At 66.0% G+C, this 225873-nt stretch carries 211 protein-coding genes, 3 pseudogenes and 1 riboswitch (1 of these 215 only partly in view); of the genes and pseudogenes, 114 read left to right on the top strand and 100 right to left on the bottom strand.

From position 1 onward, the window contains the following. Positions 1-191: the end of an aldehyde dehydrogenase (NADP(+)) gene (locus N5C28_RS10760; protein WP_279822163.1), read on the top strand. It extends 1393 nt beyond the left edge of the window; only the last 191 of its 1584 coding nucleotides appear in the window; its start codon lies beyond the left edge, outside the window; the stop codon is at positions 189-191. A gap of 160 nt (positions 192-351) precedes the next feature. Here the strand turns inward: N5C28_RS10760 and N5C28_RS10755 are convergent. Beyond that, a pseudogene (locus N5C28_RS10755) lies at positions 352-1535 on the bottom strand (MFS transporter). Positions 1536-1621: 86 nt separating this feature from the next. Between N5C28_RS10755 and N5C28_RS10750 the strand changes: the two are divergent. Further along, positions 1622-2395, top strand: coding sequence for a helix-turn-helix transcriptional regulator (locus N5C28_RS10750; RefSeq protein ID WP_279822162.1), 774 nt, complete (start codon positions 1622-1624; stop codon positions 2393-2395). Between the two features lie 189 nt (positions 2396-2584). Here the strand turns inward: N5C28_RS10750 and N5C28_RS10745 are convergent, their stop codons facing one another. From N5C28_RS10745 to N5C28_RS10730, 4 genes are read right to left on the bottom strand one after another with little or no spacing between them, the layout of a single operon-like run. Next, the gene (locus tag N5C28_RS10745) at positions 2585-2863 is read right to left on the bottom strand and encodes a Rho-binding antiterminator (RefSeq protein ID WP_279822160.1); all 279 of its coding nucleotides are present in this window, start codon (positions 2861-2863) and stop codon (positions 2585-2587) included. 3 nt (positions 2864-2866) lie between these two features. Then, positions 2867-3127 carry a DUF2024 family protein gene (locus N5C28_RS10740; protein WP_279822159.1) on the bottom strand — a complete coding sequence of 87 codons (261 nt, stop codon included), beginning with the start codon at positions 3125-3127 and terminating at the stop codon, positions 2867-2869. Beyond that, positions 3127-3870, bottom strand: coding sequence for a hypothetical protein (locus N5C28_RS10735; protein WP_279822158.1), 744 nt, complete (start codon positions 3868-3870; stop codon positions 3127-3129). Before N5C28_RS10735 ends, N5C28_RS10740 begins: the two co-directional genes overlap by 1 nt. A gap of 10 nt (positions 3871-3880) precedes the next feature. Next, entirely contained in the window at positions 3881-4111 is a 231-nt protein-coding gene (locus tag N5C28_RS10730; RefSeq protein WP_279822157.1) for a thioredoxin family protein, read from the bottom strand. Between the two features lie 160 nt (positions 4112-4271). Here N5C28_RS10730 and N5C28_RS10725 point away from each other — a divergent pair, with 160 nt between their 5' ends. The 4 genes from N5C28_RS10725 (at position 4272) to N5C28_RS10710 (ending at position 7050) form a co-directional block, all read left to right on the top strand. Beyond that, entirely contained in the window at positions 4272-4793 is a 522-nt protein-coding gene (locus tag N5C28_RS10725) for a MarR family winged helix-turn-helix transcriptional regulator (RefSeq protein WP_279822156.1), read from the top strand. An 8-nt stretch (positions 4794-4801) separates the two neighbouring features. Then, the gene (locus tag N5C28_RS10720; RefSeq protein WP_279822155.1) at positions 4802-5509 is read left to right on the top strand and encodes an MOSC domain-containing protein; all 708 of its coding nucleotides are present in this window, start codon (positions 4802-4804) and stop codon (positions 5507-5509) included. 113 nt (positions 5510-5622) lie between these two features. Then, the gene (locus tag N5C28_RS10715) at positions 5623-6708 is read left to right on the top strand and encodes a hypothetical protein (protein ID WP_279822153.1); all 1086 of its coding nucleotides are present in this window, start codon (positions 5623-5625) and stop codon (positions 6706-6708) included. Between the two features lie 120 nt (positions 6709-6828). Further along, positions 6829-7050, top strand: a complete 222-nt coding sequence (locus N5C28_RS10710; RefSeq protein ID WP_279822151.1) for a hypothetical protein — start codon at positions 6829-6831, stop codon at positions 7048-7050. Positions 7051-7150: 100 nt separating this feature from the next. Here N5C28_RS10710 and N5C28_RS10705 read toward each other — a convergent pair whose 3' ends face one another. Both N5C28_RS10705 and N5C28_RS10700 read right to left on the bottom strand, forming a co-directional pair. After that, a complete protein-coding gene (locus tag N5C28_RS10705; protein ID WP_279822149.1) occupies positions 7151-8191 on the bottom strand; it encodes a DUF2955 domain-containing protein in 1041 nt (346 codons plus the stop codon). Beyond that, positions 8181-9242 (bottom strand): HlyD family secretion protein, encoded by a 1062-nt coding sequence (locus N5C28_RS10700; RefSeq protein ID WP_279822147.1) that lies wholly within the window; start codon positions 9240-9242, stop codon positions 8181-8183. Before N5C28_RS10700 ends, N5C28_RS10705 begins: the two co-directional genes overlap by 11 nt. Before the next feature lie 147 nt (positions 9243-9389). Here N5C28_RS10700 and N5C28_RS10695 point away from each other — a divergent pair, with 147 nt between their 5' ends. Beyond that, positions 9390-10325, top strand: coding sequence for a LysR family transcriptional regulator (locus tag N5C28_RS10695; protein ID WP_279822145.1), 936 nt, complete (start codon positions 9390-9392; stop codon positions 10323-10325). A gap of 138 nt (positions 10326-10463) precedes the next feature. Then, on the top strand, positions 10464-10691 hold the full coding sequence (locus N5C28_RS10690) for a DUF2790 domain-containing protein (protein ID WP_279822143.1): 228 nt from the start codon (positions 10464-10466) through the stop codon (positions 10689-10691). A 32-nt stretch (positions 10692-10723) separates the two neighbouring features. On the opposite strand, the gene N5C28_RS10685 is transcribed toward N5C28_RS10690, so the two are convergent. Then, complete coding sequence (locus N5C28_RS10685; protein WP_279822142.1) at positions 10724-11134, bottom strand: hypothetical protein; 411 nt, start codon at positions 11132-11134, stop codon at positions 10724-10726. A gap of 212 nt (positions 11135-11346) precedes the next feature. Here N5C28_RS10685 and N5C28_RS10680 point away from each other — a divergent pair, with 212 nt between their 5' ends. Beyond that, positions 11347-12414: a nitronate monooxygenase gene (locus N5C28_RS10680; protein ID WP_279822141.1), complete on the top strand. Its 1068-nt coding sequence runs from the start codon at positions 11347-11349 to the stop codon at positions 12412-12414. Between the two features lie 64 nt (positions 12415-12478). On the opposite strand, the gene N5C28_RS10675 is transcribed toward N5C28_RS10680, so the two are convergent. Continuing rightward, positions 12479-12751 carry a hypothetical protein gene (locus N5C28_RS10675; RefSeq protein WP_279822139.1) on the bottom strand — a complete coding sequence of 91 codons (273 nt, stop codon included), beginning with the start codon at positions 12749-12751 and terminating at the stop codon, positions 12479-12481. Positions 12752-13121: 370 nt separating this feature from the next. Continuing rightward, complete coding sequence (gene zapE / locus N5C28_RS10670; protein ID WP_279822136.1) at positions 13122-14273, bottom strand: cell division protein ZapE; 1152 nt, start codon at positions 14271-14273, stop codon at positions 13122-13124. Between the two features lie 138 nt (positions 14274-14411). Here zapE and N5C28_RS10665 point away from each other — a divergent pair, with 138 nt between their 5' ends. Both N5C28_RS10665 and N5C28_RS10660 read left to right on the top strand, forming a co-directional pair. Beyond that, positions 14412-15983 (top strand): gamma-glutamyltransferase, encoded by a 1572-nt coding sequence (locus N5C28_RS10665; protein WP_279822135.1) that lies wholly within the window; start codon positions 14412-14414, stop codon positions 15981-15983. Between the two features lie 75 nt (positions 15984-16058). After that, a complete protein-coding gene (locus N5C28_RS10660; protein ID WP_279822133.1) occupies positions 16059-16784 on the top strand; it encodes a GntR family transcriptional regulator in 726 nt (241 codons plus the stop codon). Positions 16785-16792: 8 nt separating this feature from the next. Here the strand turns inward: N5C28_RS10660 and N5C28_RS10655 are convergent, their stop codons facing one another. Beyond that, positions 16793-17383, bottom strand: coding sequence for an NAD(P)H-dependent oxidoreductase (locus N5C28_RS10655; RefSeq protein WP_279822132.1), 591 nt, complete (start codon positions 17381-17383; stop codon positions 16793-16795). A gap of 187 nt (positions 17384-17570) precedes the next feature. Here N5C28_RS10655 and N5C28_RS10650 point away from each other — a divergent pair, with 187 nt between their 5' ends. After that, the gene (locus N5C28_RS10650) at positions 17571-17882 is read left to right on the top strand and encodes a putative quinol monooxygenase (RefSeq protein WP_279822131.1); all 312 of its coding nucleotides are present in this window, start codon (positions 17571-17573) and stop codon (positions 17880-17882) included. Here the strand turns inward: N5C28_RS10650 and N5C28_RS10645 are convergent. The 4 genes from N5C28_RS10645 to N5C28_RS10630 are packed head-to-tail and all read right to left on the bottom strand — an operon-like array spanning position 17872 to position 23667. Then, positions 17872-19089: an amidohydrolase family protein gene (locus N5C28_RS10645; protein WP_279822130.1), complete on the bottom strand. Its 1218-nt coding sequence runs from the start codon at positions 19087-19089 to the stop codon at positions 17872-17874. The genes N5C28_RS10650 and N5C28_RS10645 overlap by 11 nt on opposite strands. Then, positions 19086-21578: an ATP-binding cassette domain-containing protein gene (locus N5C28_RS10640; RefSeq protein WP_279822129.1), complete on the bottom strand. Its 2493-nt coding sequence runs from the start codon at positions 21576-21578 to the stop codon at positions 19086-19088. Before N5C28_RS10640 ends, N5C28_RS10645 begins: the two co-directional genes overlap by 4 nt. Further along, positions 21575-22444: a branched-chain amino acid ABC transporter permease gene (locus N5C28_RS10635; protein ID WP_279822128.1), complete on the bottom strand. Its 870-nt coding sequence runs from the start codon at positions 22442-22444 to the stop codon at positions 21575-21577. The genes N5C28_RS10640 and N5C28_RS10635 overlap by 4 nt, the downstream gene beginning before the upstream one ends. A gap of 47 nt (positions 22445-22491) precedes the next feature. Then, the gene (locus tag N5C28_RS10630; protein WP_279822126.1) at positions 22492-23667 is read right to left on the bottom strand and encodes an ABC transporter substrate-binding protein; all 1176 of its coding nucleotides are present in this window, start codon (positions 23665-23667) and stop codon (positions 22492-22494) included. A gap of 176 nt (positions 23668-23843) precedes the next feature. On the opposite strand from N5C28_RS10630, the gene N5C28_RS10625 reads away from it, so the two are divergent. Beyond that, positions 23844-24242 carry a nuclear transport factor 2 family protein gene (locus tag N5C28_RS10625; protein ID WP_279822125.1) on the top strand — a complete coding sequence of 133 codons (399 nt, stop codon included), beginning with the start codon at positions 23844-23846 and terminating at the stop codon, positions 24240-24242. 143 nt (positions 24243-24385) lie between these two features. Here N5C28_RS10625 and N5C28_RS10620 read toward each other — a convergent pair whose 3' ends face one another. The 9 genes from N5C28_RS10620 to N5C28_RS10580 form a co-directional block, all read right to left on the bottom strand. Continuing rightward, on the bottom strand, positions 24386-24919 hold the full coding sequence (locus N5C28_RS10620) for a transposase (protein WP_279822124.1): 534 nt from the start codon (positions 24917-24919) through the stop codon (positions 24386-24388). A gap of 181 nt (positions 24920-25100) precedes the next feature. Then, a complete protein-coding gene (locus tag N5C28_RS10615) occupies positions 25101-25406 on the bottom strand; it encodes an NIPSNAP family protein (RefSeq protein ID WP_279822123.1) in 306 nt (101 codons plus the stop codon). Positions 25407-25525: 119 nt separating this feature from the next. Further along, entirely contained in the window at positions 25526-25933 is a 408-nt protein-coding gene (locus N5C28_RS10610; RefSeq protein ID WP_279822122.1) for a lipocalin family protein, read from the bottom strand. Between the two features lie 344 nt (positions 25934-26277). Further along, on the bottom strand, positions 26278-26931 hold the full coding sequence (locus N5C28_RS10605; RefSeq protein WP_279822121.1) for an HAD-IB family hydrolase: 654 nt from the start codon (positions 26929-26931) through the stop codon (positions 26278-26280). Then, entirely contained in the window at positions 26931-27920 is a 990-nt protein-coding gene (locus N5C28_RS10600; RefSeq protein WP_279822120.1) for an ABC transporter ATP-binding protein, read from the bottom strand. Before N5C28_RS10600 ends, N5C28_RS10605 begins: the two co-directional genes overlap by 1 nt. Continuing rightward, complete coding sequence (locus tag N5C28_RS10595) at positions 27917-28714, bottom strand: ABC transporter permease subunit (RefSeq protein ID WP_279822118.1); 798 nt, start codon at positions 28712-28714, stop codon at positions 27917-27919. Before N5C28_RS10595 ends, N5C28_RS10600 begins: the two co-directional genes overlap by 4 nt. After that, complete coding sequence (locus N5C28_RS10590) at positions 28701-29543, bottom strand: ABC transporter permease subunit (RefSeq protein WP_279822116.1); 843 nt, start codon at positions 29541-29543, stop codon at positions 28701-28703. Before N5C28_RS10590 ends, N5C28_RS10595 begins: the two co-directional genes overlap by 14 nt. Further along, entirely contained in the window at positions 29540-30346 is an 807-nt protein-coding gene (locus N5C28_RS10585) for an alkaline phosphatase family protein (protein ID WP_279822115.1), read from the bottom strand. Before N5C28_RS10585 ends, N5C28_RS10590 begins: the two co-directional genes overlap by 4 nt. A 149-nt stretch (positions 30347-30495) precedes the next feature. Continuing rightward, positions 30496-31554 carry an ABC transporter substrate-binding protein gene (locus N5C28_RS10580; protein ID WP_279822113.1) on the bottom strand — a complete coding sequence of 353 codons (1059 nt, stop codon included), beginning with the start codon at positions 31552-31554 and terminating at the stop codon, positions 30496-30498. 324 nt (positions 31555-31878) lie between these two features. Here N5C28_RS10580 and N5C28_RS10575 point away from each other — a divergent pair, with 324 nt between their 5' ends. Then, positions 31879-32595, top strand: a complete 717-nt coding sequence (locus tag N5C28_RS10575) for a UTRA domain-containing protein (RefSeq protein ID WP_279822112.1) — start codon at positions 31879-31881, stop codon at positions 32593-32595. 195 nt (positions 32596-32790) lie between these two features. On the opposite strand, the gene N5C28_RS10570 is transcribed toward N5C28_RS10575, so the two are convergent. The 7 genes from N5C28_RS10570 to N5C28_RS10540 form a co-directional block, all read right to left on the bottom strand. Next, positions 32791-34080, bottom strand: coding sequence for a M18 family aminopeptidase (locus N5C28_RS10570; protein WP_279822111.1), 1290 nt, complete (start codon positions 34078-34080; stop codon positions 32791-32793). Between the two features lie 66 nt (positions 34081-34146). Continuing rightward, positions 34147-34854 (bottom strand): 4'-phosphopantetheinyl transferase superfamily protein, encoded by a 708-nt coding sequence (locus N5C28_RS10565; RefSeq protein WP_279822110.1) that lies wholly within the window; start codon positions 34852-34854, stop codon positions 34147-34149. A 714-nt stretch (positions 34855-35568) separates the two neighbouring features. Further along, on the bottom strand, positions 35569-36165 hold the full coding sequence (locus tag N5C28_RS10560; protein ID WP_279822109.1) for a cytochrome c3 family protein: 597 nt from the start codon (positions 36163-36165) through the stop codon (positions 35569-35571). 9 nt (positions 36166-36174) lie between these two features. Then, on the bottom strand, positions 36175-36660 hold the full coding sequence (locus tag N5C28_RS10555; RefSeq protein ID WP_279822108.1) for a nitrate reductase cytochrome c-type subunit: 486 nt from the start codon (positions 36658-36660) through the stop codon (positions 36175-36177). Positions 36661-36671: 11 nt separating this feature from the next. Continuing rightward, complete coding sequence (gene napA / locus N5C28_RS10550; protein ID WP_279822107.1) at positions 36672-39176, bottom strand: nitrate reductase catalytic subunit NapA; 2505 nt, start codon at positions 39174-39176, stop codon at positions 36672-36674. Then, a complete protein-coding gene (locus N5C28_RS10545; RefSeq protein ID WP_279822106.1) occupies positions 39173-39433 on the bottom strand; it encodes a chaperone NapD in 261 nt (86 codons plus the stop codon). Before N5C28_RS10545 ends, napA begins: the two co-directional genes overlap by 4 nt. A gap of 32 nt (positions 39434-39465) precedes the next feature. Beyond that, positions 39466-39633, bottom strand: a complete 168-nt coding sequence (locus N5C28_RS10540) for a periplasmic nitrate reductase, NapE protein (protein ID WP_279822105.1) — start codon at positions 39631-39633, stop codon at positions 39466-39468. Between the two features lie 181 nt (positions 39634-39814). On the opposite strand from N5C28_RS10540, the gene N5C28_RS10535 reads away from it, so the two are divergent. From N5C28_RS10535 to N5C28_RS10520, 4 genes are all read left to right on the top strand, one after another. Next, positions 39815-40999: an MFS transporter gene (locus tag N5C28_RS10535; RefSeq protein ID WP_279822104.1), complete on the top strand. Its 1185-nt coding sequence runs from the start codon at positions 39815-39817 to the stop codon at positions 40997-40999. 125 nt (positions 41000-41124) lie between these two features. Then, entirely contained in the window at positions 41125-41730 is a 606-nt protein-coding gene (locus N5C28_RS10530) for an outer membrane beta-barrel protein (RefSeq protein WP_279822103.1), read from the top strand. A 140-nt stretch (positions 41731-41870) separates the two neighbouring features. Next, positions 41871-42548: a response regulator gene (locus N5C28_RS10525; protein WP_279822102.1), complete on the top strand. Its 678-nt coding sequence runs from the start codon at positions 41871-41873 to the stop codon at positions 42546-42548. A 50-nt stretch (positions 42549-42598) separates the two neighbouring features. After that, positions 42599-43912, top strand: coding sequence for an ATP-binding protein (locus tag N5C28_RS10520; protein WP_279822264.1), 1314 nt, complete (start codon positions 42599-42601; stop codon positions 43910-43912). Between the two features lie 18 nt (positions 43913-43930). On the opposite strand, the gene N5C28_RS10515 is transcribed toward N5C28_RS10520, so the two are convergent. The 3 genes from N5C28_RS10515 to N5C28_RS10505 form a co-directional block, all read right to left on the bottom strand. After that, the gene (locus N5C28_RS10515) at positions 43931-44590 is read right to left on the bottom strand and encodes a TIGR04211 family SH3 domain-containing protein (protein ID WP_279822101.1); all 660 of its coding nucleotides are present in this window, start codon (positions 44588-44590) and stop codon (positions 43931-43933) included. An 868-nt stretch (positions 44591-45458) separates the two neighbouring features. Then, entirely contained in the window at positions 45459-45875 is a 417-nt protein-coding gene (locus N5C28_RS10510) for a hypothetical protein (protein ID WP_279822098.1), read from the bottom strand. A gap of 507 nt (positions 45876-46382) precedes the next feature. Continuing rightward, positions 46383-47381 (bottom strand): AraC family transcriptional regulator, encoded by a 999-nt coding sequence (locus N5C28_RS10505; protein ID WP_279822097.1) that lies wholly within the window; start codon positions 47379-47381, stop codon positions 46383-46385. 369 nt (positions 47382-47750) lie between these two features. On the opposite strand from N5C28_RS10505, the gene N5C28_RS10500 reads away from it, so the two are divergent. From N5C28_RS10500 to N5C28_RS10480, 5 genes are all read left to right on the top strand, one after another. Next, the gene (locus N5C28_RS10500; protein WP_279822263.1) at positions 47751-49064 is read left to right on the top strand and encodes a dicarboxylate/amino acid:cation symporter; all 1314 of its coding nucleotides are present in this window, start codon (positions 47751-47753) and stop codon (positions 49062-49064) included. A 536-nt stretch (positions 49065-49600) separates the two neighbouring features. Further along, on the top strand, positions 49601-50740 hold the full coding sequence (locus tag N5C28_RS10495; RefSeq protein ID WP_279822096.1) for an acyl-CoA dehydrogenase family protein: 1140 nt from the start codon (positions 49601-49603) through the stop codon (positions 50738-50740). A gap of 22 nt (positions 50741-50762) precedes the next feature. After that, positions 50763-51593, top strand: coding sequence for an amidohydrolase family protein (locus N5C28_RS10490; protein ID WP_279822095.1), 831 nt, complete (start codon positions 50763-50765; stop codon positions 51591-51593). Between the two features lie 41 nt (positions 51594-51634). After that, positions 51635-53272: an AMP-binding protein gene (locus tag N5C28_RS10485; RefSeq protein ID WP_279822094.1), complete on the top strand. Its 1638-nt coding sequence runs from the start codon at positions 51635-51637 to the stop codon at positions 53270-53272. 641 nt (positions 53273-53913) lie between these two features. After that, on the top strand, positions 53914-55095 hold the full coding sequence (locus tag N5C28_RS10480; RefSeq protein WP_279822093.1) for a CaiB/BaiF CoA-transferase family protein: 1182 nt from the start codon (positions 53914-53916) through the stop codon (positions 55093-55095). A gap of 3 nt (positions 55096-55098) precedes the next feature. Here the strand turns inward: N5C28_RS10480 and N5C28_RS10475 are convergent, their stop codons facing one another. The 6 genes from N5C28_RS10475 to N5C28_RS10450 form a co-directional block, all read right to left on the bottom strand. Next, a complete protein-coding gene (locus N5C28_RS10475; protein WP_279822092.1) occupies positions 55099-55833 on the bottom strand; it encodes a trypsin-like peptidase domain-containing protein in 735 nt (244 codons plus the stop codon). A gap of 125 nt (positions 55834-55958) precedes the next feature. Beyond that, the gene (locus tag N5C28_RS10470; RefSeq protein ID WP_279822091.1) at positions 55959-56498 is read right to left on the bottom strand and encodes a cytochrome b; all 540 of its coding nucleotides are present in this window, start codon (positions 56496-56498) and stop codon (positions 55959-55961) included. A 21-nt stretch (positions 56499-56519) separates the two neighbouring features. After that, on the bottom strand, positions 56520-57044 hold the full coding sequence (locus N5C28_RS10465; RefSeq protein ID WP_279822090.1) for a SprT family zinc-dependent metalloprotease: 525 nt from the start codon (positions 57042-57044) through the stop codon (positions 56520-56522). Between the two features lie 32 nt (positions 57045-57076). After that, positions 57077-57739, bottom strand: coding sequence for a Yip1 family protein (locus N5C28_RS10460; RefSeq protein ID WP_279822089.1), 663 nt, complete (start codon positions 57737-57739; stop codon positions 57077-57079). Between the two features lie 162 nt (positions 57740-57901). Next, positions 57902-58501 carry a Yip1 family protein gene (locus N5C28_RS10455; protein WP_279822088.1) on the bottom strand — a complete coding sequence of 200 codons (600 nt, stop codon included), beginning with the start codon at positions 58499-58501 and terminating at the stop codon, positions 57902-57904. A 164-nt stretch (positions 58502-58665) separates the two neighbouring features. Beyond that, entirely contained in the window at positions 58666-59262 is a 597-nt protein-coding gene (locus N5C28_RS10450) for a DNA-J related domain-containing protein (protein ID WP_279822087.1), read from the bottom strand. A gap of 100 nt (positions 59263-59362) precedes the next feature. On the opposite strand from N5C28_RS10450, the gene ttcA reads away from it, so the two are divergent. Continuing rightward, positions 59363-60187, top strand: coding sequence for a tRNA 2-thiocytidine(32) synthetase TtcA (gene ttcA, locus N5C28_RS10445; protein WP_279822086.1), 825 nt, complete (start codon positions 59363-59365; stop codon positions 60185-60187). 271 nt (positions 60188-60458) lie between these two features. Here ttcA and N5C28_RS10440 read toward each other — a convergent pair whose 3' ends face one another. Both N5C28_RS10440 and N5C28_RS10435 read right to left on the bottom strand, forming a co-directional pair. Next, a complete protein-coding gene (locus N5C28_RS10440) occupies positions 60459-61373 on the bottom strand; it encodes a hypothetical protein (protein ID WP_279822084.1) in 915 nt (304 codons plus the stop codon). Next, positions 61373-62941 (bottom strand): hypothetical protein, encoded by a 1569-nt coding sequence (locus N5C28_RS10435; protein WP_279822083.1) that lies wholly within the window; start codon positions 62939-62941, stop codon positions 61373-61375. Before N5C28_RS10435 ends, N5C28_RS10440 begins: the two co-directional genes overlap by 1 nt. An 874-nt stretch (positions 62942-63815) precedes the next feature. Between N5C28_RS10435 and N5C28_RS10430 the strand changes: the two genes are divergently transcribed. The 6 genes from N5C28_RS10430 (at position 63816) to N5C28_RS10405 (ending at position 68151) form a co-directional block, all read left to right on the top strand. After that, the gene (locus tag N5C28_RS10430; RefSeq protein WP_279822082.1) at positions 63816-64880 is read left to right on the top strand and encodes a 3-deoxy-7-phosphoheptulonate synthase; all 1065 of its coding nucleotides are present in this window, start codon (positions 63816-63818) and stop codon (positions 64878-64880) included. Positions 64881-65041: 161 nt separating this feature from the next. Then, the gene (locus N5C28_RS10425; RefSeq protein WP_279822081.1) at positions 65042-65713 is read left to right on the top strand and encodes a DNA-3-methyladenine glycosylase I; all 672 of its coding nucleotides are present in this window, start codon (positions 65042-65044) and stop codon (positions 65711-65713) included. A 25-nt stretch (positions 65714-65738) separates the two neighbouring features. Further along, entirely contained in the window at positions 65739-66515 is a 777-nt protein-coding gene (locus N5C28_RS10420) for an NAD-dependent deacylase (protein ID WP_279822080.1), read from the top strand. A gap of 54 nt (positions 66516-66569) precedes the next feature. Continuing rightward, a complete protein-coding gene (locus N5C28_RS10415; protein WP_279822079.1) occupies positions 66570-67178 on the top strand; it encodes an NlpC/P60 family protein in 609 nt (202 codons plus the stop codon). Between the two features lie 83 nt (positions 67179-67261). Continuing rightward, a complete protein-coding gene (locus N5C28_RS10410; protein WP_279822078.1) occupies positions 67262-67780 on the top strand; it encodes a C40 family peptidase in 519 nt (172 codons plus the stop codon). Positions 67781-67830: 50 nt separating this feature from the next. Further along, on the top strand, positions 67831-68151 hold the full coding sequence (locus tag N5C28_RS10405) for a hypothetical protein (RefSeq protein WP_279822077.1): 321 nt from the start codon (positions 67831-67833) through the stop codon (positions 68149-68151). A 10-nt stretch (positions 68152-68161) separates the two neighbouring features. Here N5C28_RS10405 and N5C28_RS10400 read toward each other — a convergent pair whose 3' ends face one another. Both N5C28_RS10400 and N5C28_RS10395 read right to left on the bottom strand, forming a co-directional pair. Next, a complete protein-coding gene (locus N5C28_RS10400; protein ID WP_279822076.1) occupies positions 68162-68563 on the bottom strand; it encodes a hypothetical protein in 402 nt (133 codons plus the stop codon). A gap of 240 nt (positions 68564-68803) precedes the next feature. Continuing rightward, positions 68804-69700, bottom strand: a complete 897-nt coding sequence (locus tag N5C28_RS10395; RefSeq protein WP_279822075.1) for a LysR family transcriptional regulator — start codon at positions 69698-69700, stop codon at positions 68804-68806. 264 nt (positions 69701-69964) lie between these two features. Between N5C28_RS10395 and N5C28_RS10390 the strand changes: the two genes are divergently transcribed. Further along, the gene (locus N5C28_RS10390; protein ID WP_279822261.1) at positions 69965-70918 is read left to right on the top strand and encodes an SDR family oxidoreductase; all 954 of its coding nucleotides are present in this window, start codon (positions 69965-69967) and stop codon (positions 70916-70918) included. Positions 70919-70940: 22 nt separating this feature from the next. Beyond that, complete coding sequence (locus N5C28_RS10385; RefSeq protein WP_279822074.1) at positions 70941-72278, top strand: MFS transporter; 1338 nt, start codon at positions 70941-70943, stop codon at positions 72276-72278. A gap of 38 nt (positions 72279-72316) precedes the next feature. On the opposite strand, the gene N5C28_RS10380 is transcribed toward N5C28_RS10385, so the two are convergent. From N5C28_RS10380 to N5C28_RS10365, 4 genes are read right to left on the bottom strand one after another with little or no spacing between them, the layout of a single operon-like run. Then, positions 72317-72679: a hypothetical protein gene (locus tag N5C28_RS10380; protein ID WP_279822073.1), complete on the bottom strand. Its 363-nt coding sequence runs from the start codon at positions 72677-72679 to the stop codon at positions 72317-72319. A gap of 4 nt (positions 72680-72683) precedes the next feature. After that, positions 72684-73286 carry a dual specificity protein phosphatase family protein gene (locus N5C28_RS10375; protein WP_279822072.1) on the bottom strand — a complete coding sequence of 201 codons (603 nt, stop codon included), beginning with the start codon at positions 73284-73286 and terminating at the stop codon, positions 72684-72686. A gap of 50 nt (positions 73287-73336) precedes the next feature. Further along, on the bottom strand, positions 73337-74074 hold the full coding sequence (locus tag N5C28_RS10370; RefSeq protein WP_279822071.1) for a phosphatase PAP2 family protein: 738 nt from the start codon (positions 74072-74074) through the stop codon (positions 73337-73339). A 9-nt stretch (positions 74075-74083) separates the two neighbouring features. Further along, on the bottom strand, positions 74084-76042 hold the full coding sequence (locus N5C28_RS10365) for an LTA synthase family protein (protein ID WP_279822070.1): 1959 nt from the start codon (positions 76040-76042) through the stop codon (positions 74084-74086). Between the two features lie 108 nt (positions 76043-76150). Between N5C28_RS10365 and N5C28_RS10360 the strand changes: the two genes are divergently transcribed. From N5C28_RS10360 to N5C28_RS10345, 4 genes are all read left to right on the top strand, one after another. Next, a complete protein-coding gene (locus N5C28_RS10360) occupies positions 76151-76819 on the top strand; it encodes a response regulator transcription factor (protein WP_279822069.1) in 669 nt (222 codons plus the stop codon). A gap of 4 nt (positions 76820-76823) precedes the next feature. Further along, positions 76824-78092 carry a HAMP domain-containing sensor histidine kinase gene (locus N5C28_RS10355; protein ID WP_279822068.1) on the top strand — a complete coding sequence of 423 codons (1269 nt, stop codon included), beginning with the start codon at positions 76824-76826 and terminating at the stop codon, positions 78090-78092. 82 nt (positions 78093-78174) lie between these two features. Further along, positions 78175-78864 carry a class I SAM-dependent methyltransferase gene (locus N5C28_RS10350; RefSeq protein ID WP_279822067.1) on the top strand — a complete coding sequence of 230 codons (690 nt, stop codon included), beginning with the start codon at positions 78175-78177 and terminating at the stop codon, positions 78862-78864. 2 nt (positions 78865-78866) lie between these two features. After that, positions 78867-79583: a lipopolysaccharide kinase InaA family protein gene (locus N5C28_RS10345; RefSeq protein WP_279822066.1), complete on the top strand. Its 717-nt coding sequence runs from the start codon at positions 78867-78869 to the stop codon at positions 79581-79583. A 36-nt stretch (positions 79584-79619) separates the two neighbouring features. Here N5C28_RS10345 and N5C28_RS10340 read toward each other — a convergent pair whose 3' ends face one another. Both N5C28_RS10340 and N5C28_RS10335 read right to left on the bottom strand, forming a co-directional pair. Next, the gene (locus N5C28_RS10340) at positions 79620-80408 is read right to left on the bottom strand and encodes an aminoglycoside adenylyltransferase family protein (protein ID WP_279822065.1); all 789 of its coding nucleotides are present in this window, start codon (positions 80406-80408) and stop codon (positions 79620-79622) included. 4 nt (positions 80409-80412) lie between these two features. Then, entirely contained in the window at positions 80413-80700 is a 288-nt protein-coding gene (locus N5C28_RS10335; protein WP_279822064.1) for a putative quinol monooxygenase, read from the bottom strand. A 234-nt stretch (positions 80701-80934) separates the two neighbouring features. Between N5C28_RS10335 and N5C28_RS10330 the strand changes: the two genes are divergently transcribed. From N5C28_RS10330 to N5C28_RS10320, 3 genes are all read left to right on the top strand, one after another. After that, a complete protein-coding gene (locus N5C28_RS10330) occupies positions 80935-82023 on the top strand; it encodes a methyl-accepting chemotaxis protein (protein ID WP_279822063.1) in 1089 nt (362 codons plus the stop codon). 100 nt (positions 82024-82123) lie between these two features. After that, positions 82124-82339: a hypothetical protein gene (locus tag N5C28_RS10325; protein WP_279822061.1), complete on the top strand. Its 216-nt coding sequence runs from the start codon at positions 82124-82126 to the stop codon at positions 82337-82339. A 109-nt stretch (positions 82340-82448) separates the two neighbouring features. Continuing rightward, positions 82449-83222 (top strand): transporter substrate-binding domain-containing protein, encoded by a 774-nt coding sequence (locus tag N5C28_RS10320; RefSeq protein ID WP_279822059.1) that lies wholly within the window; start codon positions 82449-82451, stop codon positions 83220-83222. 36 nt (positions 83223-83258) lie between these two features. Here the strand turns inward: N5C28_RS10320 and N5C28_RS10315 are convergent, their stop codons facing one another. The 8 genes from N5C28_RS10315 to N5C28_RS10280 form a co-directional block, all read right to left on the bottom strand. Next, positions 83259-83558 (bottom strand): hypothetical protein, encoded by a 300-nt coding sequence (locus N5C28_RS10315; RefSeq protein ID WP_279822057.1) that lies wholly within the window; start codon positions 83556-83558, stop codon positions 83259-83261. Between the two features lie 109 nt (positions 83559-83667). Then, positions 83668-84111, bottom strand: coding sequence for a DNA methylase (locus N5C28_RS10310; RefSeq protein ID WP_279822055.1), 444 nt, complete (start codon positions 84109-84111; stop codon positions 83668-83670). Between the two features lie 261 nt (positions 84112-84372). After that, positions 84373-84624, bottom strand: a complete 252-nt coding sequence (locus tag N5C28_RS10305) for a hypothetical protein (protein ID WP_279822053.1) — start codon at positions 84622-84624, stop codon at positions 84373-84375. Between the two features lie 14 nt (positions 84625-84638). Beyond that, a complete protein-coding gene (locus N5C28_RS10300; RefSeq protein ID WP_279822051.1) occupies positions 84639-86699 on the bottom strand; it encodes a pyridoxamine 5'-phosphate oxidase family protein in 2061 nt (686 codons plus the stop codon). 54 nt (positions 86700-86753) lie between these two features. Beyond that, positions 86754-87383 (bottom strand): glutathione S-transferase, encoded by a 630-nt coding sequence (locus tag N5C28_RS10295; protein ID WP_279822049.1) that lies wholly within the window; start codon positions 87381-87383, stop codon positions 86754-86756. Between the two features lie 141 nt (positions 87384-87524). Next, complete coding sequence (locus N5C28_RS10290) at positions 87525-88427, bottom strand: LysR family transcriptional regulator (protein WP_279822047.1); 903 nt, start codon at positions 88425-88427, stop codon at positions 87525-87527. Positions 88428-88431: 4 nt separating this feature from the next. Then, positions 88432-89346 (bottom strand): LysR family transcriptional regulator, encoded by a 915-nt coding sequence (locus N5C28_RS10285; protein WP_279822045.1) that lies wholly within the window; start codon positions 89344-89346, stop codon positions 88432-88434. A 103-nt stretch (positions 89347-89449) separates the two neighbouring features. Further along, on the bottom strand, positions 89450-90319 hold the full coding sequence (locus tag N5C28_RS10280; RefSeq protein WP_279822043.1) for a LysR family transcriptional regulator: 870 nt from the start codon (positions 90317-90319) through the stop codon (positions 89450-89452). A 160-nt stretch (positions 90320-90479) separates the two neighbouring features. Here N5C28_RS10280 and N5C28_RS10275 point away from each other — a divergent pair, with 160 nt between their 5' ends. The 4 genes from N5C28_RS10275 (at position 90480) to N5C28_RS10260 (ending at position 93301) form a co-directional block, all read left to right on the top strand. Beyond that, entirely contained in the window at positions 90480-91196 is a 717-nt protein-coding gene (locus tag N5C28_RS10275; protein ID WP_279822042.1) for an AzlC family ABC transporter permease, read from the top strand. Beyond that, the gene (locus N5C28_RS10270) at positions 91186-91494 is read left to right on the top strand and encodes an AzlD domain-containing protein (RefSeq protein WP_279822040.1); all 309 of its coding nucleotides are present in this window, start codon (positions 91186-91188) and stop codon (positions 91492-91494) included. Before N5C28_RS10275 ends, N5C28_RS10270 begins: the two co-directional genes overlap by 11 nt. A gap of 219 nt (positions 91495-91713) precedes the next feature. After that, positions 91714-92889 (top strand): GGDEF domain-containing protein, encoded by a 1176-nt coding sequence (locus N5C28_RS10265; protein ID WP_279822038.1) that lies wholly within the window; start codon positions 91714-91716, stop codon positions 92887-92889. A 145-nt stretch (positions 92890-93034) separates the two neighbouring features. After that, positions 93035-93301: a hypothetical protein gene (locus tag N5C28_RS10260; protein WP_279822036.1), complete on the top strand. Its 267-nt coding sequence runs from the start codon at positions 93035-93037 to the stop codon at positions 93299-93301. Positions 93302-93412: 111 nt separating this feature from the next. Here N5C28_RS10260 and N5C28_RS10255 read toward each other — a convergent pair whose 3' ends face one another. Further along, a complete protein-coding gene (locus N5C28_RS10255; protein ID WP_279822034.1) occupies positions 93413-93901 on the bottom strand; it encodes an Lrp/AsnC family transcriptional regulator in 489 nt (162 codons plus the stop codon). Positions 93902-94042: 141 nt separating this feature from the next. Between N5C28_RS10255 and N5C28_RS10250 the strand changes: the two genes are divergently transcribed. The 5 genes from N5C28_RS10250 (at position 94043) to N5C28_RS10230 (ending at position 101738) form a co-directional block, all read left to right on the top strand. Further along, positions 94043-94672: a LysE family translocator gene (locus N5C28_RS10250; RefSeq protein WP_279822033.1), complete on the top strand. Its 630-nt coding sequence runs from the start codon at positions 94043-94045 to the stop codon at positions 94670-94672. 457 nt (positions 94673-95129) lie between these two features. Beyond that, the gene (locus N5C28_RS10245) at positions 95130-97070 is read left to right on the top strand and encodes a TonB-dependent receptor (protein WP_279822259.1); all 1941 of its coding nucleotides are present in this window, start codon (positions 95130-95132) and stop codon (positions 97068-97070) included. Further along, positions 97070-100930, top strand: coding sequence for a cobaltochelatase subunit CobN (gene cobN / locus N5C28_RS10240; protein WP_279822032.1), 3861 nt, complete (start codon positions 97070-97072; stop codon positions 100928-100930). The genes N5C28_RS10245 and cobN overlap by 1 nt, the downstream gene beginning before the upstream one ends. Continuing rightward, positions 100927-101403, top strand: a complete 477-nt coding sequence (locus N5C28_RS10235; RefSeq protein WP_279822031.1) for a MotA/TolQ/ExbB proton channel family protein — start codon at positions 100927-100929, stop codon at positions 101401-101403. The genes cobN and N5C28_RS10235 overlap by 4 nt, the downstream gene beginning before the upstream one ends. Further along, positions 101403-101738 (top strand): DUF2149 domain-containing protein, encoded by a 336-nt coding sequence (locus N5C28_RS10230; RefSeq protein ID WP_279822030.1) that lies wholly within the window; start codon positions 101403-101405, stop codon positions 101736-101738. The genes N5C28_RS10235 and N5C28_RS10230 overlap by 1 nt, the downstream gene beginning before the upstream one ends. On the opposite strand, the gene N5C28_RS10225 is transcribed toward N5C28_RS10230, so the two are convergent. Next, the gene (locus N5C28_RS10225; RefSeq protein ID WP_279822029.1) at positions 101735-102343 is read right to left on the bottom strand and encodes a hypothetical protein; all 609 of its coding nucleotides are present in this window, start codon (positions 102341-102343) and stop codon (positions 101735-101737) included. The two genes, N5C28_RS10230 and N5C28_RS10225, sit on opposite strands and share 4 nt — an antisense overlap. A 100-nt stretch (positions 102344-102443) precedes the next feature. Beyond that, complete coding sequence (locus N5C28_RS10220; protein WP_279822028.1) at positions 102444-103700, bottom strand: hypothetical protein; 1257 nt, start codon at positions 103698-103700, stop codon at positions 102444-102446. 206 nt (positions 103701-103906) lie between these two features. Between N5C28_RS10220 and N5C28_RS10215 the strand changes: the two genes are divergently transcribed. Next, positions 103907-105007: a hypothetical protein gene (locus N5C28_RS10215; protein WP_279822026.1), complete on the top strand. Its 1101-nt coding sequence runs from the start codon at positions 103907-103909 to the stop codon at positions 105005-105007. Between the two features lie 84 nt (positions 105008-105091). Here N5C28_RS10215 and N5C28_RS10210 read toward each other — a convergent pair whose 3' ends face one another. Then, entirely contained in the window at positions 105092-105976 is an 885-nt protein-coding gene (locus N5C28_RS10210) for a manganese catalase family protein (protein WP_279822025.1), read from the bottom strand. Positions 105977-106220: 244 nt separating this feature from the next. Here N5C28_RS10210 and N5C28_RS10205 point away from each other — a divergent pair, with 244 nt between their 5' ends. The 3 genes from N5C28_RS10205 to N5C28_RS10195 all read left to right on the top strand — a co-directional run bounded on the left by N5C28_RS10205 (position 106221) and on the right by N5C28_RS10195 (position 107777). Continuing rightward, entirely contained in the window at positions 106221-106730 is a 510-nt protein-coding gene (locus N5C28_RS10205) for a DUF892 family protein (protein ID WP_279822024.1), read from the top strand. Beyond that, positions 106727-107044, top strand: a complete 318-nt coding sequence (locus N5C28_RS10200; protein ID WP_279822023.1) for a DUF2061 domain-containing protein — start codon at positions 106727-106729, stop codon at positions 107042-107044. Before N5C28_RS10205 ends, N5C28_RS10200 begins: the two co-directional genes overlap by 4 nt. A gap of 415 nt (positions 107045-107459) precedes the next feature. After that, positions 107460-107777: a hypothetical protein gene (locus N5C28_RS10195; protein ID WP_279822022.1), complete on the top strand. Its 318-nt coding sequence runs from the start codon at positions 107460-107462 to the stop codon at positions 107775-107777. Between the two features lie 160 nt (positions 107778-107937). On the opposite strand, the gene N5C28_RS10190 is transcribed toward N5C28_RS10195, so the two are convergent. Then, positions 107938-108300 (bottom strand): VOC family protein, encoded by a 363-nt coding sequence (locus tag N5C28_RS10190; RefSeq protein WP_279822257.1) that lies wholly within the window; start codon positions 108298-108300, stop codon positions 107938-107940. Between the two features lie 57 nt (positions 108301-108357). Continuing rightward, positions 108358-108798, bottom strand: a pseudogene (locus tag N5C28_RS10185) (helix-turn-helix domain-containing protein); the annotation flags it as partial. A 162-nt stretch (positions 108799-108960) separates the two neighbouring features. On the opposite strand from N5C28_RS10185, the gene N5C28_RS10180 reads away from it, so the two are divergent. From N5C28_RS10180 to map, 6 genes are all read left to right on the top strand, one after another. Next, positions 108961-110160, top strand: a complete 1200-nt coding sequence (locus N5C28_RS10180) for an MFS transporter (RefSeq protein ID WP_347881262.1) — start codon at positions 108961-108963, stop codon at positions 110158-110160. A gap of 69 nt (positions 110161-110229) precedes the next feature. Further along, positions 110230-110472 (top strand): DUF3079 domain-containing protein, encoded by a 243-nt coding sequence (locus N5C28_RS10175; protein ID WP_279822020.1) that lies wholly within the window; start codon positions 110230-110232, stop codon positions 110470-110472. Between the two features lie 459 nt (positions 110473-110931). Next, on the top strand, positions 110932-111969 hold the full coding sequence (locus N5C28_RS10170) for a LacI family DNA-binding transcriptional regulator (RefSeq protein WP_279822019.1): 1038 nt from the start codon (positions 110932-110934) through the stop codon (positions 111967-111969). Positions 111970-112218: 249 nt separating this feature from the next. After that, the gene (gene gudD, locus N5C28_RS10165) at positions 112219-113571 is read left to right on the top strand and encodes a glucarate dehydratase (protein WP_279822018.1); all 1353 of its coding nucleotides are present in this window, start codon (positions 112219-112221) and stop codon (positions 113569-113571) included. A gap of 171 nt (positions 113572-113742) precedes the next feature. Further along, positions 113743-113952, top strand: a complete 210-nt coding sequence (locus tag N5C28_RS10160; RefSeq protein WP_279822017.1) for a ParD-like family protein — start codon at positions 113743-113745, stop codon at positions 113950-113952. Beyond that, complete coding sequence (gene map / locus N5C28_RS10155) at positions 113949-114719, top strand: type I methionyl aminopeptidase (protein WP_279822016.1); 771 nt, start codon at positions 113949-113951, stop codon at positions 114717-114719. The genes N5C28_RS10160 and map overlap by 4 nt, the downstream gene beginning before the upstream one ends. 48 nt (positions 114720-114767) lie before the next feature. Here the strand turns inward: map and yddG are convergent, their stop codons facing one another. Continuing rightward, the gene (yddG, locus tag N5C28_RS10150) at positions 114768-115667 is read right to left on the bottom strand and encodes an aromatic amino acid DMT transporter YddG (RefSeq protein ID WP_279822015.1); all 900 of its coding nucleotides are present in this window, start codon (positions 115665-115667) and stop codon (positions 114768-114770) included. 178 nt (positions 115668-115845) lie between these two features. Between yddG and N5C28_RS10145 the strand changes: the two genes are divergently transcribed. Together N5C28_RS10145 and N5C28_RS10140 are read left to right on the top strand one after the other, a co-directional pair. Further along, the gene (locus N5C28_RS10145) at positions 115846-116337 is read left to right on the top strand and encodes a MarR family transcriptional regulator (protein ID WP_279822014.1); all 492 of its coding nucleotides are present in this window, start codon (positions 115846-115848) and stop codon (positions 116335-116337) included. After that, on the top strand, positions 116330-117079 hold the full coding sequence (locus tag N5C28_RS10140) for a class I SAM-dependent methyltransferase (protein ID WP_279822255.1): 750 nt from the start codon (positions 116330-116332) through the stop codon (positions 117077-117079). Before N5C28_RS10145 ends, N5C28_RS10140 begins: the two co-directional genes overlap by 8 nt. A gap of 236 nt (positions 117080-117315) precedes the next feature. Here the strand turns inward: N5C28_RS10140 and N5C28_RS10135 are convergent, their stop codons facing one another. Further along, the gene (locus tag N5C28_RS10135; protein ID WP_279822013.1) at positions 117316-117903 is read right to left on the bottom strand and encodes an ABATE domain-containing protein; all 588 of its coding nucleotides are present in this window, start codon (positions 117901-117903) and stop codon (positions 117316-117318) included. Positions 117904-117999: 96 nt separating this feature from the next. Here N5C28_RS10135 and N5C28_RS10130 point away from each other — a divergent pair, with 96 nt between their 5' ends. Together N5C28_RS10130 and N5C28_RS10125 are read left to right on the top strand one after the other, a co-directional pair. Further along, entirely contained in the window at positions 118000-118935 is a 936-nt protein-coding gene (locus N5C28_RS10130) for an alpha/beta hydrolase (RefSeq protein WP_279822012.1), read from the top strand. A 179-nt stretch (positions 118936-119114) separates the two neighbouring features. Then, a complete protein-coding gene (locus N5C28_RS10125) occupies positions 119115-119957 on the top strand; it encodes an alpha/beta fold hydrolase (RefSeq protein WP_279822011.1) in 843 nt (280 codons plus the stop codon). A 24-nt stretch (positions 119958-119981) separates the two neighbouring features. Here N5C28_RS10125 and N5C28_RS10120 read toward each other — a convergent pair whose 3' ends face one another. The 3 genes from N5C28_RS10120 to N5C28_RS10110 all read right to left on the bottom strand — a co-directional run bounded on the left by N5C28_RS10120 (position 119982) and on the right by N5C28_RS10110 (position 123145). Further along, the gene (locus N5C28_RS10120) at positions 119982-120611 is read right to left on the bottom strand and encodes a LysE family transporter (RefSeq protein ID WP_279822010.1); all 630 of its coding nucleotides are present in this window, start codon (positions 120609-120611) and stop codon (positions 119982-119984) included. Between the two features lie 151 nt (positions 120612-120762). Beyond that, positions 120763-122319, bottom strand: a complete 1557-nt coding sequence (locus tag N5C28_RS10115; RefSeq protein ID WP_279822009.1) for a GMC family oxidoreductase — start codon at positions 122317-122319, stop codon at positions 120763-120765. Positions 122320-122371: 52 nt separating this feature from the next. Further along, the gene (locus N5C28_RS10110; protein WP_279822008.1) at positions 122372-123145 is read right to left on the bottom strand and encodes an alpha/beta hydrolase; all 774 of its coding nucleotides are present in this window, start codon (positions 123143-123145) and stop codon (positions 122372-122374) included. A gap of 88 nt (positions 123146-123233) precedes the next feature. Here N5C28_RS10110 and N5C28_RS10105 point away from each other — a divergent pair, with 88 nt between their 5' ends. Continuing rightward, positions 123234-124673 carry an HD domain-containing phosphohydrolase gene (locus tag N5C28_RS10105; RefSeq protein ID WP_279822007.1) on the top strand — a complete coding sequence of 480 codons (1440 nt, stop codon included), beginning with the start codon at positions 123234-123236 and terminating at the stop codon, positions 124671-124673. Between the two features lie 6 nt (positions 124674-124679). Here the strand turns inward: N5C28_RS10105 and N5C28_RS10100 are convergent, their stop codons facing one another. Next, positions 124680-125582 carry a LysR family transcriptional regulator gene (locus N5C28_RS10100; protein ID WP_279822006.1) on the bottom strand — a complete coding sequence of 301 codons (903 nt, stop codon included), beginning with the start codon at positions 125580-125582 and terminating at the stop codon, positions 124680-124682. A 118-nt stretch (positions 125583-125700) separates the two neighbouring features. On the opposite strand from N5C28_RS10100, the gene N5C28_RS10095 reads away from it, so the two are divergent. The 3 genes from N5C28_RS10095 (at position 125701) to N5C28_RS10085 (ending at position 127696) form a co-directional block, all read left to right on the top strand. Then, positions 125701-126030 carry a nuclear transport factor 2 family protein gene (locus tag N5C28_RS10095; protein ID WP_279822004.1) on the top strand — a complete coding sequence of 110 codons (330 nt, stop codon included), beginning with the start codon at positions 125701-125703 and terminating at the stop codon, positions 126028-126030. Further along, the gene (locus tag N5C28_RS10090; RefSeq protein WP_279822003.1) at positions 126027-126800 is read left to right on the top strand and encodes an SDR family oxidoreductase; all 774 of its coding nucleotides are present in this window, start codon (positions 126027-126029) and stop codon (positions 126798-126800) included. The genes N5C28_RS10095 and N5C28_RS10090 overlap by 4 nt, the downstream gene beginning before the upstream one ends. 131 nt (positions 126801-126931) lie before the next feature. Continuing rightward, positions 126932-127696, top strand: coding sequence for a hypothetical protein (locus tag N5C28_RS10085; RefSeq protein ID WP_279822254.1), 765 nt, complete (start codon positions 126932-126934; stop codon positions 127694-127696). A 286-nt stretch (positions 127697-127982) separates the two neighbouring features. Here N5C28_RS10085 and N5C28_RS10080 read toward each other — a convergent pair whose 3' ends face one another. The 10 genes from N5C28_RS10080 to N5C28_RS10035 form a co-directional block, all read right to left on the bottom strand. Then, positions 127983-128597, bottom strand: a complete 615-nt coding sequence (locus N5C28_RS10080; RefSeq protein ID WP_279822001.1) for a hypothetical protein — start codon at positions 128595-128597, stop codon at positions 127983-127985. A 343-nt stretch (positions 128598-128940) separates the two neighbouring features. After that, positions 128941-129729: an aldolase/citrate lyase family protein gene (locus tag N5C28_RS10075; RefSeq protein ID WP_279822000.1), complete on the bottom strand. Its 789-nt coding sequence runs from the start codon at positions 129727-129729 to the stop codon at positions 128941-128943. A gap of 10 nt (positions 129730-129739) precedes the next feature. After that, the gene (locus N5C28_RS10070; RefSeq protein WP_279821999.1) at positions 129740-130543 is read right to left on the bottom strand and encodes a carbon-nitrogen hydrolase family protein; all 804 of its coding nucleotides are present in this window, start codon (positions 130541-130543) and stop codon (positions 129740-129742) included. Between the two features lie 99 nt (positions 130544-130642). After that, complete coding sequence (locus tag N5C28_RS10065) at positions 130643-131641, bottom strand: TRAP transporter substrate-binding protein (RefSeq protein WP_279821998.1); 999 nt, start codon at positions 131639-131641, stop codon at positions 130643-130645. Between the two features lie 38 nt (positions 131642-131679). After that, complete coding sequence (locus tag N5C28_RS10060; RefSeq protein WP_279821997.1) at positions 131680-132963, bottom strand: TRAP transporter large permease subunit; 1284 nt, start codon at positions 132961-132963, stop codon at positions 131680-131682. Continuing rightward, positions 132963-133502: a TRAP transporter small permease gene (locus N5C28_RS10055; protein ID WP_279821994.1), complete on the bottom strand. Its 540-nt coding sequence runs from the start codon at positions 133500-133502 to the stop codon at positions 132963-132965. The genes N5C28_RS10060 and N5C28_RS10055 overlap by 1 nt, the downstream gene beginning before the upstream one ends. Before the next feature lie 569 nt (positions 133503-134071). Beyond that, positions 134072-135352 carry a TRAP transporter large permease gene (locus N5C28_RS10050; protein WP_279821992.1) on the bottom strand — a complete coding sequence of 427 codons (1281 nt, stop codon included), beginning with the start codon at positions 135350-135352 and terminating at the stop codon, positions 134072-134074. Then, positions 135352-135945, bottom strand: coding sequence for a TRAP transporter small permease (locus N5C28_RS10045; RefSeq protein WP_279821990.1), 594 nt, complete (start codon positions 135943-135945; stop codon positions 135352-135354). Before N5C28_RS10045 ends, N5C28_RS10050 begins: the two co-directional genes overlap by 1 nt. A gap of 55 nt (positions 135946-136000) precedes the next feature. Next, positions 136001-137059, bottom strand: a complete 1059-nt coding sequence (locus N5C28_RS10040; protein WP_279821988.1) for a TRAP transporter substrate-binding protein — start codon at positions 137057-137059, stop codon at positions 136001-136003. Positions 137060-137194: 135 nt separating this feature from the next. Beyond that, positions 137195-137863, bottom strand: coding sequence for an RraA family protein (locus N5C28_RS10035; protein ID WP_279821987.1), 669 nt, complete (start codon positions 137861-137863; stop codon positions 137195-137197). Between the two features lie 109 nt (positions 137864-137972). Here N5C28_RS10035 and N5C28_RS10030 point away from each other — a divergent pair, with 109 nt between their 5' ends. Further along, positions 137973-138902 carry a LysR family transcriptional regulator gene (locus tag N5C28_RS10030; RefSeq protein WP_279821985.1) on the top strand — a complete coding sequence of 310 codons (930 nt, stop codon included), beginning with the start codon at positions 137973-137975 and terminating at the stop codon, positions 138900-138902. Positions 138903-139458: 556 nt separating this feature from the next. On the opposite strand, the gene N5C28_RS10025 is transcribed toward N5C28_RS10030, so the two are convergent. Continuing rightward, the gene (locus N5C28_RS10025; RefSeq protein WP_279821983.1) at positions 139459-140361 is read right to left on the bottom strand and encodes an alpha/beta hydrolase; all 903 of its coding nucleotides are present in this window, start codon (positions 140359-140361) and stop codon (positions 139459-139461) included. A gap of 175 nt (positions 140362-140536) precedes the next feature. Next, positions 140537-141586, bottom strand: coding sequence for an NAD(P)-dependent alcohol dehydrogenase (locus N5C28_RS10020; protein WP_279821981.1), 1050 nt, complete (start codon positions 141584-141586; stop codon positions 140537-140539). 264 nt (positions 141587-141850) lie between these two features. Here N5C28_RS10020 and N5C28_RS10015 point away from each other — a divergent pair. Further along, positions 141851-141970, top strand: a pseudogene (locus N5C28_RS10015) (AraC family transcriptional regulator); the annotation flags it as partial. A gap of 94 nt (positions 141971-142064) precedes the next feature. On the opposite strand, the gene N5C28_RS10010 reads toward N5C28_RS10015, so the two are convergent. Next, positions 142065-142670 carry an NAD(P)H-dependent oxidoreductase gene (locus N5C28_RS10010; protein ID WP_279821979.1) on the bottom strand — a complete coding sequence of 202 codons (606 nt, stop codon included), beginning with the start codon at positions 142668-142670 and terminating at the stop codon, positions 142065-142067. Between the two features lie 89 nt (positions 142671-142759). Between N5C28_RS10010 and N5C28_RS10005 the strand changes: the two genes are divergently transcribed. The 3 genes from N5C28_RS10005 to N5C28_RS09995 all read left to right on the top strand — a co-directional run bounded on the left by N5C28_RS10005 (position 142760) and on the right by N5C28_RS09995 (position 146409). Beyond that, complete coding sequence (locus tag N5C28_RS10005) at positions 142760-143371, top strand: TetR/AcrR family transcriptional regulator (protein WP_279821977.1); 612 nt, start codon at positions 142760-142762, stop codon at positions 143369-143371. Positions 143372-143609: 238 nt separating this feature from the next. Then, complete coding sequence (locus N5C28_RS10000; RefSeq protein WP_279821975.1) at positions 143610-145673, top strand: TonB-dependent receptor; 2064 nt, start codon at positions 143610-143612, stop codon at positions 145671-145673. A gap of 292 nt (positions 145674-145965) precedes the next feature. Continuing rightward, positions 145966-146409, top strand: a complete 444-nt coding sequence (locus tag N5C28_RS09995; RefSeq protein WP_279821973.1) for an EexN family lipoprotein — start codon at positions 145966-145968, stop codon at positions 146407-146409. 271 nt (positions 146410-146680) lie between these two features. On the opposite strand, the gene N5C28_RS09990 is transcribed toward N5C28_RS09995, so the two are convergent. Next, entirely contained in the window at positions 146681-146842 is a 162-nt protein-coding gene (locus N5C28_RS09990; protein ID WP_279821971.1) for a hypothetical protein, read from the bottom strand. A gap of 263 nt (positions 146843-147105) precedes the next feature. On the opposite strand from N5C28_RS09990, the gene N5C28_RS09985 reads away from it, so the two are divergent. Continuing rightward, entirely contained in the window at positions 147106-148188 is a 1083-nt protein-coding gene (locus tag N5C28_RS09985; protein ID WP_279821970.1) for an alpha/beta hydrolase, read from the top strand. 239 nt (positions 148189-148427) lie between these two features. Here N5C28_RS09985 and N5C28_RS09980 read toward each other — a convergent pair whose 3' ends face one another. Beyond that, positions 148428-148988: a TetR/AcrR family transcriptional regulator gene (locus tag N5C28_RS09980; protein ID WP_279821968.1), complete on the bottom strand. Its 561-nt coding sequence runs from the start codon at positions 148986-148988 to the stop codon at positions 148428-148430. A gap of 182 nt (positions 148989-149170) precedes the next feature. On the opposite strand from N5C28_RS09980, the gene N5C28_RS09975 reads away from it, so the two are divergent. The 17 genes from N5C28_RS09975 (at position 149171) to N5C28_RS09895 (ending at position 167328) form a co-directional block, all read left to right on the top strand. Further along, entirely contained in the window at positions 149171-150337 is a 1167-nt protein-coding gene (locus tag N5C28_RS09975; protein ID WP_279821966.1) for a MexC family multidrug efflux RND transporter periplasmic adaptor subunit, read from the top strand. Between the two features lie 20 nt (positions 150338-150357). Beyond that, complete coding sequence (locus N5C28_RS09970; protein ID WP_279821965.1) at positions 150358-153507, top strand: efflux RND transporter permease subunit; 3150 nt, start codon at positions 150358-150360, stop codon at positions 153505-153507. Then, positions 153507-154937, top strand: a complete 1431-nt coding sequence (locus N5C28_RS09965) for an efflux transporter outer membrane subunit (protein ID WP_279821964.1) — start codon at positions 153507-153509, stop codon at positions 154935-154937. The genes N5C28_RS09970 and N5C28_RS09965 overlap by 1 nt, the downstream gene beginning before the upstream one ends. 217 nt (positions 154938-155154) lie before the next feature. After that, a riboswitch (cobalamin riboswitch) is annotated at positions 155155-155377 on the top strand. A gap of 260 nt (positions 155378-155637) precedes the next feature. Beyond that, complete coding sequence (cobO, locus tag N5C28_RS09960) at positions 155638-156249, top strand: cob(I)yrinic acid a,c-diamide adenosyltransferase (protein WP_279821962.1); 612 nt, start codon at positions 155638-155640, stop codon at positions 156247-156249. Then, positions 156249-157553 carry a cobyrinate a,c-diamide synthase gene (locus tag N5C28_RS09955; RefSeq protein WP_279821960.1) on the top strand — a complete coding sequence of 435 codons (1305 nt, stop codon included), beginning with the start codon at positions 156249-156251 and terminating at the stop codon, positions 157551-157553. The genes cobO and N5C28_RS09955 overlap by 1 nt, the downstream gene beginning before the upstream one ends. Further along, the gene (gene bluB, locus N5C28_RS09950; RefSeq protein WP_279821959.1) at positions 157550-158206 is read left to right on the top strand and encodes a 5,6-dimethylbenzimidazole synthase; all 657 of its coding nucleotides are present in this window, start codon (positions 157550-157552) and stop codon (positions 158204-158206) included. The genes N5C28_RS09955 and bluB overlap by 4 nt, the downstream gene beginning before the upstream one ends. A gap of 52 nt (positions 158207-158258) precedes the next feature. Beyond that, complete coding sequence (gene cbiB, locus N5C28_RS09945; RefSeq protein WP_279821957.1) at positions 158259-159167, top strand: adenosylcobinamide-phosphate synthase CbiB; 909 nt, start codon at positions 158259-158261, stop codon at positions 159165-159167. Next, a complete protein-coding gene (cobD, locus tag N5C28_RS09940; RefSeq protein ID WP_279821956.1) occupies positions 159160-160152 on the top strand; it encodes a threonine-phosphate decarboxylase CobD in 993 nt (330 codons plus the stop codon). Before cbiB ends, cobD begins: the two co-directional genes overlap by 8 nt. After that, on the top strand, positions 160149-161609 hold the full coding sequence (locus N5C28_RS09935) for a cobyric acid synthase (protein ID WP_279821955.1): 1461 nt from the start codon (positions 160149-160151) through the stop codon (positions 161607-161609). Before cobD ends, N5C28_RS09935 begins: the two co-directional genes overlap by 4 nt. Positions 161610-161985: 376 nt before the next feature. After that, positions 161986-162504 (top strand): bifunctional adenosylcobinamide kinase/adenosylcobinamide-phosphate guanylyltransferase, encoded by a 519-nt coding sequence (gene cobU, locus N5C28_RS09930; protein ID WP_279821954.1) that lies wholly within the window; start codon positions 161986-161988, stop codon positions 162502-162504. Continuing rightward, a complete protein-coding gene (gene cobT / locus N5C28_RS09925) occupies positions 162504-163559 on the top strand; it encodes a nicotinate-nucleotide--dimethylbenzimidazole phosphoribosyltransferase (protein WP_279822253.1) in 1056 nt (351 codons plus the stop codon). The genes cobU and cobT overlap by 1 nt, the downstream gene beginning before the upstream one ends. Then, on the top strand, positions 163556-164131 hold the full coding sequence (gene cobC, locus N5C28_RS09920; RefSeq protein WP_279821953.1) for an alpha-ribazole phosphatase family protein: 576 nt from the start codon (positions 163556-163558) through the stop codon (positions 164129-164131). Before cobT ends, cobC begins: the two co-directional genes overlap by 4 nt. Next, positions 164128-164853 (top strand): adenosylcobinamide-GDP ribazoletransferase, encoded by a 726-nt coding sequence (locus tag N5C28_RS09915; RefSeq protein WP_279821952.1) that lies wholly within the window; start codon positions 164128-164130, stop codon positions 164851-164853. Before cobC ends, N5C28_RS09915 begins: the two co-directional genes overlap by 4 nt. Before the next feature lie 75 nt (positions 164854-164928). Continuing rightward, a complete protein-coding gene (locus N5C28_RS09910) occupies positions 164929-165342 on the top strand; it encodes a MarR family transcriptional regulator (protein ID WP_279821951.1) in 414 nt (137 codons plus the stop codon). A 35-nt stretch (positions 165343-165377) separates the two neighbouring features. Further along, positions 165378-166571 (top strand): MFS transporter, encoded by a 1194-nt coding sequence (locus tag N5C28_RS09905; RefSeq protein ID WP_279822252.1) that lies wholly within the window; start codon positions 165378-165380, stop codon positions 166569-166571. Further along, positions 166568-166693 carry a hypothetical protein gene (locus tag N5C28_RS09900; protein WP_279821950.1) on the top strand — a complete coding sequence of 42 codons (126 nt, stop codon included), beginning with the start codon at positions 166568-166570 and terminating at the stop codon, positions 166691-166693. The genes N5C28_RS09905 and N5C28_RS09900 overlap by 4 nt, the downstream gene beginning before the upstream one ends. 86 nt (positions 166694-166779) lie before the next feature. Next, positions 166780-167328, top strand: coding sequence for a redoxin domain-containing protein (locus tag N5C28_RS09895; protein ID WP_279821949.1), 549 nt, complete (start codon positions 166780-166782; stop codon positions 167326-167328). A 76-nt stretch (positions 167329-167404) separates the two neighbouring features. Here the strand turns inward: N5C28_RS09895 and N5C28_RS09890 are convergent, their stop codons facing one another. The 3 genes from N5C28_RS09890 to N5C28_RS09880 form a co-directional block, all read right to left on the bottom strand. Then, positions 167405-168685, bottom strand: coding sequence for an outer membrane protein transport protein (locus N5C28_RS09890; protein WP_279821948.1), 1281 nt, complete (start codon positions 168683-168685; stop codon positions 167405-167407). A 153-nt stretch (positions 168686-168838) separates the two neighbouring features. Further along, entirely contained in the window at positions 168839-169318 is a 480-nt protein-coding gene (locus N5C28_RS09885; RefSeq protein ID WP_279821947.1) for a hypothetical protein, read from the bottom strand. Positions 169319-169563: 245 nt separating this feature from the next. Then, a complete protein-coding gene (locus N5C28_RS09880; RefSeq protein WP_279821946.1) occupies positions 169564-170418 on the bottom strand; it encodes a sulfurtransferase in 855 nt (284 codons plus the stop codon). Positions 170419-170745: 327 nt separating this feature from the next. On the opposite strand from N5C28_RS09880, the gene gdhA reads away from it, so the two are divergent. Next, a complete protein-coding gene (gene gdhA / locus N5C28_RS09875; protein WP_279821945.1) occupies positions 170746-172083 on the top strand; it encodes an NADP-specific glutamate dehydrogenase in 1338 nt (445 codons plus the stop codon). A gap of 162 nt (positions 172084-172245) precedes the next feature. Beyond that, a complete protein-coding gene (locus N5C28_RS09870; RefSeq protein WP_279821944.1) occupies positions 172246-172926 on the top strand; it encodes a hypothetical protein in 681 nt (226 codons plus the stop codon). Positions 172927-173081: 155 nt separating this feature from the next. Here N5C28_RS09870 and N5C28_RS09865 read toward each other — a convergent pair whose 3' ends face one another. Further along, positions 173082-174149, bottom strand: coding sequence for an SMP-30/gluconolactonase/LRE family protein (locus tag N5C28_RS09865; RefSeq protein ID WP_279821942.1), 1068 nt, complete (start codon positions 174147-174149; stop codon positions 173082-173084). A gap of 147 nt (positions 174150-174296) precedes the next feature. Between N5C28_RS09865 and rnd the strand changes: the two genes are divergently transcribed. The 8 genes from rnd (at position 174297) to N5C28_RS09825 (ending at position 183267) form a co-directional block, all read left to right on the top strand. Next, positions 174297-175430 carry a ribonuclease D gene (gene rnd / locus N5C28_RS09860; RefSeq protein WP_279821941.1) on the top strand — a complete coding sequence of 378 codons (1134 nt, stop codon included), beginning with the start codon at positions 174297-174299 and terminating at the stop codon, positions 175428-175430. Beyond that, positions 175427-175720 (top strand): YcgL domain-containing protein, encoded by a 294-nt coding sequence (locus tag N5C28_RS09855; protein WP_279821940.1) that lies wholly within the window; start codon positions 175427-175429, stop codon positions 175718-175720. The genes rnd and N5C28_RS09855 overlap by 4 nt, the downstream gene beginning before the upstream one ends. A 3-nt stretch (positions 175721-175723) precedes the next feature. Then, complete coding sequence (locus N5C28_RS09850; protein ID WP_279821939.1) at positions 175724-176656, top strand: D-2-hydroxyacid dehydrogenase; 933 nt, start codon at positions 175724-175726, stop codon at positions 176654-176656. Positions 176657-177100: 444 nt separating this feature from the next. After that, complete coding sequence (locus N5C28_RS09845) at positions 177101-177550, top strand: YcgN family cysteine cluster protein (protein ID WP_279821937.1); 450 nt, start codon at positions 177101-177103, stop codon at positions 177548-177550. A 56-nt stretch (positions 177551-177606) separates the two neighbouring features. Next, positions 177607-178836, top strand: a complete 1230-nt coding sequence (locus tag N5C28_RS09840) for a hypothetical protein (protein ID WP_279821936.1) — start codon at positions 177607-177609, stop codon at positions 178834-178836. Positions 178837-179050: 214 nt separating this feature from the next. Continuing rightward, positions 179051-179590 (top strand): sigma-70 family RNA polymerase sigma factor, encoded by a 540-nt coding sequence (locus N5C28_RS09835; protein ID WP_279821935.1) that lies wholly within the window; start codon positions 179051-179053, stop codon positions 179588-179590. A gap of 26 nt (positions 179591-179616) precedes the next feature. Continuing rightward, entirely contained in the window at positions 179617-180564 is a 948-nt protein-coding gene (locus tag N5C28_RS09830) for a FecR family protein (protein ID WP_279821934.1), read from the top strand. 291 nt (positions 180565-180855) lie between these two features. Then, positions 180856-183267, top strand: a complete 2412-nt coding sequence (locus N5C28_RS09825; protein WP_279822251.1) for a TonB-dependent hemoglobin/transferrin/lactoferrin family receptor — start codon at positions 180856-180858, stop codon at positions 183265-183267. 18 nt (positions 183268-183285) lie between these two features. Here the strand turns inward: N5C28_RS09825 and N5C28_RS09820 are convergent, their stop codons facing one another. Continuing rightward, positions 183286-183756, bottom strand: a complete 471-nt coding sequence (locus N5C28_RS09820; protein WP_279821933.1) for an RNA methyltransferase — start codon at positions 183754-183756, stop codon at positions 183286-183288. Positions 183757-183958: 202 nt separating this feature from the next. Here N5C28_RS09820 and N5C28_RS09815 point away from each other — a divergent pair, with 202 nt between their 5' ends. The 3 genes from N5C28_RS09815 (at position 183959) to N5C28_RS09805 (ending at position 187035) form a co-directional block, all read left to right on the top strand. Next, a complete protein-coding gene (locus N5C28_RS09815; RefSeq protein ID WP_279821931.1) occupies positions 183959-184864 on the top strand; it encodes a LysR family transcriptional regulator in 906 nt (301 codons plus the stop codon). Positions 184865-185108: 244 nt separating this feature from the next. Then, positions 185109-185765, top strand: a complete 657-nt coding sequence (locus N5C28_RS09810) for a DsbA family oxidoreductase (RefSeq protein ID WP_279821930.1) — start codon at positions 185109-185111, stop codon at positions 185763-185765. Between the two features lie 73 nt (positions 185766-185838). Further along, positions 185839-187035, top strand: a complete 1197-nt coding sequence (locus N5C28_RS09805) for an MFS transporter (RefSeq protein ID WP_279821929.1) — start codon at positions 185839-185841, stop codon at positions 187033-187035. Here N5C28_RS09805 and N5C28_RS09800 read toward each other — a convergent pair. After that, positions 187032-187397, bottom strand: coding sequence for a YajD family HNH nuclease (locus N5C28_RS09800; protein ID WP_279821928.1), 366 nt, complete (start codon positions 187395-187397; stop codon positions 187032-187034). The genes N5C28_RS09805 and N5C28_RS09800 overlap by 4 nt on opposite strands. Positions 187398-187542: 145 nt before the next feature. Here N5C28_RS09800 and N5C28_RS09795 point away from each other — a divergent pair, with 145 nt between their 5' ends. Further along, positions 187543-187887 (top strand): hypothetical protein, encoded by a 345-nt coding sequence (locus N5C28_RS09795; RefSeq protein WP_279821927.1) that lies wholly within the window; start codon positions 187543-187545, stop codon positions 187885-187887. On the opposite strand, the gene N5C28_RS09790 is transcribed toward N5C28_RS09795, so the two are convergent. Further along, positions 187888-188361: a cyclic nucleotide-binding domain-containing protein gene (locus tag N5C28_RS09790; protein ID WP_279821926.1), complete on the bottom strand. Its 474-nt coding sequence runs from the start codon at positions 188359-188361 to the stop codon at positions 187888-187890. Between the two features lie 107 nt (positions 188362-188468). After that, positions 188469-190499 (bottom strand): S9 family peptidase, encoded by a 2031-nt coding sequence (locus N5C28_RS09785; protein WP_279821924.1) that lies wholly within the window; start codon positions 190497-190499, stop codon positions 188469-188471. A 112-nt stretch (positions 190500-190611) separates the two neighbouring features. Here N5C28_RS09785 and N5C28_RS09780 point away from each other — a divergent pair, with 112 nt between their 5' ends. The 4 genes from N5C28_RS09780 (at position 190612) to N5C28_RS09765 (ending at position 193003) form a co-directional block, all read left to right on the top strand. Beyond that, positions 190612-191091 (top strand): MFS transporter, encoded by a 480-nt coding sequence (locus N5C28_RS09780; protein ID WP_279821923.1) that lies wholly within the window; start codon positions 190612-190614, stop codon positions 191089-191091. Positions 191092-191181: 90 nt separating this feature from the next. Further along, complete coding sequence (locus N5C28_RS09775) at positions 191182-191637, top strand: HIT family protein (RefSeq protein ID WP_279821922.1); 456 nt, start codon at positions 191182-191184, stop codon at positions 191635-191637. Beyond that, positions 191630-192406, top strand: coding sequence for a class II glutamine amidotransferase (locus tag N5C28_RS09770; RefSeq protein ID WP_279821921.1), 777 nt, complete (start codon positions 191630-191632; stop codon positions 192404-192406). Before N5C28_RS09775 ends, N5C28_RS09770 begins: the two co-directional genes overlap by 8 nt. A 72-nt stretch (positions 192407-192478) precedes the next feature. Next, a complete protein-coding gene (locus tag N5C28_RS09765) occupies positions 192479-193003 on the top strand; it encodes a DUF2937 family protein (protein ID WP_279821920.1) in 525 nt (174 codons plus the stop codon). Here N5C28_RS09765 and N5C28_RS09760 read toward each other — a convergent pair. The 3 genes from N5C28_RS09760 to N5C28_RS09750 are packed head-to-tail and all read right to left on the bottom strand — an operon-like array spanning position 193000 to position 197437. After that, positions 193000-194343, bottom strand: a complete 1344-nt coding sequence (locus N5C28_RS09760; protein ID WP_279821919.1) for a TolC family outer membrane protein — start codon at positions 194341-194343, stop codon at positions 193000-193002. The genes N5C28_RS09765 and N5C28_RS09760 overlap by 4 nt on opposite strands. Before the next feature lies 1 nt (position 194344). Beyond that, positions 194345-195697, bottom strand: coding sequence for an HlyD family type I secretion periplasmic adaptor subunit (locus N5C28_RS09755; RefSeq protein WP_279821918.1), 1353 nt, complete (start codon positions 195695-195697; stop codon positions 194345-194347). A gap of 6 nt (positions 195698-195703) precedes the next feature. Continuing rightward, positions 195704-197437: a type I secretion system permease/ATPase gene (locus N5C28_RS09750; protein ID WP_279821917.1), complete on the bottom strand. Its 1734-nt coding sequence runs from the start codon at positions 197435-197437 to the stop codon at positions 195704-195706. 668 nt (positions 197438-198105) lie between these two features. On the opposite strand from N5C28_RS09750, the gene N5C28_RS09745 reads away from it, so the two are divergent. Beyond that, on the top strand, positions 198106-209325 hold the full coding sequence (locus N5C28_RS09745) for a peroxidase family protein (protein WP_279821915.1): 11220 nt from the start codon (positions 198106-198108) through the stop codon (positions 209323-209325). Positions 209326-209446: 121 nt separating this feature from the next. Beyond that, entirely contained in the window at positions 209447-210115 is a 669-nt protein-coding gene (locus tag N5C28_RS09740; RefSeq protein ID WP_279821914.1) for a response regulator transcription factor, read from the top strand. A 624-nt stretch (positions 210116-210739) separates the two neighbouring features. Here N5C28_RS09740 and N5C28_RS09735 read toward each other — a convergent pair. Next, entirely contained in the window at positions 210740-212215 is a 1476-nt protein-coding gene (locus N5C28_RS09735; protein WP_279821913.1) for an ATP-binding protein, read from the bottom strand. A gap of 527 nt (positions 212216-212742) precedes the next feature. Here N5C28_RS09735 and N5C28_RS09730 point away from each other — a divergent pair. Both N5C28_RS09730 and N5C28_RS09725 read left to right on the top strand, forming a co-directional pair. Continuing rightward, positions 212743-218832, top strand: coding sequence for a peroxidase family protein (locus N5C28_RS09730; protein ID WP_279821912.1), 6090 nt, complete (start codon positions 212743-212745; stop codon positions 218830-218832). 198 nt (positions 218833-219030) lie between these two features. Then, positions 219031-220083 (top strand): DUF2167 domain-containing protein, encoded by a 1053-nt coding sequence (locus tag N5C28_RS09725; RefSeq protein ID WP_279821911.1) that lies wholly within the window; start codon positions 219031-219033, stop codon positions 220081-220083. A gap of 249 nt (positions 220084-220332) precedes the next feature. Here the strand turns inward: N5C28_RS09725 and N5C28_RS09720 are convergent, their stop codons facing one another. Continuing rightward, on the bottom strand, positions 220333-221511 hold the full coding sequence (locus tag N5C28_RS09720) for a VWA domain-containing protein (protein WP_279821909.1): 1179 nt from the start codon (positions 221509-221511) through the stop codon (positions 220333-220335). A gap of 242 nt (positions 221512-221753) precedes the next feature. Next, on the bottom strand, positions 221754-222599 hold the full coding sequence (locus tag N5C28_RS09715) for a MoxR family ATPase (RefSeq protein WP_279821908.1): 846 nt from the start codon (positions 222597-222599) through the stop codon (positions 221754-221756). A gap of 231 nt (positions 222600-222830) precedes the next feature. Between N5C28_RS09715 and N5C28_RS09710 the strand changes: the two genes are divergently transcribed. Continuing rightward, on the top strand, positions 222831-223220 hold the full coding sequence (locus N5C28_RS09710; RefSeq protein ID WP_279821907.1) for a hypothetical protein: 390 nt from the start codon (positions 222831-222833) through the stop codon (positions 223218-223220). Between the two features lie 9 nt (positions 223221-223229). Beyond that, entirely contained in the window at positions 223230-223430 is a 201-nt protein-coding gene (locus N5C28_RS09705; protein ID WP_279821904.1) for a helix-turn-helix transcriptional regulator, read from the top strand. Between the two features lie 280 nt (positions 223431-223710). On the opposite strand, the gene N5C28_RS09700 is transcribed toward N5C28_RS09705, so the two are convergent. Continuing rightward, positions 223711-224790, bottom strand: a complete 1080-nt coding sequence (locus N5C28_RS09700) for a DUF748 domain-containing protein (protein WP_279821902.1) — start codon at positions 224788-224790, stop codon at positions 223711-223713. A gap of 135 nt (positions 224791-224925) precedes the next feature. On the opposite strand from N5C28_RS09700, the gene cysK reads away from it, so the two are divergent. Continuing rightward, positions 224926-225873 (top strand): cysteine synthase A (cysK, locus tag N5C28_RS09695; RefSeq protein WP_279821901.1); only part of this gene is annotated, 948 nt, incomplete at its 3' end.

The raw sequence follows: 225873 nt of genomic DNA, 5'->3' as shown, positions 1-225873 counted from the left end.
GCGGCCCGTACCCGGCGACCTCCGACGCCCGCGGTACCTCGGTCGGTACCCTGGCGATCAACCGCTTCCTGCGTCCTGTCTGCTACCAGAACTACCCGGACGACGTGCTGCCCGAAGCGCTGCAGAACGCCAACCCGCTGGGCTTGCTGCGCCTGGTCGATGGCACCCCGAGCCGCGACGCGATCAACTGATCCGACCCGACTGGCTTCTCCCCGGCACCATGCCCGGTGCCGGGGAGATCCACCCCCGCCGGACGTGTCACCTCGACGCGCCCGGCGGTACCACGTTTTAGCCCGTCCCTGTGACGGGCTTTTTTTCGCCTGTCTTTCAGTGGATTCAGGCGCAGTGGTTTCAGGCGGCCTGGCCCAGGGCCGACTCCGCTGGCGTGCGCGGGAAGATCAGCGCGGCGGCGAAGGTGAGGGCGGCAAAGCCCGTCAGGATCAGATAAAGCCCCAGCAAACCCTGTCGCGGCTCGACCACGGCAATCAGCGGGATGGCCAGGGCGCTGGCGCCGAACGACAGGCAATAGCGCAGGGCGAACACCCGGGATTGCCACTGCGGGGCGACGAAGTTGGCGACCATCGCATCATTCACGGTGACCTGGCCGAAAATCACGAACATCAGCGCCGCGCCCAGGGCGACCAGCATCCAGCCCTCGACCATGGCCAGGCCGAACAGCAGTGGCACCTGGCAGCAGGTGAGGATCAGGAACGGCCATTTCAGGCTGATCCGGTGCAGCACCCGGCCGATGCTCAGTTGCGCCACCGCACCGAAGGCGTAGGCCAGGCTGACCACGATGCCCAATGTCTGGGGCGAGGAGAGCAGGTCGTGCAGGCGTTCCTGGAACAGCTTGGGGTAGGTCATGGTGGTGGCGTTGAACACCACGCCGCTGGTTGCCGTGGCCAGGGCCAGCACGCCGAACACCAGCACCATGGACAGCCGCTGGCCGCCAGCGCCCTTGAGCCCGACGTGCGGGCGCTGGGGAATCGGCTCTTCGCGCACCTGCAGGGCGAAGCCGATGCCCAGGGCGATGGCCACCAGGCCCGGCAGGATGAAGGCCCAGCGCCAGCCGAAATGCGCCACCAGCAGGCCGGTGACCAGGGCGGAAAACGCCACGCCGAGGTTGCCCCACATGCCGTTGATGCCGATCTCCTTGCCACGGTTTTCCGCATAGGCCACCAGCATCGCGGTGCCGACCGGGTGGTAGATCGCGGCGAAGATGCCGATCAGCGTCAGGCCGGCCACCAGCATCGGTGCGCTGCTGCTCAGGCCGGTGAAGATCGCCGCGGCGCCGATGCCGAAAAAGAACCCCAGCATCATGCTGCGCCGGCTCCAGCGGTCACCCAGCCAGCCCGCCGGTAGCGACACGCGCCGAAGGCGATGAAGCCGCCCAGGGACAGGCCGATCATCTCGGCATAATCCAGGGCGAACGCCTGGGTCATCGCCAGCACGGCGGCAGGGAAGATCAGCATGAACATGTGGTCGATCACATGGGCGGCGTTGATGTAGCGGATCACGTGGCGGGCTTGGGTCATGGAGCGAAGGCCGATGATGGAAAGGGATTTCCATGCTAGGTTGGCGATAAATCGTATTCCTGACATAAAAGTCACTGGATCGGACAATGTTGATCGACCGCTTCTTCCACGGCCCGGTGAGTGCCTATCCCCGGGATTACCCAGCCGGTGCGCACCAGGTGCTGCACAGCCACCGCGAGGCGCAGTTCCTCTATGCGGCCTGCGGCACCATGCGCGTGGTCACGGCGCAGGGCGCCTGGGTGATTCCGCCGACTCGCGGCGTATGGATTCCGCCGTTGGTGGAGCACGAAATCTTCATGGTCGGCGAGGTGCACATGCGCTCGCTGTTCATCGCCCCGGCGTTGTGCCCGGCGGGGTTGCAGCAGTGCTGCGTGCTGGCCGTCACGTCCTTGCTGCGCGAATTGATCCTACGGGCGGTGCAGGGCCCGCAACAGGCGGAAAACCCGCTGATCCAGCAACTGATGCTGGAAGAAATCAGCAACCTGGAGAACCTGCCGTTGCATGTGCCGATGCCCGAGGACCGGCGTTTGCAGGCGATCTGCCTGGCCCTGCTGCGCCGTCCCGATCATCCGTACACCCTGGAAGACTGGGCATTGCAGGTGGGGGCTAGTTCGCGGACCCTGGCGCGCCTGTTCCAGCAGGAGCTGCGGATGAACTTCAACACCTGGCGTCAGCAACTGCGCCTGATGGAAGCCCTGCCACGGTTGCTTGCCGGGGACAGCGTGCAGCAGGTCGCCGAGGTCCTCGGTTACGGCAGTGCGCGCGCTTTCAGTGCCATGTTCCAGCGTCTGCTGGGCGACACCCCGCGCAATTATGTCGGCACCCTGAACCAGCTCAGCGAGATCGGCAGCATCCGTTAGCAGGCGACTTCGCCTCCGTTACCCCGTAGGGTGGGTTAGGCGCCTGTCAAAGAACGCCTGAGCGATACGAGGCCCCCCGCGCCGTAACCCACCATGGGCACAACGCCGGTCATCAGGCCTGCACCGCCAACGAAAACAAAAAGGCCCGCCGCGTGGTAAGCGCGGCGGGCCTTCGATTTGGAGCCGGTGTCAGATCTTGCAGACCATGTTGGCCAGTTCCACCCGGCCAAAGCTCGCGCCCTGGTTCGTTGGCGTGATGGCGCTCAACTGGTCGAGGCGCACTTCGAACGGGCCCTCGTCGTCGCGCAGGCAGAAGAACTCTTCCTTCTGCGCGGAGGTCCGGGTGGTCAGCGCATCAGCCTGAAAACGGCGACCATCGACGAGCTCGATGTCCAGGCGATAGCGGTGCATACAGGCGATCTCCAGGTAATCGTGCAGATCGCAGTCCAGCGGCTGATACGTGTTCATGTCCTACTCCTGGCACCCTTCAAGCGGGAGGATGAAGTAACCCTGTTTTTCGATGGCCTCGGCGACCGCCGGCGAGGCGAACTCGCTGTGGCAGAACTGGCAGCGGCTCTGGGAGATGTCCGCCGCCTCTATGCCACGGCTGGCCAGCCACTCGGCAGCGTAGACGCCAGCCAGATCGACGTCGCGGTTATCGGTCAGCACATCGAAGTGTAGGTAACGACCGTCGCCGGTGCGTACATGGGTGTCGAATACATTCACGTTCATCAGTTGCGCTCCTGTGCTTTCCAGGTGGCGGGCAGCGACAGATCGCCCGAGGCCACGTCCCACACGCTGGTGACGCACAGCAGCGGGTTGTGCAGGTCGGCGTTGACTTGCAGGGCTGCGGTCACGCCGTCGTAGTTGAAGCTCTGCGGGAAGCCCACGGCCGCCAGCGGCACGCGAATCTGCGCCGCGTCATCGGCCACGCTCAGGTCGTACCCGGGGGAGTCGATGTAGATCGGCGCGCCCGGCCAGGTGGCGGGCAGCTTGGGCTTGGCGCCTTCCGGGATGTCGCGCACTTTCAGGCCGCTCGGGCCGCAGCTTTCATCCTTGCTCAGCACCACCCAGTGGGAGTGCCAGAGGCCGCCGTCGTTGTCCTTCTTGCCGTCGCCGTTTTCGTCCAGTTGCGGGGTGTCGTCGAAGTCCGGGTGCGAGGTCAGGGCCAGGGCCAGGATGCCGGCGCCCTTGTCGAAACCGACGGCGCTGCTGTCCAGGCTGGTCGGCCACACGTAGCTGTAGACCTCGGCGCCGGCGAAGCTGCCGTTGGCGGTGGGCAGGCGGCTGCCGGCCTTGCCGTCGACCAGCTGTTCGAACACCAGGGTGTCGCCGTCGCTGAAGACGCGGGTATGCACCAGGTCGAAGGCCGCTTCGACCTGCTGGGTTTTTTCACTGTGGATGCCGCCTGGGCCATGGGCCCAGACCTGGGTGGCGAGCAGGGTGCCGAGGGCAAGGGTCAGAGGTGCTTTCATGTCGGTGTCCTTACTTGAGATCGGCGAGGGCGGCGCCGAAGTTCAGGTGCAGCACCTGACCATCGACCACCAGGGCGGGCACCGACGTGACGCCGGCGGATTCGGCTTCGGCGACGCGCTGGGGCGCGTCGCCGAGGTGGACGATCTCCACCTGGACGGACGGGTCCAGCAGGCCCAGCAGGGTGTGTTCGGCCGAAATGCAGACGGGGCAACCGGCGTGGTAGTAGCGAGCAGTGGTCATGTCGTGATCTCCAGTTTGGTATCGAATCGATACTGTGTGGCAAAGAGTACGCCGACAAGAGGCTTTGTCAATATAGTTTTTATTCGATACTATCCATCGACGAAAACGAACCGGGAGTCCCACGGTGTTGTTCGATCTGCTCGAAAGGCTGTCCAGCCTCATGCGTATCTGGTTCCGCCAGCACCCCTTGCTCGCGGACATCCAGCCCATTCAATTGAGCGCGCTGATGTACCTGGCGCGCTGCAACCGCTATTCCAATACCCCGCTGGGGGTGACCGACTACCTGGGCCTGACCAAGGGCACGGTCTCGCAGTCGCTCAAGACCCTGGAAAGCAAGGGGTTGATCGTCAAAAGCCAGGATGCCCGCGACAAGCGCAGCGTCCACCTGGAGCTGACGCCCGCCGCCCGGGAGCTGCTGGATGCGGTATTGCCGCCGGCGTTCCTGGCCAGCGCCGCGCAGCAGATGGACGCCAACGCCGAGCAATTGGAGACGCTGCTGGGTGAGCTGCTGCGCAACGTGCAGCGGGGCAATGACATCGCCAGCTTCGGCCTGTGCAAGACCTGCCGCTTCCACCGCGAGGAGAACGGCGCGCCCTTCTGCGGCCTGACCCATGAGCCCCTGACCCCTGGCGATGCCGAGCTGATCTGCCGCGAACACCACCCCCTCGACGACGCTGCCTAGGAGCCCCCATGGCCAGTACCCGCATCACCCTCGATCACCTGCTGATGGGCCCGGCCGTGGCGTTCACCCGCCCGGGCTCGCGCAGCGCCATCGTCAAGACGCCCTATACCGGGGCGGTGCAGGTGGCGGAAAACGGCCTGCTGGGTGACGAGCAGGGCGACCTGCGGGTGCATGGCGGGCCGGAAAAGGCCATTCACTACTACCCCCGCGAACACTACGCGGCCTGGGCCGAGGAACTGGGGGCGCACCCGCTGCTGACCCAGGCCGGCGCCTTCGGCGAGAACTTCAGCGCCACCGGCTGGACCGAGCAGACCATGTGCCTGGCCGACCGGGTGCGGGTCGGTTCCACGCTGCTGGAAATTTCCCAGGGGCGCATGCCGTGCTGGAAGCTCAACGACCGCTTCCAAGTGGCCGACATGGCGCTGCGTGTCCAGCAGACCGGGCGCACGGGCTGGTACTTCCGGGTACTGGAAGGCGGCGTGGTAAAGGCGGGGGATCAGCTCGAAGTGGTCGAGCGGCCGTACGAGCACTGGTCGCTGTCGCGCCTGTCCGCGGTGCTGTTCTCCAAGACTGTGGAGCTGGAAATCGCCAGGGAATGCCTGACGCTGCCGCTGGCGGCCTCCTGGCGCCGCACCATGGAACGGCGGGTGGAGAAATGCCTGATCGAGGACTGGAGCCCGCGCATCGACGGTCCGGCCCGTGAGGTCGAAGCCTGAGCGGCGTAACGCCCTAGCAGGTTGGTCGCCAGCTTCTACACTTGAATCCGGCGGTTCGGGCAGCGCCGGGCATTGCGCCTGAACCCTCTCGGCAAACGGTGTCAGGAGGGGTTATGACGGGATCGAAGCGTGTTGCGCTCATGCTGGTGCTGCTCCTGGGCAGCGTGTCGGTGTCGGCCCAGAACCTGGAGCCGCTGCGGATCGAGGTCCAGCCGTTCGCCTTGCTGCCGGCGGATGTGCGCTACCCGGAAGGGCTGGCGGTCAACCCGGAAAACGGCGACCTCTACGTTGGCACCTTCGACCTGCGCGAACCGGCCAGCGAGCGCCGCAACCAGGTGCTGCGCCTGTCCGCCGATGGCCAGGTGCTGGCGCGCAAGGCGTTCGGCGGCACACCGCTGACCGGCCTGGAGTACGCCGGTGGGCACCTGTACATCCTCAACTTCGGTGCTGCCCAGCTGCAGCGCCTGCCGGCCGGGTTCGACGCCGACAGCCCGGTGGAGGTGCTGGCCGAGTTCAAGGCCCTGACACCGCCGGCGCCGCCCTCGCGATTCATCGATAACCCCGACGGCAGCCGCGACGAAATCCGCTTCGGCTCAAGCGGCGTGGCGGCGCCCAACGGCATGGTGTTCGACCGCGCCGGCAACCTCTACGTGTCCGATTCGTTCCAGGGGGCGGTGTACCGCATCGCGGCGGCGGCCACCTGCACCGCCTGCACGGTGGAGGTGATCGCCCGCGACCCGTTGCTGGCCACCACCGGCTACCTGCCGTTCGGGGCCAACGGCCTGGCCTTCAGCGCGGACGAGAAAACCCTCTACATCAACAACGCCGGCGACAACCGGGTGTTGCGCATGGCGATGCCCGACGGCACGCCGACGGTGCTGGCGGAAAGCATCCCGGGTGCCGATGGTTTGCTGTTCCACGACGGCCTGCTGTGGGTGGTGGCCAACCAGGTCGACCAGATCCTGGCCTTGAACGAGCAGGGGCGGGTGCAGGCCCGGGCCGGTGGTTTTCTCGGCATCGCCGCGGACGGTTCTCCCCGCGGGCTGCTGTTCCCGGCGAGCACCGTGGTGCAGGGCCAGCGGATGATCGTCACCAACATGGCGCTGCCGCTGACCGCCGCCCAGGGCGACGAATGGGAGGAGCGGGTGACGCGCTGGAACCTGGTCAGTTTCAAACTGCCGCGCAACGTCGCCGAGTGAGTCGGGCAGATTGTTGCAGGCCGGGTAAAAGTACTTCTCGGCACGCCGTGTTTTTCCACTGGCAGGCCCTCAATAAACTGGACGCGTATTCCAGAAGCGTCCCGTTGAGAGGGCAAATCCATGAAATTGCACAGTGTGTTGACTGCCGTTCTTGTTGTTTCTTCCCTGTCCTTCGCCCAAGTCAGCCTGGCTGAAGAATCCCCCGCCTTCGTCGCCCACAAGGCCGCCCTGGCCCAGCGCGCCGCCGATGTGGCCGAGCAGCATGCCCAGGCCGAAAAAGCCGCGCCGGGCGTCAAGCAGCACGCCGCGCTGCAACAGGCCGACGAAGCCAAGGACAGCTGATTTCCCCCGTAACCTCCTGACGTCGATCGTTGATTGCTCTGTATCGATGTCCTTCCCCAGCCGCTCTCCATGAGCGGTTTTTTTTGCCCGGCGTTCGGGCTCAGTGGCTGGCGTGGCGGGTCGCGGCGAAGCGGTTGAGCAGGCGGTGCACCACGAACACCGCGAACAGGGTCAGCAGCACCGACACGCACACCGTACTCAAGCGGTAGAGGATGGCGTACATGATGTCGTGGGTCGGCGTCAGCGACTGGCCGAACAGGATCGCCAGGGTAGTCAGGGCGCCGAAGCCGATACCGGGCACGCCTTTCTCCAGCATGTGCCAGCGCGCGCAGCACAGCGCGGCGACCCACAGCATCACCGTCACCAGCGGCAGGATGTCGTAGTGGTTGTGCAGCACCAGCATCATCAGCAGGGCCAGCATGCAGCCGAGCAGGGTGCCGATCGCCCGGATGCGTCCGGCGAAGCTGGAGCCCTTCCAGTGCATGGGGAACAGCAGCAGGATACTGGCCACCTGGGCCGACAGCGCATCGTGCAGGTCCAGGCACTGGAACAGGATGAACGACAGGGTCGCCACCGTGGCGCCGAGCAGCGCTTCGTGGCGCATGCTGGCGCGGTCCTTGGTGGGCGGCACCCGCGGTGGGCGCGGCGTGCGGTCCGGGAACAGGTAGAACATCAGCCCGGCGATGGCCGCCGACTGCAGGATGGCCAGGGCGTTGTAGCCGAGCATCTGCATCACGTCGGTCTGCGGGTAGCTGGCGAAATTCAGGTGGATCGACAGGAACACCGAACCCAGGGCGCCGAACAGGAACAGCGGCCCGCGCGCCATCAGGGCGAAGCGGTAGAGAAACAGCAGGAACACCAGCGGGATCATCAGCAGCGGCCGGGCGCCGAACAGCCCGTACAGCAGGCCGGTTTCCAGGCAGACCACCAGACCCTGGGCGAAGAACTGGCGCACCAGGTTGGCGTTGAGCCGCGGCACCAGCCCCAGGAGCAGCATCGGGTACACGCAGAAGAACGCCGCGTACTGCAGGTTCAGCAGCTTGCACAGGAAGAACGCCAGCGCACCACCGGTGGCGATGCGCAGGATCTGCTGCAGGTCGTTCTCGCTGAGCAGGCTGGTCGTGGCCGCGTCAGTAGACATAGTGCAGCAGGCTGATCAGGCGGATCTGTGCCGCGGCGAAGAGGTCCACCAGCCCGTTGTCGAAGGGCATCAGCTGGACCGTGGCCTTGGCCCCCGTGGGCAGCAGGACCGGCAGTGGCTGCTCCAGCACGATGTGCAGGCGCTGGCGCTGGGCGTCGCGCACCCAGCGCTCCGACTCCACCGGGGCCGCCAGCTCGCCATTGGCCTCGATCTGGCCCTCGCGCACGCCCGCATCGAAGTGGCTGACCCGAGCGCTGAACAGCTCGCCCGGGCGGGCATCGAAGACCACGATCGCCGGGGTGTCGGGCTGCACGTAACGCAGGGCCTTTTCGCGGAAGTCGGCAATGATGTCGGGCCTTTCCTCCACCAGCGCCGCCACCGGCGTCCCGGCCGTGACGAAGGCGCCGACGCTGAGCTGCAGGTTGCTGATGGTGCCGGCATTCTGCGCGCGCACGGCGCTGTAGTTCAGTTGCAGCTCGGCCTGGTGCAGGTCGTTGAGGGCCTGGCGCAGGCGCAGGTTGTCGGCGCTGTCCTGACCGCGACGGGCCTTGATTTCCTGCACCCGGGCCAGCGCCGCCAGCAGGTTGGCCTCGGCGACCCGGTGGTTGGCGTCGGCTTCATCGACCTGCTGGCGCGAGATGTGCTGACGGGCGAGCAGGGTGTGCAAGCGCTGCGCCTGGTCGCGCAGCTCGTCACGCTGGGCGCGCGCGGCGCTGGCGGCCGCCTCGGCGGCGGCCAGGCCGGCATCCAGCTCGGCGTTGTCCTGGCGCGCCTGTTCCACCGCCAGTTCCGCCCGCTGCACGTCGAGCAGGAACGGCTCGGGGTCCAGGTGAAACAGCAACTGCCCCGGTTCGACGTGCTGGTTGTTGCGCACGGCGATCTGGCTGACCTGGCCCGAGACCCGCGGCGCGACCTTCAGCACTGGGCGGGTCATCTGCGCCTGGGGCGTCAGCGGCATGGTCAGGTCGGCGGTCAGGAAGTAGATGAAAAAGCAGGCCAGGGCCGCGATAGCGATTTGAACCCAACGGGCAAATCGTTGATCGGGGGTCATGAATACCTCGGTCGTTCAGGTCGAGAAGGCAAGGATCGCAGCGAAAGAAGCGGCGCAACGGCGCCGGCCGGCGAGTATATTTGCCGGGCTCCGGTGTAAAAATACGCAGGTGGCGCAAAGCACAATTGCAGGGTGGGTAATAGTCCGATGGATATCTTTCAGGCGATGCGGGTGTACGTGCGGGTGGTCGATACCGGCAGCTTCACCGCGGCGGCACGGGTCATGGACCTCTCCACCGCGCAGGTGTCGCGGCTGGTGTCCGAGCTGGAAAGCCACCTGCAGGCCCGCCTGCTGCAGCGCACCACCCGGCGCTTGCGCCTGACCGACGTGGGCGCGCGTTACCTGGAGCGCTGCCGGCTGATCCTCAATGAACTGGAGGAGGCGGGGGCCGAAGCCAGTGGCGCCCACCTCAAGCCCCAGGGGCGCCTGCGGGTGCATTCGCTGATCGGCCTGGGCACCCAGATGCTCGCGCCCATGGCCGCGCATTACGGCGAACACTACCCCGACGTGCACCTGCAGCTGACCCTGTCGCAACGCCAGCCGGACCTGCTGGAAGAGGGGCATGACGTGGTGATCATCGTCGCCCGGGGCCTGCCGGATTCCGAATTGGTCGGCCAGCACCTGGGCACCGTCGGCAGCGTAGTCTGCGCGGCGCCGGCCTACCTGGCGCGGCACGGCACGCCGCGAACGCTGGAAGACCTGAAGGATCACCGTTGCCTGCACATGGCGGACCCGGTGTTCGACGACAACTGGACCTTCACCCGCGACGGCCAGGAGCACACCGTGCTGCTTGGCGAGACCTTCCAGGTCAATGTCGCCGAAGCCATGGCCCAGGCGGCCAGCGCGGCCATGGGCATCTGCCTGCTGCCGGATTTCATCGCCGCCAGGGCGTTCCAGGAAAAGCGCCTGGTACGGCTGCTCGCGCCCCATCGCCTGAACGAGCGGGATATCTACGCGCTGTACCCGTCCCGGCGCTTTCTCGACGCCAAGGTGAAGACCTGGGTCGAGTTCCTCAAGGCTGAAATCCCCCGTGAGCTTCACGCCTGCCAACAGGTGGTGGAAGACCCCGCCTACTGGGCCTGACGCGCCTGCCCATTGTTGCGTGGCAGGCAATGCAACCTTGCCGACTTTGCACTTTTTCAGCTCCGGACGGCTCCCTAAGCTGGCGACTGTCGAGGGCAGGCCCAGGCCTGCCTCGCTCAATCGTCAGAGGAGTGCAGCATGCAAGTCAGGTATTGGTTGGTCGGGTTGGCGGTGGTCGCGCAGGCCGCGATGGCAGCCGAGGGGGAGGTCTATCACTACGGCGACACACTGGACGTGGCCCGGGTCATTTCCATCAGCACGCCCCACGGCTGCGCGGTCGGCGAAGCCCGCATGACCTACGAGGATTCCCACGGCCAGGTGCACACCCTGGTCTACCTGCAGTCGGGCGAAGACTGCCTGGACTGAGGCGGCAGGACCCGCCTCGCCAGGGGCTTGGGTCAGTCCAGCGACAGGTCGTCGCGCATCAGTACGTAGTGGCGACCGTTCTCGTCTTCGCTGTAGTCCTCGATGAAGAACATCACCACCTGGCCGTGTTCCGGGGTGCTGGCCACCAGGTCGCCGACGCCGGCGTTGAAGTAGCCGGCGGTGGCCGGTTTCGCTTCGCACTCGATGCGGGCGGTCACGAACAGGTCGGGGCGGTTGTCGCCATAGAACGCTTCGCGCTCCTCGGCATCCCACTCGGCAGGCGGCTCGAAGGTGCCGGTGAACAGCACCTTGGCATCGCCCAGGTCGGTTTCCTCGGCTTCCGGGTCACGCTGGTCCGGGCGGTAGATGGTGCAGGCCTGTGCATTGGGATCGGCGAGCAGGGCCTGGCGGAAGGCCAGGTGCTGTTGAGGATCATGGGGCATGGGCGGCTCCGCAGTGCGCTGGATTGAAAAGGAATGCGCAGTCTCGCCTGTGGGGCGCGGGAGCGCCAGAGGCAGACGACGGATACGTCGACGCGGCTTGCTCACGGCCGGTGAGCGGCGGACAATTGCGCCGCCCGCCGTTCGAGACGTGCTCCGGGGCCGGCGGTGCAAACGTGACAATACCCACGGAGTGCGCGTTGGGAGTGTGGTCAATGAACGAAGCAACCCGTCTGCTCGGCATCGAGTACCCGATCATCCAGGCACCGATGGCCGGCACGGCCACCCCGGCCATGGCCGCGGCCGTGAGCAATGCCGGTGGACTGGGCTCCATCTCGATCGCTGCGGTCAACGCCGCTGCCGGCCAGAAGATGATTGCCGAAACCCGCGCGGCGACCGACAAGCCCTTCAACATCAACGTGTTCTGCAACCAGCCCAGTACGCCGAATGCGGCGCAGGAACAGGCGTGGCTGGAGCACCTGCGGCCATTCTTCGCCGAATTCGGCGCCTCACCGCCAGGGCAGATCGCCGACATCTACACCAGCTTCTGCACCGACCAGGCCCAGTTCGAGATGCTGCTGGCCGAGCGCCCGCCGGTGGTGAGCTTTCACCTCGGCCTGCCGCCCCAGGACCGTATCGACGCGCTGAAAGCCGCAGGCATCCTGCTGCTGGCTTCCGCCACCACCCTGGATGAAGCCTTCGCCGTGCAGAATGCCGGCATCGACATGGTGGTGGCCCAAGGCATCGAGGCCGGCGGTCACCGCGGCATCTTCGATCCCGAGCTGGGCGACCAGGGTATCGGCACCACCGCGCTGGTTCGTCTGTTCGCCACTTACCTGAAGATTCCGGTGATCGCGGCGGGCGGCATCATGGACGGTGCCGGCATCGCCTCGGTCATGGCCCTGGGCGCCAGCGTCGCGCAACTGGGCACCGCCTTCGTGCTGTGCCCGGAGTCCGCCGCCAACCCGGCGTACCGGGCGATGCTTGGCAGCGAGCGGGCGCGGGTGACCCAGGTCACCACGGTGATTTCCGGTCGCCCGGCGCGGGGGATCGCCAACCGCTTCATGCGCGAGGTCGGCGGCGGCCAGCACCCGTCGGTGCCGGGCTTCGGCATCGCCTACAACGCCGGCAAGAAACTCATCGAAGCGGCCGCCGCAGCCGGTAATCCGGAGTTCGCCGCGCATTGGGCCGGGCAGGGCGCTGCCCTGGCGCGCAGCCTTCCGGCGGCCCAATTGCTACAGACCCTGTACGCGGAATACCAGGCCGCCCTGGCGAAGGGCTGACATGCAAAAAAGCCAGCCCCCCGGCATCGCCTGATGCCGGGGGGCTGGCTTTCGTGTGCGGCTGTCAGGAGGCGGAGTGCAGCTGCACCTCTTCCACCGCGTCGACCCGCTCCGGTTCCGGAGTGCCGGTCAGTTCGCTGATCAGTTTCCACTGCTGGTCCAGCTCTTTGCTCACCGCTTCCAGCCGGCTGATCATGCGGGTGCCCGCGGCGCGTACGCTCGGGTCACTGCTGCGCAGCAGGTCGAAGGACAGCGCGGTCACGGCCGCCGTCATGTGGGTGATGCTGCGTGAGGTCAGGGTCAGCAGCTCGGTGAGTTGTCGCTCTTTCTGGGTCATAGCGGCCTTCCTTGCCGGGCATGATCAGTAGGGTGTAGGCGCAGCGAACCAAGTCGCTGTGTAAAGCAACACAAGAACACATGACGCGAGCAGAACGAGTTTGCGGAGCATGCACGAAATCCATTCGTAAGCGGGGTCGATCCTTCGAGGGTCAAAATGATATCACCGGGGCCATGGTGTGACGCAAGTCGCAGTGAAGGGCTATCCGTAGGCGTCACTGCCAAATTGAATGCAGGCATCGGACGGTACTCGGTATGGCGTGGCAGCCTGTCGGTGGCAGGTACTTGTGCCGCGCGGTCATGCAATCAAGCGTAGCTGCTGCCGGCCAATCTGCTGTGCTGCCCGTCGGCTGGTACGCCCGTGCTCTGACTCAGGGCGTGCACGCCGTTTCGCCGCTGCGACCGAAGCGCTGCAGTTGCATTTCCTGCAGGCGGCTGCGAGTGCGCTGGAAGGCGAACGACAGGTAGCCTTCGGTGTACAGCGCGTCCAGCGGCACCTCGGCTTCCAGGTAGACCGGAATCTGTCGGTCGTAGCACTCATCCACCAGGGCGATGAAACGCCGCACGCTGTCGTCGTGCCGCGACAGGGCCGGCAACTGGCGGTCGCCGGCCACCACCCGCTGCGCGCCGTCTTCGGTGCCGCGGGCGATCTTTGCCGCACGCTGTGCGCTGCTCAGTGCCGGCACCTCGCTGATCAGCACCGCCGGGAAACGGTCGCACAGGGCGATGAAATCCAGGGCAGCCAGGGGCTGCACGCACAGGTCGGCGAAGCGGCACCACACGGCGGCCGCGCTGTGACGCAGGGTGTCGATCTGCCGATGGCCCAGGCACAGCGCACCGGCGCCTGCCGGCTGGCCGTCGCTCAGTTGCGCGAAGACCGCTTCCAGGGCGCTGGGTTGGCCGGGGCGGGTCAGCCAGTAGCGTTGCAACTGACGGCCCGGGTGCAGGCGGTGATCCTGTCCGCCGTCCACGCTGACCACCTGCATGTGCACGCCAATGGCCTCGATCGCCGGCAGGAAGCGCTCGCGGTTGAAACCGTCGTCATACAGCCGTTCGGGCGGCTGGTTGGAGGTGGCGACCAGCACCACGCCCTGCTCGAACAGCACCTGGAACAGACGGCCAAGGATGATCGCGTCGCCGATGTCGTTGACGAACAGCTCGTCGAAGCACAGCACCCGCACCTCCTGGCTCAGCTCTTCGGCCAGGGCGTGCAACGGGTCGGCGGTGCCGGTGAGCTGGAACAGGCGGCGGTGCACCCACTGCATGAAGTGGTGGAAGTGCTGGCGGCGGGAGGGGACGCGCAGGCTCTGGTGAAAGCGGTCCATCAGCCAGGTCTTGCCGCGCCCGACCGGGCCCCACAGGTAGACCCCACGGACCGCCGCGTGCGGCCCGGCATCCTGGTGCAGGGCGCGGTGGCAGGCTTCCAGGCAGTCGGCGGCCTGCCACTGGGCCGGGTCGACCACGAAACTGCCCTGGGCGACAGCCTGGTGATACGCCTCGAGCGGAGTGGGAGCAGCGGTCATGGTGAAGGCCTGGTCAGCGGAACGGCGCTTTATAGCGCGCCGCAGGCCGGGCTGTCATGCACGGGATCGCGGGAACGGTTATTGCTTGGTTTGTTAGCAAAGTGATTATTTATAGCTAGCAAAAAAGGAACCGACACCATGATGGCTGAATCCCGCCGCGGCGTGATCTGCACCCCGCACCCTGACGCCACGGCTGCCGGCATGCGCATTCTCGACGCCGGCGGCACCGCCATCGACGCCATGCTCGCGGCCAGCGCCATGCTTGCCGCGGTCTACCCGCACATGACCGGCCTGGGCGGCGATGCCCTGTGGATGCTCCATGATCGCCAGGTGCGCACCATCGTGGGGATCGGCCAGGCCGGCCAGCGCCTGCCCGAGGGCGGGGCGATCACCCTGCGCGGGCCGGGCGCCGTGGCGACCACCGCCGGCGCCCTGGCCAGCTGGGAGACGGCCCGCACCATCAGCACCCAGGCGTGGGGCTCGCACCTGACCTGGGGCGATCTGCTGAACGAGGCCGCCGAGGTGGCCCATGCCGGCGTCGAGGTGTCGGCGTCGCAGCTGTTCTGGCAGGGCCAGCGCCAGGCGCTGATCGAGACCCTGCCGGACCTGCACGCACTGTGCAAGACCGACGGGCGCTGGCTGCAGGCCGGCGACACCCTGCGCCAGCCACAGCTTGCAGACACGCTGCGGCAACTGGCCCGGCACGGCATGGTGGACTTCTACCAGGGCGAGCTGGCCCACGCCTTCGCCGAGTCGTTCGAGCGGCTGGGCTGTGGCCTGACCCTGGCCGACCTGGCGGCCACCCGGGCGCCGGAAACGCCGCCGCTGTCGATCCGCTACCGCCAGGGGCGGCTGTTCAACGTCGCGCCACCGTGTCAGGGGCTCTATACCCTGCAGGCCATGGGCGCCCTGGCGCACACATCCGTCGCAGCGTGTGGCAACGGCAGCGCCGCCTATTACCACCACCTGGTCGAGGCGATCAAACAGGGCCTGTTGCGGCGCAACGCCGAGTTGCATGACCCCCGGACCAGTACCTGGGACTACGCCGCCAGCCTGCTGGAGACGAGTACCGCCGACTACGCCGCGCGGATCGACCCTGAACGTGCCGCGCCCTGGGCCGAGCCGGGGCGGCCCGCCGACACCATCTGGATGGCTGCCACCGACGCCGAAGGGCGCACCGCCTGCCTGATCCAGAGTCTGTTCCATGATTTCGGTTCCGGCTGCATCCTCGGTGACACCGGCGTGCTGTGGCAGAACCGCGCCGCCGGTTTCAATGCCGATGCCAATCACCCCAACGCCTGGGCGCCGGGCAAGCGGCCGGCGCACACCCTCAATCCGTCCTGCTACCTGGCCGACGACGGCCGACGCCTGTTCTTCGGCACCCAGGGCGGCGACGGCCAGCCGCAGACGCAGATGGTCCTGGCCACGCAACTGATCGATTTCGCCGAGCCCCTCGACCGGGCGCTGCGCATGCCGCGCTTCCTGCTCGGCCGGAGTTTTTTCGACAGCACCGACAACCTCAAGCTGGAAGCGGATGTCGACGGCGCGGTGATCGAGCGCCTGGCCGCCATGGGCCACGAGGTGGAGATAATCCCGCGCCTGAGTCCCTTCACCGGGCAGGCCGGGGCGATCGCCATCGAGGCCGATGGCCGGCGTTTCGCGCAGCACGATCCCCGTGGCCAGGGCACCAGTCTGGGGCAGCGCGACTGAGCGCCGGCAGCGTGTTTACCCGGCCCGTGGCGCTGGCGGATAATGCGCCGGCTGCGCACGCCGGTGCGCCAGCCAATGGATGAACGCCGTGGTGGAGCAGAGGACAAGATGGTCAAGACCGTCACCAGCAAGCAGGTCGAAGTGCAGCGCATCGTCGATGTGCTGTTCAAGGCGATTGCCCAGCACCGTCTGCCACCCGGCACCCGCCTGATCGAGGCGCAGATCGTCGAGACCCTGCAGGCCAACCGCAACCATGTACAGGTCGCCCTGCAGCGCCTGGCCCTGCAGCGGGTGGTCACCATCGAGCCGAACCGCGGCGCCATGGTGGCCCAGCCCAGCGCCAAGGAGGCCCGGGAAATCTTCGCCGCGCGCCGGGCCATCGAGCGGGCCATCGTCGAGGGCATCACCCCGGCGATCATGCGCAAGCAGCGCCAGCGGGTCAGCACCCACATGAGCAACGAGCGCAAGGCCACCAGCGCCACCGACCGCCGGGCGATCGTGCGCGAACTGAGCGATTTTCACCTGATGTTGGGGGAGATCAGCGGCAATTCGGTGCTCAGCGAAATCCTCGCCAACCTGATGGTCCGCAGTTCGCTGATCGTCGCCCTGTACCAGCGCAATGACGTGCCGTCCTGCGCCTCGGACGAGCACCAGGAGATCATCACCGCGCTGGAAAACGGCGACGGGGAACGGGCCGTGGCGGTGATGATCGAGCACCTGGACGAGCTGGAAGCGCAGCTCGATCTGGAGGACCAGGCCGAGCCCGAGGTCAACCTGCGCCAGGCGCTGGCCGACCTCTGAGGTCAGGGTCAGGCAGCAGTGCCGAACACCGCGGCCAGGTGCTGCTCATAGCGCTGCACGTCGGCGTCGACATTCGGGCGCTTCATCACATCCACGCTGAGGAAGGTCGGCAGGCCGGTCATGCCGAGGAACTGGTTGGCCTTGTGGAAGGGGAAGTACACGGCGTCCACGCCCTTGCCTTCGAAAAAGTCGATGGGGTCGTCGAAGGCCTGCTGGGGCGCGTTCCAGGTGGCCGAAATCATGTACTGCTTGCCCTGCAGCAAACCGCCGCTGCCGTACTTCTGCGAGGCGTCGGAACGGGTGCGGCCGTCGTTGGCGTAGAGGCTGCCGTGGCCTTCGGTGAACACTTCGTCGATGTACTTCTTGACGGTCCACGGGGCGCCCATCCACCAGCCCGGCATCTGGTAAATGATCACGTCGGCCCAGAGAAACTTGGCCACTTCTTCGGCGATGTCATAGCCGCCGTCGATAAAGGTCTGCTTGACGTCGAAGCCGGCGCGGTCGAGGTAGGCGATGGCGGCATCATGCAGGGTGGCGTTGTAACGGCCGTCGGAATGGGCGAACTGCTTGCCGCCGTTGAGCAGGAGGATCTTCTTCATGGGTTGGGTCATGGCGTGGGTCTCTCGAAAAGGGGGTGAGGTAACTGGATGGGAAGCAGACTAACGATTCATCCCGCGCGGAAAAACCGCCTTTCAGGCAAATGATATGTGCTGAAAAGTCATGAATCCGGGCGTTCAGGCTGCGGTAACGTTTCGAGTCTCTTGACTGACTTCCCGAGTACTTCCCATGAGCGAGCCCTACGGTTTCATCCTCCACGCCCACACCAAGCCGGAGAAATCCGACGCCTTCGCCGCGCTGTTCCAGGCCTATGTCGAACCGAGCCGCGCCGAGGCCGGTTGCATCGAGTACCACATGCTGCGTGATCGCGAAGACCCGACGCTGTTCATCTTCTTCGAGGTGTGGCGCAGCCGGGCGGACTTCGACTTGCACGTCGCGTTGCCGCACATGCGCCAGTTCCACGAGCAGCGCATGGATTACCTGGCGCGGGACTTCGAGGTGCGGCTGATCGACAAACTCAGCCCCTCCCTCAAGGCTTGAGCAGGCGCGTCTGGGGTCGTTCGAAGGTCTTGCGGCCGGCCTTGAAGCCCATCAGCGGCAGGGCGATTTCCGCCACCACCGCCGCCGGCGACGGTGCATCGAAGACGATGAAGTCGGCGCGGCAACCGGGCGTCAGGCCGTAGTCGGGCAGGCGCAGCAGGCGTGCCGATTCGCTCGACACCCAACCCAGGCAACGTAGCAGTTCGGCCTCGGTGGCCAGCTGGCTGACGTTGGCGAACAGGTTGGCCTGACGCACCAGGGAGGCGTCGCCGTAAGGGGTGAAGGGGTTGCCGAGGTTGTTGGTCGACAACGAGCAGGTCACTCCGCAGGCATGCAGGTGCTGCAGCGGTGCCAGGCCCCTGGGTTTGTTGTGGAAGTGCTCGCGGCCGGTGAGGAACAGGTCGGTGCTGGGCAGGCAGGTGACCTGCACGCCGGCCTCGGCCAACGACTCGGCCACCGCCAGCAGGGTGTCCCGGGGCAGGGCGGACAGCTTGGTCACGTGACCGATGGCGACCCGGCCGCCCCATTTGTGCTGGTGGGTGCAGCGGATCACTTCGCCAACCGTCATGCCCTCGGGGTTGAGGTCGAAATCCAGGTGAAAATCCAGATCCCGGTCGAACGCCACCGCCAGCTCGAACAGGCGGCGAATCTGCGCGCCGGGGTCGGCATCGGTGTAGGGGCAACCGCCCAGCACCTCGGCCCCCAACGCCAGGGCCTCGCACAGCAAGGCCTCGGTGCCGGGGTTGTTGAGCAGGCCCTCCTGGGGAAACACACAGATTTCCAGGCTGATGGCCCAGGCGTAGTCCGCCTGCAGGCGGCGCACGGCGTGGAAGCCGGTGAGGCCGATCTGCGGGTCGATTTCCACATGGGTGCGCATGTGCGTGGTGCCCTGGGCGATGGCCTTTTCCAGCACCTGGGCGCCGCGTGCGTAGACGTCCGCCTCGGTGAATTCGGCTTTGGCGGCGCGGGTCTGGGCGATGGCCTCGGCCAGGGTGCCTTCCTCCAGCTGGCAGCGCTGCATGATGCAGGCCTTGTCCAGGTGAATGTGGGTTTCCACCAGGCCCGGCAGCAGCAGCTTGCCGCCGAGGTCGAGGGTTTCGCTGCCGGCGACGGGCACGCTGACGAAGCGGCCATTGTCGACGTAGAGGGTCTGCAGCGGCTGGCGGCCGTCGCCCAGGCGGGCATTGATGATCGTCAGGGCGTTCATGCGGCGGCTCCTTCGCCCAGGTAGGCGGCTTCCAGTTCCGGGTCGCCGCGCAGGTCTTCGGCGCTACCGGATTTGACGATGCGTCCGGTCTCCAGCACGTAGGCGCGATCGGCCACCTGCAGCGCGAGGTTGGCCATCTGGTCGACCAGCAGCAGGGTCACGCCTTCGTCGCGCAGGGCGGCGAGTGCGTCGTACAGCTCGCCGATCATCGCCGGCGACAGGCCCAGGGACGGTTCATCGAGCAAGAGGATCTTCGGTTTGGCCATCAGCCCGCGACCCACCGCCACCATCTGCTGTTCGCCGCCTGAGAGCAGGCCGGCGGGGCTGTCGATGCGGTCGCGCAGGCGTGGGAAGCGGCGCAGGATGGCCTCGATTTCCGCGTCGGCATCGAAGGCCTCCTTGCGCGAGTAGCCACCGAGCAGCAGGTTGTCGCGCACGCTGAGCTGGCCGAACACCTGCCGGCCTTCCGGCACCAGGGCCAGGCCGCGGGCGGCGATGGTGCTGGCGTCGGCGTGCTCGATGTTCTCGTTGTCCAGCACGATGCTGCCGCCACTGGCCGGGTGCAGGCCGGCCAGGCATTGCAGGATGCTCGACTTGCCCGCGCCGTTGGCGCCGAGGATGGCGATCAGCTCGCCCGGGTTGACCACCAAGTTGACCTTGTCCACCACCGGCGCGGCGCCGTAGTCGATCACCAGGTCTTTGATGTACAGGCGTGCGTCGCGCGAGCCGTCCCAGGCTTGGGCCCGGGGCGTGGCCTGGTAGCTGGTGCCGCCGAGGTAGGCGGCGATCACCCGCTCGTCGTTGCGCACCGCGTCCGGCACGCCCCAGGCGATGGGTTTGCCGGCATCGAGCACCAGCAGGCGTTCGGATACCGCCATCACCAGGCCCATGTCGTGCTCCACCAGGATCACCGCGATGCCGAAACCGGCCAGGGTCTTGAACAGGCTGGCCAGACGGTCGGTGTCGCTGCGGCTGAGGCCGGCGGCGGGTTCGTCGAGCAGCAGCACGCTGGGGCGGGTGGCCAGGGCCCGGGCGATTTCCACCAGGCGTCGGTCCACGTGGGCCAGGTCATCGGCCGGGGTGTTGACCGAGCCCTGGTAGCCGACCAGGGTCAGCAGCTGCAGCGCCAGGTCGCGCTGGGTGCTGCTGGCGCGGGTGAACGGCTGGCCGAGACGGCCCTGTTGCATGGCCACCAGCAGGTTCTCCAGCACCGACAGTTCGCCGAACAGCTGGGTGGTCTGGTAGGTACGGGCAATGCCGGCGCGGGCAATCTTCCAGGCCGGCAGGCCGGCCAGGGGACGGCCCAGTTCGATGCTGCCGCTGTCGGGCGCATAGAAGCCGCTGATCATGTTCAGCACCGTGGTCTTGCCGGCACCGTTGGGGCCGATGATGCTGGTGATGCTGCCGGGCGGTGCCTGCAGGCTGACGTTCTGCGCTGCCTGCACGCCGCCGAAGCGGATGCCGATGCCGGTCACCACCAGGCCTGCGGGTGCCACGTCCTGCTTGAAAAAGGCATTCAGGCGGGCCGGGTCGAACGATGGCGGCGCTGCCTGATGTACAGGGCGCAGCCAGAGGCTGGCCAGGGTGCCGAGCAGGCCACGTGGCGCGGCCCAGAGCACGGTGAGCAGCAGCACCGAGAAGATCAGCAGACGGTACTCGGCGAAGTCCGAGAGCATTTCCGGCAGCAGCACGATCAGCAGGGCGCCGAGTAGCGGGCCGAACAGGGTGCCGCTGCCGCCGACGATCACCGCCAGCACGAACAGGATCGACTGCGAGAACGGGAACGAGGCCGGGTTGATGAACATCATCAGCGGCGCCACCAGCGAGCCGGCCAGGCCGGTGAGCAGGGCGGACAGGGCGAAGGCCAGGGTCTTGGTCTGCACCGGGTTGAAACCCAGGGAGCGGGCAGCGATTTCCGCCGATTTCACCGCGCGCATGGCCATGCCCCAGCCGCTGTGGCGCAGGCGCTGGAACAGGGCCAGGGCGCCGACCATCAGGGCTGTGGCGATCAGCGCCATGCTCACGCTGGGGTCGAGGCTGCCGATTTCCGGCATGGGGATGCCCATCAGGCCGTTGGCGCCGCCCGTCAGCGAGCGCCATTCGATCAGGCCGTGGTGCACCACCAGGGCGAAGGCGATGGTGATCATTGCCAGGTACGGGCCGCTGACCCGCAGCGCAGGAATCGCCAGCAGCGCGCCGATGGCACCGCAGGCCAGGCCGGCGGCGAGCATCGCCAGGCCCAGGGGCAGGCCGGCCATGGTCAGCAACGCCGAGACATAGGCGCCGATGGCGTAAAAGGCGATGTGGCCGAAGGATATCTGCCCGCTCAGGCCGATCAGGATATTCAGGCCCACGCCCACCACCACGGCCAGCGCGCAGAAGGTGAAGACCAGCAGCGAGTAACTGTCGAGCAGCAATGACAGGGCGACGCCGAGCAGGCTCAGCAGGCCGAGGGAAACCGGGACGAACAGGGTGTTTTTCAGGGTCATACTTTCACCAGTGTCTGGCTGCCGAACAGGCCGTTGGGACGCAGCGCCAGGGCCAGGATGACCAGGGCGAAGGTGAACAGTTGGGTGAAGGCCGAGCCGAAGTAGATGGTCACCAGGGCTTCCACCAGGCCGAACAGCAGGCCGGCGGCGAACACTCCGCTGGCACTGGCGATGCCGCCGAGAATCGCCACGGCGAAGGCCTTGAGGCCGAACAGCATGCCCATCTCGGCATTCACGCTGAACAACGGTGCGATCAGCAGCCCGGCGATGGCCGCGAACACCGTCGACACGGCGAAGGCCACGGCCACCACCCGGTTGACCCGAATGCCCATCAGCATGGCCGCCTTGGGGTTCTGCACGCAGGCTTCCAGCACCTTGCCCAGGCGGGTGTAACGGCGCACCAGGAACAGTGCCAGGGCGATGGCGCCGCCCATCAGCGGGATTAGCAACTGCAGCACGCTGACGTTGTTGCCCAGCAGTTCCAGGTGCTGGTTGGCCAGCGTCGAGGTGAATTGCCGGGGCTCCTTGCCGAAGGTGAACAGCGCCAGGTTGTCCACCAGGATGCCCGCCGCCACCGTCGCCATCAGCCACGCTTCGGAGCCGCGCGAATGGAACGGCCGCACCAGAAACCGCTCGATGGCCAGGCCGTAGATCGCGCACAGCGTCAGGGTCGCCGGGATCGCCAGCCACAGCGGCCAGCCCCAGGTGACGTAGAAGCTGTAGCCGAGCACGGCGCCGACCATCATGGCGCTGCCCTGGGCGAAGTTGACCGTACGCGAGACCACGTAGGTGATGTGGAAACCCAGGGCCAGCAGGGCATACATGCTGCCCAGCCCGAGCCCGGTGATGATGGCGGCGGTGATCATGACGCGACTCCTCGAGGCGGGCCGCCAGGGCCCGCCGGTTCACGGCTTCAGGGGGCGAGCGGGACGATGCGACCGTCGACGAACTGGGTGAAGACATAGTCGTCCGGGCCCAGGGCGTCGTGCCTGGCCGGGGTGAAGGGCTGCTGGTAGTCCTTGATCAGGCCCTGGTAGCTGTCGATGGCGTAGAAGCCGTCGCGCACCGCAGTACCCTGGGTGTCGCCGGCCTTCTCGATGGCGGCGGCAGCCAGGTGCATGGCGTCATAGGCGTTGGCGATGCCCACCGCCGGGGTCACGTCGGCCAGGCTCTTGATCTCCGGGAAGCGTTGTTTCAGCGCGGCCAGCACGTTGTCGCCCTTGGCGCTGTTGTTCTCGGTGAACACATAGGTCTGGATGAAGTGCACGCGGCTGGCGTTGGGGCCGGCCAGCTCACTGAAACGCCCACCCGCCGGGCCCCAGTGCGACACCACCGGCACGTCCCAGCCCATGCGGTCGAGGGACTTGACCACCTGCGCCGACGGGCCGACGTTGCCGACCATCAGCAGGGTGTCGGCGCCGGCGTTCTTCAGGCGGGTGAGTTGCGGCACCACGTCGAGGTCGCTGTCTTCGATACGTTCGATCCCGGCGTAGGCCATGCCGCGCTTGCTCAGCGCGTCCTTGAAGCCAATCTCGTTGGATTCGCCCCAGGGGTTGTTGATCAGGATCATCCCCGGCTTCTGCATGCCCTGCTTGCTGATGCCGTACTCCACCAGGGCTTCGTCGACCAGCTCGTCGACCGCCGAGACGCGGAACACGTAGTTGTCCTTGGCGCCGTTGACGGTGATCTTGGTGCCGGCGGCCCAGATGCCCATGAACGGTACTTTCAACTGGTTGGCCAGCGGCACGATGGCCAGGGACACCGGCGTGTCGAGGCCGCCGAACAGCACGGTGACCTTCTCGCGCTGCACCAGCTCGCGGGCGGCCAGCATGCCCTTGGCCGGGTTGCTTTCATCGTCGCGGCTAATCAGTTCTACCGGGCGACCGAGCACGCCACCGTTGGCGTTGATTTCTTCGATGGCCACGGTGAGACCGCGGGTGAGGGCTTCGCCGGACTTGGCCGACTGCCCGGACAGGGCCGCAACCAGGCCGACCTTGATCGGCTCTTCAGCCTGCGCCGGAGCGCTCAGGGCCAGACCGAACGAGGCAGCGACCGCCAGGCGGCGTAACGGGAATAGCAGTTTGCGCATGACCTATCTCCTGATTGCTAGCATTTGCATATAATTTGCTAGCAAACGTGGTGCCATAACGCGCAAGCCGTCTAATCCGCGCTTTTACCGGATTATCTGCGCGAATCGTGCACGGATAGCGTGCAGGCTGCACCAGATGCAGGCACCGGCATATCAATGAAATCGGAGTACAGGTAATGAGTGAGATGAACGATGCGGTACAGATTGTTAGCGATTTCCTGGCCGCCTCCATGGCCCCGGACCCGGTCAAGGCCGCCACCTACATGAGCGACGACGTGCGCATCACCTTCACCGGCGGCCGGCACATGCCCACGCCGCAGGACATCACCGCGTTCAACGGCGCGCGCTACGCCTGGGTGAAAAAGGCCCTCGGCCAGTTCGACTGGACCGAGCGCGACGACCACATCGTCGTCTACTCCAACGGCACCCTCTACGGCGAATGGCCGGACGGCCGCAGCTTCTCCGGCAACCGCTACCTGGACCGCTTCGAAGTGCGCAACGGCAAGATCACCCGCATGGACGTGTGGAACGACAGCGCCGAATGGCTCCTGACCCCCGACATCGCCAAGGCCTGAGACCGCGGGTGACGCAGAGCGTCACGGGATGCGTACCCACGCGGAGCGTGGGTACGAGCTGTGTAGGTGCGGGCGGCTGCGATTGATCGTGTGATCGTTCCCACGCTCCGCGTGGGAATGCCTCCCCGGACGCTCCGCGTCCGCTACGCCCAACGGTCGATCACGATCAACCCAGGCTGCCCCGCATAGTCCCGTGCGCTGGAATAGCGCCAGTGCTCCGGCAGGTCCACGTACCCGCGCTTGACCGGGTTGTAGTGGATGTAATCGAGCTTTTGCCGCATCACCGCTTCGCTATAGACCAGCTCCCCATGAACGCCTTCTTGCCAGCACTGGTAGTCGCGGTCGCGCTTGTGCGCCCGCTTGCTGAAGCCCAGACGTTGCAGAGCTCGCTTGGCGCCCTGTATCTCCAGGTGGTCGATGATCCGCCGGGCCGTGAATGACTTGAAGCGGCTGACGCACTGATCCAGCCGAGGCGCCTGGGCCACCAGGTGCAGGTGGTTTTCCAGCACCACATAGCCGAACAGCTTCATGCCGTGCTGCGCCTGCTGATAGCGCCAGCAGTCGAGCAGGATGTCGACCAGCGCAGGGCGGGTGAACAGCGGGAACCACTCGCTGACCGTGCAGGTAAGGAAGTGCGGTTTATCCGGTTCGGTAATGAGGTAACGGCTGCGGCCCATGTATTCGTCCTTGAATCGGTGAGTGAGCCTTCAGCATAGACCGCGGGTGACGCAGAGCATCACGGGATGCGTGCCCACGCGGAGCGTGGGTACGAGCTGTGTAGGTGCGGGCGGCTGCGATTGATCGTTCCCACGCTCCGCGTGGGAATGCCTCCCCGGACGCTCCGCGTCCGCTAGGGACTCAAGAGAACACAGGCCGGAAGAAGCTGCGTTCATAGCTGATGATGCAGCGGGTTTCTTCGGCGTAGGCGAAGGCGGCCTGGCACTCGGCGTCCTGCATGGATTTTTCCCGGTACTGCTCGTACAGCGCCAGGCTGGGGAAACTGAACAGGGCCAGGGCGATGTTGTTGCTGCCCTCGGACGGCATGAAGTAGCCGTGGTGCTGCCCGCCGAAGCGCTCCACCAGCGGTATCCAGAGTTTGGCGTAGTGTTCGAACTGGTCGAGCTTGTAGGGATCGAGGGTATAGCGCAGGTAGCAAGTGATCATGCGAAGGCCTTACAGAGGATGGGATATGCCTGAGGTCAGGCTGAACCTGGATACAGAATGTTCCTACGTAGACGTGGGAACATTCTCTTTGGATTTCAGCCTTCGATTACAAGCGCGTCTCAGCGGACAACGCGCTGTTCGACGAATTCATAGTAAGCCTTGCAGTCTGCCGACGGATCTTGCTTCGTGCTTACGTAGCGGATGCTGTTCTCGTTCAGCACCGTGTAATCGTAGACATCGGCGGTTGGCACGCCATTCGTTTTGAGGGTGTTCTGGCCATTGCTGGCGCTCCAGGTTCCGTGTTCTGTCTGTATCTTCCTGGTTCGTTCCTTGTCAGCGAAAAAAGTGATCTCGAAGCTGCCATCGGGGCGGAAGGTCGAGTTCCAGGCAAGAAACTGGCAGGCAGTGCTTTGCTCCCTGATCCCTTGCCATTCCCCTACCACGCGCGGGTCAAGGGCATTTGTTGCAGGGCTTGCACACGCTGTGAGCAGCGCTGAGGTTGAAAGTACCAACAGGATTTTATGCATGGTCGGGCTCCAGGGGCCGATAGGGAAGTAATGTGCGCAGTCGCCGGTGTGGCGACGGTATCCACGGAAGGCGGTTTCTCTGGCCGGGGGGACGGGCGTACAAACGAAACACCAGATAACAACTGGTGCGAGGGCGCGCTGGAGGCGTAGGGATGGTTGCGTTCAACGAAGTCCCTTTCTGTCTCTGTTCGCTCGCCATCCTGGCAAGAGGGCTCTGACGTTTGCCGCTAGGCTGCGCGTCGGGTGGATGCCAGTGAAGATTGATCTGGCGCCCGCGATGCTATTTTACTTTTCGCTGTTATGTCCATGTGGTGCATGCCGTGTACGGCTAGCACCACTGCCGTTCACCGCCAGCTGAGTATCGGCCAGCCGGTCTGTTCGGCGTGGGCGCGCAGCACGGGATCCGGGTTGACCACGTGGGGGTGGGGGACCTGTTGCAGCAGTGGCAGGTCGTTGCGTGAGTCGGAGTAGAAGTAGGCGCCCTCCAGGGTTTCGCCCTGTTCCTGCAGCCAGGCATTGAGCCGGGTGACCTTGCCGTCGCGGTAGGTCAGCACGCCCTGGGTGCGGCCGCTGTAGCAGCCGTGTTGCTGTTCCAGGTCGATGGCCAGTACGTCTTCGACGCCCAGGCGCGCGGCGATGGCGCTGACCAGGAAGTGCGCCGAGGCGGAGATGATCAGGATGCGGTCGCCGGCCTCGCGGTGGGTGGCCAGGCAGCGGGTGGCGTCGCTGTAGAAGATCGGTTCGATCACGTCTTCCACGTAGGGCTCGACGATGAAGGCCACTTCTTCTTCGGTGCGGCCGACCAGGGGCGACAGGCTGAAGGCCATGTAGTCTTCCATGGCCAGTTTGCCCTCGGCATAGAGGGTCATCAGTTCGTGGTCACGCTTCAGGAAGCTCTCGCCGTCGACCCAGCCCTGGCGCGCCATTTCTTCGCTCCACAGGCTGGCGCAGTCGCCGCCGATCAGGGTTTCGTCCAGGTCGAAAATTGCCAGTGCCATCAAGCCACCTCACGGATTGCAGAGGCCGCTATGGTAAGCGCAACGGGCTGTCCGCTGGCATGTAAATCCGCTTCCGAGCGGTTCAGCACGTCCACCAGCAGTTCGACGCCACGGGCCTCCACCCGGTAGCGGATGACGTTGCCAAGCAGGCTGTGGCTGCGGATCACACCGTCGATGCTGCCACCCTGGCCGAGCTGGATGGCCTCGGGGCGAATCGCCACCTTGCTGTCGACCGGGCGGTCCAGCAGGCGGCTGGCGGTGGCGGCATCCAGCAGGTTGTAGTTGCCGATGAAACCGGCGGCGAAGGCGTCGACCGGCGCGGTGTAGAGGGTTTCGGCGTCGCCGCTCTGGACGATCTTGCCGGCGTTCATCAGCACGATGCGGTCGGACATGACCAGGGCTTCTTCCTGGTCGTGGGTGACGAAGATGGTGGTCAGGCCCAGCTCGCGCTGGATGCTGCGAATCTGCTCGCGCAGGTGTTTACGGATGCGCGCATCGAGCGCCGACAGCGGTTCGTCGAGTAGCAGCAGGCGCGGGCGGGTGACCAGCGAGCGGGCCAGGGCCACGCGCTGGCACTGGCCACCGGACAGCTGGTGCGGGTAGCGATTGGCGAACTCGCCCAGTTCCACCATGGCCAGGGCATCCTGCACGCGCTGCGCGCTTTCGGCCTTGTCGACCTGCTGCATGCGCAGGCCGAAGGCGACGTTCTGTTGCACGGTCATGTTGGGGAACAGGGCGTAGCTCTGGAACACCATGCCGATGCCGCGCTTCTGCGGTGCCAGGGGCACCAGGTCTTCGCCACCGAGCAGGATCTGCCCGCCGTTGACCTCGGTCAGGCCGGCGATGCAGCGCAGCAGGGTGGACTTGCCGCAGCCGGAGGGGCCGAGCAGGGTGACGAATTCACCCTGGGCAATCTCGCAATCGATGTCACTGAAGATCGAGGTGTCGCCGTACTGCTTGTGCAGGCCGCGAATGCTCAGGTAACTCATGGTCTGTCCTTGTTCAGGCGGTTGGCTGCCCAGGTGAAGATCAGCACGAAGAAGAAGTAGGAAATCACCAGGGCACTGTTGAAGTGGCCGCTGCTGTTTTTCATGTTGTTCAGGTAGACCTGCAGGGTCTCGTAGCGGGTGCCCACCAGCAGGTTGGCGAACACGAATTCGCCGAACAGGAAGCTGAAGGACAGGAACAGCGACACCATCAGGCCCTTGCGCAGGTTGGGCAGGACCACCAGGAACGCGGCCTTCCAGGTGCTGGCGCCGAGCAGGTGGGCAGCGTCCATCAGGTCGCGCAGGTTGATCGCCTGCAGGTTGTTGGTGATCGCCCGGTACATGAAGGGCAGGGCGATGGTGAAGTAGGCGCCGATCAGGATCCATGGCGTGCCGACCATCGCCAGCGGGCCCGATCCGTAGATCTGCAACAGCCCCACCGAGGACACCACTGGCGGCACGGCGAAGGGCAGCAGGATGAGGATGTTCATCAGGGCGTCGAGCCGGGGGAAGTGGTAATGCACCACGAACAGCAGCGGCAGGATCAGCACCACCGCCAGCAGCAGGGCGGCGAAGCACACCAGCAGCGACTGGCCGAACGCCCGCAGGAAGCGTTCCTCGCTCCACAACTGCAGGTACCACTTGAAGGTCAGGCCGTCGGGCAGGATGGTCGCCGACCAACTGGTGGCCAGGGAGTAGAGCAGGGTGGCGGCCAGCGGCGTGAGCAGGATCAGGAACAGCAGCCACACCACCACGCGGTGGTAGAGGGCGGTGGGCTTGGCCTCAGCGCGAGACATGGTAGCTCCTCTTCAGCAGCACCTGGTGCGCGACGGTGATCACCGCCATCAGGCCGACCAGGATCATCGACAGGGCGCTGGCCATGTTCGGGTCGAGGGAGATGTCGCCGGACACCATGCCGGCGATGCGGATCGGCAGCACGTTGAAGTTGCCGGTGGTCAGGTAGTACACGGTGGCGTAGGCACCCAGGGCGTTCGCCAGGAGGATGACGAAGGTGCCGAGCAGCGCCGGGGTCAGCACCGGCAGCCCGATGTGGCGCCAGAAACTCCAGGTGCCGGCGCCGAGCAGCGCGGCGGATTCACGCCAGTCCTCGCGCAGGGCGTCGAAGGCCGGGTAGAGCAGCAGCACGCCGAGGGGAATCTGGAAGTAGGTGTAGAGCACGATCAGCCCGGTCTTGGAATACAGGTTGAAGTCCTCGATCACCCCGGCCTGCTTGAGCAGGATGGTCAGCGCGCCGTTGAAGCCGAGCAAGATGATGAAGGCGAACGCCAGGGGCACGCCGGCAAAGTTGCTGGTCATGTTGGAGAAGGCCATGACGAAGTCCCGCAGGCGCGAGTCCACCTGGCGCAGCGAGTAGCTGCCGAGGATGGCGATGGCGATGCCGAACACGCTCGACCAGAAGGCAATCTGCAGGCTGTGCTTGATCGCCTGCAGGTAGAACTTGGAGCTGAAGGCCCGCTCGAAGTTGGCCAGCCCCCAGCCTTGCGGGGTGTTCAGGCTGTTGACCGCGACCCATACCAGCGGCGCGACCTGGAAGGCGATGAAGAAAACGGCGAATGGCAGCAGGCACAGCAGGGCCAGCCATTTGCCGCGGGGGGCGGCATTCACGTGAGCAGCTCCTTGCACGTGGGTTTGTCGTGGGCGGCGCCCAGCAGTGTGCAGATGGTGCCGCACAGCTCGGTCTGCCGGGGGCGGGCGTCGGGATCCAGGCTGAAGGCGTCGCCCAGCACGAACAGCGGCACTTCCCGCTCCTCCGGCAGCAGGCCGTTGTGCGAGCGGTCGGTGTTCATGCCGTGGTCGGCGGTCACCAGCACCTGGTAGCCGTCGTCCAGCCAGCGTTGCAGGTAGTCGGCCAGGAGGATGTCGGCCCGGCGTGCGCTGTTGCGGTACTGCGGGCTGTCGAGGCCGTGCTGGTGCCCGGCGTCGTCGATGTTCATCGGGTGCACCAGCAGGAAGTCCGGCGAATGCCGCAGGCGCAGGCTTTCGGCATCGACGAACAGGTGCGAATCCGGGTAGTGGTCGGCGTAGTAGAAATGCCCGTGCTGGATGGGCAGGTCCGGGGCGTGGGTGTGGCGGTCGCGCACGGCGTCGAAGGGCGCGCGGTTGTACAGCTCGCTCATCCAGTGATAGGCCGCGGCGGCGGTGCTCAGCCCGGCGGCGCGGGCGTAGTGGAACACCGAGCGCTGGTGGCTCAGGCGCACCACGTCGTTGTGCACGATGCCGCTGTCGATCGGCGGCACGCCGGTGAGGATGCATTCATAGAGCGGGCGGGACAGCGACGGCAGCTCGCAGTCGAGCGGGTACAGCGCCGCACGACCGGCCGCACAGTAGGCGTGCAGGTGGCCCATGGCATGGCGCGCCACCGAGTGGCTGAGCCCATCGAGCAGGACGAGGATGACCTTGGACGGCATGGAGAGTCCCGTGATCGAAGAAAGCGGAAAGTGGATGACGCTTGGTTCATCCACCGTTGCGATCGCAGTCGTGGCCTGGCGGCCGTCGCCGCTGAAGCGCCTCCCACAGAGGCGTCTGTGCCGTGGGAGGGGCTTCAGCCGCGACAGGATCACTCCATGTTGATGATCACGTGTTCCTGCCAGAGCTGCGGCAGGGTCTTGGAGGTCGCTTCCCAGGCCGCGGCGTCCTTGATCGGCTGGACCTTGGCGTACTGCTCGTTGGGCAGCAGCTTGGCCTGGACCTCGGCCGGCAGGGTCAGGTGCTCGGCGCGGATCGGCCGGGCGTTGCCCTTGGCCAGGTTGATCTGTCCGGCATCGCTGAGGATGTATTCGCGGGTCAGCTTGGCGGCGTTGGGGTGCTTGGCGTACTTGTTGATGATGGTGGTGTAGCCGGAGATCACCGAGCCGTCGGAGGGGATCAGCACTTCGAAGCGATTCGGGTCGATCTGGTCGCGGTAGGACAGGCCGTTGAAGTCCCACACCACGCCGACTTCCACTTCGCCTTTTTCCAGGGTCTGGATGGTCGGGTTGGCCAGCGACAGGCGACCCTGGCCGGCGATGTCGGCGAAGAAGTCCAGGCCGGGCTGGATGTTCTTCTCGTCGCCGCCGTTGGCGATGGCCGCCGCCAGTACGCCGTTTACCGCCTGGGCGGCGGAGCTGACGTCGCCGATGGCCACGCGGTATTTGCCGGTCTTCAGGTCGGCCCAGCTTTTCGGAGCGTCCTTGACCAGTTGCTTGTTGATGATGAAAGCGATGGAGCCGGTGTAGGCCAGCATCCAGTGGCCGTCGGTGTCCTTGGCCCAGGCCGGGATCTGCTCCCAGGTGCTCGGCTTGTAGGGCTGGGTCACGCCCTGTTGCACGGCGATGGGGCCGAAGGCGGCGCCGACGTCACCGATGTCGGCGGTGGCGTTGTCTTTCTCGGCGGCGAACTTGGCGATTTCCTGGGCCGAGCTCATGTCGGTGTCCATGTGCTTGAGGCCGTACTTGCTGGCCAGATCGCTCCAGGTGTCCTTCCAGTTGGCCCAGCTGTCTGGCATCCCCACGCTGTTCACGGTGCCTTCGGCACGCGCGGCCTTTTCCAGTGCATTCAAATCCGTATCGGCAGCCATGGCCTGGGTTGCCAGGGCGATGGCCGAGCCCATGAGTGAAGCCAGCAGCAGTTGTTTCATCTGAAACTCCTTTGCGGTGAGGGTTGGTCTAGATCAGCAAGACCCAAGCCAATCTAGGCCCGACAGGTGACAGTTTTATGTCCGGCGGCTCCGGGCAGATGTCCATGTGCCGTGGGTACCGGTGATCAACAAGCGTAGACCATGGGTAAGTCCCTGATTCGCGGGCGAATGGCGGGCTGGCTGATGGCACGGGGCCTGCTTGCAGGCAGGTTGTCATCTGCCGGTCATCTAGACTGCCTAGGCTTGAAACATGGCCAGGGTCGTTCCGATCAGGCGGCTGATGCCCCGGAATGGGGCTGGACTAGTCCAAAAGAGGATGTCTTGATGCGCGATGAAGCGCCGCGTGCAATCACTACCATCTGCCGCGCCCTGGAAGAACAGATCGGCCACGGCCTGTTGCCCTCGGGCAGCAAGCTGCCGGCGGAGCGCAAGCTGAGCGAGCTGTTCGACACGACGCGCATTACCCTGCGCGAGGCCCTCAGCCAGCTGGAGGCCCAGGGCCTGGTGTACCGCGAGGAACGCCGCGGCTGGTTCGTGTCACCGGCACGGGTGGCCTACAACCCGCTGGTGCGCAGTCACTTTCACGCCATGGTCGCCGAGCAGGGCCGGGTGCCGGCCACCGAGGTGCTGAGTGCGCGCCTGCTGCCGGCCAACGCGGAAATCTGCCAGTTGCTGGCCTTGCCGGCGCTGTCCAGCGTCTACCAGATCCGCCGTGCGCGGCGCATCGACGGGCGCCTGGTGCTGTACGTCGAGCACTACCTGAACCCGGCCTATTTTCCCAACGTGCTGGATTTCGACCTGACCCGCTCGCTTACCGAGCTGTACGTCAGCGAATACGGCGTGCACTACGGGCGGGTGCGCTTCGACATGGTGCCGACCGCCCTGCACAACGAAGCGGCCGCCGCCCTGAAAGTGGCGGTGGGCAGCCCGGCGCTGCGCATCACCCGGGTCAACCGCGACCAGCACGGCCGCCTGATCGACTGCGACATGGAGTTCTGGCGCCACGACGCCATCCATGTCAGCGTCGAAGTGCCGGATTGAGCGCTTACTGATCGTCCAGCTGGTGATCGTTCCCACGCTCCGCGTGGGAATGCAGCCCTGGACGCTCCGCGTCCGCTACGGTCGGCTGATTGAGTCGAATAGCGTAGAACTATTCACGATTGGGACGCAGAGCGTCCCCTGATGCGTACCCACGCGGAGCGTGGGTACGATCTTCAAGGCACGACCGTACAGCCCTTACGGCAGGTCGGCGCTGGCGTAGAAGGCGGTGAGGACTTTCACCAGGTGGGCCAGGTCGTAGCTGCCGGCCAGTTCGCGGATGGAGTGCATGGCGAAGGTCGGCAGGCCGATGTCCACGGTGCGTACGCCCAGCTGGCTGGCGGTGATCGGGCCGATGGTCGAGCCGCAGCCCATGTCGCTGCGGGTGACGAAGCTCTGCACCGGCACTTCGTTTTCCAGGCACAGGTGGCGGAAGAACCCGGCGGTTTCGCTGTTGGTGGCGTAGCGCTGGTTGCTGTTGATCTTGATCACCGGGCCGGCGTTGAGCTTCGGGCCGTGGTTGCCGTCGTGCTTGTCGGCGTAGTTCGGGTGGATGCCGTGGGCGTTGTCGGCCGACACCAGCAGCGAGCGCTGGAGGGTGCGCACGAAATCGTCGCCTTCCGGCAGCACGCGGCGCAGCACCTGTTCGAGGAACGGGCCGTCGGCGCCGCAGGCCGAGCAGGAGCCCACTTCTTCATGGTCGGTGCAGACCAGCACGCAGGTTTCGTCGTCACCGGCTTCGATCAACGCCTGCAGGCCTGCGTAGCAGGACAGCAGGTTGTCCAGGCGGGCCCCGGCGATGAAGTCCTGGTTGAGGCCGACCACCGCCGCGCTCTGGGTGTCGTAGAAGCTCAGCTCGTAGTCCAGCACCGCGTCGGCGTTGAAGTCGTGCTCCATGGCCAATTGTTCGGTGAGCAGGGCGCGGAAGTCGGCGCTTTCGCTGCCGCCGAGCTGGGCCAGGATCGGCGGCAGTTCGTTCTGCGGGTTGATCGCCCAGCCCTGGTTGGCCTCGCGGTTGAGGTGGATGGCCAGGCTGGGGATCACGGCGATGGGCTGGTAGAAGTCGATCAGGCCGCTTTCCACCTTGCCGTCGCGGCGGTAGGTCACTCGGCCGGCCAGGGACAGGTCACGGTCGAACCAGGGGGCCAGCAGGGCACCGCCATAGACCTCGACACCGAGCTGGAAGAAGCCCTGGCGCTGCAGTTCCGGGTTGGGCTTGACGCGCAGGCAGGGGCTGTCGGTGTGGGCACCGACCAGGCGGATACCGCCGTCGACGGGCGAGCGCTTGCCCAGCTTGAAGGCGATGATCGAGGAGTCGTTGCGGGTGACGTAGTAGCGGCCGCCGGCTTCGGTCTGCCAGGGCGCACGTTCGTCGAGGTAGCGGTAGCCCGCCGCCTCCAGGCGCATGGCCAGGCTGGTGGTGGCGTGGAAAGGGGTGGGGGAGGCGTTGAGGAAATCGATCAGGCCTTGGTTCAGTTCTTCGCGCATGGGGCACTCCGGGCGGCAATGGGCGAATTCTATCGGATTTGCCTGCCGCGTTGGGCGCCTTGCTGCTCAGGGGGCGATTGCCACCAGGCTCAGCAGGTGGTCGTCGAATTCGCCGAACTGCCCCTGCACCTCGGTGCCGCTCAGCCACTCCGGGTGCAGGTCGATCAGCAGGCGCAGGGTCGCGCGGCCGTCGTCCTGCAGCGCCGCCAGTTCGGCGTCGTGGAAGTAGAAGCGCTGCAGGGTCAGCGGGTAGAGCGCCTTGAACAGGCTTTCCTTGAGCGAGAAGGTCAGGCTGACGCGCCAGGCGCGTTCTTCGTCGGCCAGGTGCTGGATGCGCCGCCATTCATCCGGGGTGAGGATTTCCGGGGCCAGGCGGTCGGCGCGTTCCACCGGCAGCCGCTGTTCCACGTCCAGCCCCAGCCCGCGCCAGGCGCTGGCGGGGGCGACCACCGCGGCGGCCCAGCCGGTGCCGTGGGTGATCGAGCCGCTCAGGCCGGCCGGCCATTGCGGTGCGCGGTCTTCACCGATGCCCGGCACCACCGCCAGGCCGCTGACCCGACGCAGGGCCTCCCGCGCGCACAGGCGACCGGCCAGGTATTCGGTCTGGCGCTTGGCCACGCCCCGCACCTGCGGGATCGCGCACCGGGCGAAATCCTGGCTGTCCAGGTGCTCGGGGGTGAAGCGGGTACTGATCAGTCGCGCCTCGGCCAGGACGTGGGGCAGCGGCCAATGATCGGCCAGGGGCGTGCAGCAGGCGGGGAGGTAATCGTTCATCGGGGCATTCTGCCGGTTGTGGGAGGGGGCGGCCAGTCAAACGGGCGTTTACATTTCTTTGCAAAGGCGCAACAAAGCTAAACGGATAGTCGCGTGGCATTTTGCCAGACTAGGCGTGCGTTTCTTATGGGACGCAGGTGAGGTTGTAGTTGGTGTCCGGGTATTCCGGAGCCGACTTTTCTCTGAGTTCGAGTACGGGAGCCCCTATAAGGCTCCCGTTTTTTTTGCCCGCGATTCTGAAAGGTGCGGTTGGCGCGCAGGATCGATCCATGGCTACGGGCAGAAGAGCTCGCGGGCAAGCCCGCTCCTACAGGTACACGATTCATCCGCGCACGTCGGTTTTGAACAGCCCGTAGGGTGGGCGAGTGGCGCACACCGGTCTTGGCTGATTGCTGCGCTACGGGTGCGCCACGTAGCCCGCCAGCGGTATCGAGCCGGCAACAGCTGGTGGGTTACGGCGCCTCGAAACCAGTGGGTTGGGACTGACTTGTGACCAGGCGCCTAACCCACCCTACGGCTACGAATTCGCCTGTAGGGTGGGCTAGTGGCGCACACCGGTCTTGGCTGATTGCTGCGTTACGGGTGCGCCACGTAGCCCACCAGCGGTATCGAGCCGGCAATATTTCGGTGGGTTACTGCGCTTTGAAACCGTTGGGTTGGGCCGGATTTTTGGCCCGGCGCCTAACCCACCCTACGAGTGCCAGCCCACCGGCATTACCAACCCGGTACGCCGTGCATGTCCGGCAGTTTGTGGGCGATCCCCTTGTGGCAGTCGATGCAGGTGGCCTTGCCGTCGGCCAGGGAGGTGGAGTGCATCTGCCGGGCCCGGGGGCTCTGGCGGGTGAAGTCCATGAAGTCGAAGCCGTGGCAGTTGCGGCATTCCAGCGAGTCGTTGGCTTTCAGGCGTGCCCATTCGTGCTCGGCCAGCTCGCGGCGCTTCTCGAGGAATTTCTCGCGGGTGCTGATGGTGCCGAAGATCTTGCCCCAGACCTCCTTGGAGGCCTGCATCTTGCGCGCGATCTTGTCGGTCCACTGGTGCGGCACGTGGCAGTCGGGGCAGGTGGCGCGCACGCCGGAGCGGTTGCTGTAGTGGATGGTGTCCTGCAGCTCGACGTACACGTTGTCGCGCATTTCGTGGCAGGAAATGCAGAACTGCTCGGTGTTGGTGGCTTCCAGGGCGGTGTTGAAGCCGCCCCAGAAGATGATTCCGGCGATGAACCCGCCCAGGGTCAGGAAGCCCAGGCTGTAGTGCACGCTCGGGCGTCGCAGGATGCCCCAGTAGTCCTTGAGCAGCGCGATCAATGATTTCATGTCGCCTCCTCAGGGCTTCTGCTTGGCGTTGGCTTCGTCTTGCAGGATGGTGTCGATGGTCTTGAAGTCGTTGCCCACCAGGGTGCCCACCTCTTTCTGCGGCACATGGCACTGGGTGCAGAAGTAGCGGCGCGGCGACACCGCGGCCAGGGCCTGGCCGTCGCGGTCCATGTAGTGGGTGATGCTGATCATCGGCGCCTGGCTGCGGGCACTGTTGGCCCGGCTGTGGCAGGCCAGGCACTTGTTGCCGTGGATGTCGACCTGGTAGCCACGGATGCTGTGGGGGATGGTCGGCGGTTGTTCCGGGTAATTGCGCTCGCGCTTGATGTCCTTGTTTTCGTCGTTGGGAATGGGCGGAGCCGGCAGGCTCTGGCTCAGGGTGCCACCGGGGCGCCGCCCATCGGGGGCGGGCGCGTCCAGCGGGTAATTGACTTCGGCAGCGAAGGCCAGGCCGAAGGCGGCCAGCAACAGCAGGGGCAGCAGGCGGTAACTCATGACGGTTCTCCTCAGGCCAGGCTGACCAGTTCGATCTTCACTGCGCATTTCTTGTAGTCGGTCTGCTTGGAGATCGGGTCGGTGGCGTCCAGCGTGACCTTGTTGATCAGCTTGTTGGCGTCGAAGAACGGCACGAACACCAGGCCGCGCGGCGGCTTGTTGCGGCCCCGGGTCTCGATCCGGGCGCGCATCTCGCCGCGCCGGCTGATCACTTTCACCTCGCTGCCACGGCGGGCCTTGAGGGTCTTGGCGTCGTCCGGGTGCATGTACACCAGGGCGTCGGGGACCGCCTTGTGCAGCTCGTCGACGCGCTGGGTCATGCTGCCGGTGTGCCAGTGTTCCAGGACCCGGCCGGTGGCCAGCCAGAACGGGTAGTCGGCGTCCGGCGCCTCGGCTGGCGGCTCGTAGGGCAGGGCGAAGATGATCGCCTTCTTGTCCGGGTAGCCGTAGAACTGCACGCCGCTGCCCTTGGCCACGTAGGGGTCGTGCCCCTCGCGGTAGCGCCAGCGGGTTTCCTGGCCGTCCACCACCGGCCAGCGCAGGCCGCGGGCGGCGTGGTAGCTGTCGAACGGCGCCAGGTCGTGGGCGTGGCCCCGGCCGAACTGGGCGTATTCCTCGAACAGGCCCTTCTGCAGGTAAAAGCCGAAGGCCTTGGCTTCGTCGTTGCGGTAACCGGCTTCGATCTGCTCGCTCGGGAACTGATCGACCTGGCCGTTGGTGAACAGCACCTGATACAGGGTCTTGCCCTTGTATTCCGGCGATTTGCTCAGCAGCTCGGCGGGCCAGACTTCATCGGTGGTGAAGCGCTTGGAGAACTCCACCAGCTGCCACAGGTCGGACTTGGCCTCGCCCGGGGCGCTGACCAGCTGGTGCCAGAACTGGGTGCGGCGTTCGGCGTTGCCGTAGGCACCTTCCTTTTCCACCCACATGGCGCTGGGCAGGATCAGGTCGGCGGCCTGGGCCGAGACGGTGGGGTAGACGTCCGAGACGATGATGAAGTTGTCCGGGTTGCGCCAGCCCGGCAGCACTTCCTGCATGATGTTCGGGCCGGCCTGCATGTTGTTGCTGACCTGGGTCCAGTACACATTCAGCACGCCGTCCTTGAGCATGCGGCTCTGCTGCACGGCGTGGAAGCCGACCTTCTCCTGGATGGTGCCGGCGGGCAGCTTCCAGATCTTCTCGGCGGTCTCGCGGTGTTTCGGGTTGGTCACCACCATGTCCGCCGGCAGGCGATGGGAGAAGGTGCCGACTTCCCGGGCGGTGCCGCAGGCCGACGGCTGGCCGGTGAGCGAGAAGGGGCTGTTGCCCGGCTCGCTGATCTTCCCGGTGAGCAGGTGGATGTTGTAGACCAGGTTGTTGGCCCACACGCCCCGGGTGTGCTGGTTGAAGCCCATGGTCCAGAACGACATGACCTTGCGGTTCGGGTCGGCGTACAGCTCGGCCAGGGCCTTGAGCCGTTCGGCCGGCACGCCGGTTTCCTGGGCGGTGCGCTCCAGGGTGTAGGGTTTGACGAACTCGCTGAACTGGGCGAGGGACATGTCGCTCCAGGTGTTGGCCTTGTCGGCATTCTTCGCCTGCATTTCCAGGGGATTGTCCGGGCGCAGGCCGTAGCCGATGTCGTCGGCGCCCTTGGCGAAGCGGGTGTGGCGGTTGACGAAGTCCTTGTTCACCGCACCGCTCTGGATGATGTGGTTGGCGATGTAGTTGAGGATCATCAGGTCGGTCTGCGGCTTGAACACCAGCGGAATGTCCGCCAGGTCGAAGCTGCGGTGTTCGAAGGTGGAGAGCACCGCGACCTTGGTGTGCGGGTGGCTCAGGCGGCGGTCGGTGACGCGGCTCCAGAGGATCGGGTGCATCTCGGCCATGTTCGAGCCCCAGAGCACGAAGGCGTCGGCGGCCTCGATGTCGTCGTAGCAGCCCATCGGCTCGTCCATGCCGAAGGTGCGCATGAAGCCCATCACCGCCGAGGCCATGCAGTGGCGGGCGTTGGGGTCGATGTTGTTGCTACGGAAGCCGGCTTTCATCAGTTTGTTGGCGGCGTAGCCTTCCCACACCGTCCATTGCCCCGAGCCGAACATGCCGATGGATTCGGGGCCCTTGGTCTTCAGGGCTTGCTTGTACTTCTCGGCCATGATGTCGAAGGCCTGGTCCCAGCTGATCGGCTGGAACTGGCCCTGCTTGTCGTACTGGCCGTTGGTCATGCGCAGCAGCGGCTGGGTCAGGCGGTCGCTGCCGTACATGATCTTCGACAGGAAGTAGCCCTTGACGCAGTTCAGCCCACGGTTGACCTCGGCCTTGACGTCGCCGTGGGTGGCGACCACCTGGTTGTCGCGGGTGGCGACCATGACGCTGCAGCCGGTGCCGCAGAACCGGCAGGGCGCCTTGTTCCACTCCAGGCTGGTCATGTCGGCTTCGGTAATCAGGTTGCTGGCCGAGGTGGCGATCGGCAGCCCGGCGGCGGCCGCGGCAATGGCGGCCGCCTGGGCCTTGGCGAACTCACGGCGGGTGAGGTTCATGGTGCATCTCCTTCTGGGGCGAGGAGTTCGTGGTAGACCAGCGCGGCGTTGAGTACACCGGGCAGGGCGGCGATTTGATCGATGCGTTGCAGGATCTGGTTTTCGTGTTCGGTCTCGAGCACCACCACCAGCTTGCCCAGGGGGCTTTCCTGGTGCAGCTCCAGGCCGTCGAGGTGGCGCAGGTTGGCCTTCACCGCCTCGAACAGTTCGGGGCGGGCGTGTACCAGCAAGCTGGCGATGTGCAGGGTGGCGGCCATGATCCGTGGCTCCAGGGAATCGGGAAGGGAGGTCAGCTGGGTGGGCCGGGTGGACCCAGGAGCATCTGCAGGAACCAGATGAAGAAGCCGTAGCCGCCGACCAGGGCGACCGACAACAGCGGGAACAGGGCAACGATGAGAAACAGGAACAGACGGGTTTCCTTGCGTTTCGATGCCGCTTTTTCAGGGGCGGTGTGCATCTCTGCCAACTCCATGGAAGCGTCGCGTTCAGTTAGACCTTACTCGATACAAGGGTATAGACCCTTGATCCGGGTCAAGTCCAGGCGAGTTAGTCGAGATATTCGTGCATGTGCGCTTGCGCGAAGCCGCGTGCTAGGCTTCGCGCCGTTTTCCCGGACCCGGTCTTCATGAGCCTTTTCAATGCCTTCCGCTGCTGATAGCGCGCACCTCACGCGCGGCACCGTTGCCTACCGGCGCGCCACCTTGGCGCTGTTCTGCGCCGGCTTCGCCACCTTCGCCTTGCTCTACTGCGTGCAACCGCTGTTGCCGCTGCTGGCGGCGCACTTTTCCGTGTCCGCGGCGGGCAGCAGCCTGGCGCTGTCGCTGACCACCCTGAGCCTGGCGCTGTGCCTGCTGCTGTCCGGGGCGCTGGCGGAAAGCTGGGGGCGCAAGCCGGTGATGGTGGCGGCCCTGGGGCTGGCGTCACTGCTGGGGATCGCCTGCGCCTGGGTCGATGACTGGGACCAGTTGCTGCTGTTGCGGGCGCTGCTCGGCCTGGCCCTGAGCGGTCTGCCGGCCCTGGCCATGGCCTATGTGGGCGAGGAATTCGACCCCGAATCGCTGCCGGCGGCCATGGGCCTGTACATCGGCGGCACGGCCCTGGGCGGCCTGCTCGGGCGTCTGCTGGCGGGCCTGCTCAGCGATCTGGGGGGCTGGCCGCTGGCGCTGGGCGGTATCGCCGGCCTGGGGCTGCTGGCGCTGGTGCTGTTCGTCTGGCTGCTGCCGCCGTCCCGGCATTTCCGCGCCCAGCCGCTGTCCGTGCGCGGTCTGCTGGGCAACTTCGCCCTGCACCTGGGCAACCCACAGCTGCGCGTGCTGTTCCTGCTGGCGTTCCTGCTGATGGGCGGTTTCGTCGCGCTGTTCAATTACGTGGGCTTCCGTCTGGCCGCACCGCCGTTCGAGCTGTCGTCGACCCTGATCGGCCTGCTGTTCACCGTGTACCTGGTTGGCATTTTCAGCGCCGGCTGGGCCGGTCGCCTGGTGACCCGGCTGGGTGCGCGGCCCGTGCTGCAGGGGGGTATCGGCATCATGCTGGCGGGTGTCGCGCTGTGTGCCACGCCCTGGCTGGCGGCGGTGGTGGCGGGACTGGGGTTGTTCACCCTGGGGTTCTTCGCAGCCCACGCGGTGGCCAGCGGTCAGGTCGGCCAACGCGCCGCAGGGGCCAAGGCCCAGGCGTCGGCCCTGTACCTGTTCGCCTATTACCTGGGCTCGAGCGTGGTCGGTTACGGCGCCGGGTATGTGTGGGAACACCTCGGCTGGCTGGCGATGCTGGCAGGCCTGACAGCGCTGTTCGTTGGCGCCGCCTGGTGGGCGCGCAAAGTCTAACGGTTCAGCGTCGGTTCAGCGTCGGTTCAGCGTCGGTTCAGGGTGTGTTCAGCGGCGGTTCAGGCGGGTGCAGGCAGCATGGGTCCTGCTTTCAACACCCCAACGAACCTTACCGAGGGCACACCATGAAGCTCAACCTGAACACCCTGGCACTGGCCACTGCACTGACCTTTGGCGCTGCCTCGGCCCAGGCGGCCGACAACTTCGCCGGGCTGACCTGGGGCAAGACCGACAACAACATCCAGAAGTCCACCGCGCTCAACAATGCCCTGGACAACCCGCGCTACGACAAGGTCATCAACGGCACCGGGACCTGGGGCGTGCGCGCCGGCCAGGTCGCGGAAGACCATCGCTACTACGCCACCTACGAGTACATCTCCGACACCGACGGCGCCCTGAAACTGCGTCAGCAGAACCTGCTGGGCAGCTACGACCTGTTCTTCCCGCTGGGCGAGAACGGCACCAAACTGTTCGGCGGTGCGACCCTCGGCCTGGTCAAGCTGGAGCAGGATGGCAAGGGCCTCAAGCGTGACAGCGACATCGGCTATGCGGCGGGGCTGCAGGCCGGCATCCTGCAGAACCTCAACAGCAACACCTCGATCGAGGCCGGCTACCGCTACCTGCGCACCAACGCCGGCACCGAAGTGGCGCCACAGGGCGGCAGCAAGGTTGGCTCCCTGGACCTGCACAGCACCTCGCAGCTGTACCTGGGTGCCAACTACAAGTTCTAAACCTGTCTCGGATCGCGGCGGGTCGGCATACTGCGTTGATGCGGGTGCCGGCCTGCGTGATTCGACAGGCATCGCGAACGTGCCGTATCTGCACATCGGCCGGGCAGTTGCCCGGCCAACCCCCGGGGGAGGATAGCGTCATGAAATTGCTGGTGGTGGAAGACGAGGCGTTGTTGCGCCATCACCTCTATACCCGCCTTGGCGAACAGGGCCACGTGGTGGACGCGGTGGCCAACGCCGAGGAGGCCCTGTACCGCGCGGAGGAATACCGCCACGACCTGGCGGTGGTCGACCTGGGACTGCCGGGCGTCAGCGGCCTGGACCTGATCCGCGAGTTGCGCAGCCAGGGCAAGGGCTTTCCCATCCTGATCCTGACCGCACGGGGCAACTGGCAGGACAAGGTCGAAGGGCTGGCCTGCGGCGCCGACGATTACGTGGTCAAGCCGTTCCAGTTCGAGGAACTCGAGGCGCGGCTCAACGCGCTGCTGCGGCGTTCGTCCGGCTTCACCCAGGCCACCATCGAAGCCGGTCCGCTGCGGCTCGACCTGAACCGCAAGCAGGCGCAGATGGGCGATACCGTCCTGGCGCTGACCGCCTTCGAATACCGCATCCTCGAATACCTCATGCGCCATCACCAGCAGGTGGTGGCCAAGGAGCGGCTGATCGAGCAGCTCTACCCGGACGACGAAGAGCGTGACCCCAATGTCATCGAAGTGCTGGTCGGACGGCTGCGGCGCAAGCTGGAAGGCGATAGCGGCTTCAAACCCATCGACACCATCCGCGGGCAGGGCTACCTGTTCACCGAGCGCTGCCGGTGAGTGACGCGGCGCGGCGTCGGCCGCTCGGTTCGTCGTTGCGCCTGCGCTTGATGCTCGGGGCGGCGGTGCTGGCGGTGCTGTTCATGGCGGCGTTGCTGCCGGTGCTGCGCGGGGCGTTCGTGATCGCCCTGGAAGAAGTCATCGAAACCCGCCTGGCTGCCGATGCCGCGGCCTTGGTGGCGGCGGCGCGGACCGACAGCGGGCACCTGGTGATGCCGGAGAAACTGCCTGGGGAGGAGTTCGACAAGCTCGACGCCAGCCTGCTGGGCTACATCTACGACCGCGACGGCAGGCTGCTCTGGCAGTCGCGCTCGACCCTGGGCGAGCCGGTGCAGTACGTGCCGCGCTACGACGGCATCGGCCATGAGTTCCTGCGCATCGGCGGGGAGACCGAGGGCTTCTTCGTCTATGACGTGGAGATCGACCTGCTGCGTGGCCAGGATACCGCGCTGAGCATCGTCACCATGCAGCCGACCCGGGAATACCAGGTGATGTACCGGGGCTTCATGGACCAGCTCTACCTGTGGCTGGGCGTGGCCCTGGTGGTGTTGCTGGGGCTGCTGTGGTTCGGCCTGACCTGGAGCTTTCGCAGCCTGCGCGGCCTCAGCGCCGAGCTGGACGAAGTGGAGTCCGGCCGCCGCGAGAGCCTCAGCGAAGAACACCCGCGCGAACTGCTGCGCCTGACCCGCTCGCTGAACCGCCTGCTCGACAGCGAGCGCCGGCAGCGCGAGCGTTATCGCCATTCCCTGGATGACCTGGCCCACAGCCTGAAGACCCCGTTGTCGGTCTTGCAGGGGGTGAGCGAGGCCATGGCCGATCAGCCGCAGAACCGCGAGCAGGCGCAGACGTTGCAGAGTCAGGTCGAGCGCATGAGCCAGCAGGTCGGTTACCAGTTGCAGCGCGCCAGCCTGCGCAAGAGCGGCCTGGTGCGACATCGGGTGCAGCTGGGGCCGCCGCTCGACACCCTGTGCGAGGCGCTGGACAAGGTCTACCGCGACAAGCAGGTACAGGTGCTGCGCGACTTCGCCCCGGACCTGGGGGTGCCCATGGAGCAGGCGGCCTTGCTGGAACTGCTGGGCAACCTGCTGGAAAACGCCTACCGCCTGTGCCTGGGCCAGGTGCGCGTCGCCGCGCGGCAGGTGGGCGGCAGTTGCGAATTGTGGGTCGAGGACGACGGCCCCGGCGTGCCCGCCGAACAGCGCGAGCGCATCCTGCGCCGGGGCGAGCGCCTGGATGCCCTGCACCCGGGGCAGGGCATCGGCACCGCGGTGGTCAAGGACATCATCGACAGCTACGACGGCGAACTGAGCGTGGACGCCTCCGAACTGGGTGGCGCCTGCTTCCGCGTGCGGCTCAGCGAATAGGGCGAAGGGCGCGCCGGGTCAATTCATCCACTGGTCGTTGCGCTTGCGGCGCACGCGCAGCAGCGTTGGCAGGATCAGCCCGGCCAGCAGGCCACCCCCGGCGATGCTGCCGCCGTAGACCATGTAGCGCATCAGCACGTCCTTGTTCTCGTCCCCCAGTTGCGCCTGCAGCTCACGCAGTTCGGAGCGGGCCTGGGTCAGCTCGCTGTCGAGGCCGGAGCGGGCCGCCTGCAATTCGTCGATCAGGGTCTTGCGCGAATCCAGGGTCTCCTGCATGCCCTGCACCCGGGTCTTCCAGGTGTCGTTGATCCCTTCCAGTTCAGCACTGAGGTTGGCCACCTGCTGCTCCAGTTGCGGCAGGCGCTCGGCCTGACCCGGCACCGATTGCAGGTCGCGGCTGGGAATCCACACGCTGCTGCCGTTGCTGCCGCGCACCCGGCTGTAATCCCCCTGTGTCTGTTGCAGTTCCACTTTCTCGCCGGAGGTCAGGGTGCCGACGATGCGGTAGCCGTCGGTGGGGCCGCTGCGCACGTAGGTGCTCAGACTGTCACTGACCCAGCGGGTGTTGCTGTTGGTTTCTTCGGCCTGGGCCAGGGAGGTGGTCAGCAGACTGCCGAGCAGGCAGGCGGTGAGGGAAATCGGGGAGACGGTGGCAAGGAAATGACGAGATGGGGACATGGGCGATCTTCACATGGCGGTCAAACAGAACCCGGCAGACGGGGGCGATAAAGCGCGGCCACTCGCACATGCAGGGGCGTGGCGGACGAGCACGCTGCAATCGTCCAGGCGGCAAATGGCCATGCACGCCGCCCCTGGCGGGCCGACAGCAGACAGACCACGGGGTGCATGTTGAGTTCAGTCAGGGGAGGCGATGGCGGGGATTGGGCGATGGCTGGAAGGGCGTGGGCGGTTACTCGCCAGGGGGGCGATGTCACAGATGATATCAGTGCCGCGAGTCCGTATGCGTCCTGAGGCTATTGCTCGGCGGTGTGCCGTTTGGCGATGAACAGTGTGTGAAGTGAATAGCGATCACTCGGTGGTTGGCCTGTAAATCGAATGGGGCAACCACCATTCCTCAAGGAGTTGGCACGCAAACTCTGCATGCGCAGAGCCTTCAGCGAAGGCCAGGTATCCTATTGCATGCCTTACGGCCGATTCCTGCTCGGGAGACAGCGAGCCGAGTCTCGGAGGGCTGCGTTCAGGCGGGCGCAGTGAGTTCAACAAGGCATCTATAACGACGTTGTCTTCCCGCATTCTGCGGAAAGCGTATTGGAACAAGTGCGGTAAGTAGTGTCGCCAGGAGACCGGGTCCAGATAACTGATGCCCCAATGAAACCGCTCAAGATACTCATCCGATACATGGTCGTACTGAGGGTCGAATGATGCGGGTGCGTCGTAGTTGTCAATGGCGTTTCCCGAGTGCAGTGACATCAACGGTGTGCAGGCCATCTCGTTAGAAAAGGCATCGAGTAATTCAGTGCTCAGTAGTGATGTCATGGTTGGAGGATCGCTAAGGCGATAGATCGGTCCGTATAGTGGAGTCGGGCTATTGATCGCTTTTGCAAAAGTACTCGCTGAAGTTGAAACGTTCCAGCGGTATTGAATAGCAGTCGTCCAGAACGGTTAGTGTTGCGGTGAACGGGATGTCTTCTTCGGGAACAACGTATCGGACCGTTATTGTGTTACCCGCTTGGCTCAACGTTTCATAGGCCTTCACGTCAATCGTGTCTTCCCAGTACGTGGTAAAGCTATCGCAGGTCGTCTCTATGGTTATTTTTCCAAAAAAATCGCCATTGAACAGTTCCTTGTATTTTTCAGGCACGGTCCCTGATTCGCTCATGCTGGCCAAGGTCATTTCCCTGTTGGATTGCCAACGGCCTTCCAGTAAACACGAGCTGTCAGCGAAGGCAGGGTTACTGGCGACTGCAAGCATGAAGATCGCTATGGCCATCAATTTATTCATGGTCTGGTGTGCCCTGTAGGCTGTTTATCTGTTGGGGCAAGTAAATCTTTTAATCTCAGGCGCATTTCTTTTTTGAGATTTGAATGGCCAGTAAGACCAGGCCCAACGAAATCAGAATGTAGCCCAGTGGGTCAGCCCAGAGGGATGTGCTCTGCCAGAGCGTCAGTTTTATTGTGGCGGCTATTATTTGCCCCTGCTCATCTCGAGCATAAGAGGCCAAGTCGTGGGTGGGGGTGATTTCGTGCATTAATTTCAGAGCAAGCATTGTGGCTGCACTGAATGTGATAACGAGGCCCGAGGTCAGGTGTCTGGACTTGAGTATGAGTAGACCCGCGATGACAAGAAATACCAGGGCAATCCAGGGGCCATATTCGATCACGTAGAAGACTGTCGCGTTGGCCAAAGGGATAGATGTCCAGCTGGATGGTAAATATCTGTCTGCGCAATGCCGACAGGCTGAGCGAGAAGCTAGTCCATCCGTGATGGCACTGTCTATGCCATGGCGCCCTAACTCTCCTGCGCCCGGTACGCCCCTGGCGTCAGCCCCGTCCATTTCTTGAACGCCCGGTGGAAGGCCGAGGGTTCGGAGAAGCCGAGTTGTTCGGCGATGGCCTGGATCGGCAGTTCGGCGCGGCCCAGGTGGTAGATGGCCAGGTCGCGGCGCAGGTGGTCTTTCAGTTCCTGGAAGCTCGAGCCTTCTTCGCGCAGGTGGCGACGCAGGGTCTGGGGGCTGATGTGCAGGTGCTGGGCAACGGCTTCCAGGTCCGGCCAGTTGCTGCAGTCGCGGCCGAGCAGGCGGCGGATCTGGCTGGTCAGGCTGTCGCCGCCGTCCGGACGGGCCAGCAGGTCAGCGGGGGAGTGTTCGAGAAAGTGCTTGAGCGTGCGTTCGTCCTGCAGCAACGGCATGGCGAGGTAGCGCGCGTGGAACAGCAGGCTGGTGGCGCCGGCGCCATAGCGGCGCGGGCAGGGGAACAGCAGTTCGTACTCGCTGCTATGGGCCGGCTCCGGATAAAGGAAGGTGGCTTCTTCCAGGCGGATGCGCTGGCCGATCAGCCAGCTGCCCAGGCGGTGCCAGATCACCAGCAGGCTTTCGGTGAGAAAATGGTCCGGGTCCCACTGGCCGCTGTCGTCCACGCTCAGGCGCACCCAGTCGCCCTCGCGCTTGAGGCTGATGGCGGGCGCCTCGGGGAACAGGCTGTAGAACAGCATGCCCCGGCCCAGGGCCTTTTCCAGGGTGCGGCAGTGAATGATCGCGTGGCACATCATGGCGAAGGTGCCGCGCTTGCTGCGCGTACGGCCGAAGCCCATGTATTCGTCGTCCAGCGTTTCCCACAGGTGCTGCAGCAGGCGGGTGAACTGCTCGGGGGCGAGGCGTGCCCGGGGTTCGTCGAGCAGCGCAGGCTGGATGCCCAGGCCGCGCAGCAGGGTGGTGCAGTCGTGGCCATGGCGTTCGGCGCCGCGCAGGGCGGCGCGGACGAAGTGGCTGGCGATGGTGCGTTCGCGCATGGGGACGGGCTCGTGAACAGGGCCCGTCGATGGTAGCGATCCGGCGGCGGATGCAACAAGGCGGTACGGCGGGGTGGATAAGGGCAATCGCGGGGGGATATCCGCCAGCGCCAAAGCAGCCACCGTGCGGTAATCCGCCAGGGCATGAATGGGTCGATAGCGTGCTATGTAGTTAAGTTATTGTTTTTAAAGGCTTTTATGTGATTTTTGGAAGATGGCATGGCGCCTGCAGTAAGCCGAGCAAGGATGCGCGAGACGCACCTACCAACAAATCCCTCCAGTTCAGGGGGGTTAGCGAATAAAAGAAGAGTGTTGTGGGCATCGAAGGACGATGCGGCGCACCACTCGTGAGGATCTGCCATGACCGCCATGACGACCGACGTTCCACGTCAACCGTTTTACAAGATGCTGTATGTCCAGGTGCTAGCTGCCATCACCATCGGCATTTTGCTCGGCCACTTCTACCCGGAAACCGGTGTTGCCCTGAAGCCCCTGGGTGACGGTTTCGTCAAACTGATCAAGATGGTCATCGCCCCCATCATCTTCTGCACCGTGGTCAGCGGCATCGCTGGCATGCAGGACATGAAGGCCGTCGGCAAGACCGGTGGCTACGCGCTGCTGTATTTCGAGATCGTTTCCACCGTTGCCCTGATCATCGGCCTCATCGTGGTCAACATCGCCCAGCCGGGCGTTGGCATGCACGTCGACCCGAGCACCCTGGATGCCAGCAGCATCGCCGCCTATGCGTCGGCCGGTGCCCAGCAGACCACTATCGGCTTCCTGCTCAACGTGATCCCGGCCACCGTCGTGGGTGCGTTCGCCAACGGCGACATCCTGCAGGTCCTGTTCTTCTCCGTGATCTTCGCCTTCGCCCTGCAGCGCATGGGTGAGTACGGCCGTCCGGTGATGGAATTCATCGACCGCATCGCCCAGGTCATGTTCGGCATCATCAACATGATCATGAAGGTCGCCCCGATCGGTGCCTTCGGTGCCATGGCGTTCACCATCGGCCAGTACGGCGTGGGTTCGCTGGTGCAGCTCGGTCAGCTGATGATCTGCTTCTACATCACCTGCGTGTTCTTCATCCTGGTGGTCCTGGGCGGTATCGCCCGTGCCCACGGCTTCAGCATCCTGCGCTTCATCAAGTACATCCGCGAAGAGCTGATGATCGTGCTGGGCACCTCGTCTTCCGAGACCGTGCTGCCGCGCATGCTGACCAAGATGGAAAAACTGGGTGCCAAGAAGTCGGTCGTCGGCCTGGTGATCCCGACCGGTTACTCCTTCAACCTCGACGGTACCTCGATCTACCTGACCATGGCCGCGGTGTTCATCGCCCAGGCCACCGACACCCCGATGGACATCACCCACCAGATCACCCTGCTGCTGGTGCTGCTGGTTGCCTCCAAAGGTGCTGCGGGCGTCACCGGTAGCGGCTTCATCGTTCTGGCCGCCACCCTGTCCGCCGTCGGCCACCTGCCGGTTGCCGGCCTGGCGCTGATCCTGGGTATCGACCGCTTCATGTCCGAAGCCCGCGCCCTGACCAACCTGATCGGTAACGGCGTTGCCACCATCGTGGTTGCCAAGTGGTGCAAGGAGCTCGACGAAAACACCCTGCAAAGCGAGCTGGCTTCCGGCGGCAAGGCCACCCCGGTGGTCGCCCAGGACAACCGCGAAACCGTTTGACCCCATGAGGGTTAGCTGACCGGGCGCTGGTCGCCGGGTCGGCCGTTTACAGTGTTTCTCTTCCTGACGCGGAAGAGGCTCTTCCAGCCCACCTGTTCGGTGGGCTTTTTTTTGCCTGCCTTTTTATCCCACGATGCGTCTTCTCATGTAGAAGCGATCGTGCTCGGGCATCGCAAACCTGAGGCGTTCCCCTGTAGGAGCGGGCTTGCCCGCGAGCTCGACGATTTGTGCTTGGCACTGATCTGGGGGCGAATAAAAAGCTCGCGGACGAGTCCGCTCCTACGCAAAGCGGTCGTGCTCGGGCATCGCAAACCTGAGGCGTTCCCCTGTAGGAGCGGGCTTGCCTGCGAGTTCGACGCTTCGTGCATGACGCTGATCTGGGGGCGAACAAAAAGCTCGCGGACAAGTCCGCTCCTACGGGGTGATGGGCGTGGGCTGAACGAATGGGTCAATCGACCCTGAGCGCATGGGTCATTGAGCAAGCCGGACTGCCACGCCTACCCTGCGGGACGAACTCGATCAGGGAGCAGACCCGCATGCAGCGCACGATCTTCGACACCGAACACAGCATGTTCCGCGACGCGTTCAGCGCCTTCCTGGCCAAGGCAGTGGTGCCGCATCAGGAGGCCTGGGAGGCCGCCGGGGTGGTCGATCGCAGCGTCTGGAAGAAGGCCGGGGAGATGGGGTTCCTGTTGCCCTGGGCCGACGAGCAATACGGCGGGGCCGGCCTCAAGGATTTTCGCTACGAGCAGATCATGTGCGAGGAGCTGGCGCGGATCAACGAGGCGGGGTTCATGCTGCCGCTGCACTCGGCGCTGTGCGGGCCGTATATCGCCGAATACGGCAACGACGAACAGAAGGCGCGCCTGCTACCAGGCATCATTCGCGGTGAGCTGATTCTCGCCGTGGCGATGACCGAACCCAGCGCCGGTTCGGACCTGGCCGGCATGCGTACCACGGCGGTGGACAAGGGCGACCACTGGCTGCTCAACGGCTCCAAGGTGTTCATCTCCAATGGCCTGCTGGCCGATGTGGTGATCGTCGCGGCCAAGACCGACCCGAACAACAAGCACGCCATGGGGCTGTTCCTGGTGGAGCGCGGCATGCCCGGTTTCGAGCGCGGCAAGAACCTGGAAAAGCTCGGCATGAAGAGCCAGGACACTGCCGAGCTGTTCTTCAACGAGGTCAAGGTGCCCAAGGAAAACCTGCTGGGCGATGCCAAGGGCGGCTTCTTCTACCTGATGAACATGCTTGCGCAGGAGCGCCTGACCAACGCCTGTGGCGCGGTGGCCGGCGCCGAGGCGGCGCTGCAGGTCACCATCGACTACGTGCGCGAGCGCAAGGCCTTCGACCGGCCGATCTCGCACTTCCAGAACACCCGGTTCAAGCTGGCCGAGATGCGCACCCAGGTCGACGTGGCGCAGGTGTTCGTCGACCGCTGCGTGCTCGACCACAATGAAAAGAAGCTCACGCCGGAAGTGGCGGCCGAGGCCAAGCTGTTTACCACCGAGCTGCTCGGCAAGGTGGTCGACGAAGGCGTGCAGTTGCACGGTGGCTGGGGCTACATGTGGGAGTACCCGATCTGCAAGATGTACGCGAACGCCCGCATCCAGCGGATCTTCGCCGGCACCTCGGAGATCATGAAAGAGATCATCAGCCGTGGCATGAAACTCTGATTCCGTCGCAGGAGGCCGCAACATGACACGCACGTTCGGCGCCATCGATGCCTGGACCCAGCCGGCCAACGGCAAGGCCCGCCAGCTGCTGCCCGAGGTGGTGCGGCTGTTCGAGAAATCCGGCTCGGCGCACCTGCTCGACCAGCCCCTGAGTCCGGCGCAGACTGTGGAACGGATGGACGAAGCCGGCGTGGACACACTGATGCTGTCGGCCTGGTGCCGGCCCGAGGGCTGGGTGTTCAGCAATGACGATGTGGCCGAGTACACCCGTGCTTTTCCCGAGCGCTTCGTCGGCGTTGCCACGGTGGACCTGAGCAAGCCGCTGGCGGCAGTACGCGAGCTGGAGCGGGCGGTCTGCGAGCTGGGCTTCAAGGCCCTGCGGGTTGTGCCCTGGCTGTGGAAGCTGCCGCCCAACCACCGCCTGTACTACCCGCTGTACGTGAAATGCATCGAGCTGGACATCCCGTTCTGCACCCAGGTGGGCCACACCGGCCCGCTGATGCCGTCGGAAACCGGGCGGCCGGTGCCGTACCTGGACGAGGTGGCGCTGGATTTCCCGGAGCTGCGCATCGTCGCCGGACACATCGGCCACCCCTGGACCGAGGAGATGATCGGGCTGGCCTGGAAGCACGATAACGTCTATATCGATACCTCGGCCTACCTGCCGCGTTACTACCCGGCGCCGTTGCTGCAGTTCCTGCGCAGCTACGGCAAGGACAAGGTGTTGTTCGGCAGCAATTTCCCGCAGTTGTCGCTGGAGCGCTGCATGAGTCAGGTCGAGGAACTCGGACTGAGTGACGAGGTGAAAGCCGCTTTCCTTCATGAAAATGCACGCCGGGTGTTCAGGCTCTGAGGCCCGGTGGCAGCCAAAACAAGAATAACGAGGGCTTGCCGATGATCGATCAACTGCCCCTGGAACGCCTGGCGTTCTGGGTAGGGAAGCGCCCGGATGCGGTCTGGCTGAGCCAGCCGGTGAACGGGCAGTGGCATGAGTTCAGCTGGAGAACCGTCGATCACCAGGCCCGGTGCCTGGCCACCGCGTTGCGCTCGCTGGGCTGCGAGCCGGGGGACCGGGTCGCGCTGCTGGCCAAGAACTGCGCCGAGTGGTTCATCGCCGACCTGGCGATCATGCTTGCCGGCCTGGTCAGCGTGCCGCTGTACCCGCTGCAGACCGCCGAGAGCATCGACTACGTGCTGCGCCATTCGCAGTGCAAGGCGATCTTCCTCGGCAAGCTCGACGAGCCGGAGCGCCTGGCCGAGGGCATTCCTGCCGGTGTGGTGCGCATCGCCATGCCGTACCCGACGCTGCCGGCCGATCACCACTGGGCGGCGCTGCTGGCCGAACACGGGCCGCTACAAACGGCGCACAGCCAGACCCCGGACGAGCTGCTGAGCATCCTCTACACCTCGGGTACCACCGGCCAGCCCAAGGGCGTGATGCTCACGCCCCGGGCCTTCGCCTACGCCGCCAGCCAGGCCTTGCAGGCGCTGCACATCAGTCCCCAGGACCAGTATTTTTCCTACCTGCCGCTGTCCCACGCCGCCGAGCGTTTCCTGGTGCAGATGAACGCATTGTTCAGCGGCGCGCGGGTGGCCTTTGCCGAGTCCCTGGAGACCTTCGCCGCCGACCTCAAGCACGTGCGACCCACTGTGTTCTTCTCGGTGCCCCGGTTGTGGACGCGCTTCCAGCAAGGCGTGCTGGAGAAGCTGCCCCAGGCCAAGCTGGAGCGTCTGTTGCGCATCCCGCTGCTGGGGTCGCTGGTGGCGCGCAAGATCCGCCAAGGCCTGGGGCTGGACCGGGCGCGCATCCTGGTCAGCGGCGCGGCGGCCATCCCGCCGGCCTTGCTGCTCTGGTACGAGCGCATCGGTCTGACAATCTGCGAGGGCTACGGCATGACCGAGAACTTCGCCTACGGCACCTTCAACCGCCCTGGCCAGGTGCGCTTCGGCAGCGTGGGGCGGCCCATGCCGGGCAACCAGCTGCGCATCGACGACACCGGCGAAATCCTCTTTCGCAGCGATACCCTGATGCAGGGCTACTACCTGGACCCGGAGAAGAGCGCGGAGGTGCTGCGTGACGGCTGGCTGCACACCGGTGACCAGGGGCACGTGGACGCCGACGGCTACCTGAAGATCACCGGGCGGGTCAAAGACCTGTTCAAGACCAGCAAGGGCAAGTATGTGGCGCCGGTGCCCATCGAGGTGGAGATCGCCAAGAACCTGTGGGTCGAGCAGGTCTGCCTGATGGGCAGCAACCTCGACCAGCCCCTGGCCCTGATCGAACTGACCCCGGCGGCCCGCGAGCAGAACCGCGAGCGCCTCGCCGAGGAACTGGAGGCCACCCGGCAACAACTCAACGCCACGTTGCTGCCCCATGAGCAGATCAGCCATTTCCTGCTGGTGCGCGACGCCTGGACCGTGGACAACGGCTGCATGACCCCGACCATGAAAATCCGCCGCAACGTGCTGGAAGCGAAGTTTGCCGACGAACTCGGCAAGCTGGAGCGGGGCCAGCCGGTGTATTGGCAGTGAAGTAGCAGGTTGAGCGGTTGGGGACACGTACTCACGCAGCGCGTGGGTACGCGCGGAGTAGGTTGCGGGCGACCACTGATCGTTCCCACGCTCCGCGTGGGAATGCAGCCCTCCACGCTCCGCGTCGATGCCGCGGTGGATCAGGTGGCCGCGGGAGAGAGGGGCGCCGCTGAGTGAGTGGGGGACGCGGAGCGTCCCGGGAGGCGTGCCCACGCAGAGCGTGGGTACGAGCGGAGCAGGTTGCGGGCGCCCACTGATCGTGCCCACGCTCCGCGTGGGAATGCAGCCCTCGACGCTCCGCGTCGATGCCGCGGTGGATCAGGTGGCCCCGGGAGAGAGAGGCGCCGCTGAGTGAGTTGGGGACGCGGAGCGTCCCGGAGGCGTGCCCACGCAGAGCGTGGGTACGAGCGGAGTAGGTTGCGGGCGACCACTGATCGTTCCCACGCTCCGCGTGGGAATGCCGCCCTCGACGCTCTGCGTCGATGCCCCGGTGGATCAGGTGGCCTCGGGAGAGAGGGGCGCCGCTGAGTGAGTTGGGGGACGCGGAACGTCCCGGGAGGCGTGCCCACGCAGAGCGTGGGTACGATCAGGTCGTGAATTACCGGGCGGCATCGAGCCGTCGAATGGTGCAAGGAGTAGGAATGAAAGGCCCGTTGTCGTCGTTGAAGATCCTCGATTTCTCTACCCTGTTGCCGGGGCCGTTTGCCTCGCTGTTGCTGGCGGACATGGGCGCGGATGTGCTGCGGGTCGAGTCGCCCACCCGCCTGGACCTGGTGCGGGTGCTGCCGCCCCATGACGGCGGGGTGTCGGCCAGCCATGCCTACCTCAATCGCAACAAGCGCAGCATCGCCCTGGACCTGAAGCAGGCTGAGGCGGTGGCGATGGTCAAGCAACTGGTCGAGGAGTACGACATCGTCCTGGAGCAGTTCCGCCCGGGGGTGATGGACAAGCTCGGTGTCGGCTACGAGGCGCTGAAGGCGATCAACCCGCGGCTGATCTACGTGTCGATCACCGGCTATGGCCAGACCGGCCCGTACCGCGACCGCGCCGGCCACGACATCAACTACCTGGCCCTGGCCGGTATCGCCAGCTACACCGGGCGCCGCGAGTCCGGGCCGCTGCCCCTGGGCGTGCAACTGGCCGACCTGGGCGGCGGCTCGCTGCATGGCGCCATGGGCCTGTTGGCCGCGGTGATCCAGCGCCAGGCCACCGGTGAAGGGCAGCATGTCGACATCAGCATGACCGACTGCGCCTTCAGCCTGCACGGCATGGCGGGGGCCGGCTACCTGGCGGCCGGGGTCGAGCCGGCCATGGAAAACCAGGCGCTCAACGGCGGCAGCTTCTACGACTACTACCGTACCCGTGACGGCCGCTGGTTCTCGGTGGGCAGCCTGGAACCGCAGTTCATGCAGCAGTTCTGCGCCGCCATAGGCCGGCCCGAACTGGCGGCCCGCGGCCTGTCCCAGCGCCCTGAGGACCAGCAGGCGCTCAAGCGCGAGATCGAGATCGAATTCGAGAAGCGCGACGCGGCGCAGTGGGCGGAGGTGTTCGCTGCGCTGGATGCCTGTGTCGAGCCGATGTTGCCGCTGTCCGAGGCGGTCGAGCATCCCCAGCTCCAGGCCCGCGAGCTGGTGGTCGAGGTGCCCCGTGCCGGTGGTACCCCGCAGCGGCAACTGGCCTGCCCGATCAAGTTCTCGTCGGGGTTGCCGGCACCCCGGCACGTGGGGGCGGCCCTGGGTGAGCACACCGACGAGGTGCTGACAGCGCTGGGCTATTCGGCGCAGCAGCTGGCCGAGCTGCGGGCGCGCAAGGTGATCGCCTGAGGTTCAGCCCTCGGTAAGCGGCATCAGCACGTCGGCGTACCAGGCGCAGTTCAGGCCCAGGGCCTCGTCCTGCTGCAGGTCGCGGGTGCCGACGTCCAGGCGCGCCGAGTGCACGCCCAGCAGCACCCAGGGCAGGGCGTCGGTCTGGCCCGGGTGGCTGGCCGGCGCCCGCATCACCACCGGAGCGCCGCTGGTGCCTCGGTGGGTGCGGGCATCGGTGAGGAAGTAGCCCTGGCCCTGGAAGCGCAGGCCGAACGAGGAGGCGATGACCGCCTGGCGCACCACCGGCATGTGGTGCAGGGTGTCGTGAAAGCCCAGGGGGAAGCCCACGATCAGCAGCGGGCTGCCGACTTCCACCTGTTTCAGGCAGGGCAGCAGGTGCTCCGGAGTGAAGGCCTGGTAGGCCAGGGTCGTCGGCAAGGCGGCACGTTCCAGCTCGATCACCGCCACATCGACCTCGCCACTGCTGTCGCTGCCCTGGCGCCACAGGCTCTTGCCGTCCCGGTAGAGCGGTACCGAAAAGCCGATGGATTGCGCCATGTTGCCCGCGTCGGTGTGCAGCTCGATTTCGATGCGGTCAGGGAAATGCTCGCTCGGCACGTCGATCATCACGTGGCGGCTGGTGACCAGGAACAGGCGCTGGTCGCGCTCGAAGAAGAAACTGCTGGCGTTGGTCAGCAATTGATCCGCCTTGAAGGTCGAGAGGCGGGCGGCGCTGAGCAGAATGGGTTCGATCATGGCGGGGCCCTGCTGTCGGTGCGCGTCGCGGGTGACGGCATGGGGTATGACAGTGGGAGTCTAGTGGGGTTGCACGGCGGTGTTGCCCGCTGGCCGCACAGGGGCGTGCGGCCAGCGGCGGATGGTCAGCCGAACATGCGTGGGATGACGTTGGTCTCGGCGCTACGGCGGTGCCACAGGGCGGCGGCGATGTGGCCCACGGTCAGGGCCAGCAGGGTCCAGCCGAGCAGGCCGTGGAAGTTGCCGCCCAGGTCGGTCATCCATTTGATCGCACCACCTTCGAAGCCCGGCATGAGGGGGATGCCGAACGGCGCGAAGGCACGGCCCGAGCCGAACTGACGCAGCAGGCCGATGAACGGCACGGCGAACATCACGGCGTACAGCGCCAGGTGCCCGAGGTGGGCGATCAGGCTGGTGGAGGCCGGCCTGCGGCGGGCGTTGAGCAGGCCCCAGGCACCGCGTACCAGCAGGAGCAGCATCATCAGGGCGCCCACGGACTTGTGGGTCGGCCACAGCAGCTCGTCCAGCGCCGATTCTTCAAAGAAATAGGTGGTCAGGGTGGTGGCGAACATCCAGGCGAAGCCCAGGGCCATGCCCCAGTGCAGGATTCGGCTCACGGTGCCGTAGCGTTGCGGGGTGTCGGGTTTCAACAGCGGTTCAGGCATTTATCGGTTCTCAGGTCACGGTTATTCGAGGCGGTGTTCGCCGGTGAAGCTCAGGGTCACCTTGCAGCGCCGGCAGTAATAGCGGCGGCCCTTGGCGACCAGGGCGTGGCGTTGAGCGGAAAAGGGGTATTCGCCCTGGGGGCAGACACAGCGGTAGATAAAGCGGCTGACGGTGCGGCGCTTGACGTCGTAGCTGTGGCAGCGGTGGGGTGGCAGCTCGTAGACGCCGCGCATGATCAGCTGCCATTCCTCGCCGTGGGGCTGGATGCGCGGGCCGAACAAGTGGTGGGCGACCAGGTGGGCGACTTCGTGGGCCACGGTCTGCTTGAGGAAGTCGTCCTGGTTTTCCCGGTACAGCTGCAGGTTGAAGCGCAGCTTGTTTTCCGTCAGGTGGGCCACGCCGGCTTTCTGGCCGCGCAGCTTGAAGCAGACTTCGGGACGGACGAAGGGCTGCTTGAAGAAGGCTTCTGCCTGCTGGTAGCAGGCTTCGACACGGGCGTGTAGCTGTTCGGGCATCGTTGGGTGCTGGCGGTTGCGAAGGGCCAATTATGCCGCAACCGCCGCCCCCGGTGCAGCCGTCACTCGCGGCTGGGGCCCAGTGCGCGCTCTTCGCGGGTACTGTAACCCTGGTCCTGGGTCACGTTGCGGTCGTACTCCGGCTGCAGGTAATAGGTCCAGAAAAGGATCATGCTGACCAGGATGGTGACCAGGGCCAGCAGGGCTACCGCCCACATCGACGAGGCGTAGAGAAAACCCTGGTTGTTGCCGATGCGCATGAAGCGCGGCAGGCCCACGTAAAGCAGGTAAGTCGCGTGAATACAGGCGATGCCGAGCACCACGATGGCCAGCCAGCGGGACGGATACAGGCCCGCCAGGCCGGCGATGAAGAAGGGGGTGCAGGTGTAGGCGATGAACCCGATGCACTGGTTCAGGGTGGGCCGGGCTTCGAAGGTGCGCGACATGTAGCGCAGGAAGAAACCCATGACCACGGTGCCGATCAGGATTGAAAAATACAGCAACACACTCAGTTGCAGGGCGCTGCCCATTTCCAGGCGAACACGCTCGTCATCGACCAGGCTCCAGCCCACCCAGTGGGTGCCGACGAACAGGCAGATGGCGGGGAGCAGGGCGAACAGCAGCAGGTAGGGCAGGTAGTTCGCGCTGTTGCGTTCCTCGTCCTGGCGAATGGCGGTCCAGGCACGGTCGGGGCGGGTGATCAGGGTGTAGAAATTGGCGTACATGGGGGGCTCCAGCTGTCTGTCGCCGGCGCGGCTGTTCCGCTGCCGTCCTACAGTTTTGGGGCAGCCATTCTTGCCAGTGGTTCAACCCAAATCATGCTCCGGGGCGGAGCCGCCCATGAAAAGGCCGCCCGAAGGCGGCCTGTCGAGCGAAACGTGAATGCCTCAGCTGGTGTACACCGGGCCGACCCCAAGGCCCCAGAGGATCACCGAGGTGGCGATCATGGCCACCAGCACCACCAGGCCCACGGCCAGGACCGAGCTGGAGAACATGAAGCCTTCGTCTTCGGGAATGTTCATGAACGTGGGGATGCCCACGTAGAGCAGGTAGACCGTGTAACAGATCGCCACCGTGCCCACGGCCATGGCCAGCCACAGGTGCGGGTAGAGCGCCGCGAGGCCGCCGATGAACAGCGGGGTGGCAGTGTAGGCGGCGAACACGACGCACTGGGTCAGGTTCGGGCTGGCATCGTAGGTACGGGCCATCCAGTGGATGAAGGCGCCCATGACCGCCACGCCGGCGAGCATCGCCAGGTAGGACATGATGGTCATCTGCATCGCGCTGGATTCGGTGAGCATGACCGGTGTTCGATCGCCGATCGCCCAGCCCACCTGGGTGGTGCCGATGAAGGCCGATACGGCGGGAATAGCCGCCAGGATCAGCACGTGGGTGAGATACATGTGGCTGATGCTTTCTTCTTCGCCACGGATTTCTTGCCATTCCTGATCGGGATGGGTGAACAGCCCCCAAACGTGGTGGATCATGCCAGACACCTCCTCTTGTTATGGCGATCGCCCCCCAGCGCAACGCCCGGTGCGTGATGGCGTCACCGGGTGCCTGGCCGAATCGCTGCGACCGTATGTCGCAGTATAGGCATGGGCTGGAGGTCGCGCAGGCCGTGGCTTTAGAGCAAATTGGACTCTCAGGCTCAGCGGTAATAGCGAGCCAGTATTTCCATGGCCTTGTTGATCGACTGCAGGCGCGTGGTGCTGCCGCCGCGGTCCGGGTGGTGCTGGCTGACCAGTTGCCGGTAGCGGTGCTTGATCGCCGCCAGGTCGAGGGGCTGCTGGCTGTCGTCGAGTTCGAACAGGGCCAGGGCGGCCTGTTTCTCCTCGCCGCCCTGCATGCGCGTCCAGAAACTGGCCAGCAGCTCGTTCACGTCCTGCTCATCGGTGCCGTTGAGGTGACTCAGGTCCAGGTAGTAGTCGCGCAGCGGGTCATGCTCGCTGAGGCCGGCGCTACCGGCTTCGTAGGGCGCGAGGCGGATGCACAGCGGGCTGATCTGCAGCAGCGCGCTGCCGTCCTGCAAGAGGCGGTCGCGCAGGGTGTAGAGAGCGTTGAACAGCAGGAAATGGGTGCGAAACAGCACCAGCTTGTCGGTCAGCGGCAGGTTGGGGATGTGGGTGCTGTGGCGGCTCTTGAGCGCCTGGATCAGCCGGTGTTCGGCCAGGCCTTCCGGGGCGGCGCGCAACAGCAGCAGCACCTGGTCGCAGAGGTCGAGGCTGGGGTCGAGATCGTCGTTCATCGGCGGAGCCTACCATTTCACGCAAACGGGGGTAGGGCGCACCGGGCTTTCTGCGTAAAATGTCGCGTTTCAGCCTCCTGACTCCGGATTCCAGCGCACCATGGGCACCCTCTCGGTCAACCAGAACAAACTGCAAAAACGCCTGCGTCGCCAGGCCGGCGAAGCCATCGCCGACTACAACATGATCGAAGACGGCGACAAGGTCATGGTCTGCCTCTCCGGCGGCAAGGACAGCTACACCATGCTCGACGTCCTGCTGCACCTGCAGAAAGTCGCGCCGATCAAGTTCGAGATCGTCGCGGTGAACATGGACCAGAAGCAGCCGGGTTTCCCCGAGCACGTGCTGCCGGCCTATCTGGAGTCCATCGGCGTGCAGTACCACATCGTCGAGAAGGACACCTACTCGGTGGTCAAGGAGAAGATCCCGGAAGGCAAGACCACCTGCTCGCTGTGCTCGCGCCTGCGCCGGGGCACGCTGTACACCTTCGCCGACGAGATCGGCGCGACCAAGATGGCCCTGGGGCACCACCGCGACGACATCCTGGAAACCTTCTTCCTCAACATGTTCTACGGCGGCACCCTCAAGGCCATGCCGCCCAAGCTGCTGGCCGACGACGGCCGCAACGTGGTGATCCGCCCGCTGGCGTACTGCAACGAGGCCGATATCGAGGCCTACAGCGTGATGAAGGAATTCCCGATCATCCCGTGCAACCTGTGCGGCTCCCAGGAAAACCTGCAGCGCCAGGTGGTCAAGGACATGCTGCAGGAATGGGAGCGCAAGACCCCGGGCCGCACCGAAATCATGTTCCGCGCCCTGCAGAACGTGGTGCCCTCGCAACTGGCCGACCGCGACCTGTTCGACTTCAAGAGCCTGCGCATCGACGACAGCGCCACCCCGCGCTTTCTTGATGTGATGAACCTGTAAACCGCACCGTATTCCCTGGGAGCCCGTAAAGGCCCGGTGGATGTAAAGAGCGACATCCACCCTACGGGATAGTGGCCAACACCCATGGACTTCAGGCCGTGAGCCTGGCGTTTCGTAGGAACGGGCTTGCCCGCGAGCTTTTTGTCACACCGCCGGAATTGCTGCCAGGCACAGCCCGTCGGGCTCGCGGACAAGTCCGCTCCTACAGGGTGTGCCGCAAGATCAAGGTGGATGTAAGGAGCGACATCCACCCTACAAGGTCGGCAGGTGGTCAGATCAGCCCGAATACGTTCAGTACAGTGGCAATGACGCTGGCGAGCACCGCACCGGACAACACACCGAGGACCATTTTCGTCTTGCCCTGTTGGGTGATCGTCGAGGCGTCAAGGGCGCTCAGACGCTCCGTGAGGCCACGCACTTCCTGCTGCAGGGCGGCCATGGCTTGTTCCCGCGCGATGTCCAGGCGATTGTTCTCCTGAAGTTCCTCGACCAGTGCCTTGATCGCGCGGTCCTGCTGTTCGACGATTGAGCGTTTCTGCTCCAGGGCCTTGTCGATGCCCGACAGGCGCTCGGCCTTGGCCTGCAGCACCGACTGGATCTGGCCGATGTCCTCGCGGCTTCTTGCCATCAGCTCGGCCTTGGTGCTCAGGGTCGACCTGATGTCGTCGATGGCCTCGCTGTTGCGAATCACCACCTGCGCTTTTGCGGAGAACTGCAGCTGTAGCTGTTCAATATTCTGCTGATTGACCTCGATCTTGGTCTGGGTCGACTTGGACCCGTCGAGAATCTTGCTGAAGATGTCGTGGGCGCGGTCGGCGAACTGCTGGCCGGTTTCCGACAGCTCCTGGAAGCGCCCCTCGCTGTCCAGCCAGCCGGTCTTGGCGCGCTGTTCCAGTTCGCCGATGACTGCGGCGAGGAAGGAATAGCTCATGGTGTTGAGGGTGATGATCTCCTGGATCAGCCCCAGCATCATTTCGTTGATCTTGTTCTGCGACCTGGAAATGTCCACCAGGTCGCTGTGCGAGCTGGAGAAGGCGCGCTTGAACAGCCCGCGGTTCTCGATACGGCTGACCTGCCGGCTGCTGTCCTCGATGCTGAGTTCGATGTCCTTGATGACACTCAGCAGATCGGAGGCCACCACGGCCGGGCTCTTGCTCTCGACCTGAACGAGTTCGTTCACGCTCATTAAAACTGCTCCAGTAGATCGTCCAGGCTGTTCACGGACTGGCGATAGTCGTTGAGACGACGCTGGGTCGTCTGTTTGGCTTCCTTGACCTCTTCCCAGTCCAGGGCGAACTGGGTACGCAGTGTCTCGGTGGTAATGATGATGTGTTGGTAGGCGTCGTCCAGCATCAGCACGGTCTGCTTGATCTTCAGAAACCCGATGGTCTGACCGCGGTGGACATCGGCCAGCTGTTTGTTGCGGAAGGCGAGGAAGTCCTTCAGGCGATCGAAGGCCAGTACGGTGAAGAGGGTCAGGGTGCCGGTGATGATGCCGGTGATGACCGGAGCCAGGGTCGCGGCGAAGGGCAGCAGCAGTGGTACCGTCTCCAGCGCCTTGCGGATCACTTCTTCCAGCGCCATGCCCAGGCACAGGGTGATCGAGGCAGAGAGAATCTTCATCACCTCGAAGGCGATGTCGCCTGGCGCCACATGGGGGGGCGGAGCGACGATCATCTTGATCGCCCGAACGATCGACAGCACCGCTTCGCGGATGATGCCGACCAGGTTCTTGGCGGTGGTCACGAAGGAGTTGATGATCAGCGTCAGCAGGGTCGAGACGAAGCCGCTGATCCCGGCACTGGCGCCTTCCTTGAGGTATTCGGCCCACTTGTCGCGAATCCGCTGGAGCGTGGCCTCGATACGCGCCTTGACCATGTCCAGCAGCGAGGCCGCGCCGTTGAAACCCACGCGAACCAGGTGCCGCACATCCTGCACCAGGTCCTGTACGAGATCTTTGAGCAGCAGGCCGAGAATCTGGCGCAGGGCCAGCTTGCCGGCGGCCTTGCCGCCTTCGATCAGAAACTCCTGGCCCTGCTTGATGAACACGGCTTTTTTCTGATCGCCATCCACGGCTTTTCTGGCCGTGGCGTAAACCTGCTGAACGGCCTGCGGGTCGAGTTCGTAGTATTCGGCGTTGGTCTTGCTCGGGTCTGCGGTGCTGGGCTTGGCGGCCCACTCCAGCAGGTCGGTTTCGCCTTTGGACGAATTCATGTTGAAGGCCGTCAGCACGATGTTGGCGTCCTGGGTGGCCGTCTCCACGCGTTCTTCCCGGGTCTGGGCGAGGTGTCCTCGGGCGGAGCGTTCGATCTCGCTGGCGCTGATCACATGATCCCGCGCGTCGGCCCGCGGCCCCACGGGGATTTCGCTGCCCGGCTGCTTGTAGGCGTCGTAGTACTTGCCGTCTGCACTTTTCATGTCGTCGTGCAGTTCATCGAGGCGGTCGTTGTAATCGGTACGCTCGAATTTTTCGCTCTTGGCCCGCTGCCAGTTTTCATGGCGCTCGGCATCGGCATCATTGGCGACCACGCCTTTTTCGAAATTGTGCAGGCTGGTGATGGCACCGCCGTCGCGGTCCTCGAACATCGCGCGGGTCAAGCCGAAGGGGCCCATCAACTGGTCGATCAGCATGTGCTGAAAGTTGTCGATGAAGGCCGTCTGCTGCTTTGCGTTGGGGGCGGCGTTTATGTCCCTGATCAGCAGCTCAATCTGGTCGTCGATCTCGATGACCAGCTCATCCTTGTGGGTATGCATTGGATTAGTCTCAAAGTGCCAGTATTCGGACGATAATCACTCTCCCACCGGCTTGTCCACTGCTTCGATGGCGTGTCAGCGGCCTCGAGACGCTCTGTGTCGCCTGTTCAGGCGATTCGCGATAGGAGGGGCGCAGGGGCACGGTGGATGTAAAAAGTGACATCCACCCTATGCGATAGCGGTCATCGGGTAGGGTGGATCACGCTTCACCGATCCACCACCCATGGACTTCAGGCCGTGAGCCTGGCCTTTCGTAGGAGCGGGCTTGCCCGCGAGCTCTTCGGGGATCGATGCCGGGCACCAATCGCCGGGCTCGCGGACAAGTCCGCTCCTACAGGGGCGTGCGTCGGGGCTCGGTGGATGTGAAGAGCGGCATCCACCCTACGGGGCCTGCGCTTATTTTGTGACGGCCCGCTTGCCGGCTCGCGAATGGCTGGGGTATGGTTCGGCCACTGTTTCGGAGAATTCCATGCCTGCCAGCCACAACCTTCTGTCCTCGCTCCACGCCGGTGCCTCGCGCGCTGCGTTGGTCCGTGCGCAGGCGATCGTGGCGGCAGCCTATTACTTCTTTGGGTATTGGTTTAGCCACAGGCACGCCTGATACCCCACAGGCGGCCTGACAACCAGGGTCGCCACCAGAGACGTTTTCCCCAAAACCCCCGGTCGGCAACCCGATCGGGGGTTTTGTTTTTTCCGGCCACAAAAAGGCCATGCACATCGAGGAACCACAGATGAACCGTTACCAGACCTATTACCGCAACACCCGCAATGACTGGCGATTTACCAGCGTCACCGCCGCCCTGATACCCCTACAACGAACACCACGATAGCGCCGCCGCGGCATCGACCGCGCCGGCCAAGGAACCGCCAGATCATGAACGCATCCGTCTCCGCTCAACTTGCTCCGACCGTTACTTCCATCACCCGCCGCAGCGCCCAGCCGCTGCCCAGCCCCGCCGTTCTGCGTCAGCGCCTGCCATTGCCTACCGAACTCGCCGAGCGCATCGCCGCCGACCGCGACGCCATTCGTGCCGTACTCGATGGCCACGATTCGCGCCTGCTGGTGGTGGTCGGCCCCTGTTCCCTGCACGACCGCACGGCCGTCCTCGAATACGCCGAACGCCTGGCCGAGCTGGCACCGCAGGTCGATGACCAACTGCTGCTGGTGATGCGCGCCTACGTGGAAAAACCGCGCACCACCGTCGGCTGGAAGGGCCTGCTGTACGACCCGCACCTGGACGGCAGCGGCGACATGGCCGAGGGGCTGCGCCTGTCGCGGCACTTGATGCTGGAGATTCTCGCCCGGGGCCTGCCGCTGGCCAGCGAGTTGCTGCAGCCGATGGCCGCCGGCTACTTCGACGACCTGCTCGGCTGGGCGGCCATCGGCGCGCGCACCAGCGAATCGCAAGTGCACCGCGAGATGGTGAGCGGCCTGGACCTACCGGTCGGCTTCAAGAACGGCACCGACGGCAGCGTCGGCATTGCCTGCGACGCCATGCGGTCGGCGGCGCACCCGCACCAGCACTTCGGCATCGACGACCTGGGCCACCCGGCGCTGCTGCACACCGCCGGCAACCCGGACACCCACCTGGTGCTGCGGGGCGGCCATGGCGCGCCGAACCATGACGCCGCCAGCGTTCTGGCCGCGCGCGAAGCGCTGCAGCGCCAGGGCATCGCGCCGCGCATCCTGGTCGATTGCAGCCACGCCAACAGTGGCAAGGACCCGCTGCGCCAGCCGGCGGTGCTGGAAAGTGTGATCGACCAACGCCTGGCCGGTGATACCAGCCTGCGCGGGGTGATGCTGGAGAGCCACCTGTTCGACGGCTGCCAGGCGCTGGGTGGCGAGCTGCGCTACGGCGTGTCGATCACCGACGGCTGCCTGGGCTGGAGCGGCACCGAAGCGACGCTGCGCCACGCGGCCGAGCGGCTGCGTGGGTGAGGGCGACGGGGGGGGCGCGGCGCTTTGCTGTGTAGGAGCCGTGCCTCGCGGGGAATGTCGTCAGGCGAAGCTTTCGTCCAGGGGCGGGGCGCCTACAGAACTTGAACTGGGGTGCTGACTGCGTGCAGGCTTCGTCATCCGTTTGTTGAAAGGTTCGTTTGATGCGTGATTACAAGTGGCTGCACGAATACTGCCTCAACCGCTTCGGCTCGGCGGCGGCCCTGGAGGCCCGCCTGCCCGAGGCACTGCCGGACGAGGCGCTGCGCGCGATCAGTGACGACCGCTACCTGTCGATGATCAGCCTGCGGGTCTTCCGTGCTGGCCTCAAGCACAGCCTGGTGGATGCCAAGTGGCCGGCTTTCGAGCAGGTGTTCTTCGGCTTCGACCCGGAAAAGGTCGTGCTGATGGGCGCCGAGCGCCTGGAAAACCTGATGCAGGACGCGCGGATCATCCGCCACCTGGGCAAGCTCAAGAGCGTGCCGCGCAACGCCCAGTTCGTGCTCGACGTGCGCCAGGAGAAGGGCAGTTTCGGCGCGCTGATCGCCGACTGGCCGGTGACCGATATCGTCGGCCTGTGGAAGTACCTGGCCAAGCACGGCAGCCAACTGGGCGGGCTGTCGGCGCCGCGCTTCCTGCGGATGATCGGCAAGGACACCTTCATCCCCAGCGACGACATGGTGGCGGCGCTCAAGGCCCAGGGCATCGTCGACAAGGTGCCGACCAGCCTCAAGGAGCGCGCAGCGGTGCAGGCAGCGTTCAACCAGTGGCGCGAAGAGAGCGGCCGGCCGCTGTGCCAGCTGTCAATGATGCTGGCGTACACCGTCAATCACTAACACCACGACACCAGGAGGCGCAGCCATGCAACCGATCGAGCGCATCGCCCAGGCCATCCTCCAGGCCGAGCGGATTCTGTTCATTACCGGGGCCGGGTTGTCCGCCGATTCCGGCCTGCCGACTTATCGCGGGCTGGGCGGGCTGTACAACGGCCATACCGCCGAAGGCTTGCCGATCGAGGCGGCGCTGTCCGGGCCGATGCTGCAACGTGACCCCGCGCTGTGCTGGAAGTACCTGGCCGAACTTGGCCGGGCGTGTCTGGGGGCGCAGGCCAACGCGGGGCACCGGGCGATTGCCGAACTGCAGCGGCTCAAGCCGCAGTGCTGGGTGCTGACGCAGAACATCGACGGTTACCACCGCGCCGCCGGCAGCCCGCCCGAGCGGCTGATAGAGATCCATGGCGAGCTGGCGCCGCTGTACTGCCAGTCCTGCGGGGCGGTCGACCCACAATTGGCCGAGCACCTGGAGCGGCCGTTGCCGCCGCTGTGCAGGGCCTGCGGCGGCGTGTTGCGGCCGCCGGTGGTGCTGTTCGAGGAAATGCTGCCGGAGGCGGCCATCGACAGCCTCTATGCAGAATTGCGCAAGGGCTTCGACGTGGTGATCGCGGTGGGCACCAGCGCCAGCTTCCCGTACATCGTCGAGCCGGTGCTGCGTACGCGCCAGGCGGGCGGGTTCACGGCGCAGATCAATCCGACGCGCACCGACCTGAGCGACGCGGTGGAGGTGAATGTGCAGGGACGGGCCTTAGATGTGCTGCCGGAACTACTGGGTCACATTTCGAGCCATAGAATTTGCAAATGAGGCTTATAGAAGGCATAGTCGCACCCTTGTCAGATTTCCGACACGGTCGTGCCCATGCTCAAACGCTTCGCACCCCTCGTGCCTTTAGCACTCACAGTGTTGCTGGCCGCCTGTGCCAGCCATGCTCCGCAGCCTCAGATGAGCGCTCCCGAGCGTCCCGTTTCCACGGTAGAAGAACCCGTTGCGCCTTTCGAAGAAGCGGCCCTGGGCGACTTCTCCGACGATAAAGCCTACAAACTGCCCGAACTGGCCGACAGCATCCTGTCCCACGGCTTGTCGCTGGTGGGCACTCGTTACCGCTTCGGCGGCAGTTCGGTGAAATCCGGTTTCGACTGCAGCGGCTTCATCGGTTACCTGTTCAAGGAAGAAATCGGCCTGCAGCTGCCGCGTTCGACCCGCGACATGATCAACATCGATGCCCCGCTGGTGAAGCGTTCCGACCTCGAGCCGGGCGATCTGGTGTTCTTCAGTACCAACGGCCGCGGCCGCGTCAGCCATGCCGGCATCTACCTGGGCGATGACCGTTTCATCCATTCCTCCAGCAGCCGCAGCGGCGGTGTGCGGGTCGACAGCCTGGAAGATCGCTACTGGAACCGCACCTTCATCGAGGCCAAGCGCGTCCTGGCGATGGCGTCCACCGAACAGCTCGCTCGCCAGCCGTAACCGAAAAGCGCAACCGCAAGGGTTGCGCTGCTGCCTTGCAGACGGCAGAGTAGAGCGCATTCAGGCTTTGGATTGCCGCGCTTATGCCCGCAACGACTCGTGTTGCCCTGTTGCTCCTCGCCGCCTTGCTCACTGCATGCGCCGGCAGCCCTCCCGCCCCCCAACCTGTCGTTCATGCCCCCATCGGTGCCTCCCATGGCAATGCCGAAGACGTGCTGTTTCGCGCCCTGGGCCTGGTCGGCACGCCGTATCGCTATGGTGGCAACACACCGGATGGCGGTTTCGATTGCAGCGGCCTGATCGGCTACGTGTACCGCGATGCGGCGGGTATCAGCCTGCCGCGTTCCACCCGGGAACTGAGCGCCATGCGGGTGCCGGCGGTGAGTCGCAACGCGCTGCAGAGCGGTGACCTGGTGTTCTTCGCCACCAATGGCGGGCGACAGGTCAGCCATGCCGGTATCTATGTCGGCGACGGGCGTTTCGTCCATGCACCGTCCAGCGGTGGTACGGTGCGCCTGGACAGCCTGAGCAACAGCTACTGGCAGAAGACCTACCTGGACGCCCGGCGGGTGTTCAGCCCGGAGCTGGCGCGCAACCCCTGAGGCGCGCCGCCACGCCGCCCTTGAGCCTCCGTCCGATTTCGGTGTGATGCATGCCCGAACCGATCCGCTTGCCGCCACAGCCCGATGCCTGCGAGCTGTGTGCCCGCCAGTTGCCCCTGACCCGTCATCACCTGATCCCCAAGGCGCTGCACGACAAACCCTACGTGCAGAAGCGCTACGCCAAGAGCGAGCGCATCACCGCCACCCTGTGGGTGTGCCGCGCCTGCCACAACCAGATTCACCGGTTGTTCACGGAAAAGGAACTGGCCCTGACCTACAACAGCCGCGAGGCGTTGCTGGCCGATCCGCGTCTGGTGACCTTCGTCGAATGGCTGGCGAGCAAGCCACCGGGGTTCACGCCACGGCACTGAAGGTGCCGGTTCAGGCGTCGTGCAGCAGGTCGTGGGCGTTGAGCAGGCTGTAGGCGATCTGCGGGTTCTTTTCCAGACCCCGGCGAATGGCAGCGGGAATGGACTGCCGGGTCTTGCGGCACATGCCGGGCAGTTCGTCGATCTCGATGGCGATGCCGCGCATGGTGCGCACCTCGTTGAAGCCGGGGGCGATCTCCAGGCGCACGCCGAGGTTGTCGTAGAGCCGCCGCTGCATGTGGCGCAGGTCGTCGAGGCTGGCGAGGTTTTCCAGGCGGTCGAGCAGGCGCTTTTCTTCCTGGCGGGTCAGCAGCAGGATGCGCAGGTCCGTGCCGGGGGTTTCCAGCAGGCGCTCGCGGTCACAGGTGCAGGCACCAGGCGGGCAGGGGGCGCGGAGGGGCAAGGGGGCTGTCATCGCTCCCGATCATAACGATAAGCGCCGCGCTCGCGAGTACCGTCGGGAAAATAATTGCCGATCTTCGAGTCTCGCGGGGTTCCTGTTCGAACTGGGCGCTTGCCTGTAGGAGCGGGCTTGCCCGCGAGCTTTTTGCTTTTGGGCCACAACGGGGATCATCGCCAAGCCACAGACCGTCGAGCGCGCGGGCAATCGGAATGACGCCCAGCCGCTCCTACACAAGCTGCGCACCTGCTGGGCTCAAACCGTCTGCTCCTTCAGAAAATCCACGAACGCCCGCAGCGGCGAGGGCACGTTGCGCCGGTCGTTGTAGTAGAGGTAGGGGCCGTCGAACGCCTGCCACCAGTCTTCCAGCACCGGCAGCAGCTTGCCTTGCTCGATCAGCGGCCGCAGGTACTCCTCGAAGGTGTAGATGATCCCCACGCCGCCTACCGCTGCGCCGACTTCCAGGTCCTGGGAGGAGGAGAACAGTGGCCCCTTAGGCGGCACGCGAACGGTGACCCCGTCCTTCTCCATCTCCCAGACACCCAGTTTGCCGCTCTCGAAACGGTGGCCGATCATCCGGTGTGCCACCAGGTCCCGAGGATGCTGCGGCGTGCCGTGGGCCGCCAGGTAGGCCGGGGAGGCCGTGGCGATGAAGCGCTGGCGGCGCGGACCGATGGGCACCGCGATCATGTCCTTGGCCAGGCTTTCCTCATAGCGCACCCCGGCGTCGAAACCGGCGGCGATGACGTCGATGAAGGTGTTGTCCATCGCCACTTCCACGGTCACCCCCGGGTAGCGCTCGAGAAAGGGGGGAATCAGCGTCGGCAGGACGAAACGGGCCACCGGCACCGGCACGTTGAGGCGCAGGGTGCCCACCGGGCGCTGGGTGTTGTCGTCCAGGTCGTTGAAGGCCGCGTCGATCTCGTCGAGGGCAGGGCGCAGCCGTTCCAGCAGGCGGGCACCCATTTCCGTGGGAAACACACTGCGGGTGGTGCGATTGAGCAGGCGTATGCCCAGGTCGCTTTCCAGGCGGCGAATGCAGTCGCTGAGCGACGAGGCCGACATGCCGCGTTTCTGCGCCGCCACGCGAAAGCCTCCCGCTTCGACCACGGCGGCGAACAGGGCGACGTCGCTGAGGTTGGGTTGGCGCATGGCGGCTGGCTCCGGTTTGGCGATGCTCGACTGTACGGCTCACCGTACAAGACGTCCATTTTTATCCGGCTTATCACGGTTAACCAGCGCCTCAACAATGGTTGCGTCGACGAATTGCCGCGCCGGTCGTGGTGCCGGTGCTTCGTCAGGTCCCATACGGAGGAAGCAACGATGAACGCACGAACAGAACCCCTGAACAGCTTTCGCGCGGCGTGCCGCAACGGCGTCATGGCCCTGAGCCTGGCCCTCGGTGGCCTGCTGGAAATGGGCAGCGCCGTGGCCCAGCCGCTGACCAAGCCCAAGCCGGACTGGAGCCTTTCGGACATGCCGGCACAGACCGACCGGATTTTCCTGATCACCGGTGGCACCAGCGGCATGGGGTTTGAGGATGCCAAAGCCCTGGCGGCTGCCGGTGCCCAGGTGGTGATCGCGGCCCGTAACCCCGAGCGCGGTGAAGAGGCCATCGCCCGCATTCGTGAAGAGGTGCCCCAGGCCCGGGTGCAGTTCGAAGCCGTGGACCTGGCCAACCTGGCCTCGGTCCGCGCCCTGACGGAGCGCCTGAGCACCACGCTGCCGCGTCTCGATGGCCTGATCAACAACGCGGCGATCATGGCGCCGCCGCAGCGCCAGACGTCGGCCGATGGCTTCGAGGCGCAGCTGGCGACCAATTACCTTGGCCACTTCGCCCTGACTGCTCAGCTCATGCCATTGCTGCGCAAGAGCGAGGCGCCGCGCGTGGTGACCCTGGCCAGCATCGCCGTGCTGCGTGGCAGCATCAACTTCGATGACCTGCAGTACGAGCAGGCCTACAACCCCTATGCCGCCTACGCCCAGTCCAAGCTGGCCGGCTTGATGCTGGCCTTCGAGCTGCAGCGCCGCAGTGACGCCGCCGGCTGGGGCATCCAGAGCATCGCCGCCCACCCGGGCGTGGCCGTGACCGAGCTGATCAAGCGCGGCCCAGGCCTGGACAGCGAATTCGGCCGCCAGTGGGCCGAGGACCGCGAGCAGTATCACTCCGCCGCCCAGGGCGCCTTACCGACGTTGTACGCCGCCACCGCCGCCGAAGCCCAGGGCGGCGCCTACTACGGGCCCATCGGTGATGAAGAGAAGCGCGGGCCGCTCGGCCTGGCGACCGTGCCGGCTGCGGCGCAGGACACCGAAGCTGCTGCACGGCTGTGGACCCTCAGCGAACAGCTGACTGGCGTTCGCTTCCAGTGAGCCCCGGCCCAGGAGCCTGATCATGCTCTCAGCAAACCTGACGCGGCGCCTCGGCGCCGCCATCAACGCCGAACGCCACGAGCTGACCCCCGCGCTCGCGGGGTTCGCCCTGTTCTTCTGCCTGTTCAGCGGTTATTTCATGCTGCGGCCCATCCGCGAGTCGATGGGCATCATGGCCGGGGTGGAGAACCTGCAATGGCTGTTCACCGCCACCTTCCTGGTGATGCTGGTGGCCGTGCCGCTGTTCGCCTGGCTCAGTTCCAGGGTGCCGCGCCTGCATTTCGTGGACTGGGTGTACGGCTTGTTCGGTCTCAACCTGCTGGCCTTCGCCTGGCTGTTCCTGGTGCTGGAAGACAGCGTCTGGCTGGCGCGGGTGTTCTACGTGTGGATCTCGGTCTACAACCTGTTCGTGGTGTCGGTGGCCTGGAGCCTGATGGCCGACGTCTTCGACGGGCGCCAGGCCAAGCGGTTGTTCGCCTTCATCGCCGCCGGCGCCAGTGTCGGCGGCCTGGTAGGCCCGGCCCTCAGCGCATTGCTGGTCGGGGTGATCGGCGAAGCCGGGCTGGTGGTGCTGGCCGGCATACTGCTGGGGATCGCCCTGGCACTGAAGACGCCGCTGATGCGCTGGCGCGAGCTCGGCGGTGCCGGGCGACCGGGCGCGCCGCTCAGCGAGAGCACGCGCAAGCCGGTGGAGGGCAACCCCTTCAGTGGTCTGACCCGTGTACTGCGCTCGCCTTACCTGCTGGCCATCGCCGGTTTCGTGGTGCTGCTGGCCGCGGTGACCACCTTCCTCTACTTCGAGCAGGCACGGCTGGTGGCCGAGCATTTTCCCGACCGCGATGCGCAGATCCGGGTGTTCGGCACCATCGACGTCATCGTGCAGGCCGGGGCCTTGCTGTCGCAGGTGTTCATCACCGGGCGCGTGGCCCAGAAACTGGGGGTGCGCATGCTGCTGGCGATCGTGCCGATCCTGGTGTGCGTGGGCTTCATCGGGCTGGCCCTGGCGCCGACCTTCGCCATGCTGGCGGCGCTGATGATCGTGCGGCGCATCGGCGAGTACGCCTTCGTCCGCCCGGGCCGGGAAATGCTCTTCGCCCCGCTGGACGCGGAAAGCAAGTACAAGGCGAAGAACTTCATCGACACCGTGGTCTACCGGGCTGGCGATGCCGTCAGCGGCTGGGTCAAGAGCGGGCTGGACCTGCTCGGCCAGGGCGCGGTGCTGGTGGCGATCACCGGGGCGGTGTGCGCCCTGGTCTGGGGCGTGCTGGGCTGGTACCTGGGGCAGCAGGCCGACCGCCTGAGCAAACGGGGCAGCGAGACGGCCGATGCCGCGCCGTCAACGGCCCTCGCCGGGCGCTAGCGAGGTGTCATGCCCGTGACGTCTCGGGTATGGCTTGCTCAGCGCTTGCGCAGCGCCCTGGACAGGGTCCGGTCGACATGCTCGCGCCACTCTTCATCGCGGCTGGAGGGGTGCCAATCGCGTTCGATATCGTTTTCCATGGCGGCTTTGCATTGTCGAAAGCCGTCATCCCACCCGGCAGCATATTCCGGTTGTTGCAGGTAGCGGGGGACATCCTTGCGGAATTCGTCGAGGGCGCCGGCGGCCTGCCGGCCACTGCCACAGCCTGACTCATAACCATCGATGAAGGGTGCAGGGTAACCTTCAGACAGCATCTGTTCGCGTGTGCTCTGGCAACCCACCACCCATAGGGCGGTACAGCACCAGAGCACTCGCCTGATCATGGAAAGGCTATGGGTCATGGCATTACCTCCAGCGCAATGCGTCGCTCAGCCAGCTGCCGATGTGGCACAGGTCCCAGGCGTGGGTGCTGCAGTCTCCCGAGGCGAGCGCTTCGCGCAGGGCGTCTACGTCTACCCGGCGTAGATACGCCTCGGCGTCGTCCAGGCGTTGTTCGCCGCCAAATCCACCAAGGCGCATTTCCGCCAGGGCCTGCTCTTTGCTCCAGTCTTGGTAGACCACCCGATAGAGCGCCGCGATCAGGCCGGTACGATGCTGTCCATGCTTGCAGTGAATCAGCACGGGGCCTTGCGCCTGGGCATGCCGCAGGCTGCGCAGCACGTCGAGTACGTCGCTGTCGTCGATACGGTCGATGTGCAGGGGTAGATGCACCAGTCGTACGCCTGGGTCATGCATCCAACTGGAATCACTGCGCTGATACAGATTGATGACAGTCTTGATGCCCAGTCTCCGCAAGACGGGAACGGCCACGGTGTCCGGCAACGCGCTGCGGTAGAGCCCGGTGTCCATGCGGTAGAGGTTCAACTGCTTGTCCACTGGCGTTGCCCAGGCCGTCGGGCGTGTCTCCCGCTGCATGGCAGTGCTGCCCCAGACCAGGGGCGTGATCATGAGCAGGAGCAACGCACAATAACGCGGCCAGGAAGGCAGGACCGAAGGCATCAGGCTTGCCCCCCGTTTAGTAGCGCCGTTCCCGGTGTTGCCTGCGTGAGTGGTTGTGAGCGATACAGCAACCAGCGGTAATTGAGCGCGCAGATCGTCCAGTCGAGTAGTAGCGTCCACAGGTTGTGCGAGAAAAAATGGGCGCCTTGCATCATGCGCCCCAGCGAAAACACCGCACCCAGTCCCAGCGCTATGGCCAGGGCAACGCGTGCCAGGCGTGGGTACCTGTCGCGCAGGACGAAGAACAGTGCGATCAGGGAAAACCCGGCCGAGGCATGGCCACCCGGCCAGCACCGACCGGCTTTTTCGCCGGGCGCTCGCTCGCCGAGCAGGGGCGTGAAGGTCTCGGTGCCGCCGAACTCACTCAGGCTCCATGGGCAATGCATGCCGGTAACGGCCTTCAACGGCGTCACGATGCTGGTCGATAGAGCCAGCGACAGCACCAGGTACCCCAACGGACGACGCCACGCCCGCCCTCCACGGTGCAGCAGGCTGAGGGCAAAACCGACGATGGCCATGATGCCCACGGCAATCAGTGCCTGCTTTGCACGGTCGTGCAGAATGTCTTCGAGCCAGAAGCTGTGACGGCCGATGAACCCTTGTCCGGGCTGGTAAAACAGGTGCGCGAGGTAAAAATCCAGGCCGCTCGGATCGAGCAGCAGGAGCAACGCCATGGCGCATAGGGGAGCCCCCAAGGCCAGGCGAAAATCGAAGGGGCGAGTGACTGCCGAACTCATGACGATCTCCTAACGCTTGCTGAGCTGTTCTGCCGGCGCATCGATTCGCTGCCAGGCGATCAAGCGTTGTTGAAAGGCATGGCTGGCCCCCTGGTAGTAGGCAATGTCGCGCCGCACGAGCGGGTCATCGACGCTGCTCGGGGACTCGTGGCTAAGCCCCAGGGCGTTATCGTGACGGCGCATGGCCCGACGCGGGCTGAGGATCGCCAGGTTTTCTCCGTCGAACAGCCCCAGATGCTGGTAGTTGCCGATCAGCGCACGCCCGGGAGCCCGGTCGGCGCGCAGCACGTCGCGGCCGAAGAACGTCGAGGTGTAGTCGAGGTTCAGGAGGCCCATCAGGGTCGGCGCCAGGTCGATCTGGCTGGCGACATCGGCGTAGTCGCGTGGCGTGATCACGGCCGGGGCATAGATGAACAATGGGATGTGGTAATTGGCCACGGGCAGGTCTTCCTTGCCCGCGCTGCCGGCCGTGTGGTCAGCGACAAACACGAACAGGGTCTGCTGGAACCAGGCCTTCTCACGCGCCTGCGCCAGGAACTGGCCGATGGCATAGTCGGTGTACTTCACGGCGCCTTCCCGTCCCTGGCCCGAGGGGATGTCGATGCGTCCGTCGGGGTAGGTGTAAGGGCGATGGTTGGAGGTGGTCATCAGCTGCAGGAAGAACGGCTTGCCGCTCGCGTAGTCGCGGTCGGCGACCTTGAGGGTTTGCGCATAAAGGTCTTCGTCGGCCATGCCCCAGGCGTTCTGGAACATCATGTCGGCTTCGGCCACGCTGCTCTGGTCGACGATGCGGTAGCCATTGCCGCCGAAGAACGCGTTCATGTTGTCGAAGTAGCCGCGTCCGCCATAGAGAAACACGCTGTCGTAGCCGAGGTTGTTGAATTGCTGCCCCAGGCTGCCGTAGCCACTTTCACGGCCGATGCGTTTGACGATCGAGCGCCCGGGGGTAGGCGGGATGGACAGCGTGATGGCTTCCAGCCCACGGTCGGTGCGCGTGCCCGTGGCGTAGAAGTTGCTGAATGCGAGGCTGTGTTTGCGCAGCTCATCCAGGTTGGGCGTGAGCCCGCGCGTATCGCCGAAACTGCCCAGGTACTTGGCACTCAGGCTCTCGATGGTCACCAGCACGACATTCAGCCGCCTGGCTTGGCCGGGGTTGTCGATTTGCCGGCGGATGTCCTGCGGATCGGCGCCGATGAAAAGGGCATTGGGTTCCCTGACTTCATCGCGCAGCAGTCCGGCGACGCGTTGCTCGGGCAGTGTGCTGTAGAACTGTTGGTAGTCCAGCTCGTTGTTGCGAAAGGCCGCGAAGAACTGGAACGGACCATTGCTGGCCAGCTCTCGCTGGTAGGTGTTGCCGCCCAGGCCACGGAGCGCGTCCTGCCCGATCGACAGGCTGCTCAAACCGACCAGGAGCAGCATCGTTGCGGCACTGGTGAAGGCCCGCGAGCGTGGTAGCAACGGTGCCTTCAGGGCCGTCGTTACCGGCTTGCGCAGCACGGCGCCGGCAATGATGGCGAGCACGGCCAGCAGGGCCAGCAGTGGGTAGATCGGATACGACTCCAGAATGTTGTTGATTACCTCCTCGGAGTAGACCAGGTAGTCCACGGCGATGAAGTTGAAGCGCACGCCGAATTCATCCCAGAACAGCCATTCCGCAACCGCGGTGAACAGCATGACGAACACGCTGACTGCCACCAGTGCCAGCAGCACACGTTGGTGCCAGCGGCTGCGCCAGAGCCGCGGCGGGCACAGAAACAGATACAACGCCAGGGGCGCCGAGGCGTAGAGTAGGAAACCGAGGTCGTAGACCAGGCCGATGGCATACACACCCGCCAGTTGCAGAAGGCTGGCATCGGCATCCGCCAGGTGGCTGGCCAGCAGCAGGCTGCGTGTCAGGCAGAACACCGCCAGCCACGCCAGTACGATGATCGACAGGTAACGAAGCTGGGCATAATGGAACTGAGGCATCGTATGATCCTTGCTGGATGAACGTGCCGCAGTCTGTCGCGCCGGCTGTGAGGCCCGCGTCAACAGGGTGTGAAAAAACCGTTAAACCTCGGTTCAAGAGATCAAGCGATGCGAATTCTGGTCATCGAAGACAACCGCGACATTCTCGCCAACGTGCTCGACTACCTGCAGCTCAAGGGGTTTACCGTCGACTGTGCCCAGGACGGACTCAGTGGCCTGCACCTGGCGACGACCGGGCATTACGACTTGATCGTGCTGGACATCATGTTGCCTGGCATGGACGGTTACCAGGTGTGCCAACGCTTGCGCGACGACGGCAAGAGTGAAGTCCCGATTCTCATGCTGACGGCGCGCGATGCACTGGATGACCGGTTGAAAGGATTGCGTTCGGGCGCTGATGATTACCTGGTCAAGCCGTTCGCCCTGGCCGAGCTGGTGGCCCGCATCGAGGCCATCCTGCGTCGCAGCCAGGGGAGCCGCAAGCGCCAGTTGATGGTGGCGGACCTGGTCTACGACCTCGACACCCTGCATGTCAGCCGTGCTGGCCAGGCACTCAAGCTCAACCCCCTGGGACTCAAGCTGCTGGCGGTGCTCATGCAGAAAAGCCCGGCCGTGGTGCGCCGTGAGGTCCTGGAAGAAGCCTTGTGGGGCGATGATTGCCCGGACAGCGACAGCCTGCGCAGTCATATCCACCAACTGCGCCAGGCCCTCGACAAACCCTTCGCCACACCGCTGCTGCATACGTTGCACGGCGTGGGCTACCGTCTCGCCGAGTAGAATCATGGCCTCCAAGCAGCCGTTCGCCCGGCGTATTCTGATCGCCTTCGTGCTCATGACCGTGGTGGTGAGCGGTCTGTTTTCCCTGAGCATCGTGGCCGTGGTGCACTTCATCGAAGAGCACCTGGTGTCCGAGGAAATGGACCGCGAACTGAATCAGATCCTGCACGACGACGTCGAACAGGGGCGTGCGCCACGGCTGGATGCCTCCACACGATTTTTTGCCTCCAACCAGCCGCAGCAGGCGATTCCCGAACAGTTCGCCCAGTTGGCTGAAGGGTTCAATGAGGTGGTTGAGGGTGACAGGGCCTTTTACGTCTACAGTCGGGAACTCAACGGCAGCACCTACCTGCTGGTACAGGAGCAGCATGAATTCGAGGCGCGCGAGCAGGTGCTTTTCAATGTGGTGCTGGCCGGCTTCCTGCTGACGGTGATCGGGGCCTGGGGGCTGGGCCTGGTGATGGCAAGGAAGGTCATGGCGCCTATCAGCCGCCTCGCGCAGCAGGTGCGCCACCGAGACCAGTTGCATCCTCTGGCGCCACCGCTGGCCCCGCAATACCCCGAGGACGAGGTGGGGCAACTGGCCGATGCCTTCGACAGCACGCTCGGGCAGGTTCGCCAGTCGCTGGAGCGTGAGCGCCTGTTCACCAGCGATGTCAGCCACGAGTTGCGCACACCGCTGATGGTGATCGCCACGTCGTGCGAGTTGCTGACTGAAAACAACCTGGATGCGCGTGGTCGCGAGCAGTTGGAACGTATCAGCCGTGCGAGCCAGGAAATGCAGGAGTTGGTGCAGACCTTCCTGCAACTGGCCCGTGACAAAACCAATAAAAGCGCGTTTGCCGAAAGCAGTCTGGGGTCTATTGCGGCTGACCAGATCGGCCGATGGACTCCGTTGTTCGAGGAAAAGGGACTGGCCTTCCAGTTCATCGAAGAGGGCATGGACAGCGGTCTGTACAACCCGACCCTCCTCAGTACGGTGATGGCCAACCTGTTGCGCAATGCCCTGCATTACACCGATCACGGGGGCGTCCGCCTGGTGGTCAGGTCTGGCGGCTTTCGGGTGGAAGACAGTGGCCTGGGCATTCCCGCCGACCAGCATGAACACATCTTCCAGTCGTTCGTGCGTGGCCAGCATTCGCGGGGGGAGGGGCTCGGCCTGGGCCTTTCGTTGGTGAAGCGGATCTGCATCAACCAGGGCTGGCGCATTGCAGTCAGCAACCTGGAAGGGGGTGGCACTTCTTTTGATGTCAGTCTGCAACCCGACAACTAACGATTTTTTCACACCCTTTTGACGGGCCTTTGATTCGGCGTTTTCTAAGGTGGCAGGCGTACCCACTCCAGGACGACTCGCCATGCCCAAGCCCTCTGTCACCGAGCTCGATTTTTCCCGTAAATACGATCAGGGTCATTCGCAGCAGTACCTGCACAAGCATCAGGAGAGCGTTGCTCGACGTTTGTCGCACTGGCGGGACGTCCAGGTCGCTCGGCAGGCTCTCCGGCGGGCTGGAGACCCTGATCTGGTTCTCGATCTACCCTGTGGGGCCGGGCGTTTCTGGCCGATGCTGGCCGAGCAACCCAACCGGGTGATATTCGCCGCGGACAACTCCGTCGACATGCTGGTGACGGCACGTTCTGCCCAGCCCCCCGAGGTGGTTGCACGGGTGAATACGTTTCAGACCTCGGCGTTCGCCATCGACCTTAGCGATAACGCGGTGGATTGCATCTTCTGCATCCGCCTGCTGCATCACATCCAGTCCAGTGCGCATCGTCTGGAAATCCTGCGCGAGTTCCACCGGGTCAGCCGCGACACCGTCATCCTTTCGCTCTGGGTCGATGGCAACTACAAGGCCTGGGCACGTCGACGACTGGAGAGGCGCCGTGCGGCCGATGGCCGTGCCGGGCAGAACCAGAACCGCTTCGTGGTGGCCAGGGCGGTCATCGAGCAGGAGTTTCAGCGAGCGGGTTTCCAGATACTCGGGCACCGGGATTTTCTGCCGGGGTATGCCATGTGGCGTACCTACATCCTGCGCAAGGGGGTGTGAGCATGAACACCCTTGCCAGTCATGCGGCGGTTCAGTCCAGCACAACCCACTTCGATCGTTGGTGGAACAGTTCGGGGGTATGGGTCGAACCGGCCAATCACCGTCGGGGCGGCGAGAGCGGTGTGCAGTTGCTGAGCCACCGCGATGCCAGCCACCCACCGTTGTACTGCAAGCGGCAGGTCGGGCACCTTTACCGGTCTTTCCTGCATCCGCTGGGGCGCCCCACGGTGCTGCGTGAGCGCGATGCCTACCGAGCCATGGCGCGCCTGGGCGTCAGGACGCCGAACATCGTCTATTGCGCGGCCCGTCAGCAGGCCGATCAGTGGCAGGCACTGCTGGTCACCGAAGCGTTGCACGATTACCTCAGCCTCTCGCAGTGGTACGAGACCGAGCACGCGCCGGCACTCAGGTCTCGGGTGCTGACCCAGGTCGCGATGACGCTGGCGCGGATGCATCGGGCCGGCTGGCAGCATGGCTGCTGCTACCCCAAGCATATTTTCATCAAGCTCCAGACTGGCGAGGCAGGGGTGCCTCAGGTGCAGGTCGCTGTGCTGGATCTGGAGAAAAGCCGAAGGCGCTGGTTTGGCAGGAATGCAACTCGGCACGATATGAGTCAGGTGAGGCGGCACCGCGGTACGATTCCAGAAGAGGATATCGGCCTGCTTTTGCGCGCTCACAGGCAAGCGATGCAGGAGTCGGTCGACGCATCGGGGCCATGAGTGCCAGTCCGCTCAGGCGTGACGTCCTGTGCTCCGTCACCCCGGGGTGGAATGCCCTGAATCGCACTGTGAATGCCCGAGGTGTTCGATTACGCCGCGGGCAAGCTTCACCCAGGCCTCCACCGCCCGCTGATGGGGCTGCCAGTCATCGTGACACTGGCCGAGGTAGGCCTGGCGCGCCCGGTCGAGCAGGGCGCGCTGCGGCGCTGGCAAGCGTTCGGCCAGCCAACTGGCGGCCTGGTCTTTCGGGGCGATGCGGCCGGTGGCCAGGGTGAACCACATGCGCGCCAGGGTGAGCAGCACGTTGCGCTCGTCACCACCAGTACTCGCAATCAGGCTGGGCAGGCTGTCGAGCATCGCGCGGCGCAGGTCGGCCGCAGGGATCGCCGGCAGTAGCTCATCGGCCGGTGCCCCGGCCAGGGCGCGGCTGTGTTGCCGGGCTGAGGTCAGCAGCACGCTGAGGTCCGGATCGAGGGCAGGCGGCGCAATCTCGCCAGATTCCAGCGCCGGGCGCAGCCACTCACCGAACACCAGGTCGCGGCGCGGCGGGTAGCGCCACGGACGGATGTCGTCCAGCACCACCAGGGTCAGTTCCAGTGGCCGTACCCCGTCGCGAGCCGGGTAGGCGGACAGCTCCAGCAGGCGCTGCACCAGATGCTGGCGGGCGTGTCCGGCCAACGGAGTACGGGCGATCACCAGCAGGTCGATGTCGCTGTCCGGGCGCAGGCCCCCATCCACCGCCGAGCCGTACAGGTAGACCGCCAGCAGGTCGTCGCCCAGGGCGTCGTGGATGGCTTCGAGCGGGGCGCGGGTATCCGGTTGCATGGCGTTACTCGACCGGGTCCATCAGCAGGAAGGTGCCGGGTTTGCTCTGGTACTGATCGATCAGGGGCACCAGGCGGCGGAAGTGCTCGGTCTGGCAGTGGGCATCCAGGGCCGCGCGATCAGGCCATTCCTCGATGAACACGAAGTGGCCAGGGTCTTTCTGATCGACGCACAGTTCGTAGGAAAAACAGCGGGGTTCCTGCCGGGTCTTTTCCACGAGCTCCCGGTACAGCGGCAGGACGCGATCGATGTGTTCGGGCTTGATGAAATCCTGGGCGATGACTTTGAGCATGGGCCTGTCCGAAAAAGGTCTGCCGACAGTGTTGTCGCATCTCCCGGTCATTTCCAGTGTGGTGGCAGTCGGCAGGACCGTTTGCTCGGGTCTTTATAACCTTGGGTGGTCGTTATGACTCTTGGTCATGGTGACTCGCCTTAACCTATCTACTTGAATTTTAACGTGTTCGTGGCTGGCACAAACATTGATATCACTGTGATATCTATTGTTGACGCTCACCGGAGGTGAGACATGTTCGTACGCGCCAGCCGCTACCAGGCCTGTGAAGAAGAAAACCGCTCGTTGCGTGCCCGCCTCGAGGCGGCTGAACAGGAAGCCCGCCAATTGCGCGAGGTGCTGCTCGCCACCCAGCAGGATCGGCGGGTGCACGACGACCTGGCGTTCTACAAAGGGCTGTCCGGTAACCTGCTGAAGTTCGGCCATTCCATCGGCCACGTGGGCGAGTCGTTCGGCTACCTCAACGCCCGGCTGGACGCCAACAACCAGCGGGCCCAGGACGTGGCAGGCGCCGCGATCCAGAACAAACTGAAGTTCGGCCAGCTGCAGGAACAATCCCAGCTCATGGAGAACGGCCTGGCCACTCTCAACCAGCGCATCGCGGAACTGGTGCAGCGTGCCGGGGAAATCGACCGCATCGTCGGCCTGATCGGCAGCATCGCCAGCCAGACCAACCTGCTGGCGCTGAACGCCGCCATCGAGGCAGCCCGCGCCGGGGAATCCGGGCGGGGCTTCGCCGTGGTCGCCGGGGAGATTCGCGACCTGGCGGAGAAGACCGCCAGTGCCACCTTGGACATCGTCCGTGAAACCGCCGACATCCAGCGGGTGATCCACGCCTCCCAGGCGGAAATCCAGCGCCACGTCAGCAGCGCCAACCATTTCCATGCCATGACCACCGAAGCCAGTGGCGCCATGCTGGACGTGCACAACCTGGCGCAGCGCATGCACCACGAAATCAGCCAGTCGTTCTTCCGCTCGGGCATCGAGCTGGCGAACCTGGCCGAGCTATCGCTCAAGACCGAGGTCTACGAGACGCTGCTCAGCGGCAAGGGCACATCGGTGCGCCTGGCGAGCGAGGAGGAGTGCCTGTTCGGCCGCTGGTACTACGGCGAGGGCAACGAAGCGCTCAAGGGCAACCGCGAATTCCGCCTGATCGAGCAGCCCCACGAGCAGGTGCACCGCTCCGGCATGGCGGCCATCGAGGCCTTCGCCCAGGGCCGCTTGAGCGACACCCTGCGCGAACTGGCGCAGATGGAGGACTGCAACATCGAAGTGATGCGCATCGTCAAACGGGTGCTGGTGGAGCACGACAAGCAGCTCTGACCTGCCCGCAAGAACCCGTGCAACGGGGTGGCAGGCCATGCCATCAAACCGAAACAAAGCGGTTCTAGAGTAGCGCCTCGCATTCATCAGAGGCGTTCACGTGGATCGTACGACACGCGGTATCTGCAAGACTCTCAGCCAGGTGGCGGATAACAACGAAGCGGCGGCGATCGCCGTGATGCGGGCCGCCGAGGCCGTGGGCGACGAGCTGCTGCGCCAGCAACTGCTCAACGTCATCCACCGCCTGAACCTCGACGCGAGCCAACTGCGCTTCGCCCGCGAGTCGCTGGCCGGGCAGGGGCTCAAGCGGGCCTGAGCGCCCTTCTGGCCACACCGCGAACGGCCCGCCACACGCCGCTTGTTGAGTCCCGCGCGCAGCCCGCGTACCGTGCGTTGCACGTTTGGTTAGCGAGCCTGGAGAGGCTATGGGGTATTGCACGCTGTCACGGATGATGTTTTTCGCGCTGTTGCTGCCCATGGTGGCATCGGCCCAGACCCTGGTCAGTGGCGCGACGCAGTGGGCGCCCTACAGCTACAGCGATGCCAACGGCGAGCCCCGGGGCATTGCCGTCGATGTGGCGCGGCAGGTGCTCGACAGCGCCGGTATCGAAGCCGACTTCGTGTTCTACCCGACCAACCGCCTGAAGCTCATGGAGCAGCAGGGCCGGGTCGACCTCAACTACGCCGACTCACCCCTCTGGCGCGACGAACCGGGCGGCGTGCCGTTCCTCTATTCGACACCCTACCTGGATGTGACGGAACACCTGTTCTTCCTGGCCGAGCACCCGGCACGGGAAGTACCCCTGGCGCACTTGAGCGAGCTGAATGTTGGCGGGGTGCGCGGCTACCGCTATCCCTCGCTGGAAGAGGCCTTCCAGGCGCAGCGGCTGGTGCGGCTCGACACCTCTCGTGAAGACGCCCTGATGGAGCTGTTGATGCTGGGGCGGGTGGACGCCATCGTCATGACCGACGACCTGTTCGCCTACCTGCTGGAGACCCGCGGTCTGAACCCGGCGCTGTTCATCCGCGGCCCGCTGATCGGCACCGCGCCGGTGGCGATAAAGCTCAACCCCAGGCACGGCCACTACCTGCCCGACATCAACGCGGCCATCCGCACCCTGCTGGAGCGCGGCGCCGTGGAAGACATCCGCCGGCGCTTCATCCAGGAAAGCGCACGGGGCAGCCTGAGCGCTCGCTGATCCCGTCTGGCGCGCCGTGTCGGAGTGCCAGACGACTCATTTCTTCTCGTACGGCGGGTACTCGTCGCTCGGGGCCCGTCGCTCTTCGCGTGGATCTGGCGGGTTGTCCGGGATGCGCGGCGGTTCGGGCGGATCGATCTGCGGATCGCTGGCATCCGGGGAGTCCGGGTCAAAACCCAGTTCCGGGTCCACATTGCGCTGTTCACCGCCGTCCTTTTGCTCCCGGGGGTAGCCAGGCAGGCCGCGACGGTCGCCCGGTGAGTCCTGTTCCGGCCACTTGTCGGCGTCGAGGGTGGCTTCGTTGCGATTGCCGTTATGGGTGTCGTTCGGCTTCATGGTCACCTCCTGGCTGGGTGGATCGACGCGGCCCCTGTGGGCGCGTGCCGTGTAGGTTTGGAACCGGGGCCGGCGCGATGAGTTCAGGTAAAGACGGGCACGGCGGTGCTCACCCGTACAGCACCGGACCGGCCTCGCGCATGAAGATCTCGACGGTCTTCGGGCCGATGCCCTCGAACACCAGCAGGCGCGCTTCGAAATCCTGGCGATCGACACTTTGCCGGTACAGCTCGCGGACCGAGCCGGCGTATTCGTCGTTGAGCTTTTTGCACAGCTTCACCAGGCGTTCGGCGGTGGACAGGTCGTAGCGCACGTAATGCGCCTGGCCGAGCATGCGCACCAGTTCGGCCTTGCTGCAGCCGCCCAGCTTGCGCGGCGTGTCGCGGCGGTGCTGCTCGACGATGACCCGGTAGGCCTGCTCGGCGATGCGCTGCTGGATGGGTTTGCCGAACAGGAAACTGGCGATCAGCCATTTGAACAAGGCGTCGTCGCAGCCCTGGGCCAACCCGTCATCCAGGCCCAGCTGTCGGGCGGTAATCTGCTTGGCGGGCATGCGAATTCTCCCAGCGTGGTCCTCTAAGAAGGGGACTGGGATCCGCGCCATGGGTTCGGGATGTTTTACCGGGAGAGGGTGCCGCTCAGGCCAGAACGGCTGAACGCGAGGCAAAAAAAACCGGCTCAGAGGCCGGCATGGAAAAGAGTATGTTGGAGCAACACTGGATTACAGCCCGCTCAGGATCGGTGATGCACATGACAGCCGCGCGTCAGAACGATGAACAATCGGCGCACAGGTTCTCGCCAGCGCCGGCAGCGATCAGCGGCGGCTGGCAACCCTCGGCTGGCGTTCCAAGGCGGCCTCCATGCTCACGCCCGACCAGGGTGATGGCGGCGGCTCATGGCACTCCGGCGCGGCCACCACTTGCGGCAGCAGGTAGCCGGATTCGGTTTCCGTCTCGTTGCAGCGCGCCGTGTGCGGCGTGTGGGTGGGGCTGCCAGCCTGTTCCCTGTCGGAACTCCAGCGTGAACGGGGCGTGCTGTCGAAAATAAGGCAATCCAGTCTGCTCATGCTCGGTTACCTGTTCAGAGGTCGAGGACCAGGGGGTGAAGGCCATCTTCATTTTCTGCCGGTACGGCGCAGCAGATCAGTACCTTGTCGCTTTCCGGCAACTGGGCCGGCGGGTTGGGGTAATGCACCTGGCCGCTGACCAGGCGTGTGCTGCAGGTGCCACACGAGCCGCCGCGGCAGCTGAAGTCCGGTGCCAGGCCGCGGCTTTCCGCCAGTTCCAGCAGGGTGCCGCCGCCCGGCGTCCAGCGCGCTTCCTTGGCCGAGGCGGTGAACAGCACCGGCACCGGGACGCTGGCCGCCGGCGGTTGTGCCGGGGCCTGCGGCGGGCCGTCGTTCTGCCGCTGCAGTGTCGAGGGGCCGAAGGCCTCGGCATGGATGCGCGGGTCGGGAATGTTCAGCCCGCGCAAGCCGTCGTACATGTCCTGGGTGAAGCTGGCCGGCCCGCACAGGTAGAAATCGTAGTCGTCGAGGGGCAATTGCGCCTTCACCTGGGCAAAACGCAGACGCCCGGTCAGCTCGAAGTCGCGGCCTTGCACGGCATGCTCGCCAGGCTCGCTGAGGGCGCGATGCACGTGCAGCAGGCCAGCGGCGCGGGTCCGCAGGGCCGCCAGCTCGGCCTGGAAGGGCAGGTCGTGCAGGGTCCGGGCGCCCTGGAACAGGTACACCGGCCGTTGCAGCCCCTGCCGCTGGTTCTGCTCGACCAGCTCGCGGAGCATGGCGATCAGCGGCGTGATGCCGACCCCCGCGCCGATCAGCACCACCGGGCGCTGGGTGTCGCTGGCCAGAGTGAAGCTGCCCAGAGGCAGGCGCACGTCCAGCAGGCTGCCCACCTCCAGGGTGTCGTGCAGGTGACGCGAGGCCGGACCCTGGGCCTTGACGCTGATGCGCAGGTGGCCGTCGGACGGCGCGCTGGAAAGGCTGTAGGTCCGGATCAACGGCTCGTTGCCGGCGGCGGTGCTGATGCGTACGGGCAGGTGCTGCCCAGGCATGAACGCCACCGGCGTGTCGTCCTGGGGTTGCAGGTAGAACGAACGGATGTCCGCGCTTTCCTGTTCCACCCGGGTGACCGCCCAGGACAGCCACTGGCGGCGTTGCTCGCGTTCGCGCAGGCGCTGGTCGGCCTCGGTCCAGGTGCCGGTCATCAGGCTGGTGGGCGCGTACTCGTGAAAGTCCCAGCGCAGCGAGGCACCGGCCGGGCGCAGCACGACCTGCTCCACGTCGAGCGTCCACAGGCGCTCGGCCCCTTCGAAGGCGGCGATCATCGGACTGTCCAGGATCAGCTCGGTGCGCCCGGCGAGCTGCAGCATGTCGCCGGTGGTGAAGTCGACGAACAGTAGACCGGCCTGGGGCTTGAGCTGCAGGTTGCCCAGGGTGTTGAAGTGCAGGTTGCCGGCGTAGTCCGGGATGGTCAGGCGGTTGCCTTCGACCTTGATGAAACCGGGGCGCCCGCCACGGTGCGAAACGTCCACCGAGCGCTGGCCGCCGTCGTGCTCCATGTAGCTGGCGATAAAAAAGGTGTCGGCGTTGCGCACCATCTCGGTGGTACGCGCATCCAGGCCCGGGAAGTCGAGGCGGCTCGGCTTGCCACCGGCGGGTGCCGGTACACGGGTGTAGGTGCGCTGCTGGATGTACTGCGGGCAGTTGCCGAAGGAGTGCTCGACCTCGATCTCCAGGCGCCCGGCCGATGCCTCGCGGATCAGGCCGTTCATGCGGTTGCGCCGGCGGGTGTGCAGCTCGATGCCGAGCAGGCCGATGGCGTCGTTCGCCTGCAGGCCAGGGGTGGCCGGGTCCTGCGGATCGAGCGAGGTGGCGAACACCAGGTGCCGCGGGTCAGGGGAGGTGACGAAGCCCTCGGCCCCTTCGATCAGCGTGGCCCAGGGCTGGCCGGCGCGATCCACCGCGCCGGCGACCATGAAGGGCAACTGCTGGTAGAAGTCCCGGTGCTGGTCGGGCATGTAGTTGCGTACGACCTTCTGGCCGACGCTTTCCATGCGGTCGCCGGCGCCGACCCGTTGCTGGAGCAGTTTCTCACCGGCATGCCAGGGCGATTGACGGTGTTTGGGCAGTTGATCCATGGCGCAACGCTCCTCGAAGAGGCTGCCGGGGAAGCCCCGGCAGCGGGTTCCGTATCAGTTGGCGTGCAGCCCGGCCGCGGTGCGCTGCATGGGCACGAAGCCGGGCAGCGCTTCGATCCGGGCCAGCCAGGCGCGCACGTTCGGGTAGTCCGCGAGCGACACGTTGCCTTCGGGGGCGTGGGCGATGTAAGCGTAGTTCGCCACATCGGCGATGGTCGGGGTGTCGCCGACCAGGAAGGTCGAGCTGCCCAGTTCGATTTCCAGGGTCTTGAGCAGGGCATGGGCGCGGGTGATCACCTCGTCGGCATTGAACCCGGCGCCGAACACGGTGATCAGGCGGGCAGCGGCGGGGCCGTAGGCCACCTGGCCGGCGGCGACCGACAGCCAGCGCTGCACACGGGCGGCTTCGACCGGGTCTTCGGACAGCCAGCGGCCGTCACCGTATTTCTTCGCCAGGTAGACCAGGATGGCGTTGGAGTCGGCGATCACGGTGCCGTTGTCGTCGATCAGCGGCACCTGACCGAAGGGGTTCAGCTTGAGGAAGTCCGGTTGCTTATGGGCACCGGCGGCCAGGTCGACGAAGACCAGCTCGGTTGGCAGCTCCAGCAGTGCGAGCATCAGTTCGACACGGTGGGCGTGGCCGGACAGGGGGTGGCGGTACAGTTTGATGGTGGCGTTTGACATCGGAGTAGCTCCTCAAAGGGTTGGGAAAGCAGCACCGAGTCAAGGCATGGGGCGCTCGTGCTGATGGACGTATTCTGCGCCTATGCATGTCTTTGCAGAATGACCAACTTCTGCAATCCATAATTTCGTTTTTCGAAATTATCAGCCGTTCAGCGCTGGATGAGTCCGCAGGCGCGGCACCGCGAAGTCGAGGAAGGTGCGAACCCGAACCGTGGCGCGGCGGCCCTCCCGGTAGATCAGATGCACCGGCAGGCGCTCCGGAGCGAAATCATCCAGCACCGTTTCCAGCAGCCCGTCCTGCAGCTCCCGGTGCACCTCATGGTTCAGGCAACGGGTCAGCCCCAGCCCCGCGACAGCGGCGCGAATCGCCGCCTGCTGGGTGGTACAGCTCAGCACGGGGGTTGGCTTGAACCACTGCACGGCCTGCCCGTGGCAAAAGCGCCAGGCGGTCACGTAGCCGGCCGAGGTCCAGGCCACGGTGCGGTGTTGGCGCAGGTCGTCCGGGGTGGCGGGGCGACCGTGGCGGGCCAGGTAGGCCGGCGAACCGCAGAGAATCGGCCTGACGGTGCCCACCGGAATGGCGAAACCGGAGGAGTCCGGCAGCGGGCCGACCACCAGGGCGATGTCGATGCCGTCTTCCAGCAGCCGGGGCATGCCATCCCGGGCCTGGCTGACGACCTGCACCTCGGGAAAGGTATCCAGGTAGGCGAGGGTGATCGGCAGCAGCACCTGCGGGGTCATCAACAGCGGGGCCGAGAGGGTCAGTTGCCCGGCGGGGTCGCTGTGCAGTCCGAGCACCGAGCGCTCGGCGTCCAGCACCGCCTGCAGGACCTGCTGGCAACTGGCGGCAAACGTTTCGCCCGCCGGGCTCAGGGCCACGCCCCGAGGGCTGCGCAGCAGCAGCGAGGTGTTCAGCCGCGCCTCCAGCGCCGCCACGCTGCGCATCACGGTGGCCGCTGACAGGTCGAGCTGGCGCGCCGCGGCCGCCAGGCTGCCGGCCTGGGCCACGGCCGCGAACACGGCCATTTCCTGGTAGCGGCTCACCCGGTCAGTCCGCTGCCGGCGGGCACAGGGCCGGGTTGGCCAGAAAGCGGCTGGCGCAGTAGTCGACGAAGGTCCGCACCTTCGCCGATACCCGGCGCCCGCCCTGGTAGAGGATGTGGACCGGCAGCGGCGCCGTGCCGAAGTCCTCCAGTACCAGTTCGAGTTCACCGCGCGCGACGCGGTCGGCCACCTGGTAGGACAACACCCGGGTAAAGCCCCAGCCCTCGGACACGGCATTGATCGCCGCCTGGTTGGAACTGACCGTGAGGCGCGGCTTGGGGTGCAGGGTGATGTCGCCATCCGGCCCGCTGAACTGCCATTCGGTGAGCAGCGAGCTGGCCGACGACATGACGACCTGCTCCGTCAGCAGGTCCCGGGGATCGGTCGGCCGGCCGACCACGTCAAGGTAATGCGGGGCGGCGCAGATCACCGGGCGAATCTGCCCGACTGCCAGCGCCTGCAGGCTGTTCTCGGGCAGGCGGCCGATGCGCACGGCCACGTCCACCCCGTCATCGGCCATGTTCACCAGGCGATCCACCAGCAACGCATTGATCGACACGTTCGGGTGTTCGATGAGGTAGCTGCTGATCAGCGGAACCAGGAACTGCTCACCGAAAATCACTGGCGCGGTGACCGTCAGGTTGCCCTGCGCCCGCACGCCGCTGCCGGTCGCCAGCTCTTCCGCTTCCTCGACTTCCTGCAGGATGCGCTTGCAGTCTTCCACATAGCGCCGGCCCGCCTCGGTCAGGCGCAGGCTGCGCGTGCTGCGCGCCAGCAGCAGGGTGCCGAGCCGCGCCTCCAGCCCGGCGATCACACGGGTCACCGTGGGCGGCGACAGCCCCAGCAACTTGGCGCCACCGGCAAAACTCTCCGTCTGGGCAATAGCCAGCAGCACGTTCATTTCCTGGAATCTGTCCATGCGCGATCCGGTTTCGGCAGTTTCATCGGGTGGGGGCAGCGTAGCGGGTGGCGGTGGGGAATACGAGATGGATAGAGGACACCACTTATGGAGAGGGCGCCCTTCAAGCCGGCACGGAAAGCCGGAGGGTTCTCAGTAGCAGGGCGTGGAGGCTGTCCACGGCTTTCGAGCCCCGTGAGGCGCGGCTGCGCAGTACGGCGACTTCCATGGGGTCCAGGGGCCCCAGGTGGTGTTCGCTGCCCAGTATTTCCAGGTGCGGCGGTGCACTGCACTGCGTCAATACGGCAACGGCCAGGCCACTTTCCACGGCGGCAATCTGCCCGGCCAGGCTGGAGCTGTTGTAGACCACCTTGTAGCGGCGTCCCTGGAGTGCCAGTGAGCGCAGGGCGCTGCGTTTGGCGAGGCTGGCATCTTCATAGACGGCAATGGGCAGCGGGTCGCGGCGCCATACCTGGAACTGGGCTTCGCCGACCCACACCATGGGCTCATGAAACAGCAGCGTTCCCTGCCGTGGGTTATCGCGCGATACCAGCACCAGGTCGAGGTCGCCGCTCTTCACCCGCGGGATCAGTGAGGTCGACTGTTCACAGTACAGCTCGATCTCCACGGCGCCGAAGTTCGGTGCGAACCGCTTGAGCACGGGCGTCAGGTAGCGCGCCGCGTAATCATCGGGCACGCCGAGGCGAATCCGGCCTCTCAATTCTTCCCCGTGAAATGCCGCTTGGGTTTCGGCGTGCAGGTCGAGCATGCGCCGTGCGTAACCCAGCAGGATCTGACCCTGGGGGGTGAGCTGATGCTGTCGCGGGCCGCGCAGCAGGAGCTGGCATTCCAGGGCCGCCTCCAGCTTCTTGATCTGCATGCTGACTGCCGACTGTGAGCGGTGCACTTCGGGGGCCGCGCCCGACAGGGAGCCTGCGTCGACCACGGCGACGAAGCATTTCAACCAATCTATCTGCAAGTCTTGAAAGGTCATGCCCATGGCCTGTATTCGATTTTCGGATAGCTTATCGCCGTTTTATCCGTTTTAAGAGAAATATAAGTCCGGGCATAGTGCTAGCAAAATAGGGCCGTTGGGGCGAACGATGGTGCATCGCGTTCGCCTCCGTTTCACGCGCAACCGTAGAGGACTTTGCATGGCAGACACGGAACACGAACTGCACGACTTCGATCGCCAGGCGGTGTGGGCAGGCTTCAGCAAGCTGATGCCCATCTCGCTTTTCGTGGTGGTCTTCGGCGCGGCCTTCGGGTTGGCGGCCAACCAGGCCGGCCTGAGCGATTCGGTGGTGCTGGCGATGAGCGCACTGGTGTTTGCCGGTGCCGCCCAATTCGCCGCCTTGGAATTGTGGGGGGAGCATGTGTCTCTCGTTACCCTGGTCATCACCGTCTTCGCGATCAACGCCCGCCACCTCCTCATGGGCGCCACGCTCTATCCGTGGTTGCAGCACCTGCCGGCCGGCAAGCGTTACGGTGTGATGATGGTCGCCTCGGACGCCAACTGGGCGATGTCCATGCAGGCGTTTGGCAATCGCCAGCCGGGCATGGGGCTTCTACTGGGCGGCGGCCTGGCGCTGTGGGTGGCGTGGGTGATCGGTACCTGGCTCGGGGTGCTGTTCGGTGGTGCGATCCATGACCCCAAGGCGCTGGGACTGGATATGGTGATGGGCTGCTTCCTGTTGGCGATGGTGGTGGGCGGGGACAAGAACCTGCGGCTGCTGCTGATCTGGGTCGTTGCGGCCTGCGCATCGCTGTTGGCGTATCACTACCTGCCCGAGAACAGCCACGTGGTGGTGGGGGCGGTAGCCGGGGGAATCGCCGGCACGCTGTGGATGGAGAACAGGCATGAGCATTGAGAGCGCAGGTGCCGGCGCCTTGGTTCTGGTCCTGATCATGGCGCTCGTGACCTTGGCGACGCGCTGGGGGGGCGTCTACATCATGTCCTTCGTACCGATTGGCTACCGGGTAAAGCAATTCATCGGCGCCATGTCGGGCTCGGTCCTGGTGGCCTTGCTCGCGCCAATGGCGTGGGAGGGCGACAACGCGGCGCGGCTGGCGCTGTTGACCACGGCAGTCACCATGCTGCTGGTGAAGAAGCCGCTTCCCGCCATTGCGGCCGGCGTCCTGGCGGCTGCGCTGTTCAGATACCTCTGACGCGACCCGGCCGCATGGTCGAAAGCCTCGGCCTTTCGGTCAGGCGTACCGGCATCGCATCTGCCTGTCAGATTTCCCTTCTAGGCAGGATGCGATTACATTGGGCGATATTAAATAGCCATGCCGAATAGGTGATACACGGCCCGGGATTCCTGGGGCGTGTTTGCGTCGTTGCACCCGTGCCTGGCTCCCATTGTTGCCTCCCTCGCGCGCGAATTCATGGTCACCACCATTATCATCGGCATGCTCTGCGTGCACCTACTGTGTTTTAGCGTGATGTTCCAGCTGATCAGTACCCGGCTGAACGGCAAGAAACTGGGCATGGACGTCTTTGCAGTGGGCAATCTGCTGCTGGGGCTTGGCTACATCCTGCAACTGATGGATGGCCCGGCGGGCTGGGGCCTGATGAGCGTGGTCAACCACACGCTGACGATCTGCTCGCCGGTGGCGTACGTCTTGGGTGCCATGCGTTTCTTTGAGCGTCCTACCTCGGTCTGGCGCCCGCTGCTCGCACTCGCAGTGACCTACACCGTGCTGCAGCTGCTGGTGAAATGGACGCTCGGCCCTGAGGCGCCCTATGCGTTGCTGGCGGGTTCGTGCGCCGCGCTGTTCCTGGCCATGACCGTGGCAGCGTTGCATGCCGGACACACCTTCGCCCGGGACCTGCGCGCCGAGATGATGGTGTTCGCCGTATTGATCGCCGGCCTCTGCGGCCTCAATGCCGCGAAGCTGATGATGATTCTTGAAGGCGGCCTGGCGGCGCTGGACGTCAACACCGGCTTCCAGAAGGTCTTCTACATCTACATGTCGTTCCTGGGCACCGTGCTGCCACCGTGCGTGGTGTGGCTGGTGCTGCGTCGCCTCACCGACGAACTGCGTACCCTCGCGGCGCATGATCCGCTCACGCGCCTGCTGAACCGGCGCGGGCTGATGGATGCCCTGGGCACGCACTTCTGCTCGCGAACGGCAGGGCCTGCCTATTTGCTGATCGTGGACATCGACCACTTCAAACGGATCAACGACACCCATGGCCACAAGGTCGGCGACCTGGTGCTGTGCCATGTGGCCGACGTCCTCAGGGCCACGGCCCGCCAGGGCGATCTGATCTGCCGGCTGGGCGGTGAGGAGTTCCTGATCGTCTGCCTGGACACCGACCAGGCTGGCGCCATGCAACTGGCAGAGCGCACCCGTGCCGCGATCGAGCACAGCGACGTGCCGGGCATCAGCCTGAGCCAGCCGTTTCGCTGCACCGCGACCATCGGCGTTTCGGATGCGTTCACCAGCACCCAGGCGTTCGACGCGTCCATGCAGCAGGCCGATAGCGCGCTGTACCGGGGCAAGACAGCAGGGCGCAACCGCGTGGAGTGGGTTCACGCGCATGCGGTCTCCAGCTGATCGAACAGGGGCTGTTCGAGTGGCTGAGCTCAAGGCAGGTTCGACGCAAAAGTGATGGGTGATCAGGAAGGCTGATGCTGCCGTCAGGGGTACAACGGCGCAGCAAGTTTGGACTAAAATCAACAGAAAAAATGCTGGTGCGTGCATGGATATCGAAAGCCGGGCGAAGCTGCTGCAGTCGCTCATCAATCAACTGTCTGCCGACACACCTCGTTCTTCGGAGGAGCTGGTCGGAGAACCCGAGCGTGTCCTCCTGGGCCTGGACAACCTGTTCGAGCTGGGACTCATCACCGGCGATCTGGTGTATGGGGAGCAGGGCGCGAAGAACGACTACGCGACCCTGGTTTCAGCCAGCAACCTGCTGTTGACCCCCAAAGGGGTGGCGCTGCAGAACATCCCCTCGGCGACCTGAGTCGCTCGTTTCCATCGCTGAATGCCATGTGCGGCGGGCTGCATTGAGCCCGCGTAATGCCAGCCTGCCGGCTGCGGCGGCTTTCCCCGCCGCGTTCGGAGCATGCCGGAATCAGCTTCGGCCGCTGGCCTGTGGCAGATGCCCCAGGGGCAGGGCGGTCTGGTCCTTGACCGTCGCGATGGCGAAGTTGCTGCGAATGTCGCTGACGCCTGGCAGCTTCAGCAGGGACTCCAGCAGGAAGCGTTCGTAAGCCCTGAGGTCCGGAACGACCACCTGCAGCAGAAAGTCCGACTCCCCCGAGACCAGATGGCACGACACCACTTCGTGCAATGCACTGACGGCCTGGCGAAATGCCGTGGACGTCTCGTCATGGTGACGCTCGACCTTTATCCCGATAAAGACGGTCAACCCCAGGCCGATGCCGTCGCGGTCCAGATCGGCGTGGTAGCCGCGGATGATGCCGGCTTCCTCGAGCAGGCGTACTCGCCGAAGACAGGGGGAGGGGGACAGCCCGACTTCTTCGGCAAGTTGCACATTGGTCAGTCGGCCATCGCGCTGCAGGGCAGCGAGTATTCGTCGATCCAGGTTGTCGAGTTTCATTGTTGGCATCTTTTGAGTTCTGGTTACCGCTCCTTGGCATGATATGCCACTTTTTGCGTATTGATAGGCCGACTTCGCAACTCGCCAAGGTGGCCCTGGCCGTATGCTTTTACCCAGGTAATTGCAGGGTTGGGAGTGAATATGGCGAACCTCGAGCTGTTCATTGGCGCACTGGTCGTGGTGTACGTGGTGCCGGGGCCGGACATGGTGCTGGTGTTACAAACGTCCAGCATGCAGGGCCGCTGGCACGCAGTGGCTACCGCTTTCGGCCTTGCGTTGGCGCGGGTTGCGCATGTCGTGCTGGCGGCGGTCGGTCTTGCCGTGCTGTTGAACACCGTTTCCTGGGCATTCGATGCTGTCAGGCTGATCGGTGCGCTCTACCTGATCTGGCTGGGTGTGAAGATCGCACGCGCGCCGTCATTGATCCCTGACGGATTGGCACCGCTACCGGTTTCCTCGCGCAAGGCCTATGGCGCTTCGGCCTGTCGCGGGCTGCTGACCAACATCAGCAACCCCAAGGCGCTGCTGTTCTGCTCGGTACTGCTGCCGCAGTTCGTGGACGCCACCACGGATGTGGCAAGCCAGTTCGTCATCCTGGGTGGCGTGCTGGTGCTGGTCGGTCTGTTTTTCGATCTGCTGTACGCCCTGCTGGGCGCGGCACTCGGGCATTGGATGCGCCGCTATCCGCTGCTGCAGACGGTGCAGCGCTGGACGTTTGCCACGTTGCTGGTGGGCTTCGGCCTGCGTCTGGCGGTAACAGCCAGGCCTTGATGAGGGGCAGCGTCGGAAGAAGAGGCACATTCGTTTACGGCACTCTTCAACGCTAGGGGTTTTCGAGGCTTTGATGAGTCGATGAATGCCTTCAGTAGCGCTGCCTGAAAGGGCGGCGCCCGCTCTGAACAGGCTCCACGGCACGGAGCACCACACTCCTTCCCGTTGTTTTCCAAGCGTGATCGCAGATGGGCATCGACATGCTTTCTGTCGATCGATCCATTCCTGGCTGATGTTCTTCTCCCGCATTGATGCTCGGTACCTGAGCGCCAATTATCTCGTTATTGAAATGTTATAAAGTTTCATTTCTCGCGACTTTTGTTCACAATGCCGCCGCTGACAGGCCCGCCCTGGTGCCAGTCGGCGTTCGATCGGGACTCGAATTTCATCGCCACCTCAGCCGTGCGCCCGTTCCGTGCGGCGGATAATTGGAAGGATCACCATGCCTGTATTGAAGATGCGCAGCTTCGCGCAGCGCCGTCCTCTGTCTTTGCTCGCATTCGGGCTTTTCCCGCTCACCGCTCAGGCCGATGTGGTCGATCTGGCATCGACCGTGGTGAGTGCCACCAGCACGGAGCGCACGTTGAAGGACGCACCGGCCAGCGTCGCCGTCATCACCGCCGAGGAGCTGAGCAAGCGCCCGGTGCGCAACCTGGAAGAAGCGCTGCGCGGTAGTGAGGGCCTGCAGTTCAACGGCGTCGGCATGAGCCGGCGCGGCATCAGCATCCGTGGCATGGCCGGCGAGCACACGCTGGTGCTCATCGACGGCAAGCGCATCAGCCCGTCTTCCGGCGCCATCGCCCACTCCGATTTCGACCTGGGCTGGGTGCCGGTCGAAGCCATCGAACGCATCGAAGTGGTACGCGGGCCGATGTCCTCGCTCTACGGTTCCGAGGCGCTGGGTGGCGTGGTCAACGTCATCACCCGCAAGGCGACCGACATCTGGCTGGGTAGCGGCTTCGTCGATGGCGGTGTGCGCGAGGACGGCCTGGGTGGGCAAACGCATCAGCTGGGTGGCTATGTCAGCGGCCCGCTGCTGCCGGGCGTGCTGGGCCTGGCGCTGAATGCCGAGACCCAGCGTCAGCAGGAAACCCCCGATGCCGACAACCGCAACCTGTCCGAGCTCGAGGGCCGCAATGGCAACAGCGGCGGGGCGACGCTCACCTGGACGCCCGATGACGCACAGCGCATCGACCTCGGCTACGAGAGCGGCCGTGAACGGCGCTGGCGCAATACCGAAACCGGCGGCGCTGCCTCGCGCGACTATGAGTCCACCGACATCATCGAGCGTGAGCGCTGGTCCCTGGCACATGCCGGTGACTGGCAGTGGGGCAGCACCCAGGTCCGCGCCTACCGCAACCAGCTCGATCGCACGAATTCGCGCAGCGATGGGGCTGCGCCCAGCAACCCGCAGCGCCTGACCGACAGCGTGATGGATGGCAGCCTAAGCGTGCCGCTGCTCGACATGCACCGCGTGACCGTCGGCGGCGAGTGGCGCAAGGAGGAACTGGAGGACCGTTCGGTCAACGCCAGCGGTGAAGAAGAAGCCCTGCACCGTGCTGTTTTCCTGCAGGACGAGATCGCCTTCAATGCCGACTGGTCGCTGACCCTCGGCAGCCGCTTCGACAAGCATGAGCAGTTCGGCTGGGAGAGCAGCCCGCGCGCTTACCTGCTGCATCACTTCAATGATCGACTGACCCTGCGTGCCGGCGTCGGCAAGGGCTTCAAGGCACCGAGCCTGAAGCAGCTGTCGCGGGGGTATTCCGCGACCGGCGGCGGTGGCCGTTTCACCATCGTCGGCAACCCCGAGTTGCAACCGGAAACCAATACCGCCTACGAGCTGGGCGCCGACTACCAGGCGGACGGCTGGTCCCTGAGCGGCATGCTGTTCGAGAACGACGTCGAAGACCTGATCCAGACCGTGTGCGTGGCCAACTGCGGCATTCGCGGGCGCGAACTGCGCAACTACGAGAACGTCGAGCGGGCCCGCATCCGCGGGATCGAGCTGGGCGGTGGCGTGGACCTTGCCCACGGGCTGCGCTGGGACCTCAACTACACCTACCTGGATGCCCGTAACCGCACCGTCGGCCAGCGCCTCGGCGATCGTTCGCGGCACCTGGCCAACAGCGTGCTGAAATGGAGTCCGACATCCGCCTTCGATGCCCAGTTGCGCACCGAGTACGTCGGCAGCCAGATCACCTACAGCAGCAACGTTGCCTATTCGTTGCCGGCCTACAGCCTCTGGCATCTGGAACTGAGCCAGAAGCTGAGCAGCAACCTGACCTTGCGCGGCGGCATCGAGAACATCGGTGACGAGCGACTCGCCGATCAGAATGACCACTTCGCCTATGCCGAACCCGGGCGTACCTACCACATCGGCCTGGTGGCGACGTTCTGATGCGGGGCTTGATGATCCTGCTCTGCGGCCTGTTCTGGAGCCTGCAGACCGCTGTTGCCGCACCGGCGCAGGTGCGGATGCTCAGCAGCGACTTCGTGCTCCCCGGCAAGCATGCGCGCCTGGCCAGCTGGGCGCAGCAACAGGGTGTCGGTTTCGCCAGCCTGCACAGCGGTGCCGAACAGGCCCCCGATGCGCAGTGGCTGGCGGCCGCCGACCTGCTGATTCTGGATACGCCGCGGCCTTCCGATGTCGCAGCGGTCCAGCAACGCTTGGGCGATGTGCTCGAGCGGCAGCCGGTCCCCTGGATTCGTATCGGCGGCGGTGCGCCGGCCTACGGTAACCTGCCGCCGCCCGTGGCCATGCGCCTGATCGGCTACTACGGCAATGGCGGCGAAGCCAACCTCCGGCAGCTGTTCACCCTGATACAGCGCAAGAAGGTGGGGCAGCCGTTCGATGACCTGCCGGCGCCCGTCCCACTGCCCAATACCGGGTTCTACCATCCGGCCGCACCGGGGCCCTTCGCCACGCTGGCCGAGTACCTCGCCTGGGGCCAGGGGCGCTGGGCGGTGGATGCGCCCCGGGTGGCCTTCGCCATCCACCGCGGCGCCATTGCCGATGCCCAGGTGCGCGCCATCGATGACCTGGTCGAGCGCAGTGAGCGCCATGGCCAGGTGCCCCTGGTGTTCTGGTTCGACGATGCCAATCCGCATGCCCTGACCGAGCTGTTCGCCGAGGCCGATATCCGCGCACTGGTGAACATGCAGCACATGCAGAATGGCCCGGCGCGGCAGACGGAGTTTCTGCAACTCGGTGTGCCGGTGCTGCAGACCTTCGGTCATCGCGACGGCGACGAGCAGCACTGGCAGGCCGAACCCAGCGGCATGGCCGCGCGCTCGGCAGCGGCCTTTCTCAGCGTGCCGGAAGGCTGGGGCATGAGCGATCCGCTGGTGATTACCGCGCTGGAGGAGGGTGAGCCGACGCTGATGGCCAGGCAGGCCGAGGCCTTGCTCGGCAAGTTGGATCGTCTGATCCGTCTGCGTCAGTTGCCGGCGGCGCAAAAGCGCCTGGCGCTGATGTTCTGGAACCACCCGGACGGCGAACGCAATGTCGCGGCATCCCACCTCAATGTGCCGGCCAGCCTGGCAACGCTGAGTGCGGCGCTGGGGCGCGAAGGGTATGACGTGCCGGCCACCACCGAGCAGCAGTTGATCGACAGCGCCCAACGGCTGCTGGCCGGTTACTACCGCCCGGAGACCCTCGACGACCTGCTGCGCGACGGCTTGGCCGACACGCTGCCCTTGAAGGACTACCAGGCCTGGCTCGATCGCCTGCCACAGGCCACGCAAGACGACTTGCGCACACGCTGGGGGGACCCGGCGCAGCACTGGGCCCTGCGCGAGGTCGACGGTGAGCCGCAGTTCGTCATCCCGGCGCTGCACCTGGGCAAGTTGCTGCTGTTGCCGCAGCCGCCCAGGGCGGGGCGGCCGGGCGAGGCCTACCACGACAGCAAGGTGCCGCCGGATCACCTCTACCTGGCGGCCTACCAGCTGGTGCGCGAGCGCGTGGGCGCCGATGCGCTGATCCATTTCGGTACCCACGGCACGCAGGAGTGGCTGCCCGGCAAGGACCGCGGCCTGTCCGTCGAGGATTACCCGTTCCTGGCCGTTGGCGACCTGCCGGTCTTCTACCCCTATATCCAGGACAACATCGGCGAGGCCATCCAGGCCAAGCGCCGTGGCCGGGCCGTGATCATCAGCCACCAGACCCCGGCCTTCGCACCGGCCGGGCTCTACGACGAGCTGCGCGACCTACACCACCTGATTCACGAGTACCAGCAGCTGGACGAAGGCGCCGTGCGCGAGAAAACCGCCGAGCAGATTCGTGCAGTGGTGCTGGAGATGGACATGCAGGCCGACCTGGGCTGGGACGACGCATCGATGCGTGCGGATTTCCCGGCCTTCTTCACCGCGTTGCACGATCACCTGCACGAACTGGCACGGGGCGCCACGCCGCTCGGCCTGCATACCTTCGGTGAACCGGCCTCGGCGGAACATCGCCTGAGCACGGTGATGCAGCAACTGGGCACGCCTTACTACCAGGCCCTGGGGCTGGACCCCGACGAGGTGTTCGCGGCGGACTACAGCGAGCTGCAGGCCTCGCTTCCCTACCAGACCCTGCAGCGCTACCTGCGGGACGGCCAGCCGCTCGATGAAATCGAACCGGCCGCGCTGCGGCAACTGATCGCCAGGGGCGTGGAGCTGGACCGGCACCTCGCCGATACCCGGGAGCTGGAAGCCCTGCTGGCGGGTCTCTCCGGGCGCTTCGTCGCACCGGGTGCCGGCGGCGATCCGATTCGCAACCCCGAGGTACCGAGCGGCCGTAACCTCTACGCCTTCGAGGCCGACAAGGTGCCGACCCGCGCGGCCTATGCCGCAGGCGAAGAGGCCTTGCAGCAATTGATCACCCAGTACCAGGCCGAGCATGGGGGCCAGGCCCCGCAGAAGCTGGCGTTCAGCCTCTGGTCATCGGAAGCGCTGCGGCACCTGGGCATCGTCGAAAGCCAGGTGTTGCACGCCATGGGCTTGCGCCCGGTGTGGGACGAGGGCGGCCGCGTGGTGGCGCTGGACATCATTCCGGCTGTCGAACTGGGGCGCCCGCGGATCGATGCGGTGCTGCAGGTGACCAGTGTCTACCGTGACCAGTTCGACGGCTTCATGCGCCTGCTGGCCGACGCGGCGGATCGCCTGGCCGAGCTGGATGAGCCGGGCAACGTGATCGCCGCCAACAGCCTGGCACTGGCGACGCGCCTGCAGCAGGAACAGGGCATGCCCGCCGAACAGGCGCGGCAGTTGTCGCGCCTGCGCGTGTTCGGCAACGAGCCGGGAGACTACGGCACCGGTGTCTCGCAACTGGCGCTGGACTCGACCACCTGGGAAGACGATGCCGCACTCGGCCAGCAATTCCTGGAGCGCCTGCAGTATGGCTACGGCGCGCAGGCCTGGGGCGTGAAGCTGGAGGACGGCAACCTGTTCGCCGAGCAGCTCAAGGGGGTGCAGGCCGCCGTCATGTCGCGCTCGTCCGAGCTCAACGGCCTGCTGTCCACGGACCATCCCTTCGAGTTCCTCGGCGGTCTGTCGGCCGCCGTCCGGTCCCTCGATGGCAGCAGCCCGGCGCTCTACATTTCCGACCTGCGCAAGACGGCTCCACGCACCACGGCGGCTGCCCAGTTCCTGGCCACGGAGCTGCGCGGCCGCTACCTGAACCCGCAGTGGATCGGCGAGATGCAGAAGGAGGGCTACGCCGGCACGCTGGAGATGCTCAACCTGGTCAACAACCTCTGGGGCTGGCAGGCGGCCGACCGCAGCATGGTGCGTGACGACCAGTGGCAGGCGATCCATGACACCTACGTCATGGATAAGCGCGAGCTGGGCCTCGATGCCTGGTTCGAGCAGCACAACCCCACGGCCCAGGCCCAGCTCATCGAACGGATGATCGAAGCCATCCGCAAGGGCTACTGGGACGCCAGCGAGCAGACCCGCCGCGAGCTGGTCGAGCGCCGCCAGCAGCTCGCCGCCACCGAGGCCGGCGCGGTGGGCGAGGCCCTCACACAACAATTTTTCGAGCAGATGGCGGCCGGCTTCGGCTTGCACAGCCAGGGCCAGGGTGCGCCCGCCCAGGCGGCCGGCACGGCGGCACAGGCCGTCAGCGGGCAGGTGCTCGAAGAAGTCATGCCCGAGCAGGGCGAGGCGCAACCGCAGTGGCTGCTGTGGCTGGGCTTTGCGCTGCTGCTCGGCTTTTTCCTGGGCGGTGCCATTCGGCAAGGCCTGACCAACTCTCGACTGACGGAACCCACACCATGAATGGTCTCGAAACCAGCATCTACGAAATCACCCGGCTCTTTCTGGTGCCGGTCATGCTGCTGATCCTCGCTTCGCTGGCCTATGCCTGCTTCGCCCTGGGCACTTTCGCGCTGGAGGCCTGGCAACGCCATCGCGGCGCCTACCGCTCGCAGCTGGTGGCCTGGCACGGCCAGCACGGCGGCACCAGCGACGACCTGGAACTGTGGATCATGAAGCAGCTGGAATGGCTGCGTATCACCTCGCGCAGTGCACCAATGCTTGGCCTGGTGGCGACCATGATCCCGATGGGCCCGGCGCTGCTGGCGCTGACCCGCAACGATGCCCAGGGCATCGGCGAGAACATGGTGGTGGCCTTTTCCTCGGTGATCGTCGCCCTGGTCGCCGCCAGCATCACCTTCTTCATCCTCACCGTTCGCCGCCGCTGGCTGCTGCAGGAGCTGCGCAGCGTGGAACGTGCGCAGGAGCAGGCCTGATGCGCTTTCTGGAACACGACGAAGCGGACGATCCGATCATCTCCATGGTCAACCTGATCGACCTGTTCCTGGTGGTGATCGGCATCCTGATGGTGGTCATCGTGCAGAACCCGCTCAACCCATTCAGCCAGAACACCGTGGTGGTCATCGAGAACCCCGGCGAGGCCGACATGCGCATGCTGGTCAAGGAGGGCCAGGAACTGAAACGCTACGAATCCAGCGGTGCCATCGGCGAAGGGCAGGGCACCAAGGCCGGCGTGACCTATCGCCTGGCCGATGGGCGGATGATCTACGTGCCGGAATCGGAGGGCGGTGAACAGGCGCCGTCCCGCTAGCGACCGGGCTCTTCTGGCTGCCGGCTTTTTCGGATGGCCTTGAGTACCGCGTCGATGTGCCAGGTTTCCGGGCCGATGGGCGTGGCGCCTTGCGGGTCTGCCTGCAGCTCGATGGCGGTGGCGATGCCTTCGGTAGCGAGCACTCGCTGGCAATCGGCGAGGTACCGGCGTTTGCCGGTGAGCCACTGGCGGCCGGTTTCCGCGAGCAGGGCAAAACTGTCCGGATAGGAGCACGCCAGCTTCTGACGCAGGTTGATCAGCGCCGCCTTGTCGTCGCGGGTGAACGACGGAACCAGGACGTAGAGCTTGCCCGCGGCGGCCTGCAGGTCGGCCTTGTCCTGCAGGTACTCGTCGACGCTGAAGCAGCTGGCCACCACCTCGTGGGCGCCGGTGCCGACATCGACCAGGTGGGCATTGACGCCGACGTAGCAATACTCGGTCTTGCCATGCACCACGCAGTCCTCGGTGTTGCAGCGAACCACCCAGTAGCGGCCGTCGGCAGACAGTTCGCAGGACTGGATGACGAACCGCTCCGGGCGGCCGTCGCTGATCACGCCTTCATGGAGGGCGAGAACGATGGCGCTGGCCTGTTGGGCGGAAATCATCGGGCGGGGCTCTGGTCGGACGCGCAAGGGATCCGCAGGCCCGCGTCGGCCAGTGGCATACCTGCCACTGGCCGTGCTGAACCGACGGCACAGGCGCTGCTCAGCGCACCACCTCCAGCGCCGTCACTTCATACCGGTACTGCCCGCCGGAGGACGATTGCAGGAGGAAGGAAACGCCCAGGTCTTCGATAAAGGCGCTGGTGCTGCGGTAGCTGCCGTGCTCGCAGCTCAGTTCGATGGCATCGCCGGTGAGGGTGGCGAATACCTGGGCGGCGGGGTAGCGCTTGCCGACGGTGCAGGTCATCTGCGTGGTCATGCGCTCATCGCCGGGCTTGGCGGGCGTGTTTTCCATCAGCAGGCGGCTGCTCAGGGTCTGGCCGGCGGTCCAGTCCTTGGGGATCTGCACGTCGGCGTGCTGGGTGACCAGGACGCGGCCGTCGCCGATGCCGACCATTTTCGATTTCAGCTGGATCAGGTCCGCCTTGATCTGGCGGTGGACCTGGAAGCTGGGGCTGTAGATCTCGGTCTTGTTCAGCAGGCCGCCCTCGGCGGTCATTTCGATGGTGACCGGGTCGCTCTTTTTCTCGTTGTCCTTTGTCGTCGCGTAGGTGTAGCGCAGCGAGGCAAATTTCGGCTGCAGCAGGGGTACGTCGAGTGGCTTCAGCACGCTGTCGGGCACGACCGCGTCGGTGATGTCGGTCGCCGGCGCCGGCTGTGGGTAATCGGAGGCCGGGATGTCGGGGCGCACTTCGGCGAAGGCCGCTTTATCGGTCGCGCCTTGCAGCGAGCAGCTGAGGCGGGTGCGGTTGCTTTGTGAGCTCTCGGGTTCGAGGAGCAGCACGCGCTCCAGGCGGGCGGTGCCGGGGGCGCCTTTCAGCGGCTGGATAACCTGCCAGCTGTTGCCCTGCCGCAGTTCGCTGCGCACGAAGGTCGGCCCGAGCGGCCGCAACTGTTCGGGGTGCTTGAGCAGGGGCGCCAGCTGCTGGGCCACCTGGTCAGGGCGGCCGTCGACGATGAAGCCCCAGAACAGGTAGTAGCCCAGCTCATCCAGGTCGGCGCTCTGGTCGAAGTAGGACACCAGCTTCATGCCGGCGACCTGCGGCGTTCCCTGGATCGGTACGCTGTCCTGGCCGTCACGGTTGCGGTTTTCAACGGCGATCCAGCTGGCGTTCTGTTCGTGTTTCAGCGGCACGAGGGCGTCCCAGGCGGCGCGGTGGGTCTGCAGGCTGCTGAAGAAGCTGGCGTCGCACTGGGTGAAGGCGCTGAGCGTATCGGTCAGGGCCTTGTCGCTGGCGTGGGTAATGGTGGGCAGCAGCAGGGCGGCGGCGAGCAGGGTGGCGCGGTGGGGCAATTTCATCGAGCAGGATTTCCATATCGTTTGACGGGCGTTCAAGACGCGGCGGCCATTATCCAGAAGCCAGCAGGCGACCTCCAGTGATCGCGCAACGCTTGTGCCGTTTTGCGACAGGGTTGTTGCCCGGATGGCATTACCGCACAGGCCAGCAGACAACGCCGCCTGGCTGCGCGACTATAGGCACGGAACGGACTCACGGAGCGCTCACAATGGCGTTTTACGACAGCATGGAAGGGCCTCGATTCGCTCGGGCGCTGCGCGGATTGGTTGCCATCGCCTGCCTGGCGGTGCTGACCAGCTGCCATTGGCTGCAGGACTCGATTCACCCCGACTTCTTCCAGGCCTTCATTGACGTCAACCGCCGCGGCGACGACCATGCCGCGACGGCGGTCTTCGACCCGCAGTTGCGGGTGCTGGCGGTCGGCCGGGAGAGCGGATTGCTGGAACTGTGGGACACCCGCCAGCCCAATAGCCGGGTGGCGCTGAAAGCCCACGACGCGCGCACCGAGTTCATCGCCTTTGGCCCGGACGATGGCATCGTGCTGACCGCCTCGATGTTCGACAGCCACATGATCGATCCCGATGTCGGCCCCCGGGTGTGGGACGCCTACACCGGTGAACTGCTGGTGACCCTGACCGGCCTGAACGGGCCCGGCCCTATTGCTGCCAGCCCGGTAAAGGGTCTTTACCTGCTCGCCGAGAGCAACCGCCTGTGGCTATACGACCACCGCCAGCGCCAGTTGGTGGGTACGCCCTATGAGGTCGAGCGCAGTGGTCAGGTGACGGCGATCACCAGTGACCGGACCTCCGGCCTGATTGCGGTGGGCAGCTCCAACGGCGACCTGATCCTGCTGCAACTGGACCTCACCCGGGAGCAGCCGCGCTTCGCCGTCGTGCGGCAGATAGCGCCCTACGGCCGGCACGTGCGCACTGACGTGCTGACGCTGGCCCTGCTCGACGAGGGGCGGCGCCTGGTGTCGGTCGGCTGGCTGCCCGAGGCTGAACGCACCGATTCCCAGGCCGAGATCAGCGAATGGGACGTCTCGACCCTGCAACGCAAGCGGACCTATCCCTTCACTCTGCAAACGGTGAACTGGGCCGCGGCCACGCCCGGTTCGCCCTGGCTGGTGCTGGCGGGCCTGGAGTCCACCCGCGGCAAGATCGAACTGGTGGACCTGAGCACGGGCATCGCCTGGCGCTACAAGGCCAACACCAGTCACCCGCGTGCCGTGTTGTTCCCCGAAGCGCGGGCAGGGCTGATCCTGCAGAGCGGCGGGGCGACGCGAATCAACTACCTCGACCAGCAGTAGCGGAGCTGGGGCGCCCTGACGCTTCGCTGCCCTGTGGCAAAAAAGAAGAAGGCCACCCGCGGGTGGCCTTCCGTTTGCTGCCTGTTACGGCTTCAGCTTGGTACCCGCACCGGCACCGATATCCGCCCCTGTGATGGAGTCGCGGGTGGGGTCGGATGCCGTGCGCTCGGCCATCTGCGCGACTGCCGTTTCCTGGGCGGATGGCAGGTCCACCGTGGCGCCGCCATCGCCGCCGTCCACGGCCGGCTTCGGTTGCTCGACGAACTCCCACTGATCGCCCTGGTTCCACGGCCCGCGCATGTCGCCGGCGCCCTGGGACAGGTTGAAGTAGACGCTGGTGAACTCGGGCATGCCCGGTAGTTTCCCCTGCGGGAAGTTGGGCTGGATGGCGTGCAGCGCTTTCTCGAACGACTTCTGATGCGCCAGTTCGCGGGTCATCAGAAAGCCCAGCGCTTCCTTGATGCCGGGGTCGTCGGTGACGTTGATCAGCCGCTCGTAGATGATCTTGGCGCGGGCTTCGGCGGCGATGTTCGAGCGAAAGTCCGCCGTCGGCTCGCCGATGCTGTCGACGTAGGCCGCGGTCCAGGGCACACCGGCGGAGTTGGTCAGGGCCGGGCCGCCACCGTAGAGCAGCGAGGTGATGTGGGAGTCGTTGCCGCCACCGGTGAGCGAGCGATACAGCTCAGCTTCCTCTTCGATGGCTTCGGCGAGGTCTCCCTTGGCCCCCTTGTTCAGCATGGCCACGATCGAGCCGATGATCTCCAGGTGGCTCAGCTCTTCCGTGGCGATGTCCAGCAGCAGGTCCTTGCGCCCTGCGTCGTCCTCGGCCAGACCCTGGGTGAAGTAGCGCATGGCGGCCGCCAGTTCGCCTTGCGGCCCCCCGAACTGTTCAAGTAGCAGGTTGGCGAGTCCGGGGTTCGGCGCCGCCACCCTGACGGTGTATTGCAGTCGCTTGTTGTGCACGAACATCAGTCATTCCTCCACGGTTGGATATTCCGTTCACCACTCGATTGGGGCGTTCCGTGCCTTCCAATAAGGTGAGTGCGGGCGGTTGCGGAGGGTTCAGGGAAAATTTGTAAAGGTTATTAAGCGAAGCGGCAATCATTGCTCAGGTGAATAAGCGCTGCGCTTGCACGCCCGTTGGAAAAAGGTTGAACCGCCCGGCGATCCGGCGTCTCCCAATTACATCTTTCATCCCAAGAGGAGATGCACCATGACCGACAAGACCGGAAATCTGCTGAGCTGGCTGAAGGATGCCCACGCGATGGAGCAGCAGGCCGAACAGATGCTCAGCGCCCAGAAATCGCGCCTGGAGAACTACCCGAAACTGCGCACGCGCATCGAGAAGCACCTGGTCGAAACCCAGGGCCAGAAAGCGCTCCTGGAAAAGGCGCTGGATCGCCTGGGCTCGCAACCCTCCACGCTCAAGGACATGGGCGGCAAGCTGATGGCCTTCGGGCAGGCGGTCGGCGGCATGACCGTCAGTGACGAAGTGGTGAAGGGCGCCATGGCCGGCTACGTGTTCGAGAACCTGGAGATTGCCTCCTACACCGTGCTGATCGCGGCGGCCAAGGCGGCGGGCGACACCGAGACGCAGCGTATCTGCGAAGAAATCCTGCCGCAGGAAGTGGCCATGGCCGAGTGGCTCAAGGAGCACCTGCCCGAGCTGACCCAGGCCTTCCTCGACCGTGACGAAACGCCGGGTGTCGAGGCGAAGCGGTGAAGTTCGGTTTCGGGAGGGGCTGCCATGGTCACGGGGCCCAGCCCAACCAGCCCCTGCTGAAAACCCTGAGCTTTGCGGTACTGCATTTCACCATTGCGTTCACCGTGGCCTACTTGTTGACGGGCAGTGTGCTGACCGGCGGTCTGATCGCCCTGATCGAGCCTGCCTGCAACACCGTGGCGTTCTATTTCCATGAGAAGTTGTGGAGCCGTCGCGGCAAGGCCTCGGTCGAGCAGGGCTATGGGCACGGCAACCTGGCGGATGTATTCAAGAAACAGTCCGACAACCCATGCAACAGTGCTGAAAAAAACTGAATATTTCTTAAGGATTGCGCCCTGGCCGTGCAATCCTTTTTTCTTGTGTTAATTAAAAACTGCAACTTTCCAGCACTTCGCTGTCAGCTGTTCTGCGCATCGGCTTGCGTGCTTATAGGTCATGAACGAATCGTCCTGGCGCACTGTACATGGCGCTGGCGGCAGGTGCTTTGGCGGGAACGAGCGCTGTTTCATTTTCTGTTCAAGGCCTTCAGGCACTGGTGTTGCAGCGCTACCCGCACCGCGGGAGCGAGTCGTTCGGCACGGTGTACAGACCGTGTATGCAGCGGCGCTGGGAAAAGAAACACATATACCGGGTAATAGCAAAATAATTGCACTTTCTATGTTTTTGCGAACAGGGAAAGTGTGTACGTGCTTCGCTATTTTTTGTTGCCGATTGAATAAGGAGGTATCAATGGAACTTGATCTGGATAAAGTCGTACGTGGCCTGAGCGACTACTGTGTCAATGTGGATCGGCGTCCGGACGGTAGTGTGCTGCTGACTGTTGCCCACGACGGGCACCGTCTCAAACGGGTGGTGGACAACAGTTTCTCAGCCGATGAAATAGTGAGCATGATCAAGTTCGACCTGGTTGCAGGCGCTGCGGACAGGCCGATTGCAGAAGCGGTCAAGTATTGCAGCAGCACCCGTTTGCCCACCTACACGCGTCGGCCTATTCGGCGCACACGCAGTGCGAGTCTGTGGGCAATGCGCAAGATCAGAGACGCTTGAAAACGCCTCACCATGGCCAACGCCATCGCGCGCAGTGAGTCACGCCCGGAGCGGCAACAGGCAGGTGTCAGGGAAGGTAGCACTACGCGCGGTGTCGGCGGCCATAGCTGACCGGGGCGGCGGGGCCGCTCTGCCTATAGGGCAGAGCACCTCGCCACTCCTAGTCGTGGGGTTCGCTGGCCGACCAGACGGCCAGCTCGTAGCCATCGGGATCGATGAAATGGAAGCGGCGCCCACCCGGGAAGGCAAAGGTCTCGCGGCTGATGGTAGCCCCCGCCGCGATGAGCCTCGAACGGGTCTCGGCCAGGTCATCGGCATACAGGATCACCAGCGGACCACCCGGCCGGACGGCTTCCCCCGTGGTCAGCCCACCGGTCAGGCGACCGTCGCTGAACTCGGTGTAGGTGGGGCCGTAGTCGACGAAGGTCCAGCCAAACGCACTGCCATAGAACGCCTTGCTGCGGGCGATATCGCTGACGTTGAACTCGATATTGTCGATCTTGCGGTCGTTGCTCGCGCTCATGGGGATGTCTCCTTGCAGGGTATCGACGTCGCGCTCTGGCGACAGGGGTGTTGTCGTGCGTTCACGCTGGCAATCCTCGGGGCCGAGCAACCGGCCGTCTGTCGAACGCACCTCCAATGGCAGAACCGGTTGCTGCCCGTGGCGGTCCAGCAGCACCGAATGCGTCTCGCCCGGCGCAAACAGGAAACGCTCCCCCCATTGGCGCATGCAGACCACGACCGGAAACACCGCACGCCCCCGTTCCGTCAGCACGTATTCCTTGTAGGCGCTGCCATCCGACGCCGGGCGGATCTCGAAGAGACCCACCTCCACCAGTGTTTTCAGGCGCGTCGCCAGGATGTTTTTCGCCACGCCCAGGTTCTTCTGGAATTCACTGAAACGCCGGATGCCGTCGAAGGCATCGCGCAGGATCAGCAACGACCAGCGATCGCCGATGGCCTCGAGCGCCCGTGCCACGGGGCATTCGCGGGCGGGGGCAGGCAGGTGGGGCTCGGTCATTGAAGCGTGTCCTCCGGGCGGGTAAGCCCATGGTTCTGATCCTTCTGGTTGCAAATAAAAACCAGATTGGCAAACAATGGGCGCTTCTTGGTTTCAAAATGAAACCTATTAAACACCCGGAACGTGCCAATGACCGCAAAAATCGACGGGCCCCTGCAACCGATGGCGCCGGCCTACAGCCCTCGGCTGATCCTGCTGTTCGCCATCACCTGCGCCCTGGCGGTGGCCAACGTCTATTTTGCCCAGCCGCTGCTGGGGGCGATCGCGCACAGCCTGGCGGTCACGCCCTCGGTGATCGGCGTGGTGGTCAGCGCCACGCAACTGGGGTACGCGCTGGGGCTGCTGTTCATCGTGCCCCTGGGCGACCTGTTCGATCGCAAGGTACTGATGCTCAGCCAGTTGCTGCTGTCCGCCGTGGCACTGGCGGTGGCGGGGTCCGCGCAGCAGTGGTCCACGCTGCTGATGGCCATGGTGCTGGTCGGGCTGATGGCGGTGCTGGTGCAGGTGATGGTGGCCTGTGCCGCCGCGCTGGCCGGCCCGGCGCACCGTGGGCGGGCGGTGGGGGCGGTCACTAGTGGGGTGGTGCTGGGCATTCTGCTGGCGCGTCTGAGCGCCGGCGTGATCGCCGACCTGGCCGGCTGGCGCGCGGTGTATTTCCTGTCATCGGCGCTGATGCTGGTGGCGGCCGTGGTGCTGTGGAGGGTCGTTCCGGCCATGGAAAAACCGGCCCAGGTGGCGTCCTACTCGGAGTTGATGCGCTCGGTGTTCCGGTTGTTGCTGCGCGAGCGCACGTTGCAGGTCAGGGGCGTGCTGGCGTCGCTGATCTTTGCCGCGTTCAGCGTGCTGTGGACCGCCATGGTGCTGCCCCTGAGCGCGGCGCCCTGGTCGCTGTCCCACACCCAGGTCGGCCTGTTCGGCCTGGCGGGGATCGCTGGCGCCCTGGCGGCGAGCCGGGCCGGGCAGTGGGCGGACCGGGGCCTGGGGCAGCGGGTCACTGGTTGGTCGCTGGTGCTGCTGACGCTGTCATGGTTGCCCAGCGCGTTCGTCGAGACGTCCCTGGTGGCGCTGGTGATCGGGGTGATCCTGCTGGATTTCGCGGTGCAGGCGGTGCATGTCACCAACCAGAGCCTGATTCTCGCCGCCCGGCCCGACGCCCAGAGCCGGCTGGTGGGCGCGTACATGTGCTTCTACTCCGTCGGCAGTGCCCTGGGCGCCGCGGCCGCCACCCTGGTCTACGGGCAGTGGGGTTGGAACGCGGTGTGCCTGCTGGGTGGTGCGATCAGCCTGGCGGCGTTGCTGTTCTGGTTTGCCACCCTGCGGCTGCCGGGTGCCGTGAAAGCGCCCTGTGTCCGGGTGTATTGATCCGGGTCAAGGCTCGGCTGAAGCAGGGCGTTAAGGTGAAGGCTCACGACCCAGGTTCTGGAGTTCGAGATGGCCAAGCCGTTTCCCCTCAACCCCAAGCACCCCGAGCGCATCTGCTGGGGCTGTGACCGCTATTGCGCTTCCAACGCCCTGGACTGCGGCAACGGCGCGGACCGCACCATGCACCCGGCCGAAATGCTCGGCGACGACTGGTACGAACACGGCGACTGGGGCATCGAGCCACCGGTACAGGCCGGCGAAATCAAGCCGGGGCAGGTGAGCCCCGAGCTGATTGCTTCGGATCGCACGTAGCCCGGCATGCACCCCCCTGTAGGAGCAGGCTCACCCGCGAGCGTTTCGTCACCCCCCACGTTTCATCGACAGGCAACGACCGTCGAGCTCGAGGCCAAGGCCTCTCCTACAGGGGGCGCACATCTACCACTGAGGTGACGATCGATATCCCGTAGCGGACGCGGAGCGTCCGGGGCTGCATGCCCACGCGGAGCGTGGGAACGATCAGCGGTCTTCACCCTGTTGATGGCTCCCACGCTCCGCGTGGTAGCCCGATCTCGTGACGCTCTGCGTCACCCACGGCAGACCTGACGGCCAACAAAGCGTAGGAGCGGGCTTGCCCGCGAGCTTTTCCGGGAGGCGGTGTCGATGTTGTCTGCGGGAGGAAGGGCGCTCGCGGCCTGGGGCAGGGCGCAGCCATGACAAAGCCGGTCGGTGGCCGTCATAATGTCGGCGGATGTTCGGGACGCAGAGATCGACGTGGCAAGAAAATCACGCAGGGAATTGGCAGCATTCGACGGTGACGGGGGCGAGATTCCGGTCACGGTAAAGGATGTCGCCGCCAAGGCGGGCGTTTCGCCGATCACGGTGTCGCGTGCCATCCACCGTCCGGACCTGGTCAGCGATGCCACCCGCGAGCACGTGCTCGACGTGGTGCGTGCCATGGGCTACGTGCCCAACATCCTGGCCGGCGCGCTCGCCACCCGCAAAAGCCGGCTGGTGTCAATCCTCCTGCCGACCATTGCCAATTCCATCTACGCCACCGTCGTCCAATCGATCATGAGCCGCTTGGCCGAGTTCGGTTACCAGAGCCTGGTCGGGCCGACCGGCTACTCGCCCGAGCAGGAAGAAGTGCTGCTCGATGCCATCCTCGGCCGTCGCCCCGACGGCGTGGTACTCACCGGTACGCTGCACACCGCCAAGATCCGCGCCCGGCTTGCCGCCGTCGGCATTCCGGTGGTCGAGGCCTGGGACCTGAGCGACGACCGCCTGGATGTGCAGGTCGGCTTCTCCCACGAACAGGTCGGCGTGGCCGTGGCCGATCACTTCCATGCCAAGGGCTACCGGCGTTGGGCGGTGGTCGGGGTCGACGATCCGCGTGCCATGCGCCGTTGCAACGCCCTGGTCGAGCGCCTGGGGACGCTCGGCGTGCAGGATGTGGCCCGGGAGATCCTGCCGACCGAGGCGACCTGGGAAGTGGGGCGCATCGGCTTGGCCAACCTGCTCGACACGGGACGTCGCCCGCAGCTGATTTTTTGCAGTTCGGACACCGTCGCCCTCGGTGTACTGGCCGAGGCCAGCAGTCGGGGCCTGAACGTGCCCGGCGATCTGGCCATCCTCGGCTTTGGCGATACCACCAACGCCCGCTTCGCCAACCCGGCGCTCTCGACCGTCAGCATCAATGCCGAGGAAATGGGCCTGCAGGTTGCCGAAGCGCTGCTGCGCCGCCTCGATGGCCTGCCGAGCGACCAGCAGATCGATACCGGCTTCGCGATTATCGAACGCAGCAGCACCTGATCCGGCAACACCTGGCATCCCCGCGTCGCAGTGGGGGCGCCCCATGCTGACCACCCTCTGGTCGCCACGCTCACGCATCCATTCGTCTGCCTGAAGCGCATGAAGCGCATCGAGGGGATGTTCACTGATAACGTTATCAGTCTAGAATGATAACGTTATCTTCTGCGCTGCATCCGGCTCGTGGCGAGGCCGCCCGAGACTGTCGACACAACAACAATCCAGGCAACACGCTGAAAAGAGGACGTGGACATGACCACCATTGACCAGAGCAACCTGAGCGGCACCCCTGTCATCACTTCGCTGGAGGTGATCCCGGTCGCCGGGCACGACAGCATGCTGCTCAACCTCAGCGGTGCCCACGCGCCTTACTTCACCCGCAACCTGCTGATCCTGCGCGACAACGCCGGCCATGTGGGCGTGGGCGAGGTGCCGGGCGGCGAATCGATCCGCCAGACCCTGGAAGATTCCCGCCAGCTGCTGATCGGCCAGTCCATCGGCCACTACCAGAAGCTGCTCGGCAGCGTGCGCCAGGCCTTCGCCGACCGCGATTCCGGTGGCCGCGGCTTGCAGACGTTCGACCTGCGCATCACCGTGCACGCGGTCACCGCCCTGGAGTCGGCACTGCTCGACCTGCTGGGCCAGCACCTGGGCGTGCCGGTGGCGGCCCTGCTGGGCGAAGGCCAGCAGCGCGACGCCGTGGAAATGCTCGGCTACCTGTTTTACATCGGCGATCGGAAGAAAACCGACCTGCCATATCGCCAGGAGTCGGACGCCGACAACGCCTGGTTCCGCGTGCGCAATGAAGAAGCCCTGGACCCCGAGGGTGTGGTGCGCCTGGCCGAGGCCGCCTATGAGCGCTACGGCTTCAAGGACTTCAAACTCAAGGGCGGCGTGCTGACCGGCGACGCGGAAATCGAAGCCGTCACCGCCCTGGCCGAGCGCTTCCCCGAGGCCCGCGTGACCCTCGACCCCAACGGCGCCTGGTCGCTGAGCGAAGCCATTCGCCTGTGCCGCGACCAGCACCACGTGCTGGCCTACGCCGAAGACCCATGCGGCGCGGAAAACGGCTATTCCGGCCGCGAAGTGATGGCCGAGTTCCGCCGTGCCACCGGCTTGCCGACCGCCACCAACATGATCGCCACCGACTGGCGCCAGATGGGTCACGCGATCCAGCTGCAATCGGTGGACATCCCACTGGCCGACCCGCACTTCTGGACCATGCAGGGCTCGGTGCGCGTCGCGCAGATGTGCCACGACTGGGGCCTGACTTGGGGCTCGCATTCCAACAACCACTTCGACGTGTCCCTGGCCATGTTCACCCACGTCGCGGCCGCCGCGCCCGGCAAGATCACCGCCATCGACACCCACTGGATCTGGCAGGACGGCCAGCGCCTGACCAAGGAACCGTTCCGCATCGAAGGCGGCCTGGTGGCCGTGCCGCAGAAACCGGGCCTCGGCGTGGAACTGGACATGGACGCCGTGGGCAAGGCGCACGAGTGCTACAAGAACATGGGCCTGGGTGCCCGTGACGATGCGATCGCCATGCAGTACCTGATCAGCGGCTGGACCTTCAACAACAAGCGGCCGTGCATGGTGCGCTGACCGATGTACCGGTCGATCGAGCCTCGGTACGCTGGGCTCTATCGGCCTTGTCGGTGCTCTCTGCCGATCCTTCAGCGCCAGCCGTCCTGGCTGGCGCCTTCCGCGTCGCCTTCACACGCTCTATATGATTCATATATGCTTTGTAGCGTTTCGCATATGTGAGGAATTGCCGTGGGCATCATCAATATCGACGACGACCTGCACGACCAGGTTCGTCGCGCCAGTTCCGTTTCCTGCCGCTCCATCAATGCCCAGGGGGCGTTCTGGATGAAGATCGGCATGCTCTGCGAACTCGACCCGACCCTGAGTTTCAACCAGATCGTCGCCCGCGAATTGCAGGAGGCGGGCGTCACGGCGCCCAGCCATGGGGTGGCCCCGTGATCAAGAACGCCGAGGAGCTGGCGTACATGCGGGCGTCCGGCAAGCTGCTGGCCCAGGTGTTCGCCTTCGTGGATTCGCTGCCGCTGCTGGGCATGTCGACCCTGCAGGTGAACGACGAGGTGGAGCGCTTTATCACCCAGACCCTGCAGGCCCGCCCCGCGAGCAAGGGGCAGTATGGCTTCGCCTATGTGCTCAACGCTTCGATCAATCAGGTCGTGTGCCACGGCGTGCCCAGTGCCAGCGACATCCTCCAGGGCGGCGACATCGTCAACCTGGACATCACCCTGGAGAAGAACGGCTTCATCGCCGATTCGAGCAAGACCTACCTGATCGGCGAGGTCGACGCAGCGGCCCGGCGCCTGGTGGCGGTGACCTACAAGGCGATGTGGCAGGGCATCCAGGCCGTGGCGCCGGGCGCTACCCTGGGCGACATCGGGTATGCCATCGAGCGCTACGCCAGGAAGCACGGCTACTCGGTGGTCAGGGATTACTGCGGGCACGGCATCGGGCGGGAAATGCACGAGCCGCCGCAGGTCCTGCACGTCGGCAAACCGGGCAGGGGAATGACCCTGAAAGAGGGCATGGTCTTTACCATCGAACCGATGATCAACCAGGGCCGTGACCGCGTCCAAACCCTGGGCGATGGCTGGACCGTCGTGACCCGCGACGGCCGCCTCTCCGCGCAGTTCGAACACACCGTGGCGGTCACCCGCAATGGCTTCGAAGTCCTGACCCTGCGCGACGACGAGCAGCTTCCCGGGCGCTGAATTCGCAGAGGTGGCGGGCTATCGGGGCAGGACCGCGATGGCGTCCAGTCAGGCCGGCTTCTTCTGCTCCCGGGTTGCCTGCCAGCAGATGAGCGAGCCGACGGTGACCAGGACCGCCCCCTGCCAGAACTGCAGCGTCAGGTGCGCGCCGAGGTAGGCGGCGGCGAAGGCGGACGACAGCACCGGGCCGAAATAAGACACCGTGGCCAGGAGCGTGAGGTTGCCGCGCAGGATGCCGATGTTCCACAGTGCATAACCGCCGGCCATGGCGATGCCGGTGGCCAGCAGTTCCAGCGAACCGCTCAGGGTGACGGCGGGCAGGGACTCGTCGCTGAGCGCGTACTTCATCCACAGCACCGCCGCCGTCAGGATGAAGAACAGCGCCACGTGGTTGGCGCCGCCGGCGTAGCGCCGGGTGACGTTGCAGTACAGGGCGAAGGTGATCGCACAGCCGGCCGCCAGGCTGTAGCTCAAGGGGTTGGATTGCACGTTGGCGACGATGCTTGCCAGCGACAGGCCGTCGGTGCTCACCACCCAGACGATGCCGAGCAGCGCCACGGCCGTGCCGGGCACGATGAACCAGCGTGCCGGCTGGTTGTTCATGAGGATGGCGAGCAGCACCGTGAGGCTGGGCCACAGGTAGTTCACCACGCCGAGCTGGATGGCCTGGTTGCTGTCCAGGGCGTAGCCCAGGGCCAGCGACAGGCACAGCTCGTAGGCGATGAACAGCGCCGAGCCGGTCACCAGGTAGAAGCGCGAGGTGTGGCGCAGGCGCGGTCGGCCCAGCAGGGCCACCAGCAGAATGGCGCCCAGGGTGTAGATCATCGCTGCGCCGCCCAGCGGGCCGAAGGCTTCGCTCACGCTGCGGATCAGCCCGGAGCAGGTGCTCCACAGAAGAATCGCGCCCAGGCCACAGGCTGTCGCGTTTCGTCCACTGGCATTCAACATCGGCCTTACCCGCCCCAAAAAAGGGCGCGATTCTACAGCCCCGTTCTGCAAAAGCCAGCGCTTTACGCCACGGTCCGCCAGCCGGTGTGCGGCGGGGTCGCGATTGCGCTCGTCCAGCCGATTTGCAAAGTACATTAGCGCTAATGTAATTTGCCGCCACCTGCTGGAGATGACTGCCATGACCCGAAAGATCGAGCCCGGCCTGGGCGAACTGCTGCGCTATGTCTCGGAACTGGTGGAGTACGGCGCCCAGGCGCATTACCAGGAGATGGGCCTGCACTACCGCGCGCGCTACACCCCGGTGTTGCGCGCGATCCGCTCGGGGGCCAGTACGGTCACCGAGATCACCCAACGCAGCCACCTGACCCAGGGCGCCATCAGCCAGACGGTCGGGCAGATGGAGGCGGACGGGGTCATCTGCCGCGGGCGTTGCGAGGATGCGCGCAAGAGCGTGATCCAGCTGACCCCGGCCGGCAAGACACTGGTGAGCAAACTGAACGCCCACTGGGCGGCGACCTTCGAGGCCATCGAGCAACTCGAAGCGGAAATCGGCTACCCGCTGCGCCGGGTGCTGGAAGACACCGCCAGGGCCCTGGAGAAACAGGGCTTCTCGCAGCGCCTGAGCCACGTCAAACACAGCCTTGCAGCAGGAGTGCCCCATGATGAGTGACCCGGCAACGAACTGGTTCGAGCAGGGCGGGCAGGCCTATGCGCGTTTCCGCCCCGAATACCCACCGGCGCTCGCGACCTACCTGGCGTCGATCGCCCCTGACCGCGCGCTGGCCGTCGACGTCGGCTGTGGCAACGGCCAGCTCACCACGCTGCTGGGCGAGCACTTCGATGCGGTGCTCGGTTTCGACCCCAGCGCCGACCAAATCGCCCATGCCACGCCCCACACCAAGGTTCGCTACGACTGCGCGCCGGCCGAGACGCTGCCGCTTGCCGAGGGCAGCGTCAGCCTGCTCACCGCCGCCCAGGCGGCGCACTGGTTCGACCTGCCCCGGTTCTATGCCGAGGCACGCCGGGTGGCCCGGCCGGATGCGATTCTGGCGCTGATCAGCTACGGCGTACTTCGCCTGAGCGGCGAACTCGGCATCCGTTTCGACGCGTTCTACTGGCAGGAAATCGGCCCGTACTGGCCGGCCGAGCGCACGCTGGTGGACAGCGGCTACGCGACCCTCGACTTTCCCTTCGCGGAAATCCAGGGTCCCGAGATCAGCATTCGGCTGGAATGGAACCTCGACGAATTCCTCGGCTACATCTCGACCTGGTCGGCCGTACGCCGCGCCCGGGATGCCGGGCGCGAAGAGTTGCTGCAGCGCTTCGCCACCGAGATCGCCGAACGCTGGGGCGACCCCGCCACCCGCCACCCCATGACCTGGCCGATCGCGATGCGGCTCGGCCGACTGTAAGCGAGCGGTCGTCAGGCCGACACCCGCAGCCCCAGGGCCTGTTGGAAATCGTCCGGAGCCCGTGGTTTCGCCGGGTTCGACGTACATCGGGGCCAGCCAGGCGATGAGTGGGTAGAACGCCAGGTCGTTGCAGGCGAAGAACAGGGCGATCAGCCAGACCGTGGGATTGGGTAACGGCATGCGCGGCGCGGATGACGAGGCCAGCGGCGCGCTCACGTCCGCTTTCGGGCAGGGCGCTACTCGGTTTTCTTCCGGGAGCGAAACGCCGCCACCTTCATGCGGTTGCCGCAGGTGGCCATGCTGCACCAGCGGCGGCGGTGCGATTTGGTCAGGTCGTGGAACAGCAGGATGCAGTCGTGGGCCTCGCATTGGCGCACGAATTCGAACTTGTCCCCGGTGATCAGGCGCGTCAGTGCATCAGCCACCGGCTCGAGCAGGCTGGCCGGGCTGTCATCGCGCAGGCGGCTGACCAGCCGGTAGGACCGGCCTTCGCCGTCCCATTCCAGCTCCCTGACCGGGCGACCGGTTTCCAGTATCTGATTGATCACGCCAAGGTCCGCCGGTGCGCCGTTCATGGCGGCATGCACCACGGCCCGCGAGCGGTCACGCAGCTGCCGGGCCAGGTCGAGCAAGCCTCGGGGAGCCTGTGGGTGGGCAGTCGGCGGCACGAGCCCTGCCTGTTGCAGCCAGTGCATCACGCTGCCGTCATCGGTGAAGCAGTCACGGCGCTGATCGTCGACCCCGTACTCGCTGTTGATGAAGTCGAGGGCCAGGTTGTCGGCGACGAAGGGGGCGTCCGAGGGGAGGGGGGCAGTCGAACTCATGGGTGAGCCTGTAACCTATAAAAGATGTTTGACAGGTTACGCGAAAGGGTCGTAACCTTCAAATCGTCTTTTTAACGGTTACAGAGGTGATCCATCATGACGACTACCCAATCGATTGCAGCTGCCGGTCTTGGCGTGGCTTTGCTGGCTGGCGGCGCACACGCCGCGGACAACCCGGTCCATTACCGCTATGAGCAGGTCGGTGATGTGAAGGTCTTCTACCGCGAAGCCGGGAGCCCGGAGGCGCCCACCGTGCTGTTGCTGCATGGCTTCGCGGCGTCTTCGTTCATGTTCCGCGACCTGATTCCGGCGCTGGCTGACCGCTACCACGTGATCGCGCCTGACCTGCCGGCCTTCGGCTTCACCGAGGCACCGGCGCGGGGCGAGTACGCCTACACCTTCAGCCAGCTGGCGAAGACCATTGGCCAGTTCACCGAGCAGCTCAAGCTGGATAAATACGCCCTGATGGTTCACGACTACGGTGCGCCGGTGGGTTGGCGCCTGGCGGTCGAGCACCCGACCCGGGTGACGGCGATCATTTCCCAGAACGGCAACGCTTATGAGGAAGGCCTGGGGGATGGCTGGGCACCGATCCAGCGCTACTGGAACGAGCCGAGCCAGAAGAACCGCGAGGCGCTGAGCGATTTCCCGACACCCGCGTCGATCAAGTGGCAGTACCTGGAAGGGGTGTCCGACCCGACCACGGTTTCGCCGGACGGCTACACCCTGGAAGGGCTGCAGATTTCCCGTCCGGGCAATGCCGATATCCAGCTCGACCTGGTGCTGGACTACGCGAACAACGTGGCGATGTACCCGCAGTACCAGGAATTCTTCCGCACGTACCAGCCGCCGCTGCTGGCGGTGTGGGGCAAGAACGACCCGTTCTTCCTGCCGGCCGGTGCCGAGGCGTGGAAGCGCGATATCCCTGGCGCGGACATTCGCTTCTATGACACCGGCCACTTCGCCCTGGAGACCCATGCTAAGGAAATCATCCCGGTGATCCGCGAGTTCCTCGACAAGTCGATCCAGTAAATCCGTTCTCCTGCCGGCCGCTCACGGTGCAGCACGCACGGTGGCGCGGCCGGCAGGGTGCGTTGGCCATCACCTCCCTTGATGGCGCGGGATAAGCCCACCCGGCTGTGCCGCTGACCACCCCCTCCCTATGATGGCGACTACCGCCCGCCCACGACGGCAGGCTTCGGGAGTCGACCATGCACCCCTTCAGTTTCGATGCGATGGACCAAAAGAACGTGCCCACCTGCCTGGGCGTGCTCCGGGTACGCAGCGCCGGGCAGGGCGAGCCGATCCTGTTCTGGTCGAGCCTGCTCATGAGCAGCGGCATGTGGCAGGCCCAGGCGCAGCATTTCAGCGCCAACTACCGGGTGATCCTCATCGACCCGCCGGGCCACGGCGACAGCCAGGACCTGACCCAAGGCTTTACGTTCGAGCAGTGCGCCCGCTGCGTGGTGGAGGTGCTGGATGCCCTCGGCATTCGCCGGGCCCATTTCGTCGGCAATTCCTGGGGCGGGATGATCGGCGGCACCTTTGCCGCGCGGTATCCGGAACGGGTGGGTGCTGCCGTTTTGATGAACTGCACGGCATCGGCCGCCGGACTGCGGCATCGGCTGGAATTCCCGGTGCTGGCAGCGATCAGCAAGCTGCTCGGCGGCATGCACGGGCCGCTGATGGGGCCGGTGATTCGCGCCTTCGCCGGGCCGACCAGTCGGCGCCAGCGTCCCCAGGTGGTCGAGGCCATCCGCGAGGCCGTGGGCCGTTGCCGGGTGCATTCCGTGGCCTGGGCGGTGAGCAGTGTGGTGCCCCGGCGGCCGGACCAGCGCGCCCTCATGGGGCAGATTCGCACCCCGGTATTGGTGGTGGCGGGGGAGGAGGACCAGACCTTCGCCGTGGCCGAGACCCGGGCGATGGCCGAGGCCATTCCGGGGGCCGAATTCGTGGTGTTGAAGGACACGGCGCACCTGGCGGCGCTGGAAAATCCCGAGGTGGTGAACCCTCTGATCGCGGCGTTCCTGGCGCGCCATCCGCTGGCGGAGTGAGTCAGCGGCTGCCGGGCGTTGCCCTCAGCGCGAGAACATCCGCTGCACGCCCAGGGCTACCAGCGCGGCACCGGCGCAGCCGTTGATGGTGCGCTCGATGCGCAGGTAGAACGCCCGCAGCGCCGAGGTGCCGAAGACCAGGCTCAGGCCGATGTGCCAGCCCAGGGACAGCGAACCGATCAGCACCATCGTGGCCACGTAGAACCACAGGGGCGCGCCGATGGGAAACACGGCGGCGAAGGCGCTGGTCCAGAAGGCGGCGCCCTTGGGGTTGGTGACGCAGGTGAGCAGGCCGGTGCGGTAGGCCGACAGCCGGGAGCCATTCAATTCAGGTGTCTGGACCGCCGTATCGCGCCGCGTCGGCTGCCGGGCCGACCACAGCAGCCGGCCGCCGTACCACACCAGGTAGGCCGCGCCCAGCAGCCGCACCCCGTCGGCCAGCCAGGGGTGTTTCGACAGCAGCGTCGCCAGGCCGGCGATCGACACCACCACCCAGAACACCGAGCCGCTGGTGATGCCCAGCGCCACATAGCGGGCGTCGCGGTGCCGCTGGCTCAGGGCCATCTGGCTGAGAATGAAGAAATTCGGACCGGGGCTGGCGAGCGCCGCCAGGTAGATGCCGGTGATGAGGGCGAGGGAATAGGCGTAGGTCATCGTCGGGGGAGGGCGTCACGCCCCTCGGGCAGGAAGGTCGATCGCTATCTTGCCTCGCGCCCGGGCGCCGGCCTAGAGGGGCGCGCAAAAATCATCGACCGCCGGGCGGTTGCGGACGACGGGCACCGATCGGCCCGCCGTCCGCCCGCGTTCAGCGGGTGAGACCGTGATCGGCCAGTAGCAGGTCGGCGGCGCGCTCACCGATGACCACGCACGGTGCCATGGTGTTGCCGACGGTGATCCGCGGCATGATCGAGGCGTCCGCGAGGCGCAGGTTGTCGATGCCGTAGACCCTGAGCCGGTGGTCCACCACCGACAGCCCATCGCGGCCCATCTTCGCGGTACCGCACTGGTGCCAGTAACTCACCGCCGCGTGGCGGATGAACTGCGCCAGGGCCCGGGGTTCGCGCGGTCCGGGCACGACTTCGTGGGTCACCAGTCCTTCCAGGGCCGAACTGTTGCCCAGCTCCCGGCACAGTGCAATGGAGGCGAACGCGGCGGTCAGGTCCTCGGGCGCACTCAGGGTGTTGGGCTCGATCAGCACCGGGTCCGATGGACCTGCGCCCGACAGGCGCAGGCGCCCGCGGCTGAGGGGCCGCGCCAGGCCGGCGAACATGGTCCAGCCGTGGGCTGGCGGCGGGATGCCGACCTCAGGCGGTGACGGCACCGCGAATTCCAGCTGGCAGTGCAGCAGGTCGGGGGCCTCCAGGCGCGCGTCGCTCTTCCAGTACAGCGTGGCCTCGCAGCCACCACCGCCCACGGGCTGCGGCTGGCGGTAGGCCCAGGTACAGCCGAAGGCGATGTGGTCCTGGTGGTTGCGGCCCACGCCGGGCAGGTGATTGACCCGCGCGATGCCGTGGGCACGCAGCTCGTCTTCCGGCCCGATCCCGGATTGCATCAGGACCTTGGGGGTGTTCACCGCGCCCATCGACAGCACGACTTCCCGATCGGCATGGAAGCACCGGCGCTGGCCGTCGACGATCACCTCGACGCCGATGGCCCGCGTCCCCTGCAGCAGCACCCGGGCCACCAGGGCGCCGGTCAGCACCGTCAGGTTGGGGTGATGCAGGCGCGGCCGCAGATAGGCGTCGTACAGCGATTCGCGCCGGCCCTGATGGATACGCAGCTCGGTGATCGCCGCGCCGCCGGGGCCTTCCATCATCTCGCCGTTGGCACTGTCGAAACGCGGGATGCCCAGTTGGCCGGCGGCCTCCAGGGTGGCCAGGGCCAGCGGTTGCGGCGCCTCGGGTTGGGCGACGTACACCGGCCCGTCGGTCCCACGGCGCAGGCTATCGGCCCGGCCCTGCCAGTTCTCGATCCGGGCGTAGTAGCCCAGCACCGACTGATAGCCCCAGGCCGCGTCGCCGGACTCGGCCGCGAAATGGTCCCAGTCGGTCCGGTGGCCGCGGGCCCAGACCATCACGTTGATGCTCGACCCACCGCCGAGGCCCTTGCCCATGTTCAGTGGCAGGCGTCGGCCGTTCAGGTGGGCGTTGGGTTGCCCTTCGAAGGCCCAGTCGCGCGCCGACCCCAGGTTCAGTGGCCACTGCGCCGGCTCCGTCACCTCGGGGCCGCTGTAGCCGTGGCCCGCCTCGATCAGCAGGACCCGAATGTCCTGCTGGTCGGCGAGGCGGGCGGCGACCACGCACCCCGCCGTGCCTGCACCGCATACGATGAAATCGTAGGTCCGATCACAGTGTTGAGTCATGGGGCCCGTCCGTATCCAGGCAGGGAGGTAAGCTCAGTGCGGCACGCGGCATTCACTGCGCGGCCACGCTGTGCACGGCCTGGAGAATCACCTTGGCCACCTCGGCTGGCTGCGATTGCTGGGGCACATGGCTGGCGCGCAGTTCGGTCAGGGTGGCGCCGATGCGCTTGGCGGCCGAGCGCTGGACCTCCGGGTGGATCATGCGGTCTTCGGTGGCGAGCACGTACCAGGACGGCTTGGTCTTCCAGGCGGCGACGGTGGTGCGATCGTCGAAGGCGGAAGCCTTGATCGGGCCCTGGGTCGCGGTCATCACGGCAGTCTGTTCGGCCGGCAGGTCCTGGGCGAAATCCGTGGCCATGCCGTGTGGGGTCATGTAGAGGAACCCGTTGGCGTCGGCCTTGATCTGACTGATGCCCGGCGGGGTCGGTGCGCCCTTGCCCTGTTCGCCGCTGGCCTGGCCGGCGTCGGGAGCGAAGGCGGCGACGTACACCAGGGCGCTGACCTTGTCATGGGCGCCGGCTTCGCTGATCACGGTGCCGCCCCAGGAATGCCCGACCAGTACCACCTCGCCGGCCTGGTTGTTCAGGGCCCGCTGCGTGGCGGCCACGTCGTCGCCCAGGGAGGTAAGGGGGTTCTGTACCACGGTCACCGACACGCCTTCGGCCTGCAGGTAGGGCACGACCTTGGCCCAGTCGGAGCCGTCGGCGAAGGCGCCGTGTACGATCACCACCGAAGGCGGGGTATCGTCGGCGTGGCTGATGCTCACGGTGAAGGTGCTGGCCAGGGCGAAGGCGGCGGTGGCGAGTGTCGAGCTGAATGGTTTCATTGGGTGAACTCCTCTGTAGGGAGTTCGAATTCTCCAGACGGGCCTGCCTGTCAGGTATCGGTCATTTATCCGACCCCGGGACTTTTTTATGGACGACGCGTTGCAGGTGGACATCTCGTTGAACGGCGCACTGAGGGCGATCGCCCAGGTCGGCGACCTCAGCATGGGCCAGCCGCTCGGGCATTCGATGCGCGTGGCCCGGCTGGCGCGGCTGTTCGCCGAGGCCCGGGGCGGCGACGCTGAGCAGCTGCGGGGGGTGGAGCAGATCGCCTTGCTGCGCTGGTCCGGCTGCACGGCCAATGCCGAAGGCTTCGCCCACCTGCTGGGCGACGATGTCGATGGCCGCCGCGCGATGCTCGACCAGACCCTGGGCAACGAGGCCATGAACGCGGTGCACCAGGCGACGCCACTGGCCGTGGTGCACTGCGAGGTGTCCGGGGAAATCGCCCGGACCCTGGAACTCGGCGCCACCGTCGAGGGCGGGCTGTGCCGGGTGTTCGAAACCTATGACGGCACCGGCCGGCCCCTGGGCCTGACCCATGAGCACATTCCGGAGGTCGCCTATCAGGTGGTGCTGGCCGGCGACCTGGACATCCTCTGCCGTGCCCATGGCCTGGAGGCCGCCTTGAAGTGGATTGGCGAGCAGTCCGACCGGCGTTATCCGGCCGCGCTGGCGGCGGTGCTGGTGAACAATGCCAGGGCCTGGCTGGCGGAGCTGGAGCGCACCCCCGACCTGCCGGAGGACGCCTCGGCCGGACGCCCGGTGGCACTGACCCTGGTGGGAGATGTGATCGACCTGAAGCTGCCCTGGCTGGCCGGGCATTCGCGGCACGTGGCCCAGGTCGCCGTGGAGGCCGCGCGCCTGTGGGGCCTGGCGGAAGCAACCCAGGCCGAGATCGCCAAGGCCGCGCTGATCCACGGCCTCGGCCGGGCCGCGGTGTCCAACCACCTGTGGAACACCCCGGGGCCGCTGCCCTATGGCGCGGCGGAACGCATCCAGCTGGTGCCGTACTGGACGCACAAGGCCCTGCGGCAGGTTCGCGAACTGAGCGCCTCGGGGGAGATCGCCGCCCATGCCTACGAACGGCTCGACGGCAGCGGGTACTTCCGTGGCGTGGCGGGGGATGCCCTGACCCCGGAGCACCGGTTGTTCGCCACCGCCGTGGCCTGGGCCGCGTTGCGCGGCGAGCGCCCCTGGCGGCCGGCCTACAGCGAATCGGAAGCGGCCAGGTTGCTCAAGCAGGACGCCAGCCGGGGCCTGTTCGACGGCGATATCGGCGAGGCGGTGATCGCCGCCGCCCGGGGCGAGCGCAAGCTCCCTCAGCCCAGGAGCGCGCTGCTCAGCGCCCGCGAGTGCCACATCCTGCAGGAAATCAGCCGGGGCGCGAGCAACAAGCAGGTGGCGCAGCGGCTGGCCATCAGCCCCAGCACCGTTCGCACCCACGTCGAAAGCATCTTCCGCAAGCTGGGTTGTTCCACCCGGGCGGCGGCCACCCTGAAGGGCCTGACGCTGGGCCTGATCGCCTGAGCCGGCTCAGGCCAGGTTGCGTTCGCGGGCCAGGGTAGTGAAGGCCTTGAGCGCGGCGGACGGGTTGCGCCGGTTCGGGTAGTACAGGCACAGCCGGTCCCGGGGTGGTGTCCAGTCTTCCAGCACCCGTTCCAGCCGACCGGCCTCGATGTCGGGCTGCACGTCCTGCTCCATGAAAAAGCCGAGGCCGATGCCTTCCTGCACCACCGCCCGGGCCACGCCGGCCTCGTCCAGGGTGAGCGGCCCGTCCACGTCCATGCGGATCACCTCGCCCTTGCGCTCGAATTGCCAGGGGTAGATCGCGCCGTTCGGCAGGCGGATGCGCAGGCAGGAATGGCGGAGCAGGTCGGCGGGGGCGCGGGGCCGGCCGTGGGCGGCGAAGTAGGCGGGGGAGCCAACCACGGCGTAGCGTTGCGGCTGGCCCAGGGCGATCACGATCATGTCGCTGGGCACCAGGTTCGCCGCGCGCACGCCGAGGTCGAAACGGTCGGCGACGATGTCCACCAGGCGGCCTTCGGTCACCAGGTCGACATGCACCTTCGGGTAGCGCCGCAGGAATTCCAGCACCAGGGGCAGCAGCGCCGCCCGGGCAGCGCTGGCGAATGCATTGATGCGCAGCACGCCGGAGGGGCCGGCGGCGTGGGAGCGCACCGCGTCGAGCCCGGCGCGCACGTCCTGCAAGGCCGGGCCGACCTGCTCCAGGAACAGCGTGCCGGCTTCGGTCAGCGACACGCTGCGGGTGGTGCGGTTGAACAGGCGGGTGTCGAGCGTCGCCTCCAGCTTGGCGATGGTGTGGCTCAGGGCGGTGGTCGACACATCCAGCTCGATGGCCGCCTGGCGGAACGAGCCCCGGCGCGCCACGGCCATGACTGCTTCCAGCTCGTTAAGGCCCAGGCGCGGGTCTGGCATGGGATTGTCCTGTTTTTCGGGATGGGTCATCAGGGTTTGTCCCAGTTGAGCAAATTATCAACCGGGCGGCAAGATCGCAGTCCTGTACCCCTGCAACCCTGAGCAAGAGGAACCGCCCATGGCCCTTCGACTGCCTGACGCCGTCACCACCTACTTTTCCATCAGCAATGGCGGTGATCCGTCCCGCCTTGCTGCCTGCTTCTGCACCGACGCTACGGTGACCGACGAGCGCCGGACGTATGCAGGCCTCGCCGCCATCGAGGCCTGGCAGCGTCAGGCGCAGCAGGCCTTCACCTACCAGGTCGAGCCCCAAGCCGCGGTGCACGACGATGACGGGTTGACCGTCACCGCCCAAGTCAGCGGGGATTTCCCCGGCAGCCCGGTGCAGCTCCAGCACCGCTTCACCTTCCGCGACGAACGCATCCACACGCTGGAGATCGCGCCATGAACCTCGACCTGAACGGCAAACGGGTGCTGGTCACCGGCGGAACCAAAGGCGTCGGCGCGGCCGTGGTCAGCCTGTTCCTCGCGGAGGGTGCCCGGGTGGTGACCACCGCGCGCCAGGCGAGCACCGGCGCCTCGGCGGCGCTGTTCGTGGCGGCCGACCTCTCGACCCGGGAGGGCTGCGAGGCGCTGGTGGCCGCAGCCAGGCAGCACCTCGGCGGGGTGGACATCGTCGTGCATGTGCTCGGTGGTTCGTCGGCCCCAGGCGGCGGTTTCGCTGCGCTGGACGACGAACAGTGGCAGCGGGAGTTCGACCTGAACCTTTATCCCGCCGTACGCCTGGACCGCGCCTTGCTCCCGGAGATGCTGGCGCGCCAGGCGGGCGTGATCATCCACGTGACCTCCATCCAGAACCGGCTGCCGCTGCCCGAGGCCACGACGGCCTACGCCGCGGCCAAGGCGGCGCTTTCGACCTACAGCAAGAGCCTGTCCAAGGAAGTCTCGCCCCAGGGCGTGCGTGTCGTCCGGGTATCGCCGGGGTGGGTCGAGACCGAGGCCTCGGTGGCGCTGGCCGAGCGGCTGGCCCAAGAGGCGGGCACGGACTACGAAGGCGGCAAGCGGATCATCATGGACGCCCTGGGTGGCATTCCCCTCGGCCGCCCGGCCGCGCCACGGGAGGTGGCCGAACTCATCGGTTTTCTCGCCTCGCCGCGGGCGGCGTCCATCACCGGCAGCGAGTTCGTGATCGACGGCGGGACGGTGCCGACGGTCTAGTGCTGTCGGCCGAAGGTGCTTCTGGCCGGCAGGCGATTTCCATTAGCATGGAGCCGCCAGGGATGATCTGCCGCAGAGCGGGCGACCTGTCGTTCACTGACCGCCCGCTGCCGGAACCCGACGTCCTTCCCATGACTGCCTTCACCCTCAAGCTCCTCGTCACGCCGCTGCTCATGCTGTTCATTTCCCTGGCCGCACGCCGCTGGGGCACGCGGGTCGGCGGGTTGCTGTCGGGGCTGCCGATCACCTCGGCGCTGGTCATGCTGTTTCTCGGCCTGGAGCAGGGCACGGCATTCGCCTCCATGGCGGTGCCTGGGGCGCTGGCCGGCATCGCAGCGATCCAGGCCACCTACCTGTTCTACTTCCTGATTACCCGGCGTGTTTCTGTGCTGTTCGGCTGCATTGGCGCGCTGGCGTTCTATGGTATCGCGGCGGTGGTGATCGGCAGCCTGGGCGCGCCGCTGTTCTCCATCGGCGTGGCGCTGGTGCTGGTGGCGGTGATCGTCTGGGTGACCGCTTCCGGGGCAGAGACGGGAGCGGCGTGCTACGTGCCCATGCCGCGCTGGATCATTCCCATGCGGATGTTGACCGCCACGCTCCTGCTGCTGGCCATCACTGCCGGCGCGGACTGGCTGGGCCCGGGGGCCAGCGGCCTGCTGGCACCGATTCCGATCGTCGCCTGGCCGCTGGCAGTGTTCACCCATGTGCAGGGCGGGCGCCACGAGCTGGCGGCCATCGTGCGTGGCAACTCGATCGGCGCCATCGGGGTCATCGGCTTCTACCTCGCCCTGGACTCCCTGATCCTGCAATGGGGCATCGCCCTGACCATCGGCGCGGCGGTGGTGCTGGCCGTGCTGGTCACCACCGTGCTGGCGAGCCTGCTCAAGAAGGTCTGAGCACTCGCCGCCGGCCTGGGCATGGCGTGCGCTGATGGGTATCGCTGCGCTCAACCCATCCTACGGGACGCCACGTGTAGCCTGGGTCGAGCGAAGCGACACCCGGGATTGCCCGAGCCCACTGTAGGAGCGGGCTTGCCCGCGAGCTTTTGGGAGATCGTCACAATGGATGAGGCTTACAGACCGTCGAGCTCGAGGCCAAGGCCTCTCCTACAGAAGCGAGCCCGTAGCCTGGGTTGAGCGAAGCGATACCCGGGATTAAGGCGGTACGCGGTACGGCTGGCGTTCAGCCTTCCCTGAGCGCGGTGAGGCAGCGGCTGGCCCAGGTGGCGTAGTCGGAGCCGAGTGCCTGTTCCGGGTCGAAATACCAGCGGTAGAAATCCTCCGCCCTGGCGGGAAACCGCGGGTAATCCCAGGCCGAGTCGTCGGAGTAGATGAACCCGTCGGTCAGCTCCGCCAGCGCCGCGGCGAGGATGCCGTAGGCGAGGGCGATGATCGGCGGCTGTCCGGCCGAGCGGCGAAAACGCCAGTAGCGACCGGCGGCGAGACATTCCAGCATCTCCGTGCGTCGCGCCGTGGCCGGTGGATGGTCGCGCAGGATGTCGTCCCAGCACTCCAGGTCGTCGACGCTAACACGCTCGCCGTAGGCATCTGTGCCGCCGGCGAGGTCATCGACGTAGAACCAGGCGTACTCCGATTCGGCCCAGGTAGCGGGCGACGACAGGTCGCGTTCCAGTGACTCGTGGGTGCCGTTGGATCGCACGCTGACACGCAGGACCGGCCGTGCCGCGATGCCATGGATGGCCAGGTGCGCGTGCAGCCGCGTGGTGGCCCGTTCCAGCAGCGCCTGGAAGGACGGCACCGTCGCGTGGCGCGGGTAGACTTCGAAGGTCGTGGACACAGCGGACGTTCCGGCGTTACTGGGGAAGGGCCGATTGTAGCCAGGCCCCGCCGTCGATGCGACGTGGACGCCGAACAGGCGCAGCGTGCGAGATGAGACGGTGTGCAGGCGGTCGTGGCCTCGGTCGAGCGCAGCGACACCCGGGATTGGCTGGCACACCACCGACATGGGTAGGAGCGGGCTTGCCCGCGAGCTTTTGGGGAGGTCGCCACGGTGGATGAGGCTCACAGATCGTCGAGCTCGAGGCCAAGGCCTCTCCTACGACAGCGAGCCCGTAGCGAACTGATACCCGGGATGAGGGCGATGGCTGCCGAAAAAAACGGGCAGCCATCGGCCGGCGAGATCAGACGCCCAGTTCCTGGCGGACGGTGGCGATGCGCTGCCCGGCCTGGTTGAGCCAGGACAGGTCGCTGCCCATCAGCAGCATGTCGCTGCCCATTTCGATCAGGCGCTTGGCCGTTTCGCCGTCGGCGGGGAAGCACGGCACCATCACCTGGATGCCACGGGCGTGGCATTTCTCGATCAGCAGCTCCAGGCGCGACAGCACCTCGGGGTTGCCCAGGCGGTAGTCCACCGGCAACTGGCGCGACAGCGAGTAGTCGGCCGGGCCGAAGTGCACGGCGTCGATGCCCTCGACGTCGAGAATCGCGTCGATGTTGTCGAAGAACTCGTAGCTTTCCGCCATGGGCACGATCACCGTGCGGTCGTTTTCCGTCTGGGTGTAACGGCCCCAGTCGAAGTTCGGCCCGGCGTAGTTCGCCGAGCGCACCGAGCTGTCACCGCCGCGGCGCCCCATGGGAGGGAACTTGCTGCTGCGGATGATGCTGCGCATCTGCTCGGCATTGTGCACCTGCGGGATGATGACCCCGGAGGCGCCCATTTCCAGGGCCTTGCGGATGTCCCAGTCGAGGGTGCCGCGCACCCGCACCAGGCTGTGGATGTTGGCGCACTTGGCCGCCAGGATCAGCTTCTCCATGTCGCGGTCGACGCCGAGCGAGGTGTGCTCGGCATCGATGAACACGAAGTCCAGGCCCCAGTTGCCGGCCACCTCGATGGGCATCGAGGCGGTGCTGTAGATGTTCATGCCGAAGGTCGTGCCGCGGGCCATCAGCTGTTTGAGCGTGGTGTTCATGGGCGTGGCCTCAGAGGCGGTAGGTGTCGGGCAGGCGGTCCTTGAACGGATGGATTTCGAACACGCCGGGTTCACGGATCAGCGACTTGTTGCGGGCCTTCTCCAGGTCGATCTCGGCGCTGTACACGCCGTCTTCCAGGCCGGCGCGGATCAGGGTCTTGCCGGACGGCTCGATGATGTGGCTCATGCCGATGAACTGCATGCCGTCGTCCAGGTCGTTACGGTTCGGCGCCAGGAAATAGACGATGTTCTCGGCGGCCCGCACGGTGCTGAACAGGTCCGGCAGCATGCGCGCCTGCTCCGGCCAGGCGGCCGGCAGCACGACGATGTCGGCGCCTTCCAGGGCCAGGGTGCGCACCACTTCCGGGAAGCGGATTTCGTAGCAGATGGCCAGGCCGACGCGGCCGATGGCGGTGTCGAACACCGGGGCCTTCCAGTCGTCCGGGGTGTCGGTGAAACGGTCGCCGATCATGAACGGCAGGTGGCGCTTGCGGTGCAGGCCGACGATGCCTTCCGGGCCGATCAGCGCGGCGGTGTTGTACACGGTGTCGGGGTTGCGCTCGTAGAAGCCGACCACGATGTAGATGCCGGTGTCGGCACTCACCGCCAGCAGCGGCGCCAGGGCGTCGAGCTCGATGGCGCCGCGCTCCAGGTCTTCGCGGCTGTCGAACGAGCCGCCGGTCAGCAGGCACTCGGGGAAGGCGATCAGGCGCGAGCCTTCGGCGGCGGTCTGGCGCGAAACCTCGGCCACTTTCTCGATGGTCTTGAGCGGGTTACCCGGCACCGGGTGGATCTGTGCAACCGAAATCTTCATGGTGTTCCTCTTTACGGGTAGAACGCGCCCCCATGGGCGCGTCGATTCCTGGCGTGGCGAGGGCGTGACCCGAGATGACGGGCCGCGCCGCAGCGGGGATCAGTTGTGCTCGACGTCCATGGCCTCGTAGACCTTCTTCACCAGTTCCGGGTTGATCTTGGCGGCGTACTTGTCCACCACCGGACGGATCTTTTCCTGGATGCGGGCGATTTCTTCAGCCGGTACTTCGTTGACCTGCATGCCGGAGGCCTTCAGCTCGTCGATGGCCTTGCTGTCGGCTTCGCGGGAAATTCGGCGCTGCTCCAGGCGCACTTCCATGGCCACGTCGGTCAGCAGTTTTTTCTCGTCGTCGTTGAGCTTGTCCCAGAAGCCCTTGCCGATCAGGACGATCTGCGGGTTGTAGTTGTGCTGGGTCAGGCTCAGGTACTTCTGCACTTCGTTGAACTTGGAGGCGAGGATCAGTGCCGCCGGGTTTTCCTGGCCATCGACCGTGCCGGTTTCCAGCGCGGTGTGGACTTCGGTGAAGGGCAGGGGCGTGGGGTTGGCGCCCAGGGCCGACCAGACGTCGAGGAACAGCGGCGATTGCTGGGCACGGATCTTCAGGCCGGCGATGTCTTCCAGCTTGGCCACCGGCCGCTTGTTGTTGGTCAGGTTGCGCACGCCCAGCTCCCAGAAGGCCAGGCCGACCAGGTTCTGCGCCGGCAGCTGGTCGGTGAGCATCTTGCCCACTTCGCCGTCGAGCATGGCGTCGACCTTGGCGGTGTCGGTGTAGAGGAACGGGAAGTCGAGGATGCCGAAGTCGGTGACGTGGTTGAGCATCAGCCCGGCGTTCCAGGTCATCATTTCGATCACGCCGCCCTGCAGCGACGACAGCACCTGGACGTCACCGCCCAGTACGCCGTTGGGGAAGGTGCGGACCTTGATCTTGCCGCCGCTGCGCTCGGCGACTTTTTGCGCGAACAGGTCCATGCCGATGGCCGGGGGCGTGCCCTTGGGGCTGGTGGCGGCGAACTTGATGGTGTGCGAGTTGTACTCGGCGGCGAACGTCATGCTGCTGGCGAGCAGCAAGGCGGCGAGGGCGGTCAGTTGCTTTTTCATGGTGAAGTCCTTCTTGTTGGCGTTGTTATTGGATGAACTCAGTGAGCGAACCAGGCGGCAGGGACAGTGACCAGTTCGGGGAAGGCCACCAGCAGCATGAGCACGATGATTTCGGCGATCAGGAACGGGAACGTGCCCTTGAGCAGCGCCTCGTAGCGCATTCGTCCGATGCCGCAGACCACGTTGAGCACCGTGCCTACCGGCGGGGTGATCAGGCCGATGGAGCAATTGATCATGAACAGCACGCCGAAATAGATCGGGTCGATGTCGGCGGCGGTGACTACCGGCACCAGGATCGGCGCGAGCAGCAGCACGGTCGGTGTGAGGTCCATGACCATGGAGATCATCAGGATCAGCAGCATCAACACCAGGATCAGCAGTTTCGGGTTGTCCATCACTGGCTGGATCAGGTCGATGATCTGCCCCGGGATATCGGCGATGGTGATCATCCAGGCCGGGATCGATGCGGCGGCGACCAGGAACATCACCGCAGCGGTGGTCTTGCCGGCGTTGAGCAGCACCTCGTTGAACTTCTTCAGGTCCAGCTCGCGGTAGACGAGGGTCGATACCAGCAGGGCGTAGACGCTGGCCACGGCGCCGGCCTCGGTCGGGGTGACCACGCCGAAGCGCAGGCCGACCACGATGATCACCGGCAGCATCAGGGCCCAGATACTGTCCACGAACGCCTTGAGGCGTTCCTTGCCGGAGGCTTTCGGGCTCAGCTCGACATCGGTGTCGCGGCGCGATACCAGCCACCAGGCCACGCACAGCGCCAGGGCGATCATCAGGCCCGGGGCGATGCCGGCCAGGAACAGCTTGGTGATCGACAGGCCGGAGGCCACGCCCAGGACCACGAAGCCGATGCTTGGCGGGATGATCGAGCCCAGCACCGAGACCGAGGCGATCAGGCCACCGGAGCGGTTCTTGTTGTAGCCGGCGATGACCATCATCGGCAGCAGCAGGGCGGTCAGCGACGCCGCGTCGGCCAGGGCCGAACCGGACAGGCTCGACAACAGCACGCCGGCGAAGATCGCCACATAGCCCAGGCCGCCACGCAGGTGACCGACCATGGCGATGGCCAGGTTGATGATGCGTTTGGACAGGCCGCCGTTGTTCATCACCTCGCCGGCGATGATGAACAGCGGGATGGCCAGCAGCGGGAAGCTGCCGGCGGAGTTGATGATGTTCTGCGCGATGATCTGGCCATCGAACAGGCCCAGCAGCCACATCAGGGCCACGCCGCAGAGGATCAGGGCGTAGGCGATGGGGGTGCCGATGAGGATGGCGGCCATCAGCACGCCAACGAAGACGGTGAGTGCCATTACTTGAGTACCCCGGGTTGGGAAGTGGAGGCGAGTTGAACCTCGCTGTCGCTGGCAGCCTGGGGACGGCTCCCGGCTGGCGCGCGCAGGTTTTCGATCAGTTGCACGAAGATCAGCCCCATGCTGAGTACCGAGAACACCAGTCCGGCGCCGTAGAACAGGGCCATGGACACGCCGGTGGACGGTGCGCCGACATGCAGGTTGATCACGGTCTGCTTCCAGCTGCCGACCAGGAACAGCCAGGTCACGTAGAGCATCAGCAGTTGGCTGAGCACCATCATCCATTTGGCGACCTTGGGCGAGACGCGGCTGGTCAGCATGTCGACGCCGATGTGGCCGTGCTCGTGGAGCATCAGCTGGGCGCCGGCGAACACCAGCCAGACGAAGGCCAGACGGGAGATTTCTTCACTGAAGAAAATCCCGGAGTTGAAGCCGTAGCGCAGCACCACGTTGAGGAAGATCAGCGAGGTGATGCAGATCAGGCTGGAACAGACGAGCACTTTCAGTGCGATGAAGTAGGTGTCGAGGATGCGTTTCACGGTGCGCTCTCCAGCGAAGTGGCAGTTGAGCGAAAGAAGAGGTCGTTGTATTCGGCACTCGCGAAAGTGTCCGATCCGGCAGCGTTGGCCGTTGGGGGCTGGGTGGGCATGGATCACCTGTTGTTGTTATGTAGTCGTATGTTTCCATACGGGGTGATCGATTCTTTTCTGAATGGAAAAGCCTGTCACGCAGAGTCGGATTCAATGTTTTTATTAGGCTGATAAAAGCGGGAAAGGGCGCGTTTTAGTTGCACGCTTATCGTGCGCGCGCACCAGAATAAGGCGCCTTTCGGACGCACTTCAGTGTGCGGGTGTGGGTGCTTTGGGCGGGGTGAAAAGGGCAGGCGCAAAGGCGCTCGCACCGCTCAGGCTGGCGCCTGGCGGCAGATTGTTGGCGTCAGCCTTGCGAGTGTGCAGGGGCTGCGTTGAGGCAAAGTCCGTTTGCATAAGCGTGTTATGGAAGTTTGATGGTGTGGTGGGTGTTCTGTCGCCTTGTTGTTTGTTATTAGTGTGCGGTACGTGTGTCGTTATTTATCAGGTCATTAATCAAGTGGCTGCTGTTCGATATATCAGGCGAATTGCGGCAGCCACAGCGCCAGTTGCGGGAAACATATGAGCAGGGCGATGAGTAATAACAACACGAAACAGAACGGCAGGGCGCCATACACAACGTCCATGAAGTTGCCCTTGTTGCGAATGCTCTGCACCACGAACAGGTTCATGCCGAAGGGCGGGGTGATCTGGCCCATCTCGCACAGGATGATCAGGATCACGCCGAACCAGAGTGGGTCGAAGCCCAGGGCGACGATCACCGGCACCACCAGCGGCGCGGTGGTGATCAGCATCGCCAGGGTGTCCATGAAACAGCCCAGCACGATGTAGAACAGGATGATCGCCAGCAGGGTGGCCATCGGCGACAGCTGCAGGTCGGTGACGAGGCTGACCAGCGAGGAGGTCAGCCCGATGGACGACAGCACGAAGTTGAGGAAGAACGCCGACAGGGTGATGAAGATGATCATGCCACTGGTGCGCAGGGTCGACTCGAATGCCTGGCCCAGCGTCTGCCAGGTGAACGCCCGGCGCCACAGCCCCAGGCCGAAGGCAGCGAGTACGCCCAGGGCCGCCGATTCGCTGGCGGTGGCGAAGCCGCTGTAGATGGCGCCGACCACCAGCACGAAGATCGCCAGCGGTGGCAGCAGGTCGGGAATGCTCGCCAGGCGCTCGGCCCAGCTGGTGCGCTGGCGGTGGCCGCCCAGCTCGGGACGGATCAGGCAGGCCAGCATGATCATCGCCACGAACATCAGGCACAGCAGGATGCCGGGAATGGTCGCCGCCAGGTACAGCTTGGGCACCGACAGGTTGGCGATCAGGGCGAACAGGATCATGTTGATCGACGGCGGAATCAGGATACCCAGGGTGCCACCGGCAGCGATGGAGCCGAGGAACAGCGGCGCCGGGTAGCCCTTGCGCTCCTGCTCCGGCAGGGCCAGGGTGGAGATGGTGGCGGCGGTGGCCACGCTGGAACCGCTGGTGGCGGAGAACAGGGCCGAGGCGCCGATGTTCGAGTTCATCAGGCCGCCGGGCAGCCACGACAGCCACTTGTCCGCCGCGCCGTACATGCGCCCGGCCACCCCGGAACAGACCAGCAGTTCGCCCATCAGGATGTACAGCGGAATCGCCACCAGCAGGAACTCGGCGCTGGTGCTCCAGGCGATTTCGCCCAGGGCGTTGCTCAGCGGCAGGTTGGAGTACAGCCCGGACAGCGACATGCCCAGCAGGCCGACACTGACCGCCGCCGCCACGCTCAGGCCCAGCAGGCCGAGCAGAACCACCAGGGTGAATACCAGCATCAGCGTGCGCCTCCTGTGGCTGTGGTGCTGCCGCGGTGGGTTTCTTCCTCGATGTCCTCTTCCACCGAGTTGATCCCGAGCCGCGCGTGTATCGCCGCCCAGCGTCGCTGGCGCAGCTGCCGCAGGCTGATCCAGCCGAGCACCAGGATGGTCACGGCGAAGAACAGGTAGCCGGCGAACCAGATCGCCTGGGGAATCCACAACGAAACCTGCAGCGGCGTGGTGGAGACCGAGCGGTAGTGAATCGAATCCCACAGCACCTGGCCGCTGTGCAGCAGCAGGGCGCCGACGAACACCGCCATGCCGGCCAGGGCCAGCAGGTCCAGACAGACCCGGGGCTTGAGCGACAGGCGCGCGTAGAGGATGTCGACGCGTATGTGCGAGCGTTTCAGCAGGGCGATGGGGAAGGCCCAACTGCTGACGATGGCCAGCACGTAGCCGGCGATTTCGTCGGCGCCGCCCATGGAAATGCCGAGGGTCTTGCGCAGGATCAGGTCGAGGCTGATCAGCAGCGAACAGGCCAGCAGGGCGATGCCCCCGACCCAGGCGCTGGCCCGGGCAATGCGGTCGATGATGCCGGTGGTGTCGCTCATGCCATTCTCCGCCAGGGGGATGGGCCACCGCAGCGCCCGCATCCCGTGAGTCAGTTCAGTCGTGGGGCAGTGTCAGTTGCGTGCCGATCGCGGCGCCGGCCGTGGCGTTCCAGCGTTCCACGCAGGCGCTGCCGCAGCGTTTGCCCCAGTCCTCGGCAATCTTCAGCACGGCCTGGTGCAGCACCTGTTTTTCCGCTGCGGTCGGAGCGTGCACCTGCATGTGCGCCGGGCGGTGGATCTGGCAGTCGGCGGCGCCGGTGTTGCAGGCCAGGGCGTAGCGGTTTTCCCGGGCGGTTTCGCGCCACAGGGCGTCTTCCAGCACCTGGGCTTGCTCCAGCAGCGTGCGTTGCACCGACTTCGGAAGCTGCTGCCAGCGCGCCAGGCCAATGCCGTAGAAACCCAGGGACCAGTCCACCGGCAGGTTGTAAAGGTGATTGGCCACTTCGTACCACTTGGCGGCGTTGCCCGAGCCGATGCCGGTCACCGCGCAATCGATGACGCCGGTCTGCATGGCGGTCACCACCTCGGCGAAGGGCAGGGTCACTGGCGAGGCGCCGAGGGCGGCGACCAGGTCGGCCATGTTGCGACCGCGCACGCGCACCTTGCGCCCGCGCAGGTCATCCAGGGCGGTCACGGCATCGCGGCAGAAGAACACCTGGGCGGTGTAGGGCAGGGTGGCCAGCAGCTTGACCCCGTGGCGCTCGGCCATGCGCTGCTGCAGCACGGGTTTGTAGGCCGTGGCGATGGTGCGGGCGGTGTCGATGTCGGCGGCCATGCCGGGCAGGTCGATGCCCTCGAAGGCGGGGTCATCGCCGGCGACGGAGGCGAACACTCCCATACCGATTTCCACCGCGCCGGCGCGCAGCAGGCGCACCATTTCCGGCCCCTTGAGACCGGTTTCCGAGAGGCCGCGCAGGCGGGCGGTGAGGGCTCCGCCGGAGCTGGCCGGCAGGGTGTCGTTCCAGAACGGCCGTTCCACCGCGCGGAAGGTGTAGTTGTGGCTGCCGCCACCGACCACGTTGAACTGGAGGGCTGGATGCTCGGCCGCTGTCGCACCGCCAGAGAGGCAGCCGAGTACAGCGAGGATCGCTCCGGTGAGCGCGTACAGTTTCATGGGTAGTCCTTTTGTTCTTTTGGGATCTACGAGGCAGAAACCTGATGATGTCGTGGCCAGTGGTGCTGTCGGGCGCCTGGCCGTGCGCGGTGAAACAGGGGCGCCAGTGGCGCCATCGATGCTGGTGCGGTGCGTCTAGCGCGGCTGGATGGCGGCGTCGATGACCGCGCGCGAGCCTACGATATCCGGGAATTTCTCGCCATTGGCCAGCCGCGCCAGGGTGTGCTTCTCGTTGTTCTGGAAGTCGATGGCGCGCCGTGCCAGGACCAGGGCTTCGGCAAGCGGCAGGATCACGATGCCGTTCTCGTCGGCGATCACCGCATCGCCCGGGTTGACCACCACGCCGCCGCACTGCACGGGGGTGCAGAACGCGCCTTCCTCGCCCTTCACCCGCGTGGTGATAGCGCTGGCGCCCCAGGACCAGACCGGTACGCCGTGGTCGCGAATCTCGCCCAGGTCGGTGACGTAGCCGTCGATCACGATGCCGGCGATGCCCGCCTGCTTGGCGGCGTAGGCCATGGCCCCGCCCATGGCGGCGGTGACGCTCTCGCCGCAACGGTCGACGATCAGGAAGTCACCGGGCCGCGCACAGCCCATCGCGTAATGTAAGATCCCGCCGTCGGCGCCGGGCATCTTCACCGTCACCGCCGTGCCCACGGCGCGCAGGTTCTTGAAGTGCGCGCGGATACGCGGGCTCAAAATGCCGGTGGTGATGAAGTGCCCGATGGTGGCGGGCTCGGCACCCAGAAGAACGTGGCGGTCCTCCTGGTCGATCGGTGCGGGCAGTTCTTCGATGATGTACATGCGGCCCTGTCGTTATCCGGTGGGTGCGAGAGGTTTAACCGGATCGTAACAAGGGCGTTTTTGTGACGATAATAAAAACCAGCGAACACAGCGGGGATAGATTTTTATCATGCGAATTACCCTGATGCAGATCGAGGCTTTCTACTGGACCGCCCGATTGGGTGGCGTCCATGCGGCCTCGCGGCACCTGCATCTGACCCAGCCGGCCATCTCGTCCCGTATCCGGGAAATGGAATCGCTGCTCAGCGTCAAGCTGTTCGACCGCAGCAAGCAGCGCATGACCCTCACCGCTGACGGCCACATCGCCCTGCGCCACGCCGAACTGGCGCTGAACAACAGCGCCAAGCTCGAACAGTTCGCCGCCAAGCAGAAGCAGCACCGCCGCCTGCGCCTGGGCGCCGACGAATGCTCGGCCATGGTCGGGCTGACCGCGGTGATCGCCGAGATCAAGGCGCACTTTCCCGAGATCACCCTGGAAATCACCATCGACGTCGGCGCCTCGCTCAACCGCAAGTTGAACGACCATGAACTGGACCTGGCGCTGCTGACCAACCCGGCCACCCGCGAAGACGTCACCGACGTGTTCATCGGCTGGATGACCTTCCAGTGGGTGTCCGGCCCGCAGCTGGCCATCGACAGCACGCCGTTTTTGCCCGAGCACGCCGCCGGCTATTCGATCATCACCCACTCGGCGCCCTCGACCTTGTACTCGGTGGTCGATGGCTGGCTGAAGCAGGGCGGCAGTGCCACCTCCGAGGCCTTCCATTCGAGCAATTCGCTGGCCTTCATCGCCAAGATGATCGCCGGCGGCCACGCCATCGGCATCCTGCCGGTGCCGCTGATCCGCGAGATGCTCTCGATCAACCTGCTCAAGGCCTTGCCCTGCACCCCGGAAATCCAGCCCGCACGGTTCTGCCTGTCGTACGTGACCGACACACCCGACACCGAGCTGGAAGCGTTGGTGGGGATCGTGCGCGACACCCTGCTGCGGCTGAACTTCCTGGTGGCCGATCCGGAACACCCGGAGCAGGACCTCTAGGAGCGGCTGGGCGGCATTTGATTGCCCGGGAGCTCTGCGGAACACCGCTACAGCGGGGCAGGCCCACAGATCGCCGAGCTCGCGGCTGAAGCCCCTCCTACAGAGAGCAGCGGAGCCGCCGCGTGCGTAGCCTGGGTCGAGCGCAGCGACACCCGGGATGATGGGTATCGCGTTGCTCAACCCATCCTACGGACTGGAACCGCGCTTGCAGGGGCGCCGTAGGGTGGATCACGCTTCACCGATCCACCGTGCCGTTGCAACGGTGGATGTAAAAAGCGACATCCACCCTACAAAAGCGCGTAACGCTGGATCGAGCGCAGCGACACCCGGGATGATGGGTATCGCGTTGCTCAACCCATCCTACGGAGTGGAACCGCTGACAGGGGCGCCATAGGGGGGATCACGCTTCACCGATCCACCGTGCCGTTGCAACGGGGGATGTAAAAAGCGACATCCACCCCACAAGCGCGTAGCGCTGGATCGAGCCCCGTACCCGTAGCCTGGGTCGAGCGCAGCGACACCCGGGATCACACACTACGTGGGGCGGCCTGCACCCTCAGCCGTTTTCGCGCAGATGCCGGGCGATGAGCTGGCGCGCGGCCTTGCCCTCGGGAATCGGCAGGATCGGCCACACATGGATCAGGCCGTCGCCCACCTGCAATTCCACCGGCACGCCAGCGGCACGGGCGGCGTCGGCGAACAGCAGTTCGTCGTGACAGGCGATGTCGCGGGTACCGGCGAAGATCAGCAGCGGCGGGAGCCCGGCCAGGTCGCCCTGGAGCGGGCTGACGTACGGGTGGTCCATCGGTAGGTCGCCGGCGTACAGGCGGCCGGCTTCCTTCAGGCCGAGGGCGGCCAGCATGGGGTCGTCCTGTTCGTGCGCAGCAATGGCCGGGTGGTTCATGCGCACGTCCAACCAAGGGCAGATCAGCACTAGTTTCGACGGCAGGGCCAGGCCGCGTTCGCGCAGCGCGTAACACAGCGCGAGCGCCAGGCCGCCGCCGGCGGAATCGCCCATGACACCCAGCGACGCCAGGTTCTCCGCCGCGCAGGTGCGTTGGTAGCAATCGACCATCGCCGCCACGGCGCGGCTGCAGGTCGCTTCCGGCGCCAGCGGATACAGCGGCACGGTGATGGTGTAGCCCTCGGCCTCCACCAGCGCCTGGAGAAACCGCCAGTGGTGCACGGTGATCGGCCGGATATAGGCGCCGCCGTGCAGGTACAGCACGTGCCGCGCGGAGGCGGCTGGCGTTCGCGGCGCCAGGCGATAGACCTCGATGCCATCCACCACCTCATGCTGCACCGCCAGGCGCTGCAGCATCCGCGCCGATGGCCGGGCCGGCCCTTGCTGCCTGACCTGGGCGACGCCGTCGCGCACGTGCTGGACGGAGCTGTAGATGCGTTTGCGGCGGGTCAGGCGCAGCAGGCCTGCCACGAGGTGGCTCTGGAGACTCGGCATGGGGCTGCGTTCTCTTGTGATTGTTCTGTGCCGAATCCTAGGCGATCCCGCAGGGAGCGTGGTGTCGGCCAGGCGACAATCTGTCGAAGCCTCAGGCAGCGGCGGTCGGCATCATCACCCGCCACCCGCCACCCGCCACCCGCCACCCGCCACCCGCCACCCGCCACCCGCCGTGTCAGTCGGCCAGGGTGGCGTTGTCGATCACGAAGCGGTATTTGACGTCGCCTTCGAGCATGCGCGCGTAGGCGTCGTTGATCTCGTCGGCGCGTATCAGTTCGATGTCGGCGACGATGCCGCGCTCGGCACAGAAATCCAACATCTCCTGGGTTTCGGCAATGCCGCCGATCATCGAACCGGCGACGCTACGGCGCTTCATGATCAGGTTGAACACGTTCGGCGACGGATGCGGCGAGGCGGGCGCGCCAACCAGGGCCAGGGCGCCGTCGCGCTTGAGCAGCACCAGGAAGGCGTCCAGGTCATGGGGTGCGGCCACGGTGTTGAGGATGAGGTCGAAGCTCTTGGCGTGAACGGCCATCTCCTCGGCGTTGCGCGACACCACCACGTCGTCGGCGCCCAGCTGCCTGGCGGCCTCGCGCTTGGCGTCGGAGGTAGTGAACGCCACCACCTGGGCGCCCAGGGCGTGGGCCAGTTTGATGCCCATGTGGCCCAGGCCGCCGATCCCGACCACGCCGACCTTCTTGCCCGGCCCGGCGTTCCAGTGGCGCAGCGGCGAGTAAGTGGTGATGCCGGCGCACAGCAGCGGCGCCACCGCCGCCAGCTGCGCCTCGGGATGGCCGATGCGCAGCACGTAGCGCTCGTGCACCACGATGCGTTGCGAGTAGCCGCCCTGGGTCCAGCCCGGCGCGTCCGGTGTCGGGAAGTTGTAGGTGCCGACCATGCCGTCGCAATAGTTTTCCAGGCCTTCGAGGCAGTCGTCGCAGCGCTTGCAGCTGTCGACGATGCAGCCGACCCCGACCAGGTCACCTGCCTTGAAACCGTTGACGTGGGCACCGATGGCGCTCACCCGCCCGACGATTTCATGGCCGGGCACGCAGGGGAACAGGGTGCCTTCCCATTCGGCGCGTACCTGGTGCAGGTCGGAGTGGCAGACACCGCAGAAGGCGATGTCGATCTGCACATCGTGGGCGCCCGGTTCACGCCGGGCGATCTGCAGCGGTTCGAGTGGTTGGTCGCCCGCGTGGGCACCGTATGCGTTGACTGTCATGGAGCAGCCCCCCTTTGCAGCCTGTGGGTTCGTTGACCATTTTCCGGTGATGCCCGGCTGAGCTGTAGCGCATTCCACTGGATTACTTGCCTGATCCGATGAGCGTGCAGGCTTTTGGTGGGAAGCCGGCAGGCGCGCGGGTAGCGTTCGATCACAGGCTACAGGCATACAGACATGACCCTTGCATCCGACACCCCCGCATCCGATTCATTGCACCCGGCCACCTTGGCCCGGGTGATCGACGTGCACAGGCGCGAGATCGGCGACAGCCCGTCCCAGTTCAGCCGCGAGTACAGTCGCCTGTTCGGCGCACCGCCCAAGCGCGACATCGCCTTGCTACGGGGCCAGGCCGAGGGCGTCGGGCCAACCCCCGCGTGCAACTGAGCGCCCGCAATGGGTGAGCGGATGCAGAGCGTCGGGCTGCCTGCCCACGCAGAGCGTGGGAACGCTCTTCGGGGGCGTCGTCAGCGGTGCGTCATCAGGCCGTTTCGAGCCTGTGCGCGAACAGGGTCCGGCCCAGTTGCTCCCCGGCGCGCAGCGTAATGGCGGGTTCTTGGGTTTCCGAGTCCAGCAGCAACTGTGAACTCGCCACCCGGGCGCCGCAGTAGTCGAAGATGCCGTGGTCGATCTGGGTCTTCATTGCGCTTTCGTAACCATGCCGCTCGTAGGTCCCCGCATCGGCGCCGGCGATGCCGACCAGGTGCACGCGCAGGCGCTGCAGCTTCTTGATCAGCCCGGCGTCCAGGCTGAAGTCGAAGGCCCAGCCATTGGAAAACACCCGGTCGATCCAGCCCTTGAGCAGCGCCGGCATCGACCACCAGTACACCGGGAACACCAGCACCAGGGCATCGGCCCGGTCGATTCGTGCCTGCTCATCCCGCACGTCGGCAGGTGGCGCGGCCTGGGTGCGGTGCACCTGAAGGTCTGCCGCGGAGAAACGCGGGTCGAAGCCCTGGGCCGCGAGGTCGACGATTTCGAAGGTGTCGGCAGGGTTGGCCGCCACCAGACCAGCGCCGATGCGCGCGGCCACGCTGTGGCTGAGGGAGTGGGGTTCGGGGTGGGCGACAACGATAAGGGCGTGCATGGTGGGCCTCCAGGGTGATTGAGGGGCGTCCGTGACGGCTATATACTTTCAGTAAGTTACTCTTGGTAAGTTACTTTTGGTACATAGCGATGTCAACCACACCCGCTGCACCTCGTCGCCGCATGACCCGGGAAGACCGTCTGCGTCAGCTCCTCGATACCGCCTGGCAACTGGTGCGCAGCGAAGGCACCGACGCCCTGACCCTGGGCCGCCTGGCCGAACAATCCGGGGTGACCAAACCGGTGGTCTACGACCATTTCGGTACCCGCGCCGGTTTGCTGGTGGCTCTCTATGAAGACTTCGATGCCCGACAAACGGCCCTGATGGACGTCGCACTGGAAGCCGGCGAGGCGACCCTGCTCGGCAGGGCGACGGTCATCGCCACCGCCTATGTCGACTGTGTGCAACAGCAGGGCCGGGAAATTCCCGGAGTCATCGCCGCCCTGGCCAGCACCCCGGAACTGGAGCGCACCAAGCGCGAGTACGAACGTGTGTTCCTAGACAAGTGCCGCCATGCCTTCCAGCCCTTTACCGGGGATGCCGACCTGTCCGCCGCGAGCCTGCGCGCCATGCTCGGCGCCGCCGAAGCGCTGTCCCACGCGGCGGCCAGTGGGGAGGTGAGTGCGGACCAGGCCAAGGCCGAGTTGATGGCGGTGATCGTGGCGATGGTGGAGCGGTGCGTGGGGCAGGGCAGCCGCTGAAGGCGTGCTGGGCATCCGCATCCAGGCCCTGTTTCTTCGGCGCTCCACCGCCAATCGGTGGGGCTGGGCCGCTCTAGCTCGGTGCCTATCAGGCAAGCCGAGGCACCGGTTAGGCGATAAAAAGTGGGCGGCCTGGGTCTTGATAATGTTATGGTATAACGGTTCTTTGGTTGGCTGGCCAAGCCAGTGGCCTGCCGATCCGCCTCCTTCAAGACCCTCTGTACCCGATGGATTACCGATGAAAACCAGGCTGTTCTCGTTCACCGCGCTTTCTCTCCTCGCTTCCGCCCCAACCCAGGCCGCACCGTCCGGTTCCTCGACCATCGTGCTCGGCGAGGTGCGTGTGGAGTCGAGCAGCGGCGGCAGTGGCAATGGCCCGGCGCTGCCGGTGGACAGCATCCTCACCTCGGTGGACGTGCTGGGCAGCGACCAGATCGAGGACAAGAACGTCATGAACAGCTGGGAGCTGCTGGGGCAACTGCCGGGCATCCAGCTGACGGAAACGCGCCAGGGCGCCGAGTCGGGCAAGGCCACGTTCCGGGCGTTCAATGGCGAGGGCTACATCAACGGGATCAAGGTGCTGATCGACGGCATCCCGAGCAACGTCAACAGCGGCAACCAGCGTTTCATCGACATGATCTTCCCGCTGGAGCTGGACTACATCGAAGTGGTCAAGGGCACCAACGACCCGCGCTACGGGCTGCACAACATCGGCGGCAACATCAACTTCGCCACCCGCCAGGGCGGCAACTACAACGACGGCCGCGTCACCTACGGCAGCTTCGATCACCGCGAGGCACAGATCGCCATCGGCCGCGAATCCGACAACTTCGCGCAGAACTACTTCTTCGCCAAACAGGACTCCAACGGCTTTCGCGATCACGACGAGTCGGACAAGTTTTCCCTGGGCGGCAAGTGGTTCTACACCAATGACCCCGGCAGCCTGAAGGCCGGCCTGATCGCCCGCGTGTACCACCACGAGGCCGACGAACCGGGGTTCATGACCGCCGCCGAGCTGAGCCGCAGCCGCACCCATTCCGACCCGAAGAACCGCAACGACGGCAGTGAGCGCGACATGAAGCAGATCAGCGCCCATGTCGACTACGCGCTGCAGGACAACCTCGTCCTCAGCAACAAGCTCTACTACAACCACTACGAAGACGACCGCAAGGTCACCTTCACCAGCTACGCCGCCGGCAGCGCGCCGCGCCAGCGCCGGCAGTGGGACGAAGTGCAGACCGGCTGGCTGAGCACCCTGACCTGGGAAGCCAACGAGTACCTGACGCTCGACGGCGGGGTGAACCTGGAGCACCAGGACAACGAGTACCGCCGTTTCCGCTATGCCTACAGCGTCCCGACCGACTTCAGCTCGCCGGTGCTGGTGCAGAACGACGATGACTACACCCTGAAGAACATCGGCGGCTATCTGCAGGCGGTCATCCAGCCCACCGAGTCGCTGAAGATCGTCCCGGCCATGCGCGTCGACAAGTTTTCCGGCCACACCGAACTGGTCGACGGCACCAAGGGCTCGCTGCAGGACTACGGCTGGATCCAGCAGCCCAAGCTCAGCGTCGTCTACACCATCAACCCGGACCTGAGCGTCTACGCCAACTGGGGCCGCACCTTCCAGGTGCTGACCGGCTCCACCGGGCCGGCCTACCTGACCCCGGGCCAGAACCGTTACGACCCGTCGATCAACACCGGCAAGGAAGTGGGCATCAAGTTCGCCCCGTTCGATGGTGCCGAGGCGCGCATCGCCGTCTGGCAGCAGGACGCCACCGACGAAGTGGCCAACATGCCGGCCACTGGCACCACGGTCGGGCTGGGCGAAACCAAGCGCCGCGGCGTCGACCTGCAGATCACCGCCCATGTGAACGACGAACTGACGGTCTGGGCCTCCCACGCCATCCAGGAGGCGAAGGTCGTCAGCGCCTACAGCGCCAGCGGGGAGTCGCTCAAAGGCAACGAAGTCTTCTCCACGCCGCGTTACATCAGCAACATCGGCGCCGACTACCAGCCGCACCACCAATGGCGCTTCGGCCTCCAGGCGCGCGCCCAGGACGACTACTACATCGAGTCCTCGAACAACCAGGGCAAGTACGGCAACTTCCTGGTGTTCGACGCCAACGTGAAGTACCAGCTCACCGACACCACCAGCGTCGACTTCCAGCTCAAGAACCTCACCGACGAAAAATACGAATACGTCTGGTACGACAACTTCTTCTGGGGCGGCGACGACCAGGCCATGTTCTCCCCGGCACCCGGCCGGACGGGCTATGTGTCGGTCAGCATGAAGCTGTAAGGGTCGGGCTCTTTTCGCCGTAACTCGCTGCGCCGTGTGCCCCTTGTAGGAGAGGCCTCGGCCTCGAGCTCAGCGGTCTGTGGCACGCGGTAATCTGTCGGCGAAGCGAAAATCGGAATGCCGCCCAGCCGCGGTTGCAGGGACGCGGAGCGTCCCGGATGCGTTCCCACGCAGAGCGTGGGAACGATCAGCAGCGGGGGCTCAGCGTCGCCAGCTTGCAGCCGCAATCGTGACCGGCCGCCGCGCATCGCGCCGTTCAAACAGGTACAGTGCCCCGATTTACGAGGCCGCCATGCCGATGAATCGCCTGTTGCCGGTATCGATGCTCGGTCTGGCCATGCTCCTGCTCGCGGGCTGCGAGGACGGTCCCAGCCCCGATGTGGACTGGTACGTCGCCAACCCCACGTCGCTGTCGAAGGCCCTGTATACCTGCCACCACAAACCCGCTCACATTTCCGAGCAGGCCTGCGTCAATGCCAAGGCCGCCCAGCTGAAGGCCACGACGATCAGGATCGAGGCGCTGAAGGCGCGGGACCGTGCAGCGGCCGAGCAGACGCCGGGCGACCAGCGAACCGTCGCCTGGTACAAGCAGCACAAATACGCCCTGCGGGACAAACTCGAACGGTGCCGCGAGAAAAACGAAGGCTGGGGCGAAGCGAACCAGCATTCCTGCCTGACGGCGATCCAGGCCGAGCGCCAGCTCTTCATCGAAGGCGGCACGATTTACTACCGATAAGTACCCAGAGACCACCCCGTAGGAGAGGCCTTGGCCTCGAGCTCGACGGTGTGTGGCGCGCCGTAATCTATCGCCGAAACGAACAGCTCGCGAGCAATCGGAATGCTGCCCAGCCGCTCCTGCAAGGGACGCGGAGCGTCCCGGGATGCATGCCCACGCGGAGCGTGGGAACGATCAGGGCCTGCACACCCTCACGCTGATGGCTCCCACGCTCCGCGTGATAGCCCACTCCCGCGACGCTCTGCGTCGCCAGCAGTAAGGCTGGCAGCTATCAATCCGGCGGATTCTCCGGGTCACCCTCATTCGAGCGGCTGCGGGGTTGTTCGCCCTGGATGCGTTTGTCCGGGCGCTCGTTCTTCGCCGGCGGCTCGTGGGTTGTAGGCTCTTGCGCCGGGTTCGTGCCCTTGGGGGTTGGCTGCTTGTTGGTGCTCATGACGCGCCTCGCATGAAAGTCGAGAGAGACGCTATATCGGACCCAGCGGTGCGGCGCCCCGTTCCATGAATCCCGTCGGCGGCCACCGTCAACGCAAGGTTTCATGCAGGCTGGAGGCGGCCACCCCAGCCCGGCAGAAGCTGTCTGAACTTCGCGCAAAGCACACGACTCTCTAACCAGGTCCCCTCGGTAACCGCATCGGCAAACGGCCGTGGTTCGGTGGAGCAGGGGCGGTGATGAACCCGACCCCCTGGAGAGGCCGCATGCAGAAGTGCCCAGACGCAACCGCGCAGACCGAATTTCCCATCACCCGCCGTAACCTGCTGGCCGCATCGGCCGTGCTGGGCCTTGGCCTGGGCGTGTCGCCGCTGATGGCGGCGGAGCCGTTCCCCCTGCGGCGCCTGCGGGTTCAGGTCAACGGCGAATCCTTCCATGTGATCGAGCAGGGGCGGGGGCCGGCGGTGCTGTTCTGCCATGGCTTCCCGGATACCGCCGAGACCTGGCGCCAGCAAATGCGAGCGCTGGCCGAGGCCGGCTACCGCGCCATCGCCCTGGACATGCGCGGTTACGGCGGCAGCTACGCCCCGGCCGACCCCACGCTCTACACCTCCCACCACATCGTCGGCGACCTGGTGGGCGTGCTCGATGCGCTCAATATCCAGTCCGCTGTGCTGGTCGGCCACGACTGGGGTGCAGACCACGCACAGCGGGCCATGCTCACGCGGCCCGACCGCTTCCGGGCACTGGTCAGCATCAGCATTCCCTACGCGCCGCGGGTGGACATCAACTACTGGGACGAACTGCGCAAGCAGGGCCTGGGGGAGCGCTACTACGCCTTCGACATGATGAAGCCGGACGCCGAAGCGCGCTTCGCCGACGCCAGCAAAACCATTCCGAGCGTGCTCTATTGGCTCTCGGCCAGCCCGCCACCGGAAGCACGCTGGAACCCCGCCGACCCCGACCTGAACATGCTGCGCCCAGCCCCCGTGACCGTGCCAAGCTGGGCAGATCCGGACTACGTGGCCCACACCATCCGCACCTTCGAGAAGACCGGCTTCCGCGGCGGGCTCAACTACTACCGCGCGCTACCGGCCACCTTCGACCTGACGCCCGCCTTCAAGAACGCCGTCATCACCCAGCCCTCCCTGTACATCTGGGGCGCCGCCGACGGCCTCTGCCAATTCTTCCACCCCACCACCCCGACCCTCGAAGAGCTGCGCCGCGTACAACCCGGCCTGGTCGGCCAGGTTCGCCTGGAAAACATCGGGCACTGGGTCCAGCACGAAGCCGCCGAGCGGGTTAATGCCGAGCTGATCAAGTTTCTGGCGGCGGTGAAGGCGGCGTAAGGGCTGGCGACCGTGGAAGGGACGCGGAGCGTCCCGGGATGCGTTCCCACGCGGAGCGTGGGAACGATCAAAAGCTGGAGCAGGTGGGCGTGCTTGAAACCGCAGGATGGCTCCCACGCTCCGCGTGGTAGCCCACTCCCGCGACGCTCCGCGTTGCCAGCGGTGAGCTGGGCGGACCGCTGAAGACGGAACGCCTTTTACGCAGAGCCTGTGAAGATCGTGCCTTGGCGGCACGCCCGTCAGGCCGGTGCGCAGGACGCCCCGCGCAGGAAGAAGCTTTCCAGCAGGGTGGCCATGCCGGCGCGGGCCACGCGGCCGCGGCGTTCGGCGTCGACCATGCCGAACAGGGTCGAGGCGAAGAGTTCGGTCATCACCGTGGCGCCGATGTCGATGCGGAACACGCCTTCGCGCTGCCCGCGCAGGAAGAAGTTGTCCAGGGCGTCGGAGTAGGGTTGCCAGCGGCCGCCGCTGGTGCACTCGTCGAGGCTGTCCGGGCTCCACTCGAAGGCGATGAAGGTCAGCAGTTCGCGATGGGCGAGGTGGTTGTCGATCAGGCTGTGCAGGGCCACCAGGGGCGGGGCGTGTTCCAGGTCGGCTTCGGCGATCAGCCGGTTCAACACGATGGAGCTGTGGTTGAGCAGCATTTCGATGAGGTTGTCCCGCGTACCGCAATAGCGGTTCAGGGTCGCCTTGCTCACGCCGGCGGCCTGGGCGATCTCCTTGAAGGTCCCCCGGGGTTTGTCGACGATGGCGACAGCCAGGGCCTTGAGCAGTTTTTCCTCGGAGGCAGGTAGGTCCATGTGACGGGTCTCATCGGGGCAGTGGGCAAAACGCCGCGCATTTTGCAGAAAAAGCCTAGTTTCCGAAAGGGAATGCGTAAATTTGTCCACAAATGTGTCATGTGAGTCAATATTGACTCATTTGCATATTTGCAAGGATCATGTGCGCCTTCGAAAAACTATGGGCAATGCCCGGGTGAATCATGAGTACCTTGCGTGAGTGGCGTATGTTGTCGGTTATCCCTGTGCTGGCCGCAGTGGTTCTTGCCGGTTGTGGCGCCGAGGAACAGGGATATGGCGCGCCGCCGCCACGCGAAGTGGACACCCTGACGATCAAGACCGAGCCCTTTACCGTGACCGCCGAATTGCCCGGGCGCATCGAGCCGGTTCGCGTGGCCGAGGTGCGCGCGCGGGTGGCGGGCATCGTGCTCAGCCGCAAGTTCGAGGAAGGCGCCGACGTGAAGGCCGGCGAGGTGCTGTTCCAGATCGACCCGGCGCCGTTCAAGGCCGCGCTGTCTCGCGCTCAGGGCGAACTGGCCCGGGCCGAGGCGCAGCTGTTCCAGGCCCAGGCGACGGTCAAGCGCTACGAGCCGCTGGTGAAGATCGATGCGGTCAGCCAGCAGGATTTCGACACGGCCCGCGCCGCGTTGCAGAGCGCCCAGGCGGACAAGCGTTCGGCCCAGGCCAACGTGGAAACCGCGCGCCTGGACCTCGGCTACGCCACGGTGCGCGCGCCCATCGCCGGGCGTATCGGCCGTGCCCAGGTGACCGAAGGGGCCCTGGTGGGGCAGGGCGAGACCACGCTGCTGGCGCGTATCCAGCAACTGGACCCGGTGTACGCCGACTTCACCCAGCCAGCCGCCGATGCCCTGCGTCTGCGCGCGGCGATCGCCGAAGGGCGCATGGGCGGCGTCGGTGAAGAGCCGCTGTCGCTGCGGGTCGATGGCACCGATATCGAGAGCCGCGGCACCCTGCTGTTCACTGATGTGGCGGTGGACCGCAGCACCGGGCAGATCGCCCTGCGTGGCCGCTTCGACAACCCGCAAGGGGTGTTGCTGCCGGGCATGTACGTGCGGGTCAGCACGCCGCTGGGCACTGACCAGGACGCCATCCTGGTGCCGCAGCGCGCGGTGAAACGCACCACCGATGGCCAGGCCCAGGTGCTGGTGCTCGGCGCCGAGAACGTGGTCGAGGCCCGCACGGTGAAGACCGGCGCAATGGACGGCTCGCGCTGGCAGATCACTGAAGGCCTGAAGGCCGGGGACCAGGTCATCGTCAGCTCGCTGGCGGCGGTCAACCCGGGCGACACGGTGGTGCCGCGCCAGCCTGAGTCCGTCGCGCAATCTACCCCGCAAACCCAGGCGCAGTAAGCGGCTTTCGAGGAAACGACATGTCCCTGTTTTTCATCAGGCGGCCCAACTTCGCGTGGGTGGTCGCGCTGTTCATCTCGATGGCCGGTTTGCTGGCCATCCCGTTCCTGCCGGTGGCGCAGTACCCAAACGTGGCGCCGCCCCAGGTCACTATTACCGCCACTTACCCGGGTGCTTCGGCCAAGGTGCTGACCGACTCGGTCACCAGCGTGATCGAGGAAGAACTCAACGGCGCGAAGAACCTGCTGTACTTCGAGTCCACCAGCAACGCCAACGGCATTGCCGAGATCACCGTGACCTTCCAGCCGGGCACCGACCCGGAACTGGCCCAGGTCGACGTGCAGAACCGCCTGAAGAAGGCCGAGGCGCGCATGCCGCAGGCGGTGCTCAACCTGGGTATCCAGACCGAGCAGGCCACTGCGGGCTTCCTGCTGGTGTACGCGCTGATCTACAAGGACGGTGGCAAGCACGACAACACCACGGCCCTGGCCGATTACGCCGCGCGCAACATCAACAACGAGATCCGCCGCGTACCCGGCGTCGGCAAGCTGCAGTTCTTCGCCGCCGAAGCCGCCATGCGCGTGTGGATCGACCCGCAGAAGCTGGTGGGCTACGGCCTGTCGATCGATGACGTGAACAACGCCATCCGTTCGCAGAACGTGCAGGTGCCTGCCGGTGCCTTCGGCAGCACGCCGGGGGCCAGCGAGCAGGAGCTGACCGCCACCCTGACGGTCAAGGGCACCCTGGACAACCCGGAAGAGTTCGCTGCCATCGTGCTGCGCGCCAATGAAGACGGCTCGCGCCTGACCCTGGGCGACGTGGCGCGCATCGAGGTGGGCAGCCAGGACTACAACTTCGGTTCGCGCCAGGACGGCAAGCCGGCCGTGGCTGCGGCCGTGCAGCTGTCGCCGGGGGCCAACGCCATCCGCACCGCCGAGGCGGTCAAGCAGCGCCTGGACGAGCTGTCGGTGAATTTCCCGGACAACGTCGAGTACTCGGTGCCGTACGACACCTCGCGCTTCGTCGACGTGGCCATCGACAAGGTGATCTACACCCTGGTCGAAGCCATGGTGCTGGTGTTCCTGGTGATGTTCCTGTTCCTGCAGAACGTGCGCTACACCCTGATCCCGTCGATCGTGGTGCCGGTGTGCCTGGCCGGTACGCTGACCTTCATGTACCTGCTGGGCTTCTCGGTGAACATGATGACCATGTTCGGCATGGTGCTGGCCATCGGCATCCTGGTGGACGACGCCATCGTGGTGGTGGAGAACGTCGAACGGATCATGGCCGAGGAGGGCCTGGCGCCGGTGCCCGCGACCATCAAGGCGATGGGGCAGGTGTCGGGCGCGATCATCGGCATCACCCTGGTGCTGTCGGCGGTGTTCCTGCCGCTGGCGTTCATGGCTGGCTCGGTGGGCGTGATCTACCAGCAGTTCTCGCTGTCGCTGGCGGTGTCGATCCTGTTCTCCGGGTTCCTGGCGCTGACCTTCACCCCGGCGCTGTGCGCCACGATTCTCAAGCCGATTCCCGAAGGGCACCACGAGAAGACCGGGTTCTTCGGCTGGTTCAACCGCCGCTTCACGGCGCTGACCGGCCGTTACACCAAGCTCAACAAGGTGCTGGTGCCGCGTGCCGGGCGCTTCATGTTCATCTACCTGGGCATCGTGATCCTGATGGGCTTCTTCTACCTGCGCCTGCCGGAATCCTTCGTGCCGGTGGAAGACCAGGGCTACATGATCGTCGACATCCAACTGCCACCGGGGGCCACCCGCGAGCGCACGTCGGCCACCGGCGAGGAACTGGAAGAATTCCTGATGTCCCGCGACGCCGTGGCCACCTCGTTCCTGGTGCTGGGCTTCAGCTTCTCCGGCATGGGCGAGAACGCGGCCATTGCCTTCCCGCTGCTCAAGGACTGGTCCGAGCGCAGTGACGAGCAATCGGCCGAGGCCGAGGCCGCGGCGGTCAACCAGCGCTTCGCCAACCTCGACGACGGCGCGATGATGGCGGTGCCGCCGCCACCAATCGAAGGCCTGGGCAACTCCGGTGGTTTCGCCCTGCGCCTGCAGGACCGCGCCAACCTGGGTCGCGAGGCCCTGCTGGCCGCCCGCGACGAAGTGCTGGGCAAGGTCAACGGTAACCCGCTGTTCCTCTACGGGATGATGGAAGGCCTGGCCGAAGCGCCGCAGTTGCGCCTGGCCATCGACCGGGAAAAGGCCCGCGCCCTGGGCGTGAGCTTCGAGTCGATCAGCAGTGCGCTGTCCACCGCCTTCGGTTCGTCGGTGATCAACGACTTCGCCAACGCCGGCCGCCAGCAACGCGTGGTGGTGCAGGCTGAGCAGGGCGAACGGATGACCCCGGAAAGCGTGCTGCGCCTGCACGTGCCCAACGTCTCCGGCGACCTGGTGCCGCTGAGCGCCTTCGTCACCACCAGCTGGGAAGAGGGTCCGGTGCAGATCGCCCGTTACAACGGCTACCCGTCGATCCGTATTTCCGGTGACGCGGCGCCGGGCGTGAGTACCGGCCAGGCCATGGCCGAGCTGGAGCGTATTGCCGCCGAGCTGCCGGAAGGCATCGGCTACGAGTGGACCGGCCTGTCCTATCAGGAACAGGTGGCCAGCGGTCAGGCGAGCATGCTGTTCGCCCTGGCCTTCGTGGTGGTGTTCCTGCTGCTGGTGGCGCTGTACGAGAGCTGGGCGATTCCGCTCGCGGTGATGCTGATCGTGCCGGTGGGTGCCCTGGGCGCCGTGCTGGCGGTGACCGCGGTGGGGCTGCCGAACGACGTGTACTTCAAGGTCGGCCTGATCACCATCATCGGCCTGGCGGCGAAGAACGCGATCCTCATCGTCGAGTTCGCCAAGGACCTGTGGGAGCAGGGGCACTCGCTGCGCGATGCCGCCATCGAGGCCGCGCGCCTGCGTTTCCGCCCGATCATCATGACCTCCATGGCCTTCATTCTCGGCGTGGTGCCGCTGGTGATCGCCACCGGGGCGGGGGCTGCCAGCCAGCGCGCCATCGGCACCGGGGTGATCGGCGGCATGCTCAGCGCCACGCTGCTCGGGGTGATCTTCGTGCCGCTGTTCTTCGTCTGGGTGCTGTCGCTGCTGCGCAGCAAACCCGCTTCGTCCCCATCACCCGACGGCCCGGCCGTTCGGACCGAGGAGCACGCCTGATGCCGTCTTCCCTGATCGTGCGGCCCGCGCTGCTGGCGCTGGCCGTGACCCTGGCCGGCTGCTCCCTGGCGCCCAGCTACCAGCGCCCCGAGGCGCCGGTGGCCAACGCCTGGAATGCACCGGTCGAAGCCACCTCCAGCACGGCAGCCGATGCCCTGGACTGGCAGACCTTCATCGTCGACCCCGAGCTGCGCCGCGTGGTGCAGGCCTCGCTGGACAACAACCGCAACCTGCGCCAGGCGCTGCTGGACATCGAAGCCGCCCGCGCCCAGTACCGGGTGCAGCGTGCCGACCGCCTGCCGTCGCTGAACGCCACGGCCAATGGCAATCGCCAGCGCCTGCCGGCGGACCTGTCCAACACTGGCCGTTCGGAGGTGGTCAGCACCTACCAGGTCGGCCTTGGCCTGACCGAATACGAGCTGGACCTGTTCGGCCGGGTGCGCAACCTGTCCGAGTCGGCGCTGGAAACTTACCTGGCCACCGCCGAGGCAACCCGTGCGACGCAGATCAGCCTGATCGCCGAGGTGATCCAGGCCTACCTGACCCGCGACGGCGCGCTGCGGCGCCTGGCGCTGGTGGAGCAGACCCTGGAGACCCGCCAGGACTCGCTGGAGCTGATCGTCCGCCGCCGCGAGGTCGGCACCGCCACCGCCCTGGATTACCAGGAGGCCCTGGGCCTGGCCGAGCAGGCCAAGGCCGAGCGCGAAAGCACTGAACGCCAGCTGCGCCAGGCGGAGAACGCCCTGGTGCTGCTGATCGGCACCGCCGATGCCCAGCAGTACCTGCCGGCCAAGCCGCGGGACACGCTGCTGGTGCTGCAGGACATCGCCCCGGGCACGCCGTCGGCGCTGATCGAGCGACGCCCGGACATCCTCGCCAGTGAGCACCGTCTCAGGGCGCGCAACGCCGACATCGGCGCGGCCCGGGCGGCGTTCTTCCCGCGGGTGTCGCTGACCGGTTCGGTGGGCAGCTCCAGCTCGGAGCTGTCCGGCCTGTTCGACGGCGGTTCGCGTTCGTGGAGCTTTGCGCCGACGCTGTCGCTGCCGATCTTCGCGGGCGGCCGCAACCGCGCCAACCTGGACCTGGCCGAAGTGCGCAAGGACGCGGCCATCGCCTCCTATGAGGGCACCATCCAGGGCGCCTTCCGCGAAGTCGCCGATGCCCTGGCCGCCACCGACACCCTGCGCCGCGAAGAAGCGGCGCGGCTGGCGCTTGCCAACTCCAGTGACGCGGCCATGGCTCTGGCCAAGGCGCGCTACGAAGGCGGGGTAGACGACCACCTGCGTTACCTGGACGCCCAGCGCAGCAACTTCAACGACCAGGCCACGCTGATCCAGATCAGCACCGACCGCCAGGTCGCCCTGGCCGACCTGTTCCGTGCCCTGGGCGGCGGCTGGTCGCGGGACGACCTGGCCCAGGTGCAGCGATAACGAAACCCCGTAGGGTGGATCCCGCTTCACCGATCCACCATGGGGAGGCGTGGTGATCTCATGGTGGATGTGAAGAGCGACATCCACCCTACGATCGCTTCGTAGGGTGGGTCACGCTTCATCGACCCGCCATGGCGGTTGCCGGCGGTCGGCCGCGACAGCCGGTAGCAGGGCTGGCGGCCCGCTGTCGTTGACGCCCGGACGTGCAAACCTCTACCCTGCGCGCCTTGCAACAGGTGCCCCCTCGCGGGGTGAAACTGGGAAGTCGGTGCCCTGGCCTCTGCGCCAGCCATTCCGACGCTGCCCCCGCAACGGTAGACGAGTCGAACCAGCGCTATTCGCCACTGTGCCCCGGCATGGGAAGGTGCGCCTGGCGGCGGTCCTATGTACGTAGGCGCCACTCGTGAGCCCGGAGACCGGCCTGCTGTACCACGGCATTGCGGAGGGCGTTGCCGGCGCACGGGGTTGCCCCGGCGCTGCCGTCCCCGCTGCCTTTCTCTGTCTATGTCGCACGGGTGAGAGCGACGGAGCCACACGGGATGACGACATCTGTTCTGGCGCCTGCAGCGATCGTGCTGCGCGGCGTTGCGTGCTTTTCTCAGGGTCAGGCTGCGGGCCGCCACCGGTGCGTCCGGTCGCGGGCGCTTTGCCGTGCCCGCACGCCCAGGCGGTTGCGCTCCCGGCATGTCGAGGTGAAAGCATGACTGAATCAAGCGAACGCGACGCACGGCACAAGGCGCGGATGGCGCGCAAGAAAGCCCTGATCGACGAAAAAATTGCCCAGGCCCAGGACGAATACGGCCTGCTGCTGGTGCACAGCGGCAACGGCAAGGGCAAGAGCAGCTCGGCCTTCGGCATGGTGGCCCGGGCCCTGGGCCACGGCTACAAGGTCGGGGTGGTGCAGTTCATCAAGGGCGCGGCCAGCACAGGCGAGGAAACCTTCTTCCGCCGTTTCCCCGACGAGGTCAGCTACCACGTCATGGGCGAAGGCTTCACCTGGGAGACCCAGGACCGCCAGCGTGACATCCAGAAGGCCCGCGAAGCCTGGGCCGTGGCGCGCGCGCTGCTGAACGACCCGGCCATCGGCCTGATCGTGCTGGACGAACTGAACATCGCCCTCAAGCACGGCTACCTGGAACTGGACGAGGTGCTCGCCGATATCGAGGCTCGGCCGATGCTGCAGCATGTGGTGGTGACCGGGCGTGGTGCGCTGCCAGGGATGATCGAGGCCGCCGACACGGTGACCGAGATGAGCCTGGTCAAGCACGCGTTCAAGGCCGGGGTGAAGGCGCAGAAGGGCGTGGAGTACTGATGCAGGACAGACAGTGCCCGGCGATGCTGATCGCCGCACCGGCCTCCGGCCAGGGCAAGACCACCGTCACCGCCGCGCTGGCGCGCCTGCATCGGCGCCAGGGCAAGCGCGTGCGCATCTTCAAGTGCGGGCCGGACTTTCTCGACCCGATGATCCTCTCCCGGGTCAGCGGCGCGCCGGTGTACCAGCTGGATTTGTGGATGGTGGGCGAGGAGGAGAGCCGTCGCCTGCTGTGGGAAGCGGCGGGCGACGCCGACCTGATCCTGATCGAAGGGGTCATGGGCCTGTTCGACGGCTCGCCCTCGGCTGCCGACCTGGCGAAGCGCTTCGGCGTGCCGGTGATGGCAGTGATCGATGGCTCGGCCATGGCCCAGACCTTCGGCGCCCTGGCCCATGGCCTGGCGACCTTCCAGCCGGACCTGCCGTTCGCCGGGGTGTTCGGCAACCGCACCGGCAGCCCGCGCCACGGCGAGATCCTGCGCGATGCGCTGCCGCCGTCGATCCGCTGGTTCGGCGCCTTGCCGCGCAGCACTGCGGTGGAGCTGCCGAGCCGCCACCTGGGCCTGGTGCAGGCCGATGAATTGTTCGACCTCGATGCCCGCCTGGACGCGGCGGCCGATGCACTGGCTGTCAGCACCGATGGCGAGCTGCCGCCGCCGGTGACCTTCGCCGCGCCAGCGCCGCGCGACATAACCTCGGTGCTCGAGGGCGTGCGCATCGGCGTGGCCCGCGACAGCGCCTTCGCCTTTCTGTACCAGGCCAACCTCGACCTGCTTCGCAGCCTGGGCGCCGAGCTGGTGTTCTTCTCGCCGTTGAGCGATACGCAACTGCCTGAGGTAGACAGCCTGTACCTGCCCGGCGGCTACCCGGAGCTGCACCTGGCGCGGCTGGAGGAAAACCAGGCCATGGCCCAGGCGATCCGCGATCACCATGCCGCCGGCAAACCGATCCACGCCGAATGCGGCGGCATGCTCTACCTGCTGGATCGGCTGACCGACAAGCAGGGCAACAGCGGGCGCATGCTCGGCCTGGTGAGCGGCGAGGCGGTGATGCAGCCGCGCATGCAGGCCCTGGCGCTGCAGGACGTCGCGCTGCCGGAAGGGCAACTGCGCGGCCATACCTTCCATTATTCGGCTCTGGAATCCACCTTGGAGCCGCTGGCCCGCGGCGTGTGCCCGAGCTACAAGCGCACCGCCGAGGCGGTGTACCGCATCGGCCGCCTGACCGCGTCGTACATCCACTTCTATATGCCATCCAACCCGCAGGTCACGGCTGCGCTGTTCCTGCCGAGTGCCCATTCATGAGTGACGCCCACGCCTTCAGCGAAGCCGAGCGCGCCGCCGTCTACCGGGCTATTGCCGAGCGCCGCGACATGCGCCATTTCGCTGGTGGCAGCGTGGCCCCGGAGCTGCTGGCGCGCCTGCTGGAAGCGGCGCACCAGGCGCCCAGCGTTGGCCTGATGCAGCCGTGGCGTTTCATCCGCATCACCCAGGCGCCGTTGCGCGAGGCGATCCACGAACTGGTGGAGGAGGAGCGCGTGCGCACTGCCGAAGCCCTGGGCGAGCGCAGCGACGAATTCATGCGCCTCAAGGTGCAGGGCATCCGCGAATGCGCGGAGCTGCTGGTGGTGGGGCTGATGGAGGGGCGCGAGGCCCATGTCTTCGGGCGACGCACCCTGCCGGAAATGGATATGGCGTCCTTGGCCTGCGCCATTCAGAATCTCTGGCTGGCCGCCCGCGCCGAAGGCCTTGGCATGGGCTGGGTCTCGTTGTTCGAGCCCCAGGCCCTGGTCGATCTGCTGGGCATGCCCGCTGGCAGCAAGCCGCTGGCGGTGCTGTGCCTGGGCCCGGTGGAGGCGTTTTACGAGGCGCCGATGCTGGCGCAGGAAGGCTGGGCCGAGGTGCGGCCGTTGAATGAATTGCTGTTTCAGGACCAATGGGGAACCCGGACGCCATGAGCGACCCGCAACCAATCGCGTGCCCACCCGCCGTCATCCCTGAGGCCCGGCCATGAGCCTGGTGGTCAGTGCCGTGGCGGGTGTGGCGCTGGATGCCGCCCTGGGCGAGCCCAAGGGCTGGCACCCGTTGGTGGCCTTCGGGCGGTTGGCCGAGCGCCTCGAACAACGCTTCAACCCGGCTGGGGGCGGCTGGCGCAGCCACGGGGTCAGCGCCTGGTGCCTGGCGGTGCTGCCACTGACGTTGCTGGCGGCGCTGCTGGTGCAGCTGCCGGGTATCGGCTGGGCGGTGGAAATCCTCGCCCTGTACGCGGCCCTGGGCCTGAAAAGCCTGGGCGAGCACGCACAGCCGGTGGCCCAGGCCTTGCGCCTCGGCGACTTGCCCCTGGCTCGCCGGCGGGTCGGCTACATGGTCAGCCGCAACACCACCGCGCTGGATGCCACTGGCGTGGCCCGTGCCGGCACCGAGTCGGTGCTGGAGAACGGCTCGGACGCCGTGTTCGCCGCGCTGTTCTGGTTCCTCGTGGCCGGTGCGCCGGGCGTGGTGCTGTATCGCCTGAGCAACACCCTGGACGCCATGTGGGGCTACCGCAACGAACGCTTCGAACGCTTCGGCTGGGCGGCGGCGAAGATCGACGACGTGCTCAATTACATCCCCGCGCGGCTGGTGGCCCTGACCTATGCCGTGCTCGGCCGCCCGTGGCGCGCGCTGGTGTGCTGGCGACGCCAGGCCCCGCAATGGGACAGCCCCAATGCCGGGCCGGTGATGGCCGCTGGCGCCGGCGCCCTGGGCGTCAGCCTGGGCGGCGCGGCGGAGTACCACGGCGAGGTGCATGAGCGCCCGAGCCTGGGCGAAGGACCGCAGCCCCGGGCGCGGGATATCGAACGTGCCATGAACCTGGTCAACGGCGGCGTGCTGCTGTGGCTGGTGCTGATGATCGCCCTGGAGGTGCTGCGTGCTTGAACACGGTGGCCGCCTGCGGGCGGCGGCGCAGCGCCACGGCATTCCCCTGGCCGACTGGCTGGACCTGTCCACCGGTATCGCCCCCTACGGCTGGCCGCTGCCGGCCATCGAACCTGACGCCTGGCACCGCCTGCCGGAGCTGAACGACGGCCTGGAAGAGGCCGCCCGTGCCTACTACAACGCACCGGCCCTGTTGCCGGTGGCGGGTTCCCAGGCAGCGATCCAGGCCCTGCCGCGGCTGCGCCACGGCGCCACCATCGGCATCGTCTCGCCGGCCTATGCCGAGCACGCTGCCGCCTGGCAGCGCGAAGGCCACCGGGTGATGCCGATCAGCGAGGCAGGCGTGCACCGCGCCCTGGATCGTTTGGACGTGCTGCTCCTGATCAACCCCAACAACCCCACCGGCCGGCGCATCGATGAAGGGCAGTTGCTCGCCTGGCACGCACGCCTGGCGGAGCGGGGCGGCTGGCTGGTGGTGGACGAAGCCTTCATCGACTGCACGCCGAACCTGAGCATGGCACCGTTCACCCAGCTGCCGGGGCTGATCGTGCTGCGTTCGTTCGGCAAATTTTTCGGCATGGCCGGGATTCGCCTGGGCTTCATGATCGCCCAGCAGGCCCTGCTCGATCAGGTGGCAGAGCAGCTCGGCCCCTGGGCCGTGAGCGGGCCGGCGCGCGCGGTGGCCAAGGTGCTGCTGCAGGACCACGCCGGGCACCTGGCGCAACGCGAACGGCTGAACGCCGACGGCGAACGCCTGGCCGCGCTGCTCACCGCCCTGGGCTGGACGCCTACCGGTGGCTGCGCGCTGTTCCAGTGGGTGATCAGCGAACAGGCCGCCGCGCTGCACGAATTCCTTGCCAGCCAGGGCATCCTCATCCGCCTGTTCGACGCGCCGGCCAGTGTGCGTTTCGGCCTGCCCGCCGACGAAGCCGGCTGGTCGCGCCTGGAGCAGGCCCTGCAGGCCTTCGCCAAGGAGCACGCATGAGCGTCACCCTGATGGTGCAGGGCACCACCTCCGACGCCGGCAAAAGCACCCTGGTGACCGGGCTGTGCCGCTGGCTCAAGCGCCAGGGCGTCAGCGTGGTGCCGTTCAAGCCGCAGAACATGGCGCTGAACAGCGCGGTGACCGCCGACGGTGGCGAGATCGGCCGCGCCCAGGCGGTGCAGGCCCAGGCGGCCGGCCTGGCGCCGCACACCGACATGAACCCGGTGCTGCTCAAGCCCAACAGCGACACCGGCGCCCAGGTGATCATTCACGGCCGCGCCCAGTGCACGCTCAATGCCGTCGCCTACCACGACTACAAGAAGGTCGCCATGCAAGCAGTGCTGGCCTCCCACCAGCGCCTGCGCGAGGCCTACCCGGTGGTCATGGTGGAGGGCGCCGGCTCCCCGGCGGAAATCAACCTGCGCGCCGGCGACATCGCCAACATGGGCTTTGCCGAGGCGGTGGACTGCCCGGTGATCCTGATCGCCGACATCAACAAGGGCGGCGTGTTCGCCCACCTGGTCGGCACCCTGGAACTGCTCAGCCCGTCGGAGCAGGCGCGGATCAAAGGCTTCGTCATCAACCGTTTTCGTGGCGATATCGCGCTCCTGCAGCCGGGCCTCGACTGGCTGGAGCAGCGCACCGGCAAGCCAGTGCTTGGCGTGTTGCCGTACCTGATGGATTTTCACCTCGAAGCCGAAGACGCCATCGACACCCGCCAGGCGGCCAAGGCCGATGAAGTGATCCGGGTCGTGGTGCCGGTGCTGCCGCGCATCAGCAACCACACCGACTTCGACCCGCTGCGCCTGCATCCCCAGGTGGAACTGACCTTCGTCGGTCCCGGCCAGGCGATTCCGCCGGCGGACCTGATCATCCTGCCCGGCTCCAAGAGCGTGCGTGCCGACCTGGCGTTCCTGCGCAGCCAGGGCTGGGAAGCGGCGATCCACAAGCACCTGCGCTATGGCGGCAAGCTGCTGGGTATCTGTGGCGGCCTGCAGATGCTCGGCAACACCATCGCCGACCCCCATGGCCTGGAAGGCGCCGCCGGCGACAGCCCTGGCTTCGGCCTGCTGGCCTTCGACACGGTGCTGGAGCGGGAAAAACAACTGCGCCAGGTGCAGGGCACGCTGAGCCTGGAAGGCGCGGCCGTGAGCGGCTACGAGATCCATGCCGGCGTCAGCAGCGGCCCGGCGCTGGACAACGCCGCCGTGCACCTTGACGACGGCCGCCGCGACGGCGCGCTGAGTGCCGACGGCCAGGTGCTCGGCACCTACCTGCACGGCCTGTTCGAATCCGGCGAGGCGTGCGGCGCGCTGCTGCGCTGGGCCGGCCTGCGCGATGTCCAGACCGTGGACTACCATGCCCTGCGCGAACGCGACATCGAACGCCTGGCCGACCTGGTCGACCGGCACCTGGATACCCGGGCCCTCAAGCATTTGTGTGGCCTGACTCTGTAGGAGCGGCCTTGGCCGCGAGCTTCAGCGGTCGCCGAACTGGAGAAGAGCTCGCGGGCAAGCCCGCTCCTACGGGGTGGCGGCTGGATTCGTAGGGTGGATGTCGCTTTTTACATCCACCGTTGCATCGCCACGGTGGATCGGTAAAGCGTGATCCACCCTACAGGCTGGGCGACGTGGTTCTGTAGGAGCGGCCTTGGCCGCGAGCTTTGGCGGTCGCCGAACTGGAGAAGGGCTCGCGGGCAAGCCCGCTCCTACGGGGTGGCGTTGAATACGTAGGGTGGATGCCGCTGTTTACATCCACCGTTGCATCGCCACGGTGGATCGGTGTGTTTGGCCTGTGTTGCCGGACGCCTGCTCAATTGACTGAGAGATGGACATGCATGAATTGATTCTCGGCGGCGCCCGCTCCGGCAAGAGCCGTCTGGCCGAGCGGCGGGCTGCCGAGTCGGGGCTGGCGGTGACCTACATCGCCACCAGCCAGCCGCTGGACGGCGAAATGAGCGCGCGCGTTCGCCTGCACCGCGAGCGCCGCCCGGCGCACTGGGCCCTGGTGGAAGAACCGCTGGAGTTGGCCCGGGTGCTGCGCGAGCACGCGGTGGCGGACCGTTGCCTGCTGGTCGATTGCCTGACGCTGTGGGTGACCAACCTGCTGATGCTGGAGGACGACGCCCGCTTGCAGGCCGAGCGCGATGCATTGTTGGCCGTGCTGGCTGACCTGCCGGGGCGCATCATCCTGGTCAGCAATGAAACCGGGCTGGGGGTGGTGCCGATGGGCGAACTGACCCGCCGGTATGTCGATGAAGCCGGCTGGTTGCACCAGGCGGTGGCCGAGCGCTGCCAGCGCGTGGTGTTCACGGTGGCGGGGCTGCCGATGCTGTTGAAGGGGGAAGCATGATACATCTGCAATGGTGGCAGGAACCCTGCCAGCCGCTGGATCACGTGGCGCGCAGCAAGGCGCTGGCGCGTCAGCAGCAGTTGACCAAGCCGGCGGGTTCGCTCGGCCAGCTGGAGCACTTGGCGGTGCACCTGGCGGCGCTGCAGGGCCGCGAGCGCCCCAGCGTGACCCAGCTGTGGATCGCCATCTTCGCCGGCGACCACGGGGTGGTGGCCGAGGGCGTGTCGGCCTACCCGCAGGAAGTGACCGGGCAGATGCTGCGCAACTTCGTCACCGGCGGCGCGGCGATCAGCGTCATGGCCCGGCAACTGGACGCGGCCCTGGAGGTGGTGGACCTGGGCACCGCCGTGCCCCTGGAAGCGCTGCCGGGCGTGCGCCACCTGCATGTCGGCGCGGGCACCCAGAATTTCCGGCGTGGCCCGGCAATGACCCAGGCCCAGGTGCTGATCGCCCTGGAAGCCGGCCGCGACAGTGTGCAGCGTGCGCGACAGGCTGGCACCGAACTGTTCATCGGCGGCGAAATGGGCATCGGCAATACCACCTCGGCCACGGCCCTGGCCTGTTGCCTGCTGGATTGCCCGGTGGTGGACCTGGTGGGCCCCGGCACCGGGCTGGACAGCGCGGGCGTCGCCCACAAGCGCGAGGTGATCGAGGCGGCCCTGGCGCTGCACGGCCCCGATATCCAGGCGCCCATCGATGCCCTGGTGCGCCTGGGCGGCTTCGAGGTCGCGGCGCTGGTCGGCGCCTACCTGGCCTGTGCCCAGCGCGGCCTGCCGGCCCTGGTCGATGGCTTTATCTGCAGCGTCGCGGCGCTGCTCGCGGTGCGCCTGAACCCCGCTTGCCGGGAGTGGCTGATCTTCGCCCATGCCGGTGCCGAGCCGGGTCACCAGCGGGTGCTGGATGCGATGCAGGCCGAGCCGCTGCTGGCCCTGGGCCTGCGCCTGGGCGAGGGCAGTGGGGCGGCCCTGGCGGTTCCGCTGTTGCAGCTGGCTTGCCACTTGCACAACGATATGGCGACCTTCGCCGAAGCTGCCGTCGCCGAGCGCCCGGCATGATCCTGCACCTGGAGCTGCTGCGTCACGGTGAGACCGCGCTCGGCGGCGGCTTGCGCGGCAGCCTGGATGACGCCCTGACCGAAACCGGCTGGGCGCAGTTGCGCGCGGCGACGGTCGAAGGCGGGCCCTGGGATCGCCTGGTCAGCTCGCCGCTGCAACGCTGTGCGCGCTTCGCCGAAGAACTGGCTCAACAGCACGGTCTGCCGCTGAGCCTGGAGCCCGATCTGCAGGAGCTGCATTTCGGTGAGTGGGAAGGGCGCAGCGCTGCCGAGCTGATGCAGCATGATGCCGACGCCCTCGGGCAGTTCTGGCGCGAGCCTTACGTTTTCACTCCACCGGGTGGCGAGCCGTTGCTGGCGTTCGAGGCGCGGGTGCTGGGAGCGTTGCAACGCCTTCACCAGCAACACGCCGGCGAGCGATTGCTGCTGGTGACCCACGGCGGGGTGATGCGCCTGCTGCTGGCCCGCGCCCGGGGCTTGCCGCGCAATGACCTGCTGCAGGTCAACGTGGGGTATGCCGACCGCTTCCGCCTGCACCTGGACGCCACCGGTGGCCTGCAGGAACAGCCATGATCCCGCTGCTGATCGCCGTACAGTTCCTCACCCGCCTGCCGGTCAGCCTGCCGGGCATGCCGACGCCTGAGCAGGTCGGCCGTTCGCTGCTCTGGTACCCGCTGGTGGGTGTGCTGATCGGGGTGTTGCTGCTGGGCGCGCAGTGGCTGCTGGCCGATGCGCCGCTGCTGTTGCAGGCCGCGTTGCTTCTGGCGCTGTGGGTCGGGCTCAGCGGCGGTCTGCACCTGGATGGCCTGGCCGACAGCGCCGACGCCTGGGTCGGGGGCTTCGGCGACAAGGAACGCACCCTGACGATCATGAAAGACCCGCGCAGCGGGCCGATCGCGGTGGTGGTGCTGGTGCTCCTGCTGCTGCTCAAGTTCGCTGCCCTGGTCGCGGTGCTGGAGGCCGGCCACGGTGCCTGGCTGCTGCTGGTGCCCTGGCTGGCCCGTGGTGCGCTGCCGCTGTTGTTCCTCACCACGCCCTACGTGCGTGCCGGTGGCCTGGGGCAGGCCCTGGCCGAGCACCTGCCGCGCCGGCAACTGCCCTGGATTCTGGCCGCCCATGGCGCGGTGATGCTGCTGTTCGGCACGGCCGCGTTGCTGGCCCTGGCGGTGGCTGCCGGGCTGTTTTTCTGGCTGCGGCGGCTGATGGTGCAGCGCCTGGGCGGCACGACCGGCGACACCGCCGGCGCACTGCTCGAACTGCTCGAATGCGCCGTACTGGTGGCCCTGGCGCTCTGATTCCACACCCTGGTTTTCCCTGGTCGGGTGATTTTCACCTTGCCAATCACTTAATGCGGGTATATACACGTATCCATGTTGCCGACTCTCTGCCTCTGTACCAAGTTGCGCCGTGCCAGCCGCGGTGTCAGCAAATTCTATGACGACGCCCTGGCCGATGTCGGGCTGTCGGTCGCCCAGTATTCCCTGCTGAAGAACCTGCAGCGCCTGCAGCAGCCCAGCATCACCAGCCTGGCGGACGCCGTGGGGCTGGAGCGCAGCACCCTGGGCCGCAACCTGCGGGTGCTCGAAGGCAAGGGCCTGGTGCTGCTCGAAGGCGGGGAGGACCAGCGCAACCGCCTGGTGCACCTTACCGAACAGGGACGGGCCTGCCTGGAGCAGGCACTGGCCGCCTGGGAGCAGGCGCAGGAGCGGCTGGCGGCGCGCATCGGTCCGGAGCAGAAGGCGGCGCTGATGGCGGTACTCGATCAACTGGAAACACTCGACTGACGGGCCTGGCCCGCAGGGGAACTGATATGAGCGATGTGTGGCGCAAGAGTAAGTGGATTCTCCTCGGTGGCTCGCTGATCCTGGCCCTGTCCCTGGGGGTGCGCCACGGGTTCGGGCTGTTCCTGCCGCCCATGAGCGCCGAATTCGGCTGGGGCCGTGAGGTGTTCGCCTTCGCCATCGCCCTGCAGAACCTGATCTGGGGCCTGACCCAGCCGTTCACCGGGGCGGTGGCGGACCGCTTTGGCGCCAAACGCACCATCGTCGTCGGCGGCCTGCTGTACGCCGCCGGCCTGCTGCTGATGGGCATGGCGGACTCCGCGCTGTCGCTGTCGCTGAGTGCCGGGGTGCTGATCGGTATCGGCCTGTCCGGCACCTCGTTCTCGGTGATCCTTGGCGTGGTCGGCCGTGCCGTGCCGCCGGAGAACCGCAGCATGGCCATGGGCATCGCGGCGGCGGCCGGCTCGTTCGGCCAGTTCGCCATGTTGCCGGGCACCCTGGGCCTGCTCAGCTGGCTGGGCTGGTCGGCGGCGCTGATGGTGCTGGGCATGCTGGTGGCGATGATCGTGCCGCTGGCGAAAATGATCAAAGACGTGCCGATCCCGGTGGCGGCCCACGAGCAGACCCTGCGTGAAGCGCTGCGCGAGGCCTGCGGTCATTCCGGCTTCTGGCTGCTGGCCCTGGGCTTCTTCGTCTGCGGCTTCCAGGTGGTGTTCATCGGCGTGCACCTGCCGGCCTACCTGGTGGACCAGCACCTGCCGGCGCTGGTCGGCACCACGGTGCTGGCGCTGGTGGGCCTGTTCAATATCTTCGGCACCTACATCGCCGGCTGGCTCGGCGGGCGGATGTCCAAGCCGCGCCTGCTGTCGGCGCTGTACCTGGCGCGGGCGGTGGTGATCGTCGCGTTCGTGCTGACCCCGTTGTCGGTGTGGACCGCCTACGCCTTCGGCGTGGCCATGGGGCTGCTGTGGCTGTCCACGGTGCCGCTGACCAATGGCACGGTGGCGACCCTGTTCGGCGTGCGCAACCTGTCGATGCTTGGCGGTATCGTGTTCCTGTTCCACCAGTTGGGCTCGTTCCTCGGCGGCTGGCTGGGCGGTTACGTCTATGACCACACCGGCAGCTACGACCTGGTGTGGCAGATCGCGGTGGTGCTGAGCCTGCTGGCGGCGGCGCTGAACTGGCCGGTGCGCGAGGTGCCGGTGGCGCGCCTGCAAGGGGCGGCGGCATGACAGCCCGCCGCTGGCTGATCGTGGCGGCGGTGCTCGGCGCCGCCGTGCTGCTGGGGGCCATTGCCTGGGCCTGGCGCCACGGTGGCCTGGCGGTGCTGCAGCTGGGCCTGGGTGTGTGCTGATACCGGGTGCGAATTACCGGTCGTGGATTGCCGAAGGCGGTCCTTCCGCGTAGCGTGCACGGTATCGATTACCCGAGGTGTTGGTCATGTCGCTGCATCGTTTGCTGATTCCCGCTTTCTCTCTTCTGCTGGCCGGTCCGGTGCTGGCGGCCGAGTGCCCGCCGCTGCTGCAGGGCGAACTGCCCAAGCTGCGCGCCAAGGAAACCATCGACCTGTGCCAGTTCGCCGGCAAGCCGCTGGTGGTGGTCAACACCGCCAGCTTCTGTGGCTTCACTCCGCAGTTCAAAGGCCTCGAGGCGTTGTACCAGCAGTACAAGGGCCAAGGGCTCGAAGTGCTGGGCGTGCCGTCGGACGATTTCATGCAGGAGTCGAACGATGCCGAGGAGACCGCCAAGGTCTGCTACGTCAACTACGGCGTGACCTTCACCATGACCGAAACCCAGCCCGTGCGCGGCAGCGACGCCATCCCGCTGTTCAAGGAGCTGGCGGCCCAGAGCGAGGCGCCGGGCTGGAACTTCGCCAAGTACGTGGTCGATCGCAAAGGCCAGGTGGTCGCGCGTTTCTCCAGCCGCGTGAAGCCGGATGATCCGAAGCTGATCGAGGCGGTCGAGAAGGCCATCGCCTCGGCGCCTTGAGCCGCTGAAGGCCCCGAACGAAAAAGCCGCCGTGGGTTGCCCCACGGCGGCTTTTTCGTTCAGGCGTACCGGTGGATCAGAAGCGGTAGGTCACCTGGGCACCCAGGCCATGGGCCGAGTTCTTGTAGCTGGAGCGGTAGGCACCGCGGCTGGCGCTGACGTGGTCGATGTCGACCTCTTCTTCGCGCAGGTAGGAGTACGCGACGTCGATGGTCATGTCGTCGTTCGGGCTCCAGCCGGCGCCCAGGCTGAGGATCTTGCGGTCACCCGTGGGGATGCGCGGCGAACGGTCGACGTTGTTGACCGGCGACTGGTCCACGGCCAGGCCGGCGCGCAGGGTCCACTGCTTGTTCAGCTTGTAGGACGCACCCACGGCGTGGGCCCAGGTGTCGTGCCAATTCTGCTCTTCGACGATGTTGCCGAAGTTGCCGGCCAGCGGCGCGGGCACGCCTTCGTTGACCACGCGGATTTCTTCCAGGCGGCTCCAGCGGGTCCAGGTGCTGCCGGCGTACACGGTCCAGCGGTCGTTGAGCTCGTGGGTGATGGACATGTCCACCGACTCCGGGGTCTTGAGCTTCAGCGAGGCATCGTATTCGTTGCCGTCGAACGGCCCGAAGCCGCTGCCACGGATCAGGGTGTCGCCTTCGAGCTTGTAGTCGACCATGGAGTGGTAGGTCAGGCCGAAGCGGGTCTGCGGGGTGACTTCGAACAGGAAACCGATGTTGTAGCCGAGGGCGGTGTCGTTGCCGCGGATCTTCACCTGGCCGTCGTTGGTGGTGGGGGTGGCCGGGTTCAGGGTGGCGGAGCTCAGCTCGCCGTCGATGCGGTTGATGGTCGGGCCGAAACCGATCGACAGGTGGTCGTTGAAGCGGTAGCTCAGGGTCGGCTGCAGGGTGATCACCCGCACTTCGCTGCGGTCGCCGTAGTAACGGCCTTCGAAGCCACGCTCGTAGTCGGTGATCAGGCCGAAGGGCACGTACATGCCGAGGCCGAAGGTCCAGTTGTCATCCAGCGGCTTGACGTAATAGCCCATGGGCGCGGCCACCAGCGGCACCATGTCGCCGTCGTTGCTGCCGCCAGCGCTGAACGGGCCGACGGCACTGGAGGCGTCGTCGATATCGGTCTTGGCGTGGATCACGGCGAAACCGCCGCTGACCTGCTCGCGCTTGAGGCGCGACATGCCGGCCGGGTTACCGAAGACAGTGGTGGCGTCCTCGGCGGAGGAGGAGCGACCCGCGAAGGCGGTGCCCATGCTGCTGACGCTTTGTTCGTTGATGGCGAAGCCGCTGGCGAGGGAATGGGTGGAGGTAGCGGCGATGGCGAGGGCCAGGCTGGTCTTGAGGACTCTTTTGCTCACGGGGGACTCCTTGGAAACGGGGGGCGCAACCTATCAGGATTTCCTGACCCCTGCAAAGCCAATGAAGTTCCAGAAATAAATCGATTTTTGTCCTCGAAAGGCCGGTGATAGACGCAATTGTCCGCATTTTGTTGCGGGTGGTTTCGAGCCGGCTCACGCCACTTGACTGAGGGAGCCGATACAGCGTTGCCAGGCGTCGATGAATTCCCGTGGGCGTCCGTTGGGCTGGAACACCTGCCGCCAGACCTGGGCCAGGCCGAGCAGGTCGTCCGCCTCGGGCAGGGGCGTGTCCTGGGATTCGATCAGCATCCAGGCGATGGCAGTGGCGTAGCGCAGGTTGACCGTCAGCTCCAGGTGCGGCGCGCTGAGAAAGGCGTGCTGGCTGGCCAGCCCGCGCACCTGGCTGGCCAGGTCCGGGTCGCGGGCCAGGTGCAGGTCCCAGAGTTGCTGGTGGCGGCTTTCCGCGATGCGGTACAGGCCATGGCCGCGGCGGTCGTCCAGGGCATGGCCCAGGCCCGACTGGCAGGCGGCGGTGCCCAGAAGCAGGGCTTCGGCAGAGGGAGAATGGCGCCCCAGGTAGAGGAGGGTAGGGCGGATGACGTATTGGCTCAGCTCGCAGGCGGCGATTCCCATGGGGGCCTCTCACTCGAAAAGTGACCGGTGGGGCCTGGGCGCATGGCAGCTTCTGATGATTTTAGTAAAGGCCCCACCGGAAGCGGGTTTAGCCGCTTGTTTTGAAGTGTAGTGCGACCTTTCTGGTGTAAAGGGCTGTTTTTAAATTGTTTTAGGCTTTCGGTTATTGCCGATATTCCTAGCGGTGCTTAAGCCGCGCCGCCCGGGCGGACGCACGCGGGCGGCGCCTGCGTGCTGGTTTTGCCTCAGTCACCGGTGGCGACGGGGCGTGCCGGGTCGGTGATCCACTCGCTCCAGGAGCCGGCATAGAGCGGCGCTAGGGGGTAGCCGGCGAGGCTCAGGGCGAACAGGTTGTGGCAGGCGGTGACGCCGGAGCCGCAGTAGGCCACCAGTTCGCTGGCCGGGCGTTCGCCAAGGTGCGCGGCGAAGCGCTGGCGCAGGGCCTCGGCCGCCAGGAAGCGGCCGTCGCTGCCCAGGTTGTCGGTGAACACCGCGCAGCGGGCACCGGGAATATGCCCGGCCACCGGGTCCAGTGGCTCCACCTCACCGCGAAAACGCGGCAGGGCGCGAGCGTCGAGCAGGGTCAGCTGCGGGTTGTCCAGGCGCTGCTGTAACTGGTCGGCGCTGAGCAGCAGAGTGGCGTCGGGCTGTCCGTCGAATTGGCCAGGCGTAGGCGCAGTCTGGTCGGCCGTCAGCGAATAGCCCGCCTCGCGCCAGGCCTTCAGGCCGCCGTCGAGCAGGAACACGTTGTCGCGCTTGCCCAGCCAGGCCAGCAGCCACCAGGCACGGGCGGCGAAGGCACCTGGGCCGTCGTCATACAGCACCACGGTGCTGCTGTTGTTCAGGCCCCAGGCCCGCAGTTTCCGGTTCAGCTCGGCGGCATCGGGCAGCGGGTGGCGGCCGGTGACCCCCTTGTGGATGGGGCCGGAGAGGTCATGTTCGAGGTCGGCGAACTGCGCGCCGGCGATATGGCCTTCGCCGTAACTGCCCTGGCCGTAGGCCGGGTCGTCGAGGGCGAAGCGGCAATCGAGCAGCACCAGGTCGGCGTCGCCGAGACGGGCGTGCAGGTCGGGGGCATTGATCAGTCGGGCGAGCGGCATGGCAGACCTCTGGCGTGTCGAGAATGCCGAGCATCATAGCCGTAAGCGGGCGGCTGAGGGGTAGGGGTGCGTAGCCCCTCAAGCGGCCTGCACGGCGCTCGCTCCTCTGGTGCGATGATTCTGGTGAATTGCACTGTTTCTGTGCGATAGACGGGTTTATTTGGTGCGCCGAAAGCTCGTTCCGCGGGATTTTCCTGTGCGGCGGGGATTGGTGGGTTTTTGTGTCGCACTAAAAAGTTTCACGAAAGCGACATTTTGATCTGTTTTGGTGCTTTTGCGCCTGATAGAGTGCCGCGCATTCCGTTTTCCGTTGCGCTGAGGTGCTCCATGTCGATGTCCGTTGAAGCTTTCCTGTCTCGCCTCAAGCAGCGCGATCCCGATCAGCCCGAATTCCACCAGGCCGTGGAAGAAGTGGTGCGCAGCCTGTGGCCCTTCCTCGAGGCCAACCCGCGCTACCGCGAGGCCGGCATTCTCGAGCGCATGGTCGAGCCGGAGCGCGCGATCCTGTTCCGCGTGCCGTGGGTCGACGACCGTGGCCAGGTGCAGGTCAACCGCGGCTACCGCGTGCAGATGAGCAGCGCCATCGGCCCGTACAAGGGCGGCCTGCGTTTCCACCCGTCGGTGAACCTGGGTGTGCTCAAGTTCCTGGCTTTCGAGCAGGTGTTCAAGAATTCCCTGACCTCGCTGCCCATGGGCGGCGGCAAGGGCGGCTCGGACTTCGACCCCAAGGGCAAGAGCGAAGGCGAAGTGATGCGCTTCTGCCAGTCGTTCATGAGCGAGCTGTACCGCCACATCGGCGCGGACCTCGACGTGCCGGCCGGTGACATCGGCGTTGGAGGCCGCGAGATCGGCTACATGTTCGGCCAGTACAAGCGCCTGTCGAACCAGTTCACCTCCGTGCTGACCGGCAAGGGCCTGACCTACGGCGGCAGCCTGATCCGCCCGGAAGCCACCGGCTACGGCTGCGTGTACTTTGCCCAGGAAATGCTCAAGCGCCTGGATCAGGGCTTCGAAGACAAGCGCGTGGCGATTTCCGGCTCCGGCAACGTCGCGCAGTACGCTGCGCAGAAGGTCATGGAGCTGGGCGGCCGGGTGATCTCGCTGTCCGATTCCGAAGGCACGCTGTACGTCGAAGGCGGCCTGAGCAGCGAGCAGTGGGGCTACCTGATGGACCTGAAGAACGTCCGTCGCGGCCGCCTGCGCGAAATGGCCGAGCACTATGGCCTGCAGTTCCTCGCCGGCCAGCGCCCGTGGCACCTGCCGTGCGACATCGCGCTGCCGTGTGCGACGCAGAACGAGCTGGACGGCAACGACGCCCGCACCCTGCTGAAGAACGGCTGCATCTGCGTGGCCGAAGGCGCCAACATGCCTTCGACCCTGGAAGCCGTGGACCTGTTCGTCGAGGCCGGCATCTGCTACGCACCGGGCAAGGCCTCCAACGCCGGTGGCGTGGCCACCAGCGGCCTGGAAATGAGCCAGAACGCCATGCGCCTGCACTGGAGCGCCGGCGAGGTGGACGAGCGCCTGCACGGCATCATGCAGAACATCCACCACGCCTGCGTGCACTACGGCGAGGAGAATGGCCGCATCAACTATGTCAAGGGCGCCAACATCGCCGGCTTCGTCAAGGTCGCCGACGCCATGCTGGCCCAGGGCGTGGTCTGACTGTTCCCCGCGTGTCGATCGACAAGGCCCCGCGTGCGAACGCGGGGCCTTGTCGTTTCTGGCGGTTGTGCCCGTGAGCGGCAGGCCGACGGATTCCCGCCCTTTTGTGCTCGGCTTCAGGCATGCTGCCGCCCCTGTTTTTCGTTCTCAGGTTTTCGCCCCATGAAGCGCTTCGTTTTGCTCGATACCGCCCCGATCCCCGGCACAAACGGCGCCCTGTGCCTGTTCGAATACGGCGAGGATTTCGTGATCAAGATCGCCGGCGGCGATGGCGGGCAACTGATGAACACCCGCATGCACGGTTCCGAAGACGCCCTGGCGGCGCTGCCCTGCAAGCAGGTGGCGAGCCGCCCGCAGGCGCGGGTGCTGATCGGTGGCCTGGGCATGGGCTTCACCCTGGCCTCGGCCCTGCAGCACCTGGGGGCCGACGCGGAGGTGGCGGTGGCCGAGTTGGTGCCCGGGGTGGTGGAGTGGAACCGTGGCCCGCTGGGCGCCAAGTCCGGCTACCCGCTCAACGACCCGCGCACGCGGATTCTCCAGGAGGACGTGGCCAAGGTGCTGCAGGCCTCCAGCCAGGCCTATGACGCGATCATGCTCGACGTCGACAACGGCCCCGAAGGCCTGACCCAGAAGGGCAACGACTGGCTGTATTCCATGGAAGGCCTGCGCCAGTGCGCCAAGGCCCTGCGGCCCAAGGGGATGCTGGCGGTGTGGTCGTCCAGCGCCGACCGGGCGTTCTCGGACAAGGTGCGCAAGGCGGGCTTCAAGGGCGAGGCAGTGCAGGTCTATGCCCACGGCAACAAGGGCACGCGGCACACCATCTGGATTGCGCAGAAGGTCTAGTCGTAGGGGAGATCGGGGCGCGTAGGGTGGATGACGCTGTTTTCATCCACCGAGATCGTAAGGTCGGCGGATGGGCTGGATCAGTGCAACCGAGGCGTCATCCAGCCAACCCCGCGAGGACGTGCGGGCCAGCTGGCCCGCACGCCTGAAACGGCTCAGTGAATCTTCAGCTTGCCGATCCGATCATTATCCAGGCTGCCGAAATACAGGTAATCGCCCACCGGCTTCACCGAGGTGATCATCCGCAGGTGGGTGCCGCTGGTGTCGTGCAGGCTGCGCACGATCTCGCCCTGTTCGTTGAGGGCGATGGCGAAGCCGTAGGGGATTGCCTTCGGCCACAGCGCGCGCGGCAGCTTGGCCATCTGCGCCTTGAGCCACGGATGGCGGTGCAGGAAGTCGGCATCGGCCTTGCGCGGGGTCGGCAGGGCCACCCAGAAGGTGCCCTGGCGGTCGCCCTGCAGGTTGTCCGGCAGGCCCGGCAGGTTGTCGATGAAGATGTCGTGGGTGCCAGCCTTCTCGCCCTTCAGCCAGTAGCGGGCGATGCGGTAGCGATAGGTCTCGTTGACCAGCACGAAGTCTTCGTTGGCTGACAGCGCCACGCCGTTGGCGAAGTACAGGTCCTTGACCAGCACCTTGGTTTCGCCGCTGGCCGGGTCGTAGCTGAGCAGGCGGCCGTGGGGGCGGGCTTCCAGCAGGTCGAGCAGGTAGTCGGGCTGTTCGAAACGCGAGCTGGCGTCGGTGAAGTAGATGACGCCGTCGCTGCCGATATCCAGGTCATCGGTGAACTTGAACGGTACGCCCTCGGCTTCGGTGGTGAGCACGGTGATCGCGCCCTGCGGGTCGATGCGCAGCAGGCCCTTGTAGGCGTCAGCGAGGATCAGGTTGCCGTCGGCGTCGAAATCCATGCCCAGCGGGCGGCCGCCGGTGTCGACGAAGGTTTCCACGCTGCCGTCGGCGGTGATGCGGACCACCCGGCCATCGTGCAGGCCCGCGTAGACGCGGCCCTCGGCATCGACTGCGGTGTCTTCCGGGCCATGCACCTGGCCGCGGGCCAGCAGTTCCGCCTTCATCAGGGTGTCATTGGGCTCCAGCGGGCCGGTCATGGGTGGGGCCTCGGCCGCCTCCCAGGCGAGCGGGTCGATGGGGCTGGGCGTCACGGCCAGGTACAGGGCCGCCGCAGCGATCACCAGCACCAGCACCAGCAGTCCAAGCAGTTTTTTCATTGTTGTCATTCCTTGTGCGCAAGCGGACCGGGTTGAATCGGCGCAAGCGTACACGGGGCGGGGCACGGCGGCGAGTGGTGGCATATCGGGCCGCAGCTTCGGCGCCGGGCGATATATACTGCGCGGCATTCTTGATGGGAGTGCCGTGTGGCTATTGATATTCAGTGGATCCGTGACGACGCCAGCCTGGCCGAGCACTGTGCCGCCTGGCGCGCGTTACCGAGTGTCGCTGTCGACACCGAATTCATGCGGGTCGACACCTTCTACCCGATCGCCGGCCTGCTGCAGGTCAGCGACGGGCAGCGGGCCTACCTGATCGACCCTCTGCTGGTCCGGGACTGGGCGCCGTTCGCCGCGCTGCTCGAAGACGAGGCGGTGATCAAGGTGCTGCACGCCTGCAGCGAAGACCTCGAAGTCTTCCTGCGCCTGACCGGCAGCCTGCCGACGCCGCTGTTCGACACCCAGCTGGCGGCCGGCTACCTCAACATTGGCTTCTCCATGGGCTATTCGCGTCTGGTGCAGAGCGTGCTGGACATCGAACTGCCGAAGGGCGAGACCCGTTCCGACTGGCTGCAGCGGCCGCTGTCCGAGACCCAGATCAGCTACGCCGCCGAAGACGTGCTGCACCTGGCCGAGGTCTACGCCAGCCTGCACGCGCAACTGAGCCCGGAGAAACACGCCTGGGTGCTGGAAGACGGCGCCGAGCTGGTGGCCAACCTGGGCCGCGAAGTCGACCCGGACGAGGCCTACCGCGACGCCAAGCTGGCCTGGAAGCTGTCACGCCAGCAACTGGCGGTGATGCGCGCCCTGTGCGCCTGGCGCGAGCGCGAGGCGCGGGCCCGCAACCAGCCGCGCAACCGGATCATCCGCGAGCACTCGCTGTGGCCCCTGGCCCGCACCCAGCCGGACAACCTGGTGGCCCTGGCGCGGATCGAGGACATGCACCCGAAAACCGTGCGCCAGGACGGCGAGTTCCTGCTCAAGCTGATCAAGGATGCCGGCAGCGTGCCGCCCGCCGAGTACCCGGCGGCGCTGCCCGAGCCACTGCCGATCGAGGCCGCGTCGCTGCTGAAGAAGCTGCGGGCCATCGGCCAGCGCGAGGGCGAGCGGCTTAACATCGCCCCCGAGCTGATGCTGCGCAAGAAGACCCTCGAAGCCTTGCTGAAAACCGGCTACCCCAACGGGCCGTACCAACTGCCGGATTCCCTGCGGGGCTGGCGCCGCGAATTGATGGGCCAGGCCTTGCTCGACTGCCTGGCCGGCGAAGGAGAAACCGCGTGAAACGCATCTGTTCCATCTACAAGAGCCCGCGCAAGAACGAAATGTACCTGTACGTGCTCAAGAGCGATGCGCTCAAGCGGGTGCCGGAAAACCTGCTGGCCGCATTCGGGCCGCCGATCCACACCTTCGACATGGTCCTGACCCCGGAACGCCAGCTGGCCCGCGAGGACATCGCCAAGGTCCTGGCCAACCTGGACGGGCAGGGCTATCACCTGCAGATGCCGCCGGCCGAGGACGAGTACATCGAACACCTCCCGGAAGAACTGCTGCGCCGCAACGATCCGGTGTGACCCATGCGCCTGCTGCTGGCTGAATCCGCCCACGCTGAATACCGTGCCCTGCTGGGCGAGGCCATGCCTGGGCTGGTGATTCAGGCCAGTGCCGAGCCGGCTGAACTGAAGCGATGGGCGGGGGAGTGCCCGCTGTGGCTGGGCCAGCCGGACCTGCTGGCTGCACTGTTGCGCCAGGGGCACACGCCGCGCTGGTTGCAGTCAACCTGGGCGGGGATCACGCCGCTGCTGGCCAGCGACCTGCCCCGTGATTACCTGCTGAGCCGTGCGGTGGGCATTTTCGGTCAGGTCATGGCCGAGTACGTGCTGGGCCATATCCTGGCCCACGAACGCCAGCTGTTCGCTCGGCTGGCGGCGCAAGTGGAGCAGCGCTGGGACCACTCACTGCCGCGCAGCCTGGCGGGGCGCCGGGCACTGATCGTCGGCACCGGCGATATCGGCCAGCGGGTGGCGGCGTTCCTGGCACCCTTCGGTATCGAGCTGAGCGGCGTTGCCAGCAGTGCCCGGGATCTGCCGCCCTTTGCCGAAGTAGGGGGCATGACCGACCTGCCGCGCCTGGCCGCCGACGCCGACTACCTGATCAACCTGTTGCCCGATACGCCGAGTACTCGCGACCTGTACGACGCCCGTCTGTTCGCCGGGCTCAAGCCGAGTGCGTTGTTCATCAACGCCGGGCGCGGCGTGGCGGTGGTCGATGCCGACCTGGTGGCAGCGCTGGAGCAGGGGCACCTGGCCGGGGCGGTGATCGACGTCTGCCGCCAGGAGCCGCTGTCGGCCGGCCACCCGTTCTGGACCGCACCGCGCCTGCTGCTCACCGGCCACAGCTCGGCCCCCACCGACCCGCGCCTGATGACCTGCCTGTTCCTCGACAACCTGGCCCGTTACCAGCGCGGCGAGGCGCTGGCCGGGCAGGTGGATTTCGCCCGCGGTTACTGAGCCGGCCTCTGATGGCTGGCCATGATCTTGTTGATACGCATGAAGAGCTCGCGGGCAAGCCCGCTCCTACAGGGGCGCTGGCCTTGTCCGCTAATCGGTGGGCAGACCCTGTAGGAGGGGCCTTGGCCCCGAGCTCGGCGGTTGCTGCCTTGAACAGGTTTGCTGGTCCGCCAGAGAACGTGCGAACAATTGATATGCGCTGGGGACGCGGAGCGTCCCGGGCTGCATTCCCACGCAGAGCGTGGGAACGATCAGCATGCGTCGACCCCAACGTAGCCTGGGTGGAGCGAAGCGATACCCAGGATCTAATGGCCCTGCGTTCGTGTGGGAACGATCAGTCGGTGGGGACGGCACCGTGACCACCATCCAGCGCACCGCCCTTGGCCGGCGGCAGGGGCCACGCTAGACTGCCGGCCTTTTCGCCCGTCACTCGTATGTCTTGCCATGGCCGCCAAAGTCGAACCCTTCTGGAAACGCAAAACCCTCGCTCAGCTGGACCAGGAGGAGTGGGAGTCCTTGTGCGATGGCTGTGGCCTGTGCTGCCTGCAGAAGCTGGAAGACGAGGACGACGGCAGCGTCTATTACACCCGCATCGCCTGCAAGTTGCTCGACCTGCAGACCTGCCGTTGCACCGATTACCCCAACCGCGTGCAGTTCGTGCCCGATTGCATCCAGCTCACCCCGGCCCAGGCCGACCAGTTCCAGTGGCTGCCGCCGACCTGCGGCTACCGCCTGGTCAGCGAGGGCAAGGACCTGCCGCTGTGGCACCACCTGGTGTGCGGTGACCCGGAAGCGGTGCATATCGAGCGCATTTCCCAATCGGGTCGTATGCTCAGCGAGAAGAACGTCGCCGAGGACGATTGGGAGGACTACCTGATCTTTCGCGCCGGTTGAATTGCCACGTCGTTTATCGGTCTACGCCTAATCGCCCCGCCAACAAGGAGTTGCCCATGCCGATTCGCCGCTTGTCGTTATCTGCCGTTCTGCTGTGCCTGAGCGCCCCCTTGTGGGCCGCCCCGCACAAGGTCGACCTGGACTACCAGGTGAAATTCCTCCCGGACAGCGACACCGCCGAGGTCAGCATGACCCTGGAGAAGGGCGACCGGGTGCACTATTTCGATTTCGACCTGGGCGAGAAGGGCTACTACAGCGACTTCAGCGGTGACGGCGAATGGACCCAGGAAAGCCCCGAGCGCGGCACCTGGAAGCCGGGCAAGGGCAAGAGCACCCTGAGCTACCGGGTGCGCATCAGCCACCCCCGCGACGAAGGCCGCTACGACGCGCGCATGACCGAGGACTGGGCGCTGCTGCGTGGCGACGACCTGGTGCCCAGCGCGCGCTACAGCCAGCCGGACAACGTCGAGCTGGTCGCGCGCCTGACCTTCGACCTGCCCAAGGGCTGGAACGGCGTGGAAACCGGCTGGCCGCGGATCGGCAAGAACAAGTTCCGCATCGACAACCCGACCCGTCAGTTCGACCGCCCCACGGGCTGGATCCTCGCCGGCAAGATCGGCACCCGCCGCGCCAAGCTCGGCGAGACCGATGTCACCATCGCCGCGCCGGTGGGCGAGGGCATGCGCCGCATGGACATCCTGACCCTGCTGACCTTCGTCTGGCCGGAAGCCCAGGCAGTGTTCCCCCGTGATCCGGGCAAGCTGCTGGTGGTCGGCGCGGGTGACCCGATGTGGCGCGGCGGCCTGTCGGCACCCAACTCCTATTTCATGCACGCCGACCGCCCGCTGGTCAGCGAGAACGGCACCAGTTCCCTTGTGCATGAGCTGGTGCATGTCTTCAGTCGTATCAGCGACACCGACAAGAGCGACTGGATCAGCGAGGGCCTGGCCGAGTACTACGCCATCGAGTTGATGCGCCGCGCCGGTGGCCTGAGCGAAGACCGCTACCAGAAGGTCCGCGAGCACCTGATCAAGTGGAGCAAGCCGGTGGATTCGCTGCGCACCGAGAACTCCACCGGGCCGATCACCGCCCGCGCCGTGCTGCTGTTGCAGGAGCTGGACCGCGAGATTCGCCAGGCCACCAAGGATGCCCAGCCGCGTTCGCTGGATGACGTGACCCGTGGTCTGATGCGCCTGGACAAGGCCAGCACCAAGGACTTCATCGAAATCAGCGAGAACGTCATCGGCGGTAAATCCAAGGTGCTGGACACCAAGCTCCTGCGCTGATCGCCGCGGGGTTGCGCCAGCCTGCGCGGCAGGCTGGCGCCTTCCTTTCCCTGTCTTTCTGCATTCGGCGGCTTGACCGCCACCCATGCGCCACTATCTAATGACAAGCATTCTCATTTGGCGCTTGTCGATTCGCTGCATCCTGCTGCGTTTCCCGGTTGCCTGTGGTCGGGGAGCAGGGTGGTGGCAGTAATCAACAGTGCGGCGGTCGGGCATGGATGAGCAGTTCCGTGGCTCGGTATCCGGGGCCTACCGCGCCTTCCACGCCGAGTTGCTGAAATTCCTCGGCAAGCGCCTGGGCAGTTCCGCCGACGCCGCCGACCTGGCCCAGGACGCCTTCACCCAGTGGCTGGACTGGCGCGACCGGCGCGCCGTCGAGCAACCCCGTGCCTTTCTCTTCCAGATCGCCCGCAACCTGCTGCGCGACCACTGGCGCCGCCAGCAGGCGCGGCCCCAGGCCAGCGAGGACGTCGACACCGGGCAGGTGCTGGAGGCCATGGTCGATGAACAGGGAGCGAGCCCCTTGGAAAAGGTCGAACAGCAGCAACGCTTGCACCTGCTGGCCCAGGCCCTGGACGACCTGTCGCCGCGCCGGCGCGAGGCCTTCGTCCTGCACAAGTTCGATGGCCTGTCCCAGGCCGACGTGGCGGCGCGCATGGGGATTTCCCTGAGCATGGTGGAAAAGCACATCGCCAGTGCGCTGCTGCATTGCAAGCGGCGCGTGGAAGGCGAAGGCATGGCGGACGAGGCATGAGCGAGCCCATAAAAAAGGATGTCCCGATGGCCATCGACGAGCAGGCCGCAGCCTGGTTCAGCCGGCGTTCCGCTGGCGGTCTGTCCGCGCACGAGCAGCGTGAGCTGGACGCCTGGCTGGCCGTCGACCCGGCCCATGCCCGGGCCTTTGCCGACCTGAACCTGATCTGGGCGGACCTCGACCAGCTTCAACGCCCGGTGCTGCGCCAGGCCACCGTGACGCCGTTGCGCCCGCGCAAGCGCTGGCTGCCCGGTCGGGCACTGGCGGCCTCGGTGGTGTTTGCCTGCGCGCTGCTGGCGCTGTCGCAGCCAGGCTTCATCGGCGGGGCGACCCAGCGGCTGAGCCTGGTCAGCGCGCCCGGTGAGCAGCGCCAGGTACTGCTGGAGGATGGCACCCGGGTCGACCTCAATGTCGGCACGCGCCTGGAGGTGCGCCTGTACCCGGACCGCCGCGAGGCCGAGTTGCTGGCCGGCGAAGCCTTCTTCGCCGTGGCCGCCGATGCCGAGCGGCCGTTCGAGGTGCGCGCCGGGGAGGGTTGCGTGCGGGTGGTCGGCACGCGCTTCAGCGTGCGCCGCGGGAGCGAACATCTCGCCGTGGCGGTGGAGAGCGGCAAGGTGGCGGTGCAGCCGTATGTGGGGCAGGCGCAACCGGCGATGCTCGGCGCGGGTGACGGCCTCGATTACGACTACCGCAGCGACACCCTGCAGCAGCGGCGCCTGAGCGCGGAAGAAATCGCCAGCTGGCGGCGCGGGCAGTTGATCTTCCACGACCGCCCCCTGGCCCAGTTGCTCGACGAGTTGTCCCACTACCGGCAAGCCCCGGTGGTGCTGGCCGACGTGCGCCTCGGCGAACGGCGGGTCTCCGGCAGCGTGAACATCGCGCGGCCGGATGCCTTCCTCGCCGCATTGCCGCAGTTGCTGCCGGTACGCATCGAGCACCAGGCCAACGGCAGCGCCTCGATTCACGCACGCTGAACTCCGCACTGACCAGGCCCGCCGAGCGGGCGCTGGCGCAGGGTTTTGCGGCCTCTTTTTTTTTGATGCAAATATTTTTCATTTGCATATGCGGGTTTTGCCGCGTGCTGCGTCTTCCTGATGTCCGCCGCATGCCATGGCGGTTTTGCAGTACTTGGGGAGATTTGCATGAAAACCCGCACCACCCGTTTCGCGCTGCGCCAGCTCTGTGCCGGCGGTGCCCTGGCGACCCTGCTACTCAGCGGCAACGCCCTGGCCCAGGAATACGCCTTCGACCTGCCGTCCCAGCCGATGGCCAGTGCCCTGACCGCCCTGGCCCAGCAGAGCCAGTTGCAGATTCTGTTCGATGAATCGCAGCTGCATGACCTGTGGGCGCCGTCGCTGTCCGGGCACTACAGCGCCGAGGTGGCCCTGCAGCGCCTGCTGGTCGGTTCGGGTCTGGAGCTGGTGCCGGCGGGGGATGGCTACGTGGTGCGCCGCCGCCCACAGCAGGACAGCGCGGACAACGCCATCCAGCTGGATTCGCTGACGGTGGTGGGCAGCGGTACCCAGGTCGATGCCAGCAGCGTCGGGCGCTCGACCCTGACCCGCCAGGAGATCGAACGTCAGCAGGCCGACAACATTCCCTCCTTGCTGCAGACCCTGCCCGGAGTGACCATGGGCGGCTCGTCCAAGCCCGGGGGGCAGACCGTGAATATCTGGGGCCTGGGTGATGCCGAAGACGTGCCGTTCACCCTGGACGGTGCCTCCAAGAGTGGCTTTGAGCGTTACCAGCAGGGCACGGTGTTCATCGAGCCCGAGTTGATCAAGCGCATCGAAGTGGAGAAGGGGCCGTACTCGGCCTTCACCGGCAACGGCGGTTTCGGCGGCACCGTGCACATGGAAACCAAGGACGCCCCCGACCTGCTGGAGGACGGGCGCAACGTGGGCGCCATGCTCAAGTACGGCTACCACAGCAACGACCAGCAGAAGATCTACAGCGGGGCGGTCTACGGCCGAACCGAAGACGGCCGGGCCGACGGCCTGGCCTACCTGACCACCCGTGATGGCCGTGACGCCAAACTGGCCGGCAACATCCAGCTGGAACCTGGCTACGAATATCCGGCGCGTTACCCGCACACCGACCAGAAACTGGACGGTGTGCTGCTCAAGGGCAACTTCCAGGCGACCGAAGAACACGGCTTCGGCCTGACCTTCATGCGCTCGCGTACCGAACAGTTCGCCCCTTTCAGTTCCACCGGTTTCCTGGTCCCGAGCAAGTTCAGTATCGACCGTGCCGGCAGTCTTGAAGCGGCCATGGCGCGTAACCTGGCAGATCGCGAGGTGGAGGACACCACCTGGGCCGGCAAATACACCTATCAGCCCCTGGACAACCCCTGGATCGACCTGAAAGTCACGGCCTCCTACTCGGAAACCGAGCAGATCGACGAGCGCCGCGAAGGCGCCAACTATGCGCTGACCTCCGGTGGCCGCTGGATCCGCACCGACTACCAGGACAAAGTGTTCGAGGTGCGCAATATCAGCCGCTTCGAGACCGCCGCCCTGGAACACGAGCTGACCACTGGCGTGGCCTGGCACCACCACAAACGTGACGTGCTGATGTACCTGCCGGGCACCACCTACAACACGCCGCGCTACAACTACGGCTGGTTTCAGCCCTATTTCATGCCCCGCGGCGACCAGCAGACCCGCAGTTTCTACGTGCAGGACGCCATCACCCTGGGTGACGTGACCATCACCCCGTCCATGCGTTTCGATGCGGTGCGCAACGAGGGCAAGGAGAACCTGGCGCCGGTCTACAACAACGCCGCCCTTGGCCACGACTACAGTGCCCAGGAGTACTCCGGCTGGTCGCCGCGCCTGTCGCTGTACTGGCGCGTGACCGAGAACGTAGGGCTGTTCGCCGACTACGCCAAGACCTGGCGCGCACCGGTGATCGACGAGCAATACGAATTGCAGAACAGCACCACCTTCGGTGGCACCAGCCGCGGGTTGGACCCCGAGCGCATGCGCGGCGTGCGTGGCGGCAGTGTGGTCAGCTTCAACGACGTGTTCAACGATGAAGATAACCTGCAGGTGCGCACCACGCTGTTCCACCACAAACTCGACGACGAAATCTTCAAGTTCCGCAGCATCGCCTGTGAGCGTCAGGCCGCCGAGGGTGGCAGCATTTCCGCCAAGTGCGCCGAGCTGTTGCCGCTGCCCAACTACCGCAACCTGAACGCGGTGACGATCAAGGGTTTCGAGGTGGAGAGCTACTACGACAGCACCTACCTGTTCGGCAGCGCGTCGTATTCCTGGATCAGTGGCAAGCACGACGGCGCCTACAGCAACCCCTGGGGGCCGGACGTCTGGGCCCGGGATATCCCGGCACCGAAGTGGGTGGTGATGGCCGGTGTGAAGCTGCCGCAGATTCACACCCGCTTCGGCTGGCAGAGCGAGTTCGTGCGCAAGACCGATCGCGCCCCGGGCGATCTCTACGACGTGAGCGGCGAATCGGTGTGGAATGACTACAAGAACGACAGCTACGACACCCACCGCTTCTTCGCCGAATGGGCGCCGCAGCGGGGCGAGCTCAAAAGCACGCGGGTCAACCTGACCGTGGACAACGTGTTCAACCGCTTCTACCGCGCCAACCTGAGCGGTGACAGTGCCTACAGCCAGGGCCGCAACGCCAAGATCAGCATTACCCAGTTCTTCTGAGGTGGGCTGCCGCGGGGGTTACTTGAACTTGGGCCCGGAGCGGGTGTTGTTGCCCTTGGCCAGGCGGTCGTAGAGCACCACGTTGACCGTGGCGGCGAGGTTCATGCAGCCCTCGGTGGGGATGTAGATGACGTCCTCGCACCAGGCGCGGATGTCCTCGTCCAGGGAGCCGTCTTCCGGGCCGAAAATGTACAGCGCGCGGTCCGGGTGGGTGTATTGCGGCAGCGGGCGGGCGCCCTCGACCAGCTCCACCGCCACCGGCGTGCAGCCCAGGGGCAGGATCTTTTTCAGGTCGTCGATGCCGATCAGGGGGATGTCCTGGTGCACGCGCTTGGTGTCGGTGATGAAGTCCCGCGCCCGCTCGTAGCGGGTGCCGGTGTAGAACACCGAGGCCACGCCATAGCAGCCGGCGGCGCGCATCACCGAGCCAACGTTTTCCGGGGATTTGGGGTTGTACAACCCGATGCAACTGTACCGTTTGTTCGCCACGACGCTGTGCCAATGCAGAAAATGGCGGCGATTATACGGCCTGGCGCCAGGGGGTGTTGGCGTTTCATCGCCCTGGCGTGGTCGCCCGTGAAGCGCCAGTGCCTCGGAACCCGGCGCGAACGCGAGCGGCTGAGGTAGCATGTGCCTCGCGCCAGGCCCGGAGCAGGGCGCGCGCTACTCCCGTGTCTGCCGGATGATCGCCATGGACAAACTGTTGGCCCTCAAGCTGTTCGTCGAAACCGTCGACGCCCGGGGATTTTCCGCGGCGGCGCGCAAGCTCGGCGTGGCCACCTCGTCGGTGACGCGCCTGGTGGATGCCCTGGAGGCCGAGCTGGGTACGGTGCTGCTCAACCGTTCGACCCGGCAGATCAGCCTGTCCGAGGCCGGCGCGGCGTATTACGCCAGGGCCCGGGCGATCCTCGGCGCGGTGGCCGAGGCCGATGCCCAGGTCGCTGACCGGGGCGAGGAGCCGGTCGGCCTGCTGCGGGTCAGCGTGCCGGTGGAATTCGGCCGCCGCCTGATCGCCCCGCACCTTGGACGGCTGCTGGTACGGCATCCGGGGCTGGAACTGAACCTGACCCTCAGCGACGACATCGTCGACCTGCTCGGCGAGCGGATCGATGTGTCGATCCGCCTGGGCAACGCCCTGCACAACGAGGACATCGTCAGCCGCCCCATCGGCCAATTCCAGCGCTGGCTGGTGGTCAGCCCGGATTACCTGGCCACGCACCCGCTGCCGACGGAGCCCGAGGACCTGCTGCAGCACCCGTGCCTGCGCTTCGACTATGGCACGCCCCAGCAGGACTGGACCTTCCAGCGGGCAGGCGAGACCCGCTCGGTGCGCATCGACGGCCGGCTGCGCAGCAACAATGCCGACATGCTGCGCGAGGCGGCGCTGTCCGGTGCGGGCATCGCGCTGCTGGCCGACTGGCTGGTCCGGGCGGATGTCAGCAGCGGCCGGCTGACCCGCCTGCTGGAGGACTACGAAGCCAACCCCGGCCAGGCCCGCACCTCGATCAATGCCCTGTACCTGCCCAACCACCGCGGCTCGCGCCGGGTGAATGCCTTTATCGATTTTCTCGAAGAAATCCTGCGCGACGCCCCGTAGGGATTCACCTGCGTCCAGTCGCACACGCCCCGTAGGAGCGGGCTTGCCCGCGAGCTTTTCTTTTACGGTGTTTCGATGTCTACCCTGCGATAGCCGAGCTCGAGGCCAAGGCCTCTCCTACAGGCGTCCGGAAGGTGGCTGGCATTGCGTATGGCGCAATGCTGCGTTGCGGTGCCGGCCGATTCTCCAGCGGCGTGCGGGTCTCTACCGTGGTGACGTGTTCATCTGTAGAGGCTTCGCTGACATGGAACCCATCGCGATCCGCATCGCGTTCGACTTTCTCTGCCCCTGGTGCTGGATCGGTCAGGTGCGCCTTGGCCGGGCGATCCACGACCTGGGGCTGGACGATCACTGCATGCTGTCCTTCACGCCGTGTCGCACCGGGCTGCGGGTGCCGGCGGCCGGGCTCGATTGGCAGACCTATCGGATCAGCCGCTTCGGCAGCTGGCTGCACAGCCAGGCCCATTATGCCGAGGTGATCCAGGCGGGCCAGGCCCTGGGCCTGGTATTCGACTTCGCCCGTATCCGTACGGCGCCCAACACCCTGGCCGCGCACCGCTTGATGGGGTGGGTGCAGGGCCAAGGGCAGTCGGCAGCGGCGTTGTCGCTGGCGCTGTTCCAGGCGCATTTCAGTGACGGCCGCGATATCGGCAACCCCCAGGTCCTGGCCCGTATCGCCGCCGAGCATGGCCAGTCCACGGACGACGTGCTGGCCTTTCTGGCCAGCGACGAGGGCGTGGCCGAAGTGCTGGCGCAGGAGCAGGCCGAGCTCGCCAGCGGCCAGGGGGCGATCCCCCGTTTCCAGCTGCCCGGTACCACCATCAGCGGCGCCCAGTCCCAGCAGATTTTCAGTCTTGCGCTGGCCTGTCACGTCTCGCCCACCGAGAGGAACGGCCCGTGACGCACCGCCATCCCGACCCCTTCATGGCCAGACAGTGCGGCCGCATCGACCACCTTCAACAGGCAAACCCGACATGAACGATCTGACTGCCCTGCGCCTGGCCCAGGCGCCCCACACCCTGACCCGCGGCCTAGTGCTGCTGTTCGCCTTCTGCTGCGGCGCCATCGTCGCCAACCTGTATTACGCCCAGCCAATCGTCGAGCTGATCGCACCGTCGGTGGGGCTGTCCGCCCAGAGCGCCAGCCTGATCGTCTCGCTGACGCAGATCGGCTACGCCGCCGGGCTGTTGCTGCTGGTGCCCCTGGCCGACCTGGTGGAGAACCGCAAGTTGATGATCGGCACCGCGATTATCGCGGCAGCGGGGCTGTTGGCGGCGGGGCTGTCCAGCGAGCCGAATCTGTTTCTCGCGCTGTCGCTGCTGATCGGCTTCAGCTCGGTGTCGGTGCAGATGCTGATCCCCCTGGCTGCGCACCTGGCGCCGGAAGAATCACGGGGCCGGGTGGTGGGCAACATCATGGGCGGGTTGCTGCTGGGCATCCTGCTGGCACGGCCGCTGTCCAGCCTGGTGGCGGACCACTTCGGCTGGCGCATGGTGTTCATCGCCGCGGCGCTGCTGATGCTCGCGATCATCCTGGTGATCGCCCTGACCATCCCATCCCGCACGCCGACCCACAAGGCGACCTACGGGCAACTGATGGGCTCGCTGCTGACGTTGTTGCGCAGCCAGCCGGTGCTGCGTCAGCGCGCGTTCTACCAGGGCCTGGTGTTCGCCAGCTTCAGCCTGTTCTGGACCGTGGCGCCCATCGAGCTGGCCCGCCACCACGGCCTGTCGCAGACGCAGATCGCGCTGTTCGCCCTGGTCGGTGCCATCGGTGCGTTCGCAGCGCCCATGGCGGGGCGCCTGGCCGACGCCGGTCATACCCGCAAGGCGTCCATCGTCGCCCTGCTGGTGGCGTCGCTGTCCTTCCTGATCGGCTGGGGAGGGGTGGGCTACAGCGTGATCGGCCTGGCGCTGACCGGCATCTTTCTCGACTTCGCTGCGCAGATGAACATGGTGCTCGGCCAGCGCGAGGTGTATGCCCTGGATCCGGCCAGCCGGGCGCGGCTCAATGCGCTGTACATGACCAGTATCTTCATCGGCGGCGCCATCGGTTCCGCACTGGGCAGCCCGCTCTACGAGGCCCTGGGCTGGCCGGCGATCGTCATGGCCGGTGCGGCGCTGCCGGCCATTGCCCTGGTGGCCTTGCTGCTCGGTGGGAGAGGGCGCTAGTCGCCCTTGTTCATCAGCGCCGCCAGGTTGGCGAAGGGGTTGTGGGTGACCTTCTTGCCGATGGGGGTGCTGGTGGAGCCTTCGCTGAAGTACTGCTGGTCGGTGTAGCGCGCGTGCTCGTTGTCGTGGCAGAACAGGCAGAGCAGCTCCCAGTTGGAACCGTCCTGCGGGTTGTTGTCGTGGTTGTGGTCACGGTGGTGCACGGTCAGCTCGCTGAGGCGCTTGCCGGAGAACTCGCGGGCACAGCGGCCGCAGACATGGGGGTACATCTTCAGGGCTTTCTCGCGGTAGCCTTCTTCGCGGTTGCGCTGGGCCTCGGCGAGGATACGGTCGAGCTTGCCGGTGGGGGTGTTGCTGCTCATGGGGATTCTCACGGTGGGTGCGGCAGAAAGTGACAGTGTAGTCCTGCCGGTGGTCGGCGAACATGCCCCGCTGGCGGCATGTACCGGGCACTTATCGGGCGGCGCACGGCCCAATGCACAGGTCCACTGGAACAGGAGTCCACGCATGCGCGTTTTCCTCTGCCTGGCCGTGAGCCTGCTGATGCTGGCAGGCACCCAGGCCAATGCCCAGAACTACCAGCCATCCACGCCCCGCCAACCCGCCGCCGGTTCGCCCGGCACCGCGACGCCGCAACCCTATTCGCAACCGGTGCCGCGCAACGTGCCGAAGGCCGCACCGGGCTCGGCGCCGCTGCTCAATCCCGGCACCGGTAGCGACACTAATCCCGGAACGCGCTCCTACACGCCGCGCGACAACCGCACCCCGCGCGACAGCGATTTGCCGCTGCTGCAGGAGCAGCGCGAACGCAACAGCCAGGGGCTGGGTGACGAGCGCCGCGAGGCGCAATGATCAGAGCTGGTGCTCGACCAGTTGGCCATCGACCATGCGCAGGCGCTTGGACATGGCCACGGCGATGGCGCGGATGACATTGGCCGCCGACTTGGGCGCTTCGCTCAGCATCTTGTCCAAGGATTCCTTGCTGAGGACCAGCAGGGTGCAATCGCTGACCGCGATGCAGCTGGCCGAACGGCGTTCGCCATCCAGCACCGCCATCTCCCCGAAGGCGCGGCCCTTGCGCAGCTTGGCGATCTCCACCACCTCGCCGCTGGAGTGGGTCTTGCGCACCGACACCGCGCCGAAATGGATGATGCACATGAAGGTGCCGGCATCGCCTTCGCTGCAGATCACCGCGTCGGGCTCGTACTTGGCGATGCTGAAATAGCCCGCCGCGCTGAGCACTTCGCTGGCATGCAGGGTGTTGAACAGCCCGCAGTCGAGCAGCATGTCGCGGATTTCGTCGATCAGGTAGGAAATGTCAGGCATGGCGCTCTACTGCAGGGAGGAACGGCGGAGGTGGCTGCGACGGTATCCGGCGGCAGCGGCCTTGCCAACTGCCGCTCGCCGGAAGTTGTGACGCGCCGCCAACTGCGTCACGCGATTTTCAGCACCTTGAACAGGAAGGCGTACTCCAGGGCCACGTCCTTGAGCGCCTGGTAGCGTCCGCTCATGCCGCCGTGCCCGGCACCGAGGTCGGTTTTCAGCAGCAACAGTGCGTCGCCCTGGCGGGTGGCACGCAGCCGCGCCACCCACTTGGCCGCCTCCCAGTACTGCACGCGGCTGTCGTTGTAGCCGGCCACCACCAGCATCGGCGGGTAGACCTGGGCACTGACATTCTCGTAGGGCGCATAACCCTGGATGCGGGCGAACACCTCGGCCTCGTTGGGATCGCCCCATTCGTCGTACTCGGTGACGGTCAGCGGCAGGTCTGGGTTCTGCATGGTGTTGAGCACGTCGACGAAGGGCACTTCGGCAATCGCCGCGCCGAACAGGTCCGCGCGCTGGTTGAGCACCGCACCGATCAGCAGGCCCCCGGCACTGCCGCCGCTGATGGCGAGCTGGGCCGAGGTGGTGTAGCCGCCGGCGATCAGGTGCTCGGCACAGGCGATGAAGTCACCGAAGCTGTTCTGTTTGTGCGCCAGCTTGCCGGCGCGGTACCAGGCTTCGCCCAGTTCGCCGCCGCCGCGCACGTGGGCGATGGCGAAGACGAAACCGCGGTCGAGCAGGCTGAGCCGGGCATGGGAGAACCAGGGGTCGAGGCTTTCGCCATAGGCGCCGTAGCCGTAGAGGTACAGCGGCGCCGGCGTGCCCAGGCAGTCGCGTCTGGCCACCAGGCTGATCGGCACCTGGGTACCGTCGCTGGCGGTGGCCCACAGGCGCTGGCTGACGTAGGCATCGGCATCGAACACGCCTTCCACCGGGGTTTCCTTGAGCACCTGCTGCGCGCCGTCGGCCAGGGTCAGCTGGCGCACCTGGGCCGGGCGGTTGAGGGCTTCGTAACGCAGGCGGATCACCGGGCTGGCGAACTCCAGGGTGTCCTGCACGTACAGGCTGTAGGCCGCGTCGGGCAGCTGCACGCGGTAAGCGGCCTGGCCGTGGGGCTGCACCTCGATCACCGGCAAGCCGCCTTCGCGCAGGCTCAGCACCAGGGCGCTGGCCGTGAGGCTGATGCCTTCGAGCATCACCTGCGGGTCATGGGGGCGGCGCAGTTGCCAGTGCGCGCGGGTCGGCTGGGCTTCGCTGGCCTGGTAGAGGGCGAAGTTGATGCCGCTCTGGTTGCTGCGGATCAGCCAGGCCCAGCCCTCGGCCAGGCGGCCGTGGTCGACGTAGTACTCGTGGCCTTCTTCGCGGGGCGCCAGGCAGGTGAAGGCGGCTTCCGGCGTGCTGGCGTCCAGCACCCAGGCTTCGCTGGTGGTCTTGCTGCCCAGGGACAGGACCAGCTGGCGCTCGGAGCTGGCGCGGTAGCAGTGCAGGAAGAAACGCCCGTCGGTTTCGTGGAACACCAGCTGCGCATCGGTGCTGCCCAGGCGGTGGCGGTACAGCTTGTGCGGGCGGTGGGTGTCGTCCAGTTCGCCGAAGAACAGGGTCTGGCTGTCGTTGGCCCAGGTCATGCTGCCGTCGCAGTCGTCGAAGGGCAGGGCGTCGAGGCTGTCGTCGTCCAGATCCTTGACGAACAGGCGGTAGATTTCGTCGCCGCTGGTGTCCAGGCTGTAGGCCAGGCGCCGGTGGTCGGGGCTGATGCTGAAGGCCCCGAGGGACAGGAAGCCGCCATTGGCCAGGGCGTTGGGGTCGAGCAGCAGTTGCTCCGCCGCTTCGTCCACCTGCAGCGAGCCGTCGGCCGGAAGTGGGCAGCGGTAGTGCCGGGGGTACTCATCGCCGGCCACGGTGCGCTGGTAATACAGGTACGGGCCCCAGGGCGTGGGCAGCGACAGGTCGGTCTCGCGGATGCGCCCCTTGATCTCCTGGAACAGCGCCTCGCGCAGCGCCTGCTGATCGCTCAGGGCCTCGTCCAGGTAGGCGTTCTCGGCCTTCAGGTAGTCGAGCACCTCCTCGGCGTCGCGGTTCTCCAGCCAGCGGTAGGGATCGTGGCCAGGCTCGGTACGGGCGATGGGGGCGAACGGCATGCGGAACTCCAGATTGGGCAACGGGCGACGGCAGGGGCGCCGGACCGGTGAAAAGCCGTTATCATAAGCCCCACTTCGTCCGCCCCGCCATGTGTCAGGGACCCCGCGTTTTATGATCGAGAGCGACTATTTACTTGCCTGGAGCGCCTACGCCGTCGCGGCGCTGGGCTGTCTGCTGGTGTGGTTCCGCATGACTGGCTGGATGTGGCGCTACCTGCGCGAGCCGCTGCGGGTGCTGGTGGCGGTGCTGCTGTTCAGCCCGACCATCATCGATCCGGTCAAGGAGCTGTTCGCCCCGTCCATCGCCATCGCCGCGCTGGACATGCTGTTCAGCGTTGGCAACAACGCCCTGCGTGCGGTGGCCGACCTGGCCCTGTTCGGGGTCATCGCCTTCGGTCTGTACCTGGTGTTCGTGGCCGTCCGCTGGCCGATCGAGCGCTGGTGGAAAGGCCGCCAGGAGCCGGCAGCCGAGGTGGACGACGAGCGTTCGCCGACCCTGCGCGAGCTGATGCGCCGCGAAGACGAAGAACACGAGCGCGACCGCTACGCCCCGCGCTCGTCGCGCAACCTGCGGGTCGAACCGCGCCTCTGAATACTCGCCCGCCGCGCCATCGGGGTGCGGCGGGTGCTTGCACGGATTCCTCCAGACGTTCAGCATTGGCCTTCGCGCAAAGGAGGGCTTATGGACTGTGTGTTCTGTGCGATCGCCGGCAACCGCGCGCCGGCTCACCGCCTCTACGAAGACGAGCACTTCATCGTGCTGCTGGATATTTTTCCGCTGCGTCCGGCCCATGTGCTGATCGTCAGCCGCGAGCACGCCCCCTTTCTCAAGGACCTGTCCGTTGCCGCCCGTGACCGCCTGCTGGCGCTGAGCGAGCGGGTGGCCGCGGCCCTGCGCGCCAGCGGGCACGGGCACGACGGGATCAACCTGATGATCAACGACGGCCCGGCGTCCAACCAGCACGTGCCCCATCTGCACCTGCACCTGATTCCCCGCCAGCCCGGTGACCTGCCGTCCCTGGTCTGGCGGATCTTCACGCGTTTCCTGCCCCTGGGGCGGGCGCGCATCGAGTCGCGCCTGCTGGCGCATGCCGAACGCCTGCGTTCGGCGCTGAACGAGTCTGATCGACATGTGTGAATTGCTCGGCATGAGTGCCAACGTCCCCACGGACATCGTGTTCAGCTTCACCGGGCTGATGCAGCGCGGCGGCCGCACCGGGCCGCACCGCGACGGCTGGGGCATCGGTTTCTATGAAGGGCGCGGTCTGCGTCTGTTCCAGGACCCCCGGGCGAGCAGCGAGTCGGAGGTGGCGCAGCTGGTGCAGCGCTACCCGATCAAGAGCGAAGTGGTGATCGGCCACATCCGCCAGGCCAACGTCGGCCGCGTGTGCCTGGCCAACACCCACCCGTTCGTGCGCGAGCTGTGGGGCCGCAACTGGTGTTTCGCGCACAACGGGCAACTGGCGGACTTCCACCCGGAGCCGGGGTTCTACCGGCCGGTGGGCGATACCGACAGCGAGGCGGCGTTCTGCGAGTTGCTCAACCGCCTGCGCACCGCGTTCCCCGAGCCGGTGCCGGTGGAAACCCTGCTGCCCGTGGTGGTGGAGGCCTGCGCCGCATTCCGCCAGCAGGGCGTGTTCAACTGCCTGCTGAGCGATGGCGACTGGCTGTTCAGCTTCTGTTCCACCAAGCTGGCACACATCACCCGCCGGGCGCCGTTCGGGCCGGCGCAGTTGAAGGACGCCGACATGCGCGTGGACTTCCAGGCCGAGACCACGCCCAACGACGTGGTCACGGTGCTGGTGACCGATCCGCTGACCGACAACGAGCAGTGGGACCTCTACCAACCCGGTGAATGGCGTTTGTGGCGCGGCGGCGAATGCGTCGCCCAGGGCCAGGTGGCCTGACGGCAGCCTGGCTGGACGGCCCGCTGCAGAACGGGTCGCTTTCGATAATCGGATTCAGGGGACAGACCCTTCATGTTCAAGAGTTATCTGCGTTTGGCGCTGTTCGCCCTGGGGCTGCTGGTCGGCGTCCAGGTGCCAGGGTTCATCGACGATTACACCAAGCGGGTCGAGGCGCACCGCCTGGAGTCCGAGCAGAGCCTGAGCGGCTTCCGCGACACCGCCCGGCGCTTCTTCAAGGGCGACCTGGACGCCCTGGTGGCCCATTACCAGGCCAGCAAGGACGAGGTGATGCGCAGCGACGCCCAGAGCATTGCGCTGCTGGTCGACCGCGCGGCCTTCCTGGAGCGTGAATCGAAGGCCATGCAGGGGCCGTGGTACGGCCAGCTCTGGCACCTGTCGACCGCCGCCGACATGGACCTGGTGGAGGAGACCTTCGCGGCCTACCGCTACCAGGTGCTGCTGGCACCGGAGGCGATCGCCTGGGGCATCGCCTGCGCGCTGTTGCTGGCCTGGGTGGTCGAGCTGCTGCTGTTGGGCGTCGCCACGCTGTTCAGCGGCAGCCAGACCCGGCAGGCACAGGCCCGCCACTGGCGTTAGAAACGCAGCACCAGTTCCGGCCCCAGGTAGGTATTGGCGGTGCTGATGTCGTCGTCACCGAGCAGGCCCACCGCCGCCGCCAGCTGCAGGCGGGCCAGCAGGTAGCGCAGCTTGGCCTCCAGCAGGTCGCGGCGGGCGAGGAACACTTGTTCCTCGGCGTTGAGGATGTCGACGTTGGTGCTGGAGCCGGCGAGGAAGCCCTTCTTCGCCGAATCCTGGGCCCGTTCGCTGGACTCCACCGCCCGCTGCAGCGCCCGGATGCGCGCCTGACCGCTCTGCACCCCGCGAAACTCCCGGGTGGTCGCCGAGAACACTTCCTCACGGGTCGCCTTCAGCTCTTCGTCCGCCTGGTCGCGGCTGGCGATGGCCTGGCGCACCCGGGCACTCACCGCACCGCCTGAGTAGAGTGGCATGTTGAATTCCACCCCGGCCGAGGCGTAGCGGTTCTGCTGGTCGATGGTGGAGATCGAGTCGCTTTCGCTGTCGGTGTAGCCCAGTACCAGGTCCAGGGTGGGCCAGTGCCCGCTCTCGGCCCGGTTGACCTCTTCTTCCGCCGCGCTGTGGCTGTAGGTGCGGGCCCGCAGCGACGGGTTGTTGGCCTGGGCCTGGTTCAACCAGGCCTGCAGGCTGCTGGGTTGCAGGGTCGGGGTGGGGAAGTCCTCGCGCAGCGTGGCCACGTGCCGGGGCTCCTCGCCGAGCATTTCCTGCAGCAGGCGCAGGGCGACCACCAGGTTGTCCTGGGCCTCGATCAGCTCGGCCATCGCCAGGTCGCGGCGCGCCGTGGCCTGGTCGACGTCGGTGACCGTGCCGTCGCCCAGGTCGAAGCGCCGTTGCGAGGCCGACACCTGCTGCTCGAAGGCCTTGAGCTTGGCGTTGGCCAGGTCGATGGTCTCGCGGGTCAGCAATACGTCGAAGTAGCGGCTGGCCAGGCGCACGGCGACGTTCTGGGTCTTGGCGTCGAACACCGCCGCGCTGTAGTCGGCGCGGTGCTTGCCCTGGCGGTACTCGGCCATGCGCTGGCGGTTGAACAGCGGCTGGCGCAACTGCAGGTTGAGGTTCTGCGAGTCGTAGTCCAGGTCGTTTTCCACCGAATTGCCCAGCAGGTTGTCCTGCTCCTGGGTGCCGTCGACCCGGCTCTTGCTGGCGCTGGCGTTCAGCTGCGGCAGCAGGCCGGCTCGGCCCAGTGCGCGGTTCTCCAGGCCGGCATCGCGTTCGTGCACGGCGGCGCGGTAGGTCGGTCCCTGCATCTGCATGATCGACCAGGCGTCCTGCAGGTCCAGTGCGAATACAGCCTGGCTGGCAAAGGCGGCCAGGCACAACAGCGGCATGCGGGTGACCATTTCATTGCTCCTTGAAGGCGCCGTCGACACGTTCGAGCATGGGTTTCATCAGGTAGCTGAGGAGGTTGCGTTCACCGGTCTTGATCGTCACGGTGGCGGGCATGCCCGCGCGAATCCGACTGCTGCCGAGTTTTTCCATGCCCGCCGGGGTGACTTCGACCTGGGCGAGGTAATAGGGCTGTTTGTTGGTTTCATCGATCAGCCGGTCCGCCGAGACGGTCATCACGCGGCCGGGGATGTTGGGGGTCTGGGCGTGGTTGAAGGCGGGGAAGGTGATGTCCACCGGCAGACCGGGCGCCAGCTTGTCGATGGCCTGCACCGGCACCATGGCGTCCACCTGCAGCGGCTCGTTGGCCGGCACCACGTCCATGATTTCCGACCCGGCCTGGATCACCCCGCCGATGGTCGAGACGTTGAGGCCCAGGATCACCCCGTCGATGGGCGAGCGGATCACCGTGTTGGCCACTTCGTAGTCCAGGGCGCGCAGGCGGTCGGCCAGGGCCGTGGCTTCCTTCTGGGTGTCGGTGAGTTGTGATTGCACCTCCTTCTGGTGGTCCTGTTCGAGCTGCAGGATGCGCAGCTTGAGTTCGGCGATCTGGTTGCGGGTGCGGCCGATGTCCGCGATGTTCTGCGCCATGGAGGCGCTCATCTCGGCGGCGTTGCGCTCCAGTTCGAGCATGCGGTTGCGCGTTACGTAGCCCTCGGCCGCCAGGCTGCGCACGCCGCCCAGCTCCTGGTTGAGCAGTTTGATCTGCGCGCTGCGGGCGCCCTGGATCTGGCGCAGGCCCTTGAGCTGCTCCTCGGCGCCGAGGATGTTCTCGCGCAGGATCCCGGCCTCGCCGAACAGCGCCGCCCGGCGCGTGTTGAACAGCCGCTGCTGCAGGTTGATGGCCGACTCCAGGCGCGGGTCGCCTTCGAATTGCGCCAGCAGCTGCGGGTCGAAGTGCACCTCGGTGCTGCCGTCGCGCTCGGCCTGCAGGCGGTTCTCCACGGTGCGCACCACGATGTACTGGGCGCTGACCACGCCCTGTTCGGCGATGGCCCGGGTGGAATCCAGCTCGACCAGCGCCTGGTCGCGTTTCACCAGGTCGCCTTCGCGGACCAGGATGGCGCGCACCGAGCCACCGGTCAGGTGCTGGATGGTCTTGCGGTTGTCGGTCACGTTGACCGTGGCGTTGGCCACCACGCCGGCGTCCAGCGGGGCCAGGCTGGCCCACAGCAGGAAGCCGCCGAAACCGGCCACCACCAGCCACACGCCCCAGCGCCCGGGGCGGCGGTCGTCGAGGTCGAGGGTGGTGTCCTGTTCACCGGGGTAGGGGATCAGGCTCTTGCGTTCGAATTCGAGGTTCGACATGACGCATCACTCCTTGGTCTTCACCGAGGCCAGGGTCGGGCCACCGGGGCCGATCACGCTGGCCTGGCGCAGGGCGGCGAAGACTTCGTCGCGGTTGCCAAACATCTGCACGCTGCCTTCGCGCAGCAGCAGCACCTTGTCCACCATGTTCAGCACGGTCGGCCGGTGGGAAATCAGCACCAGGGTCTTGCCGCGCCGCTTGAGGTCGAGCAGGGCCTGGACCAGGGCGGCCTCGCCGACGTCGTCGAGGCTGGCGTTGGGCTCGTCGAGGATCACCAGCGACGGGTCGCCGTACAGCGCCCGGGCCAGGCCGATGCGCTGCTTCTGGCCGCCGGACAGCGAGCCGCCATCGACCCCCAGGTGGGTGTCATAGCCCTGGGGCAGGCGCAGGATCATTTCGTGCACGCCGGCCTGTTTGGCCGCGAGGATCACCGCCTCGCCATCGATCTCGGCGAAACGCGCGATGTTCTCGGCGATGCTGCCTTCGAACAGCTCCACGTCCTGGGGCAGGTAGCCGAGCCAGGGGCCGAGCTCTTCCTTGTTCCACTGGAACAGCTCGGCGCCGTCCAGGCGCACCTTGCCGGCCTGGGTCGGCCAGATACCCACCAGCAGGCGTGCCAGGGTGGATTTGCCGGACGCCGACGGGCCGATCACGCCCAGGGCTTCGCCGGGGGCCAGGTTGAAGGTGATGCCGCGCAGGATGCCGTTGGCCGAGCCCGGGGCATTGGCGAAGGCGGATTCCACCGAGAGCATGCCCACCGGCTTGGGCAGCGGCATGGACGGCCGGTGCGCCGGAAAGTCGGCGAGCAGGGTGTTGAGCCGGTCCCAGGCGCTGCGGCTGGCCAGCAGCTGCTTCCAGGCGCCGATCACCTGTTCCACCGGGCCCAGGGCACGGCCGGAGAGGATCGAGCTGGCGATCATCATGCCGGCGGTGATTTCACCCTTGATCGCCAGCAACGCGCCGGCACCGAGGATCAGCGACTGCAGGGTGATGCGCACGAAGCGGGTGGCGCCGTTGATGTAGGCCGCGCGGTCGGAGGCCAGCGTCTGCATCTCGAGGATGCGCATGTGGCTGCCGAACCAGCGCTTGCGGATCGCCGGCAGCATGCCCATGGCCTCGATCACCTCGGCGTTGCGCAGGTTGTTGTTGGCGAAGCTGCCGGAGGCCAGGGACGCCTGGTTGGCTTCGGCCAGCGGCTTGCGGGTGCTGATCTCCGTCAGGTAGCCCAGGCCCACCAGCAGCGCCGAGCCGATCAGGGTGATGAGGCCGAGCAGGGGGTGCACCAGGTAGATCACCAGCAGGTAGATCGGCGTCCACGGCGCATCGAAAAAGGCGAAGAGCCCGTTTCCGGTGAGAAATTGACGCACCTGGGACAGGTCCTGCAGGGCCTGCGCCGGATTTCCGCCGGAGCGCCGCAGGTTGCGTTCGAATGCGGCGTTGAAGATGCGCTTGTTGAGCATCATGTCCAGGCGGTTGCCCACCCGGATCAGCACACTGGAGCGCACCACCTCGAGCAGGGCCATCAGCACGTAGAGGCCGATGACCAGTACGGTCAGCATCAGCAGGGTGGTGACGTTGCTGCTCACCAGCGCCCGGTCGTACACCTGCAGCATGTACACCGCCGGGGTGAGCATCAGCACGTTGATCACGCCGCTGAACGCGGCAAGCACATAGAAGGTACGGCGTAGGCGAAACAGGACCTCGGTCAGTTCGGAGCGAGGGGACGGCAACATGTCCATATAGAACCTCCAGTACTGCTGGGGTGCACCGAGAGCCGGTGTCGATTCTCTGGCGTTTTCTTGTGTGTGCGGAGCATGGCCGCCCGAACGGGCGTTTAGAGGGGGCTCGCCACCTAGGTATAGATGGCGGTTTTAGGCAGTGAAAGGCAGGGATTAGACCGTTTTTGAATTATTAACTGATCTTTATTCTCTTTTTCTGACAGCTACTTAGCGTTTCAAAGAGAAATTAATGGTCAGACCGACGGTATCTTGACAAGGCGGAGGGCCGGGACTTTAGTCTAATCGTGTGAAAACCCCGATGAGGCATGCGGTGCAGGAGAGGGTGCCGCGGCGTGTGTCGGGTGAGAACGCGAAGAGAAGAATCATGAGCACAACATCGCGACAGCGCAGCCGTATCAGTGCTTCACCGCTAGGGCACTTTTTCGCTCCTCAGTTCCACGGGCCACCCCAGGCCTGATCTCCAACCGGTGTCGTTACCCGGTGCTGAAGGGAAACAGCCAGACGCCATAGCACCGCCGATCGTGATCGCGGCGGGACGGGCAGGGTTTGCCCGGTTTCCCTGATTTTCATTTTTGTCATGCGACGCCAGGCCGCGCTCAGGCGAGGTACGTCTGCACGGGGCAGGTTGTTTTCGCGTTTTTGTCTATACGCATCGAGGACACCGCATCATGGCCAATTTCATCAAATCCGATCTGGAATTCATTCTTCAGCAGATCTTCATCGCCGAGGCCCACGCCGCCGGCACCCCGCTCACCGACCTGTTGCCCAATTCCGAAGTGCCGTTCGGCCTGCGCACGGTGGACGGCAGCTACAACAACCTAGTGGATGGCCGCTCGCTCTACGGCGCGGCGGACCAGCCGTTCCCGACGGTGACCGGCCAGCATTTTCTCAATGACCAGGATGGCGACAGCTTCGACACCAATGGCCCCGGCCCCGGCGGGCTGCTGACCAATACCAACTACGCCTCCACCAGCAACGTGGTGGACGCCGACCCGCGGATCATCTCCAACCTGATCGTCGACCAGACCATCACCAACCCGGCCGCCGTGCAGGCCTACGTGGACGCCGGCCTCGGCACCCTCGACGAGAACGGCGTGCTGCTGGGCCTGGACGGTGTGCCGATTCCCGCCGGGCAGCCGCTGTTCATCCCCAACACCGCGCCGGACGAAGGGCTGTCTGCCGGCTTCAACACCTGGTTCACCTTCTTCGGGCAGTTCTTCGACCATGGCCTGGACCTGGTGGGCAAGGGCGGCAACGGCACCATCTTCATCCCGCTGCAGCCGGACGACCCGCTGTACAACGCGGCGTCGCCGCAGACCAACTTCATGGTCCTGACCCGCGCCACCAACACCGCGGTAAGCGCCGGGGATGACGGGGTACTGGGCACCGCCGATGACGTGCACATGCACGTCAACTCCACCACGCCGTTCGTCGACCAGAACCAGACCTACAGCTCCCATGCCTCGCACCAGGTGTTCCTGCGCGCCTACGAGCTGGATGCCAATGGCCATCCGGTGGCCACCGGCAAGCTGCTGACCAACCGCGACATCGGGCCGGACGGCGTGTTCGGCACGGACGACGACGTGGAAATCGGCGGCATGGCCACCTGGGGCGTGCTCAAGGCCCAGGCCCGGGACATCCTGGGTATCGAACTGGACGATTTCGACGTGGGCCGTGTGCCGCTGCTGGCCACCGACGAATACGGCAACTTCCTGCTTGGCGACAACGGCTTCCCGCAACTGGTCACCGCCGATGGCCTGGTGGAGGGCAACCCGGCGGCGCCGGTGGATGCCACCAGCGCCCTGGCCACCGGCCACGGCTTCCTGGATGACATCGCCCACTCGGCCAACCCGTTCAGCAGCCAGACCGGCGCGGCGCTCACCGCCGACGGCGACACGGACATCGGTGGCGTGCAGCCGGCGGGCACCTTCGACAACGAACTGCTGGATGCGCACTACATCGCCGGTGACGGACGGGTCAACGAGAACATCGCCCTGACCGCCGTGCACCACGTGTTCCACTCCGAACACAACCGCCTGGTCGAACACACCAAGGCCGTGGTGCTGGAGTCCGCCGCCACCGACCTGGCCTTCCTCAACCAGTGGTTGCTGGCGCCGGTGACCGAAGTCCCGGCCGACCTGTCGACCCTGCAGTGGAACGGCGAACGGCTGTTCCAGGCCGCCAAGTTCGGCACCGAAATGCAGTACCAGCACCTGGTGTTCGAGGAGTTCGCGCGCAAGGTGCAGCCGCAGGTGGACGCCTTCCTGGCGCCGGACGGCTACGACACCACCATCAACCCGGCGATCATGGCCGAGTTCGCCCACACCGTGTACCGCTTCGGCCACTCGATGCTGACCGAGACCGTGGACCGCCTCGACCCGGATTTCGTCTCCAGCGAGATGGGCCTGATCGAAGCCTTCCTCAACCCACTGGCCTTCGCCGCCAGCGGCCCGGATGCCGACACCGCCGCCGGCGCCATCGTGCGTGGTACCACCCGGCAACTGGGCAACGAGGTCGACGAATTCGTCACCGAGGCCCTGCGCAACGAACTGCTCGGCCTGCCGCTGGACCTGGCGGCGATCAACATCGCCCGCGGCCGCGACACCGGCGTGCCCTCGCTGAACGCCGCCCGTGCCGAGTTCTACGCCATGACCGGCGACAGCCAGCTCAAGCCGTACACCAGCTGGCTCGACCTGATGCAGAACCTCAAGCACCCGGCGTCCCTGGTCAACTTCATCGCCGCCTACGGCATTCATGCCAGCCTCACCGGCGACCTGACCGCCAAGCGGGCAGCGGCTGCCGACCTGGTGTTCGGCGGCGGCGCGGTGTCCGACGTGGACCGCATGGCCTTCCTCAACGGCCCGGCGGCCGCCACCGGGGTCAACAACATCGACTTCTGGGTCGGTGGCCTGGCCGAGCGGCAGATGCCGTTCGGCGGGCTGCTCGGCTCGACCTTCAACTTCGTCTTCGAGACCCAGCTGGAGGCGCTGCAGAACGGCGACCGCTTCTACTACCTGGCGCGCCTGGCCGGCATGAACTTCCTGACCGAGATGGAGAACAACTCGTTCGCCAAGCTGGTCATGCAGAACACCGATGCCTTCCACCTGCCGGCGGACATCTTCTCGACCCCGGGGCTGATCCTCGAAGTCGACCAGAACCGCCAGTACAACGGCGAGCTGGGCAGCGCCGACCCGCTGGGCGACAACCCCTTGCAGGCGCTGGTGATCCGCGACGACCCCGGCACCCCGGCCGCGGAAAGCAACTACCTGCGCTACACCGGCGACGAGCACGTAGTGCTCGGTGGCACCAGTGGCAACGACACCCTGATCGCCAGCATCGGTGACGACACCCTGTGGGGCGACGGCGGCGACGACCGCCTGGAAGGCGGCGACGGCAATGACACCATCGAAGGCGGTGCCGGCGACGACATCATCACCGACTGGGGCGGCGACGACACCCTCAAGGGCGGTGATGGCAACGACGTGATCCACGGCGGCAACGGCGCCAACCTGATCCTCGGCGGCGCCGGCAGTGACTTCATCATCACCGGCGAGGACGTCTCGGAAACCTTCGCCGGCCCCGGCAACGACTTCATCCTCGGGGCCAAGGGCAACCTGCAGACCGCCGGCAACGAAGGCGACGACTGGATCGAGATCGGCACCCAAGACGGTGCGCCCGGCGACAACTTCGACACCTTCGCCACCGACCGCATCGATGGCCATGACGTGTTCGTCGGCGGTGGCGGCTTCGACGAGTTCATCGGCGAGGGCGGCGACGACATCTTCGTCGGCTCCGACGGCGAGGACCACTACGACGGCATGTCCGGGTTCGACTGGGTGACCTACAAGGCCGACCGTTTCGGCGTGACCTCGGACATGAACGTCGATGATTTCTTCGAACCACCGGTGGCGCCGTCCAGCGCCGGCATTCTCGACCGTTTCGCCGAAGTCGAAGGCCTGTCCGGCTCGACCCACGCCGACGTGCTGCGCGGCGATGACGCCGATGCCGAGCTGATCGCCAGCGCCGGGGCCAAGGGCAGCGTGCTGACCGCCGAAGGCATCGCCCGCATCGCCGGCCTGCAGCAGTTCCTCAACCAGGCCCTGGGGGGCAACGTCACCTCGTTCGGTGCCGGCAACATCATCCTCGGCGGTGGCGGCAGCGACATCCTCGAAGGGCGGGGCGGCGACGACCTGATCGACGGCGACCGCATGCTCAACGTGCGCGTCTCGGTCACCGGGCACCCGACCATCACCAGCGTCAACAGCATCGCCGAGCTGGTGCCCTACATGCTGTCCGGGGAGATCAAGCCGCAGCAGCTGAGCATCGTGCGGGAAGTCATCACCGGGTCGGCGGCCTACGACACGGCGATCTATTCCGACGTGCGCGACAACTACACCATCCAGACCAATGGCGCCGGCGTGACCACGGTCACCCACCTCAACGGCGGGGCCGATGGCATCGATCGCCTGATCAACGTCGAGCGCCTGCAGTTCGCCGACGAAGCGGTGGTGCTGGTGGGTGGCAACAGCGGCCCGGTCGGGCAACTGGTGATCAGCGGCGATGCCGAGATCGGCAGCCTGCTGACCGCCTCGATCGCTGGCGTCACCGATGCCGACAACGTCGGCGGCGTGATCACCGGGCCGGTGGCCTACACCTGGCAGGTCGAGCGCGTGGCCGGCAGCGGCATCTTCGAGGACATCGTCACCGAAGGCGGCGACAAGCCGGCCTCGGCCGTGGGCAACAGCCTGCGCGTCACCGCCGACCTGGACGGCCTGGCCCTGCGCGTGCGGGCGATCTACAAGGACGCCGACGGCACCCTGGAAAACGTCTTCTCGCAACCGACCGACACGGTGACCGGCGACATCACGCCACCGGCACCGACCGCCCCGCTGCCCGAAGAAACCCTGGTGGCCAGCCCCGGCATCCACCTGATCCGCGCCGACCTGCAGTTCATCCTCGACCAGATCATCATCGCCGAGCGGCATTCGGCCGGTGAAAGCCTGTATGACCTGGTGCCCAACGCCCGCCTGGCCTATGGCCTGCGCACCGTGGACGGCTCCTACAACAACCTGGAACAGGGCCAGCACCTGTATGGCGCGGCCGACCAGCCGTTCCCGCTGCTGCTCGACCAGGTGTTCCGCAACGAGCAGGACGAAACGCCGTTCTTCGGCGTGAGCAACACCAACTACGCGGCCACCGGTCCTGGCGGCAACGTGGTGGACTCCGATCCGCGGGTCATCTCCAACCTAGTGGTGGACCAAACCCGGGGCAACCCGGTGGCCGTGGCCGCCTTCGTCGACGCCGGCCTGGGCATCCTGGCCGACGGCACCCAGCTCGACCCAGAGGGCGAGGCGTTCCCCATCGGCACGCTGCTCGACCTGGACGGCAACGAGATTCCCGCCGGGCAACCGCTGTTCATCCCCAACACCGCACCGGACGAAGGGCTGTCCGCCGGCTTCAACTCCTGGTTCACCCTGTTCGGGCAGTTCTTCGACCACGGCCTGGACCTGGTCAACAAGGGCGGCAACGGCACGGTGTTCGTGCCGCTGGCCAATGACGACCCGCTGGTGATGGGCGCCGACGGCATCTTCGGCACCGCCGACGACCTGGCGGCCAGCCAGCGCTTCATGCTGCTGACCCGCGCCACCAACGTGGCGGTGCAGGCCGGTGACGACGGCGTCTTCGGCACCGCGGACGACGTGCACCTGCACAACAACCAGACCACGCCGTTCGTGGATCAGAACCAGACCTACACCTCGCACTCCTCGCACCAGGTGTTCCTGCGCGAGTACGCCCTGGACGAGAACGGCCACCCGGTGGCCACCGGGCGCCTGCTCAACGGCGCCGACGGCGGCCTGCCGACCTGGGCGGACGTCAAGCAGCAGGCCCGGGAAATGCTCGGTATCCAGCTGGACGACCTGGACGTGCTCAACCTGCCGCTGGTGGCGGCCGATGCCTACGGCAAGTTCATCCCGCACCCGGTGACTGGCTTCGCGCAGATCATCACCCAGGCCAACGGCCTGCAGTCGGGCACCCCGGCGGCGCCGATCGACGCCTCCCTGGCCGGGCGCAGCGGGCATGCATTCCTCGATGACATCGCCCACAGCGCCAACCCGCGCAGCAGCCAGACCGGGCAACCGCTGGTAGCCGACGCCGATAACGTGATCGGCGGCGTGCAGCCGGCGGGCACCTACGACAACGAGCTGCTCGACGCGCACTTCATCACCGGCGATGGCCGCGGCAACGAGAACATCGGCCTGACCGCCGTGCACCATGTGTTCCACTCCGAGCACAACCGCATGGTGCAGCACACCAAGGACGTGGTGCTGGCCTCCAACGACGTCAGCTTCATCAACCAGTGGCTGCTCAGCCCGGTGACTTCGCTGCCGGACACCCCGGCGGAAATCGCTGCCCTGGACTGGAACGGCGAGCGGCTGTTCCAGGCGGCGCGGTTCTCCACCGAGATGCAGTACCAGCACCTGGTGTTCGAGGAGTTCGCGCGCAAGGTGCAGCCGCAGGTGGACGTGTTCTTCAACGCCACCCAGGTGTACGACACCGAGATCAACCCGGCCATCGTCGCCGAGTTCGCCCACGTCGTGTACCGCTTCGGCCACTCGATGCTGACCGAGACCGTGGACCGCTTCGACCCGAACTTCGTCTCCAGCGAAATGGGCCTGATCGACGCCTTCCTCAACCCGCTTGCGTTCAACCGGCTGAGTGATGGCAACGGCGGTTTCGTCACCGTCAGCGCCGAAGACGCCGCCGGTGCCATCGTGCGTGGCATGACCCGGCAGCTGGGCAACGAGATCGACGAGTTCGTCACCGAGGCGCTGCGCAACAACCTGCTCGGCCTGCCCCTGGACCTGGCGGCGATCAATCTGGTGCGCGGGCGCGACACCGGTATCCCGTCGCTGAATGCGGCCCGCCAGGAGTTCTACAACGCCACCGGCGACAGCCAGCTCAAGCCGTACAGCAGCTGGGTGGACTTCGCCGTCAACCTCAAGCACCAGATGTCGGTGGTCAACTTCATCGCCGCCTACGGCACCCACAGCGAACTGCTGGCTGCCGACGTCAACACCCTGGCCGAGAAGCGTGCAGTAGCTATGGCCCTGGTGTTCGGCGGTACGGCCGTGATCAACGAGGGCACCGCCCAGCAGCGGGTGTTCGATGCCGACGCGGTGGGCGTCAACCGCCTGGACTTCCTCAACGGTCCGGCGGCCACCACCGGGGTCAATGACATCGACCTGTGGATCGGTGGCCTGGCCGAGCGGCAGATGCCGTTCGGCGGGCTGCTCGGCTCGACCTTCAACTTCGTGTTCGAGAACCAGATGGAGAAACTGCAGGACGGCGACCGCTTCTACTACCTGGAGCGGGTCAACGGCCTGAACTTCCTCACGGAGCTGGAGAACAACTCGTTCGCCAAGCTGATCATGGCCAACACCAATGCCACCCACCTGCCGGGCGACGTGTTCTCGACCCCGGGCTTCACCCTGGAGGTCAACCAGCTGTTGCAGTTCACCGGGCTGGGCGTGGATGGTCGCGCCGATCCGACGGGGGACAACCCGGTGTTGCCGCTGGTGATCCGCGACAACCCGGCCACCCCGGGCGCGGACAGCAACTACCTGCGCTACACCGGTGACGAGCACGTGGTGCTGGGCGGGACCGCCGGCAACGACATCCTGATCTCGAGCATCGGCGACGACACGCTCTACGGCGACGGCGGCAACGACCGCATCGAGGGTGGCGACGGCAACGACCTGATCCGCGGCGGTGCCGGCGACGACATCCTCACGGACATAGGCGGTGACGACAACATCCAGGGCGACGATGGCAACGACGTGATCCACGGCGGCAACGGCCTCAACCTGATCCTGGGCGGCTACGGCAACGACTTCATCGTCTCCGGCCTGGATTCCTCCGAGATCTTCGGCGGTGGCGGCAACGACTACCTGCTCGGGCACCGCGCCAACGAGGCGGTATTCGGTGGCGAGGGCGATGACTGGCTGGAACACGGTGGCGTGGACGGTGCGTCCGGCGACAACTTCCACCCGTTCGGCCTGGACACCATCGTCGGCCACGATGTGTTCATCGGTGAGCGTGGCCTGATCGACCGCATGGACGGCGAGGGTGGCGACGACATCATGCTCGGCAATGGCGGCGACGGTGACCGCTACATCGGGATGTCCGGTTTCGACTGGGCGGTGTTCCGCGATGACCCGTTCGGGGCCAACGTCGACTTCACCCTGCGGGCCTTCGACGAGGCGCCGATCCCGGCCTCGAATGCCTCGGTGCTGGCGCGCTTCGAAGCTGTGGAAGGGCTGTCCGGCTCGCACCACAGCGACATCCTGCGCGGCGACGACGCCGATGCCGCCGGTATCGCCACGGCTGGCGCCACCGGCAGCGTGCTGACCCACATCGACCTGATCGATGGCCTGCAGGAGTTCCTCGACACGTTCCTCGGGGCCGGGCAGACCAGCTTCGGCGCGGGCAACATCATCCTTGGCGGCAACGGCAGCGACATCATCGAAGGGCGGGGCGGCGACGACCTGATCGACGGCGATGCCTGGCTCAACGTGCGCATCAGCGTACGCGCCAACCTCGACGGCACCGGCGCGGAACTGCGCTCGGTGACCAGCATGAGCCAACTGATCCCGGACATGATGTCCGGCGCGATCAACCCGGGGCAGCTGGTGATCGTCCGCGAGATCCTCAACGCGGCGCCTGACCCGCTGAACATGGGCCATTCGTTCGACACCGCGGTGTATGCCGGCCTGGCCGCCAACTACGAGGTGATCGAGAACTTCGACGGCACCTACACCGTGGTCGACCTCGGGCCGGACGGCCTGGGCGGTGGCGAGGATGGCACCGACCGCATCACCAACATCGAGCGCATCCAGTTCAACGACCAGGTGCTGGTGCTGGTGGACGGGCTGAACGCCGAAACCGAGGGTGCGCTGCGGATCAGCGACGGTTCGCCGGCCGTGGGCCAGGTGCTGACGGTGTCCGCCGACCTGGTGCGTGACGCCGACAACATCAGCGCCACCAACGTCAACGGCGCGCTCGCCGGCCCGGTCAGCTACTACTGGCAGGTCGACCTGGAGGGCGATGGCACCTTCGAGGACATCGTCACCGAGATCGTCGGCGGCGAGGCGGCCCGGGCCACCGGCCCGAGCTTCACCGTCACCGCCGACCTCGCCGGGCTGGCCCTGCGGGTCAAGGGCATCTACCAGGACGCCCACGGCGTGCTGGAAACGGTGTTCTCCGCACCGACCACCGCGGTGGTGGTCGGTGGCGACCCGAACGACCTGCCGGTGGGCAGCGTGGCGATCAGCAACAGCACGCCGTTCACCGGTCAGCAGCTGTCGGTCAACAACGCCTTCACCGATGCCGATGGCCTGGTCGGGGTGCAGTTCGCCTACCAGTGGCAGTCGGGCAGCGCCGGCAACTTCGTCAACATCGCCGGCGCCACGGGGGCGACCTTCACTGCGCCGCAGTCCCTGGCCGGGCAGCAACTGCGGGTGATCGTCAGCTACACCGACAACGGCAACACCCTGGAGTACCTGGTCTCGGCGGCCACCGGCGCGCTGCTGCTGGGCATCGTGGGCACCGCCGGCAACGACGTGCTCAACGGCACCCCGGGCAATGACATGCTCGACGGCCTGGGCGGCAACGACATCCTCAACGCGCTGGGTGGCAATGACCTGCTGTACGGCGGCACCGGCGACGATGCGCTCAATGGCGGCGCCGGTGACGACGCGATGTTCGGCGGCACTGGTAATGACACCTACCAGGTCGACAGCGTCGGCGACAGTGTGACCGAAGCCCTGAACGCCGGCACCGACACCGTGCAGACCACCCTGGCCAGCTACACCCTGGGTGCTAACGTGGAGAACCTGACCTTCACCGGCAGCGGCAACTTCAGCGGCACCGGCAATGGCCTGGCCAACGTCATTACCGGCGGAGCCGGCAATGACACGCTGCTGGGCGGAGCGGGCAACGACACCCTCAACGGGCTGGGCGGCAACGACCTGCTCGATGGTGGCGAAGGCAACGACAGCCTGAACGGCGGTACCGGCGACGACACCTACGTGGTCGACAGCGCCAGCGACACCGTCAACGAGGGCACCAACGCCGGCAGCGACCTGGTGCGCACCGCCCTGGGCAGCTACACCCTGGGGGCCAACGTCGAGCACCTGACCTACACCGGCAGCGGCAACTTCGTCGGGGTGGGCAACGGCCTGGACAACGTCATCACCGGCGGCATCGGCAATGACGTGCTCAGCGGCGCGGGCGGCAACGACACTCTCGCGGGCGGCGCCGGCAACGACGTGATGATGGGCGGCACCGGCAACGATACCTACGAGGTGGACGGCAGCGGCGACCTGGTGGTCGAGAGTGCCGGGGAGGGCACCGACCTGGTGCGCACCGCGCTCGGTGCCTACACCCTGGCGAACAACGTCGAGAACCTGACCTACACCGGAACGGGTGATTTTACCGGGGTCGGCAACGCCCTGGCCAACATCCTGGTCGGCGGCATCGGCAACGACAACCTCAACGGGGGCAGCGGCAACGACACCCTGGAAGGCGGCGCCGGTGACGACCTGCTCGACGGTGGTGTGGGCAACGACGCCATGAGCGGCGGAGCCGGCAACGACACCTACGTGGTCAACAGTGTCACCGACACCGTCAGCGAGGGCCTGAACGCCGGCATCGACAGCGTGCAGACCAGCCTGACCAGCTACACCCTGGGCGACAACGTGGAAAACCTGAGCAAGACCGGCGCCGGCAACTTCAGCGGCACCGGCAACGCCCTGGCCAACGTCATCGTCGGTGGCAGTGGCAACGACACCCTGAACGGCCTGGACGGGGATGACACCCTCAGTGGCGGTGCCGGCAACGACACCCTCAATGGCGGGCAGGGGGCCGACGCGATGTTCGGCGGCCTGGGCAACGACAGCTATGTGGTGGACAACGCTGGCGACGTGGTGGTCGAGGAGGCGGATTCCGGCACGGACAGCGTGAGCACCTCGCTGTCGAGTTACAGCCTCAGCGATCACGTGGAAAACCTGACGTTCACCGGGGTCGGCGCCTTCACCGGCGTGGGCAACGCCCAGGCCAACACGATCACCGGTGGCAACGGTGCCGACAGCCTCGACGGCGGCGCAGGCGTGGATCGCCTGGTCGGCGGTGCGGGCAACGACACCTACTACGTCGACCTCGCGGGCGACGTGGTGGTGGAAGCCAGCACCGGCGGCATCGATACGGTGCGCTCGACCAGCGCCAGCTACACCCTGGCCAACAACGTCGAACACCTGATCCACATCGGCAGCAACGCCACGGTGGCCACCGGCAACGGCCTGGACAACCAGATGCAGGGCGGTATCGGCAACGACATCCTCAGCGGTGCCGGCGGCGATGACACCCTGAGTGGCGGCGACGGCAACGACAGCCTGGACGGTGGCGCCGGTGCCGACCTGTTGCAAGGCGGGCTGGGCGACGACGCGCTGAACGGCGGGGCCGGCAACGACACCCTGGAGGGTGGCGACGGCAACGACACGCTGCTGGGTGGTCTGGGCAACGACCGGGTCACCGGCGGGGCCGGCAATGACCAGATGGACGCCAGCCAGGGCAACGACATCTTCGTCTTCGGCCCGGGCTTCGGCAGCGACGTGATCACCGGCTTCGACGCGGTGGCCACGGGCGGTCAGGACCTGCTCAACGTCGGCGCCTACAACCTCACGGTGGCGACCTTCGCCAGCCGCGTGTCGGTGCTCGATGCCGGCAACGACACCGTGGTGTCGATCAACGGTGCCGATGGCGGGAACATCGTGCTGGTCGGGGTGACGGACCACACCTCGGTGACCATCGCCGACTTCCAGCTGGTATGAGGATCAGGGGCAGGGAAGCGGCATGACGACGTAACCGGTGCGGGCGCAGGCCTGCACCGGTCTTTTGCTGGCCCAGGCGGCGCCATGCGCCGGGTCAGTCACCGCGTGGGGAGGCAATTTCATGAATGACAGGATCAGGATCGCCATCGTCGATGACCACCCGCTGCTGCGCCAGGGCGTGGCCACGACCCTGGGCAAGGTCATGGACTTCGAGGTGGTCGAGCAGGGTGGCTCGGCGGACGAGGCGCGGGAGATCGCCGCACGCTGCACGCCCGACGTGCTGCTGATGGACGTCAACATGCCCGGCGACACCTTCGCCGCGGTGAAGGCGATCAGCAAGTCGCAGCCGACGACGCGGATCATGATGCTCACCGTGTCCGAGGCCGAGGACGACGCCTACAGCGCCCTGGAAAACGGCGCCCAGGGCTACGTGCTCAAGGGCGTCAGCGGGCCGGACCTGGTGCAGGCGATCCGCAACGTGGCCAACGGCGAAACCTTCATCACCCCGGCCTTCGCCAGCCGCCTGCTGAGCCACTTCCGCCAGCACGAAAGCGAACGCCGCGGCATCGACCTGACCCACCGCGAGGAACAGATCATCCGCGAAGTGGCCAAGGGCCTGACCAACCGCGAGGTGGCCGACAAGCTCAACCTCAGCGAAAAGACCGTGAAGTACTACATGACCAACGTCATGCAGAAACTCCACGCCCGCAACCGCGTGGAAGCCGTGACCGCCGTGCAGCGCTACTGGGAATCCCAGAAAACCTGGCGCCTGGACATCCAGGCGCCCTGAGTGCGAACAGCGGTTCCTCCGTAGGAGCGGACTTGTCCGCGAGCCCGGCGGTCTGTGCCTCACGGTGTGCTGACGGTTGGACAAAAAAGCTCGCGGGCAATCGGGATGCCGCCCAGCCGCTCCTACAGGGTGGCCCGGTGGTCCAGTGCCGTAGCCTGGGTTGAGCGCAGCGATACCCGGGGCGGGGCTGATGGGTATTGCGGAACTCAGCCAGCGCGGTTAACCATTCCAAGGGCTCGCGGCTAAAGCCCCTCCTACGGGCGTGCATACCCTGTGGGAGGGGCTTCAGCCGCGACGGCCGTTGTCCGATACGGTTAAACAGCGGTTCCTCCGTAGGAGCGGACTTGTCCGCGAGCTCGGCGATTTGTGCCCAACGGCGTGCTGACGGTTGGACGAAAAGCTCGCGGGCAATCGGGATGCCGCCCAGCCGCTCCTACAGGGTGGCCCGGTGGTTCAGTGCCGTAGCCTGGGTTGAGCGCAGCGATACCCGGGGCGGGGCTGATGAGTATCGCGGAACTCAGCCAGCGGGGTTAACCATTCCAAGAGCTCGCGGCTAAAGCCCCTCCCACAGGGCTGTGCATACCTTGTGGGAGGGGCTTCAGCCGCGACGGGCCGGACAATGGCCTAAGCCGGCAGGGTAAAGCTTGCCCTGATACGGGTGCCCTGGCCGGGGGCGGATTCGATGCTGAACAGGCCGCCCAGGGATTCCACCCGGTAGCGCATGCCCACCAGGCCGAGGCGCGAGCGGCCTCGGCCCTGGGCTTGCACCGTGGCGTCGCTGATGCCGTCGCCGTCGTCTTCGATCTGCACCTCCAGGTCTCCGTCACGAAGCGTGGCGCTGACCCGCTGGCGCTTGCCGCCGGCGTGGCGGAAGGCGTTGTTCAGGGCCTCCTGCACCAGGCGGTAGATGCAGATCTTGTAGGGCAGCGGCACCTCCCCAGGCAGCGTGCCCAGCTGCAGCTCGACCTTGCTGTCGGTGCGCTGCTCGTGGCGCTGCACCACCAGCTCCAGCTCTTCACCCAGGCTCAGTTCGTTGATTTCCGGCAGGGCGAGGCCGCGGGACATGTTGCGGATTTCCTGCAGGGTTTCCTGGGCGGCGCTGCGGATGGTTTCCAGCGCGTCGTTGTCGAGGTTGCCGCCGTCCTGGCGGTAGCGGTCGCGCCATTCGCCCAGTTCGTCCAGGCGCAGCAGGATCAGGGTCAGCAGCTGCGCCGGGCCGTCGTGCAGGTCGGCGCCCAGGCGGCGGTGGGTCAGCTCGTTGATGGTGGAGAACTCCTGGGTGGCCAGGGTCACCTTGTGCTGCAGGGCGACGTTCTGCCGGTGCAGCGCGGCCTGTTCCTGCATCTGCCGGCGCAGCGCCACCTGCTGCCGGTCGATGATGCGGTCGCCGCGCCGCACGATGACGAACAGCACCAGCAGCATGGCCATGGTGGCGACCGCGATGACCGCCCAGACCTGCTGGTGAATGCTGCCGATCTCGTGCTCCATTTCGTAGAACTCGCCGATGGCGACGATGCGCCCGCTGCCGAATTCGCGCAGCGGCACGTAGGTCTCGTACAGCGGGATGCCCAGGCTGCGTTCGTAGTCGTGTTCGGCGTGCTCCAGGGGGCTCAGGCGCGTGACGATGCGGCCCTGCATCACCTGGTCGATGGGCTCCTGCGGGTAGTTGCGGTACACCGCCAGCTTGCTGGTGCTGTAGACGTTACTGCCGTCCGGCAGCCAGATCTTCACCGAGACGATGTGCTGGTTGAGCGAGGTATCGGCCATCAGTTTGTCGATGGCCGCGGTGTTGGCCGGCGACAGGCTGCGGGCCTGGGCCAGCTCCTGCACGTACTCGTCGAGGTAGGCCTCCATGTAGATCGCCGCCCCTTCGCCGGCGCTCTGCGCCGCGGCCAGGCGGATCTGCTGGCTGACCCGCAGGCCGACGAAGGCCATGGTCAAACCCATGATCAGCGTGGCGGTGATGAGGAATTGAGTGGAGCGATTGAGGCGGCGCAATTTGCCGGCAAATCGGCGCCAGGGCGTCGCCGCGACCAAGGTCGAATCGGCGCCCTCGACCAACGTCGTTGAATTTGATTGGACCTTCGCATCTGTGCCCATGGATGCCACTCCCGGATGCTGGCGACACGCGCTGGAAAAGGCCCGGACGCGGTATCGCGGTGCCTTTCCAACACGCTAGTCCAGGTTGCGTCGCAGGGTGGTTCTTTCCGTCGCCCTGACACGCTACACGGACTGCTCGCGGCGACGTGCGCGAGTGCAGCAGCTTGATAAGGCCCAGTGAAGGGGCCTTGTACTTATCAGGTGGGACCCGTGGCCGTGGCCGGCGCAGGAGAGGGCGCCGCGACTGACCCGGGTGCAGTGGAAGGAGTGCACCATGGACCGCTGTACAGGCCGCAACGACGCGGCGTCTGTGTTGTTCGGCGCAGTGCCCCTGCGCTTTCACGGGCCACCCCAGGGCCTGATATGCGGCGCTCCCGGCGCCACCCCGGTACGGCGTTCACTCGTCATCTTGCCGTCCCTGTCGCGTCTTTCCGTTTTCGTTCGTTCATCGTCCGCCACGCCGTTGCAGCGTTGCCGTTTGCATGTGGTTCCGAGTCGTTTTTCTTTCGCACCGAGGAAATAACAACATGGCCACCTTGACCATCATCAGGACAGACCTGGATTTCATCCTCCAGCAGATTCGCATCTCCGAGGCCCACGCCGCCGGCACGCCGCTGCTCGACCTGGTGGGCAACCCGCTGTTGCCCTGGGGCCTGCGCACCGTCGACGGCACCTACAACAACCTGGTCGCCGGCCAGGAACACTACGGCTCGGCCGACCAGGTCATGCCGCGCCTGCTCGACCCCGAGTTCATCGACGCCGAGAACGGCATCGACGGCCCCGGCTCGCCACCCGGTTTCCCCGGTTCGAACACCCAGACCTCCTACGAGCAGACCAGCGGCTACGTGGTCGACTCGCAGCCACGGACCATCAGCAACCTGATCGTCGACCAGAGCCTGGGCAACCCGGCGGCGGTGATCGCCGCGCTCGACTACGCCGGCTCGGAAGATTCCTTCGGCGACGCGCAACTGGTGGCCGCCGCCAATGCCGGGGCCAAGGCGGCCGCCGCTGCCGCCCTGGCCGCCAATGGCCAGGTCGCCGCCAGTGCCGCGACCCTGGCCGCCTCCGATGCCGCCGCCTCGGCCGCCGCCGCGAACGCCGCCACGGCCCAGGCCACGGCCGCTGCCGATGCCCAGGCGCACAGCAACGCAGTGGCCACCTCGAATGCTGCCTATGCCGCGCAGACCACGGCGTTCAACGCCTACATCGCCGCGCTGGCCACCCCGGATGCCGCCGACGATGGTCCGGCGCTGACCGCTTTCGTCAGTGCCGCCTCCACCGCGTCGGCCGCCGCGGCCACTGCCGCCGCCCTGGGCGAGGCGTCGCTGGCCTCCAATGCCGCGGCCTCGGCCGCTACCGCCGATGCGTCGGCCGCCGCCGCGCAACTGGCCACCGACAGCGCCGCCCACGACGCCGTGCTGGCCAACGCGACCGCCTCGGATGCCGCCGCCAGCGCCGCGGCGGCCAACCTGCAGCAGGTGCTGGACGACTTCGGCATCGTGGTCGAGAACGGCACGGTGGTGATCCCCAACCTGGCGCCGGACGAAGGCCTGAGCGCGCCGTTCAACTCCTGGATGACCCTGTTCGGCCAGTTCTTCGACCATGGCCTGGACCTGGTCAACAAGGGCGGCAGCGGCACCGTGTACATCCCGCTGCAACCGGACGACCCGCTGTACGTGCCGGGTTCGCACACCAACTTCATGGTGCTGACCCGCGCCACCAACCAGCCGGGGGCGGACGGCATCCTCGGCACCGCCGACGACGTGCGCGAGCACGTCAACCAGACCACCCCGTTCATCGACCAGAACCAGACCTACACCTCCCACGCCTCGCACCAGGCCTTCCTGCGCGAGTACGTGCTGGTCGACGGCAAGCCGGTGGCCACCGGGCACATGCTCGAAGGCGAGAACGGCGGCCTGGCCACCTGGGCCGATATCAAGGCCCAGGCCCGGGAGATGCTCGGCATCAACCTGACTGACGCCGACGTGACCAACGTGCCGCTGCTGGCCACCGACCAGTACGGCCAGTTCATCCGTGGCGAGAACGGCTTCGCCATGCTGGTGCGGCCGGGCAACCCGCCGATCGAGGTGGAGGGTGATCCGCTGAACCCGATCAGCACGGTGGGGGCGGTGCGCACCGGCCATGCCTTCCTCGACGACATCGCGCACAACGCGGTGCCGGTGGTGGTCGGCGGGCAACTGGTGGCCGACGCCGATGGCGTGGCCGGCAACGCGGTGGCGGTCAATCCGCAGAGCGGGCGCAACCTGGAGTACGACAACGAGCTGCTCGACGCCCACTACATCACCGGCGACGGCCGCGGTAACGAGAACATCGGCCTGACCGCCGTGCACCACGTGTTCCACGCCGAGCACAACCGCCTGGTGGAGGCCAACAAGGCGACCATCCTGGAGACTGGCGACCTGGCGTTCATCAACGAGTGGTTGCTGGTGCCGGTCAGCAGCGTGCCGAGCGACGCCGATGCCCTGGTGTGGAACGGCGAGCGGCTGTTCCAGGCGGCGCGTTTCATCAACGAAATGCAGTACCAGCACCTGGTGTTCGAGGAGTTCGCGCGCACCGTGCAGCCGCTGGTGGACCTGTTCACCTTCTCCAACACCATCGACATCAACCCGGCCATCGTCGCCGAGTTCGCCCACGTGGTGTACCGCTTCGGCCACTCGATGCTGAACGAGACCGTCGACCGCCTCGGCAATGACATGCAGTCGAACGACATCGGCCTGATCGAGGCCTTCCTCAACCCGATCGAGTTCACCCAGGGCGGCACCCTCAGTTCCGAGGAAGCCGCCGGGGCGATCATCCGTGGCATGATCCGGCAGACCGGCAACGAAATCGACGAGTTCATCACCGAGGCGTTGCGCAACAACTTGGTGGGGCTGCCGCTGGACCTGGCGGCTATCAACATCGCCCGGGGCCGCGACACCGGCATTCCGTCGCTGAACAATGCTCGCGCGCAGTTCTACGAAATGACCGGCGACAGCCAGCTCAAACCCTACGAGAGCTGGACCGACTTCGCCCTGAACATCAAGACGCCGGCCTCGATCATCAACTTCATCGCCGCCTACGGCACCCATGACAGCATCACCGGCACCCTGGAGCAGAAGCGGGACGCGGCCATGGCCCTGGTGATGGGCGGCGAGGGCGCCCCGGTGGACCGCGAAGCCTTCCTCAACGGCACCGGGATCTATGCCGGCAACAAGGGCGGCCTGAACCTGGTGGACTTCTGGATCGGTGGCCTGGCCGAGGCCAAGATGCCCTTCGGTGGCATGCTCGGCTCGACCTTCAACTTCGTCTTCGAAGTGCAGATGGAAAACCTGCAGAACGGCGACCGCTTCTACTACCTGAGCCGCACCCAGGGCATGAACCTGCTCAACGAGCTGGAGGGCAACACCTTCTCGGCCTTGGTGATGCGCAACACCGACCTGGGCAACCCCAACGCCTCGCACCTGCCGGGCAATCTGTTTCAGTCGGTCAACCACATCCTCGAACTGGACATGGACCGCCAGCAGTTCGCCGACCCGGTGGGCAACAACCCGGTACTCAATGCCTTGAATCCGCTGGTGATCCGCCGCGACCTGGATGGCGACGGCGACAATGACTACCTGCGCTACACCGGCGGCGACCACGTGGTGCTCGGCGGGCGTGACGACGAGAACGACACCCTGATCGGCGGGGCCGGCGACGACACCCTGTGGGGCGACGGCGGCAACGACGTGCTCGAAGGCGGCTACGGCATCGACCACATTCATGGCGGTGCTGGCGACGACATCATCACCGACATCGGCGACGCCGACGTGATCCACGGCGATGACGGCCACGACGTGATCCACACCGGCCCGGGCCTCGACCTGGTGTTCGGCGGGGCCGGCCAGGACTTCATCTACGGCGGGCCGGATGGCAAGGAGATTTTCGGCGGCCGCGACAACGACTTCATCTTCAGTGGCGACGGCCCGAGCTTCATCCTCGGCAACGAGGGCGATGACTGGATGGAGGGCGGGGCGGGCTTCGACACCCTGGCCGGGGACAACTCCGAGCTGTTCTTCAACAGCCCGATCATCGGCCACGACGTGATGAACGGCGGCGGCAACGACAACGACTACGACGGCGAGTCCGGCGACGACATCATGTTCCAGGGCCCCGGCATCCACCGCAACGAGGGGATGTGGGGCTTCGACTGGGCGATCCACAAGAACAGCCCGGTGGGCGCCTATGCCGACCTGGCGATCCCGATCTTCACCTCGGTGGAGGCCGATATCCTGCGCAACCGCTTCGACCAGGTCGAAGGCCTGTCGGGCTGGCGCCACAACGACATCCTGATCGGCGACAACCGCGGCGAGGACGATGTGGCCGGCGAAAACTCGCTGGTCAACCACGAGCTGACCCAGTCCGGGGTGGACCGCATCGCCGGCCTCGAAGCGATCCTCGGCAGCGCCGCCAACCCACGGCCCAACCCGCTGAACGCCAACGACCCGCTGGTGTTCAACGGCGGCAACATCCTGCTCGGCGGTGGCGGCAGCGACACCATCACCGGGCGCGGTGGTGACGACTACATCGACGGCGACAACTGGCTGAACGTGCGCATCAGCGTGCGCAGCAAGACCGACCCGAACGTCGAGCTGTTCAGCGTCGACAGCCTGGCGGAGATCCAGGCGCGGATGTTCTCCGGCGAGATCAACCCGAGCCAGCTGCACATCGTCCGGGAAATTCTCAACGGCAACCAGGAAGGCGACATCGACACCGCGGTGTACACCGGCGCCTTCGCCAACTACGAGATCATCGAGAACTTCGACGGCACCTACACCGTGGTCGACAATGTGGGTAACGACGGCACTGACCTGATCCGCAACATCGAGCAGCTGCAGTTCGCCGACCAGTCGATGTGGCTGGTCGACCGGCCGGCAGTGGGCACGGTGACCATCGACGACGGCACCCCGGCGGAGAACCAGCTGCTGACCGCCACGGCGGCCATTACCGACCCCAACGGCACGGCGGACGCGGTGTTCGTCTACACCTGGCAGGCCGAGGTGGCCGGGGTCTGGACCAACGTCGGCAGCGGCCCGACCTTCCAGCCGGGCGATGCCCAGGTGGGCCTGGCGCTGCGGGTGGTGGTGACCTTCAACGACGACTGGGGCAACCCGGAAAGCGTGATCTCGGCGGTGACGGCGGCCGTGACCAACGTCAACGATGCACCGACCGGGCTGCCGACCATCAGCAACACCTCGCCCTCGGTCGGTCAGGCACTGATCGCGTCCACCGCGGCGCTTGCCGATGCCGATGGCCTGGTGGGCGTGACCTTCGCCTACCAGTGGCAGGCCGGCACCGGCAGCACCTTCGCCAACATCGTCGGTGCCACCGCGCAGACCTTCACCCCCACGGCGGCCCAGGCCGGGCAGCAGGTGCGCGTGGTGATCAGCTACACCGACAACCGCGGCACCCTGGAATCGGTGACCTCGGCGGCCACCGCCCTGGTGGCCAGCGCGGTGATCATGGGCACGGCGGGCAACAACACGCTCACCGGTACCAGCGGCGATGACATCATCTTCGGCCTGGGCGGCAATGACGTGCTCAATGGCCTGGCCGGCAACGACACCCTGGACGGCGGTGCCGGCAACGACACGCTGGACGGTGGCCTGGGGGCCGACACGCTGTTGGGCGGGGCGGGCAACGACACCTATGTCGTCGACAACCTCGGCGACCTGGTGGTCGAGGGGCAGGGCGGTGGGACCGATACGGTACAGACCACGCTGTCGAGCTACGCCCTGGGCGATAACGTGGAGAACCTGACCTTCACCGGTGCCGGCAGCTTCACCGGGTTCGGCAACGGCCTGGCCAATACCCTGACCGGTGGTTCGGGGAACGACAGCCTGGACGGCGGGGCCGGCAACGATCGCCTGGTCGGTGGCGTCGGCAACGACAGCTACTACGTCGACACGGTGGGCGATGTGATCGTCGAAGCCACCGGGGGCGGCATCGACACGGTGTTCTCCACCGCAGCACTGTTCACCCTGGCAGCCAATGTGGAAAACCTGGTGCACACCGGCAGCAACGCCACGGTGGTCAACGGCAATGGCCTGGGTAACGTGATCCAGGGCGGGGCGGGTAACGACACGCTCAACGGCCTGGGTGGCGATGACACCCTGCAAGGCGGCGCCGGCAACGACACCCTGGACGGCGGTGCCGGCAACGACACGCTCGACGGTGGCCTGGGCAACGACACGCTGCTGGGCGGGGCGGGCAATGACAGCCTGAGTGGCGGTGATGGCAACGACACCCTCGATGGCGGGCTGGGCAATGACCTGGTCAGCGGTGGTGCCGGTGATGATGCGATGAACGCCAGCCAGGGCAACGACATCTTCGTGTTCGGTGCGGCGTTCGGCAACGACAGCATCACCGGCTTCGATGCCGTGGCCACCGGCGGGCAGGACCTGCTGAACCTGGCCTACTTCAACCTGAATGCCGCGACCTTCGGCAGCCGCGTCAACATCGCCGATGCCGGCAATGACGTGCTGGTGACGGTCAACGGCGCGGACGGCGGCAGCATCCGCCTGGTGGGGGTGACGGACCACACCTCGGTGACCATCGCCGACTTCCAGCTCGCATGAGGCAGCGCACTCCCTGGCGTTCGGGGTGCGCGCAGTAGGCCAGGGCCGACGCCAGGTTGATCACGACGCATCGTCCGGAAGGTCGATGCGTCGTGGTTTTTGGCCACTGATGTAACAAAAGATTGCGAGAAAGGCGGGTTGTCATGCTAACGTCCGCCCGCTTCAACGCTTCCTTCACACTGATGATCTGGAGTTTCAATGTCGATCAAGGACCCGATCCTGGCAGCTCTGCTTGCCGCATCCCTGTCTCTTTCCGTTGCCCACGCCGCGCCTGAAACGGCCCCTGCCGAGCCCGTCGTGGCCGAGCAGGACGACGCCCAGGCCGATGACGAGGCACAGTGGCAGACCCCCGAAGAATTCGTCGCCAGCCTGGAATTCCAGCATGGCAAGGTGGTGATCGGCGATGACCTGGCCACCCTGAACCTGCCCGATTCTCTGGTGTTCCTCGACGGCCCGAACGCCGAGCGCCTGCTGGCCGACGCCTGGGGCAACCCGCCGAGCGACGAACTGCCGCTGGGCATGATCCTGCCGGCCGGCATCTCGCCGCTGGCCGATGAATCCTGGGGCGTAACCGTCGAGTTCGAAGCCAATGGCTACGTTTCCGACGAAGACGCTGCCGACATCGACTACGCCGACATGCTCAAGGACATGCAGGCCGACATGGTCGAGTCCAATGCCTGGCGCGAAGAGAACGGCTACGAGTCGGTGCAGCTGGTGGGCTGGGCGGCCGAGCCGCACTACGACGCCGAGGGCAAGAAGCTGCACTGGGCCAAGGAACTGAAGTTCGGCGACAGCGAGACCAACACCCTCAACTACAACATCCGCGTGCTTGGCCGTAAGGGCGTGCTGGTGCTGAACTTCGTCGCCAACATGGACCAACTGGCGGAGATCGAGCAGAACCTGCCGGCGGTGCTGGCCATGACCGAGTTCAACGCCGGCCAGCGCTACGCCGAGTTCGACCCGGACCTGGACACCGTGGCGGCCTACGGCCTGGGTGCGCTGGTCGCCGGCAAGGTGGCGGCCAAGACCGGCCTGCTGGCCCTGCTGCTGGTGCTGTTGAAGAAGTTCTGGATCGTGCCGCTGCTGGCGATCGGCTGGCTGGGCAAGCGCGTCTTGCGCAAGAAGACGCCCCAGACCGAAGCCGTACAGCCCCAGGCCGCTGCCCCGCAGCCGGAGCCTGAGCCTGTCGTTCAACCGCCGGTCCGTACCGTGATGGACCTGGGCAAGCCGGAAGACAGCGACAAGCGCTGAACCACCTCTGTAGGAGCGGCGGTGATCCCATGTAGGAGCCGCGCCCCGCGGCGAATGGCGGCTGTGGCGGGGTGCCATTGAATGCCTGACAAGCTTCGCCCCGGGTCGGGGCTCCCACACCACGTGCGCAACCCCGACCAGCCCGCCAGCCGAGCAACAAAAATGGCCCTGATGAGCCATTTTTTTATGGGGCAAAACCGTCAATGCGTAGCCTGGGTCGAGCGAAGCGATACCCGGGTGAAACGACGCTTACTTGGACAAAAACCGCATGCCGTCTTCCAGGCCCTGCAGGGTCAGGGGGTACATCTGGTCGTCGATCAGCTCGCGGACCAGGCCGGTGGAGGCGGTGTAGTTCCAGGTGTCCTTGGGGTAGGGGTTGATCCAGATCAGGCGCTTGTACTTCTCCATGAAGCGCTTGATCCACACGTAGCCCGGCTCTTCGTTCCAGTGCTCGACGCTGCCGCCGGCCTGGGTGATCTCGTAGGGCGCCATGGCCGCGTCGCCGACGAACACCACCTTGTAGTCGGCGCCGTACTTGTGCAGCAGGTCCTGGGTGGAAAAGCGCTCCGAGGTGCGGCGCAGGTTGTTCTTCCACACCGATTCGTACACGCAGTTGTGGAAGTAGAAATACTCCATGTGCTTGAACTCGGTCTTGCACGCCGAGAACAGCTCCTCGCAGACCTTGATGTGGGCGTCCATCGAGCCGCCGATGTCGAACAGCAGCAACAGCTTCACCGTGTTGCGGCGCTCCGGGCGCATCTGGATGTTCAGCAGGCCCCCGTCCTTGGCGGTGTGGTCGATGGTGCCGTCCAGGTCCAGCTCGTCCTGGGCGCCCTGGCGGGCGAACTTGCGCAGGCGGCGCAGGGCGACCTTGATGTTGCGGGTGCCCAGTTCGACCTGGTCGTCGAGGTTCTTGTACTCGCGCTGGTCCCAGACCTTGGCCGCCTTGCCCTGGCGCTTGCCGGCATCGCCGACGCGGATGCCTTCCGGGTTGAAACCGCCGGAACCGAAGGGGCTGGTGCCGCCGGTGCCGATCCACTTGTTGCCGCCGGCATGGCGTTCCTTCTGCTCTTCCAGGCGCTTCTTGAATTCCTCGATCAGCTTGTCGAGGCCGCCCAGGGACTCGATCTTCGCCCGCTCTTCATCGGTCAGCGAACGCTCGAACTCCTTGCGCAGCCAATCATCGGGGATCAACGCCTCGATGGGCTGGTTGAGGTTTTCCAGGCCCTTGAAATAGGCGCCGAAAGCCCGGTCGAACTTGTCGAAATGGCGCTCGTCCTTCACCAGGATGGTGCGCGACAGGTAGTAGAACTCGTCCATGTCGGCGAACACCACGTTGTGCTTCAACGCGTTGATCAGGTCGAGCAGCTCGCGCACCGACACCGGCACCTTGGCTGCACGCATTTCGTTGAACAGGTTGAGCAGCATGCAGGCGATCTCCCGATGACCCGTAGGGTGGATAACGCTCTTTTTATCCACCGTGCCTTTGGGGTGGTGGAAAACGCTGCGCGGTTTTCCACCCTACGACATGTTCCTATCACGCGGTGCCAGGGCTCGCGAGCTAGAGCCAGGCAAGGCGGAATCAGGTGAGGAAGCGCAGTGTACGTTTGTACATGAGCATTCCGAACCTGATTCCAACGCGGCCTGGTCGACGCGCAGCAGCCCGATTTTTAGCGCGAAGCGCGGCGGCTCATGAACGCCAGGCGTTCCAGCAACTGCACATCCTGCTCGTTTTTGACCAAGGCACCGGCCAGGGGTGGGATGGCCTTGGTCGGGTCGCGTTCGCGCAGCACGGCTTCGCCAATGTTGTCGGCCATCAGCAGTTTCAGCCAGTCGACCAGTTCGGAGGTGGAGGGCTTTTTCTTCAGGCCCGGCACCTTGCGCACGTCGAAGAACACGTCGAGGGCCTCGGCCACCAGGTCTTTCTTGATGTTGGGGTAATGCACATCGACGATCTTCTGCAGGGTCTCGCGATCCGGGAAGGCGATGTAGTGGAAGAAGCAGCGGCGCAGGAAGGCGTCCGGCAGTTCTTTCTCGTTGTTCGAGGTGATGATGATGATCGGGCGTTGCTTGGCCTTGATCGTCTCGTTGGTTTCGTAAACGTAGAACTCCATCTTGTCGAGTTCCTGCAACAGGTCGTTGGGGAACTCGATGTCAGCCTTGTCGATTTCGTCGATCAGCAGGATGACCCGCTCCTCGGACTCGAAGGCCTCCCACAGCTTGCCTTTCTTGATGTAGTTGCGAACGTCGTGGACTTTGTCGGAATCCAGCTGGGAATCGCGCAGGCGGCTGACCGCGTCGTACTCGTACAGACCCTGGTGTGCCTTGGTGGTGGACTTGATGTGCCAGGTGATCAGTTTGGCGCCGAAGGACTCGGCCAGCTGCTCGGCGAGCATGGTCTTGCCGGTGCCCGGTTCGCCCTTGACCAGCAGCGGGCGCTGCAGGGTGATGGCGGCGTTGACCGCGAGCTTGAGGTCGTCGGTGGCGACGTAGGACTGAGTGCCTTCGAACTTCATCGGTAAATCCTCGAACGGGTAACGCCCGGGGCAGCCGCCGCGGGTTCACTGTGCTGAAAGGGCGACTATAACGCGCGGCCCCGGCGACTGTGAACGCAGACGCAGCATTCAGTCACTGAATGGCGGGTCACGCCATGAACGCCCCCTGGAATGTCGAAAATGACAAGCGTGCTTTACAGCTTGGCGAGCAACCTGTTAAGTTTGCTTGACATGTTTTTGCCGGAGTCTGCCATGAGCCTTGCTCTTCGTCGTTACCTCGTTCTTTCCACCGTGATGATGCTGCTGTACGTCGCCCTGGTCGCCCTGATCAGCTGGGGCGTGGACCTTGAGGGGTTGCCCTATGCCCTGCGGGTCGTGGCGGCGGCGTCGCCGGGCCTGCCACTGTTTGCCACGCTGTACCTGTACGACCGTTACCTGGGGCAAGAACCGGACGAGTTCCTGCGTTTTCTGCAATCGCGTGCGGCGCTGCTGGCCGGTGGCGCGATGATCTGCCTGATCAGCACCTGGGGATTCCTCGAACAGTACGCCGCGCTGCCGCGATTTCCGCTTACCATGGCGTTCCCCGCGTTCTGGGGAGCTTATGCGGTCGCCGTCGGGGTGCTGCAACGACGTTTCGCCTGAGGAGTCGCGATGCACAACCGTCTGCGTGAACTGCGCGCCGAACGCGGCTGGAGCCAGGGTGACCTGGCCCAGCACCTGGAGGTGTCGCGGCAGAGCGTGAATGCCATCGAGACTGGCAAGTTCGACCCCAGCCTGCCACTGGCCTTTCGTATTGCCCGCCTGTTCGGCCTGCCGATCGAGGCGATCTTCAGCGACGAGCCGCAGGGTTAGCCAGCCGTTGCACCGCGGGTGACGCAGAGCGTGGGAGCCATTGATCGTTCCCACGCTCTGCGTGGGCATGCAGCCCCGGACGCTCTGCGTCCGCTGGGGAGTATCGGCTGGCAGTGGCATCAGGCAGACCGCAGCCCTGTAGGAGCCACGCCCCGCGGCGAATGGTTGGCATGACACGGTCATGTGTGAGACGCCCAAATGCTTCGCCCCGGGTCGGGGCTCCCACAGGAAGCGTATTGCTCGCTCCCACGCTCTGCGTCCGCTGTGGCGTGTCAGTTGGCTAGTCGTTGCTGCCCGGCGGGGCGTTCTCGTAGCGGGTGTTGAACGCCTGGACGAAGCCGTTGCGCAGGATCGCGATGAACGCCTGGAAGGCGCTGACATCCTGCTGGTGCACGTTGCCGCTGAGTTCGACGCGGGTGGCGAACTGGTCCTTGCGCTGGTTCTTCAGCACGGTTTCGCTGCCACCGACCAGGGCTTCCCAGATGGAGCGGAAGAATCCCTTGTCGTCGCGCTCCACATCCTGCTGCCAGTTGAACACGTCGACATCGCGCAGCAGCGGCTTGATGTAGCCACTGAGCTGGCCATTCTCGGCGCTGGCCTCGACCACCAGGTCGCCGCTGCCGGCGTTGAAGTCGAACTTGCCGTAGGCCGAGGAGAAGTCGTTGAGCTGGCGCAGCTCGATACCGGTGGCGCGCACGCGGAATTCGAAATCCTCGAAGTTCTCGAACGGGTCGAACACCGCCGTGGCGTCCAGCGGTGCGTGGCCGAGCAGCAGCGCCTTGCCCTCGAATTCGGCGACCCGGTCGCCGCTGATGTCGGCCACGTTGGTCAGGTTGTAGAGGCTGGCGTTGACCTCGGTGGCGGCGATTTCCACCGGCGGCTGGGAGGTGTAGTTGTGAAAGGCCACCGTGCCGTTCACCACGCGCACTTCGTTGAGGGTGATCGGCAGCAGTTTGCCGAGCTGCTCGCGCCAGTCCACCCCGGCACCGCTCTGGGTGTTTTCTTCCTCGGTGCCACCGTCGACGAAGTTCAGCTCCGGCTGCTCGAACAACACCTCGGCGACGATGCCGTGGTCGTTCCACAGCGCCCGCCAGCTCACCGACAGGTCGATGCCCGGCGCCAACAGCAGCGGCACCGGCACTTCGCCGTCGGTCTTGACGATCTTCAGGCCGTTGATCCGGTAGGCACCGCGCCACCATTCCAGGTCCACGTCGACGATGTGGCCACGGTAGTCGCCCATGTCCGCCAGCTTGTCGTTGAGGTAGTCGCGGATGACGTAGGGCAGGGCGAGGTGGATCGCCAGCAGAAGGGCGGCGAAGCCCAGCAGGATCCATAAAGGAAGGCTGTAGCGGCGTTTCATCGGGGATGTCCGTTCTGTTCGCGTCCTTGCTGTGGACTGCGAAGCGGTGCGTAGAGTTCGACCTGTCTGCGTCTGGACGATCCCGGTCACAGGGCATACGCTGATGGGCTCGCGAATTCACAAGGACATTGCATCATGAGCCGTATCTTCGCCGACAACGCCCAAGCCATCGGCAACACGCCCCTGGTCAAGATCAACCGCCTGGGTCCGGCCGGGGTCACCATCCTGGCCAAGATCGAAGGGCGCAACCCGGCGTATTCGGTCAAGTGCCGGATCGGCGCGAGCATGGTCTGGGACGCCGAGGAGCGCGGCGTGCTCAAGCCGGGCATGACCCTGGTCGAACCGACCTCCGGCAACACCGGCATCGGCCTGGCGTTCGTCGCCGCCGCCCGTGGCTACAAGCTGCTGCTGACCATGCCGGCCTCCATGAGCCTGGAACGACGCAAGGTGCTCAAGGCCCTGGGTGCCGAGCTGGTGTTGACCGAGCCGGCCAAGGGCATGAAGGGCGCCATCGAGAAGGCGGCGGAAATCGCCGGGTCCGATCCGTCCACCTATTACATGCCGCAGCAGTTCAACAACCCGGCCAACCCGGCGATCCACGAGAAGACCACCGGCCCGGAAATCTGGAACGACACCGATGGCGCGGTGGACGTGCTGGTCGCCGGCGTCGGCACCGGTGGCACCATCACCGGGGTGTCGCGCTACATCAAGCAGACCCAGGGCAAGGCGATCCTGTCGGTGGCGGTGGAGCCGGTCGGTTCGCCGGTGATCACCCAGACCCTTGCCGGCGATGAGGTCAAGCCCAGCCCGCACAAGATCCAGGGCATCGGCGCTGGTTTCGTGCCGAAGAACCTCGACCTGTCGATCGTCGACCGCGTCGAGCTGGTCAATGACGACGACGCCAAGGCCATGGCCCTGCGTCTGATGCGTGAAGAAGGCATCCTCTGCGGGATTTCCTGCGGCGCGGCGATGGCCGCTGCGGTGCGCCTGGCCGAAGAGCCGGGGATGCAGGGCAAGACTTTGGTGGTGATCCTGCCGGACTCCGGCGAGCGCTACCTGTCGAGCATGCTGTTCAGCGATATG

Source organism: Pseudomonas sp. GD03944, assembly GCF_029839275.1.
In the GTDB taxonomy this organism is placed as follows: Bacteria; Pseudomonadota; Gammaproteobacteria; order Pseudomonadales; family Pseudomonadaceae; genus Aquipseudomonas.
The sequence above is the reverse complement of the archived record's forward strand: the minus strand, read 5'-3'. Positions and strand labels throughout refer to the sequence as shown.

What these genes read in the sequence shown, in the direction of transcription:
- N5C28_RS10750 (WP_279822162.1), top strand. Translation starts at nt 1,622, where the DNA reads ATGTTGATCGACCGCTTCTTCCACGGCCCGGTGAGTGCCTATCCCCGG.
- N5C28_RS10745 (WP_279822160.1), bottom strand. Translation starts at nt 2,863, where the DNA reads ATGAACACGTATCAGCCGCTGGACTGCGATCTGCACGATTACCTGGAG.
- N5C28_RS10740 (WP_279822159.1), bottom strand. Translation starts at nt 3,127, where the DNA reads ATGAACGTGAATGTATTCGACACCCATGTACGCACCGGCGACGGTCGT.
- N5C28_RS10735 (WP_279822158.1), bottom strand. Translation starts at nt 3,870, where the DNA reads ATGAAAGCACCTCTGACCCTTGCCCTCGGCACCCTGCTCGCCACCCAG.
- N5C28_RS10730 (WP_279822157.1), bottom strand. Translation starts at nt 4,111, where the DNA reads ATGACCACTGCTCGCTACTACCACGCCGGTTGCCCCGTCTGCATTTCG.
- N5C28_RS10725 (WP_279822156.1), top strand. Translation starts at nt 4,272, where the DNA reads ATGCGTATCTGGTTCCGCCAGCACCCCTTGCTCGCGGACATCCAGCCC.
- N5C28_RS10720 (WP_279822155.1), top strand. Translation starts at nt 4,802, where the DNA reads ATGGCCAGTACCCGCATCACCCTCGATCACCTGCTGATGGGCCCGGCC.
- N5C28_RS10715 (WP_279822153.1), top strand. Translation starts at nt 5,623, where the DNA reads ATGACGGGATCGAAGCGTGTTGCGCTCATGCTGGTGCTGCTCCTGGGC.
- N5C28_RS10710 (WP_279822151.1), top strand. Translation starts at nt 6,829, where the DNA reads ATGAAATTGCACAGTGTGTTGACTGCCGTTCTTGTTGTTTCTTCCCTG.
- N5C28_RS10705 (WP_279822149.1), bottom strand. Translation starts at nt 8,191, where the DNA reads ATGTCTACTGACGCGGCCACGACCAGCCTGCTCAGCGAGAACGACCTG.
- N5C28_RS10700 (WP_279822147.1), bottom strand. Translation starts at nt 9,242, where the DNA reads ATGACCCCCGATCAACGATTTGCCCGTTGGGTTCAAATCGCTATCGCG.
- N5C28_RS10695 (WP_279822145.1), top strand. Translation starts at nt 9,390, where the DNA reads ATGGATATCTTTCAGGCGATGCGGGTGTACGTGCGGGTGGTCGATACC.
- N5C28_RS10690 (WP_279822143.1), top strand. Translation starts at nt 10,464, where the DNA reads ATGCAAGTCAGGTATTGGTTGGTCGGGTTGGCGGTGGTCGCGCAGGCC.
- N5C28_RS10685 (WP_279822142.1), bottom strand. Translation starts at nt 11,134, where the DNA reads ATGCCCCATGATCCTCAACAGCACCTGGCCTTCCGCCAGGCCCTGCTC.
- N5C28_RS10680 (WP_279822141.1), top strand. Translation starts at nt 11,347, where the DNA reads ATGAACGAAGCAACCCGTCTGCTCGGCATCGAGTACCCGATCATCCAG.
- N5C28_RS10675 (WP_279822139.1), bottom strand. Translation starts at nt 12,751, where the DNA reads ATGACCCAGAAAGAGCGACAACTCACCGAGCTGCTGACCCTGACCTCA.
- zapE (WP_279822136.1), bottom strand. Translation starts at nt 14,273, where the DNA reads ATGACCGCTGCTCCCACTCCGCTCGAGGCGTATCACCAGGCTGTCGCC.
- N5C28_RS10665 (WP_279822135.1), top strand. Translation starts at nt 14,412, where the DNA reads ATGATGGCTGAATCCCGCCGCGGCGTGATCTGCACCCCGCACCCTGAC.
- N5C28_RS10660 (WP_279822133.1), top strand. Translation starts at nt 16,059, where the DNA reads ATGGATGAACGCCGTGGTGGAGCAGAGGACAAGATGGTCAAGACCGTC.
- N5C28_RS10655 (WP_279822132.1), bottom strand. Translation starts at nt 17,383, where the DNA reads ATGAAGAAGATCCTCCTGCTCAACGGCGGCAAGCAGTTCGCCCATTCC.
- N5C28_RS10650 (WP_279822131.1), top strand. Translation starts at nt 17,571, where the DNA reads ATGAGCGAGCCCTACGGTTTCATCCTCCACGCCCACACCAAGCCGGAG.
- N5C28_RS10645 (WP_279822130.1), bottom strand. Translation starts at nt 19,089, where the DNA reads ATGAACGCCCTGACGATCATCAATGCCCGCCTGGGCGACGGCCGCCAG.
- N5C28_RS10640 (WP_279822129.1), bottom strand. Translation starts at nt 21,578, where the DNA reads ATGACCCTGAAAAACACCCTGTTCGTCCCGGTTTCCCTCGGCCTGCTG.
- N5C28_RS10635 (WP_279822128.1), bottom strand. Translation starts at nt 22,444, where the DNA reads ATGATCACCGCCGCCATCATCACCGGGCTCGGGCTGGGCAGCATGTAT.
- N5C28_RS10630 (WP_279822126.1), bottom strand. Translation starts at nt 23,667, where the DNA reads ATGCGCAAACTGCTATTCCCGTTACGCCGCCTGGCGGTCGCTGCCTCG.
- N5C28_RS10625 (WP_279822125.1), top strand. Translation starts at nt 23,844, where the DNA reads ATGAGTGAGATGAACGATGCGGTACAGATTGTTAGCGATTTCCTGGCC.
- N5C28_RS10620 (WP_279822124.1), bottom strand. Translation starts at nt 24,919, where the DNA reads ATGGGCCGCAGCCGTTACCTCATTACCGAACCGGATAAACCGCACTTC.
- N5C28_RS10615 (WP_279822123.1), bottom strand. Translation starts at nt 25,406, where the DNA reads ATGATCACTTGCTACCTGCGCTATACCCTCGATCCCTACAAGCTCGAC.
- N5C28_RS10610 (WP_279822122.1), bottom strand. Translation starts at nt 25,933, where the DNA reads ATGCATAAAATCCTGTTGGTACTTTCAACCTCAGCGCTGCTCACAGCG.
- N5C28_RS10605 (WP_279822121.1), bottom strand. Translation starts at nt 26,931, where the DNA reads ATGGCACTGGCAATTTTCGACCTGGACGAAACCCTGATCGGCGGCGAC.
- N5C28_RS10600 (WP_279822120.1), bottom strand. Translation starts at nt 27,920, where the DNA reads ATGAGTTACCTGAGCATTCGCGGCCTGCACAAGCAGTACGGCGACACC.
- N5C28_RS10595 (WP_279822118.1), bottom strand. Translation starts at nt 28,714, where the DNA reads ATGTCTCGCGCTGAGGCCAAGCCCACCGCCCTCTACCACCGCGTGGTG.
- N5C28_RS10585 (WP_279822115.1), bottom strand. Translation starts at nt 30,346, where the DNA reads ATGCCGTCCAAGGTCATCCTCGTCCTGCTCGATGGGCTCAGCCACTCG.
- N5C28_RS10580 (WP_279822113.1), bottom strand. Translation starts at nt 31,554, where the DNA reads ATGAAACAACTGCTGCTGGCTTCACTCATGGGCTCGGCCATCGCCCTG.
- N5C28_RS10575 (WP_279822112.1), top strand. Translation starts at nt 31,879, where the DNA reads ATGCGCGATGAAGCGCCGCGTGCAATCACTACCATCTGCCGCGCCCTG.
- N5C28_RS10570 (WP_279822111.1), bottom strand. Translation starts at nt 34,080, where the DNA reads ATGCGCGAAGAACTGAACCAAGGCCTGATCGATTTCCTCAACGCCTCC.
- N5C28_RS10565 (WP_279822110.1), bottom strand. Translation starts at nt 34,854, where the DNA reads ATGAACGATTACCTCCCCGCCTGCTGCACGCCCCTGGCCGATCATTGG.
- N5C28_RS10560 (WP_279822109.1), bottom strand. Translation starts at nt 36,165, where the DNA reads ATGAAATCATTGATCGCGCTGCTCAAGGACTACTGGGGCATCCTGCGA.
- N5C28_RS10555 (WP_279822108.1), bottom strand. Translation starts at nt 36,660, where the DNA reads ATGAGTTACCGCCTGCTGCCCCTGCTGTTGCTGGCCGCCTTCGGCCTG.
- napA (WP_279822107.1), bottom strand. Translation starts at nt 39,176, where the DNA reads ATGAACCTCACCCGCCGTGAGTTCGCCAAGGCCCAGGCGGCCGCCATT.
- N5C28_RS10545 (WP_279822106.1), bottom strand. Translation starts at nt 39,433, where the DNA reads ATGGCCGCCACCCTGCACATCGCCAGCTTGCTGGTACACGCCCGCCCC.
- N5C28_RS10540 (WP_279822105.1), bottom strand. Translation starts at nt 39,633, where the DNA reads ATGCACACCGCCCCTGAAAAAGCGGCATCGAAACGCAAGGAAACCCGT.
- N5C28_RS10535 (WP_279822104.1), top strand. Translation starts at nt 39,815, where the DNA reads ATGCCTTCCGCTGCTGATAGCGCGCACCTCACGCGCGGCACCGTTGCC.
- N5C28_RS10530 (WP_279822103.1), top strand. Translation starts at nt 41,125, where the DNA reads ATGAAGCTCAACCTGAACACCCTGGCACTGGCCACTGCACTGACCTTT.
- N5C28_RS10525 (WP_279822102.1), top strand. Translation starts at nt 41,871, where the DNA reads ATGAAATTGCTGGTGGTGGAAGACGAGGCGTTGTTGCGCCATCACCTC.
- N5C28_RS10520 (WP_279822264.1), top strand. Translation starts at nt 42,599, where the DNA reads ATGCTCGGGGCGGCGGTGCTGGCGGTGCTGTTCATGGCGGCGTTGCTG.
- N5C28_RS10515 (WP_279822101.1), bottom strand. Translation starts at nt 44,590, where the DNA reads ATGTCCCCATCTCGTCATTTCCTTGCCACCGTCTCCCCGATTTCCCTC.
- N5C28_RS10510 (WP_279822098.1), bottom strand. Translation starts at nt 45,875, where the DNA reads ATGAATAAATTGATGGCCATAGCGATCTTCATGCTTGCAGTCGCCAGT.
- N5C28_RS10505 (WP_279822097.1), bottom strand. Translation starts at nt 47,381, where the DNA reads ATGCGCGAACGCACCATCGCCAGCCACTTCGTCCGCGCCGCCCTGCGC.
- N5C28_RS10500 (WP_279822263.1), top strand. Translation starts at nt 47,751, where the DNA reads ATGACGACCGACGTTCCACGTCAACCGTTTTACAAGATGCTGTATGTC.
- N5C28_RS10495 (WP_279822096.1), top strand. Translation starts at nt 49,601, where the DNA reads ATGCAGCGCACGATCTTCGACACCGAACACAGCATGTTCCGCGACGCG.
- N5C28_RS10490 (WP_279822095.1), top strand. Translation starts at nt 50,763, where the DNA reads ATGACACGCACGTTCGGCGCCATCGATGCCTGGACCCAGCCGGCCAAC.
- N5C28_RS10485 (WP_279822094.1), top strand. Translation starts at nt 51,635, where the DNA reads ATGATCGATCAACTGCCCCTGGAACGCCTGGCGTTCTGGGTAGGGAAG.
- N5C28_RS10480 (WP_279822093.1), top strand. Translation starts at nt 53,914, where the DNA reads ATGAAAGGCCCGTTGTCGTCGTTGAAGATCCTCGATTTCTCTACCCTG.
- N5C28_RS10475 (WP_279822092.1), bottom strand. Translation starts at nt 55,833, where the DNA reads ATGATCGAACCCATTCTGCTCAGCGCCGCCCGCCTCTCGACCTTCAAG.
- N5C28_RS10470 (WP_279822091.1), bottom strand. Translation starts at nt 56,498, where the DNA reads ATGCCTGAACCGCTGTTGAAACCCGACACCCCGCAACGCTACGGCACC.
- N5C28_RS10460 (WP_279822089.1), bottom strand. Translation starts at nt 57,739, where the DNA reads ATGTACGCCAATTTCTACACCCTGATCACCCGCCCCGACCGTGCCTGG.
- N5C28_RS10455 (WP_279822088.1), bottom strand. Translation starts at nt 58,501, where the DNA reads ATGATCCACCACGTTTGGGGGCTGTTCACCCATCCCGATCAGGAATGG.
- N5C28_RS10450 (WP_279822087.1), bottom strand. Translation starts at nt 59,262, where the DNA reads ATGAACGACGATCTCGACCCCAGCCTCGACCTCTGCGACCAGGTGCTG.
- ttcA (WP_279822086.1), top strand. Translation starts at nt 59,363, where the DNA reads ATGGGCACCCTCTCGGTCAACCAGAACAAACTGCAAAAACGCCTGCGT.
- N5C28_RS10440 (WP_279822084.1), bottom strand. Translation starts at nt 61,373, where the DNA reads ATGAGCGTGAACGAACTCGTTCAGGTCGAGAGCAAGAGCCCGGCCGTG.
- N5C28_RS10435 (WP_279822083.1), bottom strand. Translation starts at nt 62,941, where the DNA reads ATGCATACCCACAAGGATGAGCTGGTCATCGAGATCGACGACCAGATT.
- N5C28_RS10430 (WP_279822082.1), top strand. Translation starts at nt 63,816, where the DNA reads ATGAACGCATCCGTCTCCGCTCAACTTGCTCCGACCGTTACTTCCATC.
- N5C28_RS10425 (WP_279822081.1), top strand. Translation starts at nt 65,042, where the DNA reads ATGCGTGATTACAAGTGGCTGCACGAATACTGCCTCAACCGCTTCGGC.
- N5C28_RS10420 (WP_279822080.1), top strand. Translation starts at nt 65,739, where the DNA reads ATGCAACCGATCGAGCGCATCGCCCAGGCCATCCTCCAGGCCGAGCGG.
- N5C28_RS10415 (WP_279822079.1), top strand. Translation starts at nt 66,570, where the DNA reads ATGCTCAAACGCTTCGCACCCCTCGTGCCTTTAGCACTCACAGTGTTG.
- N5C28_RS10410 (WP_279822078.1), top strand. Translation starts at nt 67,262, where the DNA reads ATGCCCGCAACGACTCGTGTTGCCCTGTTGCTCCTCGCCGCCTTGCTC.
- N5C28_RS10405 (WP_279822077.1), top strand. Translation starts at nt 67,831, where the DNA reads ATGCCCGAACCGATCCGCTTGCCGCCACAGCCCGATGCCTGCGAGCTG.
- N5C28_RS10400 (WP_279822076.1), bottom strand. Translation starts at nt 68,563, where the DNA reads ATGACAGCCCCCTTGCCCCTCCGCGCCCCCTGCCCGCCTGGTGCCTGC.
- N5C28_RS10395 (WP_279822075.1), bottom strand. Translation starts at nt 69,700, where the DNA reads ATGCGCCAACCCAACCTCAGCGACGTCGCCCTGTTCGCCGCCGTGGTC.
- N5C28_RS10390 (WP_279822261.1), top strand. Translation starts at nt 69,965, where the DNA reads ATGGGCAGCGCCGTGGCCCAGCCGCTGACCAAGCCCAAGCCGGACTGG.
- N5C28_RS10385 (WP_279822074.1), top strand. Translation starts at nt 70,941, where the DNA reads ATGCTCTCAGCAAACCTGACGCGGCGCCTCGGCGCCGCCATCAACGCC.
- N5C28_RS10380 (WP_279822073.1), bottom strand. Translation starts at nt 72,679, where the DNA reads ATGACCCATAGCCTTTCCATGATCAGGCGAGTGCTCTGGTGCTGTACC.
- N5C28_RS10375 (WP_279822072.1), bottom strand. Translation starts at nt 73,286, where the DNA reads ATGATCACGCCCCTGGTCTGGGGCAGCACTGCCATGCAGCGGGAGACA.
- N5C28_RS10370 (WP_279822071.1), bottom strand. Translation starts at nt 74,074, where the DNA reads ATGAGTTCGGCAGTCACTCGCCCCTTCGATTTTCGCCTGGCCTTGGGG.
- N5C28_RS10365 (WP_279822070.1), bottom strand. Translation starts at nt 76,042, where the DNA reads ATGCCTCAGTTCCATTATGCCCAGCTTCGTTACCTGTCGATCATCGTA.
- N5C28_RS10360 (WP_279822069.1), top strand. Translation starts at nt 76,151, where the DNA reads ATGCGAATTCTGGTCATCGAAGACAACCGCGACATTCTCGCCAACGTG.
- N5C28_RS10355 (WP_279822068.1), top strand. Translation starts at nt 76,824, where the DNA reads ATGGCCTCCAAGCAGCCGTTCGCCCGGCGTATTCTGATCGCCTTCGTG.
- N5C28_RS10350 (WP_279822067.1), top strand. Translation starts at nt 78,175, where the DNA reads ATGCCCAAGCCCTCTGTCACCGAGCTCGATTTTTCCCGTAAATACGAT.
- N5C28_RS10345 (WP_279822066.1), top strand. Translation starts at nt 78,867, where the DNA reads ATGAACACCCTTGCCAGTCATGCGGCGGTTCAGTCCAGCACAACCCAC.
- N5C28_RS10340 (WP_279822065.1), bottom strand. Translation starts at nt 80,408, where the DNA reads ATGCAACCGGATACCCGCGCCCCGCTCGAAGCCATCCACGACGCCCTG.
- N5C28_RS10335 (WP_279822064.1), bottom strand. Translation starts at nt 80,700, where the DNA reads ATGCTCAAAGTCATCGCCCAGGATTTCATCAAGCCCGAACACATCGAT.
- N5C28_RS10330 (WP_279822063.1), top strand. Translation starts at nt 80,935, where the DNA reads ATGTTCGTACGCGCCAGCCGCTACCAGGCCTGTGAAGAAGAAAACCGC.
- N5C28_RS10320 (WP_279822059.1), top strand. Translation starts at nt 82,449, where the DNA reads ATGGGGTATTGCACGCTGTCACGGATGATGTTTTTCGCGCTGTTGCTG.
- N5C28_RS10315 (WP_279822057.1), bottom strand. Translation starts at nt 83,558, where the DNA reads ATGAAGCCGAACGACACCCATAACGGCAATCGCAACGAAGCCACCCTC.
- N5C28_RS10310 (WP_279822055.1), bottom strand. Translation starts at nt 84,111, where the DNA reads ATGCCCGCCAAGCAGATTACCGCCCGACAGCTGGGCCTGGATGACGGG.
- N5C28_RS10305 (WP_279822053.1), bottom strand. Translation starts at nt 84,624, where the DNA reads ATGAGCAGACTGGATTGCCTTATTTTCGACAGCACGCCCCGTTCACGC.
- N5C28_RS10300 (WP_279822051.1), bottom strand. Translation starts at nt 86,699, where the DNA reads ATGGATCAACTGCCCAAACACCGTCAATCGCCCTGGCATGCCGGTGAG.
- N5C28_RS10295 (WP_279822049.1), bottom strand. Translation starts at nt 87,383, where the DNA reads ATGTCAAACGCCACCATCAAACTGTACCGCCACCCCCTGTCCGGCCAC.
- N5C28_RS10285 (WP_279822045.1), bottom strand. Translation starts at nt 89,346, where the DNA reads ATGGACAGATTCCAGGAAATGAACGTGCTGCTGGCTATTGCCCAGACG.
- N5C28_RS10280 (WP_279822043.1), bottom strand. Translation starts at nt 90,319, where the DNA reads ATGACCTTTCAAGACTTGCAGATAGATTGGTTGAAATGCTTCGTCGCC.
- N5C28_RS10275 (WP_279822042.1), top strand. Translation starts at nt 90,480, where the DNA reads ATGGCAGACACGGAACACGAACTGCACGACTTCGATCGCCAGGCGGTG.
- N5C28_RS10270 (WP_279822040.1), top strand. Translation starts at nt 91,186, where the DNA reads ATGAGCATTGAGAGCGCAGGTGCCGGCGCCTTGGTTCTGGTCCTGATC.
- N5C28_RS10265 (WP_279822038.1), top strand. Translation starts at nt 91,714, where the DNA reads ATGGTCACCACCATTATCATCGGCATGCTCTGCGTGCACCTACTGTGT.
- N5C28_RS10260 (WP_279822036.1), top strand. Translation starts at nt 93,035, where the DNA reads ATGGATATCGAAAGCCGGGCGAAGCTGCTGCAGTCGCTCATCAATCAA.
- N5C28_RS10255 (WP_279822034.1), bottom strand. Translation starts at nt 93,901, where the DNA reads ATGAAACTCGACAACCTGGATCGACGAATACTCGCTGCCCTGCAGCGC.
- N5C28_RS10250 (WP_279822033.1), top strand. Translation starts at nt 94,043, where the DNA reads ATGGCGAACCTCGAGCTGTTCATTGGCGCACTGGTCGTGGTGTACGTG.
- N5C28_RS10245 (WP_279822259.1), top strand. Translation starts at nt 95,130, where the DNA reads ATGCGCAGCTTCGCGCAGCGCCGTCCTCTGTCTTTGCTCGCATTCGGG.
- cobN (WP_279822032.1), top strand. Translation starts at nt 97,070, where the DNA reads ATGCGGGGCTTGATGATCCTGCTCTGCGGCCTGTTCTGGAGCCTGCAG.
- N5C28_RS10235 (WP_279822031.1), top strand. Translation starts at nt 100,927, where the DNA reads ATGAATGGTCTCGAAACCAGCATCTACGAAATCACCCGGCTCTTTCTG.
- N5C28_RS10230 (WP_279822030.1), top strand. Translation starts at nt 101,403, where the DNA reads ATGCGCTTTCTGGAACACGACGAAGCGGACGATCCGATCATCTCCATG.
- N5C28_RS10225 (WP_279822029.1), bottom strand. Translation starts at nt 102,343, where the DNA reads ATGATTTCCGCCCAACAGGCCAGCGCCATCGTTCTCGCCCTCCATGAA.
- N5C28_RS10220 (WP_279822028.1), bottom strand. Translation starts at nt 103,700, where the DNA reads ATGAAATTGCCCCACCGCGCCACCCTGCTCGCCGCCGCCCTGCTGCTG.
- N5C28_RS10215 (WP_279822026.1), top strand. Translation starts at nt 103,907, where the DNA reads ATGGCGTTTTACGACAGCATGGAAGGGCCTCGATTCGCTCGGGCGCTG.
- N5C28_RS10210 (WP_279822025.1), bottom strand. Translation starts at nt 105,976, where the DNA reads ATGTTCGTGCACAACAAGCGACTGCAATACACCGTCAGGGTGGCGGCG.
- N5C28_RS10205 (WP_279822024.1), top strand. Translation starts at nt 106,221, where the DNA reads ATGACCGACAAGACCGGAAATCTGCTGAGCTGGCTGAAGGATGCCCAC.
- N5C28_RS10195 (WP_279822022.1), top strand. Translation starts at nt 107,460, where the DNA reads ATGGAACTTGATCTGGATAAAGTCGTACGTGGCCTGAGCGACTACTGT.
- N5C28_RS10190 (WP_279822257.1), bottom strand. Translation starts at nt 108,300, where the DNA reads ATGAGCGCGAGCAACGACCGCAAGATCGACAATATCGAGTTCAACGTC.
- N5C28_RS10180 (WP_347881262.1), top strand. Translation starts at nt 108,961, where the DNA reads ATGGCGCCGGCCTACAGCCCTCGGCTGATCCTGCTGTTCGCCATCACC.
- N5C28_RS10175 (WP_279822020.1), top strand. Translation starts at nt 110,230, where the DNA reads ATGGCCAAGCCGTTTCCCCTCAACCCCAAGCACCCCGAGCGCATCTGC.
- gudD (WP_279822018.1), top strand. Translation starts at nt 112,219, where the DNA reads ATGACCACCATTGACCAGAGCAACCTGAGCGGCACCCCTGTCATCACT.
- yddG (WP_279822015.1), bottom strand. Translation starts at nt 115,667, where the DNA reads ATGTTGAATGCCAGTGGACGAAACGCGACAGCCTGTGGCCTGGGCGCG.
- N5C28_RS10145 (WP_279822014.1), top strand. Translation starts at nt 115,846, where the DNA reads ATGACCCGAAAGATCGAGCCCGGCCTGGGCGAACTGCTGCGCTATGTC.
- N5C28_RS10140 (WP_279822255.1), top strand. Translation starts at nt 116,330, where the DNA reads ATGAGTGACCCGGCAACGAACTGGTTCGAGCAGGGCGGGCAGGCCTAT.
- N5C28_RS10135 (WP_279822013.1), bottom strand. Translation starts at nt 117,903, where the DNA reads ATGAGTTCGACTGCCCCCCTCCCCTCGGACGCCCCCTTCGTCGCCGAC.
- N5C28_RS10130 (WP_279822012.1), top strand. Translation starts at nt 118,000, where the DNA reads ATGACGACTACCCAATCGATTGCAGCTGCCGGTCTTGGCGTGGCTTTG.
- N5C28_RS10125 (WP_279822011.1), top strand. Translation starts at nt 119,115, where the DNA reads ATGCACCCCTTCAGTTTCGATGCGATGGACCAAAAGAACGTGCCCACC.
- N5C28_RS10120 (WP_279822010.1), bottom strand. Translation starts at nt 120,611, where the DNA reads ATGACCTACGCCTATTCCCTCGCCCTCATCACCGGCATCTACCTGGCG.
- N5C28_RS10115 (WP_279822009.1), bottom strand. Translation starts at nt 122,319, where the DNA reads ATGACTCAACACTGTGATCGGACCTACGATTTCATCGTATGCGGTGCA.
- N5C28_RS10110 (WP_279822008.1), bottom strand. Translation starts at nt 123,145, where the DNA reads ATGAAACCATTCAGCTCGACACTCGCCACCGCCGCCTTCGCCCTGGCC.
- N5C28_RS10105 (WP_279822007.1), top strand. Translation starts at nt 123,234, where the DNA reads ATGGACGACGCGTTGCAGGTGGACATCTCGTTGAACGGCGCACTGAGG.
- N5C28_RS10100 (WP_279822006.1), bottom strand. Translation starts at nt 125,582, where the DNA reads ATGCCAGACCCGCGCCTGGGCCTTAACGAGCTGGAAGCAGTCATGGCC.
- N5C28_RS10095 (WP_279822004.1), top strand. Translation starts at nt 125,701, where the DNA reads ATGGCCCTTCGACTGCCTGACGCCGTCACCACCTACTTTTCCATCAGC.
- N5C28_RS10090 (WP_279822003.1), top strand. Translation starts at nt 126,027, where the DNA reads ATGAACCTCGACCTGAACGGCAAACGGGTGCTGGTCACCGGCGGAACC.
- N5C28_RS10085 (WP_279822254.1), top strand. Translation starts at nt 126,932, where the DNA reads ATGACTGCCTTCACCCTCAAGCTCCTCGTCACGCCGCTGCTCATGCTG.
- N5C28_RS10075 (WP_279822000.1), bottom strand. Translation starts at nt 129,729, where the DNA reads ATGAACACCACGCTCAAACAGCTGATGGCCCGCGGCACGACCTTCGGC.
- N5C28_RS10070 (WP_279821999.1), bottom strand. Translation starts at nt 130,543, where the DNA reads ATGAAGATTTCGGTTGCACAGATCCACCCGGTGCCGGGTAACCCGCTC.
- N5C28_RS10065 (WP_279821998.1), bottom strand. Translation starts at nt 131,641, where the DNA reads ATGAAAAAGCAACTGACCGCCCTCGCCGCCTTGCTGCTCGCCAGCAGC.
- N5C28_RS10060 (WP_279821997.1), bottom strand. Translation starts at nt 132,963, where the DNA reads ATGGCACTCACCGTCTTCGTTGGCGTGCTGATGGCCGCCATCCTCATC.
- N5C28_RS10050 (WP_279821992.1), bottom strand. Translation starts at nt 135,352, where the DNA reads ATGCTGGTATTCACCCTGGTGGTTCTGCTCGGCCTGCTGGGCCTGAGC.
- N5C28_RS10045 (WP_279821990.1), bottom strand. Translation starts at nt 135,945, where the DNA reads ATGAGCGACACCACCGGCATCATCGACCGCATTGCCCGGGCCAGCGCC.
- N5C28_RS10040 (WP_279821988.1), bottom strand. Translation starts at nt 137,059, where the DNA reads ATGAAACTGTACGCGCTCACCGGAGCGATCCTCGCTGTACTCGGCTGC.
- N5C28_RS10035 (WP_279821987.1), bottom strand. Translation starts at nt 137,863, where the DNA reads ATGTACATCATCGAAGAACTGCCCGCACCGATCGACCAGGAGGACCGC.
- N5C28_RS10030 (WP_279821985.1), top strand. Translation starts at nt 137,973, where the DNA reads ATGCGAATTACCCTGATGCAGATCGAGGCTTTCTACTGGACCGCCCGA.
- N5C28_RS10025 (WP_279821983.1), bottom strand. Translation starts at nt 140,361, where the DNA reads ATGCCGAGTCTCCAGAGCCACCTCGTGGCAGGCCTGCTGCGCCTGACC.
- N5C28_RS10020 (WP_279821981.1), bottom strand. Translation starts at nt 141,586, where the DNA reads ATGACAGTCAACGCATACGGTGCCCACGCGGGCGACCAACCACTCGAA.
- N5C28_RS10010 (WP_279821979.1), bottom strand. Translation starts at nt 142,670, where the DNA reads ATGCACGCCCTTATCGTTGTCGCCCACCCCGAACCCCACTCCCTCAGC.
- N5C28_RS10005 (WP_279821977.1), top strand. Translation starts at nt 142,760, where the DNA reads ATGTCAACCACACCCGCTGCACCTCGTCGCCGCATGACCCGGGAAGAC.
- N5C28_RS10000 (WP_279821975.1), top strand. Translation starts at nt 143,610, where the DNA reads ATGAAAACCAGGCTGTTCTCGTTCACCGCGCTTTCTCTCCTCGCTTCC.
- N5C28_RS09995 (WP_279821973.1), top strand. Translation starts at nt 145,966, where the DNA reads ATGCCGATGAATCGCCTGTTGCCGGTATCGATGCTCGGTCTGGCCATG.
- N5C28_RS09990 (WP_279821971.1), bottom strand. Translation starts at nt 146,842, where the DNA reads ATGAGCACCAACAAGCAGCCAACCCCCAAGGGCACGAACCCGGCGCAA.
- N5C28_RS09985 (WP_279821970.1), top strand. Translation starts at nt 147,106, where the DNA reads ATGCAGAAGTGCCCAGACGCAACCGCGCAGACCGAATTTCCCATCACC.
- N5C28_RS09980 (WP_279821968.1), bottom strand. Translation starts at nt 148,988, where the DNA reads ATGGACCTACCTGCCTCCGAGGAAAAACTGCTCAAGGCCCTGGCTGTC.
- N5C28_RS09975 (WP_279821966.1), top strand. Translation starts at nt 149,171, where the DNA reads ATGAGTACCTTGCGTGAGTGGCGTATGTTGTCGGTTATCCCTGTGCTG.
- N5C28_RS09970 (WP_279821965.1), top strand. Translation starts at nt 150,358, where the DNA reads ATGTCCCTGTTTTTCATCAGGCGGCCCAACTTCGCGTGGGTGGTCGCG.
- N5C28_RS09965 (WP_279821964.1), top strand. Translation starts at nt 153,507, where the DNA reads ATGCCGTCTTCCCTGATCGTGCGGCCCGCGCTGCTGGCGCTGGCCGTG.
- cobO (WP_279821962.1), top strand. Translation starts at nt 155,638, where the DNA reads ATGACTGAATCAAGCGAACGCGACGCACGGCACAAGGCGCGGATGGCG.
- N5C28_RS09955 (WP_279821960.1), top strand. Translation starts at nt 156,249, where the DNA reads ATGCAGGACAGACAGTGCCCGGCGATGCTGATCGCCGCACCGGCCTCC.
- bluB (WP_279821959.1), top strand. Translation starts at nt 157,550, where the DNA reads ATGAGTGACGCCCACGCCTTCAGCGAAGCCGAGCGCGCCGCCGTCTAC.
- cbiB (WP_279821957.1), top strand. Translation starts at nt 158,259, where the DNA reads ATGAGCCTGGTGGTCAGTGCCGTGGCGGGTGTGGCGCTGGATGCCGCC.
- N5C28_RS09935 (WP_279821955.1), top strand. Translation starts at nt 160,149, where the DNA reads ATGAGCGTCACCCTGATGGTGCAGGGCACCACCTCCGACGCCGGCAAA.
- cobU (WP_279821954.1), top strand. Translation starts at nt 161,986, where the DNA reads ATGCATGAATTGATTCTCGGCGGCGCCCGCTCCGGCAAGAGCCGTCTG.
- cobC (WP_279821953.1), top strand. Translation starts at nt 163,556, where the DNA reads ATGATCCTGCACCTGGAGCTGCTGCGTCACGGTGAGACCGCGCTCGGC.
- N5C28_RS09915 (WP_279821952.1), top strand. Translation starts at nt 164,128, where the DNA reads ATGATCCCGCTGCTGATCGCCGTACAGTTCCTCACCCGCCTGCCGGTC.
- N5C28_RS09910 (WP_279821951.1), top strand. Translation starts at nt 164,929, where the DNA reads ATGTTGCCGACTCTCTGCCTCTGTACCAAGTTGCGCCGTGCCAGCCGC.
- N5C28_RS09900 (WP_279821950.1), top strand. Translation starts at nt 166,568, where the DNA reads ATGACAGCCCGCCGCTGGCTGATCGTGGCGGCGGTGCTCGGCGCCGCC.
- N5C28_RS09895 (WP_279821949.1), top strand. Translation starts at nt 166,780, where the DNA reads ATGTCGCTGCATCGTTTGCTGATTCCCGCTTTCTCTCTTCTGCTGGCC.
- N5C28_RS09885 (WP_279821947.1), bottom strand. Translation starts at nt 169,318, where the DNA reads ATGGGAATCGCCGCCTGCGAGCTGAGCCAATACGTCATCCGCCCTACC.
- N5C28_RS09880 (WP_279821946.1), bottom strand. Translation starts at nt 170,418, where the DNA reads ATGCCGCTCGCCCGACTGATCAATGCCCCCGACCTGCACGCCCGTCTC.
- gdhA (WP_279821945.1), top strand. Translation starts at nt 170,746, where the DNA reads ATGTCGATGTCCGTTGAAGCTTTCCTGTCTCGCCTCAAGCAGCGCGAT.
- N5C28_RS09870 (WP_279821944.1), top strand. Translation starts at nt 172,246, where the DNA reads ATGAAGCGCTTCGTTTTGCTCGATACCGCCCCGATCCCCGGCACAAAC.
- N5C28_RS09865 (WP_279821942.1), bottom strand. Translation starts at nt 174,149, where the DNA reads ATGAAAAAACTGCTTGGACTGCTGGTGCTGGTGCTGGTGATCGCTGCG.
- N5C28_RS09850 (WP_279821939.1), top strand. Translation starts at nt 175,724, where the DNA reads ATGCGCCTGCTGCTGGCTGAATCCGCCCACGCTGAATACCGTGCCCTG.
- N5C28_RS09845 (WP_279821937.1), top strand. Translation starts at nt 177,101, where the DNA reads ATGGCCGCCAAAGTCGAACCCTTCTGGAAACGCAAAACCCTCGCTCAG.
- N5C28_RS09840 (WP_279821936.1), top strand. Translation starts at nt 177,607, where the DNA reads ATGCCGATTCGCCGCTTGTCGTTATCTGCCGTTCTGCTGTGCCTGAGC.
- N5C28_RS09835 (WP_279821935.1), top strand. Translation starts at nt 179,051, where the DNA reads ATGGATGAGCAGTTCCGTGGCTCGGTATCCGGGGCCTACCGCGCCTTC.
- N5C28_RS09830 (WP_279821934.1), top strand. Translation starts at nt 179,617, where the DNA reads ATGGCCATCGACGAGCAGGCCGCAGCCTGGTTCAGCCGGCGTTCCGCT.
- N5C28_RS09825 (WP_279822251.1), top strand. Translation starts at nt 180,856, where the DNA reads ATGGCCAGTGCCCTGACCGCCCTGGCCCAGCAGAGCCAGTTGCAGATT.
- N5C28_RS09815 (WP_279821931.1), top strand. Translation starts at nt 183,959, where the DNA reads ATGGACAAACTGTTGGCCCTCAAGCTGTTCGTCGAAACCGTCGACGCC.
- N5C28_RS09810 (WP_279821930.1), top strand. Translation starts at nt 185,109, where the DNA reads ATGGAACCCATCGCGATCCGCATCGCGTTCGACTTTCTCTGCCCCTGG.
- N5C28_RS09805 (WP_279821929.1), top strand. Translation starts at nt 185,839, where the DNA reads ATGAACGATCTGACTGCCCTGCGCCTGGCCCAGGCGCCCCACACCCTG.
- N5C28_RS09800 (WP_279821928.1), bottom strand. Translation starts at nt 187,397, where the DNA reads ATGAGCAGCAACACCCCCACCGGCAAGCTCGACCGTATCCTCGCCGAG.
- N5C28_RS09795 (WP_279821927.1), top strand. Translation starts at nt 187,543, where the DNA reads ATGCGCGTTTTCCTCTGCCTGGCCGTGAGCCTGCTGATGCTGGCAGGC.
- N5C28_RS09790 (WP_279821926.1), bottom strand. Translation starts at nt 188,361, where the DNA reads ATGCCTGACATTTCCTACCTGATCGACGAAATCCGCGACATGCTGCTC.
- N5C28_RS09785 (WP_279821924.1), bottom strand. Translation starts at nt 190,499, where the DNA reads ATGCCGTTCGCCCCCATCGCCCGTACCGAGCCTGGCCACGATCCCTAC.
- N5C28_RS09780 (WP_279821923.1), top strand. Translation starts at nt 190,612, where the DNA reads ATGATCGAGAGCGACTATTTACTTGCCTGGAGCGCCTACGCCGTCGCG.
- N5C28_RS09775 (WP_279821922.1), top strand. Translation starts at nt 191,182, where the DNA reads ATGGACTGTGTGTTCTGTGCGATCGCCGGCAACCGCGCGCCGGCTCAC.
- N5C28_RS09770 (WP_279821921.1), top strand. Translation starts at nt 191,630, where the DNA reads ATGTGTGAATTGCTCGGCATGAGTGCCAACGTCCCCACGGACATCGTG.
- N5C28_RS09765 (WP_279821920.1), top strand. Translation starts at nt 192,479, where the DNA reads ATGTTCAAGAGTTATCTGCGTTTGGCGCTGTTCGCCCTGGGGCTGCTG.
- N5C28_RS09760 (WP_279821919.1), bottom strand. Translation starts at nt 194,343, where the DNA reads ATGGTCACCCGCATGCCGCTGTTGTGCCTGGCCGCCTTTGCCAGCCAG.
- N5C28_RS09755 (WP_279821918.1), bottom strand. Translation starts at nt 195,697, where the DNA reads ATGTCGAACCTCGAATTCGAACGCAAGAGCCTGATCCCCTACCCCGGT.
- N5C28_RS09750 (WP_279821917.1), bottom strand. Translation starts at nt 197,437, where the DNA reads ATGGACATGTTGCCGTCCCCTCGCTCCGAACTGACCGAGGTCCTGTTT.
- N5C28_RS09745 (WP_279821915.1), top strand. Translation starts at nt 198,106, where the DNA reads ATGGCCAATTTCATCAAATCCGATCTGGAATTCATTCTTCAGCAGATC.
- N5C28_RS09740 (WP_279821914.1), top strand. Translation starts at nt 209,447, where the DNA reads ATGAATGACAGGATCAGGATCGCCATCGTCGATGACCACCCGCTGCTG.
- N5C28_RS09735 (WP_279821913.1), bottom strand. Translation starts at nt 212,215, where the DNA reads ATGGGCACAGATGCGAAGGTCCAATCAAATTCAACGACGTTGGTCGAG.
- N5C28_RS09730 (WP_279821912.1), top strand. Translation starts at nt 212,743, where the DNA reads ATGGCCACCTTGACCATCATCAGGACAGACCTGGATTTCATCCTCCAG.
- N5C28_RS09725 (WP_279821911.1), top strand. Translation starts at nt 219,031, where the DNA reads ATGTCGATCAAGGACCCGATCCTGGCAGCTCTGCTTGCCGCATCCCTG.
- N5C28_RS09720 (WP_279821909.1), bottom strand. Translation starts at nt 221,511, where the DNA reads ATGCTGCTCAACCTGTTCAACGAAATGCGTGCAGCCAAGGTGCCGGTG.
- N5C28_RS09715 (WP_279821908.1), bottom strand. Translation starts at nt 222,599, where the DNA reads ATGAAGTTCGAAGGCACTCAGTCCTACGTCGCCACCGACGACCTCAAG.
- N5C28_RS09710 (WP_279821907.1), top strand. Translation starts at nt 222,831, where the DNA reads ATGAGCCTTGCTCTTCGTCGTTACCTCGTTCTTTCCACCGTGATGATG.
- N5C28_RS09705 (WP_279821904.1), top strand. Translation starts at nt 223,230, where the DNA reads ATGCACAACCGTCTGCGTGAACTGCGCGCCGAACGCGGCTGGAGCCAG.
- N5C28_RS09700 (WP_279821902.1), bottom strand. Translation starts at nt 224,790, where the DNA reads ATGAAACGCCGCTACAGCCTTCCTTTATGGATCCTGCTGGGCTTCGCC.